This is a genomic window from Stieleria sp. JC731, assembly GCF_020966635.1.
In the GTDB taxonomy this organism is placed as follows: domain Bacteria; phylum Planctomycetota; class Planctomycetia; order Pirellulales; family Pirellulaceae; genus Stieleria.
The window spans coordinates 753,165-983,850 of sequence record NZ_JAJKFQ010000005.1; the positions used below are offsets into that span (position 1 = coordinate 753,165).

General features: G+C 53.5%; 171 protein-coding genes and 1 pseudogene (1 of these 172 running past the window's edge). 93 read left to right on the forward strand and 79 right to left on the reverse strand.

All coding sequences use genetic code 11. The features are described 5' to 3' along the window. Positions 1-529 precede the first annotated feature (529 nt). From ubiE to LOC67_RS13795, 3 genes are read left to right on the forward strand one after another with little or no spacing between them, the layout of a single operon-like run. On the forward strand, positions 530-1,348 hold the full coding sequence (ubiE, locus tag LOC67_RS13785; RefSeq protein ID WP_230263188.1) for a bifunctional demethylmenaquinone methyltransferase/2-methoxy-6-polyprenyl-1,4-benzoquinol methylase UbiE: 819 nt from the start codon (positions 530-532) through the stop codon (positions 1,346-1,348). Beyond that, positions 1,345-2,016: a UbiX family flavin prenyltransferase gene (locus LOC67_RS13790; protein ID WP_230263189.1), complete on the forward strand. Its 672-nt coding sequence runs from the start codon at positions 1,345-1,347 to the stop codon at positions 2,014-2,016. Before ubiE ends, LOC67_RS13790 begins: the two co-directional genes overlap by 4 nt. Next, positions 2,009-3,001 (forward strand): UbiA-like polyprenyltransferase, encoded by a 993-nt coding sequence (locus LOC67_RS13795; RefSeq protein WP_230263190.1) that lies wholly within the window; start codon positions 2,009-2,011, stop codon positions 2,999-3,001. Before LOC67_RS13790 ends, LOC67_RS13795 begins: the two co-directional genes overlap by 8 nt. Before the next feature lie 218 nt (positions 3,002-3,219). On the opposite strand, the gene LOC67_RS13800 is transcribed toward LOC67_RS13795, so the two are convergent. Further along, on the reverse strand, positions 3,220-3,663 hold the full coding sequence (locus tag LOC67_RS13800) for an NUDIX hydrolase (RefSeq protein ID WP_230263191.1): 444 nt from the start codon (positions 3,661-3,663) through the stop codon (positions 3,220-3,222). 175 nt (positions 3,664-3,838) lie between these two features. Here LOC67_RS13800 and LOC67_RS13805 point away from each other — a divergent pair, with 175 nt between their 5' ends. After that, entirely contained in the window at positions 3,839-5,071 is a 1,233-nt protein-coding gene (locus LOC67_RS13805) for a CCA tRNA nucleotidyltransferase (protein WP_230263192.1), read from the forward strand. A gap of 498 nt (positions 5,072-5,569) precedes the next feature. Here the strand turns inward: LOC67_RS13805 and LOC67_RS13810 are convergent, their stop codons facing one another. Then, a complete protein-coding gene (locus LOC67_RS13810) occupies positions 5,570-6,256 on the reverse strand; it encodes a BON domain-containing protein (RefSeq protein WP_230263193.1) in 687 nt (228 codons plus the stop codon). Between the two features lie 241 nt (positions 6,257-6,497). Between LOC67_RS13810 and LOC67_RS13815 the strand changes: the two genes are divergently transcribed. Then, positions 6,498-8,435: a DUF3352 domain-containing protein gene (locus LOC67_RS13815; protein ID WP_230263194.1), complete on the forward strand. Its 1,938-nt coding sequence runs from the start codon at positions 6,498-6,500 to the stop codon at positions 8,433-8,435. A gap of 152 nt (positions 8,436-8,587) precedes the next feature. Here the strand turns inward: LOC67_RS13815 and dnaB are convergent, their stop codons facing one another. Further along, positions 8,588-10,033: a replicative DNA helicase gene (gene dnaB / locus LOC67_RS13820; RefSeq protein WP_230263753.1), complete on the reverse strand. Its 1,446-nt coding sequence runs from the start codon at positions 10,031-10,033 to the stop codon at positions 8,588-8,590. Between the two features lie 182 nt (positions 10,034-10,215). Further along, positions 10,216-11,940, reverse strand: coding sequence for a DnaA ATPase domain-containing protein (locus LOC67_RS13825; RefSeq protein WP_230263195.1), 1,725 nt, complete (start codon positions 11,938-11,940; stop codon positions 10,216-10,218). A gap of 758 nt (positions 11,941-12,698) precedes the next feature. On the opposite strand from LOC67_RS13825, the gene lexA reads away from it, so the two are divergent. Beyond that, entirely contained in the window at positions 12,699-13,298 is a 600-nt protein-coding gene (gene lexA, locus LOC67_RS13830) for a transcriptional repressor LexA (protein ID WP_230263196.1), read from the forward strand. Between the two features lie 151 nt (positions 13,299-13,449). Here the strand turns inward: lexA and ndk are convergent, their stop codons facing one another. Then, positions 13,450-13,920, reverse strand: a complete 471-nt coding sequence (gene ndk, locus LOC67_RS13835) for a nucleoside-diphosphate kinase (protein WP_230263197.1) — start codon at positions 13,918-13,920, stop codon at positions 13,450-13,452. 443 nt (positions 13,921-14,363) lie between these two features. Between ndk and LOC67_RS13840 the strand changes: the two genes are divergently transcribed. Further along, the gene (locus LOC67_RS13840) at positions 14,364-15,005 is read left to right on the forward strand and encodes a hypothetical protein (protein ID WP_230263198.1); all 642 of its coding nucleotides are present in this window, start codon (positions 14,364-14,366) and stop codon (positions 15,003-15,005) included. On the opposite strand, the gene LOC67_RS13845 is transcribed toward LOC67_RS13840, so the two are convergent. Together LOC67_RS13845 and aroH are read right to left on the reverse strand one after the other, a co-directional pair. After that, on the reverse strand, positions 15,002-16,057 hold the full coding sequence (locus LOC67_RS13845; RefSeq protein ID WP_230263199.1) for a hypothetical protein: 1,056 nt from the start codon (positions 16,055-16,057) through the stop codon (positions 15,002-15,004). The two genes, LOC67_RS13840 and LOC67_RS13845, sit on opposite strands and share 4 nt — an antisense overlap. Positions 16,058-16,069: 12 nt before the next feature. Next, positions 16,070-16,507 carry a chorismate mutase gene (gene aroH, locus LOC67_RS13850; protein ID WP_230263200.1) on the reverse strand — a complete coding sequence of 146 codons (438 nt, stop codon included), beginning with the start codon at positions 16,505-16,507 and terminating at the stop codon, positions 16,070-16,072. A gap of 135 nt (positions 16,508-16,642) precedes the next feature. On the opposite strand from aroH, the gene LOC67_RS13855 reads away from it, so the two are divergent. Further along, positions 16,643-16,942 (forward strand): hypothetical protein, encoded by a 300-nt coding sequence (locus tag LOC67_RS13855; RefSeq protein WP_230263201.1) that lies wholly within the window; start codon positions 16,643-16,645, stop codon positions 16,940-16,942. 289 nt (positions 16,943-17,231) lie between these two features. Here the strand turns inward: LOC67_RS13855 and LOC67_RS13860 are convergent, their stop codons facing one another. Then, positions 17,232-17,471: a hypothetical protein gene (locus tag LOC67_RS13860; protein ID WP_230263202.1), complete on the reverse strand. Its 240-nt coding sequence runs from the start codon at positions 17,469-17,471 to the stop codon at positions 17,232-17,234. Positions 17,472-17,970: 499 nt separating this feature from the next. Further along, entirely contained in the window at positions 17,971-20,286 is a 2,316-nt protein-coding gene (locus LOC67_RS13865; RefSeq protein ID WP_230263203.1) for a hypothetical protein, read from the reverse strand. A gap of 609 nt (positions 20,287-20,895) precedes the next feature. Between LOC67_RS13865 and LOC67_RS13870 the strand changes: the two genes are divergently transcribed. Further along, positions 20,896-22,338 carry a BBP7 family outer membrane beta-barrel protein gene (locus LOC67_RS13870; RefSeq protein WP_230263204.1) on the forward strand — a complete coding sequence of 481 codons (1,443 nt, stop codon included), beginning with the start codon at positions 20,896-20,898 and terminating at the stop codon, positions 22,336-22,338. 99 nt (positions 22,339-22,437) lie between these two features. Here LOC67_RS13870 and LOC67_RS13875 read toward each other — a convergent pair whose 3' ends face one another. Continuing rightward, positions 22,438-23,814 carry a PQQ-binding-like beta-propeller repeat protein gene (locus LOC67_RS13875; RefSeq protein ID WP_230263205.1) on the reverse strand — a complete coding sequence of 459 codons (1,377 nt, stop codon included), beginning with the start codon at positions 23,812-23,814 and terminating at the stop codon, positions 22,438-22,440. Positions 23,815-24,270: 456 nt separating this feature from the next. On the opposite strand from LOC67_RS13875, the gene LOC67_RS13880 reads away from it, so the two are divergent. After that, on the forward strand, positions 24,271-24,612 hold the full coding sequence (locus LOC67_RS13880; RefSeq protein WP_230263206.1) for a hypothetical protein: 342 nt from the start codon (positions 24,271-24,273) through the stop codon (positions 24,610-24,612). Positions 24,613-25,185: 573 nt separating this feature from the next. Here the strand turns inward: LOC67_RS13880 and LOC67_RS13885 are convergent. Next, positions 25,186-27,216, reverse strand: a complete 2,031-nt coding sequence (locus tag LOC67_RS13885; protein ID WP_230263207.1) for a hypothetical protein — start codon at positions 27,214-27,216, stop codon at positions 25,186-25,188. A gap of 1,009 nt (positions 27,217-28,225) precedes the next feature. Between LOC67_RS13885 and LOC67_RS13890 the strand changes: the two genes are divergently transcribed. From LOC67_RS13890 to LOC67_RS13930, 9 genes are all read left to right on the forward strand, one after another. Next, the gene (locus LOC67_RS13890) at positions 28,226-29,995 is read left to right on the forward strand and encodes a S41 family peptidase (protein ID WP_230263208.1); all 1,770 of its coding nucleotides are present in this window, start codon (positions 28,226-28,228) and stop codon (positions 29,993-29,995) included. A 692-nt stretch (positions 29,996-30,687) separates the two neighbouring features. Next, entirely contained in the window at positions 30,688-33,498 is a 2,811-nt protein-coding gene (locus tag LOC67_RS13895; RefSeq protein ID WP_230263209.1) for a tetratricopeptide repeat protein, read from the forward strand. 47 nt (positions 33,499-33,545) lie between these two features. Beyond that, positions 33,546-34,328 (forward strand): DUF4159 domain-containing protein, encoded by a 783-nt coding sequence (locus LOC67_RS13900; protein WP_230263210.1) that lies wholly within the window; start codon positions 33,546-33,548, stop codon positions 34,326-34,328. Between the two features lie 154 nt (positions 34,329-34,482). Then, entirely contained in the window at positions 34,483-35,472 is a 990-nt protein-coding gene (locus LOC67_RS13905; RefSeq protein ID WP_230263211.1) for an AAA family ATPase, read from the forward strand. After that, on the forward strand, positions 35,469-36,440 hold the full coding sequence (locus tag LOC67_RS13910) for a DUF58 domain-containing protein (protein WP_230263212.1): 972 nt from the start codon (positions 35,469-35,471) through the stop codon (positions 36,438-36,440). Before LOC67_RS13905 ends, LOC67_RS13910 begins: the two co-directional genes overlap by 4 nt. Further along, positions 36,437-38,512 (forward strand): BatA domain-containing protein, encoded by a 2,076-nt coding sequence (locus LOC67_RS13915; protein ID WP_230263213.1) that lies wholly within the window; start codon positions 36,437-36,439, stop codon positions 38,510-38,512. The genes LOC67_RS13910 and LOC67_RS13915 overlap by 4 nt, the downstream gene beginning before the upstream one ends. Next, positions 38,505-42,503, forward strand: coding sequence for a hypothetical protein (locus LOC67_RS13920; protein WP_230263214.1), 3,999 nt, complete (start codon positions 38,505-38,507; stop codon positions 42,501-42,503). Before LOC67_RS13915 ends, LOC67_RS13920 begins: the two co-directional genes overlap by 8 nt. A gap of 5 nt (positions 42,504-42,508) precedes the next feature. Next, the gene (locus LOC67_RS13925) at positions 42,509-44,893 is read left to right on the forward strand and encodes a hypothetical protein (RefSeq protein ID WP_230263215.1); all 2,385 of its coding nucleotides are present in this window, start codon (positions 42,509-42,511) and stop codon (positions 44,891-44,893) included. Between the two features lie 32 nt (positions 44,894-44,925). After that, complete coding sequence (locus LOC67_RS13930) at positions 44,926-45,930, forward strand: hypothetical protein (protein WP_230263216.1); 1,005 nt, start codon at positions 44,926-44,928, stop codon at positions 45,928-45,930. Between the two features lie 260 nt (positions 45,931-46,190). Here the strand turns inward: LOC67_RS13930 and LOC67_RS13935 are convergent, their stop codons facing one another. The 6 genes from LOC67_RS13935 to LOC67_RS13960 all read right to left on the reverse strand — a co-directional run bounded on the left by LOC67_RS13935 (position 46,191) and on the right by LOC67_RS13960 (position 52,220). Continuing rightward, a complete protein-coding gene (locus LOC67_RS13935) occupies positions 46,191-47,231 on the reverse strand; it encodes a hypothetical protein (RefSeq protein ID WP_230263217.1) in 1,041 nt (346 codons plus the stop codon). After that, positions 47,221-48,486 carry a HEAT repeat domain-containing protein gene (locus tag LOC67_RS13940; RefSeq protein ID WP_230263218.1) on the reverse strand — a complete coding sequence of 422 codons (1,266 nt, stop codon included), beginning with the start codon at positions 48,484-48,486 and terminating at the stop codon, positions 47,221-47,223. The genes LOC67_RS13935 and LOC67_RS13940 overlap by 11 nt, the downstream gene beginning before the upstream one ends. 3 nt (positions 48,487-48,489) lie before the next feature. Continuing rightward, a complete protein-coding gene (locus LOC67_RS13945) occupies positions 48,490-49,092 on the reverse strand; it encodes an RNA polymerase sigma factor (RefSeq protein ID WP_230263219.1) in 603 nt (200 codons plus the stop codon). Between the two features lie 215 nt (positions 49,093-49,307). Further along, positions 49,308-50,081, reverse strand: coding sequence for an SDR family NAD(P)-dependent oxidoreductase (locus LOC67_RS13950; RefSeq protein ID WP_230263220.1), 774 nt, complete (start codon positions 50,079-50,081; stop codon positions 49,308-49,310). Continuing rightward, complete coding sequence (gene hflX / locus LOC67_RS13955; RefSeq protein ID WP_230263221.1) at positions 50,078-51,439, reverse strand: GTPase HflX; 1,362 nt, start codon at positions 51,437-51,439, stop codon at positions 50,078-50,080. The genes LOC67_RS13950 and hflX overlap by 4 nt, the downstream gene beginning before the upstream one ends. Positions 51,440-51,692: 253 nt before the next feature. Continuing rightward, positions 51,693-52,220 carry a MaoC family dehydratase gene (locus LOC67_RS13960; protein WP_230263222.1) on the reverse strand — a complete coding sequence of 176 codons (528 nt, stop codon included), beginning with the start codon at positions 52,218-52,220 and terminating at the stop codon, positions 51,693-51,695. 495 nt (positions 52,221-52,715) lie between these two features. Here LOC67_RS13960 and LOC67_RS13965 point away from each other — a divergent pair, with 495 nt between their 5' ends. Both LOC67_RS13965 and LOC67_RS13970 read left to right on the forward strand, forming a co-directional pair. Continuing rightward, positions 52,716-53,870, forward strand: a complete 1,155-nt coding sequence (locus LOC67_RS13965; RefSeq protein ID WP_230263754.1) for an FG-GAP repeat domain-containing protein — start codon at positions 52,716-52,718, stop codon at positions 53,868-53,870. Continuing rightward, complete coding sequence (locus LOC67_RS13970) at positions 53,867-54,223, forward strand: nucleotide pyrophosphohydrolase (protein WP_230263223.1); 357 nt, start codon at positions 53,867-53,869, stop codon at positions 54,221-54,223. The genes LOC67_RS13965 and LOC67_RS13970 overlap by 4 nt, the downstream gene beginning before the upstream one ends. A gap of 91 nt (positions 54,224-54,314) precedes the next feature. On the opposite strand, the gene LOC67_RS13975 is transcribed toward LOC67_RS13970, so the two are convergent. Together LOC67_RS13975 and LOC67_RS13980 are read right to left on the reverse strand one after the other, a co-directional pair. Beyond that, on the reverse strand, positions 54,315-55,082 hold the full coding sequence (locus LOC67_RS13975) for an N-acyl amino acid synthase FeeM domain-containing protein (protein ID WP_230263224.1): 768 nt from the start codon (positions 55,080-55,082) through the stop codon (positions 54,315-54,317). An 851-nt stretch (positions 55,083-55,933) separates the two neighbouring features. Beyond that, the gene (locus LOC67_RS13980) at positions 55,934-56,542 is read right to left on the reverse strand and encodes a hypothetical protein (protein ID WP_230263225.1); all 609 of its coding nucleotides are present in this window, start codon (positions 56,540-56,542) and stop codon (positions 55,934-55,936) included. Between the two features lie 347 nt (positions 56,543-56,889). On the opposite strand from LOC67_RS13980, the gene LOC67_RS13985 reads away from it, so the two are divergent. Beyond that, complete coding sequence (locus tag LOC67_RS13985) at positions 56,890-57,594, forward strand: N-acyl amino acid synthase FeeM domain-containing protein (RefSeq protein WP_230263226.1); 705 nt, start codon at positions 56,890-56,892, stop codon at positions 57,592-57,594. Between the two features lie 86 nt (positions 57,595-57,680). On the opposite strand, the gene LOC67_RS13990 is transcribed toward LOC67_RS13985, so the two are convergent. The 5 genes from LOC67_RS13990 to LOC67_RS14010 all read right to left on the reverse strand — a co-directional run bounded on the left by LOC67_RS13990 (position 57,681) and on the right by LOC67_RS14010 (position 63,632). Next, positions 57,681-58,916 carry a hypothetical protein gene (locus tag LOC67_RS13990; protein ID WP_230263227.1) on the reverse strand — a complete coding sequence of 412 codons (1,236 nt, stop codon included), beginning with the start codon at positions 58,914-58,916 and terminating at the stop codon, positions 57,681-57,683. A gap of 54 nt (positions 58,917-58,970) precedes the next feature. Then, the gene (locus LOC67_RS13995; protein ID WP_230263228.1) at positions 58,971-60,362 is read right to left on the reverse strand and encodes an amidohydrolase; all 1,392 of its coding nucleotides are present in this window, start codon (positions 60,360-60,362) and stop codon (positions 58,971-58,973) included. Positions 60,363-60,529: 167 nt separating this feature from the next. Next, positions 60,530-61,309, reverse strand: a complete 780-nt coding sequence (locus tag LOC67_RS14000) for a class I SAM-dependent methyltransferase (protein WP_230263229.1) — start codon at positions 61,307-61,309, stop codon at positions 60,530-60,532. A gap of 3 nt (positions 61,310-61,312) precedes the next feature. Continuing rightward, the gene (locus LOC67_RS14005) at positions 61,313-61,813 is read right to left on the reverse strand and encodes a hypothetical protein (RefSeq protein ID WP_230263230.1); all 501 of its coding nucleotides are present in this window, start codon (positions 61,811-61,813) and stop codon (positions 61,313-61,315) included. A 322-nt stretch (positions 61,814-62,135) separates the two neighbouring features. Next, entirely contained in the window at positions 62,136-63,632 is a 1,497-nt protein-coding gene (locus LOC67_RS14010) for a hypothetical protein (protein WP_230263231.1), read from the reverse strand. Between the two features lie 849 nt (positions 63,633-64,481). On the opposite strand from LOC67_RS14010, the gene LOC67_RS14015 reads away from it, so the two are divergent. The 7 genes from LOC67_RS14015 to LOC67_RS14045 are packed head-to-tail and all read left to right on the forward strand — an operon-like array spanning position 64,482 to position 71,671. Next, positions 64,482-64,973, forward strand: coding sequence for a type II secretion system protein GspG (locus tag LOC67_RS14015; protein ID WP_230263232.1), 492 nt, complete (start codon positions 64,482-64,484; stop codon positions 64,971-64,973). 20 nt (positions 64,974-64,993) lie between these two features. Next, on the forward strand, positions 64,994-65,695 hold the full coding sequence (locus LOC67_RS14020; RefSeq protein WP_261366897.1) for a prepilin-type N-terminal cleavage/methylation domain-containing protein: 702 nt from the start codon (positions 64,994-64,996) through the stop codon (positions 65,693-65,695). 15 nt (positions 65,696-65,710) lie between these two features. Then, entirely contained in the window at positions 65,711-66,208 is a 498-nt protein-coding gene (locus LOC67_RS14025; RefSeq protein WP_230263234.1) for a type II secretion system protein, read from the forward strand. Then, positions 66,205-67,176: a prepilin-type N-terminal cleavage/methylation domain-containing protein gene (locus LOC67_RS14030; RefSeq protein WP_230263235.1), complete on the forward strand. Its 972-nt coding sequence runs from the start codon at positions 66,205-66,207 to the stop codon at positions 67,174-67,176. Before LOC67_RS14025 ends, LOC67_RS14030 begins: the two co-directional genes overlap by 4 nt. After that, entirely contained in the window at positions 67,176-68,846 is a 1,671-nt protein-coding gene (locus LOC67_RS14035; protein WP_230263236.1) for a general secretion pathway protein GspK, read from the forward strand. The genes LOC67_RS14030 and LOC67_RS14035 overlap by 1 nt, the downstream gene beginning before the upstream one ends. 9 nt (positions 68,847-68,855) lie before the next feature. Continuing rightward, positions 68,856-70,493, forward strand: a complete 1,638-nt coding sequence (gene pilM / locus LOC67_RS14040; protein ID WP_230263237.1) for a type IV pilus biogenesis protein PilM — start codon at positions 68,856-68,858, stop codon at positions 70,491-70,493. Continuing rightward, positions 70,490-71,671, forward strand: a complete 1,182-nt coding sequence (locus tag LOC67_RS14045; RefSeq protein ID WP_230263238.1) for a cadherin repeat domain-containing protein — start codon at positions 70,490-70,492, stop codon at positions 71,669-71,671. Before pilM ends, LOC67_RS14045 begins: the two co-directional genes overlap by 4 nt. A 420-nt stretch (positions 71,672-72,091) precedes the next feature. Here the strand turns inward: LOC67_RS14045 and LOC67_RS14050 are convergent, their stop codons facing one another. The 3 genes from LOC67_RS14050 to LOC67_RS14060 all read right to left on the reverse strand — a co-directional run bounded on the left by LOC67_RS14050 (position 72,092) and on the right by LOC67_RS14060 (position 76,332). Next, a complete protein-coding gene (locus tag LOC67_RS14050; protein ID WP_230263239.1) occupies positions 72,092-73,456 on the reverse strand; it encodes a Gfo/Idh/MocA family protein in 1,365 nt (454 codons plus the stop codon). A 145-nt stretch (positions 73,457-73,601) separates the two neighbouring features. Further along, positions 73,602-74,648 carry a formylglycine-generating enzyme family protein gene (locus tag LOC67_RS14055; RefSeq protein ID WP_230263240.1) on the reverse strand — a complete coding sequence of 349 codons (1,047 nt, stop codon included), beginning with the start codon at positions 74,646-74,648 and terminating at the stop codon, positions 73,602-73,604. Between the two features lie 235 nt (positions 74,649-74,883). After that, complete coding sequence (locus LOC67_RS14060) at positions 74,884-76,332, reverse strand: PQQ-binding-like beta-propeller repeat protein (protein WP_230263241.1); 1,449 nt, start codon at positions 76,330-76,332, stop codon at positions 74,884-74,886. 208 nt (positions 76,333-76,540) lie between these two features. Here LOC67_RS14060 and LOC67_RS14065 point away from each other — a divergent pair, with 208 nt between their 5' ends. From LOC67_RS14065 to LOC67_RS14080, 4 genes are all read left to right on the forward strand, one after another. Next, positions 76,541-76,897: a YbaB/EbfC family nucleoid-associated protein gene (locus LOC67_RS14065; RefSeq protein WP_230263242.1), complete on the forward strand. Its 357-nt coding sequence runs from the start codon at positions 76,541-76,543 to the stop codon at positions 76,895-76,897. A gap of 30 nt (positions 76,898-76,927) precedes the next feature. Further along, complete coding sequence (gene recR, locus LOC67_RS14070) at positions 76,928-77,527, forward strand: recombination mediator RecR (protein ID WP_230263243.1); 600 nt, start codon at positions 76,928-76,930, stop codon at positions 77,525-77,527. Between the two features lie 786 nt (positions 77,528-78,313). Next, complete coding sequence (rpoN, locus tag LOC67_RS14075) at positions 78,314-79,807, forward strand: RNA polymerase factor sigma-54 (protein WP_261366951.1); 1,494 nt, start codon at positions 78,314-78,316, stop codon at positions 79,805-79,807. Positions 79,808-80,659: 852 nt separating this feature from the next. After that, positions 80,660-82,027 (forward strand): excinuclease ABC subunit UvrC, encoded by a 1,368-nt coding sequence (locus LOC67_RS14080; protein WP_230263244.1) that lies wholly within the window; start codon positions 80,660-80,662, stop codon positions 82,025-82,027. A gap of 687 nt (positions 82,028-82,714) precedes the next feature. Here LOC67_RS14080 and LOC67_RS14085 read toward each other — a convergent pair. Together LOC67_RS14085 and LOC67_RS14090 are read right to left on the reverse strand one after the other, a co-directional pair. Next, positions 82,715-83,140, reverse strand: a complete 426-nt coding sequence (locus tag LOC67_RS14085; RefSeq protein WP_230263245.1) for a two-component system response regulator — start codon at positions 83,138-83,140, stop codon at positions 82,715-82,717. 7 nt (positions 83,141-83,147) lie between these two features. Next, complete coding sequence (locus tag LOC67_RS14090; protein WP_230263246.1) at positions 83,148-84,632, reverse strand: sensor histidine kinase; 1,485 nt, start codon at positions 84,630-84,632, stop codon at positions 83,148-83,150. Positions 84,633-85,022: 390 nt separating this feature from the next. Between LOC67_RS14090 and LOC67_RS14095 the strand changes: the two genes are divergently transcribed. Next, on the forward strand, positions 85,023-85,208 hold the full coding sequence (locus LOC67_RS14095) for a hypothetical protein (protein WP_230263247.1): 186 nt from the start codon (positions 85,023-85,025) through the stop codon (positions 85,206-85,208). 26 nt (positions 85,209-85,234) lie between these two features. On the opposite strand, the gene LOC67_RS14100 is transcribed toward LOC67_RS14095, so the two are convergent. The 4 genes from LOC67_RS14100 to LOC67_RS14115 form a co-directional block, all read right to left on the reverse strand. After that, positions 85,235-87,169 (reverse strand): methyl-accepting chemotaxis protein, encoded by a 1,935-nt coding sequence (locus LOC67_RS14100; protein ID WP_230263248.1) that lies wholly within the window; start codon positions 87,167-87,169, stop codon positions 85,235-85,237. Positions 87,170-87,723: 554 nt separating this feature from the next. Continuing rightward, positions 87,724-90,225, reverse strand: coding sequence for an ATP-binding protein (locus LOC67_RS27605; protein ID WP_230263249.1), 2,502 nt, complete (start codon positions 90,223-90,225; stop codon positions 87,724-87,726). Continuing rightward, positions 90,203-91,390, reverse strand: a complete 1,188-nt coding sequence (locus LOC67_RS14110) for an ABC transporter substrate-binding protein (RefSeq protein WP_230263250.1) — start codon at positions 91,388-91,390, stop codon at positions 90,203-90,205. Before LOC67_RS14110 ends, LOC67_RS27605 begins: the two co-directional genes overlap by 23 nt. A gap of 546 nt (positions 91,391-91,936) precedes the next feature. Further along, the gene (locus LOC67_RS14115) at positions 91,937-92,161 is read right to left on the reverse strand and encodes an ATP-binding protein (RefSeq protein ID WP_230263251.1); all 225 of its coding nucleotides are present in this window, start codon (positions 92,159-92,161) and stop codon (positions 91,937-91,939) included. Positions 92,162-92,257: 96 nt separating this feature from the next. Here LOC67_RS14115 and LOC67_RS14120 point away from each other — a divergent pair, with 96 nt between their 5' ends. The 3 genes from LOC67_RS14120 to LOC67_RS14130 all read left to right on the forward strand — a co-directional run bounded on the left by LOC67_RS14120 (position 92,258) and on the right by LOC67_RS14130 (position 96,767). Further along, positions 92,258-92,833 (forward strand): response regulator transcription factor, encoded by a 576-nt coding sequence (locus tag LOC67_RS14120; RefSeq protein WP_230263252.1) that lies wholly within the window; start codon positions 92,258-92,260, stop codon positions 92,831-92,833. A 357-nt stretch (positions 92,834-93,190) separates the two neighbouring features. Continuing rightward, complete coding sequence (locus tag LOC67_RS14125; RefSeq protein WP_230263253.1) at positions 93,191-93,829, forward strand: hypothetical protein; 639 nt, start codon at positions 93,191-93,193, stop codon at positions 93,827-93,829. A 49-nt stretch (positions 93,830-93,878) separates the two neighbouring features. Further along, the gene (locus LOC67_RS14130) at positions 93,879-96,767 is read left to right on the forward strand and encodes a PAS domain S-box protein (RefSeq protein ID WP_230263254.1); all 2,889 of its coding nucleotides are present in this window, start codon (positions 93,879-93,881) and stop codon (positions 96,765-96,767) included. A 287-nt stretch (positions 96,768-97,054) separates the two neighbouring features. Here the strand turns inward: LOC67_RS14130 and LOC67_RS14135 are convergent, their stop codons facing one another. From LOC67_RS14135 to LOC67_RS14185, 11 genes are all read right to left on the reverse strand, one after another. Then, the gene (locus LOC67_RS14135; RefSeq protein WP_230263255.1) at positions 97,055-98,740 is read right to left on the reverse strand and encodes a pilus assembly protein TadG-related protein; all 1,686 of its coding nucleotides are present in this window, start codon (positions 98,738-98,740) and stop codon (positions 97,055-97,057) included. 337 nt (positions 98,741-99,077) lie between these two features. Continuing rightward, entirely contained in the window at positions 99,078-99,659 is a 582-nt protein-coding gene (locus tag LOC67_RS14140) for a TadE/TadG family type IV pilus assembly protein (protein WP_315861058.1), read from the reverse strand. Then, on the reverse strand, positions 99,596-100,015 hold the full coding sequence (locus LOC67_RS14145) for a TadE/TadG family type IV pilus assembly protein (protein WP_230263257.1): 420 nt from the start codon (positions 100,013-100,015) through the stop codon (positions 99,596-99,598). Before LOC67_RS14145 ends, LOC67_RS14140 begins: the two co-directional genes overlap by 64 nt. Positions 100,016-100,215: 200 nt before the next feature. Beyond that, entirely contained in the window at positions 100,216-101,160 is a 945-nt protein-coding gene (locus tag LOC67_RS14150; protein WP_230263258.1) for a type II secretion system F family protein, read from the reverse strand. A 4-nt stretch (positions 101,161-101,164) separates the two neighbouring features. Continuing rightward, entirely contained in the window at positions 101,165-102,109 is a 945-nt protein-coding gene (locus LOC67_RS14155) for a type II secretion system F family protein (RefSeq protein ID WP_230263259.1), read from the reverse strand. Positions 102,110-102,120: 11 nt separating this feature from the next. Then, positions 102,121-103,404, reverse strand: coding sequence for a CpaF family protein (locus LOC67_RS14160; protein WP_230263260.1), 1,284 nt, complete (start codon positions 103,402-103,404; stop codon positions 102,121-102,123). A 40-nt stretch (positions 103,405-103,444) separates the two neighbouring features. Then, positions 103,445-104,674 carry a CpaE family protein gene (locus LOC67_RS14165; RefSeq protein ID WP_230263261.1) on the reverse strand — a complete coding sequence of 410 codons (1,230 nt, stop codon included), beginning with the start codon at positions 104,672-104,674 and terminating at the stop codon, positions 103,445-103,447. A gap of 491 nt (positions 104,675-105,165) precedes the next feature. Then, positions 105,166-106,377 carry a response regulator gene (locus LOC67_RS14170; RefSeq protein WP_230263262.1) on the reverse strand — a complete coding sequence of 404 codons (1,212 nt, stop codon included), beginning with the start codon at positions 106,375-106,377 and terminating at the stop codon, positions 105,166-105,168. Further along, positions 106,374-108,176 carry an ATP-binding protein gene (locus tag LOC67_RS14175; protein ID WP_230263263.1) on the reverse strand — a complete coding sequence of 601 codons (1,803 nt, stop codon included), beginning with the start codon at positions 108,174-108,176 and terminating at the stop codon, positions 106,374-106,376. Before LOC67_RS14175 ends, LOC67_RS14170 begins: the two co-directional genes overlap by 4 nt. Further along, positions 108,166-110,562, reverse strand: a complete 2,397-nt coding sequence (locus LOC67_RS14180) for a PAS domain-containing sensor histidine kinase (protein ID WP_230263264.1) — start codon at positions 110,560-110,562, stop codon at positions 108,166-108,168. Before LOC67_RS14180 ends, LOC67_RS14175 begins: the two co-directional genes overlap by 11 nt. After that, entirely contained in the window at positions 110,562-111,167 is a 606-nt protein-coding gene (locus LOC67_RS14185) for a hypothetical protein (RefSeq protein ID WP_230263265.1), read from the reverse strand. Before LOC67_RS14185 ends, LOC67_RS14180 begins: the two co-directional genes overlap by 1 nt. 473 nt (positions 111,168-111,640) lie before the next feature. On the opposite strand from LOC67_RS14185, the gene LOC67_RS14190 reads away from it, so the two are divergent. From LOC67_RS14190 to LOC67_RS14225, 8 genes are all read left to right on the forward strand, one after another. Then, positions 111,641-112,228 carry a hypothetical protein gene (locus LOC67_RS14190; RefSeq protein WP_230263266.1) on the forward strand — a complete coding sequence of 196 codons (588 nt, stop codon included), beginning with the start codon at positions 111,641-111,643 and terminating at the stop codon, positions 112,226-112,228. A 360-nt stretch (positions 112,229-112,588) separates the two neighbouring features. Then, positions 112,589-114,445 (forward strand): 2-oxoacid:acceptor oxidoreductase subunit alpha, encoded by a 1,857-nt coding sequence (locus tag LOC67_RS14195; RefSeq protein WP_261366901.1) that lies wholly within the window; start codon positions 112,589-112,591, stop codon positions 114,443-114,445. A gap of 88 nt (positions 114,446-114,533) precedes the next feature. Beyond that, the gene (locus LOC67_RS14200) at positions 114,534-115,544 is read left to right on the forward strand and encodes a 2-oxoacid:ferredoxin oxidoreductase subunit beta (protein ID WP_230263267.1); all 1,011 of its coding nucleotides are present in this window, start codon (positions 114,534-114,536) and stop codon (positions 115,542-115,544) included. A 330-nt stretch (positions 115,545-115,874) separates the two neighbouring features. Then, the gene (gene cysK, locus LOC67_RS14205; protein WP_230263268.1) at positions 115,875-116,816 is read left to right on the forward strand and encodes a cysteine synthase A; all 942 of its coding nucleotides are present in this window, start codon (positions 115,875-115,877) and stop codon (positions 116,814-116,816) included. A gap of 287 nt (positions 116,817-117,103) precedes the next feature. Continuing rightward, complete coding sequence (locus LOC67_RS14210; protein ID WP_230263269.1) at positions 117,104-118,135, forward strand: DUF4261 domain-containing protein; 1,032 nt, start codon at positions 117,104-117,106, stop codon at positions 118,133-118,135. A gap of 375 nt (positions 118,136-118,510) precedes the next feature. Next, the gene (locus tag LOC67_RS14215) at positions 118,511-120,259 is read left to right on the forward strand and encodes an Hsp70 family protein (protein ID WP_230263270.1); all 1,749 of its coding nucleotides are present in this window, start codon (positions 118,511-118,513) and stop codon (positions 120,257-120,259) included. Further along, a complete protein-coding gene (locus LOC67_RS14220; protein ID WP_230263271.1) occupies positions 120,256-121,395 on the forward strand; it encodes a hypothetical protein in 1,140 nt (379 codons plus the stop codon). The genes LOC67_RS14215 and LOC67_RS14220 overlap by 4 nt, the downstream gene beginning before the upstream one ends. After that, positions 121,392-123,068, forward strand: coding sequence for a hypothetical protein (locus tag LOC67_RS14225; protein WP_230263272.1), 1,677 nt, complete (start codon positions 121,392-121,394; stop codon positions 123,066-123,068). Before LOC67_RS14220 ends, LOC67_RS14225 begins: the two co-directional genes overlap by 4 nt. On the opposite strand, the gene LOC67_RS27735 is transcribed toward LOC67_RS14225, so the two are convergent. Beyond that, on the reverse strand, positions 123,060-123,320 hold the full coding sequence (locus LOC67_RS27735; protein ID WP_410001146.1) for a sensor histidine kinase: 261 nt from the start codon (positions 123,318-123,320) through the stop codon (positions 123,060-123,062). The genes LOC67_RS14225 and LOC67_RS27735 overlap by 9 nt on opposite strands. Between LOC67_RS27735 and LOC67_RS27740 the strand changes: the two genes are divergently transcribed. Continuing rightward, complete coding sequence (locus LOC67_RS27740; protein WP_410001147.1) at positions 123,259-123,459, forward strand: hypothetical protein; 201 nt, start codon at positions 123,259-123,261, stop codon at positions 123,457-123,459. The genes LOC67_RS27735 and LOC67_RS27740 overlap by 62 nt on opposite strands. Here the strand turns inward: LOC67_RS27740 and LOC67_RS27745 are convergent. The 5 genes and pseudogenes from LOC67_RS27745 to typA form a co-directional block, all read right to left on the reverse strand. Next, positions 123,456-123,719 (reverse strand): annotated as a pseudogene (locus LOC67_RS27745) (histidine kinase); the annotation flags it as partial. The gene LOC67_RS27740 and the pseudogene LOC67_RS27745 sit on opposite strands and share 4 nt — an antisense overlap. 84 nt (positions 123,720-123,803) lie before the next feature. Then, a complete protein-coding gene (locus LOC67_RS14235; RefSeq protein ID WP_230263274.1) occupies positions 123,804-124,169 on the reverse strand; it encodes an STAS domain-containing protein in 366 nt (121 codons plus the stop codon). A gap of 397 nt (positions 124,170-124,566) precedes the next feature. Next, a complete protein-coding gene (locus LOC67_RS14240; protein WP_230263275.1) occupies positions 124,567-125,151 on the reverse strand; it encodes a hypothetical protein in 585 nt (194 codons plus the stop codon). After that, positions 125,151-125,687, reverse strand: coding sequence for a hypothetical protein (locus tag LOC67_RS14245; protein WP_230263276.1), 537 nt, complete (start codon positions 125,685-125,687; stop codon positions 125,151-125,153). Before LOC67_RS14245 ends, LOC67_RS14240 begins: the two co-directional genes overlap by 1 nt. Positions 125,688-126,096: 409 nt before the next feature. Then, positions 126,097-127,956 (reverse strand): translational GTPase TypA, encoded by a 1,860-nt coding sequence (gene typA / locus LOC67_RS14250; protein WP_230263277.1) that lies wholly within the window; start codon positions 127,954-127,956, stop codon positions 126,097-126,099. A gap of 380 nt (positions 127,957-128,336) precedes the next feature. On the opposite strand from typA, the gene LOC67_RS14255 reads away from it, so the two are divergent. The 8 genes from LOC67_RS14255 (at position 128,337) to LOC67_RS14290 (ending at position 137,546) form a co-directional block, all read left to right on the forward strand. Continuing rightward, entirely contained in the window at positions 128,337-129,716 is a 1,380-nt protein-coding gene (locus LOC67_RS14255; protein WP_230263278.1) for a Na(+)-translocating NADH-quinone reductase subunit A, read from the forward strand. Between the two features lie 101 nt (positions 129,717-129,817). Beyond that, the gene (locus LOC67_RS14260; protein WP_230263279.1) at positions 129,818-131,116 is read left to right on the forward strand and encodes an NADH:ubiquinone reductase (Na(+)-transporting) subunit B; all 1,299 of its coding nucleotides are present in this window, start codon (positions 129,818-129,820) and stop codon (positions 131,114-131,116) included. Then, positions 131,103-131,921 carry a Na(+)-translocating NADH-quinone reductase subunit C gene (locus tag LOC67_RS14265; protein ID WP_230263280.1) on the forward strand — a complete coding sequence of 273 codons (819 nt, stop codon included), beginning with the start codon at positions 131,103-131,105 and terminating at the stop codon, positions 131,919-131,921. Before LOC67_RS14260 ends, LOC67_RS14265 begins: the two co-directional genes overlap by 14 nt. A 3-nt stretch (positions 131,922-131,924) precedes the next feature. Beyond that, positions 131,925-132,551, forward strand: coding sequence for an NADH:ubiquinone reductase (Na(+)-transporting) subunit D (locus tag LOC67_RS14270; RefSeq protein WP_230263281.1), 627 nt, complete (start codon positions 131,925-131,927; stop codon positions 132,549-132,551). A 21-nt stretch (positions 132,552-132,572) separates the two neighbouring features. After that, positions 132,573-133,211, forward strand: a complete 639-nt coding sequence (gene nqrE / locus LOC67_RS14275; protein ID WP_230263757.1) for an NADH:ubiquinone reductase (Na(+)-transporting) subunit E — start codon at positions 132,573-132,575, stop codon at positions 133,209-133,211. Between the two features lie 56 nt (positions 133,212-133,267). Further along, positions 133,268-134,488 (forward strand): NADH:ubiquinone reductase (Na(+)-transporting) subunit F, encoded by a 1,221-nt coding sequence (gene nqrF, locus LOC67_RS14280; protein ID WP_230263282.1) that lies wholly within the window; start codon positions 133,268-133,270, stop codon positions 134,486-134,488. Between the two features lie 37 nt (positions 134,489-134,525). Then, positions 134,526-135,890: an FAD:protein FMN transferase gene (locus LOC67_RS14285; protein ID WP_230263283.1), complete on the forward strand. Its 1,365-nt coding sequence runs from the start codon at positions 134,526-134,528 to the stop codon at positions 135,888-135,890. Between the two features lie 366 nt (positions 135,891-136,256). After that, the gene (locus tag LOC67_RS14290) at positions 136,257-137,546 is read left to right on the forward strand and encodes a Gfo/Idh/MocA family protein (RefSeq protein WP_230263284.1); all 1,290 of its coding nucleotides are present in this window, start codon (positions 136,257-136,259) and stop codon (positions 137,544-137,546) included. 89 nt (positions 137,547-137,635) lie between these two features. Here the strand turns inward: LOC67_RS14290 and LOC67_RS14295 are convergent, their stop codons facing one another. The 8 genes from LOC67_RS14295 to LOC67_RS14330 form a co-directional block, all read right to left on the reverse strand. After that, positions 137,636-138,778 (reverse strand): hypothetical protein, encoded by a 1,143-nt coding sequence (locus tag LOC67_RS14295; RefSeq protein ID WP_230263285.1) that lies wholly within the window; start codon positions 138,776-138,778, stop codon positions 137,636-137,638. A gap of 26 nt (positions 138,779-138,804) precedes the next feature. Continuing rightward, a complete protein-coding gene (locus tag LOC67_RS14300; RefSeq protein ID WP_230263286.1) occupies positions 138,805-140,637 on the reverse strand; it encodes a hypothetical protein in 1,833 nt (610 codons plus the stop codon). Positions 140,638-140,652: 15 nt separating this feature from the next. Then, positions 140,653-143,040: a polyketide synthase gene (locus LOC67_RS14305; RefSeq protein ID WP_230263287.1), complete on the reverse strand. Its 2,388-nt coding sequence runs from the start codon at positions 143,038-143,040 to the stop codon at positions 140,653-140,655. Between the two features lie 114 nt (positions 143,041-143,154). Continuing rightward, positions 143,155-145,938 carry a VWA domain-containing protein gene (locus LOC67_RS14310; RefSeq protein WP_230263288.1) on the reverse strand — a complete coding sequence of 928 codons (2,784 nt, stop codon included), beginning with the start codon at positions 145,936-145,938 and terminating at the stop codon, positions 143,155-143,157. Further along, on the reverse strand, positions 145,935-148,364 hold the full coding sequence (locus tag LOC67_RS14315; protein ID WP_230263289.1) for a BatA domain-containing protein: 2,430 nt from the start codon (positions 148,362-148,364) through the stop codon (positions 145,935-145,937). The genes LOC67_RS14310 and LOC67_RS14315 overlap by 4 nt, the downstream gene beginning before the upstream one ends. Before the next feature lie 12 nt (positions 148,365-148,376). Beyond that, positions 148,377-149,258 carry a DUF58 domain-containing protein gene (locus LOC67_RS14320; RefSeq protein WP_230263758.1) on the reverse strand — a complete coding sequence of 294 codons (882 nt, stop codon included), beginning with the start codon at positions 149,256-149,258 and terminating at the stop codon, positions 148,377-148,379. Then, positions 149,248-150,336 (reverse strand): AAA family ATPase, encoded by a 1,089-nt coding sequence (locus LOC67_RS14325; RefSeq protein ID WP_230263290.1) that lies wholly within the window; start codon positions 150,334-150,336, stop codon positions 149,248-149,250. Before LOC67_RS14325 ends, LOC67_RS14320 begins: the two co-directional genes overlap by 11 nt. A 360-nt stretch (positions 150,337-150,696) precedes the next feature. After that, a complete protein-coding gene (locus LOC67_RS14330) occupies positions 150,697-152,184 on the reverse strand; it encodes a sulfatase (RefSeq protein WP_261366903.1) in 1,488 nt (495 codons plus the stop codon). Positions 152,185-152,612: 428 nt separating this feature from the next. Here LOC67_RS14330 and LOC67_RS14335 point away from each other — a divergent pair, with 428 nt between their 5' ends. Together LOC67_RS14335 and LOC67_RS14340 are read left to right on the forward strand one after the other, a co-directional pair. Next, on the forward strand, positions 152,613-154,352 hold the full coding sequence (locus LOC67_RS14335) for a sensor histidine kinase (protein WP_230263291.1): 1,740 nt from the start codon (positions 152,613-152,615) through the stop codon (positions 154,350-154,352). A 10-nt stretch (positions 154,353-154,362) separates the two neighbouring features. Further along, on the forward strand, positions 154,363-155,712 hold the full coding sequence (locus LOC67_RS14340) for a sigma-54-dependent transcriptional regulator (RefSeq protein ID WP_230263760.1): 1,350 nt from the start codon (positions 154,363-154,365) through the stop codon (positions 155,710-155,712). An 84-nt stretch (positions 155,713-155,796) separates the two neighbouring features. On the opposite strand, the gene LOC67_RS14345 is transcribed toward LOC67_RS14340, so the two are convergent. Beyond that, positions 155,797-156,996 (reverse strand): two-component system sensor histidine kinase NtrB, encoded by a 1,200-nt coding sequence (locus tag LOC67_RS14345; RefSeq protein ID WP_230263292.1) that lies wholly within the window; start codon positions 156,994-156,996, stop codon positions 155,797-155,799. Positions 156,997-157,513: 517 nt separating this feature from the next. Between LOC67_RS14345 and LOC67_RS14350 the strand changes: the two genes are divergently transcribed. After that, on the forward strand, positions 157,514-158,950 hold the full coding sequence (locus tag LOC67_RS14350) for a sigma-54-dependent transcriptional regulator (protein ID WP_230263293.1): 1,437 nt from the start codon (positions 157,514-157,516) through the stop codon (positions 158,948-158,950). 99 nt (positions 158,951-159,049) lie between these two features. Next, complete coding sequence (locus LOC67_RS14355; protein ID WP_230263294.1) at positions 159,050-159,511, forward strand: hypothetical protein; 462 nt, start codon at positions 159,050-159,052, stop codon at positions 159,509-159,511. Positions 159,512-159,754: 243 nt separating this feature from the next. Here the strand turns inward: LOC67_RS14355 and LOC67_RS14360 are convergent, their stop codons facing one another. Both LOC67_RS14360 and LOC67_RS14365 read right to left on the reverse strand, forming a co-directional pair. Further along, entirely contained in the window at positions 159,755-160,360 is a 606-nt protein-coding gene (locus LOC67_RS14360; RefSeq protein ID WP_230263295.1) for a hypothetical protein, read from the reverse strand. A 55-nt stretch (positions 160,361-160,415) separates the two neighbouring features. Then, entirely contained in the window at positions 160,416-161,015 is a 600-nt protein-coding gene (locus tag LOC67_RS14365) for a hypothetical protein (RefSeq protein ID WP_230263296.1), read from the reverse strand. A 574-nt stretch (positions 161,016-161,589) separates the two neighbouring features. Between LOC67_RS14365 and LOC67_RS14370 the strand changes: the two genes are divergently transcribed. The 4 genes from LOC67_RS14370 to LOC67_RS14385 all read left to right on the forward strand — a co-directional run bounded on the left by LOC67_RS14370 (position 161,590) and on the right by LOC67_RS14385 (position 169,522). After that, entirely contained in the window at positions 161,590-164,379 is a 2,790-nt protein-coding gene (locus LOC67_RS14370; RefSeq protein ID WP_230263297.1) for a DUF11 domain-containing protein, read from the forward strand. Positions 164,380-164,666: 287 nt separating this feature from the next. After that, entirely contained in the window at positions 164,667-166,190 is a 1,524-nt protein-coding gene (locus LOC67_RS14375; RefSeq protein ID WP_230263298.1) for a DUF1549 domain-containing protein, read from the forward strand. Between the two features lie 108 nt (positions 166,191-166,298). Further along, on the forward strand, positions 166,299-167,576 hold the full coding sequence (locus LOC67_RS14380; RefSeq protein WP_230263299.1) for a DUF1501 domain-containing protein: 1,278 nt from the start codon (positions 166,299-166,301) through the stop codon (positions 167,574-167,576). Then, positions 167,573-169,522 (forward strand): EF-hand domain-containing protein, encoded by a 1,950-nt coding sequence (locus LOC67_RS14385; protein ID WP_230263300.1) that lies wholly within the window; start codon positions 167,573-167,575, stop codon positions 169,520-169,522. Before LOC67_RS14380 ends, LOC67_RS14385 begins: the two co-directional genes overlap by 4 nt. Positions 169,523-169,634: 112 nt before the next feature. Here the strand turns inward: LOC67_RS14385 and LOC67_RS14390 are convergent, their stop codons facing one another. Next, a complete protein-coding gene (locus tag LOC67_RS14390; RefSeq protein ID WP_230263301.1) occupies positions 169,635-170,948 on the reverse strand; it encodes a DUF2254 domain-containing protein in 1,314 nt (437 codons plus the stop codon). A gap of 281 nt (positions 170,949-171,229) precedes the next feature. Between LOC67_RS14390 and LOC67_RS14395 the strand changes: the two genes are divergently transcribed. From LOC67_RS14395 to LOC67_RS14435, 9 genes are all read left to right on the forward strand, one after another. Continuing rightward, a complete protein-coding gene (locus LOC67_RS14395; protein WP_230263302.1) occupies positions 171,230-171,691 on the forward strand; it encodes a nucleoside deaminase in 462 nt (153 codons plus the stop codon). 543 nt (positions 171,692-172,234) lie between these two features. Continuing rightward, complete coding sequence (locus tag LOC67_RS14400; RefSeq protein ID WP_230263303.1) at positions 172,235-172,699, forward strand: PleD family two-component system response regulator; 465 nt, start codon at positions 172,235-172,237, stop codon at positions 172,697-172,699. Positions 172,700-172,858: 159 nt separating this feature from the next. Continuing rightward, positions 172,859-173,347 (forward strand): DNA starvation/stationary phase protection protein Dps, encoded by a 489-nt coding sequence (gene dps, locus LOC67_RS14405; protein ID WP_230263304.1) that lies wholly within the window; start codon positions 172,859-172,861, stop codon positions 173,345-173,347. A 526-nt stretch (positions 173,348-173,873) separates the two neighbouring features. After that, positions 173,874-174,305 (forward strand): CsbD family protein, encoded by a 432-nt coding sequence (locus LOC67_RS14410; protein WP_230263305.1) that lies wholly within the window; start codon positions 173,874-173,876, stop codon positions 174,303-174,305. 54 nt (positions 174,306-174,359) lie between these two features. Continuing rightward, positions 174,360-174,755, forward strand: a complete 396-nt coding sequence (locus tag LOC67_RS14415; RefSeq protein ID WP_230263306.1) for a hypothetical protein — start codon at positions 174,360-174,362, stop codon at positions 174,753-174,755. A gap of 243 nt (positions 174,756-174,998) precedes the next feature. Beyond that, complete coding sequence (locus LOC67_RS14420) at positions 174,999-175,502, forward strand: phage holin family protein (protein ID WP_230263307.1); 504 nt, start codon at positions 174,999-175,001, stop codon at positions 175,500-175,502. Positions 175,503-175,541: 39 nt separating this feature from the next. Then, positions 175,542-175,796 (forward strand): hypothetical protein, encoded by a 255-nt coding sequence (locus LOC67_RS14425; protein ID WP_230263308.1) that lies wholly within the window; start codon positions 175,542-175,544, stop codon positions 175,794-175,796. Between the two features lie 70 nt (positions 175,797-175,866). Continuing rightward, positions 175,867-176,205: a DUF4235 domain-containing protein gene (locus LOC67_RS14430; protein WP_230263309.1), complete on the forward strand. Its 339-nt coding sequence runs from the start codon at positions 175,867-175,869 to the stop codon at positions 176,203-176,205. Between the two features lie 109 nt (positions 176,206-176,314). Further along, positions 176,315-177,433 carry a hypothetical protein gene (locus LOC67_RS14435; protein WP_230263310.1) on the forward strand — a complete coding sequence of 373 codons (1,119 nt, stop codon included), beginning with the start codon at positions 176,315-176,317 and terminating at the stop codon, positions 177,431-177,433. An 11-nt stretch (positions 177,434-177,444) separates the two neighbouring features. Here the strand turns inward: LOC67_RS14435 and LOC67_RS14440 are convergent, their stop codons facing one another. Genes LOC67_RS14440 through LOC67_RS14455 form a run of 4 tightly spaced genes read right to left on the reverse strand, consistent with a single transcriptional unit; the run spans position 177,445 to position 180,596 of the window. After that, the gene (locus LOC67_RS14440; protein ID WP_230263311.1) at positions 177,445-178,380 is read right to left on the reverse strand and encodes a dihydroorotate dehydrogenase; all 936 of its coding nucleotides are present in this window, start codon (positions 178,378-178,380) and stop codon (positions 177,445-177,447) included. 7 nt (positions 178,381-178,387) lie between these two features. Next, positions 178,388-179,041, reverse strand: a complete 654-nt coding sequence (locus LOC67_RS14445) for a phosphopantothenoylcysteine decarboxylase (protein ID WP_230263312.1) — start codon at positions 179,039-179,041, stop codon at positions 178,388-178,390. 6 nt (positions 179,042-179,047) lie between these two features. After that, positions 179,048-179,416: a TerB family tellurite resistance protein gene (locus LOC67_RS14450; RefSeq protein WP_230263313.1), complete on the reverse strand. Its 369-nt coding sequence runs from the start codon at positions 179,414-179,416 to the stop codon at positions 179,048-179,050. Positions 179,417-179,462: 46 nt separating this feature from the next. After that, on the reverse strand, positions 179,463-180,596 hold the full coding sequence (locus tag LOC67_RS14455) for a tRNA dihydrouridine synthase (protein WP_230263314.1): 1,134 nt from the start codon (positions 180,594-180,596) through the stop codon (positions 179,463-179,465). Positions 180,597-180,925: 329 nt separating this feature from the next. Between LOC67_RS14455 and LOC67_RS14460 the strand changes: the two genes are divergently transcribed. Next, complete coding sequence (locus LOC67_RS14460; RefSeq protein ID WP_230263315.1) at positions 180,926-181,963, forward strand: aldose epimerase family protein; 1,038 nt, start codon at positions 180,926-180,928, stop codon at positions 181,961-181,963. Positions 181,964-182,055: 92 nt separating this feature from the next. Here the strand turns inward: LOC67_RS14460 and LOC67_RS14465 are convergent, their stop codons facing one another. Further along, positions 182,056-182,715, reverse strand: a complete 660-nt coding sequence (locus LOC67_RS14465) for a DUF1080 domain-containing protein (protein ID WP_230263316.1) — start codon at positions 182,713-182,715, stop codon at positions 182,056-182,058. A 224-nt stretch (positions 182,716-182,939) separates the two neighbouring features. Here LOC67_RS14465 and ilvD point away from each other — a divergent pair, with 224 nt between their 5' ends. The 5 genes from ilvD (at position 182,940) to LOC67_RS14490 (ending at position 189,786) form a co-directional block, all read left to right on the forward strand. Further along, positions 182,940-184,616, forward strand: a complete 1,677-nt coding sequence (ilvD, locus tag LOC67_RS14470; protein ID WP_230263317.1) for a dihydroxy-acid dehydratase — start codon at positions 182,940-182,942, stop codon at positions 184,614-184,616. Positions 184,617-184,745: 129 nt separating this feature from the next. Next, positions 184,746-185,744: a WD40 repeat domain-containing protein gene (locus LOC67_RS14475; protein WP_230263318.1), complete on the forward strand. Its 999-nt coding sequence runs from the start codon at positions 184,746-184,748 to the stop codon at positions 185,742-185,744. Then, a complete protein-coding gene (locus LOC67_RS14480) occupies positions 185,741-186,661 on the forward strand; it encodes a stage 0 sporulation family protein (RefSeq protein ID WP_230263319.1) in 921 nt (306 codons plus the stop codon). Before LOC67_RS14475 ends, LOC67_RS14480 begins: the two co-directional genes overlap by 4 nt. A gap of 123 nt (positions 186,662-186,784) precedes the next feature. Next, the gene (locus tag LOC67_RS14485; RefSeq protein ID WP_230263320.1) at positions 186,785-187,231 is read left to right on the forward strand and encodes a Minf_1886 family protein; all 447 of its coding nucleotides are present in this window, start codon (positions 186,785-186,787) and stop codon (positions 187,229-187,231) included. 1,004 nt (positions 187,232-188,235) lie between these two features. Further along, a complete protein-coding gene (locus tag LOC67_RS14490; RefSeq protein ID WP_230263321.1) occupies positions 188,236-189,786 on the forward strand; it encodes a trypsin-like peptidase domain-containing protein in 1,551 nt (516 codons plus the stop codon). Positions 189,787-189,835: 49 nt separating this feature from the next. On the opposite strand, the gene lysS is transcribed toward LOC67_RS14490, so the two are convergent. Then, positions 189,836-191,428, reverse strand: coding sequence for a lysine--tRNA ligase (lysS, locus tag LOC67_RS14495; protein ID WP_230263322.1), 1,593 nt, complete (start codon positions 191,426-191,428; stop codon positions 189,836-189,838). A 281-nt stretch (positions 191,429-191,709) separates the two neighbouring features. Here lysS and LOC67_RS14500 point away from each other — a divergent pair, with 281 nt between their 5' ends. Further along, on the forward strand, positions 191,710-192,033 hold the full coding sequence (locus LOC67_RS14500; RefSeq protein WP_230263323.1) for a hypothetical protein: 324 nt from the start codon (positions 191,710-191,712) through the stop codon (positions 192,031-192,033). 41 nt (positions 192,034-192,074) lie between these two features. After that, entirely contained in the window at positions 192,075-192,605 is a 531-nt protein-coding gene (locus LOC67_RS14505) for a hypothetical protein (protein WP_230263324.1), read from the forward strand. 79 nt (positions 192,606-192,684) lie between these two features. Here the strand turns inward: LOC67_RS14505 and LOC67_RS14510 are convergent, their stop codons facing one another. Then, positions 192,685-194,817: a sigma 54-interacting transcriptional regulator gene (locus tag LOC67_RS14510; RefSeq protein WP_230263325.1), complete on the reverse strand. Its 2,133-nt coding sequence runs from the start codon at positions 194,815-194,817 to the stop codon at positions 192,685-192,687. 692 nt (positions 194,818-195,509) lie between these two features. Here LOC67_RS14510 and LOC67_RS14515 point away from each other — a divergent pair. Then, positions 195,510-196,862, forward strand: a complete 1,353-nt coding sequence (locus tag LOC67_RS14515; protein ID WP_230263326.1) for a DUF1598 domain-containing protein — start codon at positions 195,510-195,512, stop codon at positions 196,860-196,862. A 133-nt stretch (positions 196,863-196,995) separates the two neighbouring features. Further along, entirely contained in the window at positions 196,996-197,490 is a 495-nt protein-coding gene (locus tag LOC67_RS14520; protein ID WP_230263327.1) for a GNAT family N-acetyltransferase, read from the forward strand. 311 nt (positions 197,491-197,801) lie between these two features. Here the strand turns inward: LOC67_RS14520 and LOC67_RS14525 are convergent, their stop codons facing one another. Together LOC67_RS14525 and LOC67_RS14530 are read right to left on the reverse strand one after the other, a co-directional pair. Beyond that, the gene (locus tag LOC67_RS14525) at positions 197,802-199,127 is read right to left on the reverse strand and encodes a DUF1552 domain-containing protein (protein WP_230263328.1); all 1,326 of its coding nucleotides are present in this window, start codon (positions 199,125-199,127) and stop codon (positions 197,802-197,804) included. Continuing rightward, positions 199,114-201,549 carry a DUF1588 domain-containing protein gene (locus LOC67_RS14530; protein WP_230263329.1) on the reverse strand — a complete coding sequence of 812 codons (2,436 nt, stop codon included), beginning with the start codon at positions 201,547-201,549 and terminating at the stop codon, positions 199,114-199,116. Before LOC67_RS14530 ends, LOC67_RS14525 begins: the two co-directional genes overlap by 14 nt. 690 nt (positions 201,550-202,239) lie before the next feature. Between LOC67_RS14530 and LOC67_RS14535 the strand changes: the two genes are divergently transcribed. Next, positions 202,240-203,184 carry a TIM barrel protein gene (locus LOC67_RS14535; RefSeq protein WP_230263330.1) on the forward strand — a complete coding sequence of 315 codons (945 nt, stop codon included), beginning with the start codon at positions 202,240-202,242 and terminating at the stop codon, positions 203,182-203,184. 217 nt (positions 203,185-203,401) lie between these two features. Beyond that, positions 203,402-204,661: a PQQ-binding-like beta-propeller repeat protein gene (locus LOC67_RS14540; protein ID WP_230263331.1), complete on the forward strand. Its 1,260-nt coding sequence runs from the start codon at positions 203,402-203,404 to the stop codon at positions 204,659-204,661. Between the two features lie 137 nt (positions 204,662-204,798). Here LOC67_RS14540 and LOC67_RS14545 read toward each other — a convergent pair whose 3' ends face one another. The 3 genes from LOC67_RS14545 to LOC67_RS14555 all read right to left on the reverse strand — a co-directional run bounded on the left by LOC67_RS14545 (position 204,799) and on the right by LOC67_RS14555 (position 209,716). Then, a complete protein-coding gene (locus LOC67_RS14545) occupies positions 204,799-207,291 on the reverse strand; it encodes a sulfatase-like hydrolase/transferase (RefSeq protein ID WP_230263332.1) in 2,493 nt (830 codons plus the stop codon). Positions 207,292-207,396: 105 nt separating this feature from the next. Further along, on the reverse strand, positions 207,397-209,292 hold the full coding sequence (locus LOC67_RS14550) for an acyltransferase family protein (RefSeq protein ID WP_230263333.1): 1,896 nt from the start codon (positions 209,290-209,292) through the stop codon (positions 207,397-207,399). Positions 209,293-209,524: 232 nt separating this feature from the next. After that, positions 209,525-209,716, reverse strand: a complete 192-nt coding sequence (locus LOC67_RS14555) for a hypothetical protein (protein WP_230263334.1) — start codon at positions 209,714-209,716, stop codon at positions 209,525-209,527. Between the two features lie 81 nt (positions 209,717-209,797). Between LOC67_RS14555 and LOC67_RS14560 the strand changes: the two genes are divergently transcribed. Continuing rightward, positions 209,798-211,090 (forward strand): hypothetical protein, encoded by a 1,293-nt coding sequence (locus tag LOC67_RS14560; RefSeq protein WP_230263335.1) that lies wholly within the window; start codon positions 209,798-209,800, stop codon positions 211,088-211,090. A 241-nt stretch (positions 211,091-211,331) separates the two neighbouring features. Here the strand turns inward: LOC67_RS14560 and LOC67_RS14565 are convergent, their stop codons facing one another. The 3 genes from LOC67_RS14565 to LOC67_RS14575 are packed head-to-tail and all read right to left on the reverse strand — an operon-like array spanning position 211,332 to position 215,759. Next, positions 211,332-212,609: an SMI1/KNR4 family protein gene (locus tag LOC67_RS14565; protein WP_230263336.1), complete on the reverse strand. Its 1,278-nt coding sequence runs from the start codon at positions 212,607-212,609 to the stop codon at positions 211,332-211,334. A 19-nt stretch (positions 212,610-212,628) separates the two neighbouring features. Then, positions 212,629-214,275: an outer membrane protein assembly factor gene (locus tag LOC67_RS14570; RefSeq protein WP_230263337.1), complete on the reverse strand. Its 1,647-nt coding sequence runs from the start codon at positions 214,273-214,275 to the stop codon at positions 212,629-212,631. An 11-nt stretch (positions 214,276-214,286) separates the two neighbouring features. Further along, positions 214,287-215,759 (reverse strand): outer membrane protein assembly factor, encoded by a 1,473-nt coding sequence (locus tag LOC67_RS14575; protein ID WP_230263338.1) that lies wholly within the window; start codon positions 215,757-215,759, stop codon positions 214,287-214,289. 395 nt (positions 215,760-216,154) lie between these two features. Here LOC67_RS14575 and LOC67_RS14580 point away from each other — a divergent pair, with 395 nt between their 5' ends. From LOC67_RS14580 to LOC67_RS14590, 3 genes are all read left to right on the forward strand, one after another. Further along, entirely contained in the window at positions 216,155-217,072 is a 918-nt protein-coding gene (locus tag LOC67_RS14580; RefSeq protein WP_230263339.1) for a diacylglycerol/lipid kinase family protein, read from the forward strand. 214 nt (positions 217,073-217,286) lie between these two features. Beyond that, positions 217,287-218,903: a ribulokinase gene (locus tag LOC67_RS14585; RefSeq protein WP_230263340.1), complete on the forward strand. Its 1,617-nt coding sequence runs from the start codon at positions 217,287-217,289 to the stop codon at positions 218,901-218,903. A 369-nt stretch (positions 218,904-219,272) separates the two neighbouring features. Continuing rightward, positions 219,273-220,877, forward strand: coding sequence for a fucose isomerase (locus LOC67_RS14590; protein WP_230263341.1), 1,605 nt, complete (start codon positions 219,273-219,275; stop codon positions 220,875-220,877). A gap of 168 nt (positions 220,878-221,045) precedes the next feature. Here the strand turns inward: LOC67_RS14590 and dgt are convergent, their stop codons facing one another. Continuing rightward, complete coding sequence (gene dgt, locus LOC67_RS14595; RefSeq protein WP_230263342.1) at positions 221,046-222,188, reverse strand: dGTP triphosphohydrolase; 1,143 nt, start codon at positions 222,186-222,188, stop codon at positions 221,046-221,048. Positions 222,189-222,463: 275 nt separating this feature from the next. Between dgt and LOC67_RS14600 the strand changes: the two genes are divergently transcribed. The 5 genes from LOC67_RS14600 to LOC67_RS14620 all read left to right on the forward strand — a co-directional run bounded on the left by LOC67_RS14600 (position 222,464) and on the right by LOC67_RS14620 (position 229,134). Then, entirely contained in the window at positions 222,464-224,611 is a 2,148-nt protein-coding gene (locus tag LOC67_RS14600) for a hypothetical protein (protein WP_230263343.1), read from the forward strand. Positions 224,612-224,940: 329 nt separating this feature from the next. Next, positions 224,941-225,450 carry a thioredoxin family protein gene (locus LOC67_RS14605; RefSeq protein WP_230263344.1) on the forward strand — a complete coding sequence of 170 codons (510 nt, stop codon included), beginning with the start codon at positions 224,941-224,943 and terminating at the stop codon, positions 225,448-225,450. A 173-nt stretch (positions 225,451-225,623) separates the two neighbouring features. Next, positions 225,624-226,820, forward strand: coding sequence for a glycosyl transferase (locus LOC67_RS14610; RefSeq protein ID WP_230263345.1), 1,197 nt, complete (start codon positions 225,624-225,626; stop codon positions 226,818-226,820). Between the two features lie 606 nt (positions 226,821-227,426). Further along, the gene (locus tag LOC67_RS14615; RefSeq protein WP_230263346.1) at positions 227,427-228,194 is read left to right on the forward strand and encodes a hypothetical protein; all 768 of its coding nucleotides are present in this window, start codon (positions 227,427-227,429) and stop codon (positions 228,192-228,194) included. A gap of 73 nt (positions 228,195-228,267) precedes the next feature. After that, positions 228,268-229,134, forward strand: coding sequence for a glycosyltransferase family 2 protein (locus tag LOC67_RS14620; RefSeq protein WP_230263347.1), 867 nt, complete (start codon positions 228,268-228,270; stop codon positions 229,132-229,134). Here the strand turns inward: LOC67_RS14620 and LOC67_RS14625 are convergent. After that, a complete protein-coding gene (locus LOC67_RS14625) occupies positions 229,121-229,918 on the reverse strand; it encodes an undecaprenyl-diphosphate phosphatase (protein ID WP_230263348.1) in 798 nt (265 codons plus the stop codon). The genes LOC67_RS14620 and LOC67_RS14625 overlap by 14 nt on opposite strands. A 107-nt stretch (positions 229,919-230,025) precedes the next feature. On the opposite strand from LOC67_RS14625, the gene LOC67_RS14630 reads away from it, so the two are divergent. After that, on the forward strand, positions 230,026-230,686 hold the 5' portion of the coding sequence (locus LOC67_RS14630) for a DUF368 domain-containing protein (protein ID WP_230263349.1). 419 nt of this gene lie beyond the right edge of the window; only the first 661 of its 1,080 coding nucleotides appear in the window; it begins with the start codon at positions 230,026-230,028; its stop codon lies beyond the right edge, outside the window.

The following is a 230,686-nucleotide window of genomic DNA, read 5'->3' on the forward strand; positions in this document are numbered from 1 at the left end:
GTGATTGCGGGAACAGCATTAAGGTATTCTTCCACCGATGCGACGATCTCCAAAACAGATTCTGCCGAAATCTTGCGATTACGGCCTGCAAAACCACCTTGGGACGTGATGAATCGTTTACGCGGGGGAAGGATTTCTGAATGAACGTTCAGTTTATCTGCCGAAGGGGTTTTGGTCCACTCTGACGTGTGGGGTTCTCTATGATTGGAATGCGTCCGCCGCGTCGTGCTTTTTGGTGTGCTTTTCGATTTTCGACTCTTCACTTAGGCTGAACACCCTGGGGCTGATCCGCCTAGGATTTGTTCCACAAATTCGTCGCCCCCCTCCTTTGGTTGAACCCACAAGTGATTCAATAGAGTCGATGGCGACGGTTGGTTTTAAACTTTGGAACCTGGTCGCCGAAAGATTCGCCTTCGGAGATGAAAACGGCTTAGGATCCTTCAGTCCACCGGCATGACGGCAAGTGGACGCAGTAGCCAATGATGCAGCAACCTACGATTTCGACTGAATCGATCAACAAGACAGCTATATGACCACCGAGATCGCTGAACCATCGTCTGCAAATCTGACTCCAGGTCATGGTGAATCCATGAGCCAAGAACCGCTCGACAAAAGCAATGAACGCGTTCGCGAGATGTTTCGTCAAATCGCACCAAAGTACGATTTGATGAACCACCTGCTTTCGATGAACATCGATAAGTATTGGCGTCATTGTGCGGTCAAGCGTTTAAACTTGGTACAGAACATTCCCGTCTTGGATACCTGCACCGGAACAGGTGACTTGGCGATGGCGATTGCCAATGCGGCACCATCGGGCGTCGAAGTCGTCGGCAGTGACTTTTGCGGAGCGATGTTAGAGATCGCTCGCAAGAAGCGTGTCGCTGGGACTGCGACGGGGCAGATCGACTACGTCGAAGCTGATTCACAGCAGCTACCATTTGCAAGTGATCTTTTCCAAGCGGTGACCGTCGCATTCGGTTTGCGAAACGTCGCCGATACCGACCGTGGGCTAAAAGAGTTGACCCGTGTCTGTCGTCCAGGCGGGAAAGTGATGGTGCTGGAATTTTCCCGTCCGACCCTGTTCGGTTTGCGCCAGATCTACAACGCCTACTTTAAATATGTGTTGCCGAAGGTAGGACAATTGTTCGCCCGCAATGACAAGTCTGCCTATAGCTATCTGCCAGACTCGGTTAGCCGATTTCCCGATGGCGAAGCACTTGCCGAACGCATGCGGGCGGCCGGATTAGAAGAAGTCAAGTTCACTCCGCTCACGTTTGGTGTTTGCACGATCTACGAAGGCACCAAGCCAGGAAACCTCGTCTCAAACGCGCCTTCGCTCGAAGCATGACCGCTTCAAAATATCCCGTTGTTGTTGCGATCACCGGTGCAAGCGGCGCCGTCTATGCTATCCGCTTGCTGCAGTCGTTGCTGCGTTCGCAGGTCGAAGTGCATTTGACGGTCAGTCCCAGTGGTGCTGCGGTTATCGAGCAGGAAACTGGTTTTAATTTCGACTTGAAAGCACCTGACTTGGTGGCGTTCGTTTCGCAGGTACCCATTTGGTCGACTGAGAAACGTCGAGCAGACATCGTCGCGGTTGACTGGGCCAGTTTGGTTCGGGAACGTCTGAACTATCATCACTACGAAAACTATTTTACGCCAATCGCGAGCGGTTCTTTTCGTACTTCGGCGATGGTTGTCTGTCCGTGTAGCGGAAGCACGCTTAGCAGCATTGCCCATGCGGCATCGAACAACCTCATTTCGCGAGCAGCCGAAGTTCACCTGAAAGAACAACGAAAGCTGATTTTGGTGCCTCGCGAAACACCTCTTAGTGTTTTGCAGTTGGAAAACATGCATCGGCTAGCGACCGCCGGGGTCACAATCTTGCCGGCGATGCCAGGTTGGTACCATGGCGTCGAATCACTTGATTGTCTCGTCGACTTTGTCGTGGCGAGATTGCTGGATCAACTACAAATCGACAATCAATTGATTGAGCGTTGGAAGGATACAGATGGTTGACTTGGCAGACCGAGATAAATTGCAGTCGCATGCCGATTTGCAAGGGCGGGAGCCGATTGGACAGTCGGCAAAACGTATCAATGTCAGCGATTGGCTGGGACTGATTCGTTTTTCTCACACGCTGTTTGCACTGCCATTCGCAACACTTGCGACGGTGATGGCTTTTGCGACGCCGTTGCCCGACGGTACACATCCCGGACTGCGTTGGACCGATCTGTTGGCCATCTTGGTTTGCATGGTGAGTGCGAGAAACGCAGCGATGGCCTTCAATCGGCTGGTCGATCGCAAAATCGATGCGGAGAATCCGCGAACGAAGGGGCGTCATATTCCGGCGGGAAAGCTGTCCGCGACCGCAGTTGCCTATTTCACGATTGCTAATGTTCTAGTCTTCATCGCTGCGGCGGCAGCATTCCTACCCAATTGGGTCCCACTGGTTGCTTCACTACCGGTGCTGGTTGTCGTGATGGGCTACAGCTTGGCAAAGCGTTTTACGAGTGCGGCGCACCTTTGGTTGGGTGTTGCGTTAAGCCTCTCACCCATCTGTGCTTGGGTCGCCATCCGAGGGCCTCAATCGGTGTTGGTGCTATCCGACTTGATCGCACCGGTCTTGTTGGCCGCAGCGGTAGCGGCTTGGGTAACCGGGTTTGACATTATCTATGCTTGCCAGGATGCCGAGTACGATCGAGGAGCCAAACTGCACAGTGTGCCTGCTCGTTTCGGTGTTGCTGGTGCCCTTCGAATCGCGGCGATGTCGCACTTCGTGATGCTTCTGTTTTTGATCGCGCTTCCGATTCTCGCCCCAAGCGTCGGGTTCGGATGGCTCTACTGGGTTGCCTTCGTTTTGATCGCCGCTTTGGTGGTCCGGCAGCACTCGCTTGTCAGCGCCGGAAATCTGGCACGGGTCGGTGAAGCGTTCTTTCAGACCAATGTTGCCATTAGCGTCTTGCTAATGGTTGCCGGATCGATCGACTGCTTGTGGATTTGAAGCCGCGTCAGCAATGATCGTGAACGCATTGGTCGTGAGCCCTGTGATTGCGAACGATCAAGTGCAGACATGTGATCGAACTAGAAGACTAGTGCTTCATTGCGTACGAAAATACGGGTTCGGTTCATCAGCCGATGGGTGTTAGCAGCCCCAGTCACTGCACGGAAACCGTGGCTAACGCCATACGGCTAATCTTAAAATCGAGTTGGAACGAAGCACTAGCACCAATGGCAATCCAATCCGATCTCGCCCTTTTCCCAAGCCAGCAGGAACGGTGGCAAGCTAGGCAGAAGGTCCGTGGCGAATCGCACTTCGTCGCGGCTCATCCAAAAAACGTCCGCGACTTCTGCCGGATTTGCGGTTGGGATAATCGCATCCTGGAGATCGGCGTGCCACCAAGCGAGGTTGGTTCCCCAACTGGTAACGCTGCGGTAGCAAAGCTGCATCGGAGTGACATCGATGGCAAGCTCTTCTTGCATCTCGCGAACCAAAGCCTGTTCTTCGGACTCCCCTTTTTCGATCCCTCCACCGGGTAGGCACAGCTTTCCCGGAGCGGTCACCGTCAGCGCACGCCGGATCACCAGCAGTTTGGCCTCGCGAAAAATCACGCCGACCACACCACGTTTGCGTCTGGTGCTGGGTTTGACGGGTGGACAGTCCATAAGTCAGCTTGTAGCGGAATTGATGCCGATCGACAATCGCGATCACTGGCTCGCACACCGAAAGTCCTCATAAGAAAGTACTACGTTGACAAGAATCGGACCTCTTTTTGATCCACAACGAATCCAATCGAAGGATGTACGAGATTCTTTGCAGGAAGCGTTGCGAATTTGCCGGGTGTTGCACGAATCTGGGCATGTCGCGTACTTCGCGGGAGGCTGCGTCCGTGATGCTTTGTTGAATCGCCCGCCCAAAGATTTCGATGTGGCAACCGATGCAGTCCCAGACCGGGTTCGAGATATCTTTGGCCGACGAAATACCTTGGCGTTTGGCGCTTCCTTCGGAGTCATCGGCGTTTTGCCGCCCAAGTCGATTCGAAAACAATGTGATTCCGTTCACCCTACCGAAGTCGCGACGTTCCGCAGCGATGGCGAGTATTCCGACGGTCGCCGCCCCGACGAAGTCCATTTTGGTGATGCGAACAACGATGCGCTTCGTAGAGATTTTACGATCAACGGGCTTTTCTATGATCCACAGAATGAAGAAGTGATCGACTACGTCGATGGTGAAAAGGATCTTGCGGCCGGTCGTCTTTGCACAATTGGCAAACCACAGGAACGCTTCGAAGAAGACAAGTTGCGGATGCTGCGTGCCGTTCGTTTCGCCACGTCACTAGGTTTCGAAATTGAATCGTCGACCTATTCGGAACTAGCCCGCCGTGCGGACGAAATTCAGATTGTCAGCGGCGAGCGAATCGGCGCCGAGATGCGCCGGATTGTCAGTTGTGATGAGGCTGCGTGTGGCATGCAGCTTCTGTTGGAAACCGGATTAAACCGTCAGGTCTTCCCAGATTTGTCGGACGAATGTTTGGATTCAGTGAATCGCAATCTGAATTCGCGGTCTGTCTACGACTTCGAGTCTTCATTGGCAGTGGTCTTGCTCGCAATCAGTTGGCAAGCTGGCAGCGGCGACTCGCCGAAGCGTTTCAAATCTACGCTAAAAGACTTGTCGAGTCGTTGGAAGTTGTCTGGTGAAGAGCTGCGACGGGTTGCGGCAGCCGGTGATTTGTACCAGATCGTAATTGATGCGGCACCGATGGCATGGTCGGAACTGCAGCCGGTTTTGATCAATCGGGATATTCAATTTGTGATTGAATGTGCACGCACGGTTTGCCACGCTGACGAGATAGCCACCGACGGAATCAAACGCTGTGAAGAAGCGTTGCAATGGCCTGTCGAGAGACTCAATCCGGAACCGCTGGTCACTGGAGATCTGTTGATCGCCGAAGGGTTTCGTCCGGGGCCGCAGTTCCGTTCATGGCTGGCCAAGATTCGGCAGTTGCAGCTCGACGGCGAATTGGATTCAAAAGAATCCGCGCTCACAATCGTCCGAGAACTGGCCGCAGAATGAAGTTGTTCCGTGTGGCGAATCGGAAAATCCCAAGAGCCGCAACGGCGTTAGCCGCGGTTGAGTGAGGCTTTGTGTCTGGACCAGGATGGGAATAACCGACGCTAGCGCGTATCGGCTCAGTAGGTGGCCCATGAGCCGCAACGGCGTTAGCCGCGGTTGAGAGAGATGTTTTGTCTGGAACCGGGATGGGAGTAACCGACGCTAGCGCGTATCGGCTCAATAGGTGGCCCTTGAGCCGCAACGGCGTTAGCCGCGGTTGAGAGAGATGTTATGTCTGGATCCAGGATGGGAAGAACCGACGCTAGCGTGTATCGGCTCAGTAGGTGGCCCTTGAGCCGCATCGGCGTTAGCCGCGGTTGAGTGAGGCTTTGTGTCTGGACCAGGATGGGAGTAACCGACGCTAGCGCGTATCGGCTCAGTAGGCAGACCCATGAGCCGCAACGGCGTTAGCCGCGGTTAAAACAACAAACCATCCATCCGGGACCATTGACTTCAGACTTATTCGGCGATCGTGATTTGGTTGTCGATCTGGCTCACCCCTGGTTCCAACCGCATCAACAGCTCGCTCATCCGGCGATCTTTCTCGCTGGAAACCACTCCGGTTAGGACGGCGGTTCGCCCGGCCATGGTGATGTTGACGTTTCGAACGCTGCTGTTCGCCGGAAGCCGGTCGAAGACTTTCGTTGCCGCCGATTGAACTTGCACGCTGCTAAGCGGCGGAGCGTTGATTGCCGATCGCAGACGGACACGAATGGTTGGTTGTGAATTGGCGGAATTCTGTGCGCCGAAGGCATTTCCTAAGGCTCCAAACAATCCGCCAAGGCCACCGAGACCTCCCATGCCACCGCCACGGGCACTTGTCGCGCTCGATCGCCCGGTGGTTCCGGACGACTCCGCGGCAGCCCCGAAACCCTGGACGTTCTCGGAACCGATGGACGATCCACGCTGGACTCCAGAAAAACCTTCGCTGCTGGATGCGGAGAGTGAAAAACTGCTGCCGGACCCCATTGTGGAACTGCCGGTCGACGTTCCGGTTGAGGATGAAGTGCTGTCGGTTCCGGTAGTCGTGCTTCCAGAGGAAAACTGAGCACTGGCCAAGCATGCGAGTGACAAATTGGCTACCAAAGCGATGAAGACGCAATGAAAGCGACGTTGGTTGAGGCTGTCAGATGGCAAATTCAGCATGGATGCGGTCACCGCTTGCGAAAATGAATTGGTTGAATTTGTTACCCTACTTTAACGTTTGGCGCCTCCAAACGTTTCGGTTTTTGCCTGCCAAGTTCAGTTCAAAGTGCCAAGATTCGGACCGCAAAACCGAATCAGTCGGCAAGTTCAGACCAGGACCGCAAATTCAGGCACTGTCACCTTTGGCAATTGGCCGCCAAATCGGGGCACCTAAACTTTTCCCTCCCTCTTGAGATTGATCATGAGCACGATTCGAGCGCGAGACGGATCTCTACGATTCGCTCCCTACATGAAACAGACTTTGGCCGCCGTGTTTCTGACGACGGTAGGCCTAGCGGTCGGCATGCCGTCGGCACCGGCGGCGGAGAACGATTCGTCCGACAGTCTGCCCGGGGCTCCTCGTTTGTTCCCAAGCGATTCCCTGGCGTACATTCGGTTGGACAACGCTGCTGATCTTCGCAAAGACATGAAAAAGTCTTCGCTGGGGATGATGATCAACGATCCCAAGATGCGTCCCTTTGCCGATGAATTCTATGCGACGCTCAAAGATTTGTTCCAACAGGTAAGCGATGAGATCGGTATCGGCCTGGACGAATTGCTGGACATTCCGCAAGGCCAAGTCGCCATCGCGATTCATCCGGCAAAGCCACTTGAAGGTGACGAAAAGCCGGAACTCACTTTCGACGACGATGCTGACGAAAGTGAGATTCAGCGACGCAAAAAACGACAAGAGCTTCGCGAGCAGTACTCGTTCGGGTTCACGTTTATCGTCGACGCCGGTGAGAATATCGATAGCTTGATGAAGATCGTTGATCGGTTTGAGCGTGAACTCACCAAGCAACGTGTTCGCCGTGTTGTAAAAATCGACGGTACCGAAGTCAAGCGGATGTTGCCCAATCGTGCCGGGCGTCTTCCCATCGAATTCTTTGAACGGGATGGGACATTCGTGATCGGAGTTGGTAATTCTGCCGCACAAGACGTTTTGAATCATTGGATCGGCAAAAGCGATGAGCCAACGTTAGCCGAGAATGCCACCTTCGGCACGATCATTTCACGGTGTGTCGGCGCAGAAGAAACGCGTCCGCAGTTGACTTTCTTTATTGATCCACATGCGATTGCTGATCGTATCATCAAACGATCGGATTCGATCACCGTCGCATTGCTGTGGCCCTCGATCGAAGACCTCGGTGTCGCGAGAATTGGTGGAATCGGCGGGAGTTCATTCCGTGGCGGCGATGTTTTCGAAAGCATCGCTCATTGGCATATCAAGATTGACCCGCCGCGTGACGGACTGTTGGGAGTGCTGCGTCCAGAGACCGGTGTCACAGCACCGCCGGACTGGGTTCCTGAAAAAGTCGTGACGTACACTTCGCTGAACTGGGATTTTGCGAAAGCCTATGAAAACTTTGGCAAAGTGCTGGACCGATTCCAGGGAGCCGACGCACTAAAGCGGTTTGTCGAAGATCCCGTCAGCACACGAATCGGGATCAGCGTTCAAGACGACGTTCTCGGAAACTTTACCGGTCGATTCGTCAGGCTGGTTTGGATGGAACCGCCTATGCGAATCAACAGTGGCGTGAATGTATTTGCGTTCGAACTGAAAGATGCTGCGAAGGCAAAATCGGACTTGGCCGAGGTTCGCGACCGAATGCAACGAGGCCTCAACGTCGAAACGATTGCTGGTCACGTTGTCTATCGGATGCGTGGTCCAGGACAGAACTTTCCCAAGAACCTTCGTCGGCCAGAGCCTAGCTTTTTAGTGCTGGATAAATGGTTGATCTACTGTGACAGCACCGATTTCATCGAAAAGGTTGCTCTCGCCCAAGCTGGGAAATTGCCCCGTCTGGTCGACCTGCCCGAATACTCGTTGGTGTCAGGTGAGCTCGGTGGCAAGCTGGATGGCGATGAGCCATTCATGCTGTCGTTCATCGATGGTGCCGAAGGCATGCGGATGATTTATGACTTGGCGAAAGACCAGAACTCTCGCAACTTCTTGCGAAGTGCCGGAGAGAACAACGTTGTCGCAAGAAAGTTCTCGGAGCTTATGGACCGCAACGAGTTGCCGCCATTCTCGGAACTAGAAAAGTACTTCGCACCGACCGGATCATTCGGCTACAACGAACCCGATGGAATCCACTTCGGTTTCTTTTCGCTTCGTCCCGATCCGGAGACGAACTGAACCGGACGCTAAGTCAACCACTCGTTCCCGGCTGGTTTGGGTGATCCGCATCAGCCGGGAAAGGTGTTCGCACTGGGCGGCCGCAAGACGGACTCAGAATTCGTCTTGCGGCAAAACGATGGGCAAATCCTTGGAGCCGATCAAAGCTCTGATTAGAAGCCGCCCGGGGTAGTGAATTCGGCATAGTCGCTGAATTCGTCGTGATGCTCGGGGGCTCGGTTTCCGAATCGTGTGAAGTCGGATTCCCAAGTTAGCTGTACATCGCCGACCGGGCCGTTACGCTGTTTAGCGATAATGATTTCAGCCTGACCGGCGTACTGAGCGCGTTCTTCGCCCCGGTGATAGTACTCTTCACGGTGGACGAACATCACAACGTCAGCATCCTGCTCGATAGCACCAGATTCACGAAGGTGGCTAAGTTTGGGTTTGTGGTCTTTGCTGTCTTCGGCTTGCCGGTTCAGCTGAGACAGGCAAAGCAACGGGACTTCTAATTCCCGAGCCATCCCTTTCAGACGACGTGCGATTTTTGCGACCTGTTCCTGCCGGGGGTCACGTGAGTTGTCCGGTTCGATCAGCTGAAGGTAGTCGATCACGATCAGACCGAGGCCGTTCTCTCGACGTTTGATACGTCTTGCCGCTGCCGCGATTTCACTGACCGTTCGACTGGGGGAATCATCGACGTAGAACGGGGCGGTGCTAATTTCGTTCGCTTTGTTGATCAATCGCGTCTGATCGTCGGCGCTGATCGTACCGTTACGTAATTTGTGGCCGTTGACACGCGCAAGGCTACAGAGCATCCGGTCGGCAAGTTCGATCCCGGACATTTCCAAACTGATGAACAGCGCCGGCTGACGCAATTCGATCGCACAGTGTTCGGCAATGTTCATCGCCAAGGCCGTTTTACCCATCGAAGGACGGGCCGCCAAAATGATCAGTTCGCCCATGTGAAGGCCACCGGTCATCGTGTCATAATCCAGCAACCCGGTTTCGACCGTACCCTCGGTCACTTCACCGCGCAGGCGAGCCTCCATACGGTCCATCGCCGCATGTAGAACGTCGTTCATCGAGTGCAATGAGTTTGCCGATCGACCGTCCATGATCGAAAACACTTTGGCTTCCGCCTGAGCACACAGCTCGCGAGCTTCGCTGGATTGGTCGTAGGCATCACGCAGGATGTCGGTACCGGCGTGGATCAGTTTTCGGTAGACCGCTTTTTCGGAAACGATCTCAGCGTAGTAAACTGCGTGTGCCGCGTTGGGAACTGCAGAAGACAGCCTCGCCAGGTAGGCCGCACCGCCGATGGTTTCGAATTCGTCAGCTTTCTTTAGCCGAGCAACCAACAGGGTGACGTCGATCTTTTCCCCGCCATCGTACATGTCGCGCAGTTGCGCGTAGATCGCGCGATTGGCGTCATCATAAAAGTCGTCCGCGCGGAGCGAAGCGAGATCATCGCAGACTTCCGGAAGAATCAGGATGCTTCCCAGCACTCCCATCTCGGCTTCGAGATCAAATGGCGGTTGTCGCTGAAGGATCTCTGCCGCCGACTGGGGGCGTTTCTTCTTTTTGTCCTTTGAACGGTCAAAGTCTCCGGTGCTCAACGCTCCGATCCCTGGTTTTTCTGGCTGAGATTGATGGTGAAGTTGGCCAGTCAGTTTCCATTGTTCGCCGCCGACGAGCAAGTTCAACTGAAAGCTTCTTGTTGGAACCGACAAATACGAACAGAGAATGACGACACGTCCAGGCAGGCTTTCCGGCTGACAAATCGTCTAGCCCGTTTTGCTTAGCCCGTTTTTAAAGTTGCCTCGACGCGGCGAATGGCTTCGTCGGTAGACAATGCGGTGTTTCCGCGGCCGATCGTTTTATTGGAATCCAACCACTGGCGAACTCGCTGTGATGCAAGGATCGCGGTGCTGTGGCTGCGTCCCCCATAGTGCCCGCCGATTTCCGAAAACGGACTGCCGGTCATTTCACGCGATAGGTACATCGCTAACATTCGAGGTCCGGTCAGGCTCTTCGCTTGCGAACTCGATTGCAACGAACGGCCTTCAAGCTGGAACACTTTTTCGACCGCTTGTTCGATCGTTTGCAAGGTAATCGGAACGCCCGATGATCGCAGCAAATGTGAGCCGTGTTGTCGAATCTGATCCATCGTTGGCATTTCGCCATACATCCGCTGTAGCAGCGAAATCAGGTTCGCGATGCCGATTAGCAATCGCCCATCACCATCGACACATTCAGCGATTTCGGCCAATGTTTCTTGAGGCCAAGACTTTGGCGAGCTGTTGTCGGCGTAACGACGGAGCAATTCCACTCGCGTGTCAAAGTCCAAGCTGTTGACTTGGCAGACAAGTCCTGATGCCAGTCGGCCGCTAAGCTCGCCGCCCAGGCCTTTGATTTCAGTCGGGGCTTTGGTGCCTGCGAAGACCAACGGTTTGCCAGCTTCGGCGAACATCTCGATCGTGTGCTGGAGCTCACGAATCGTCGCCTTCTTGTCGACAAAGAACTGAATGTCGTCGATCAACAACGCACTGGCATCGCGGAAACGCGATCGGAACGCAGGCAGACTGTTGCCGTGAAGTGCTTTGATGAAATCGTTCGTGAAGTCTTCCGCAGACATGATGATCACGTGTCGCAAGCGATGCACCGAACGAAGTTTTTTAGCGACCGCGCCAAGCAAGTGTGACTTTCCGGATCCGGGAGGCCCCCAGAGGACCAACGGTGAAGCGGTCCGCGGTGCTTCGATCGTCATTTCGCAGGCGGTCACGGCCAAGCGATTACAAGGTCCGGTAACGAAATTGTCCCAGCTATGGTCCATTGCCTGACGCATGTTTTGACGCGTCGAAGCGGACATTGTGGGCGAACCGCTGGTGGTCTCCGATCCGCTATTCGATTGCCTTGATGTCGCTGCCGGATTTTGTGGTCGGGCAGACGTTTGGGGGCGAGCAGGCACCGGAGCCGATGCCTGAGCAGCCGTTTTGCGGCTGTCGGTTCCGTCGGCGAGGATCGCAGCGAGTGATTGTGTTTGTGGGCGACGGCTATAGGAACGGTTTTTCGCCGATCCTGGTTTCTTTCGGCCTACGCTGTTCGGCTGAGCCGAGGCGGTTGATTGACTTGAACCTAAAGCGGGGTCCGCGGTCGCAGCTGTTTCTTCGCTGCTTTGATCGGCAAATGGCAGCCCGACTTGTTGAGCGGGGGCGCCGGCAACATCGATACGAACGTTGGTCAGTCCGCCGCATGCGGCAGATGCAGCCGCACGCATCGACGACATGAAGTTCTTGCTCAAACGGTCCGCAGCAAACTGCCCGCGAGCGGTTGCGATGATGCAGTCCGGTTTCGCTCCGTCAGCTTGCGGTGTCTCGACTTCGAACTCGATCCCAGAAAACCAAATCTGGTAACGCTCCGCGCCCACACGCTGCTTCAAAGCCTCCTTGAATGTGACGATGACATCCGAGTCATCGTTGCAGCCTTGCGTTGCGGACATACCGGGAGCGCAGTCCTCCATCATGGATAATTGCGAAACGAACTGATCCAAATTGCCAACCGTTGCTATCACGGCCACGTGGGGAATCCCGGCCGACAAATTTGGTGTGAATGTGATCCTGTTGATTAGCTCGGAAAAGCAGCCAAAGCGTTGGCAAGAAAAGCAGCCAACCTAGCTCCGCTGGGTGGCGTTTCAGCCTCCCGAACCCATCAAATTGACTCTCTTAACGCCCCGTGCTGGAATTGAAAGCAATTCCCGTCGACGCTCGTTGAGTGGGCGAGATTCTAAGTTTGCTAGCACGCAAGTCAAATCGAATTGTCGTCGGAGAGCTTTGGATTAAATCTGGCGGTTGATCTTCATTCGCATGAGGCAAGAATTCACGGTTAGAGACGCCCTCCGGATGATCGGGCTGGGACGGTTTTCGACCAATGTCAAAGAATTCAAGCGGGTGGAAAAAGTGTTGAGGGTTCAGCGCCACCGCCGTGACGGATGCGTGTTTCGAGCTGTAAGTTCAGTCACGTTATTGGTTTACGTTCGGTGTGGGGCGTTTTTCTACGCGACCCTTCATCGAATCTACATCGGCAAAAACCCGCCCGCCGAATTGTTTTTGCTGTCTGAAGGCGTCGGGCCAACCACCCGCTCGCCGATTAACACTTCGATATTGGACATATGTGATCCAAGTCATGTATTGCCAGGCAACGATGGAATTGCACTGGTGGATCGGGTATACTCCTGTTGGTTGTCGGCTCGGCGACATAACTCCTAAATCAACGAGTAAGCAAATGGCAACGAAGCAACTCACGGATCGGCAGCGCCGCGTGTATGAGTTGATACGTGAACTGATTATCAACCGAGGCTACGGGCCAACAGTTCGCGAAATCGGCGAAGCATTTGGCATCAAAAGCCCCAACGGTGTGATGTGTCACCTTCGCGCTCTGGAACGAAAAGGACTGATTCGACGCAGTCCCAATAAGTCTCGCGCGATCGAATTGACCGAGACAGCCGACCGCGGACACAGCTTGCCAATGGCGGGTCTGGTCGCAGCCGGAACGACAGCCTTGGCGTTCGAACAGACCGACCGCGTCGATTTCAGCGGGATGTTCTGCAAAAACGATCGTTTCATTCTGCAGGTATCGGGCGACTCGATGATTGACGCCCACATTCAGGACGGCGACTTTGTCGTCATTCAAAAACAAGATTCGGCAGAGCCAGGACAAATGGTCGTCGCGGAGCTTGCCACCGGAGATTCAACTCTGAAGTTTTGGTTTCCCGAGGAAGGTAGGATTCGGCTGCAGCCCGCCAACAGCGGGATGGCACCGTTGTACGTCTCCGATGCAAAAGTCATCGGCGTCGCCGTCGGAGTGGTCCGAAACGGGATTTAGTCGGTTTGGGCCGCAAAGAGTCTGGGCCGCTAAGAAATTCGCAATACGAAAATAGGCAACGCTTCCTGCAAAGCGTTGCCTATTGCTTTTCAATCTGCCCATCCGCAGACATAGCCATCAGCGGCGTCCGGCCATACAGGCGACGCGAGGTCTACTCGTCACCAGCACGCATGAACGGTGTCAGAACAGGCTCGTAGTCGCAAATTTCTGAACTTTCGAAGTAAAGTTCCAGTTCACGTTGGGCGGCTTCTGGTCCGTCGCTGGCGTGTACCAAGTTCATTTGGCGGCTGCTGCTGAAATCGCCACGGATCGTTCCGGCAGCGGCGTTTAGCCCGTTGGTCGCACCGAGCATGTCACGTACGACTTTGATGACATCAAGGCCTTCGATCGCCAAAGCCACAATTGGAGCCGAAGTGATGAAAGATTCCAGGCTTGGATAAAACGGCTTTTCGACGTGTTCGGCGTAGTGCTGCTTTGACAATTCTGGAGTGACTTGCAGCATTTTCATCGCGATGATGTTCAGCCCCTTGGCCTCAAATCGTGCGATCAATTGACCCATCAAGCGGCGTTGGACGGCGTCTGGCTTCAGTAGAACAAGCGTTCGTTGTAGTTGATCGCTCATAGTGTTTCTCCGGGTTTGATTTGATGTATTGGTTGGCCCGAGATTATTGGTTGAGTGCCCTGTTGCGCGAAGCGGGGCAGAATTGACATCGCAGCGTGATTCGGATGTTTTGGCGCCCGTGAATCGCGGCAATGGTGCCACGGAACCAGAACGCAGGATAAACTTTCATCCACGAGTCTGTGATCTTTCATTGACGAGTCAGTCCAACGGCGATCGCAAAGCTGCGAATGATCCGTGGACGGCCGTCGTCGGTGAGGGATCATCGACCGGTGCAGAGTGCGATTGGTAGCACTACGTGAGAAACAGTAGGAACGTGAAGGCAGGATACAGTTGCGATGAGCCAAGGCGATCAACAAGAAACGAAAACACCCGTGTCGAGTGGTTCATCTGGGAACGGGGCCAGAAAGCGAATTTTGCTTGTTCCCTACCCCAAATTCATTTTCATGTATCCGACTCTAATCGTTTCGATTATCGCGTCGTTGGTGCTGTGGCTCGGCGGCTATGATTCGGTCAATCCAGTCGAAGACAGAACGGCCGTGATGATGACCGGATTGTTCTTGGCCGTTCTGATGGCGAATATGTTCGTCATCGTCTTTGATTTTCCACGAGCGACTTCATTGACGTTGATGTTCGTGGTGACGTCGGTCGCTATGGGGCTATGGCTGTTATTTCTTTCCCGTCCGGGTTTGCTACCGGCACTTGAAGGCTGGGCAAAAAGCATCCGACCGGTCGCGAACACGACTTTCTTTTTGTGTATGACGTTCGGAATGGGATTGATGTACATCGCGGTGTTCGTCAGCACGCGATTCAACTACTGGGAACTTTCCAACAACGAACTGCTGCACCACCATGGCATGCTAAGTGACTTGAAACGCTATCCGGCGCCCAACTTGCGTGTCGACAAAGAGATCAACGACGTCTTTGAGTATGCGTTGCTTGGGGCAGGTCGTTTAATTTTGCATCCGGCGACTGAAAAGCGAGCGATTGTCTTGGATAACATTCTCTTTGTTGGCACCAAAGAAGAAGAGATGACCAAGATGCTCGGTTCGATCAAAGTCAAGATTGGCAACGATAGCAACGGTTAGATGGGATCTTGAAGACGACTCGCTTGGCGTCGCTGGGCGAGTGGCTGCAGCATTTCGGAAAGGCCTTTTAGCGAGACCGGCATTGCGGCGTTGCGATCTTTCCATTGTTTCCACCAAGCTTCGGTGGTTTCGGCAACAGCCTCGTCGCCAAGTCGCCATAGCGTGATGGCCTTGCCGATGGGAAGATCCTTTTGGGAATGGAGCCCCAAGTTGAATGCCGCTTGCAAGACAACCGGAACCGAACCCAAGTCCCATGGCAGTAGAGTGTGGCGACGGGTGCCGGAACCGAAGCCTTCGGGATGATCGATTTGCGGTCCGGGACCGAGAGACTGCTCCAAATGTCTACCGATGGCAACCTGCGTTGCGTAATACGCTAGGCGGGTGACTTCGGTGACGACAGGATCGGGATCGGTCAACATCGCTTCGATCCAAATACGACGGCTTCCCGAATCAAAGCCGCCATCGCCACCACGAAACGGTTGGACCAACAAACAGTCGATCGTTTCGGGCCACCAACCGTCTGGTGGCGTCGAATGCCAGATCAGTTTGGCGGTTTCGATTAGCATCCCCGGACCATAGGTTTGCCAGCGATCACGCAGCGGACCGGCTCGTAGCTTCAGCTGTTCCTGCAGTTTTGGGAACCGATTGGCGAGGGCGATCCTGCATTCGTCCAGTTGGCTGCAAAGTGCAGCCGCGGTCGCTTCGATTTGCAGCTCACTACATCCTGCGATCGCAAGTGCTTCTTCACAGGCGAGCTTTAACGAAGCGCCGGCAGCGACTTCGGCGAACAAGGCTGACCAAAAACCGGGGACATCGGCCATGGTCGATGCCAGCCTCGTATTAATCTGGCTTGTCGGAGCCGACAACTTGTCTTCCGTGGCTTTGTCGGTGCATCGGGCGCCGGTTCCAATCACGTAAGACGCGTGGATCACACTTAGTTCGGCAGCGGTTTGAAACCTCAGGTTGGACTTTTTCGCCAAAATAAAGCCTTGGGGCTCAGTAAGCGTTCGACAGTTGACCGATTTCCCCGGGCGAGCGGGGGCGCGGGACACTAAGTTAGCTTTTCAGCTTGCGGAACTCGATGAGATCTGTGACTGAATCCATTGTTCAAGTTCTTCGAAATCGACGGGCGGCAAGTCACAAAGGTCGGGGCGAAGTTTGACCGCGTCATGCAAATAGACGTGGCGTACATCGGCTTGCTTCTTTGGTGTATTCCAGTGTAGGAGCACACGGATGCAGCGTGGCAGTGAACGTTCGACAGAAATCTCGTATCCACACAAAAGTGGCACTTCATCCCAGCCCAATTGGCGGGCTGCCAAGGCGGGGAATTCTGCTTTAAGGTCTTTGGTAACGGTAAACAGGGCGCTGGCAACGTCCGCCGTGTCGATTTCGTTCTGGCGGATCATCAGCGCCAATAGCTGACGCGTTTTCAGCAAGATTTCATCGCGATCATCGACATCGACAGTCGTGGCCCCTCGAACGCCTCGGCATGCGGTCGTCATTTCGTCTTTCCTTTCACTCTCGATAAGAATGCAAATTGTTGGCGCTCGTGCTGTGCTTTAGCCGTACAAAGCGTTCCCTGTATTGCGTACTATAGCGCAAAGAGGCCCTTGCCGATAACCATGGAGACGCGATCAATGGATTCGTCCGCGTCATTCCTGAACCTGAAGATTATCTATTCCATGAACGCAAATCGCACGCCCCACCAAGAACGGATTATCAAGAATTACTACCGAAATCGCGATGCGATCGGGATTCAGAAAGCGCAAGAGGCTGTCACCGAGCTGTACCTCAGCGAAGGCAAGAAGCGGTTGACGGTTTGGAAGCGGTTGTGCAGCCACCTCGAAAAGGCGGGACTGTCAAACGAACAGATCGAACACTTGCGAGAAAAAGACGACCCCGCGCTAGTTGCCGAGGCCCTGGCAAAGCTGGCGTAGTTGCCGAACCCGGTCCAGCGTCGTTATGCCCATTTGTGAGTTCCGATGAGCCGAAACGCGTTAGCGTCGGTTGTGTGAGTGATTGGATTCAGACAGATCACTCAACCGTGGCTAGCGCCAGAACGGCTCAGGTATTGTCGCCCAACATTCACGCTGAATCGGCGATGCTGAAAGCTGCAGATAGGGGAACGGCAACGATTCAACGGAGTTCCCGAGCGATGTTCAAGTTCGCTCGGGAGCCCAGTGAGTTTCGCGCGTTCGGCTTTCAAATTAGAGTGGTGTCTGGCGATCAATCGCGAGACAGTTTCTCTTGAGCACGAGCTGCTTTCAGAGCAGCCGCTTCGCGCGACAATTTGAATTCGGGTCCAGCCGGGAAGTACTGCACATCATCTTGAAGGTAGTACGGGCTGGGGAGAGTTTGTCCATTCATCGATACTTGGCAACCGGTGGCACCTGCCAAGCAGGTACCCGTGACGATAGCGATTGCGGCGACTCGAGAGATGCGTCCAGAAGTCTTTTTTCGGCTCATGGCTTCCGTGCCTAAGTTGGATCTTTACATGTCGGGTCCGCGGTGCGGCTTCGAATCCCGTCAGAACCGGTATCGGATGAATAACCGGCAAAGCTTAACCCCCAGGGGCGATTTTCCGAAAAAGCCGTCATCGGCGGCTAAATGAAGCCCGGCGTCACAGGGACTGTGACGAGTACTTTCAGGCACAACAATAGTACCCGGCGCGCTCCGCCGTGCCGCCGCAGCACTGAAACTAACGACCGGAAAGATCCGACGCATGGCGTCACAGGGACTGTGACGGGTACTTTTAAGAAGAACAACAGTGCCCGGCGCGCTCCGCCTTGCCGCCTCAGCACTGAACTAGCGACCGGAAAGATCCGACGCATGACGTCACAGTGACCGTGACAGGTACCGTAAGGCGGCTGGTATCTGAAAATCGATTCATCTCATGTGTGAAACATCTGGTTTCACACCGGTTTTCACCGCCGCGTTTAGTTTTGTTGCTTGGTGCAAGTCGAGATCAACGGCCGACCGTTTTGAAGATTGTCTGTTGGTCGTCAGGCCACTGGACATAAAGATTCAGATCCAGCTCCGTCGACACCTCGATTTCTTGGGCCATGTTCCAAAGTGTCTGAAGCCGCTCAACGGTTGGCTCCAATGCATCAAGTTGTTGTTTCTTCGCCTTGATGTCTGCTTTGGTGATGCGCTGCTGAGACGACGTCTGGCTGCTAAGCGATGTTTCGAGCAAGTCGATCCGCGTTAGCAAGGCTGTTCGGCTGGTTGCCCGGGAACGAAGTTCATCGTAGAGGTGGTTTTTGGTGAAATATTGAAACTGATAGTTGGGGTCCAGTCGGCCAAACCACTGCACCATCAATTCCAGTTCGCGGTCACAGCTGACTGTGATTTGCAATCGAATCGCCACCAAGTCTGTTTCTGTTGGTGTAATTTCAACGATGCCAATTTGTTTCCCGTCGGACAGCAAATCGATCGGTTGAATCCAACGGAATTGAATCGCTTCAGATTCACTTTGGAAGCGAAGGTCCAAATGAGTCTTGTCCCTGATAATTGGGTGCTTCAGCATCCATCGCCGGGGCGCGGCTTCCGTGAACAACTCACCGATCCGCTGAGCATTCAGGGCCGGGCGTAGGTAGATCGGCTGCTTGGACGAATCGATCAAACGGCCGTGAAACAGCTTTTGTGAGTTGACGGACTGAGCCCCCTCCTGAGTCCAGCGAAATTGCGGACTGGAATTTCCTGACAGGATGGCAATGACTTGTTCCTTGGATTCGTCAACGATCTTCGTAGTCGATCCTTCGTTTCGCAGACTGATTCGATAGGGCTTAGGAAACTCAAGTTGGCTCAATGGCGTTTGCACATTCGTGATTTGGACAGCCTGCTCACTGTCACTTGGCAAGGGAAGTTCGACGAAACCTGCTTCGAACTCCTGCCAACTGACCTGATTCTTTGGCGAGGATGGATCCTCGTCCGCCGTGCCCTGCGAGACATTCAGCAATACATCCTCGGGCTTTTCGCCGCCGAGTTTTTCCGCGTCAGAAGCAAGCACTGTGCTTTTCTGTGCTTGCTTGACTGTCTGATTGGTGTTGCCAAGCAGGTCCAGTATCGATTCGGTCGACTTCGGTTTCTTGAGGCTGTTCTCGCTAGGGCGAAACGTCGATTCGGTTGGCAACCCTTCTGGGCGAGTCAACCGTTCAATTGCGGATTGGATATCACTGGTGGCCGAGCCGATGGCAACCTGATCGTTCGAGGAGAATGACTCAGCAGGTTCGATCGATTGGAGGTCTTCCGATGATTCCGTAGGAGAGGGCAAATCAACCGATAAGTGAGAGTCGTCGTCTTTAGCAGCGACGCGTTCTTGTGCTTTGGGCGGTGTCAACGTATCGGATTGTTTGACACGGGGTTGATTGGCAATCCTTTCTTTTCGCTGGTTGGCGATGGTGAACCCGACGTAGCACAACGCAATCACGGCTGCGAGCGATGCCACGCCAAGCACGAGGTTCCAGTTAAACTTGCGATCTCGTTCAATCGGTTTCAGTTTCAGTCCACGCGGGTGGATGACCGGTTCGGGCGTCCGTTGAACTCGCTCTTCACCAAAACGTTCGATCAAGGCCCGAGTGAATTGGTCGACCAGGACTTTTCTTCGGTCCTGTTCAGCGTCCGTCATTCCCGACGTTTCCGTCTCCTCGACGTGATGGCTATCGAGTCGCTGCCTGAGACCGTCGGTTCGGTTGGTCTGGCGGGCATTGGTGACAGGACCTATTGAATTCGAGACACTACCTGTGGAGCCAGCCGTCTCGATTTTCGACGCCGTTGGGGAGCGACCCTCGGCTAATTCTTTAGACGCATTGCTGTGGAGAGATCCTTGACTGTCCGGCGAGCTTAGTCGGCGTCGAAAATCCGCGACCACGGTGCTGACATCATTGCTGTGTAGCGAACCGGAATCGCGCTCACTGGATTCATTTACCGCGATGGAGCCGGATGCAGAGGGGCCGTAGACGAGTTCGCCTTGTGCGGTCAGGAACCATCGACCGGGATCTGCTGACGGCAAAGCATGGTGGTTGGCTTGGTAGTCCAAGCAGGCTTGTCGAAAAAGTTCCTGCAGATCATCGAGCAGCTTGGCGGGGGGCAACCCTAAACGGGATTTGAGCGACTGCAGTGACTCGGTATCGCCGGAGATGTTCGAAGCCAGATCCGCACTTGCGTAGCTGTCTGAAGGTGTCGCTGGCTTAGCATTCTTGTCCCGCTTCCCCTTTCGACGGGCGGACTGCGGCTTGGATTGACCAAGCGAGTCTGCGTTTTTCGTCGAGGGATGGTCCATGTGAAATCAACGGCGCCGGTCGATCAATTGTCGTTTTGCGGGATTGAGGTTCACAGACGCTTCATCTGCGCAATCCCAAGTTTGCCCAATGCTCCAATCTGCTCAGCTGTGCGCTATTGTCAGCACTCTGACGGCACGAATCAAACCCCGCAATGCTCTGCTCCCCCGATGGATGGCAAAAAAAGCGGGTGATTCGCAAAATTGTGGAAACTCGACCTTGATTTTTCGCGATCGCCAAAGATTTCCTGACTGCTTCTACCGGAATTTGCCAAACCCTCACGCCCGGTCGTGCCGATAACTCCGGCTGAAGGGATTGTCAGCATGATGCTGAACGTGTCGAACGCAGGGATGCGTTTCCGTCCGGCATCAGGGCCAATCGCTTCAAAAAATGTCCAGGGGGGGAAAACCGGGACTGTCAAAGCGCGGCATCGAATGCTTGATGCTGAGGCGGTCGGTGTATTCGCACACCATGTCATCCCTCCCACCAATCTATCGTGGCTCGGGAGAACTGACGCAGGAAAGCGTTAGCAGTGGCTCGGGCAAACGAGCCCAATCAATGAGGCGGCTGCGACCGCGGAGACGTTTGCGATGCACCGAATGATTCGAACCATGCTCTACAGACCATCTACAAAATTACTTTTGGCCCGCGTCGGAACCATGTCGCAAATCTGCGGTACTGCTTGTGCAGTCATGTTGGCGTTGGCAACCGTGATGACCGCAGGCGCACAAGGGATCTCCTTGGCCGGCTATGACCTGGAGGGAAGTGGCTATGTGCTTCCTGCAGGTGCGCCGCCAATGGGAATACCTGGTGGTCCTGGCGGGATCACCCCAGTTGGCTACTGCGACTCCGGTTGCGGTTCAGCCGGAATGATGCCTGCAATGGACCGCATGGTATGCGGTTCGTGCGGCGGTGGCGGCGGATGTAGCTGCAACAGTGCTCTTGGTGGCGGCGGCTTGCTCGGCAAGATGCGATCGGGCGGCGGACCGGCTTGTCTGTTCTGCCGTGGTGCAGGATGCACCGCATGTCGCGAGCTACCATTTGGCTATGCAGGATCGGTTGTGGCCGGTGCCGTTTCGATGTTGCGTCCTTACGGCGAAGCTCAGCTTTGCTCGCAGCGTTGGTACGATCTTAGTCTGGAAGGGATGTTCCTGAGCCGTGAGATCGGCGGCGGTGTTCCAAGTGTCATCACGACGCAAGGCATCAGCGGAACTCCTGTTCTGACTCTCGACAATGTTGGCGAGGATGACTTGGAAGGCGGCGTCCGTGCATCGGCTGCATTCCTGTGGGGCCCCGGTGGAAACATCGAAGGCGTCTACATGGGCGGCAACGAATGGAGCGGCACCGCATCGGCAGTTTCATCGGGTAACGACCTGTACTCGTTCATCAGCGACTTCGGTGTCACGCCAGCAAACGGCTACGATGACACCGACCGATCGACAACACAAAGCTTGGTCGCACGCAGTGCGTTTCACTCGGCTGAACTAAATTATCGTCGTCGTACGATGTTCCCTTACTGCCGCTTCCAAAGCTCTTGGTTGGTGGGTCTGCGATATGTCCGCTATGACGACTCGCTGCTCTACTCAACCTCGGTTGCAAACGATAACAGCCGCTTCTTCCAAAGTGAGTCGAGTACGAAGAATCATTTGTTCGGACCACAAGCCGGTTTTGACTTCTGGTGGAACGTCGTCCCCGGTGTTTCGCTAGGCGTCGGCTCCAAGGCTGCTTGGGTACAAAACGATGTCGATCGCAAAACGTTCGTCTCGGCAAACTCGCTGGGTATCAACGCGACTCCCGGCAGCACCAGCCTGTCGGACTTCGATCAAGACACCACGGTGATGGCTGACTTCGAACTGAAGATGATCTACCGACTGACATACTCCTTGACCGTACGATCGTCTTACTACGTGATGGCAATCGACGATATGGTCTACGGCGGTCTGGACAAGGACACGATCACCAACATCTTCGCGACCACGAATGTTGATCGTCCTTTTGTCTACGACGACTTGGTACTGCAAGGTTTCACCGTCGGTGCTGAATACACCTGGTGATCCGACTCTCCGCATCGCAACCAAACAAAAACCCCGGTCGAATCTCGGCCGGGGTTTTTTTGGGTTTTGCGGATGCTTGCGAAGTGGCTTCTATGACCGTCACTTTGCACTCAAGTTGACGGCAACGATTTCTTTGTCGTTGCGAATGTAGGCAGTTCGATTGGCGTAGGCGGGGTAACTCCAAACGACTGGACGTCCAAACGCTTCACCGGTCGGTTCGAGCACGTGCATGCGTCCTTTTTCGGCAAAGCCTTTGGACGTCAACTCGGCAACGATCAGGTCGCCATTCTCGCTCATCACAAAATAGCTGTCGCTGTCGCCGACTCGCGTTAAAAAAGCGGTGCCGTGTTTGATGAAGCGTTTTTCGCCGGGCTTGGTTGCTTCGAAGGTGGACCACAGACGATTGCCGTTGGAAGCGTCGACCGCAATCAGATCGCCTTGATTGCAATCGGTGCCGTAGATGACATCGCCTTTGAATGACGCTGGAGCATTGCTGCAGTGGACCGCGTTCTTTGATTCGCCACGCCAGACTTCTTTCGCCGTCGGTGTGTCGCTTGCCAGTTCGATCAAGACCGCTTCGGTGTGGATCGAGCTGACGAAGATATGGTTACCGTTAACCGCAGGAACGGCGACGGACATTTCGTAGGACGGGCTGACGGGAATGTCCCAGTACTTTTTTCCCGTTTCCGGTGCAAAGCTGGTGACGCCTTCGGGATGGAATGTGATCAACTGCGATGTCCCGCCGGCATCGACAATGATCGGAGCACAGTACCCGGCAGGGACATCCAAAGCTTTCCAGCTGACTTCGCCAGTGTTTTTGTCAAACGCAACGATGCCTTGGCCATCACCGCCCACCATTGTGTAGATCAAATCGCCATGGACCAGCGGATGCGCCGAGAATCCCCAAATCGGAACGTCAGCACCGAAATCGGTGGAGAGGTTTCGTTTCCAGACAACGCTTCCGTCGTTCGTGTTTAAACAGGTGAAGTCACCTTCGGCGCCAAGGAAATAGACGCGATTCCCATCAATGGTCGGTGTTGCGCGTGGGCCGGAGGGGTAGCTGATTTCGTAGGGACGGTCGTAGGCGTATTCCCAGATGACCTCGCCAGATTTTTCATCCAATGCCAACAGCCGCTCTCGACCTTGTAGCTTGGCGCGTTGGCCCGGATCGTTGAAAGCTTTGCCACTGGCGGTCAGATAGTCGGTCACGAACACTTTGCCGTCCGCAACAGCGGGGCCTGCGTAGCCGGCGCCCACCGGGTGTCGCCATTTGACGGGAAGGCCGGCTGCGGGGATCGAATCTACCACACCAGATTCGTGCAATACACCGTCGCGTTTCGATCCCATCCAGCCTTTCCAGTCTTCGGCTGACGCGGTCGTACCGATTGCTAGCAGGGCTGTGCCCAGTAGCAGTCGCTTTGAGGCTTTTATGACGTCGGACATTCGGATGGCGGCAGATCGGCGTCGGCGATTCATCTAGATTGCTCGGTAATAGGGTGGGGGGACGACTGCTTTCAGCATAGGAGATCCCAGCAAAGGAGATCCCAAGATAGGAAAACCCAAGATACGAAAACCCAGTGAAACAGGAAATCAGCCGCTGATGAGATGACTATACCTTCCGGGTTGGCCAATCTTTCAGCAGAGGTGTTTGGCGACCAATGTTGAAATGAAGACACGAAATAGATGTGTCGCGTGATTCAATAGACGGTGAGAACTGCGTCTCGCCGTAGCGGTTTTTCGCTAAGGTCAATTATAAGCGGGGTTTAGGATCGCCCATGTTCTGGACTGCGTCCCGCCACACCCCGAATTGATCTTTAAACCGCAGGTCAGCAAACCTAAACTTCTTCCGCCGCAGCCACGGAGGAATGCCGCCGGGGAAGATTTCTGCTGACGGTAATCTTCATCAAAGACACAAAAGCCAAGGAAGAGTTGATGTTACGTAGCCTAGTCATCCTGGGAGCATTGGCCTTCTGCGCCTTTGTTGCAGGTTGGTTCACGATCGATCGCAACGAGAAGGAAACCACGATTCGGTTCAACCGCGATGAGATCCGAGCGGATACCAATCGAGCGATCGAAAAAGGCAAGGAGCTATTGGAAGCTCACCAGAATTCGGCTGAGGAATCGTTTGAAGAACCTGCACCTGCCTATCCGAGCGAGTTGAATCCTCAGACTGGCCAGCTGGACTTTCAACCAAACGACTACCAAGCCACGCGGCCAATTCCACCATGGGAATTGCCGCAGTACGGAACCCCAAGCAACGCACAGCAGTACTAACCTGTTTTCTGAAGGTACGAGTCAGGGGACACCGTTTGATTCTAGGCCACCCAACCTGCCATTGGTTTTAGCAGGATTGTTTAGCTGCAAGGTGGCCAAGCGGATGGCCGAGCCTTGTTGCCTTTGCCAGCGGGATACATCCACGATCAACAGGCTGGATTGGGAAGGAATGTCTCACGCAAACATTCCCGCTGGCGGTTAGCAAACCGAGTGTGTGACAGGGGAGGGCGACTTGTCAGCAGACTCGGGGCATCGATAAAGCGATCAGTCAGCAGATCGATCGGTGGTTTCCGATGATGAGTCATCGAGCAGAGCCACTGGCTTTTTCTTTTTGAACAAAATCGTTTTGACGGTGCATGCGAGAAGAATGGCGATCATCGCAAGTTCCTATGAATAAGCGATAGCGATCCGATTGGAAGGAAAAAGATCCGCTCGTTCTCGCACGCGAGGGAGGGTAACCCGTTTGAGAACGAGCGGATCTGGCAGTTGGTCCGAATCAAAGTGCGCGCCGGCAGGATGGACAAGTCCGGCTCGATTCGTCGTGTTTACCGAAAGCGTCTTCGAAGCTTGCTTCTATCGCACTTGCGAGTCGTCTTGAGTTCCACGATTTCGGGCAACCTCAATCACGTCGCTCGTGCGATCGTTCAAGTCTTCGATCACGCTTTGGGCCACGTCGACCCACTGCAACAAAGTGGCACGGACCTGGGCGAGCTGCTCATCGTTGAAGGGCTCCGCTGCACCTTCATTCGCTGGCTGCTCGGCGGCCTCGGCTCGTGCCAACAGCTTCGCTCCGCTTCCCACGATCGGATCGACCGGTGCTGGATTCACCGGCAATGGATTTACCTGGACGGGGGCAGCTGGCCAAACCTGGGCGAGCTGAATGGCAAATTCCGAAGCAAGTCCATCACCGCTCACCACCAGCGATGCGACTTCACTTCCAATCCGTTGGGGGCGAAGGCTTTGGCTGACATGATGCTGCAATTGGGCAACTTCATCAGCCTTGTTAAACAGTTCGTCCAGCCAGCATTCTGGCGACCCGGCCCACGGACCGGATTCGATGGCTGGAACGGTGGCGTTTTCTGCGACGACCTCAATTTCAGTCGTCATCGTTTCCGATTTGACAATCTCTAGTGCGGAATCACTTTCCGGTTCTGGCAGCAGACGTCGTTGCCAAGATGGAACAGCCTGGTCCGCCTTGGGGCTCCATCCGGTTTCGTACTGCTGGTTGATTGCGCGGATGCAGAACGGTTGACTTGGCGAAGGCATGACTTCGGTCCAAAGCAACTTCGGTGGGGCCGACTCGACGATTGCTTCGGCAACGGTCTGAGATTTAGGCTGGGTTTCAGGCTGGGTTGCAACCTCAACCGTCGCAAGCTCGTTAGCTGTAGCGAACAAGTTGTTGACAGTGTTGGCAGCGTTCTCGAGTGCCGCAATCGCGTTTGCGAATTCTTCCGCCGAAGGTTGATAGACGGCGATTGTTTCCGTCTGGGTTTCCTCTGCAGCTACAGCAGGCGATGGTTCTGCAACGACTGGGGTTTCAGCATCCGCCACCAAATCGTCTTCCGTCATGTCGTATGATGCGAAGGTTTCTTCGATCGTAAAGACCATCGGGGCGCTGCCAACATGTTCTGCAGCAGTGTCGAATTTTACAACCACATCGATCGGTGTGGTTTCCACCATCACCAACTCACCTTCGTTCTCTTCTAGCAAGTCGACGTAAATCGGTTCCGAGGGTTGAGCTTCGATGACGTCGGATACTTCAACTGCGATCCCTGAAACGTCATCAATCGCTGCGAGATTTTCATCGGCAACCGAAGGAGCCTCGTTGTATTCGTCCAGCTCGATTTCGTCATTGAGTGCGAGGACATCGACATCGACTTCGTTGACTTTCACATCTTCTACCAAGATGCTTTCCTCAATCGCCGGCTCGGTGACTTCGGCCGCTGCGACGATCTCTACGCTTTCGACCTTGTCTTTCGATTCGGGCAGGCTTTCGATCAAGGCTTTAAAGTCTTGGTCTTTTAGCTCGCGAAACATCGAAGTCGTATGCGCGATCCAGTTTTGGAACGCGGCGATTTCATCCTGCGTGGATGATTCGGTTGGACCAACCATGGCAAATGGTTCCGTCCAGTGTGTGAACGGGACCGGTGCGCCGGCTGCCGCAGCGATCGTTGCGAGGGTTTGGTTGAAGTCGCTTGCGGTTCGCGAAGCGTTTTTAGCTCTGGCCGCGGTGTCGACAATCGCGTTTGCAGTCGAGACAACGGTGGTGGGCCGAGTCGCGGAGGTTTTCAGAGTTCCTTGCAGCCACTTTTCGTAGTTGCAGGTATCGATCGTCAGCTCATTACCGACGGTGATCGTCAAGAAGTGTGGAACGAGTGTTTGATCGTTTGATTGAAGCGACTCAGGAGTTTCAGCAGAAGTTACTTTTGCGGTAGCGGCAGAGGTTTTGGCGAGATCATCCACCCAGCCGCACAGTTCGCTGCTGTCGTGGGTGTTTTCGGCGTGAAGTCGGTTCGGATGGAAGACTCCTGTTGTCGACGCGGCGACTAAACAAAAGAGTGCGAAGCGACGAAGCTTTTTGCGGATACTATTCTTTATGGTCATCGTGACGTTACTCCTTCCAGGACTGAGCCGCAGCGATACTTCATCATGACTTCGTTGTCATTGATGATTTGCGTCGGAGGGATGGCAACAAGGATCGACTGGTGGTGATCGTCAGAGCACGGCGGGAGGCCGAGTTCCATCCCTCTGATCGAAAGCCAGGCGGCGAGTTGCAGACGCGAAAGATCGCGGTCGCGGAGTCCTTTCCTTTGTAAACGTGTGGTTGGCGAGTTGGCGGGGCGATTCGACAAGGAATCAGTTCCTTGTGAATCAGAATGAAGTCTCGCAATGGACGTGAAATAAAGACGGCTCACGTTTGGCGGCTTGGCAGGTCGCCTGATTGCGGGACAGAAGCAGGTATCGGAAACTTTGACGGCTGGGCTCTCCGGTGCGGTCAGGAAAAAAATGACATTGTGCGAAACGACATACGATTGCGCGGACAGTCCGTGTCGAATCAAATGAGCTTTTTAGGAGTGTGAATTAATAGTGGTGTTCACATGAATCGTTAAAGCTCGGTTTACCTACCTGAAAGATCGCTGCTGTGCTGACTACTGCTGCATCGCTTGTTGCCACAGCATCCGTATGTTTGATGATGTGTGGTCCTTGATCACGAATAGGACACTGCATATCGTTGCAAGTGCCATTCAATCGAGTGGCGATCGGAACGCCGCAGCATCGTTGCGGCTAAAGGAATCTTGAGGCCATGGCAGCAACGCTGTTGCTTTCTGCGTAGGGAACGCACGACGGGCCGCGGGGCGTCATCCATTGATGAGGGTGACTTGTTCTGCACAACGCGATCAACTGATTCAACCCTAACGGTGTGTATCAAGAGATAGCGATCACAGCATTTAATGTGATTTCCCGTCGGACGGTTTTTTGACCGGGCATCTTTTGTGACCTATATTCGCTTGACCGCTCGTTCTGGGTGTCTTGCGCGGTCACGATTTCGCTGGCAATCTTTGCCGTCGAACCATCCTTCCCTCCTTCAGACACCAGCACGAGCCCCTTCAGCATGCCACTATTCGCACGGGTCGGTTTGTCACGTTTGGCTTGTAATCCATTCGTCAATCAACGTCATTTCCATCGAGCTATCGGTGCTAGGTCAACACTTCGAGCGAAGTTGTTGATGACCGGTGTGGTTCTTTTCGGGGGCGGCGCGACGAGCGGATCACTGCATGCCCAAACGTCGACGATGCAGCCACTGCCTGCCGCGGTTGAATCGGCTAAGCAGATTGAAACGGATCCGCTGAATGTTGTGCTCGAAGACGGCGCGGCTTTGGAAATCGACCGTCGTTGGACCGAAGCGATTCGGCACTACGAAAAGGCCTTCCGTGATTTTCCTAACTCACGCCAGGTTTATCAGCGTCTGATTATCTGCCGTTTGCATGCCGATGTGAATCGACGATACCGTGATCGAAGCTTTGTTGATTCGGTTCACCAGATGACCGCCGCACAGGCTTTGGACCTCTATAGCGAAATCCTTTCTAACCTGGAAACTCACTACGTCGAGCACGTTGACTGGTCACGTGTGTTCTTGCATGGCACCGCCGCACTTGAGATCGCACTGACGGAAAATCGCTATGTGACCGACGTCTTGCCGGAGGCCGATCAGGAAAAGGTTCATCAGTTTCAGCAGACAATCCATCGCCGGATTTCTAACCGTCCGACCAATGGGCGACACGATTTGCGAGCCGCTGTCGCGACGGTCGCTGAACTTGCTCGCAACGAAATCGGACTTAGCCCGACTGCAGTTGTTCTGGAATACGTCAGTGGTGCGGTATCAACGCTTGACCCCTACACACGCCTTTTATCTGGCGATCAGTTGGACGATATGTTCTCCAACATCGAAGGTAACTTCGTCGGACTTGGTGTCGAGCTACGTCCCAGCACCGATTCACTCGAGATCCTTTCGGTGATTCCAAACGGCCCCGCCGAAGAAGCCGGATTGAAAGCCGGGGATCGGATCGTCCGGGTGGAACAAGCTGATACGCGAACCGGCAAACCGGAAATTGCTGCTGACCTACTACGTGGACCAGAAGACTCGTTTGTGTCAATCGCAGTCCAAACGTCCGAAGGTGCAGAACGCGAATACAATATTGCACGACGACGCGTCGAAGTTCCTTGTGTAGAAAATGTTCATATCTGCGACCCGTCAAACGGTGTGGGCTACCTTCGGCTGACAAACTTCCAAAAGACGACACCGCGCGATGTCGAGCAAGCGATCTGGCAATTGCAACAACAAGGCATGCGTTCGCTGATTATGGACCTACGCGGAAACCCAGGCGGGCTGCTTTCGGCGGCAGTCGACATCGCCGATCGGTTCCTCAGCCAAGGACGAATCGTGACCACGCGTGGTCGGAACTCGCGAGAGAATTTCGACTATGTCGCTCACCGCACCAAAACACTTAGCTTTCCACTTGCGGTCCTGATCGACAACGACAGTGCGAGTGCGAGCGAAATCTTTGCGGGAGCTATGTCGGATTCAGGGCGAGGCGTCATTGTGGGGCAACGCAGCTATGGAAAGGGCAGCGTCCAGGGAATCTTCCGTATGCAAGCGGCAAAGTTTGGACTGTGCCTCACCACGGCAAAGTTTTATTCCCCCAACGGAACCGCGATTAGCCAACGGGGCGTTTTCCCCGACGTCCCTGTCGAGAGCCAGTACATCGCCGCCCGCCCGAACGACGAAGGTGAAATCGTCACCGATCTCGATGACGAGGTCATGCAACAAGCGATCGGTCAGCTCTCTGGACAAAGTCAGCTGATCAGTCAACGAACTCGCTAGTTTGACTGTCCCTATCCGGCACCGACCGTTATTGAGTGCAAGTGTTTTAAAGGACTGGGTTTCAAAGGTCCGGCCTTAGGGCATGTGGCGGTCCGTAAGTCGTAGCTGAGGTGGTTTGTGGTTCCTCTGCTTCGGGGGTGCGTTTCGCGAAGCTTCGTCGCCGCATCGGAATTCACGCGAATTCTTACAGCCACCATTTCGCAGAAGCTCTCGCGCGAGCCTCTTGCCTTCTTGTGGGTTTCTCTCACCAAATCCGAAGCCTCTTTTTCGTTGCCCAGAGGCTCTCGACGATTCGCTACAATCGACGCAGACAATTTTTGCGAACCATTTGTGATGAAACGGTGTTAAAACGAACAGCGGCATCGCTGGATTGAGTTTGGCGGACTGCTTTGCGTTTTGGACTTTGTCCTAGTGCTTGAGCTTTAGCATCGATTGGGCTCGAGCATCGAATTGAACAGGTCCGTTACCGAAAGGCCCGGTCACAGTCCGCTGGACGAAAGAGGGCGTGACTTCGGTTGACCTTGGGCGGTTCATCACAACCGGCTGAAATGGATGTGAGGTTGTATTTGAAGATTTCAACGACAGACCCGGTTGGAGTGCAAACCAAACATCTCCGATTTGCATTCGCTGCAAAGCTTCGTCCGGCAATAGCTCGTCCGGCAATAGCTCGTCCGGCAACAGAATGCGTTCGGTTGCGCACAACACTTCTATTGGTGGCTTTCGCACTCGTTTGGCTTTTGGCAGATGCCGTCTCGCTAAACGCAGCCAACTTTTCCGAAGTCGAGACGCTTTATCGAAGTGGGAAAATCGACGAGGCCCACGAAATCGCTGCTGCCGAAGTCGAACGAGGAGTTTGGAACCGACGGTGGAGTGAATTGCTGATCGAGTGCCAGTTGGCAAAAGGTCAGTACGCCGAATCCTTTGAGACATACCAAGCGGCAATCAAAAGGTATCCGACCAGCTTACCACTACGGTCCTTGGGAATCCGTGTCGCTCGATACAATGGTTTGCCGGACCAGGTCGCGCTCGAAAAAGCCTTTATTCACCGTTACCTAGAAACCGGGCAACTCCGCTATGCGACCGCCGATACCTTGATCGCCGCAGGTCGTTTCTTCACGAACAATGGTATCGATGCAAGGATCATTCTGAAGTCGTTCTATGATCGTGTTCTTGAATCTGATCCGGATAACCTTGACGCCCATATCGCGACAGCTGAGCTGGCGATCGAAAAAGGGGACTTTAAAGTTGCCGCCGAAGCAGTGCAGAAGGCCAAGCAGCATGAGTTGCAGGATGCGAGATTGGACTATCTGCTGTCACTCGCGCTTGCACCAACGGATTCAAAGTCGTCGGGCTTGTTGTTGGCGTCATCGTTGCAACAGAATCCTAGCTACGCGCCGGCTCTGCTGCTGAAAGCCGAAAAGGAAATCGACCGAGAGCTCTATGATGCTGCCGAATCGACGATTCAGGCTGTGCTGAAGCTGAATCCCAAAGACGAGAAAGCGTTTGCTCTGCAGGCCGTGATCGCACATGTTCAAGGTGAATACGAAAAAGAAAAAAAGTTGCGGGCAAAGGCTCTTGAGCATTGGACAGACAATCCAAATGTAGACTATCTGATCGGGCGCAAGTTGTCTGACAAGTATCGCTTTCGTGAAGGTGCGGAGTACCAGCGGAAAGCATTGACGTTTGATGCGGACTTCATTCCTGCGACGTTTCAGCTTGCACAGGATTTGTTACGTCTGGGCGATGATGACATCGGTTGGCAATTGGCCAATGAGGTCAACAAACAGGATCCGTACAATGTCGTCGCCTACAACTTGATGACTTTGAAAGACCGTACGGACGGTTTTGAAACGATCGCCGCGAGTTCGGCGAATGAAGTCACACGGGATTTTTCCGAGCCTGGTGAAATTCTGCTGCGAATGGATCCTCATGAACGCAAGGTTTACGGTGATGCCGCGGCGGAAATACTTGCCGAAGCAAAGCAAGTTTTGTGTGAGAAATACGATCTGCAGCTCCGCCGTCCGGTCATCGTGGAGATCTTTCCCAAGCAGAGTGATTTCGCCATCCGAACTTTTGGGCTTCCAGGTGGTGAAGGATTCCTTGGGGTTTGTTTCGGCCATGTGATCACTGCCAATAGCCCCGCATCGGGTGGTGAACGACCATCGAATTGGAAGTCAGTTCTATGGCACGAGTTTTGTCACGTGGTCACGCTGACCAAAACCAACAACCGAATGCCACGTTGGCTTAGCGAAGGCATTTCGGTGTACGAGGAATTGCAGCGAGACCGCCGCTGGGGCCAATCGATGACGGCCCGGTATCGAGAAATGATCCTCGGCGACGACTTTACTCCGATCTCAAAGTTAAGCAGCGCATTCTTGGCGCCACCTTCGGGCGAACATTTGCAATTTGCCTACTTCGAATCTTGTTTGGCAGTCGAATTCATCGTCAGTCAATACGGAGCCGAATCGCTGAACAACATCCTGGATACGCTGGGCGAAGGCGTTCCGATCAACATTGCCTTGGCAAAACACACCGACCCGATCGAGCGTTTGGAATTGGCATTCGCCGAATATGCGCAAGGCAAAGCGAAACAGTTCGGCGGTGGGTTGCAATTCGATCGTCCAGAATTTGATGACGAAACGCCTCGCGAAGAAATTGAGCAATGGGCGGAGGATCATCCGCAGAACTACTGGGCGAGGATGAATTTGGTACGTCGTGAAATGACCGCCGAAGCCTATGAAAAGGCGGTAGAGCATTTGCAGTATCTCGTCGACCATGGTGCCGCCACTGGAGAACGCGGCGGCGTGCTTGAACTTCTTGCCCGCTGCTATCAGGAACTGGATCAAGCCGAAAACGAGCAGCTAACGATTGGCAAGTTGCTGGACCGATCAGCGGATGCGTTGCCCACGCTCATGCGACAAATGGGTTACTCTGCGTCGAAGGAAAACTGGGACGCCGTTTTGCAGCTTGGTGAGCAAGCGTTAGAGATCCAACCCTTTACCGCGGCGATTCATCGCGGCATCGTTCGAGCGAGCCAAGAAGTCGAACGCCCGGAAGAAGCGATCGGATCGTTGTTGGCACTGAAGGAGCTCGATCCGATTGATGTCTCAGGTCTGAATTACCAACTAGCAATTGCCTATCGTGGCAAAGGCGAAAAACAGCAGGCGATAGACCATGTTGTCGACGCCCTATTGGAATCACCACGATATCGAGACGCGCTGACTCTTCTGACAGAACTGTCTGCACCGGAGCCAGAGAGTTTGCCGTCGGAAGAGTCGACTTCGGATGAAAACAACGATACCGAAAGCGGCAATAGTGCTGAGGCAGACTCAAAGGAAATGAAATCGAATGAGAGTCCTGAATCAAATTCGGACTCAGCTTCAGAGTTAAACGCCGACGGTGATGATTCCGGTGATCCTGCTGACGAAGTTCCTAAGCTGCAGACGGAGTCTTCGACCGAGCAAACGACGACTGATCAAGGTGACGAGGAGGTGTCCGAGTGAGAAACCGCCGAAGAGCAATCTGGTTTTCTGTTTCGATCACAATCGCAGTGTTGCCTGCTCTTGTCTTCGCCCAACGTTGGCGTGGCGATTATGGGCGCCGACCATACGATCGAAATGGTGTCCCTGTTTGGGAGGTCGACAAGAATTTTCCAGGAGATTTATTCACCTTTGCTCGCGTGCGATATGACTCCTATTCCGGACGCGGTCGCGGGGGCGGTTGGGACACGGACTATCCCGACAGTGATCTAAATTTCTCTTTGCGGTTGCAGCAACTGACAACCATCAAAGTCAATCCAGAACACAAGGTCGTTGATCTGACGGATGAGGACCTGCGTGATTATCCGTTTCTATACATGATCGAACCGGGTGGTTTGTCGTTTAGTGAGGCAGAGGTCATCGCATTGCGAGAGTACTGCTTGAGTGGCGGCTTTCTTATGGTGGACGATTTTTGGGGCGACACACAGTACGAAAACTTAGCGTATGAGCTGAGCCGCGTATTCCCTGACCGACGCCCGGAAGAAGTGCCGCTGTCTCATCAGATTTTTCATATCGTCTACGACATGAAAGAGAAGCCTCAAGTCCCTTCGATCCATTCGGCACGCTACGGAGTGTCTTGGGAAAATGCTCGTGACGGGAGCGACACTACGACTCCGTACTACAAAGCCATCTACGACGACAAGGATCGCATCATGGTTTTCATTTGTCACAACACCGATCTGGGTGACGGTTGGGAACGTGAAGGCGAAAACCGTGATTACTTTGCTGAATACTCCGTCAAGAAGGCCTACCCGATGGGAATCAACATCGTGACGTACGCCATGACACACTAGCCCCGATTGTGGCAACAGAGGTTTACGCTGGCGTCAAACAATTTGGAATTGCTGGCGTCCAAAATCAAAGTCCAGCCGACCAACGGTCCCAACCAGACGAACGAAAACCAATACCGATCCAAATATCACGTCGAACTTTGCCGAGCCACTTCTGATGACCTTAACCGAACCAAATCTCGCATCACAAATCCAGGACGCTCGCGACAAAATCGTCGGGGAATTATCGAAGGCGATCGTGGGCCAGCAGGATGTGATTGAGCAACTGCTGATCAGTTTATTTGCAGGTGGGCATTGCCTGATTACCGGACCTCCGGGTTTGGCAAAAACGCTGTTGGTCCGTAGCGTAGCTCAAATTTTCCACTTGGACTTCAGCCGGATTCAATTCACACCAGACCTGATGCCGGTGGACATTGTCGGGACAGAGATTTTGGAGGAAACCGATCAAGGGCATCGCGCGTTGTCGTTTGTCAAAGGGCCTGTGTTTGCCAACGTCATCCTTGCCGACGAGATCAACCGAACGCCGCCCAAAACGCAAGCGGCAATGTTGGAAGCGATGCAAGAGCATCAGGTGACTGCCGCAGGAACTCGATACGAGCTACCAAAGCCGTTCTTTGTTTTGGCAACTCAGAACCCGATCGAGATGGAAGGCACCTATCCGCTGCCCGAGGCGCAGCTTGACCGATTCCTGTTCAACGTTCGCATCGATTATTTGCCGCCCGAAGATGAATTGTCGGTCGTGATGCGCACCACATCAACAAAGCCGGAACCGATCGAAGCACTTTTCAGCGGCGAAGACGTGCTGCGTTTTCAATCGATCGTCCGTGATGTTCCGATCGCGACTCCCATCGCTGAATACGCGGTTCGCTTGGTCCAAGCGACTCGGCCCAATCGAGAAGGAACCCCTGACTTTGTCAACGAGTGGGTGGGATGGGGCGCAGGCACACGTGCGAGCCAAACGTTGGTCCTTGGCGCGAAAGCACGCGCGCTGTTGTTCGGTCGCGCCCACGTACAAACCGAGGATATCATCGCGCTAGCACACCCAACACTGCGGCATCGCGTTTTGCCAACGTATAAAGCAGAGGCTGAAGGCGTCACCATCGAACAGATCATCGATAAACTTCTCGAAACGGTGGCCAAGCCATGACGCCGAAGTCTACCGAAACAGGAAATTCGCACGGCGTCGGCAAGCCTGCTGCCAGTGTTGATCCCAGCGCACTGATGCGAATTAAGAGTTTGAAGCTTCGTGCCAAGACGGTTGTCGAAGGATTCTTTTCAGGGCTTCACCGCAGTCCGACGCACGGCAGTTCGATCGAGTTCAGCGAGTATCGCGCCTATGTGCCCGGAGACGACCTGCGAACGCTGGATTGGAAACTGTACGCGCGAAGCGATCGATATTTCGTCAAAAAGTTCGAAGACGAGACCAATCGACGATGCTATCTCGTCATCGACCAAAGTCGCTCGATGAGTTTTGGTTCGCTTGACTACACCAAAATCGAATACGCGCGAACGATCGCGGCAACGCTTGCCTATTTTTTGACAACACAGCACGATGCCGTTGGGGTTCTAACATTCGATGTCGAGATTGGTGATTTCCTACCCGCAAAAATCGGCGCGAAACACTTCCATCAGATTCTCGTCGAGCTTTCAAGACCGGCAGAAGGTCGTGGAACCGATATCGAAGCTCCACTTCGTCAGGTCGCGTCGTTGGTCCCTCGGCGCGGGCTTGTGATTCTCGTCAGCGACCTGTTGGCTCACCCCGACACCCTGCAAACCCAGTTGGCTTCTCTTCGCGCTCGCGGACATGAAGTCGTCGTCCTGCGTGTGCTGGATCCTGCTGAAATGGATTTTCAGTTGCAATCTCCCGCGATGGTTCAGGACGTCGAAACCGGCAAGCAGATCTATGTCGACCCGTCAGCTGCAAAAGCGAGTTATCAGGAACGCTTTGAAAAGCACCGCGAACAGGTTCAATCGATCTGCAGCAATGCAGGCGTGGGCTACTACGAAATGCCGACTGATCAACCACTTGACCAAGGTTTGGCGAGCCTGATTGACGCGCGGAATCGTCTAGGCGGTGGAAGCAGTCGAGCGATGAGCGAGGGAAGACGCCGATGAGTTTTCTAACGCCGCTTTATTTTTTAGGGGCTCTTGCCGTCGTCGGGCCGATCTTATTTCACTTGATTCGTCGTCAACCCAAAGGCGAAGTCCAGTTCAGCTCATTAATGTTTTTAGAGGCTAGCCCTCCAAGACTGACGCGGCGAAGTCGTCTGGAAAATCTTCCTCTGCTGCTAATCCGCTGTCTTGCGATCGGAATGTTGGCGTTCGCGTTTGCAAGGCCGTTCCTGCCGTCGACCGAATCCGAGTCGATTGATGGCGTGCAAGAGGCGACGATCATCCTGGTCGATCAAAGCGCCAGCATGCGACGCGTCACCGTTGCTGATCAGATTCAGCAGATAATCGATGGGTTGGTTGACCAGTGCGACGACGACGCATTGATCGCATTGATCGCATTCGACCAAGACGTCAATCCGGTTCTTTCGCTTCAAGAGTCTGCCGGATTGCAATCCTCGATGCGGAAAAGTGCAGCCAAAGATGCGGCCAAACAGATCGAACCGACTTGGTTGAAAACGGATATCGGCAAAGCGCTGCGGTATTGTGCAGATTCAGCTGCACTGTTGGACTTGGATGATAACGAGGGCGAAGCGGAATCAGAGTCAGGCGGTCGTGCAGCGATTCGCACCAGGATCGTTCTCGTCAGTGATCTACAGAGCGGTGCGGCAATCGATTCGCTGCAAGGGTACGATTGGCCAGCGGATGTCTGGTTGGAAACGAATCCGGTGAGCGTTTCCACGTCCAACAACGCTTCGCTTCGTGTCATTCCACGATCTGTGGAATTAGGGATTGAGCAGGAATCCAGCTCCGATCCGGAAACGGTGCGCGTCGAAGTACGGCATGATGACGGAGTTGCGGGATCATCAACATTTCAGCTGCGATTCCATGGACAAGAATCTGATGCTGCAGTGGTTCAAGTCGGCCCCGGGCAAACGAGGTACTTCAACGTTCCGTTGCCACCATCGACCGGCAGCGACAGTGATCGAGCCTCCGCCATAGAACTGTTGGGTGATTCGGAGACGTTTGATAATTCGCACTATTTCATTCGCCCACAAAAAGCTGCTCAGCAAGTTTTGTTTGTCGCATCGGAGAAAGCACGTGGTGCTGATCAGCGGCAGTTGTTGTCGTTTTACCTAAGTCAGCTCCCGTTTTCGGATTCGACACGCGAGGTCACTTTCGAAGTGGTCTCACCAAACGATTTCGCGGGTGCACTGGATGTCGAGCGAGTGCCTTTGGTGATCGTTCCTGCGAAAGAAATTTCGACGCTTGATGGTTCATTGTTGGATCAGTTCGTTAGCGGTGGCGGGCATGTTCTTTTTGTCCTTGACGATGTTGTCGAACAAGAAGGGACACCGCTGCTTTCGAAGTTGCTCGACAGCCCGAAGTTGGAAATCGAAAAGACTGTCAACGAAGATTTCCGATTGATTTCTTCGGTTGATTTCGAATCACCGCTCATTCGTCCGCTTTCCGAACCGGGCGTCAATGATTTTTCGACGATAAAGGTGTGGAACCACTTTGGGCTTTCCGGCACCAGTGAATCGGTCAAAACAACACTGCGATTAGACGACGGTTCACCTTGGTTGCTGCATCGTCAAATCATCGATTCTGATCGCCTGGGAGGACAAGTCTGGGTGTTGACCTCCGGTTGGCAACCATCGCAAAGTCAATTCGGATTGTCGACAAAATTTGTCCCAATGATGCTTGGGATGCTCGGACCAAACCCGTTGACTGTCTCACAGTCGGTTGCTGTTGGAACCAAGCTAGGGCAAGGCGATGATGAAATGATCGCAGATAGTCCCGGCATCGTAACGACCAACGACGGTGTCAGCGTCGCGGTCAACTTAGATGCGTCAGAAAGTATGTTGGTCCCAATCGATGCCGATCGTTTTGGTGCTTTGGGGGTGACTGTCTCATCGCCAGAACTGCGGGAACAAGACCAACAGGCCGCGCGGGCCCTTCGCGATGTCGAATTGGAAGCTCGCCAAGGTTGGTGGCAGTGGCTGATATTGGCAACCATGGGGCTGGTTGCGATCGAGACAATCCTTTCGTCAAAGGGAGCGAAGAGCCATGAGTGAGGGATCAGTGGGCGACGGTCGAATTGAGTTCAACGGTCCAATGAAAATGGACGGTCGTGGCGGAATCGCAGAGCGGCAACTCGCTCGAATTCGACGGGAGATGCAACATGTCACCTCTCGTTTGTGGTCGCGGCACTTTTGGTCGTTCTTGGCGGTATTCTCGATCGTCTCGATCTGTATCTTGCTGATGGTTCGCGAAGTGGAGCGGGCAGGGCAACTGCCAGCTTCGGCGATTTACATAGCCATGGGGATGGGGATCGCATTGTCGGTCCTTGTCGCTTGGCGTTTTGCAAGCCGATTGACCAATGACGGAAGTCGAATTGCATCACGAATTGAGACGAAATTCCCGGGTTTGGGAGAGCGGTTAGTCACCGCCTCGGAAATTCAGAATTCCAATGTCGATCGACCACTTGTCCAGATGCTGATCGATCAAACGCACGATCATTTTCGCACGCACGACTGGCAAAGCGTTGTACCCACAGGATCACTTTGGGCGGCGCGTGCGCTCGGGTTAGCTGCGATTGCAGGGGTACTTTCGTTTTCCGTTTTTGGCGATCGCCATGATGTCAGCTTGGTGAAGCTTGCCGATGTGCAGCGGAGCGATTTTGATGCTCGCGAAGTCATCGTCTTTCCAGGCAACACCGAAATCGAGAAAGGGTCCAGCCTGGTCGTCACTGCGGAATTTGCCAATTCATTGCCAGGGCAGACCTTTCTTACCACGTACGGTCCTGATATGGATCAGGGTACAAGTCATTTGTCCCGGATGCAGATGAAGCAGACCATGAGTGACCCGATCGTGGCTGGCTTTCTTCCGTCTGTCGACCAAGCGATGCGTTACCGAATTGAAAGCGACGATTGGTCCAGCGAATTCTATTCGATCAACGTTTTCGAATTTCCTGAGCTGCGACGGAGCGATGCTTTATTGACGTTCCCTGAGTACACCGGGATGGCAGAACGCCAGGTTGAAGACACCTACAAGGTCACGGTGGTCGAAGGGACCAAGGTCGTTTGGCGGTTGGTGCTAAATAAGACTGTCCCCACGTGCAGTCTCGCGATTGTCGATAGCGAAGCGGTGATTGAGTGCACAAGTATTGATCCTGCCGCGGTTGACGATCTGACACTCGTCGGCGACTACGCGATTTATGAAGCAACCTTGGTTGCCAAGCAGTCCCAGGACTTTGTGTTGAACCTGATTGACGATGAAGGGCGGAAAAACAAGTTCCCTCCAAAGCTATCGATCAAAGTTCAGCCTAATAAGCCACCTAGTCTGGAACTTGACCAAGCTCGCGACATCACGGTATCGGCACTTCAAGAAATCGAACTGTCAGCGAAGGTGCGCGATGACTATGGGATCTCGAAAACCGGACTGACCTACCAACGTGAAGATAACGCGGAAGTCGTTGTCGAACTCGCCAGCGGCATCGGACGCAATGCGAAACAATCCATCGAGCACCTGCTAGATTTCGAAGCGATGGAGGCCGAAGTGGATGACTTGGTTTCGTTCTATTTCTGGGCTGAAGACGTCGATGCCGATGGCAATCTTCGGCGAACCGAAAGTGATTTGTTTTTCGCGGAAGTTCGACCTTTTGAAGAAATCTACCGTCAAGGCGATTCATCGCAGTCAGAACAAAGCAGTCAGCAGCAACAACAACAGCAACAGGGTGGCGCCGCTCAGCAGGCCGAAGAGCTAATAAAGTTGCAAAAGGAGATTATCGTCGCGGTATGGAACCAGATCCGACAGGCCCTCGGCGACAACGATGTTAAAGAGGAAGACATCAAGGTTATCGCGGAATCCCAAGCGTCGGCTCTGGAACAGGCAGGCGAATTGGGGCAGCAAGTCAGTGATGCAAAATCAGAAGCGATTGCTCGTCGAGTCGTCGAAGACATGCAGGCGACGATCGACAGCTTGACTTCGGAGGCGTCGTTCGAAGAGCGATTGCCGGCGGCGCGGCGAAATGCCCAGTCAGCCTTGTCCGGACTGATGAAATTGCGTGCTCGGGAATTCGAAATTACGCGTGGGCAGCAACAGCAGCAGAGCCAAAGTGGTCAACGGGCCGGTTCGGCACGGCAGAATCAGATCGACGAATTGGATCTTGATCAAGACGAAAGCCGCTACGAAACCCAGCAACAGGCACAAGCCGAAACTCAGCAGCAACAAGAAGCGGCCGAAGATCGTCAGGTGCTCAGTCGACTGCGTGAACTGTCGCGGCGAGCGGAAGACCTGATGGAGGAGCTTGCGAAGCTGCAATCGGCTCTTGAACAAGCCGAAGATGAAAAGGAAGAGGAAGAAATCCAGCGACAGTTGAAACGTTTGCGAGAGCAACAGCAAGAGTTGCTCCGGATGTCCGACGACTTGGAATCACGCATGCGGTCTGAGGAAAACAGCGAGCGGATGACTGAGCAGGCCGATCAGTTGCAGCAATCGCGTGAAAGCCTTCAACAGGCTACCGAGGCGACGGAGCAGAACGACCCCTCTGCCGCGCTCGCGTCGGGTCGCCGTGCGGAACAACAACTGGAAGAATTGACCGAAGAGTTTCGCCAACGCTCGGCCGGGGCATTTGATCAGCAACTGCGGCAGATGCGAAATGAAGCAAACGAACTGCAGGCAGAACAGGAACGAATTGGCCAGTCGATGCGACAACAAGTCGACGAAGCTTCTCCGGGATTGCGTGGAGACGAATCGACAGATGCCGCACCAGAGAGATTGGAAAAGCAAGCGGAGCGTTTGAATGAGCTTCTTGAACAGATGCAGGAAACGGTTGAGGAAGCAGGCGAATCAGAACCGCTTTTGGCTGAAAAACTCTATGACGGGTTTCGCGAATTGCAGCGTGCGCAAGCCGAACAACAGCTTGAAAATGCTGCGGAATTGGTGCGTCGCGGGTTCATGCCACAAGCACAGCAATATGAACGTGAGGCTGCCGAAAGTATCGAAAGTTTGCGCGATACCATTGATGAAGCTGCCGGAGCGGTCTTAGGTGATTCAACCGAAGGGTTGCGGCGAGCTGCCCAACAATTGGAACAACTTCGCGAAGGTGTTCAGGATGAATTGTTGCGTGAAGCCGGAATCGAAAATCCGGATGAGAATCAGGCAACTCGCTCGGGTGGGCAGCGTGAATCGGCGGAAGCCGGGGCACAGCAACAGCAAGGGGCAACACAAGAAAACACATCGGGTGAACAACAAGAAGGCCAGCAAGGGGCGTCTGATGCGGAAAGTTCTTCGCAGCAATCGCCACAATCGGGGCAACGACCCGGCGGTGGCGAACAACAAAGCGACGAACCGTCAGGTCGTGAGAATGGACAGCCGAGCGGACAGGCAAACCCCGATGGCGAACAGCAACAACAAGGACAGCAACAGCAAGGACAGGGGCAACAAGAAAACCAGCAAGGACAGCAGTCCCAGAGTCCAAGCGGTTCCGGAGGCGGTAGTGGTCAGGGTGAACCCGGCCAAACGCAACAGGGCGATCCGACTGATAATCCGACAGAACGAACACGTCCGGGACTTCGCCAATCTGATCAACCTGGGCAGCAAAGCACAGATCAACGCGGGCAGCAAAACGCTGGGCAACAACAAGGTGGTTCTACTCCGTTCGCTGCCGATTCACAAACACAGGCCGGTCCAATCGGGCCGTTGACTGGTGACTTTCGCGAATGGTCGGATCGAATGCGCGATGTCGAAGAGATGGTTGATGATCCAGAATTGCGAGCGCAGGCGACAACCATTCGTGATCGAGTGCGGCAGATGAGAGCCGAGATGAAGCGTCATGGCGAAGCCCCACAATGGAACTTGGTCGAAGACATGATTGCTCAGCCTCTCCGTGAATTGGAGAAGGAAGTCCGTGCAGAATTACTTCGGCGAACGGCTGGCAAAAACGAATTGGTTCCGATCGATCGTGATCCCGTTCCGGCCGAATTTGCCGATGCGGTTCGCCGCTACTATGAAAATCTGGGAAGTGCCCGTTTGGGACAAAGTCAAACGGAGTCACGCGAATGAGTTGGATGGTTAGCCCAAAAATGATTCTGTTGGGCGAATTTGTAATCGGTTCGCCGGATTGGACAATGCCCGCGATCGTTGGTGGAACTGTCCTGACATTCTTGGTGCTGTTGAACTACTCGCGTAGTCAACGCCGAGACCGGTTGGGTGGAGTTTCGATTCTGTTGAAGCTTGCCGCCATCGCTTTATTGGCTGTTTGTCTTGTCGAACCGATGCGCCGTGATCAAAGGCCTCGGCCACGCGCAAATATGCTTCCCGTTCTTGTTGACACCAGTCAAAGCATGGGGCTGACGATCGGGCGAGAAGATATGTCTTGGCGGGATCGCATCGATCGTGAGTTTGCCGGTGACGCAACGACGCTGGCTCGCCTGTCACAAACTTTCGACACGCGGATTTATGGCTTTGACAAGCGTTTGTCGAGTGCCGGAGAGGTTGCGGATTTGCGTCGTGACGGCAAGGCAACTTTGCTGTTGAGAAATCTGGAGGAATTAAATGCTCGTCTTCGGGGACGCCCAGTTGCCGGAGTCCTACTTCTGAGCGATGGGAATGATGTCGTCTCAGATCTTGACGCCGATGAATTGCCTAAGTTTGATTTTCCGATCTATCCCGTTGTCCCTGAGAAGGCCTCGGGGTTGAACGATTTACGGATTACTGGCACGGTTGTTCGACAGACCAATTTTGAGGTCTCGCCAGTGACTGTGTCGGTTCAATTCGCCATCGACGGTTCGCTAACCGGCGATGTCATCGTGCGGTTGACGGACACCCAAGACAACAATGTTGTCGAAGAGCAAACGATGGCACTGAAGGCGAATGAAGCCAATTACCAAGTGTCATTTCAGTTTCGACCGGACGATGTCGGGTTGCGATTTTATAAAGTCGATGTCTTTCGAGTGACCGATCAGTCGGCTTTCGATTCTGCTGAATCCTTGATCGAGACGCCTTCCTCGGAAACGACATTGGTAAACAACACCCGTTTGGTTGCTGTTGATCGAAAAACGGGACCGTACCGCGTGTTGTATCTCGCAGGACGACCCAACTGGGAATTCAAGTTCCTGCGTCGAGCCGTCGACGAGGATGCCGAAGTTGAACTGACGGGCCTTTTGAGAATGGCGAACAAAGAGCCTAAATTCAGTTTTCGTGATCAGGCTGTAAGCGGAACTAATCCTCTGTTCCAAGGACTAGGCGATGACGCCGAAGAAACCGCCGAACAATATGATGAGCCGGTGCTGGTCAGCATTGGCGTTAAAAATGCAGATGAACTGGCGGGTGGTTTTCCGAAAACCGAAGACCAACTGTTTTACTTCGACGCGTTGATCCTTGATGACATCGAGCCGTCATTCTTCTCACAAGATCAGCTCAAACTTATCCGTCGCTTTGTTAGTCTTCGCGGCGGCGGATTGATGCTATTGGGCGGCCAGGAAATGTGGGCTGGCCGCGAATTTGACGACTCTGTTTTGGGAGATCTTTCTCCCGTCTATGTGACGCGCCGCCAAATGGACGGACCGTCAAACCAGTCGATCCAATTGTCGCGGGAAGGCATGCTTGAACCTTGGATGCGGTTGCGCTCGACAGTGAATGAAGAAAGTAAACGCCTGCGAGAGATGCCCCAATTTTCTTCGATCAATGAGGTGGGAAGTCTGAAGCCAGGTGCTTTTGCACTGGCGACCGCTACCGGTGCTGACGGAACGCAGCGAACCGCTGTCGCAACGCAGCGGTTTGGACGTGGAAAGGTGGGGGCGTTAATGGTTGCTGACTATTGGCGGTGGGCAACAAATTCGCAGCCAGGCCAATCCGATGATGCGTATCAATCATGGCGCCAGATGGTTCGTTGGCTGGTTGGTGACGTGCCGCGTCGTACCGAACTGATCGTTCGAGAGGACCGTGAAAATGACTCGGTCGTCTTAGAAGTTTCGGCCGTGGATGATCGGTTCGATCCGCTAGAAAACGGCGATGTCCAGCTGACCGTACGACAGCCCAATGACGCCGTCATCCCATTGTCGGTTCACCCAGTTGCGGAACGTCCCGGCGTGTTTACTGCCTCTTTCTTTGACGATTCGGCGGGGGCCTATATCGCCAATGCCGAAGTCCGTTCGGCCGACGGAAAGGTCATCGGGACACCGACAGCAGGCTGGACGCAACAGATCGCGGGACGCGAATTTGATCACATTGGATTCAATCGAGCGTTGATGGAGACGTTGGCGAAAAGCAGCGGTGGCAAACTGATTGACGAATCGGAACTACCTCAATTCGCCGACAAGTTAGATTCCGAAAAGGTGCCTGTTACTGAAACCTGGGTCTATCCGATTTGGCACCGTGGTTGGGTAATGGCGTTGGCACTTGGGTTTCTTTGTGCCGAGTGGGGACTGCGTCGATACCGAGGACTCGCATAATGTTTGCCGGTGATTTCTATCGCAGATTGAAAATGTACGTTCAAAGCAACCTAGCCCTTGTCTTCATGGTCGTCGTTTGGTTGGCATTGCCACCGTCAAACATTTTGGCAGACGACCTCACCGTCGATATTTCCGACAAGGCTACTCCCGATGTCATCGTTGTCGTTGGTGCAGGTGGGACATCGGACTATGAAGCCATGTTTGAAAAATGGGCATCGACATGGAAAAGCAATTGCGAAACAGCAGCTTTGGAATTCAAACAGATCGGTCCGATTTCCAAGACGGACTCGGTGACCGTCAAGGACGAGTTGCAGTCGACGTTGAAAATGCTCGACGGAAGTGACCTGGTCGTTGAACCGATCTGGATCATTCTGATCGGTCATGGCACGTGGGATGGAAAAGCTGCGAAGCTCAATCTTGCCGGGCCCGATATGAGCGCTGAGGATTTGGACTCTTGGTTGGATTCAATTCGACGCCCGGTGATCCTCGCCAATTGCACTTCCAGTAGCGCACCGTTTATCAACCGAATTAGTTCACCGGGGCGTGTCGTGATAACTGCGACACGAAATGGCTCCGAACACAACTTTGCGATTTTTGGAAGGTATTTGGCAGAAGCGTTCGCAGCGATCGATGCGGATCTAAACCATGATGACGAAGTTAGCGCCAAAGAAGCTTTCATTCGTGCGTCGATCGAAACGAAAAGGTTTTATGACGAACAAGGTCGCCTTGCCAGCGAACATTCGCTAATCGATGACAACTCCGACAAGCAAGGATCGGATGTCGAACTAGTTCGGGGATTGAAAACGGCGGGACCCAAAGCAACTGTCGATGGTGCGATCGCCGACTCGTTTTCGATTCTGGTCAACCCAAATGTGACTCCTCTGGCGTCTGATCAGAAAGCTGAGCGGCAGCGGATCGAAGCCGAATTGGCTCGTTTAAAAACGGAGTTCGCTGATGAGTCGAAAGGAAAGCTAAGAGAGGCTGCTCTTCCGTTGCTAATTCAATTGGCGGAACTCTACGAAGTAAATTCTCCATAGTTGATGTGGATGCTTTCGGTGATTGCTTCGTTCCAACTCGGTTTTAGGATTAGCCGTATGGCGTTAGCCACGGTTTCAGTGCAATAACCGGGGCTAACGCCCGTCGGCTGATGATCCGAACCCGTAGTTTTCTATGGAACGAAGCACTAGTGATGCAAAATAAAACCTCCCGCGAACGGGAGGTTGGTCAGTCCAGGTTTCCGAGGCGGTCGCAAAGCCCCTTCTGATGCGTCGCTTAAGCAGGCGATGTTAGTCGCCGATCAATTGCTGCTCACAGGCTTCCAGTGGATCAGTACTGCTAAGTGTGGGAACGCCGCACCAGAATCGAGAATACTTTGTGAGTCGGTCACCGTCACTGATCCAGCGACGGTCCATTGGTTCGGATCAACTGCGACGGAGGTTTGTAATCTGGCGGTTTCGATTTCGATACGATCGGTTGTTTCCCCTGACCCGAAGGTTACCGAAGCAACTTCTTCGGGAGCAGACGCCAATTCGATTCCAAGGCTGATACGGCCAGACTTTCCGTCTTCAGTGATGTCTGGTTTCATTTTCCCAAGCAGTCCCAGCAAGACGGTCTCGATCTTTGGTTGGTAGGCCGAGTTGGAATGACGAGGCGTGTCGATACTTGCGCCGCCGACGACCGGCGTGATGGACATGACATAACTACGACGCAATCCTGAGCAAATTTCTACCGTTTGATGATTGTCACAACGAATGGTCAAACGGGCAGCCGTTTCGCTTGCGGCCAGTGTCGCTAGCTGTGTGGTGTCCGCTTTGACAACCGATTCGATTTGGTCCGGATCCAATTGGACAACACTGACATCAAGCTGAATCGTTGGTGTTGACGTTTTAACCTTTCGAATGGCTTCGAGAAGGTCTGCCAGTCTTTGGTGAACCTCTTCGGTATGTGACACAACCATGATCGATCCGACGATACTAAGGCTACCTCCGATCCCGGCCGTTTCTCTCCATTCCGTTTCTTGGTCGGAAAGGTGAGCAATAGCGAGGGCCTTGAGAGCGTCTCTTGTCATTAGGGTTGGCAGCATCGGTTGATGTCCACCGCCCATACCGATGAATTGAGGAAGGATGTTTTCCGGGATCCGGAATGCCCCGCCTCCGCCCAGTGGTGCCGCTTCGCCGCTGAATCCTCCCATTCCCCCGCCCATAGCGACTGGAGGATGAGACGGTTGACTCGACTCGTCTTTCGAGTCAAGCATCGGTGGGGCATCCAAAAGGTCTGAGATGTTGTAGACCTTCGTCACATAGGTTTGATCGTTTTGCGGTTGGGCACTAGCTGGCACTACTTGGAGCGAGAGAAGCAGTAGCAATAGCATTGCCAACCGGATGTGAGGTGGGCGTTTCTGAAGTATTCGTAGATTCATGGTTCTTTCCTTGGGCTTGTTCAATCCAGAAGAGAAGTCGCTTTTCGATCGCCGAGAAATTGACGCGAGCCGAGTACAGAGAAGGTGACAGGGTTGGTTGAAGATTAGCTTGAGCGATAAAGGCTTTTGCGCGAGGTGTATTACGTGACAGCAACGCGATGTAGGCGGGCTGCTGGTAGCGACCACTGACAATAAGTTCTGCCAATTGCTGATCGATTTGTGGGTTTGAAAGAGAGGCAAAAATGAAAGCCGAAGCGATGCGGACATCTCTGTTGTTCGATCGCATCGCGTGAATCAATGTCGGTAGCTGCTGCAGATTTAGCTCGCTTGCACCAGTCCTGACCGCGGCTCGCCACTGCGTGTTTTGAACCAGTTGCAAAAGCTGCGTGATTGCTTGTGGCTGACTTGATCGTGCGAGTGTTTTGCAAAGTTCGACACGTTCGGCATCCGTTTTCGCTAGTTCGACCAATTGCGAAATGGCTTCTACGGGTGTATCCGAGATCAGTCGCGACCAAGCGATCGGGCGAACCGTTGGGGCATTCAGCCAGTGCAATAGGACCGTTTGGCGGTTGTTGCCAGCCGCCGCGACAACCAAGTCAAAGCTTCTTTGGCGTGCGACCGGGTCAGTGATCTCAGTCACAAGTTGTAGTGTGGAACGCTGAATCGGCGCGGGACTGTTGGAAAGCTGAATCACGGCGGCTGTCCAAGTTGTCGAGCCTTGCGGACCTGCCTTGTGAATGAACTCTGCAAACTGATCGAGCTGAGGATCGGCAGCAGTCTTTGGTGCGGAATCCGTTTGTGTTGTTTCGGAACTGACGTTTTGCTGCACTGCTGCAACGGTTTGTTGATCTTGAATCGCCGGCTGGTCATTCACCGTCGATAGTTTTTCCTGTGGAGTGAACGCTGCAGAATTTTGCGGCTCCCGTACGCCGAGTTCCTTTGAATCCTCTGGTTGCAACCTGGCAACTCGGTCGCCATCGTTTGAAGGTATCAGTGTTAGGATGATCAAACCGATCGCGGCCGTCGCGAGTGCCACACGAAGACGACGTCGGTTCTTTTGTCGCCGCATCACAAATTGGTGCCAATGTTTTTGTGATTCTCCAAGCAACGGATCCGCAACCGATTTGGCCGGATCGGATTGTCGAAGCAGCGAATCAAGTTCGTCGTTTTGCATCGTCTATTCTCCCGCCTGATTGTCGAGGACTGATTGCAGGGAATTCCGTAGTCGCTGTCGCGCGGCATGCAAATTGGCGTGTACGTTCGGTGGATTGGTACCGATAATTTCGGCGACTTGATTAGCCGTCATGCCTTGCCAAACGATCAGTGAAAATACCTCGCGTTGTCGATGAGGAAGGTCCATGACTGCTTCGCGAACGAGTTGTTCGGTTTCGTTATCCGACGCCATCTCGGTCGGACCACGTTGTGGATCGGCTACCGAGGCGAGTAATTGGGAAAGATCATTTGGGTCGGTTTGAACAACTTGGTCACGTCGATGCCGGCTGTCTCGAATTGCATCGCGAACACAATGAATCAAAATTCGAATCAACCAAGTTTCGACATGAGATCGCCCCTGGAATCGCTGCCAAGATTTAGATGCCTTCAGCAATGCGTTTTGTAGTGCGTCGCTGGCGAGATCTTCTTCATTGGCCAACCGGCGAGCTATTGCGACCAAACGAGGCAAACACGCGTCAACAGCTTGAGCGAACTGCTGCTCGCTAAGCTTGTTTGACATCGCTGACTCCCGAGCGTGTTCACGCCCGAATAGTCGATGTCGATCCATCGTTTTCGAGATCGCAGAATCCATTGATTCCCCCGGCGGTAATTGGCGCTTACTATGTTAGACCAATCGCGCGGGGTGATTCTAAAACGAAAAACGGTTGTTTTTTAGAAAACGTGTCTAGAAATGGTTCGCTGGTGTTCAGCCGTGTGCAAAAAGGCAATTCGAGAATGCCTTTTCGTCTTGCTTGCTGGAATGCACGCACCGGGTGCCAACTCCTAGCGTTGCTTTAGCATCCAACTTAAAAGCGATGGGACAAGTCGATCGGCTAGGACCAGCAACTTGCCTCCGACACTGAGAATGACTTCCCGTCGGCGGCTCGCAATGGCCTTCAGCGTTGCGTTTGCAACTCGATCGGGTGACCAGCTTCCCAGACTTTTACTGCTGGCGCCCTCGGAATCGATCAAGACATTGAAGAACTCGCTGCGTGTCGTGCTGGGGCTAATCAGTGTCACCGCGATTCCATGCCTTTGTAATTCGGTACGCAAGGAATCCGTCCAGCCATGCATTGCGAACTTGCTTGCACAATACTCGCTCTTCTGGGGAACTGCACAATGTCCGAGAACGCTGCCGATGTTACAGATCACCCCATCGCCGCTGGCTTTTAACATCGGCAATAGCGTACGGGTAAGTTCTGCTGGGGCGAAGAAGTTGACTTCCATAACGTCGCGAAGGCGTTCCGGTGAAGCATCTTCAAACAGTCCGATCGCCCCGACTCCGGCATTGTTGACGAGCAAGTCGACGTGCCCGCGGTCTTCGCAGATCGCTTCGCGGATACGTTTTCGAGTTTCCTCGCTTGTGATATCGCCTGCGATTGGGATTAGATTCCCACCGGCAATTTCATCGAGACGATCTGCACGGCGGGCAACCGCGATCACCCGGCATCCGTGCTGCAAAAGTTGTTCGGCCAAGCAACGCCCGATACCACTACTGGCACCGGTCACGACGGCCAGCTTTCCCTCGGCTGACCAAGATCGTTTTAGCAGGTTCATGCGACGTCGGTCGCAGGCGATGTTGGCACGTCATCGTCTAAGTCGATCGCGGGGACAGATTCCACGGTAGGTTTGGATTCTGTAACCGGTCGATATGAAAGTGAATGCTTGCGAATCATTCCCATGGCGGATACCGGCAGGCGGACTCGCACCTTCACCACTTCGGGCTCGAACGTTTGCGAAGCGATTTCACCCTTCGATGCTAGAAACGAAAGAAGCTTTCCGTCGCTAGGAGCAACCTCGATGTCGAGGTCCATAAACTCACGACCCAGGGCATCGCCGACAGCTTCGATTAGTCCTTGAAATCCTTTACCGTCTCGGGCGCTGACTGGGATCGCATTCGGATAGCGATCCAGCACTCGATTTAGCATGGCAGGTGATTCGATTGCGTCGACTTTATTCAAGACAAGCAGCGTGTCCTTTTCTTCAATCTGTAACTCGCTTAGCACTTTGTAGACCGCGCTAATCTGACCGAAGACGTCTGGGTTGCTTGCGTCGGCAACGTGAAGCAGCAGGTCCGCTTGCCGGGTTTCCTCGAGCGTGGATTTAAAACTGGCAACCAGCGAGTGGGGAAGGTCACGAATGAATCCCACAGTATCGCTTAGCAAAACGGTACCCCACTGAGGCAAATGCCAGCGGCGTGTCCGTGTATCAAGCGTTGCGAAAAGTTTGTCCTCCGCCAACACCTCCGCTTCGGTCAAAGCGTTCATCAGGGTGCTTTTTCCGGCATTGGTGTATCCAACGAGCGAGACCGTCGGGGCATCGCGACGTGATGCGACTTGCCTTTGACGCCGGGATTCGACTTTACCGAGTTCTTGCTTTAAATCGTGGATTCGTTTTTGAGCCAAACGACGGTCGACTTCGAGCTGCTTTTCACCCGGACCACGCATCCCAACGCCCATCGATTGACGGGAAAGGTGAGTCCACAATCGCTTTAGCCGAGGCAGCGAGTATTCCAGTTGTGCCAGTTCGACAGCGAGTCGCGATTCATGCGTTCGTGCACCCGCAGCAAAGATATCGAGGATCAATTCGGTTCGATCGAGTACCTTCGCGTTGACCTCCCTTTCAAGGTTGCGTACCTGTCCAGGAGTCAATTCATTGTCGAAGATCACGACATCAGCTTTAGTCTTTTCGACCAGCTCGCGAAGCTCATCGACTTTACCGCGTCCCAAATAGGTACCGTGGTCAACCGTGGCTCGCTTTTGGATCAGTTCGGCGACAACCTGAGTTCCGGCGGTGGTCGCTAATCCGTGTAGTTCTTCGAGTGGATCGGAAGAGACACTGCTGTCTGGCAGGATGAGACGAGCCAAGACGCTGCGTTCGGGGGTGTCATCAATGACAGTGTGTTGTTCGCGCACTTAAAAAAAGGGCCTCAAGAAACATCGGGGAGTGGAAACGAGAGGTGACGCGTTCCACTTCAGTATAGCCTAACCACGGTGTGCTGACGAAATGTCAATGTCCGCAGGACATTTCCTGCGGATGCATACCGTGGACCGAATGGGATCTTGGGGGACTAAATCACTGGTTTTCTCTTGGAATCAATATGCCGATGTCGTTTTAATCAGAGGATTAATGGACAAGAGCGTTGGAGTCCAAGGCGGGTTCGCCGATTTATCGCGGTTTATTTGCGCGAGATTTTCGAGCCACCAAGGTGACAAATTGGCCCTGTTGAACCGTTCGTCCGGCTTCATTGACAAGACTACGTTGCCAGAACACCTTTACCGCTCGACGTCCGTGAGGCTCGATATTCACGATCTCGTTTTTCGCCTGAACCCGGTCACCGAAGAATACGGGGGCCAAGAATTTCCAGTCATCGATACTGACCAGCGCCAGCGTGGCAGCGTGGGGGTGGTTCGTGCCTAGTCCGGCGAGAACACTGAGGCCCAGCAGCCCATGGGCGATCGGTTTGCCAAATGGGGAGTCTGCTTTTTCATCGTGAATCGGGGTGTGGTCGCCCGTCAACGACGCGAATTGGCAGACATCGTTTCCAGAGATTTCTCGATACTCTGTTTCCCAAATATCGCCTTCGGATAGGTCTTCCGCGTACAACGGCGAGTCGATTTCGATTGGCGGCCGTTGCGGATCCGTAGAGCTGTCAATCGAGCTTCCACGTAGATCCTCAAGCTCAGACTCATTCATGGAGTTGCTGATCACGCTCAAGGTTACCTGAAGGGGGCCGAGGGGTGCTTTTCAGTTAAATACAGCGGGTGCCAAAATCGGCAGCCCATCGTTCGCCGCTATCACGACAAAGACAAGCCCGTGCCATAGAACTTGAACGATCAGATCACCGTCGCACATTCAGAAAAGACTGAACAGCTCTCGCACCCCGCTGGTAGCCGGAGTGCACATCATGTCGGCTGAACTTCGCCTGCGATAGCGTTCGCGGCGGAGTTTTTATCGAAAACTTTGGTTTTTCCCGCCAATTTCGGTCTGCGCGAAGAATGCCGATGGTTCGGTCTGAGAAGATTTGGAGGGGACGGTAAAATACCGATCTCCGGAACATCCGTTCCACGAACCTACCTCCCTAGTTCTATCCCACCTTATCCCGTCATGAAGTTGCAATTATCACCCTACCGGCAGCACCGTTCCTCAAACAGCTTTTTCGCTCGCACCTACCGAGTCATAGCGATTGCGATGGTTGTTCTTGGTGCGCAAAACTTAAGAGCTGAAGACCCGTTGCAGTTCGACATACGAATGCTTGCCCTCGATGCAAACGAAGGCATCGCGGCTGGCGATGTCGATGACGATGGCGTGACGGATTTGATTGCTGGAAGGGCTTGGTTCAAAGGCGGCGATTGGGCGGCGCGTCCGTTGCGCAATATTGATGACTGGAATGGATACGTGCAAAGCAATGGTGACTACCTGTTCGACGTCAATGCTGACGGGAAGCTCGACGTGGTTGCGGGCTCGTTCATCCCAAGCGAAGTCCACTGGTACGAAAACCCAGGCGAGGAAGCTCTTCGTCTTGGCAAGCAATGGCCCCAGCATCTGTTGCTCGACACAAAGCAATCGCAAAACGAAGGGCAACTGTTTCAAGACATTGATGGCGATGGACGCCCTGAATGGATCGTCAACAGTTGGAAGAAAAATTGCCCGGCCTTCATCTACCGCTTGGTCGAAAAAGATTCTTCGGGGGGCAAGGCAGACGGTTCCGCAGCTAAGTTTGAGCTGGTTGGGCATGCCCTTGGTCAGTCTGGCAACGGTCACGGTGTCGCTGTCGGTGACCTAAATAATGACGGAAAGCTGGATCTGATGGTTGGCCAAGGCTGGTACCAACAGCCGGCCAACGATCCTTGGTCGCAGCCTTGGCAATTTCATGCCGATTGGGATTTGCACAGTTCACTTCCGATGATCGTCGAAGACTTGGACCAAGATGGCGATAGCGACGTCATCATCGGCAACGGTCACAACTATGGGCTGTATTGGTGGGAACAAGTCAGTATTGATTCAGAAACCGGCAAGATCGAGTTCAAAGAACACATGATCGACGATCGCTATTCGCAGCCACATACCTTGGCGTGGGCGGATCTGGACAACGATGGGCAGAAAGAACTGATCACTGGGAAACGCTATTACGCTCACAACAGCAATGACCCCGGAGGCAATGAAGCGCCTTGCCTGTACTATTACCGCTGGAATCAGAAATCAAAATCGTTCACCCGCTTTACAATCGACGAAGGGCATGTCGGATGCGGCTTGCAAATCGTTGTCGAAGATCTAAACGGTGATTCCAAAGTCGATCTGGCTGTCGCTGGAAAAAGCGGAACATACCTACTACTTGCGAAATGAATTTCGAGACAAGCGGAAACGAACAGCTTACGATCAGCCAAGCACAACAGGACGTCCACGATTGGATTCAAAACATCGGTGTGCGCTACTTCGATGAGATGACCAACCTCGCTCAGTTAGTCGAAGAAGTCGGCGAGGTCGCAAGGATTCTTTCACGTACCTGTGGTGAGCAATCCTATAAGTCGTCGGATGTCCCTGGAGACCTAGCCGATGAATTGGCCGACGTGCTGTTCGTTACCATTTGCTTGGCAAACCAGTCAGGCATTGATCTGACAAAAGCATTGCGTGCAAATCTGGACAAAAAGACGAAACGCGATCGCGATCGACATCGAAACAATGAAAAGCTTCGATAGTCGATCACGTCTCTTATCACTCGGATTCCTGCTTGCAACAGAGGAAGATCGCTCTGTTGCAGGCATGCTTCTGCGGCACCTTCGAGTAGTTCTATCCAGCCGGTGCGTAGCTTGCCCGTAGCCGCTCATGGAATCGCGTCGGTGTGGCAATGTCAGCACGCATGTACTGTCCTGGTGCACCGCTGACTTCTTGGCATTCAAACGGTTCGCCAATCGGCACAGCATTGAAAATCCGTCGATAAAGCTTTGCGTGGCGTGGGTGCGCGATCGCATCCATGTGTGTCAGTCCAAACTGAATTGCGGTTTGATGCATCAAACCGGTTAAAGCTAGGAAGACCGAACGGTACGAAGACGTAGCTCCACCATTCGCGGATTCGTGTTCAATCGCAAGTCGACAGACTCGGCCAATTTTCATTTGATCAAGACAGCTTCCTTGATCCGTCGGGTTCAACGGGCTTTCGATTTGCGCGGTCGGTGTTAACAGAGTGACGGTGCCGCAGATGACTTCATGACAATCAGGTTCTGCCGAAGCGGCGATCGATTGGAAGCCTCTTTTTCGATCGTACCAGTATTGGGTGGTTCGAAAGGCCAAGAAGACATTCGCTGTCCATTGTTCATTTTCTTCAAAAACGATCGGCGAGGCCGCGATTTTGACCGGACTGGTTCTCAGTGGTGAGTCGCTTAGCAACCCGACGTCTTGATAACGTTGTTGCCGGAATTCTTCAGCACGTTGCAAGTCAGCCTGAGTTTTTGCTTTTCGGCAGCGTACCGATTGCTGGACTTTAACTTTGGTGGACAGGAACTGCCGAGCCTGATCGCGAAGACGTGATAGGCGGGGGCGACCGTCGATTAACTGCATGTCATTCCCTCGTGCATGGAACAATGAGAGGTGGGGCAGCCTTACTGCGAATCCAAACCGCTAGAACGCGGCGCAGCGAGGCTTGCTTCGACAGAACTGCGACACCCATGTCACTCTTTGACTTGGGTTCCGGCGTTGTTTCACCGGCGTGAACGAATCCGAATCGCTAGGAGAGAAGGGAGATAAGAATGGGAGCGGAGGCACTCATAGCCTGCTCGGTCCCGCCGTGGATTTTAACGATTATCTGCTTTGGGATGCTTGGTCAAGTCGAGTAATCTGCTGGAATCTTAGCGGTTAGGCCGACTGGGATGTGTGCCGCTAGCCCTGGGGATGATGGACGAGTGTGCGGAAGCATTCGAGGATCCCCTGGATCGGGTTTTCGAAATTCGCCAAAGCAGTTTGCGTAAACCATGTCAATGCAGTGGCTTACAGCTGGGCCCGTTTTATCCAGTGGTGTTTTCAAGGCTTGCGGAAGGACACGCTTGGCGGTGGCCGAAAATCTAGATCGTGACTTCATGACCAGATATTTTTATTCAGAAAAGTTTGAAAAGCCGGTTCGTTACCCCCTGCCGATGGGCGGGGCACGCGATGCGAACACATGGAAGCCAATCCGAATTTTGTTGGCTAACGAAGTTCAACCGCAAACGAACCAGTTCTCTGGCAGGGCTTGGAAGCTGTCACTTGTCGAACATTGACGAGCGTTTAAAGCTTGGCTGTGCCAGAGATGCACGTTAGACCGGGACCATAAAGAACAAGTTCCACAAATCGAGAAATTCTCGAGTTGGGATTTTCTTCGGCTGCAATCTGAAATTGCTGAGCCGTCATCTGAATTGGCTAGAACAGTGATTCAACTAAGATTGCGAATCTGCGGGCAAGCTTGGTCCGGTTCGATAGAGAAGAAACGGGATCGTGCGTCGGAGTTTTTTCAGACTTGGTTTCCAGGGGCCGAAGGTTCCCATTCCCAGCAGCATGTCGTCTGATAAGACGCGCAGCTCCCCGCGAAGCCAGCAGATCGCACCACGGTTTCGTTTGCGATAGTCAAGGACGAAAGCGGTCCCGCTAACGACATTCGAACCCGCAATATACGTGTCCATCGGCAGCTGGATCTTCCGCTTCGCAGGCGTTCCGAAAACGTTGTAGCCTTCGCCAGCGGTTTCAGTGATCGGACGGAATCCTTTGCCAAGCCACGGACCTTTGCTGGAAAACATCTTCCGAACGATCGATGTCGAGAAGCGGTCACCCTGTGAAAGCAACACCGCGCCATATTCCGCATCGACATTTGAAATATTTGGTGGCACTAATTCGTGGTACACCATCTTCAGCTCAAATCGTTCGAGAGCTTTCAAGTGATCCACCGTTTGACAGTCTTCAGCGTTGAGAAGGCGTCGCCATTCGGCTTCGCAACCGTTGGTTTCGGAAGAGGTTGGAATCGTATTCAGATCAACGATTGATGCATTCATGCGACAATTGGGGCTCAGTCGGAGATGAAGGCTCAAAGCCCAGTGTCTGGCCCTCTCAATGGGACCAGCGAAGGGCGACAAGGTTAGTTTGCGTGTGATCTGGATCTTCAGGACGATGCCGTCTAAACGGAATCGGACCCTGCTTTTGCGGGATCGTTGAACTAGCAAACCTCCTTTTGGGATGGCAAGGGGAATCCACAGGACTGCTCATTCGTCAACCGGTGGGGACGCGTTAACTCATTGGGAAAATATGACTTACGTTGATTCATGAGGGTAGTTGTGATAAACGTCTCGCGGCCGCTAGACCGATAGTAGGGGCAAAGGATTTTGTCTAAAGAAGACCAAGCATGATGCAAACCACCGTTCTAACAGGGCGTTTTCGCACGCCGAACTCCGAGAAACCTTCGGTGTTCTGTGTTCGCGCGACGACCTCGAATCAAATGGTAAGCGGTCGCCGGCTGTGGACCTCGCAGTTTCAAAAAGCTGGATTAATCGATGATTCGAGGGTTAGTTCTCGCGAAGCAGAGTCGCTATCGATCATCGGAAAGACACTGCCAGAGCAATGGACTTCCGTTTCAATCAATGCTTACCAGGCAGGCAGCCGCGTTCCCAAAGGGGTTGAGGATCGCTCAACAGGCAAGGCCACTTCGCAGTCTAGATTTGATGGCGTTTGTGGAACCGTGACGCTCCTCGTTCCCAAACGAACAGACTTGACGGTCGGAAAAATTACGCGTTTGGCAATCGATAGCTCGCAACAGGCTCAATCAGGAAGCCCGATCGCCTATCGCTGCGTCTTTTTAGAGCTGACCAGTTTCTTGTACCAGACGGCCGTTGAATACGGCCTGACGGATTTAGAAGCCATCGTTCACCCGCGACACGCAAAGCTGTACCGGCGGGTATTCAACGCGAAACCGATCGGCAAGCCGTTCGATTGTGAAGCCGTCGCCGGTGCACCCGCGCAGTTGATGCGGGCAGACATCAGAGATCCAAAACTGTTCCATCCGAGATTGCGCGAATGCTATGTCGAGCGTTCGAGCCAACGTGCGGCGTAGGACAATCGGGGTCGGGAAGTTCCGACAATCTGCTTTCGAAAGCATCGATTTCGACGCACTGGTTTTTGTAGACTCGACAGACCTCGTTACTGTTTCGGTTCGATGACCGATGTTTTCACAGGGCTGCCGTCAGGACGAGTTAATCGAAACTGGAATTGATAGTCCTGTGCCCATGGTTCCGTTTGTGCATTCTGCAGCACTTTGATCATCACCGTGTTTTCACCCTTTGACAAAGTGCACGGTGCAACATATTGGTCGATACGTGATCCCGAGTGGTAGACTTCGTTACTAGTGACGAGCTTGCCATTGACCCAGACCTTGTTCGCCGTAATGCAACCGAGTCGGATCTGAGCTTCGAAGTCTGCTGACTCGCTGTCGGTGGAGAAGCGGCAATAAACGTAGGCCGTTGCATCCTTTGCGTTTTTTAAGGGAGCGTTGAGGTCAACCATTCCCAGCTTGTCATCACTATCGATTCGCAGCCATGTGACTGGTTGGCCGTCTTTGCCTTTCTCCGTCTGCGGTTCGCCAGGACCCGTTGTTGCGATTGGTGATCCAGATTCTAAGTAGCGTTGTTCCGGCGTGTACTCGGTGTCAAAATTCTTGCTGTCTGTATTGTCGAATGGACCGATGGCCCACCACTGCGTCATCATGCCAAGCGTGTCCGCGAGATCGACTTTAACACCAAGATCGGAAAGCATCGCTGTTGCTTTCTCCAGTTGATTGGCGCTCCTGGCGTTTTGCACAACTTGTTGAAGCGTCTCTTTTGCTTCGCCCGGAGACTCGTCTTTTTGCTTTTCGGCAGCGTCGATGAGGGATTGGATCTTGAGGTAACGAACCGGAAGGGACGGATCGGTCGCGGCATTCGCTAGCAGCTTCGCTTTGGCATCATTGTCATTGCCGACAAGCAATTGAAATGCGACGTAACGGGCATCGGCATCACCGCTGCGATCATTGAAAAATTTCAGTAGCTCAGATTCAGGGAATTCACCGTTGTCGGCGACGTCAGCAGCCAACGCGCGAAGCCAGTTCCGGCCTCGCTGGCTGGCGTCGTTGAAGCCTGATAGCACATCGGTAATTTCAGTGCTGGGGAGCGACTGTAGTTGCCGAACCGCTTTGGATGCCGCCTGATCAGCCTCATCGGTTCCGTCGGTCGAGGCAATCACTGCGAGGAGTTCACGATTGTTAGCGTTCGCGTTGTTCTCGGTCGCGAAGACGGAACAAACGATGCTGATGGAAAAGATGATATTGGCTCGAACGCTCATTGGATTCTGCGAATAAAGAGTATCGGGACAGCGAGCCCCTGTGGTGCGTTTGGATGACATTCTACCCATTCGCAAACCAGTGACGGTGCGATGCTTTGGCGAACTTTAATCAGACTACTGTGGAGGCATTAATTCGATCAGTGCGATGATCGTCGATTCGACTCCACGTTTCACCGATGGTTCGGGCGTGATTTTGAATAGCGGAGAATGATGGCTGGGCACCATCTCGCCACCATTGGCTTCCGTTTCAAACGCTTCGGCGGGCGTTCCGCCGATTCCCCAGTAAACCGATGGGATATCTGGCGAGGTCGTGAAGAAAGGAAAGTCCTCTGCACCCATGCCTTTTTGATTTTCCGAGATAACGTGCTCAGCGCCGATCTTTTCGACCCAGGCGTTTCTTAACCGCTGTGCAAGCTCTGCATTGTTGAAGGTTGGCGGCACACTCTCTTTTGATACTTGAACTTCAGGAAGCTTGTCTTCGGGAAGCCCCGCAACGCGTCCCATGTTGGTTGCGATGCGCCGGATACCGTCAAGCAAAGTTTGACGCGTTTCGGCGTTGGTGCTTCTGACGGTCAGTTGTAGCTTTGCCTGATCGGAGATGATGTTGTGTTTTGTGCCTGAATGAAACGAGCCAACCGTGACAACGCCTGCTTCACGTGGTGCGATCTCTCGCGAGACCAAGGTTTGAAGTGCCAATACAATTTGGCTTGCGAGAACGATTGGATCCTTTCCACGGTGTGGGCTGGCACCGTGCGCTCCGACTCCATGGACGGTAATGTCAACGGTATCTGACCCTGCGTAGGGACTGCCATCGACGACGTTGATCACGCCAGCTTCGTTCCTTGCCGAAACATGGAATGCCAATGCGAAATCAGGAACTCCGAATCGCTCCCAGAGTCGATCTTGTTTCATCGCCCGGGCGCCTGCGATGCGTTCTTCCGCAGGTTGAACGATCAGCATTAGCGTTCCTGACCATTGATCGCGATGGGACGCCATGTACCTTGCCGTACCAACCATGCTGGTGATATGCACATCGTGACCACAAGCGTGCATCACAGAAACGACGTTCCCCGTGATGGGGTCTTCTTGGGTCGCTTTGGATGCGTATTGCAGACCGGACTTTTCTTCAACCGGCAGCCCATCCATGTCGGCCCGCATCATGACTTTGGGGCCGGGACCATTGGCGAGCATGGCGACAACGCCGGTGCCTCCGACGCCTTCGGCTACGTCAAATCCAACCGCACGAAGCTCACGGGCCATTCTCGCCGCCGTCTTGTACTCAACCAGTGACAATTCAGGGGTCTGGTGGAAATGCACAAACAAGTCAGCCAAGTATTCGTCGTAGTCGCTGGCGACCGCTTCACGCACAGCGGACTGGCCTTGTGAGTATCCGCTGGTGCAATAAGACAAGCTACAGGCGATCGCCGCTGAAAAAGCGATTCGGTGAGCCCAAGATTTCGAACGGGGCCGCTTGGTTGATCTGGCGAGCGTTGTCGAACTGACCATGTCGTATTCCACTAGAGCTGAATTGTTCGTGAGAACAAATCATAACGCCCCGAGCGGCGATTGTCCCCGACCGACAAATTAGCCGAAGAGGCGAGGGCGTGTCTCGCAGAACAATCACCACTTTGCGAAGTCGACGAAACGGCAGCAGTTCAGAGCATCGATTGACGTTAGACGTTTTTCTTCCGAAGAACGAAAAGGCCTTCCAGCAGTTCCTTGTCGAACGGCAGCGGGTCATCGATGTCATAAGCGAAATCGAATGATTCGACCAATTCCCAGCGATCGGCGACTTTCTTAAAAAGCCGTTTCAATTGGGTCGGTGTGTAGAGCCGAAGCGGAAATTCGCTTTCGATCTTAATTTTTTCACCGCTACTTCGTTTCGCGACCAAGTTGACCCGCAAGGTTTCCAGCCGTTTTTTCTCGTCGGTATGCGGAACGCGGATGGTTGTCTTCAGTTCGGTTCCCGCGTGACGAATCGTAAAGCGTTCGACAACCGCTTCGTACTCTTCTTCAGGAGTGAGGTGCATCCCCAGTATGTACAGGCCACCGGGAGCGATCGCGTCTCCCATCGTCTGCAAATGCGTCACCGCATCTTTTTCCGTTAGCAGGTGCCTAAATGTGTTGTAGGTGCAGAATGCGGCGTCAAACGATTTTGGGGCGTCGATCGATGTCATGTCGCCAAGAATGCACGTCGCTTTTAAGCCCCTACGTTTCAGTTTCCGCTCGGTGTACTTGAGCATCGCTTCGCTGAGATCGATCCCCGTGACATCGTAGCCGCGGGCCGCCATCGCAACGACTAAACGACCGCTGCCGCTGCCCGGTTCGATCAAACGCTTGATGGGGCGATCTGCAAAACGTTGAAATGCTTCCTCAAAGAATTCGACTTCGACCGGCGTTTCATCGCGAAACAGCATGTCAAAGTATTGGGGATAGTCGTACCACTTTGCCATGGATCACTTCGCTTCGTTGTTGTCGGATTGGCCAGGTTCAACTGGCTTCTGAGGTGCGTCTTCAAGTTGAACGATTTTGCCAAACATGTGACCGCCGTGTTCACCGTGTTGCCAAGTTCCGGCATAGCGACCTGACGTCTCGCCCGGTTGGATTAGCACTCGCGCATCGAAGGTTCCCATCCCGGGGATCCAAAGCGAGTCCAACGTGATCACCGGCGTGTTGCCTGACCACAGCACTTTCAGGTCCAGTGGAACTTCTTGATCGACGCTGCCGTACTTGATGTGTGCTTTGAAACGGTACAGATCAGGCGTCGAAAGCTTTTCGCACGCGCTGATGGTGTAGGTTTCTGTTTTGGGGCCCGAGTCTTTGCCGTCGACTGTGAACTTGCCAATAAACTGAGTGCCACTGAGGTACTTGGCGAGTTTTGTTTCGCGAGACTGTGTTTCGGATTCGGGGGCGTTCTCTTGCGCGTTGGCTTTTTGCGTGTTAGCAACGTTTGGCATTATTGCTACGAACAGCAGCAACGCAGCACAACTAGGGAAGCAGAGACGTCGAGACATGTTCTAGTTCCTCGCAATTTGGATTTGGCATCAGACGTTCGGCACTGCATCTTTATAGCGCTTGGGCGATCATCATGCGATACCGCGAGTGTTGAATTGGCGATGAAGTTACCTTGCCAGATGCACTCGGTTCTCCTTAGACAAAAAAAGGACCGCGTCTGCTCGAGACGCGATCCTTTCGAAAAGTCAGCGGAGTTGACAGTTGGCAAATCGTAATGGGCCTAAGTCCAAAGCCGACTGTCGGGTAAGATCACAGGAACCAATATCACTGCGGACGCAGGATGTCGCCCAGAGCATTACCGCGTTGGACTCGTTCTTGTTGATCGGTGAAGATCGATGGCAAGTCGGTTGGACGACGACGAGTGACACCTGTTGCACTTCGCGGTTGGTTGTCCTCGGCACGAGCAGCTGAGCCCAAGGGAGTTGTCAGGGTGTCATCGATCGACTTTAGGAACGCTTCTAGTTTCCAAGCCGGAATGACCGTGACACCAGCTTGGTTGGCACGTTCTTTAGCACGTCCGATATCTGCAATGATGGCGGCACTTCGTGCGTCGTCGGCATCACCGAGCTTTGGTGATTCACCGACAACCAAAAAGCGAACACTTGGATCGATTCGTCCGCTTTGCTGGCCGTTGTCAGCGATTTCCGCACCGGCGGCACGGACCATGCCTTCAAGCTGTGCGTTATCTGGCTTGCTGTCTCCGTCCAAGTCGATAGGACCGGCAAGTGCGATCTTTACGGTACGTCCTGGAGCCCAGAATGGCGAGTAAACCGCGTCACCTTCGATAATCGGGCTGCTGATTTCGGGAAGGCCGATCACGCGTGCTTCTGCCAGGTGTGGTCCAAGAACTCGAGTGACTTGGATCGATGCTTTGACTTTGGCGTCCTGCAGACGTGAGGTGTCATCGCGCGAGATTACGCCGAAGGTCACTCCGCGTCGCAATGCGTCAGCCGATCCTAGATTGATCGACACGATGTTGCCGTCTCGAAGGACATAACGAACTTCGCCTTGGACTCGTTCGAAGCTACCGGCGCCACGAAGTTCATTGATTTGAAGTTTCTGAGCGTCGATGGTTGTTTCTAGGTTTGCAATTTGATCACCCAGCTTCTTTTGCGCCGCAGCTGATTTTTGCTGCAAGGTCTGGTAGTTGATTTCGCTTTTGCGTTTGCTGTCCTTGGCCTGCTCCATCTGGGTGACCATATCGTTTCGAGCGGCGGCGAATTGTGTTCGCTCGTCGTCGAGTTGCTTGGCCAAGTTCTCTCGCTCTTGTTCAGCCTTTTGCTGAGCCGAGCGGGCCGCGTTTACGTCCGTTTCTGCTTGGATCCGGATTTTGCTCGCTTCATCACGTGCGGTGCTGTACTGCGCGTTGCGGTCCCGAATGATGTCGGTGAAGTAGTCGGTAAGCTTGCCGTAGTGTCGATCCTGGATCCCGACATCTTGGCCATACACCTGCATGTCGGTGAAGAACTGCTGGGCAACGGTGTCAAAGTTCGCGTCGCCGCTGTTCATCTCTTTGAACGCGTCGAATTCGCTTTGCGTCATCTGGTCGCCGCCGACCATCTTCATCAGTTGATCGTTTCGAGTCTGTGCGTCACGCAATTCGTTTTGCGCGTTCGTCAAACTGTCTTTGACCTTCAACTGGGCGCCGGCCTGGCCGCTTCCCCAGCTCCAAAGAATAAAATTCAAAGCGAGCGAGAGAACTAAGAAGATCAGGCAAGTGATGAGACTGCCGCGAATCACTGAATCGTCGCGTGCCGCCATAGCAAATTTCCGGGCGAAAAGTGGAGGGGACGGGAGGAACCGATGGACTGGACGAGCAGAATCCTTTCGCCGAACGCCTTGTGTCTGTAGCGGCGCCGCGAAGGGAGTCCATCCACAGAATATTCAGAAGTCCGCACCATTCTAGCACTTCTGTTACAGAATAACCGCGTAAGCTGGACAATCTGGAGCGGATTTGGGGGTCGTAGCTCAGAAAGTGGGTGTGCGATCGGCAAAACTGCTCGGCAAGGCAGGCCGTATTCCCCCCGCTTCCTATTTCGAGGTCAAGTCGGTTTACCAGAGGCAATGGACTGTTCCATGGCGTCGTTGCCCCTCCTGCGAGTAGTGGGGGCTAATGTGGTTGGAGCGGACGTCTCACGATGGGATCGCATCACTTTCGCCATCGGCCCGTCGCTGACACTCGTTTGTGCAACTGCTCCGCGAATAATCACCTGCTCGGCGAATTAATCGCCCATCCTTTTGACGAGCTGAGCCTTACAGGGAACCAAACTCGGGCGGGATTTGAATCAGGTTGATGCTCGTCGATCAATTCCAACTATTATCTCGCGCTATCGCATGTTTCAAAATCCGTCTGGTCTGATGCAGCAATCACGTTGAGAACTGCTCGTACCGACGGAACTTTCACCACCGATCGCGGTTAAGATATGTGGTGTGCTTCGGCAATCGTCCCCTCTGGTGGTTGGCGATTGGCGTTCAAATCAGCCGCAGAACGGCTCGCACTTGTCGTTTGTGAGTTCATACGCTGGCCAATTTGCACACTGCGGGGGGCAAGGAACTCTCCCGGACCACATCGCCAAACCTCAGTCCATTTCGATTTAAATCAGTCCACTCATGCAATCACATCACATTTTGCAGTCGTCAACACAACCTGTTCGTAGTGCTTCCAAACGGATCGTTTCCAATCGAATTCGCGGCCGTCAGCAACGTCGTGCGGCCTCACGCGGCGGCTTTACCTTGCTGGAACTGTTGCTGGTGCTTGCAATTCTGATCGTTCTCGGCGGTATCGTTGCCGTGAACGTTGTCGGAACACGTGACAGTGCAAACGTCGATGCGACAACGACACAGTTGAAAATGCTGAAAAGCAACATCGACATGTATCAAATCCGTATGGGTGGGATGCCACAGTCGCTGGAGGAACTCAAAGATGGGCCTCAGGATTCAGCTAAAAAAGCAAAGTGGGTTGCCCCGATCATCACCGAGATTCCAACTGACGCTTGGGGAAATGCGTTCGAATACAAAGCCAGCGGAAACAGCTATGAGATCCGCAGTGCTGGCATCGACGGTCAGATGAATTCCGACGACGACATCGTGGTCACTCCGTAGTACGTGACGTAAACATGCGAATGGTCGGCATCAAACGAGCAACCGCCGGACGGATCCCGTTCGGCGTTTTCCTTTGCAGGGCAACATCCCGATCACCAAAGAGTGTTCGAGGTGGTTTCACGCTGCTGGAGCTGCTGCTCGTCCTAGCGATTATGTCGGTGCTCGCTTCAGTGGCGCTACCGCAGATCGCTTGGCTATTGGGCGACCGGCGTGTTGTTCGCGGTGCCAAAATTGTCCGCGAAGAGCTGATGCTGGCTCGCATCGACGCCATGCGTGAAGGCCGCATCATGATGTTGGACGGAATGTTGGAAGGCGGATCGATCCGAGTTCGGCCCTACGTTTCGCTGGCGGATTCGGTTAACGCGGTTGATCAGACCGGTTCACAATCTGCAATGCTTAACGGGGCCGATCAGGGGCAATTTGTGACTCTGATTCAGGACCCTTCCGATACCCGCGAGGTAACCTTGCCCGAAGAGGTGACGGTGCAATCGGTCAACGTCGTCGCGACCGCGCGTGCGCTCCAAGTTCAGCAGTCAAACGTTCAGCAGGCAAACCTGAGCGACCAAGCTGGTGGGTATAGCCAACCGGTATTGTTTTATCCCGATGGCACAACAAGTACTGCCGCGATCACGTTAGCCCATCCTGTTCACGGTCAAATTACGGTCAAACTTCGCGGGATCACTGGGGACGTCACCATCAGTGATATTGGACCGCTGCAATAAACCGCCTCAATCAAATTGATCAATCCCCACAAAACACGATCGGTCCAATCGAAACGCTCCGCATTTTCATTGCTGGAAATGTTGTTGGCGTTGGCGATTCTCGGAACCAGCTTGGCCGTCTTGGTTCAAATCGCAGACACCGGTGTCAGTGCTGCACGCGAAGCCCGGGCGCTTGCGACAGCTCGGATGATTTGCCAGAACAAGCTTAGCGAAGAATTGCTGAATATCAGTTCGGGACAGACGCCGACTCCGATCATGGAATCGATGGTCGACTCGTATGACACCGAATCGACCGAAACATACTTCTACACCGTTGAAGTTATGCCGGGGCAGCTGGACGGAATCTTGGCACTTCGTGTCACGGTCGAAGCTCGTGGCGGAGATGGGACTCAGCGGTTGGCGATATACGCTTTGGATCGCTGGATTGTCGATCCCGCGTTGGGGCTTGAAGAGGCCGAGGCGGAAGAGCAAGCGGCACGTGACGAGATCGCCAATGGTGGAGTCTCGGCATGATGTTTCGTCACTCGAAAAAGGCTATTCGTTCACGAGACGCGTTCACACTGTTGGAGCTGTTGTTGACGTTGGCGTTGGCGGTCGTGTTGATGACGTTGGTCAACGCAGCCTTTAACTTCTATGTGAAGAACATGGACAGCAGTGACGCCGAAATGCGTCGAACGATGCTCGCCAGCGCCGTGATGCAAATGATCGAAGACGACTTGCGCGCGACCGTTCACCCGATCGCGATCGATACTTCGGCGCTTGAAGAACTGCTGAAATCAACCGCATCGTCGGCGACCGGCGGCAGCGGAGGTGGTGGCCAGACCGGCGGGGATGCCGAGGCGGCAGGCACCGCGGATCCCAGTGTTGCGACCGAAGACGAAGCGATCGAAGAAGACAGCACTTTGATCGGCAATGCGGTGGTCTTGCAGACGCCTGGGCTGGTCGGGAATCAATTCCAGATTCAAATCGATACCAGCCACCTACCGCGACTCGAAGAATACGCGGTCATGATGGCGGCTGAACCCGGCGAATTGTTGGATTTACCGAGTGATTTGAAGACGGTCACGTACTACGTTCAGAGTGCTGATGCGATCGGCGTCGATGACGAGCTGTCGAAGCTTGACGGTTCGACCGGTCAAAGTTCTGGCGGTCTGGTGCGACGAATTCTTGATCGCAATATCACCCTGTTTGCGTTGACTCAAGGTAACCTTTCGGCACTCAATCAAACCGGCGAGCTGCTGGCTCCGGAAGTTGCCTCGGTTGAATTTTCCTATTGGGATGGAACCCTTTGGCAGATCGAATGGAACAGCGATGACATGGGTGAGCTGCCGCTGGCGATCAAAATCGAATTGTCGATGATTGATCCATTGGTGGATATGAATGACCAAACACCACGGATGTTCAGCCACATCGTTCGCTTGCCGCTGGGCAAGTACATTGTCGAGGAAGAAGAAGACGAATTGGCGGAGGCCGGTATCTGATGTTGAATCGTCGATCGTCAAGTCAAGCGAAACGCGGCTTCTTTCTTGTGCTGGTGATGCTGGTGATCATCGTCGCGACGTTTGGTGTCTATTCATTTACCGGAATGATGGTCGCCTACGATGATGCGGCCTACTTGACCGGCGATATCGTATGTGCACGTATCGCTGCGGATTCGGGGTCGGAAGCGGTTCGGTTGATTCTGGCGCAAACTCCCCTGGATCGTGATGCGATGGGTGGCGTTTACAACAACCCCAACCTTTTCCAGGCTGTCGGAGTTTCGAATCAGGATGGCGGCAACGTTTGCAACTTTTCGGTCGTCGCTCCCAGCCTGAATGAACTTGGGCAATTGGCCGGAATGCGATTCGGTTTGCAAGACGAGTCTTCGAAGTTGAACTTGAATACGCTGACAATCTTGGACGAGAATTCCGAAGGATTGATGGCGGCCCTCAGTTTGGCATCGTCAAGCAGTGAAGTGGATGAAGCGACTGCACCGACTAGCTTGGCATCGTCGCTGCTATTGGCCCTGCCAGGTATGACCGAAGAGCTGGCCGATTCGATTTTGGATTGGCTTGATGAAGACGATGAACCACGTCCCTATGGCGTCGAAGTTGATTATTACAGCACGCTCACGACTCCCTATGAACCGACAAACGGTCCGGTCAGCAGCGTCGAGGAACTTTTGTTAGTCGCCGGAATGACACCGACCCTATTGTTCGGTGCAGATACCAATCGAAATGGCGTGCTCGACCCAGATGAACAACAGCGATTCAACGTGACCGTGGACACACCCGGCGCACTGGGATTGGCTGCCTATTTCACAGTGCATGGCAACGAAGCCAACAAAGCACGTGATGGCAGTTTTTGTGTGAATATCAATTCCGACGACTTGGAAGTCCTCTACGAAGATTTATCCGCGTCACTTGAAAACGACGACTACGCCAGTTTCATTTGTGCCTATCGCATGGCTGGGCAGGCGTCTTCGCTTGCCGGAGTCGTTTCTAGCAATAGCAACCAGGCCAACAACCAGAACAACCAAGAAGTCGAAGATGGTGGGGTTTGGTCAGCCGACTACCTCGCACAGATCGATCTTTCGGCCGGTGGCAGTGTCGAATTCACCCAGGTACTGGATCTCATCGATGCGACGGTGACCATTTCCAACGGTGGGCAGCAAGTTTCCTATCGCAGCCCCTTTGATCTTTTGACTGCTGCCAGCTATTTGCCGATCATCATGGATCGATTGTCGACAAGCGATACGCCGACGATGCCTGGACGAATCAACCTAAATGAGTGTCCCGCAGAGCTGCTCTATGGCATTCCGGTTTTAGAAGAAGAGCAGGTCGGCCAAATTTTGGAGAGCCGAGCGACGGAATCTACCGACGAAAACCGAAACTTTGAGACCTGGCCGATGGTTGAAGGGATAGTGACTTTGGACCAAATGCGGCAGTTGCTGCCGCTGGTCAATGCGGGGGGCGATGTTTACCGGGCACAGATTATCGGGTACTTCGAATCATCCGGATTATCCTCCCGCCAGGAGGTCATCATCGACGCCACCACGGTGAATCCCAAGGTGCTGTTTTCGCGTGATCTGAGCCATTTGGGCAGAGCGTTCGATCTTTCCGTCCTGGGAATTCGAAATACGGCGGCGGTACTTGGGGACGATACGAATTAGACTAGCGGTATGGTTAAAAAAATTGCTCTCGACTACGACACCCGCGAATTGCGGATTGTCGTCGCCAATGTCAACGGTAGCCGTGTCTCGGTTACCGATGCTCAGCTGATCCCGATCGCCGAAGGTGAATCGGTTTCCGAGAAGCTGCGCCGGTACATCACCGATGCTGGGCACCAACGATCCGAAACGCTTGTCGCGATCGGTCGCGGAAAAGCTGAGCTGCGTGAGCTTTCGCTACCTCCGGTTCCGGATGAAGAGCTGCCGGACATGGTGCGTTTTCAGGCGATTCGTAGTTTCGCATCGGCAAGTGATCGCGCGATCGTAGACTTTCTCGTCACGTCTCGATCGGGTGAGGCGATTACGCTGATCGCCGCAGCGGTTCCTCCGACGGAACTGGATCGTGAAAGAGAGCTTTGCGGAACATCCGAGTTGCAGTTGGAACGTGTTGCGCTCCGCCCGCTTGCAGCCGCTTCGCTGTTTCTTGCCAACACAAAATCGTCTGCTGTGTGCGTGATGATTGACCTTCTTGCCGATGACGCCGAAATCGTTGTCGCGCGAGATGGAAAAGTCATCTTCGTGCGGACCGTTCGGCTGCCTGAAAACGAAGAGCATCGCCCAGGCGCGATTGTCAGTGAATTGCGACGCACGATGATGGCATGCGGAGAAACCGCGACTCCTGCGAAGATCGTCGTCTGGGGAAACGCCGCCGTTCATTCAACCGAAGTCGCTGCGATTAAAGAGAAGATCGGGTGCGAAGACGTCGAAGCGGTCAATCCCTTCGATCTTGTCGACGCCCAAGTTGACCGCCAAAAATTGCCAGAGCATTCCGGGCGATTCGCACCGTTGGTCGGGCTGTTGATGAGCAGTTCCGCTCAGGCCGACGGGTTGATCGACTTCATGAATCCTCGCAAACGCCCTGAGGAAAAGCCCGATCATTTTCGTCGCATTGCGATGATTGCCGTTCCCGCTGCGGTCGTGCTTGTTCTGGGCTTTGTTGTTTATCGCCAGTTCAGCCAATGGGATCACAAAATCGCGGTATTGCAGGACGAAGTCAATCAACTGCTGCCATCTGCCGAGGTTGCAGACGAAAGTATCGCCCGCACCGAGAAAATCGACCAGTTTCTCGATCGCGATGTCAATTGGCTTGATGAACTCAAACGCTTTGCCGAGTTGGCTCCCGGAAGCGACAAGCTGATCGTTCGGTCGGTGACGGCGAACTCGCTAACCAAGGGCGGCGGATACCTACGTATTACCGGTGGTGTGACCGAATCGAGCGTGATTGATCAGATGCAAAACGCTCTGCGTGATGACACCCACGGTGTCGTGGTCAAAGACACGAACGCCGAACAGGCCGATGACCGGTATCGTTGGTCATTCACGGAGACGATTTCGGTCGACGGACCAGATCTGCGAAATCTGCGATACACCCGCATGCAGGAGCAGCTAGCCGGGGCTGATTCGGAACCACCAGTCTCTGACGCAAGTCAACCTGAAACAGCATCCGATCCAAATGTGAGCAGCCAGCCAGCGCCCGAAAGCACTGAAGCTGTCGAAGAAAGCACTGAAGCAAGCCCCGCTGAAACCCCCACCGAAAACTCAGCCGAAACTCCTGCGACTGATGAACAAGCCGAGGAGGTGTCCACATGAACCAACGCGAACGAATTTTAGCAATCCTTGTCGGTGGCCTTGTCGTCCTGGGAATTGGACAATGGGGTTTCTCAAAGTACAAGTCGTCGCTTCAACAACGCAAAACGCGATACGATTCGCTACAGAACCGACAACTACAGCTTGTCGAAAAGCGGACTCTCGGTGCGTTGGCAGATCGGCAGATGGGTGAATATCTCGTACGGTCTTTGCCCAGCGATGTCGAAAAGGCTCGCAATGCCTACCAAAGCTGGTTGTTGGATATCGCCAAGGAAAACGATATTCAATCACCTTCGGTAAACGAAAACGGAATCGCTCCGTTTGGCGATTTGTACCAACAGTTGAAGTTCAAAGTTTCTGGACGGGCAGAGATGCCTCAGATCGTCAGCTTGCTTTACGACATTCAGGCAAAAGACTATCTGCACCGCATTCAGCAATTTGACGTTACACCATCCAAACGCGATAGCGGCTTTATTTTCAATCTGACGCTTGATGCGATCGCATTGAATTCGGCTCCCGCAGACGCCAAAGATCCCAAGACTCAGTCGTGGCGGGTTGATGGCGAACAGTTGGCCTACGAAGACGCGATCTTAAATCGCAATCTCTTTGAACCGCCAAACCGAGCACCGGTATTTAAAGGCAATAAAACGTTCGAAGCAGTTCGTGGGCGTGAGACCGCGATCTCATTGGATGTTGATGACCCCGAAAAGCATGGCCTGACATTCGGCCTCGTCGGTGAACACGACAACGTCACGATCGATTCCCGAAGCGGCACCATTCGTGTCCGCTCGGATGAACTGCAAGAGTTCAAAGTCGATGTAGAAATCACTGACCAAGGATTCCCGAAAAAGACCACCAAAGAGACGTTATTGGTGAAGGTTGTGGATCCACCGCCTCCGCCAGTTGTCGAGCCTCCCAAGGTAGAACTCGCCTACGATGACGCCAAGCAAACCTATTTGACTGGCTTGGTGCAAGGAGCCGAAAACTGGACCGCTTGGATGAATGTCCGAACTCGCGGAAAGACGTTGAAGCTTCGTGTAGGTGACGAATTCGAAATCGGCAGCGTTCGCGGAAAGATCAAATCGATCGATGCCGACAAAGTCGAAATCGAAATTGACGACAAAGTCATCTCGCTGAAAAGCGGCAGCACTCTGAAGTCTGCTGTCGAAAAAGTACAGTAGAGTGCAGGTCTAGCAGCCTGCAAATTTTCTTTTGTCGCGTTCGCTGCGTGAAGCTAGCGTTCATCCCCGCTTGTTTTGCGAAGTCGTTAGCGACCTCGTTAGAGATCGACGCTGACACGCTCACGATCTTTACACTCGTAGTCGCGATTGGCACGGCGAGCTGCAGGTTTAGATCGCAACAGCGTTCCCGCCGAAAATGACCAGTTGATTGATAAGCTTGTTGGGCTGCTCGCGTTCAAAAGCGGTGAAGCGAAATGGCAGATCACTCAGCTGCTGGTGTTCTGCCAGATTGCGGTGTCCTTCTGGCTTCCGCTTGGTCGGATGCATCGGCAAAGAAAAAAGGGCGATGCTTCGCGAGGAAGCATCGCCCAAATCAGTTTTGGCAAGTTTGACTAACCGAATTGTCGGCTAAGCTCTGGCCTACAGGTATTCGCGGTTCTTGACCAAACCTGGCATCGGGATGCTGTACTTGCCATCTTCGTTCGCTTGCAATGGAGCTGGTCCGTCGATGGTCAGGTCGGCAACGTTTGGTGCGAATTCGTGATCGTGTTTCATGAATTCTTCCAAGGTGATTTCTTGGCCGGTGTGAGCCGCCATACGTCCCATGCTGGTAACGGCACTGGCCATCACGCCGCGTTCGACTTCGTTGTATTCCTGATCTTCGCGGATCGCAGCGATCAAGTCGTCCCATTCAACTTGGTATGGGTTCGGCTCGGGTTGTGGGTATGCCCAAGTTTCGAACTTGTCGTCCATGATCTGGGTGCTGAACATTTTCGACTTCGCTGGGGTGTGTGAAGCGGTCGAGATGATCGCCGATCCCTTGGTGCCGTGAGCGAAGCTAGCGAATTCTCGCTTGCATCCAGGAACGGTACGTCCGTCGACGAACAGTTTGGCACCATCGGCGAAGGTGTATTCGATCGAGTAGGTGTCAAAGTTCTGGTCGATGCATCCGTCGCGGTAGTGACGTCCGCCGCATGCGATCGCACTGACGGGCCATGCGTTTTTCATCCAGCACGACTCGTCGATGTTGTGGATCAAGAAGTCGCTAACCGCACCACCGCTAAGCCATAGGAAGCCGTGGAAGTTCTTGATTTGGAACTCAAGTTCGCTGAGGTCGCCCGTGTTGGGCTCAACCGCTGCGGTCGCCGTTGGGCCGGTCATGCGGTAGGCACGCATCATGGTGATGTCGCCGATTTCACCGTTCTGGATACGGTCGAAAAGCTCTTGGCGAGCCTTGCAGTGGCGGCACATCAGTCCGACACCAACCTTCAAGTTCTTTGCCAAAGCGGCTTTGTTGATTTCCAAAAAGCGAGCCGACGTCGGTGCGTCGATCGTGACAGGCTTTTCCATGAACACGTTCAAGCCACGCTCGATCGCGTATTGGTAATGTACCCAGCGGAAGGCAGCGGGAGTTGCCAGGATGACGATGTCGCCTGGCTCCAACGCGTCCATGACTTTCTTGTATCCGTCGAAGCCGACGTATTGGCGTTCTTCGGGGATATCGACTTTGTCCTTGAGCTTGCTGTCGGTGGTCAGCGAAGCGAGGGTGCTTTTCAGCTTGTTTTCAAAAACGTCCGCCAAAGCGACCATTTTGATTGGGCCGTTATCGACCGAAAGCGATTGCTTAGCGGCACCGGTTCCACGTCCACCACATCCGACCAGACCGACGCGAATGGTGTTGTCTTCGGCTGCATGCACATTGCGGGCGGCAGCGGCTGCGAACGTCAACGCAGCGCCGGTGGCCGTAGATTTCTTAATAAACTCTCGACGATTGTTGTCAGTCATCTTGTCAAAACTCGCGGGACGTGGGGTAGAAAACTTTAACGGTTGTGTGTGATAGTCCATCGACTCGCGCCGATGCTCAATTAAGTCCAATTGGCCGAATCTGGCGTTGCTTCGGCAACCGATTCGGCCGGGCGGTCGCACAATCCTATTCTTCAGGATCTTTCTGTTCGGGTTCGGTCTTATCCCATTTGGTGGATCGGGCTTCACTCGAAGGCACGTTCAATGGGCGGACCACTCGGAACCCAACCGACAACGCATCGGTGTGATACCAGATGCTTTTCGGTTCCTGCGGGTCTTGTTGCTTCCAGTCTTCGTCAGACGCCTTGCGAGCAGCGCTACGCAAGACTTCTGGGTCATCGTCCCAACCGCCACCACGGACAACCCGTGGGTACAGTGTTTTGGGAACAGCCAGTGGGTTCAGGGCTTCTTTCAGCTTGTCGTAGGGGGTGTATTGGTCTAGCACCCATTCGCTGACATTGCCGTGCATGTCATAAAGACCCCACGGGTTAGGCTTCTTTTGACCGACGCGCTGCGAGTTGTCTTCGCTGTTGTCGTAGAACCAGGCATAGTCACCGAGTTGATCGACATCGTCACCGAAGGAGTAGGGGGTTTCGGTTCCTGCTCGGCAGGCGTATTCCCATTCAGCTTCGGTAGGCAAGCGGTAGTAGCGACCCGTTTTGGCCGATAGCCATTCGCAGTAAGTTCGCGCGGCGTGCTGCGTCATGCAGATCGCGGGATAGTCTTCCCGCCCCATGCCGAAGCTCATGTCGGTATAGGGTTCGGTCGGCTTTGAAACACCATCAACGGCGCTGTCGCGAGGAGTTTTCTTCTTCGACAGCATCTTGCGCATCCGCTGGTCGACGGACTCGTTCCAGATGTCGTACTGTTCCCATGTGACTTCGAATTTACCCATCCAGAACGGTTCGATTTTCACGGTCCGTTGTGGGCCTTCGTCGTCGTTGCGGTCGTCCTCGGCTTCAGGGCTTCCCATGGTGAATTCGCCACCCGGGATGGGCACCATTTGAATCGTCTGATCGGTGTGCTCGATGATTTCGGCATAGGGTTTCATCTCCGCTTCGGTCTTGGCAACCGCGGCGGGCACTTCGACTGGTGGGATTTCAGCAGGGGTGTCTGCTTGAGCTGCCACGTTTGTGGCGGCACAAAGTCCAACTAGCAAGATCGGGCGTATCACTACAGTTTCTGATTTCTCGAGAGTAACGTTAAGCGACGGAGAACCGTGCCCCATCGCAGAGACTATGACTTGTATGTTAGTCCGTCCGGCAGAATGCGGGAGGGTAGGAATAGGGTCTGTCGGAATTCATAAGCGTTAGGGAGGGGAACGGGGCTTAAGATGTGCAAACGCCCCGGATTTCGCAGTAATATCGGTGCGGTAGCGGTCCCCTACCCCGCCTGTGTTTTGGCAAGGATCATAACGCTGTGGCGTTCTTTCTAATGCAGTACAAGGCCCGATCGCTACGAACGATCAGGCTGTTATCAACAATCGCAGGCGTCGCGTTGAATTGTTCGTCTGCGGTGCCAAGTCGATTGATCGCAATTTCTTGGTATCGGTCGCTTGCTTTTAATACCAAGATCCCTTGGTCACGCGTCGTCAGGAACAAGTGATTTCCATCACTGACGATCGATGCATAGACGCGACTGCGGGTTGGCAGTCGCTCGCGAAACATTTCTTCGCCATCACTCGCTCGTAAGCACAACGCGATCGACTTGTCATGGGACCAAAAGACGAATCCGTTGATCACGACAGGGGACGTCACATTCGCACCGCGAGACTGTTCCCAAACCAAGTGTGATTGACTGACATCGCCGCGCCCGCCTGGCCGTATCACAAAGGTCTTGTTGGATCGACCGCCGCTGCAATACAGCAGCCCCTCATGTTGAATCACGCAAGGAACCACGTAGTCTTCGATCGCATCGCAGGTCCAGAGTTGCTTTCCTGTTTGGGGGGCAAGTCCCAAGATCGCATTCTTTTGATTGATCACCAATTCAGATTGTCCGGCTTCCGTCGTGACAATCGTCGGAGTCGTCCAAGCCCTTTCGATCTCATCGACTTTCCAGCGGACGTCGCCGGTTTGTTTGTCCAACGCGAAGAGCGTCCCCGATTCGATCGAGGCATTCTGGATTACCAAGTCGTCATAGAGGATTGGACTGGCGGCAGCGCCAAATCCTGCAGTGTTGGTTCCTAGGCTGCGACGCCAGCGAAGTTCACCTTCGGGAGAAACCGCTATTAAGCCAGAAGGGCCAAAGAAGGCGTAGACTCCCGTATCATCGACGCATGGCGTGGGCGACGCATAGCCGTGCTCTCCCAAACGCTTGCTGAATTCTTGTTCCTCTTCGGAAGGTTCGACCACACAGTCCCAGATCTGTGACCCGGTTTTCAAGTCGTAGCACAAGACATGCAGGCGAAGCGACGAACGCTCACCGGGCGATTCCATGTCGAAACCATAGCCGGAATAGGCTGTCAGAAAAATTCGTCCATCCCAAGAAACGGGGCTGCTGCTGCCGCGGCCAGGAAGTTCCGTACGCCATTGAAGGTTGTCGTTGTCGTTCCACTTCGTCGGCAAATCGGCCGACACAATCCCGCGACCGTTCGGGCCACGAAACCGATTCCACTGAGTTTGCTTTGCGTGGGCTGGATTTGGCTGTGCCTGATCGGAATCCAGAGAATCCGCTGAACGCAGTGTCTGCGTCGCTTGCGCTGACAGCATCTGCGGCGATAATGAGACCAGTCCGACTAACGACAGTATGGTGGCAAGCTGCAGGAATCGTTGTCGTGAAGCGAACGTGATCCGAACGCGGCTTTTGGATCGATGGAGTTTTTGCTGGGGCATCGTGATGTCCTGAGGAAACGGCATCATCTGTGCCGCGAGGAGAAGCAATCACAAAGGTCGGATTTTACCAGACGAGGGCGGGGGGTGCCGTCGTTTCAGCAACTTTACCCGTGGGCTACAATTCCTGCGAACGCCATGCGGCAATCACGCCGTGGACGCTCAAACCACTATCCAATACAAAACCGCTCGGCTTTGCAGAGCGATCGATATCACACCAGCGACATAGGGAACGAAGATGTTCAAAGGACTTGGAAATCTCGGCAACATCGCTTCGATGATGGCTGCGTTCAAGGATTTGCCTGAAAAGATGCAGCAGCTGAACCAACAGATGCAATCCGAGCACGTCACCGGGACATCCGAATGTGGTTTCGTGATGGTGACCGTCAACTGTGTTGGCGAAGTTCAGTCGGTCAGCATTGTTGAAGAGAACCTATCGACTGGCGAAACAGAAAAAGCCACCCTCGATGCGGCCAATAAAGCCGGCACCGAGGCAAAGCAACGCTACGCCGATGCGATCCGGCAGATGGTAGCCGATATGAATTTGGACATGCCTGGAGTCGAAGGCTTGTTGACTTCGTTCACCGGTCGATAAGTTCATCCTCAAAGTTCTGAACGTAAAAGCGTGGAAAAACACGAAGGTGCTGTATCGCAGCTGGTCGACCTGTTGGGCAGACTCCCCGGGGTCGGACGGAAAAGCGCGGAACGTCTAGCGTTTCACTTGCTGCGAGTTCCCGAGGATGAGGCTCTGGCACTGGCCGACGCGATTCGAAAGATTCGTAGCGACGTCCGCTACTGCTCAACCTGTTTCAATCTTTGTGAACAGGAGCTTTGTGCGATCTGCCGCGATGATGCCCGCGACCAGACCCGATTGTGTGTTGTCGAACAGCCGCGGGACTTGATGAGCTTGGAGCAGTCGAAAGCATACAACGGCCTGTACCATGTCTTGCTGGGACGTATTGCTCCTCTCGATGGTATCGGGCCCGACCAATTGACGATCGACGCGTTGGTCGATCGGGTCCGAGGCGGTAACTTTTCGGAAGTCATCATGGCGACCAACCCGACTGTCGAAGGTGATGGGACTTCGCTGTACATCAGCAACCTACTGAGCGAGTACCCCGTGCAGATGACCCGGCTCGCTCGCGGGATCACGGCCGGCAGTATTCTTGAATACGCCAACCGCGAAATCATCGCCGACGCAATGTCGGGGCGGCAAAAACTGTAGACCGGATTGGATCATCGGTTTTGATGGTCCAGTCGTACTCGTCTTTGCCGGCGGGTTTCGCCCTATCGATTAAGTCACCGGTTTTATCGAGTAGGAGTACGAGTACCGGGCTTCGCCTTGAGTACGAGTTGGACTTTCGGTGGGCTGGATCTTCTGTCGGTTCGTACTCGTACTCAGCGCAGCGGTACTCCTACTCGTTCTCGTCTTTGCCGGCGGGTTTCGCCCTATCGATTGAGCCACCGGTTTTATCGAGTAGGAGTACGAGTCTCGGGCTTCTCCCTGAGTACGAGTCGGATTTTCCGTGGACTGGATCTTCTGTCCGGCCGTAGTCATGCTCTTTCTCATCGCCTCACTTCGCCACCCAAAATCGACTTGGACAGATTGGCATCCTGCGTTCATCGCTTCTCGGTAGAAATTGCAAAGTGGGTTGCAAAAGAGGCTGACCACTGAGGGCAACTGGGCAGCTCCAACGGCGAGGGGTTTCCCCCCGCAGCGAACTTAGGACGGTTTGCCTGTCATACAATTCGTATGTGTTTTGTTGTTTGAAGAATTAAATCCGGCTGCACTTGCTTAGAAACATCCAAGTTTGGCACAAGATATGCTCGCCAACTCGCGAAACAACGGATATCATGGAAGTAACCCGGTGGATGCCGGTTTGCCCCGTGCATTGGCGATAGCCCCATGCATTGGCGTTGGCGCAGTGCATTTGCTATAGCGCAGTGCATTGACGATAGCACATCAGGCGAGGGCGCATCCCTCCAAGCAAAGACATAATTCATGAGCGGAATGCGAATGTCGATGGGCCTCCAGGCCCGACTGGTTCAAACCCAAAAGCTGGCTCCACGGATGATCCAGTCGATGGAGATTCTTCAGTTGCCCATGCTGGCGCTGCAAGAACGCATCGAGCAGGAGATGAATGAAAATCCGTTGCTTGAGCAGCAAGAAATAGACCCAATGGGGGTCGATGATCTCGACGACATCAACCCTCGGGACAATCGTAGCGAGGACGAAAAGGAACTGGTGGTCCGCGATAGCGGCGACAATTCCGAAGACTTCGAGCGTCTTCAGAACATGGTCTCGGATCTGCCAAGCACCTTTGACGATTCGTTTCGCCGGTCCAGCAACCGCATGCAGGAGGATGCTGACCGCCGCCACGATCTGATGGCCAACGCACAGTCTCGCCCGGAATCACTGAACGATTTTCTGTTGCATCAACTTGCCGAGCTAGACATCCACGACGAAGTCGAGCGTGTTGCCGAGCGAATTATCAGTACCTTGGACGCGCGGGACGGTGGTTATCTTCGAACCCCATTGGCCGATTTGCTGCCTAGCGACCATTCGGCCGAAGACTTCGCCCTTGCCGAAGAAGCCCTCCGCGTTGTGCAATCCCTTGAACCGACCGGGATTGCGGCGCGAAGCCTGAGCGAATGCCTGTTGGTTCAACTTCGACCAGAGTTCGAGCACTTCGAGGAAATGCAGAAGCTGATCAGCGAGCACCTCGAAGATTTGGCCGCGAACCGCCTGCCACAAATCCAAAAGGCGACCGGCTACTCAATCGAGCTGATCCAGACGATTCGCGAAGAGCTGCAGATGCTCAACCCCAAGCCAGGGGCCGCGTTCATGGAAACTTATGTTCCAAACGTGACTCCGGACATCATTCTGGAACAGGACGACAACGGGGATTACAAGATTCGGCTGGACGATGATCGTGTCCCGTCACTGCGAATTAGCGAGTACTACCGCAGGCGGCTACAAGACCCGACATGCAGCAACGAAGAACGCGAATACATCAAACGCAAGATCAATGGGGCTCAGTGGCTGATCGAATCGATCGAGCAGCGGAGAAGCACGCTGACCAAAGTCGCTGAAGCAATCGTCGAGCACCAGAAAAAATTCTTCGACGAAGGTCCCGAAGCGATCGAGCCTTTGAAGATGCAGCAAATCGCCGAAAAGGTTGGCGTTCACGTTACCACCGTTAGCCGTGCGGTTAACGATAAGTGGATGCAGACACCTCGTGGGATCATTCCATTGCATCGGCTGTTTGTCGGTGGCACCCAAACCGATGACGGCGAAGACGTCGCTTGGGATACGATCCGCTTGAAGCTCCAAGAGCTGATTGATAACGAGGACAAGAGCGATCCATTGAGCGATGAAAGCCTTGTCAAACGGTTGGCCGAAGAAGGCATGACCGTCGCCCGGCGAACCGTCACCAAATACCGCAAGCGGATGGGGATTCCCAGTAGCCGCCAGCGGAAAGATTGGTCCTTGGCAAAGAAGTAAGGGCGTGACGTATTAAACGTCGCGACACCACCATTGAGCCGGAGCGCGTTAGCGTCGGTTAATTGGAGAGTCGAGGACGCTTAACCGCGGCTAACACTGTGCGGCTCATTTGGGACTGGACGTTGCCACCACTGAGCCGATACGCGTTAGCGTCGGTTGGTTTCGGAGTCGAGGACGCTCAACCGCGGCTAACGCCGTGCGGCTCATTTGGACTGGATGGTGCCACCTTTGAGCCAATACGCGCTAGCGTCGGTTAGTTGGCGAGTCGAAGGCACTCAACCGCGGCTAACGCCGTGCGGCTCATTTGGACTGGACGTTGCCACCACTGAGCCGATACGCATTAGCGTCGGTTGTTTGGGGAGTCGACGACACATAACCGCGGCTAACGCCGTGCGGCTCATTTGGACTGGATGGTGCCACCTTTGAGCCGATACGCGCTAGCGTCGGTTATTTGGGGAGTCGAAGGCACTCAACCGCGGCTAACACCGTGCGGCTCATTAGGACTGGACGTTACCACCACTGAGCCGATACGCGCTAGCGTCGGTTGTTTTCGGGTCGAGGACGCTTAACCGCGTCTAACGCCGTGCGGCTCATTTGGGCTGGATGTTGCCACCTTTGAGCCGATACGCGCTGGCGTCGGTTGGTTTCGGAGTCGACGACGCTTAGCCGCGGCTAACGCCGTGCGGCTCATTGGGCTGCACGCTAGCGACGGTTTATCTGGTGGGGGCTGCTAGCCGAGGGACATTAACTTGCTTGTGGACCTCGTGCTTCACTCCGGGTACGCTTCTGGGTCACGCTTGCGACCGCACAGTCTCTTTCACGAGACTTCGTCCCTTTTGCCAACACTTTGTTATGGATGACCAGGTAGATCAGCCTACTGAGCAGCCAATTGCGGAATCCGCCGAAACCACGCTCGGTTTTGAGCACGCCGCGACGAAGGTGAAAACGTTTCCGCAGTCGCCGGGTGTGTATTTGATGAAAGACATCGCGGGGCGGGTGATCTATGTCGGCAAGGCAAAGAATCTTCGCAGTCGAGCTGGTAGCTATTTCTTGAAGGCGGCCGCGGAGGACGCGCGAACTGCGAATTGGATTGGCGATATCGCGGATATCGACTACATGGATTGCGATAGCGAAGTCGACGCGCTCCTGATGGAATCCAGGCTGATCAAAGACATCCAGCCCAAGAACAATAAAGAACTTAAAGACGACAAAACGTTTCCGTATCTGATGATCACGACGCGAGAGGAGTTTCCTCGAATCGAAGTGACACGTGAGCCGAAAGCGAAAGGGGTCAAGCTCTACGGACCGTTCGCAAGTGCGGGTGCTTTGCGCGGCGCAATCCAGGTGCTACAGCGGATTTTCAAGTTCCGTACTTGCACATTGGACATATCCGAATCGGATGAGCAGTGGAAATGGTTTCGTCCCTGTTTGTTGGCCAGCATCAACCAGTGCACCGCCCCGTGCAACTTGCGGATTAGCAAGGAAGACTATCGCCGGGACATCAAGCGTCTGCAAACCTTTCTTGAAGGTGGCAAAAAGCGTTTGCTCAAAGAGATGCGAGACGAAATGCTTACCGCCAGTCAAGCACTCGACTTCGAACGAGCGGCAGTACTTCGCGACGAGTTGCAGATGTTGGAGCGACTGGAAGAACGCGGCGAGCTCGACACCCATGCTCAGCCGGAAGTGTTCTACATCGATCCCAAAAAAGGTCTCGCCGGTTTGCGAAAGGTGCTGGGATTGAGTGAAACGCCTCGAGTGATCGAAGGCATGGACATCGCGCACCTCGGGGGCGGACAGACCGTCGCGAGTTTGGTGCAGTTCATTGACGGGCTTCCCTTCAAGCCAGGATATCGAAGGTTCAAAATCAAAGACGTTGACGGCATTGACGACTTTCGCAGTATGTACGAGGTGGTTTCGCGAAGGTTTCGCCGGCTTTCTGATGAGAACGATGCATTCCCTGACATCCTGTTGATTGACGGTGGCAAAGGCCAATTGAATTCGGCCATGGCTGCTTTCCGAGATCAAGAGATCACGCCACCGACAGTGATTTCGCTCGCCAAGCGTGAAGAAGAAATCTTTAGGCCCGGGATCAGTGAGCCGTTGCGATTGAGCAAGAACTCATTTGCACTTCGATTGCTGCAATACGTTCGTGATGAGTCACACCGTTTCGCACAGCACTATCACCATATCTTGCGAACGAAGTCGACGTTTGATCGATAGTGCGATTCGAGCACAGCTATGTTGCTCGCCGATTGTCTCGTTTCGCCAAAGCGAACAAGAAAAAGAAAAAAACTTTTGAACGATTTGGTGCCTTTTCTGAACTAGAACGGAATCAATTTGTGCTGATTCGGTCAATCTGTTCACCATGAACTAGTGAAAACGGCCAAAACGTTGATAGCAAATGATATGGCGTGCGATAGTGTCCACAATTTGATGTTGGTGGAATCTGCACATGTGCATAAACTTTGATTATTCAATAAATCAGCGGGGCAAACGTGCTAGTGAATCCTGCAAGATTCGATTAGCAGTTGGCTGAGGAGTTGAATAATTTGGGGCATTGGGCGCAAGAGGCGTCCAAGGATGAGTCGCAAGACGCGATCGAATGAGATGGAATTTTTTTCGACTCGGATGTCGGCTCTTATTGCACCCCAGTGGACTTCATTGCAAGGTCCACTGGGGTTTTTTTATTACTTGGCGAAACTTTTTCCAGCGATGGAAAAAGTCTTTTGAGGGGAACGCCGTAGATCACAATGGCGTACCTCGGTGCAGAGTCATAGAAAGCACGCTTTGGTCGCAATTGCTGTTAAGGCGAACCGTTAAGCAAACTGTGGGTCGCCCAGTTCCAGCGACCGTGCCGCAGGATAGGTGTAGACGCGAGCGGGATCAGCGGGGCGTCTTCTGGGCCGCTCAAGCGGTATTCAGGCAATAGGATTCGACCAATCGCTTGGCGTCATCTTTGGACAGCGGTTTCACCACGTATTCTTTTACGAAGTCGAATTTAGCAGCCCGATCTTTGTCGTCAGCAAAATTGGATGACGTGTACATACTGACGACCAATTCGCTGCTACTGTCTTTACCAAAGTGCTGTTGGATGGCTTCGAGGACCTCGAATCCGTCGACTCGAGGCATGTTGATATCCAGCAGGACGAGCGTGGGTGGTGGAGGGCTACCGATCTCTTTAGATCTTGCATGACGGTCGACGAGCTTTTCTAAGAAGCGATCACCGGCTGGGTATTCAACGACATCGACGTCGTAGTCAAGCATTCCGATCACCCGTTTCGCCAAGTAGCGATCAGGCTCACTATCGTCGACGACCACGATGGATATTCCCATGGATTGTTTATTTCACCCGATTTGTTGAATGTGGATCAGACGCAGGAGACGCATTGGACTGTGGAAGAATGACTGTAAAAATGGTCATCCCTTCGGCACTACAAACTTCAATCGAACCTTGAAGCTGGATCACATTCTTTTTGGCGATCGCAAGCCCCAAACCACTACCGGGAATGTCGCTATCGGCGACGCGTTCAAAGGGTTCAAAAACACGCTCCCGGTGCTGTTCTGCAATTCCAATGCCATTGTCGGCTACGGTGAGGTGAAACCCACTCGGTTCGCTGGCTGTAATCACCTGAACGATCTTTTCAGAGTGCAATTTTTTCTGAAACTTGATCGCATTGGAAAGCAGGTTCTGAAGGATAACATCAAAACGTGCTGGAACAGTTGTAATTGGATGTTTATGTGCAAGGAATGTTTGCAATTCCACATCCTCGGCGTTTAGTCCCGCCCAAATGATTTGGAGGTGTTCCTCGACATCGATTTCGTCGAAGTCCGCAGGGGTCATGTCGGACTTTGCTAACCGTAAGGTGTCTTCAATCCGCGTCGTTAGTGTTGTCGCAAGCTCTGTGCATTTGATCAGGTTTGAACGGACTTCCTCGATCGCTTCCTCTTCTAAGTCGACGATACAAAAATTCAGCAATCCTTGGATGGATGTCAGCGGTGCTTTTAAGTCATGCGACGCGCTGTATGCAAAGTGTGCGAGTTCTTGGTTCAAACGAGCTAGCTGTTCGTTCTGTTCTTCGATTCCGGCTTCGCGGGCTTTTCGATCGGTGATATCGTTCACGGTCGCCATCGTTGAGCGGCCACCGGTTTCATGAATGGGGGTCAAAGTAATCTCAATCGGAAATTCACTTCCATCACACCGCAATCCATAGAGCTCACGCCCAAATCCCATCCCGCGTGTACTGTGTTGCGCAAGATAGCTGGTGCGATAAACCGGGTGCTTGCGCCGGTAGCGGCTGGGAACGAGCAGCTCGATCGACTTGCCCAGTAGCTCTTCCGCTTCATATCCGAACATGGTTCCGGCGCGGACATTTGCCAGTTCGATGATCCCTTGTTCGTTGACCTGGATCATTGCGCTGGATGCGGCATTGAGCGCCCGTCGGATGAACGCTTCGCTCTTTTTGCGTTCGCGTATGTCCAGTACCGATGCCAATACCATCTGTTGATCGTCGATGACTAGATGGTCCAACCCGATTTCAACGGGAAGCAAAGTGCCGTCTTTTCGAACCCCATAAAGGTCACGGCCCGACCCCATTTTTCGGCTGGTTGGGATTTCGAAATAAGCGTTCCGAAGGTCTTTGTGGTAGCGACGAACTTCGGTGGGCACCAATACTTCGACCTTTTGACCACGCAATTCATCGCGATCGTATCCGAACAGTTCGTCAAGCCTGACGTTTGTCTTTTGGATGACACCATCATCGGAAATTAGCAGAATAGGAACCGGGCAAAGTTCCGCGTCGATCACAAATTGATCGCGTTTACCCATTTGACAAGGTGTCCCCAAAAGCTGTTGGAGCGATTTCTGAACGGCCCAAACCAAGGGGGCATCGATGTATCAATCCCTGAATCCCCCCGGCCTGTCGGCAGGCACTGATGTGCCACTGTGCGAATGATCAGTCGCATTATCCCAAGTTTCGTCGATATGCGTCATGCCGTGGCCGGCATGACGTTCCAACTGTTGACTAGTTCCTGGTTGTAGCTAAAAGCCTAGTGTATTGGAAAACAAGGGGATAGATGGTTTCTCACTTTCCGGTATGGCGCGAATCCTCGATCGCACTTACGCCACTGCGCGCTCGGAACAGCGCATCTGCATGAAAGGCTTTGAACAGGTATCCGGGTGAGATTCAAACTTCTTGCCGGAATATAGAAGGCAAGAATGCCTTCAACGCATGATTTAGGGAATGATGGAGGTGCAAGTCTCAGAGGTGTGTGTGGCAGCATGCAACCTGTCATCGCGAACTTGGTGAAGGTAGCAGCCTGTCGGCTTCCGGTCGTCGCCTTTCACTCCGTGATCGCAGCGTTCTTTTACGCTGGTTATGCGGAGCAGAAGGCGATTTTGTAAGAAGCCAAACCACAGTTTACCGACTGTTAATCCATGTCCCAGTCGAATTCGTCAACCAGCTTTTTCTCTTCGTTTGTTGCTCCATTGCTTTTCGGGGCAGGTGTGTGGCGGGAAACAGAGTTGACCACGGCCGACTTCGTTATGCTCGCGACATGGTTGCCTAGCTCAAACTTTCGCACCAGTTCATAGAGGTGATTGGCATGCTGGAGCACCGAGGAAGATGTGCCGGCAAGTTCTTCTGTTTGGTTTGCATTGGCCTGCGTGACTTCGTCCATCTTAGAGACGGAGCCGTTGACCTGCTTGATTGCGGTCAGCTGTTCAACTGATGCCGTTGCGATCTCCGCGACGAAGTCCGTCACTTGCTTGACGGAGCTGACGATTTCCTCAAGCGTTTCGCCCGATTTATAGACCAGCTTTGTTCCGCGTTCGACTTTGCTTGTCGAATCTTGAATCAGCAACTTAATCTCTTTCGCCGATGATGCGCTTCGTTGTGCCAGGTTACGGACCTCGGACGCGACGACTGCGAAGCCACGACCTTGCTCTCCAGCTCGGGCAGCTTCGACGGCGGCATTGAGCGCCAGCAAGTTCGTTTGGAATGCAATTTCATCGATGGTGGTGATGATATCGGAGATCTGTTTTGATGACTCGTTGATTTCCTGCATTGCTTGCACCGCATCGCCAACAACCTTTCCTCCTTCGGAGGCGATGTTCCGAGACGAATCAGCGAGTGAACGAGCCGTCAAAGCACTTTCGCTGTTCTGCTGTACCGTCAGCGTAATCTCTTCCAAGCTTGACGCGGTTTCTTCCAATCGGCAGGCTTGATCCTGGGCACCGCGAGAGATTTCGGACGTCGCATTGGTCATTTCGGTTGAAGCTTCCGCGACTAACGAAGAGACTTCGCGAACGTTGCCGATGGCATCACGCACGGATTCAACCGCTCGCGTTAGAGCTTTGGCGACCTTGCCAATGGCATCATCTCCAACGTCTGGAAGATCGATATCGAATCGCCCTTCGGCAATTTGATTAACGACTTTCAAGACGGATTCAACCTTTTCGTTGGTCTCCTGTGCCTCACGTTCTTGCCGTTCTGCATTCTGCTTGACCTCGCGCTCCAATCGCAGCTTTTCCGTCACCAACTCCCAGGTGACCATCGAACCGAGTCGTTCTTGGTCTTCACCGAAGACTGCTTTTACATTTAGCTCAAGCGTTTCAGGACCGAGCGGAATACGCGTTCTCAAAGGGAGGTTGCCCGCATCCGAAACCAGATTGCGTTGCTTCGCGGGCGTGCTATGAAAAATGTCAAACGATTGCCCAACAATGTCCTTCGCTTTTATAGGTAGGTACTCTTCGAACTGTTCGAGAGTTGACAATGCTTCGGGATTCATATAACGGATGATTTTATCCGTATCGGCGAACACCATCGGTGCCGAAGCTTCAAGCATCGCACTCATGCGACCAAGTTCTGCATCACGCTTTTTCAGGATCTCAGTAACGTCTGATCCAATCTTGATAATTCGATACGGTTTTCCGTGATCGTCCAATAATGCCTGGTAAGTCGCGTTGATCCATATTTCTCTGCCTCCTTTCGCAAATCGCTTGAATTCGCCGGAGAAGCCTTCCCCACTTGCGAGTCTTGCCCAGAAGTCTCGATATTCCTGTGAGTCGGCATACTCGCTACCAGCGAAGATCCGGTGGTGACGGCCTTTGATCTCGGGCAGCGTATATCCCGTCGTACGAAGGAAGTTGTCGTTGGCATCCTGAATCGTACCGTCTAGGTCAAACTCAATGACTGCTTTATTCGCATGGATGCTGTCGTAGACGACTCTGTATCGCCGGAGTTCGGCTTCGTATTTTCTCAGTTGTGAAAATGCTGACTGAAGCTCATCGTAAAGATGGTTCTCTGCTTCGTTTTTACCGACCGGAAGTTTCTCTGGATAATCGCCTACGACTGCACGGCTCACCAATGTCGAAAGCTCTTCCAGTCTCGAGAGCGTCTCGTTATATGCTCGAGATTTGCTGCCCGGCACGAAATCGATAAGCCGCTGCCCCAGTCCGTTCATATTTACCGTTCCTCTGAGGGTCGAAATGTGATGCACCTGTGTAGTGCACGAAGAAAGAGTTTCGAAAAATCGCAATGAATTGCGCAATTGGTATCGATGCATTGTTTCGCAATCGAAACACTTGGGATTTGGCAGTTCAACTAGCAATGGTGGTGGGTTGCGAAAGTTGCTCTGCTATCAGGAGTCATTGCTTTAATGAATGTTGCGGACAAGTGTTTGCCCCAGCGATTTCCGGGAATGCAAAAGGCAAATAGGTGCGTGATTGTCCCGGACGCCCCCCACGCAATTTGATTTAGTTCAATTTGGTGCTTGTGGGAAATGATTGAGGAAGGGAAGTCGGGAAACCTTAAATTTCACGACAGCAAACCGCCAACGTTGGTAACACCTTGTTTTGTTTGCCAAAGCGAAGAACACGCATTTTCAGTGGAAGCGATGGACTGAAACGCTTGCCGCTTCTACACCATTTCTTTCTCGATTTCCTCCGACTGGACTGCTACATCTCCTCTTGCGACTGAGTCTGCTGTGGGAAGCGTAAGGGTGAACTTTGCTCCCTGTCCAACGCCATCACTTTCAACTTTGAGCGAACCTCCCATCTTCGCCGCCGCGTTCGCGCAGGAGTGCAAGCCGAACCCATGGCCTTCATCTTTGGTGGTAAATCCGTGTCGGAAAATCTTTGTTAGGTTCTCTTTGGAGATGCCCATGCCATAGTCTTTCACCGAGATATGGACGATATCGTTTTCTTGCTTGACATCGATTTCAATGTTCTTTGGGGCTTTCTCGTCTTCGCTGCAGGCTTGCTGGGCATTTTTGATTAGGTTGACAAGGATCTGTAAAACATCGTGTTTAGATGCGTGGACGGCGGGTGCAACTTTGAATAACTTTATGACTTCGACACCGTGCCGGTTTAAGCTTGCGCTGTGAAGCGTGATTGCGTTTTCGATTAGATCTTCTGGCGAAAGTGACTCAGATCCGCTTCCAAGCCGAGCGAACGATTGTTGTGATGTCACAATCGCTTTGATGTGCTCAATACTTTCGAACAGGTGATAGATTTCTTCCAGCTGTTCGTCCTGATCGTGGGTCAGTTGGTCTGAGACCTTGTTAACAAAGCTGACGACCGCCTCACTTTTCGATTCGTCGCTTAGGAACGTCGGTAAATCGTTTTTGTGTTCGTTTAGAAGCGAGGCGATCTGTGTAAGCGACTTAAGTTCGGAATTTCCAATGCTCTCTCGCAGGAGATTCGCAGACACATTGACGCTGTTGAGCACATTGCCGACATTGTGAAGCACGCCGGTTGCTACCTCTGCCATTCCCGCATATCGTTCAGCGGTGCGTAGTTCTTCGTTCAGGGACTCCGCCTCTTTCTGGGCTTCGACCTTTGCCGAGACATCACGTTCGATCCAGATGATCCGAACTCCACCGCAATCGTGCAGGATGGGGCGCATTTCCAATTCGATCCAGTACTGCTCGTCGAATCGGCCGGTCGCCTTCAAGACCATGTCGATTCCACATTGATCTTCTAAAGCCTTGCGAATGGTTTTGAAGTCTTCGTCATCGATATCCGATTTTTCCCAGCGTTCACACCAGTTGTGTCCGACGATGTCCTTGGAACGGTATCTCGTCATTCGTTCAAAACCTTCGTTGATCCATTGAACTGTCCCGTCCGGATCGGTGATTGCGACGGCATTGTCGGTGTACTTGGCGACCAACGAAAGCAACGAAAGGTGCTGTGCGGAAGAGCGTAGCTCTTCCGATACGGTTTCCAGTCGGGTTGCCTGATCCTGCAATGCGTTGAATTGATTCAGGATTGTTTGTGAAATTTTTCTCGCGATTCCAGAGAAGATTAGTCCGAAACCTGCTCCGACGAACAAGATGATCAGCATTGCATTGCGAATCGCCCTTGATGCAACATCGCTCGATCCGCGTGAAAACTTCGCGATATCGGCGACGAGTTTATTTCGGGCCAAAGCAAAATCGTCTATCGTTGAATTCTTTCGGTCTTCTAGTTTTCGTCGCTGATCGAGTAGTCTCAGCCAGTTGTCACATGCATTGAATAGTCCGTCTGAGCCTGGGTCGATCGTTTGATAGGTGACGTTCTTTTTGAAATTGCGTCCCAGCAGTTCATGCTCGATGCGTTTGAGCAGTCCAAGATGGATTTCAGCCTTTTCGGGATGCTCGTTCGATACGACTTCGCGTTCTAATCGGGCTAGGCAGCCTGCCAGATAATTGTCTTTCATGTCGATCAATAGTTCTCGCTCAGTGATCGCATAGAGTCGATCGCAGAGGGATTCAAGTTCGACGACTTCGTCTGTTTCGGTTCCCAGTTGATACACCGGCTTGACATTGCGCAGGTATTCGGTCGCCGAAATCTGTTTTTCGTCTCCTGATAGCCGTCGAAATTCGCGAAGCAAAATTGCTTGTCGCAATGCCTCTTCTCCTACATCAACATTGAGGCTGGTGCGAAGTGTGACGATCGCCGCGCGTGTCGCGGTCAGGCAGCGATCGCGGTCGCTTTGGGCATCCCGCAAACGCTCGGCAAATTCGGCACAATCGTGATTGAACTGACTCAATCGGCCTATCGCGGTTTGCATCCCTTGAACGGTCTGTTGCATCTCGGTCATGTAATCGCCGAGGACCCCAGGGTTCAGGGGCGGTTCGGTCCAATCCAAGTTGGGTGCCGCCCCGCTCGGTTGCTCGTTCTGCAGCAGTGGGTTCGTGTAGTGGACCGATTGCGTAATCAAATTGTTCGCCGCGACGATAGAGTCGTTCACGGCTTCTGCAAGGTCGTCTCGCAATGCGCGGTCTTGCTGTATCTGGCTCATCGACCAGAACAGAACGCCGAACACGACGGTTGCGGCTACCAACCCGAAGAGTGCTAAGTTGCGAACCGCACTGTCTGGTACTTTCGCGTTTTCAGATTCCGGTTTTGGTTCGGAATCAGTCTGTTGTTGAGTAGGCACTTAGCTCCTCCCAATTGAACGGCTGGACTTTGCCCGAGCGAACGACCGTTGGCCAGACGTGGTCACTTGCTTGATGGCGCTGTGGAGATAGCGACAGTTGGCTGTTGAGTCCTAGATCGAAGTTGCCAAGACGCTCCAGCGATTCGATGATGGATTCCCGGTCGAATCTTTCGTCACAGGATTGGAGTGCAAGGATGAGCATTCGTGTCGAAACGTAACCTTCAAAAGCACCGAAGGTTAAAGGGGCACCATTGGATATCTGCGCGTACGCGACGCGAAATTCTTTCGCGATCGGAAGGTTGCTCTCTGGCGGAGGCATAACTTGGGTGATGATCACGCCCTCACCTGCGGTCCCCAACTGCTGCGCGAACGCGTAGGAACCGACGGATGAGATATTGAGGAAGATTGCATTGAAACTCACTGATCTGGCAAGCTTGATAAATTTTGCCGATGGTGCGTAAGCGCCAGCCATGATGACTGCCTTTGGCGGGGTCGGCAGCAGCATTAGTTCCGCCAGAGCGCTTTCGACAGACAGCGTGTTACGCGTGTAGCGTACGTGCGGTACCTTATGTTCCTCGTCGTAGCCATGGGAACGTAACGCTTCGATGCCGCCAATAAAGCCTGCGTCACCGTATCCATCGCGCTGGGTGAAGAATGCAATTTCATTTGGCTTGCATCCTGCATAGTGGATCAGGGCGTCGACCATGGCCTGCGTCTCTTGCGCATAGCTAGCTCTGTAGTTGATCACATAACGATCTGGTGGTGATTTCCGCAGCACGCCCGCGCCGGTGTATGCCGCGATGAACGGCACCTTGTTTTCAGTCGCAATCGGGATGGCGGCGATTGCGGTCGGCGTTCCCACGTTGCCGATAACCCCTAAGACGCCGACTTTTTCAATTAGCGTTGTCATGTTCGGGACGGTTCGGGTCGGTTCGTATCCGTCATCAAGCACGACCAGGCGTAGTTTCCGTCCGTTGATACCACCGGCGGTGTTGCACTCGTCAAAGGCTGCCTCGATTCCAAGACGCATGTCTTGGCCGAGGGCACCCGACGGACCACTGAGCGCTGTCGAGGTTCCGAAGTAAAGCGGCGGTGATAGATCGTCTTGTGCATGAATCGAACTGAGCATCGCGAGCAAAATGACAACGGTCGCGACAGGGTTCATAAGTGATTTCACCATCACCTACCTTACGAGAGATGGGGCTTTCCTATTTGTTACGGTTAGCGGGAATCAGTCACATCCATGCCCGGATCCTACAATCGGTGCCAGAGGTCAAGCGTTGGCCGACAACCCACCATGAAGGCAAACGGGGCGACAGCCAGCAGTGTTTTTTAAAGACGATTGCGAGAAGACGAGTGGAGGTGTTCCAGCTACCACTTCCCTATTTCAAAATGAATCAGCGGGCATTCACTTTTGCTGTGCTTGACGGGAAACGTTACTTCTGTCGGGGAGCAATCACGATTGAGGGTTGCTGCAATTTGCGGCCGCTAGCCAGCACCGTCATTCGCTGGCGGGTTGAATAATTGTGAAGACGGCTGTCGAGTAGATGCGCAGTATTTCAGTCAACGGTATGGTGACGTTCTGCTTGGCAATAGCTAAAAGCAGATCCTAGCAGCTCGGGTTTTCATCCATGGTCCGGTTACAGCCCAGTCCGTTTCACCAACTAGCGTCTGGCTGCGCATGTCGTCGAGGCGCACGTGCACGACCAATTCATTGCCTATAGGCCAATGGCAAAGCAAGAGTGAGGCCGGAGCCGTGGCCATCGTCTTTCGTTGTGAATCCGCGATGAAACTCTTTCGTTAGATTGTGTTCCTCGATGCCGATACCCGAATCCTTGACGGACATCCAAAGCTGATCGTCAGTGAAGTCGATATCTCGCTTCAGTATGGGATTTGACGTCCGAGTTCCGACGTCTGCAGCCAAGTCGGTTCGCATTGACCTAAATTGAATTTGACTACAGGGCTTTTCCTCGGTTGGGAAAGGCAGTGTGCTCAATGCCAAGAAGGTACTCAAACTAGAAAACACATTAATATGAGCAACTCGGCGTCTACTGAAGCGCGACGAATTCTTGTCGTTGATGACAACCCCGCGATCCACGAGGATTTCAAGAAGATTCTTCATCAGCCGGAGGCGACGGATCTTAGCGACTTAAAAGCGCAGTTGTTCGGGGAGAGCGAGACGACCGAAGAGCAGTTGAGTTTCGAGATCGAGGATGCTTACCAAGGGCAAGAGGCACTCGAGAAACTCAATGCGGCAATCGCGGAAGGGAATCCATTCACCGTTGCGTTTGTTGATATGCGTATGCCTCCAGGATGGGATGGTATGGAGACAATCCAGCATCTGTGGGAGGCGGATCCGAGTCTTCAGGTGGTTATTTGCTCGGCATATTCGGATCGGCAGTGGACGGACGTGCTTAGGGATTTCGGGGTCCGCGACAATTTGCTGATCCTGAAGAAACCTTTTGACAACGTCGAGGTGCTGCAGCTTGCACAAGCGCTGAGCGAAAAGCATCGCCTGACGAAAATGTTCGAGAGTAAGATTGAGGACCTTGGTCAGTTGGTCGATCAACTGAGCGCGAAGTCGGAAGCAAACGCCGCTGAAGGGTAAGTTCTTGGCGAGATCGCGAAAATGTTCGGAGGGCTGTGGTCGCGGCGATTTCTCGGAGATCGCGACTCTTGCTTAAGGTGCTGTACGTTAACGGCTGAAATTCGTCGGGGATGAATCTCTCAGGGAGATGTAGGACTCGTTTGGCGAAACACTGTTCGGCTTCGCCTTTGTGGGGAATCTATCGTTCGGGGGAGCCCTGCTGTGTCTCTTGCTGTCAACTGAACTTATCCGGACAACCAATACATCAGTGGGGAAAGGGACACAGGCGGACCGAGTCATTCGGGTGTGCGTCTATGGCTGAACTATGTTTTCAAACTCGACATTTGAATCTACATAGACACAGACCAACGGCCCCCGATGAATTCTGCTGATTGCCTCAAGGAATCACGATTCCGCTATTTGGCATTGTTTTGGGCGGGCATCGTCGTCGTGGGATGGATCTGTATTGCTCGATATCAGTTTCAAACTGCTGCCGCGGGGCCGATTAAGACAGAACTTCAGTGGCCAAGTGATACCGAGATACCGTTGGCATCAGGTCAACTGACGATGCTTTTTTTCGTTCACCCGAAATGCCCATGCACGAAAGCGAGTATTCATGAGTTGAAACGAGTCTTTGATGACCTGGGTGAGAACGCAGATCTTCCATCAGTCGTCGTTATCGCCTCGGTCCCGAAGGAGTCCGGTGACAATTGGGGGCAGACCGACATTTTGCGTCAAGCGTCGCAGCTTCCTAACAGTCGGCTGATACTTGACCAAGGTGGAAAGGAGACGGCTCGATTCGACGCGAAAGTTAGCGGAACCGTGATGCTGTATCGTCCCCAAGGAGAAAGAATCTTCGTTGGCGGCGTGACGGTTTCACGAGGACACGAAGGCCCGAGTGTAGGAGGTGACCAGCTAGTCTCTTTAATAGAACGCCCGGCAAGAACGTTGGAGCAAAGCCCACCTGTATTTGGTTGCGGATTATGTGTCGATTCCACGGCGACGGCAGACCGTTAGGGAACGATCTATGACCAATCAAAACTCTCCTTTAACTTTCATCGATCCCATGCGATTTTTGTCTAGTAGCGGCGATAGCGATCACCGTGAACTGTCAGCCGTTGAATCGACTTTGCGAAACCATTTTCATTCCATCCACGTCCGTACGGACCGGATGTTTGCAGTTTTAATGCTGCTTCAATGGTTGGGCGCGTTCGCAATTGCCGCGTTCACTTCGCGGCTGACTTGGGACGGTGCAAACAGTTCGCCACACCCGCACTTGTTGATGGCTGTATTCGGTGGTGGGGCACTTGCACTATTTCCAATTTTCTTGGCCGTGTACCATCCCGGAACGAAGCTGACCCGCATGGTGATTACCTGCAGCCAAGCTTTGTTTTCTACGCTGCTGATACACCTAAGTGGTGGAAGGATCGAAACGCACTTCCATGTGTTCGGATCGTTGGCCTTTTTGGCTGCTTATCGAGATCCCACCGCGTTGCTAACGGCAACGTCGATCGTCGCTTTGGACCATTGGGCGCGCGGTGTGTGGTGGCCTGAATCCGTCTTCGGGATTGCGACAGCGTCTCAATGGCGATGGTTGGAGCATGCCGGTTGGGTATTGTTCGAATTGTTGTTCTTGTTGACTATCGTTCGGCAGAGTGTCAGCGAAATGAGTCAATCAGCACTTCGAAAGGTGCAGCTAGACCAGGCATTGGAACTAGCCGAAGAAAGCGAGCAACGATTTCGTGGCGGGTTTGAGCAGTCCGCTTTGGGGATGGCGTTCAAGTCACTGGACGGCGGGTATTTGCGAATCAATGACAAATACTGCCAGATCACGGGATACGCACGAGATGAGCTGTTCACAAAGCGTTTCCAAGAAATCACGCATCCCGATGATATCGCCATTCATGCCGAAGTTTTAAAGAAGCTCTCATCCGGTGAATCATCGAGTTGTGAATTTGACAAACGCTATATCCATAAAGCCGGACATGATGTCTGGGTGCGTTTGACGCTATCCCTGATTCGGGATGATCAGGGAACGCCGTTGCACTTAATTGCGGCGGCGCAAGACATTACGGCAGAACGGGCCGCTCAGGAGCAAATTGCCAAGCTTTCATTGGTAGCCAGCAAAACAAGGCATTCGGTCATCATTGCCGGACCTGATGGCGCAATTCAGTGGGTCAATGAAGGGTTTACAAACCTGACTGAGTACACGGCCGAGGAGGCTATCGGGGCATTTCCAGGTGAGTTGTTGCAGGGGCCTGAGACCGAGTCTGAAACCAAATCATTGATACGTGACAAACTCCGACGGATGGAAAGTGTCAGTGTTGAGATCCTTAACTACACAAAACGAAAAAGGCCCTATTGGATAAACCTGGAAATCGATCCGGTTTTCGATAAGGCTGGTGAGTTGACATACTTTATCGCGACACAGACAGACATCACCGAGCGGAAACGGCGCTCTGAACAGCTTGAGAGGGCGATCGAGGCCGCGGAATCTGCCAATCACGCAAAAAGCCGCTTTCTTGCCAACATGAGTCACGAAATAAGGACTCCGCTAAACGGAATTCTTGGATTCACAGAAGTGTTGTTGCGTGACTGGCAGCACGCGAGTCCTGCGGAAGTGGACGAGCATCTAGGAACGGTTCGGCGTAGTGGCCAGCACCTGCTGACTTTGATCAATGACGTATTGGATATCTCCAAAATCGAAGCGGAGAAGATGTGCGTCGAGTTGATCCCATGTTCGCCACATCAAATCATCTCGGATACGATTTCAATTCTTCGAGTCACGGCGACCGAAAAAGGCATCGGGCTGGACTACCGATGGGAGGGGGCGATTCCGAACGCCATTAATTCTGACCCTTATCGGTTCAAGCAAATGTTGTTGAACGTGATTGGAAATGCGATCAAGTTTACAGATCAAGGGGCAGTTGTCGTGGTGGCGTACATTGACACCGCCGCCAACGACCAATTGGTTGTGGAGATTCGAGATACCGGTACTGGCATCCCCGAAGATAAGCTGGAGACGATTTTTGAGCCGTTCGTTCAAGCGGATGATACCGTGACCCGCAAATATGGAGGCACCGGGTTGGGACTGTCCATCAGCAAGAAGATCGCGCACGCCTTGGGCGGTAATCTTTCGGTTGCAAGTGTCGTCGGGCGAGGGAGTACCTTCACCGCACGAATCGCGACCGGGGGCGAATGTAACTTAGGAGCCGTCGATCGAAACCTGGCAACGTCTGATGTTCAAGAGCACACAGCAACGTTCGATGATCTTAACGGTTTGAGCGTATTGGTCGTCGATGATGGTGACACGAATCGAAAACTAATTCGTCTGTTGCTAGAACGAGCAGGGGCAAAGGTTTGGTTGGCGGAGAACGGCCAGGTGGCAGTCGACATGGTATCGCACGCTGCTTTTGACGTGATCTTGATGGACATGCAAATGCCTGTCCTGGACGGTTACGCGGCCACCTCGAAAATTCGGAAATCTGGGTTTACCATTCCGATCGTGGCATTGACCGCGAACGCAATGTCAGGAGACCGTGATAAGTGTCTCAAAATCGGATGCAGCGGCTACCTTTCAAAGCCAATCGATTGCAATTCCTTGTATTCGGAATTGTCAAAGTATCGGAACGTTGATGCAGGGAAACCGAAACGTCCTTCATTGATTAAGTCAGAATTGCCGACTAATGACCCAGTGTTTAGGGATATTGTTGAGCAGTTTCTACAGACGTTCGAAAGCAAAATGGGATTGTTAGAGAAAGCTTGGGACCAAAGTGACTTTGACGAACTGGGGCGGATCGCACATTGGCTGCGAGGTGCAGCGGGAACGGTCGGCTACCATTGCTTTACCGACCCTGCGGCGGAATTGGAACAAGTCGCGGTGGCACGAAGCTCGAACGGGTCCCGTGAAAAGTTAGACGTTATCCAAGATCTTCGAAGTCGCCTGACGGTTTAGCGGCTTCACAGCGCAACTGGGAGCTCCGTAGCCGCCGGGCGACCGGTATCAAGTCGTCGGAGTTGTCAAGCGAATGAAGTTCGTGGTCGGAGTTCGACGTTTGTCAGCTTGTCGCTTTCCAGTGTTGCCCTTCGCTCCGTGAAGGTAGCGTTCTTTTCTCGTCGGGCTTGGAAAGACCTTCTAACTAGACACGTGTTTGACGCTGGTGTGCAGCAACCTCATGTCGCTGCAGGGGGGACAATCTCGGCGGAACAGCGAAATGAACCAAATGAACCGGCGTCCCGATATTACTCTAGCAACATCACGCTGGTGGCCGCAGGGAATGGTTCGGAGGGCGCGAGTTCCGAGTTGGTGACGGTCACGACGCGCATCGTTCCGGCGGCCGCTTTCATGTCATAGGTTCCACCACCAGCAACCCAAGTGACATGGCCGCTTTTGTTGTAGATGCTTCCTGAAAACGATCCGGTGCCAATCAAATTTTGCGATTCAATGATCATCGGCCGGATGTCGGTTGGGTCTTGGTACAGCACCAAGTCTTTGTATGGCGAAACGCCATTGTTTAGTCCGCGAAATGTGCATGTGTGGATGAGTGGAGCGATCAGAACACTGGGCTGAAGGTTGGACGGCAGCGGAATATACGACTGCGGTTTGGCGATATAGAACATAACGCCGTCGGCCTCGACCGATCCAAGAATACAGAGCGACATCTGCGTGATAGGGCTGACGTCGGTGATGACGTAGATTCCAGCGTTCAGCTTTACTGAGCCACCGAGTGAGACGATTGTCAGTGAATCGTAGACACCGGGTTCCAAGGTGACATCGCAGAGTAGGTCCTCGAGCAGCCCTGTTACTGGTGAGAGCAACGTTTGCAGTAGCGGAGAGATCTGCGAAAGCAATGCGGACACAACGTTGTTCGCACCGCTACCAGTAAGCGCCGCGACGACGCGGTTTCCTTTGCTTGTGGCAGGGTTATAGGCGGGAGGTACTAGCGATCCGAATGGGTCGGGGACTTGCCGTTGGTTGCACCTCAGTGGGTTGCGACCACCGCTGTCGTACGGACAGTAGTTCGATGTCGAGTCGACTCCTCCGGCGACATAAATGTGTTTTGCAGCCAGTCGTGTTGTTGACACCAGTGGCATGCAAGAAATCCCGTAGGGAGGAAGTCCGCTTTTTCCTGCCGGGCGACCATATCTGTCAACTCGCCCACCTTTGTTGTTCACATGTACCGCGCCATTGACTCTTAGTTGTCCCAAGCCCTCGATTTCTAGTCCGCCCGTCAGTGTGAGCAGTGGAGGGCAAATCGCAGACACGGGATCGAGCAGTTCCGTATCAAGCAAGTCGGAAACGGTATCTCCCAGCGTGTTTTTTAAGAGCCCCAACAGTCCAGACAGGACGGATGGGATGTTGAGTGGTCCGATTTGAAGAATCGACGTGTCGAGTTGGTCGACAGCTTCTTCGACGAGCGCAACGCGATCAATATTGCTGATCAGGTTTTGAACGTTAGAAAATGAAATGTCGGCCGGATCAGGGTCAAGTATCGCGAGGGCGGCTCCGTTGGGATTCGAGACAATCCCAGAAACTGACGTTGCCTTCATTTCCCTCTGCAATGCACCGTCGATGTAGCCGCTGAATATCGAATCGTATTGACGTTCGGCAATGACTTCGACATATCCATTCTCTCCGGCGTACCTGCCCGACGACGGTGGGATGTTGACGGTGATATTCGCATCGTTCATCCCTTGTCCGTTGCTGACCATTTCGCGGGCGATATCTGTAGCGTCCGTCGCATCGTTCCCGCTATGCAGGCTGGCGGCGGCGGCTGTTGAGGCGGTGTCGGCGGCATGCTGCAGATTTAGGTGTTCGCTCATTCCCACACCACCGTCGAACACGAGAGCGGCGATGGAGACGAACATCGGGAGCGTGATCATCGCCAACACGGCGATTTTCCCTGATCTATTGTGCCTGGGTTTCATTTCGCATGCTCCGCTTATATGTGGATCTAGATGTTGAACATAAAACGCTGTAGCCGTGATGGAAGCCAAGTGGCGCTAAGACAGCTGCGCTCATCGCTGGTCTACAGTCGACGAACAGGTGGTTTAGAAACGGACGGCTGCGCGGACTGTGGATTGTTTGCGAGTGTTTCGGACGCAATGGGGTGTCGTACCGGTTGGCCTTCACCGAATCGCATCTTCTCTGAGTGACAATTTTTTGAAGCTGATCTAGCGTGATGCTGGTCTACTGCCGCAGGGGCCTGGCCTTTTCGGATCCGCGGTATCTATCAAGTAGGTTGGCAGCTTTACTCTAAATCGCTTAGTTAACAATCGGCATAGCGCACTCGGAGCGGAGATCCCATTGAGTCCATTCGAGCCAACCGCTTAGAAATGAGTCGTGTGTGAATTCTAAAGTGACAGAGACTGAATCACCTGGATTGTTTTCACCTGACGCCCAATTGATCGTCACGGAAACGTCTTCGGTATTCATGGTCGGTAGAGTGGCCAGGATCGATTGCACTTCCGGGGCACCACTGCCGGCGTTGGTCGAGATGGCGACTGGGCCCCATTGGTCTTGGACGGAGTCTGCATCGGCTCCGTGCATTGTTGCTTCACGACAAAGAATTCGTGCCGAATAGTCCAGTGAGTTTTGCTGAACCGATACCAGACCGAAGTCAAGCAATGCGAAAATGATTAGCATTGCAACTGGCAACGTGATGGCGGTTTCAACAGCGCTAAGGCCCAATCGAGCAATGTGTCTTGTTCGGGGTGAAATGCAATCCTGTTGGCGGCTGAAGCTGAGTCGGGAGAGATCGATTTCAGATGATGCCATGCGTTCTACCGAAATTGTTTGAATTCCACATGATGCCGAATGTTGACTTCCGACGGGATTCCGGGCCATGCCACGATTGGTGTGAACAGGTACCCGACATCAATGCGAACGTAATGAAATCCTGAGCTGACTTCGTTGACCGTTAGGTTCGATTCGATAGGACCAGTTTCGATGGGAGGTAACGATGCAAATTCATCAGCAATCGCTGCTTGCACTTGTTGTTCCCAGGAGCCACGGCTGAACTCAGTGAATTGATGGCTTGCGCCATATGTGGCACCGCTTCTGGCGGCATTGCAGACAATGCTGCGAATCCCTAACGCCCGTCCGAAATCGACGCATGCAAATGCGAATAGGAGCAAGATCGGAGCTAAGATTGCGAATTCGACCGCAGCTACAGCAGTTCGACGAGGATGGCGTGCAATCATGAGAGGCCAAATCATGGTGTAATGACGTGTTGATTCTGAATTGCGGCTTTTACAACGTCGCCTGAACTGCGTAACCTTAGCGCGAATGGATGATCCTTTTATCCAGTGGAAGGCGACAGTAGAAAATCGACAGGCTGGCACTCGTCCGTCAGGGATGACACACGACCTGCAGTCCGTTGTTGTTGTATCGAAACAGTCAATCAGTTGTTGCCGGAAAATGCTTCGTAAATTTTGATCGCGGCTGGTCCCACCAAGACGATAAACGTCGCGGGGAAAATACAGACCATCATCGGCAACATGATTTTGACCGACGCACGTTGGGCGTTTTCTTCTGCGGCTTGTTCGCGTTGGTAGCGTAAAGTATCGGAATGGCTGCGTAGTGCATCGGCGATGTTTGAGCCATTGCGATGCCCTTCGGTAATCAGGGTGCTCAAGATTTGGATGGGTTCGTAACCCGTGCGTTCCGCCAGTCGTTTCATCGCCATGTCGAGAGATGACCCCAGCTCAATATCTCGCTGGACGTTTGACATCTCTAATGCAAGTTCACGGTGTGCGGCGCGAAGTTCTCCTGCGACACGGCGAAGGCTGTCTTGTAAACTTAGGCCTGCATCGAGGCAGACGACGACCAAATCAAGGAAATCAGGTAGAGATGCCTTGAGGGTTTGGCGATATCGAACTGTCGTTCGGTTAAGCCAAAAGATTGGCGCTAGCCAGCCGGCGGCAATTCCCGTCAGCGCAATGTAGAGCACTTCAAGGCCTGATCCCCACCCGAATTGCCAGAGGATCGTCGCCACGATCGCGGGGACGATCATCAATATTCCACGGGTGGCTAGAAGAACATGGACGGCGTTTTTCCCTCGAACCCCCGCTGTCGCAAGTCTGCGACGCAGCGATGACACTTGAGACAGGTTTGAAAATGAAGCGAAACGAGATAGCTTGACTAGCAGTTCGCCAAGCTTCTTCGTGTCGACCCATTGGCTCCTTTTAGTGCTCGTCTGTGACTGACCGGCGTAAAGCGATTCCATGCGTTTGTGAACCGTCGCGCCGTAAGCTGTGAACTGACTCAGTAGCACGTAGGCGACCAACGCGGTAAAGCCAAAGACCCCAAGCACGGTAGCGACTTGGAGTGAAAGCAATGTCTCCATGTTTTTAAAACCGAAAGTTGATGATACGGTAGATCCAGAAGAATCCCAGGCATTGAAGCCCAGCGGTCATGAACAACAGCTCTTTTTTGGTCAGTAGGGTTTCGACATAATCCGGAGCGATGAACTGGAGAGCGACAAACGCGGCGACGGGAAGCATCAATAGCACGACCGCCTGCATACGGCCTTCACTGGTTAGCGTGCGCACGCGTTGTTTAAGGCGGCCACGCTTTTCCATCGTCGAAGCAAGGTTTTGCAGAAGGTCTGGTAAATCTCCACCCGACTTTGACTGAACAAGCAATGCGACGACAAAGATTTGCATGTCCATGACGCCGCTGCGTTCTCCTAGCTTTCGAAAGGCAAGCTCTTTGGTTAAGCCGCGATCTTGTTGTTCACAGCAGAGTGCGAACTCCTTGCAGATCGGTTTGGGGAAACGGTCGGCAATGTTTCTCATCGCTGAGTTGACTGTTTTTCCCGATCTTACCGCGCGGCTGATCGACTGGAACACGCCGGGCAACTGCTCAACGAGTTTACGATTGCGTGAACGCTGCATCATGATGAGCAACGCCATCGGTGCAAATACAGACGCCAATCCGAGCGGGATGGCAACCCAGCTGATCACGAAATATAGACCCGCTCCGACGGCCAGCCCTAGGAAGATGCTGCCCCATAAAAAGGTTTTGATGCTGCATCCAATTTCGCTGTTGTCGATCAATCGATCTATCGCTTGAAGGATCCTCTTCTTAGTCGTGCGCTGCTCATCCGACTGAAGCGAAGACTGTTTGAAGATGGAAAGTATATTGGCTTGTTCAGTCGATCCGTCGAGTTCCCGAAGACGTCGTTCGGTGAGCATTTCCGCCCGCAACCGGTGGCGGGAGAAATACGTTCCAATCAACATCACGCCGCCAGCGACGGCGCAAAAGGAGAAAGCTGAAACGATAATTGGCAACATGCTGATGTCTCCTAGACAACCTGGACATCACGTGGGCGAATACCCGATTCTTGCAGCCGGGTCATGCAGTTCGGTACGACGCCAGTTGCTTCGAACACGCCTGTGGCATGACCGTTCTTGTCAATGCCTGTGCGACGAAATTCGAAGATGTCGTGCATGCTGATCAGTTCGCCGTGAACGCCTGTGACTTCTGAGATCTGCACAATCTTTCGGTGACCACCTGTCATGCGTTCCACTTGGACCACAATGTTGATTGCGGAGGCGATCTGTCGGTGAATGAACCACATCGGAAGCTCTGGGGCCGCCATCCCGACAAGCATTTCAAGGCGGCTGAGCGCTTCACGTGTATTGTTGGCGTGGATGGTCGACATGCTTCCGTCGTGTCCGGTGTTCATCGCTTGCAGCATGTCGAATGCCTCTGCGCCACGGCATTCCCCGACGATGATTCGGTCGGGACGCATCCGTAAAGCGTTTTTCAATAAGTCACCTGAGGTGATCGCGCCTTTCCCGTCGATGTTGGCAGTTCGGGTTTCCATTCGGGCAACGTGCGGTTGTTGAAGACGCAGTTCTGCCGCATCCTCGATCGTTGCGATTCGTTCCGTCTTTTCGATAAAGCCAGAAAGTAGATTCAAAAGAGTTGTTTTACCGCCGCCAGTGCCTCCGGAGACCAAGATGTTCAGCTTGGCTTTTACGCATGCTGATAAGAACGACAGCATGTCCGAGGTTGCCGTTTGGCGGACGATCAAGTCCTTGATATCCAGAACGTTGGTGGCAAAACGGCGGATGGAAACCAAGGCACCATCCAGAGCCAAGGGGTGGATGACGGCGTTCAGTCGGCTGCCGTCGGGTAACCGGGCATCGACCATCGGAGACGACTCGTCGATGCGTCTGCCGACGCGGCCGGAGATTCGTTGAACGATATCAATCAAGTGATCGTTGTCTCGGAATCGAACAGAGGTTCGTTCGAGTACCCCTTTGCGTTCGACATAGATATTGGTCGGCCCATTGATCAAAATGTCAGACACCGAAGGGTCGTTCATCAGAGGCTCGAGAGGCCCCAGGCCCAAGGTCTCATTTAAAAGCTCTTCGATAAGGCGAAGACGGTCGACGCTTGATAGCAGGTCAGAGTGCTTATCACAAAGCCGTTCGACACCAATCCTTAATTCTTGGCGCATGACGGACTCGTCGACTGAACGTGACGCTTCAAGGTCCAGTTCTGCAATGAGCCGTTCGTGGATTTCAGCCTTTAGGTTCTGAAACCAGATTTCATGCGACGGGTTGTTAGCGGCTGTCACTTGATTATCCAAAGGAAGTACCCCCTAGTTTAAACGGTTGCTATTTTGCGGACTGGCTCGACGCCCCGGGGAACGGTCGAATCACACTGCCGAGTCGATTAAGCAGCGAAGGTTGTTTGGCCGGCGACGCGTTCTTGTCTGTTTTATTGCCGGTGCCTTTGATCCCGGTAACACACTGGGCGACCTTCAGGAAACCTTGCGCCGACTTGCAACCGGGGTTATTTAAGACAATTGGCTCGCCCAGATTGATCGATGCGGTGAAGTTTGATGGTTCAATCAGCACCGGCAGCAGTTCTTGAATTTGGAGAACTTTCTTGACACTCGCTTGTGGGAGTTCACTTTCACTTTCGCTGACAAAGAAGACGACTCTTATCGCGTCTGGGTTGACGCCATTGCTGGCCAGGTACTTGAGTATTTCTTTGGTGCGGACGACTGATGACATATCCAGCCGACATGTGACAAAGATGAACTCGCTAGCAACCAAAGCACGCATCTGTTCGCTGTACATCGGGGAGTCGATATGCACAAGCGTGTAGGGGCGTGACAGCGTTGTGTATTCGATGATCCGACTGCAGAGATTGAGGTCAAGGTCTCTTCGGTCGGAAAACATCGGAGGGCCCGCGATCAGCGCGATCCCACAACTATGGTTCGCCACCACTTGATCGATCATCGAATCATCTAGGCCCATCCTTTGCGTCAGCAAGTCACGCAGATTGTGTGTTGGGCTCATGTTCAACATCGTGCCGAGGTCTCCACCCTGGATGTGGAGGTCGATCAATGCGCATTTTCCGGCAGCTTTCGCAAACGCTGCGGCAAGGTTGACCGACAGCAGGCAGGAGTCATAGTTGCTGTTTGTCGGTAGGACCGAAATGATCTTTCCGACTTTTCCAGTGCCGACCGTCGACGCATGAAGTCTGGAAAGAAGCTTGATAAAGTCCGTGCGAAAGCTTTCCGTGAGCGTTAACACGTCTGAAGCTCCGGCTCGGAATAGATTCAACGCCACGTCAGACTCGATTGCCTGCACCAAGACGACGACTTTCGCCGAGCCTTGTTCATGAAATCGGCTGATCGTATCTAGAACTTCCTTGTCAATCGATCGCAGTGCCAGGAAGCAAACGCAGCCCGGGACCAGCATGTTTTCCATCTCTTTGGAAATCCAGGCTAGTTCGACTTCCCGTCCCTCGTGGTGCGCCACCCCAGCTTCGACAAGCTCGTTTCGTAATCTCGCGGTGACATCTTCATTCTCGTTGATGATCCAGAATTCGTTCATTGTGTCGCGTCTTTGTATCTGCAATAGAGCGTGAAACCGTTCACTCGGGCAGCGATGGGTCGTGGGGATCCATAGCGCATCGTGTCATCGGTAAAATTGCGTGGAGGTCGGAGCCGAATCGAGTGATCGCCTTATGGCGTCATCAGGATCGACGAGAATGGAAGTTTTTTGTATTGATGTGTCATTGGGATTTGCAAAACCGGATTTCGTTGGGTCGCCTTGTCGGATCGCTACGTGATTCTGATCAAATTGCTTCAGTAAATCGTAGGTCTACGTCGCGAAGTATGTGAACTTCAGGTTGGGTAACATTTAGATTGAGGGGCAAACTTCGTTCGTCACAACGATCTCGCTTTTAGTCGTGTTGCCAGCGTCTGTGCTGATTTGAAATGGTTTGTGACTTTGTTGTCCGATGATGATTTGCAACAAAATTGGTGCGTGGAATTGTCAATGTTTCCAACAAAGGAGATGGGGAATCGGAAAGGTCCTTTTACCTAAGCGTGGAAAGCCGGAGTGGAGTTTTGAGTCTCATGTACTGCGTGCTTCGCTTCTTCTGTAGGCCGGGATTTCCACCGGCCGATCAACTGGTCGAGTTTCGTTGGCAGTTGCGAGGTTTCGGGATTCGCTTGCGAGTTTGTTTTCTGCTCGGTGATGAAACGTGCGGCAAAAACAATCTGGCTGACTTGGCCGGCTTCTTGGCAGCATTCGGCATCGTGATGATTGGCGACGGTTTCGCTCAGCTCCTTAGGAAGCCCCCAGAGCTCAAGCAGATAGGCTCCCAACTGCGGGTGCGACGCGCCAAACTCCAGTTGTTCAGCTTCGCAGGAAGGCGTGCCGTCGGATGCCGCTTGGTCGAGTATCGATTGGTAGCGTTTAGGGAATGAATGGCTAAGAATGATCTTGCCAATGTCTTGTAGGAGAGCGGCTGAAAAGACGGTGTCGATCAATTTCTGATCGTCCGATTCCGATTCCGCAATTTGACGAGCGGTCTTGGCGACGCTGATCCCGTGTTCAAAGATTTCTGCGGTTGCCGCAGTGTCAAACGCCGGTGTCTGTGATGGTGCGGGAATTGGTGTCACCATCGTTTGCAACATATCAACACCGATCAGCGAAAGGCTCTGCTCCATGCTGACGATTGGTGTCTTGGGACCGAAGATTGACGAATTCGCTAACTGCAGGACCTTTCCGGTAAGGATTGGGTCGTGAGAAATTGCGTTGGCAAGCGATTTGGTAGACGATGGTTCGGCGGCTAGCTCTTTTTCGATCGCTTCACGGATACTTGGTGGTGTCCAGAAATCGTGATAGTTTCCTGCAGCCTCAAGAACTTCTGGGGAGGTGATCGCTGACTGGTAGGATTCGATGCCGCGGATGGTACTGATCAATATATTTGGGTCGCAAGGTTTCGCGAGGTACTGGTGTACCGGCTTAACCGCGCGGAGAATCGATTCCCGGTCAGCCTGTCCGGAAAGGATGATGCGCATTGTTGCCGGGGAGCGTCGTTCCACGATGTCAAGCAGTTCGGCACCGTCCATCACGGGCATGCTCATGTCGGAGACGATGACGTTAAACGCAGACACGTCGAGCAATTCGAGTGCTTCGGTTCCCGACGTGGCAGTCCGGATATCCCAGTCGTCTTGTTCCGCTCGGATCATGCGAGTTATGCCTCGCAACACTTGGGGCTCATCGTCGACGAGTAAGATCCTCATTGGTAGATTCCGGTTTGCGCGGTAGCGGTGTTGAGTTCGGTTGCTTTCTCTTTTTCGAAAGGGATTTGTAAAGTGAACTTAGATCCCTGACCTTCGCGTACCTCCAGCGATAGTGTGCCACCGTGTTTGCTAACCACCGCCGAATGGGCGATCGCTAAACCTTGACCTGTGCCTTTACCGATTTCTTTGGTTGTGAAGAATGGTTCAAAGACTTTGTCTCGAATTTCGACTGGGACACCACCACCGTTGTCAGCGATCGATATGATGGCGAAGTCTTCGTTGAAACTGGTTTTGATGTAGATCTGTCCTCGCTCAATTCCCTGCGTTGCGATACGGTCCCGGATCGCGTGAACTGCGTTGACAATGATGTTTAAGATTGCTTGATTGAGTTCGCTAGGGAAACCCATCAGCGGCGGCATGTCGGAGCATGCGTCAATTCGAACATCGGCGATATGCTTCCATTCGCTTTTTGCCACCGTGATCGCGGAATGAAGGATGCGGTTCAGGTCAATCCTCGATTTTTCCTGAGTTCCGGGATGAGACAGTTCTTTCATCGCGGAAACAATTTTGGCGACCGTGTCGACGCCTTGAATGGAATCCGATAGAGCCTCAGATAGCTGTGAAAGCCAGGATCCCATTTTGTCAGCTGGGATGTCACAAGAGAGCGTTTTTCTGCGCAAAACAATCTCTTCATCACTGATTGTTTCATCCAGCAGATCTGGTAGGTATTTCAGTAGCGAATCGAATCGATCAATGGTCCTGGAGACATAGCGAATGTTGTCGCCGATGTACTGCATCGGGGTGTTGATCTCGTGTGCCACCCCGGCGGCCAGTTGACCAACGGATTCAAGTTTTTGTGCCTGCTCAAGTTGTGATTGAAGCTTCTTTTGTAGAGTGATGTCATTGGCGATGATAAGGCGAGTCTGAGATTGTGGTGCACCAACGATCGGGAAGACGTTTACCTCAAGGGTTGTGGTTGTGCCTTGACGGTCGGTGAACATAAGTTCGGAGCGGCAAGGTCCATCTGAGGAGCGTTCGTTAGTTAGGTTGGCTGCAAGTTGCTTGTCGTGCCAATCAATCGGAAGGTCAATATAGGGGTGTCCAATCGCTTGGCTTTTGTTGATCGAAAAGAGTTGTTCCGCGATAGGGTTCCAGCGAGACACCTTGCCATGTTCATCGATGCAGATCAGGACGGAGGTGATCGACTGAATCAGTGTCTCCGCGTTTTCATGGGCTTCTTGCAATTCGATCGCTTGCGATGAAACTTCTTGTTCGAGCGAATTCATTTTGGATCGCGAGACCTCTAGAAGGCGTCGCTTCTCGCACAATGAAGTTGCCAGTTGAACAACCTCGATTTCGTCGAACGGCTTTTTCAGTACGAGCAGTCGATCGTTGTATCCCAGCTTTTCGACGATACGTTGCCAGCTATGGTCGGAGTAGGCGGTGCAGATGACGACTTGTAGATTTGGGTCGGCCGCCCACAGTCGCTGAATGGTTTCGACGCCATCCCATCCCGGAGGCATCCGCATATCGACGAATGCGACGCCAAAAGGCTTGCCCTCTTGCATCGACCGTTCCAGAATCTCCAGACCGTCTTTGCCTTGTGTCGCGTGTGCGAGATCAAATGCGACTGAAGGCTGCGGTTTGTCTTTGCGACCAAACAGTTCAGCATCGAGGTCGTCGAGCGGGGAGCTTTGATTGTTGCGAAGAAGGATCTTGTCGAAGTCACCATGAATCGCTTGATTGTCATCGATCACTAGGATCCGTAGGAAACGGTTGGAAGCACTATCAATCGACATGTTCATTTTCGAAATTTCCTATTATGCAAATATCTTCTTGGTATAGTGATTCTCTGACTGATTTCTCGTTCAGTGGAAGCTGAAGTTCAAAAGTTGCTCCATGGCCGACACCTTCGCTGAAACCGGTTAGCAAGCCACCAATTTCTTTAGCTGAATTTGCACTGCTGTGTAATCCAAAACCAAAACCTGTTTTCTTCGTTGTGAAGCCATGTTGAAAAATTTGGTTCAAACGATCAGGCGGGATCCCAATTCCATTGTCACTGACGCGAAGTGCTAGCCACTCTCCAGTGCAGCTTGCCGCGACGGTGACTTTGGGCGACAGGTGTCCTGACTCGACAAGTGCGTCAATCGCGTTTTTGATCAAGTTGATCAGGATTTGGAGAATGCGATGCTTGTCCGACATGAACGTCGGGACGTTGTCGTCGACACACTGTTCGATAGTGATATGGTTTTTCTGAATCGATGCTTTGTTTGCGGAGATGGCGTCACGGAATACATCATGAACATCAAGTTTTTGAACTAGCCCGCTGCACTTTGCCATCGACTGTTGGACGGAGATAATTGTTTTGATGTGGTCGACGTTGGATACGAGGTCTCCAAACTCTTCGACCATCAATTCTCGCTCACGTTTAAACGCATCAGTGACGCGTCTGATGTATTCGGGGATAACCCGACCGCTATGTTCCTGCTTGATATTTTGGAAGAAATCGGATTCATATTCAGAGATCAAGCCGGAGATTCGCTCAAGCTTATCCAGTGAGCCTTCTTCGATTTGCTTCCGCAGAATGGAGGCCGACACATTGACGCTGTTCAAGATGTTGCCGACGTTGTGTAGGACCCCCGTTGCGATCTCTGCCATGCCAGCCTGGCGGGAGACATCAAGTAGGTCTTGATGCAGTTTTTGATTCTCTTGTTCGGCGAGTATTCGTTCGGTGATGTCGAAGATCGTTCCGTCGATCAATGGGTTGTCGCCGCAGTTGTCTACACATTTTCCGCGTTCCCAGACCCAACGAATGTTTTTGTTTTTGTCGACGATTCGATATTCGATCGAGAATTCACCTCGCTCGGTGATCAATGAATTGACGTGTTTGCGGACCCGCTCTTCATCCTCTGGGTGTATGAGGTCCAGGTGAGAGCGTTTGCTTTTGGTGGTGCTCGGGGCGTTGGGGTTAGAGACGACGAATTCGTCCGCCGGGTATCCGGTGATCTTTTCGATCCACCGGCTCATAAAAATGCTTTTGCCTTCGCTCGACAGGTGCCGTCGGTAGAATGCCCCCGGAACATTGTCGAGGATTGACCGAAGTTGTTGTTCCGCTTCAGCGAGGGACAGTTCGACATTCTTGCGTTCGCTGATGTCTCGATCGATAACGATGAAGCGATTAACTTGGCCTCCACGATTTTTGATGGGGCGAACCTCAGTCGCTAGCCAATAGAGTTCACCGTTCTTTCTTCGGTTGCGGAGTTCCAGGTTGCAGCCTTCACCGTTGGTAAAAGCGTCTCGCACGACCGCTGCCATTCGAGGACTGGTGTCACTGCAATAAAGGTATTCCAGCAAATGTTTTCCGGTGATCTCTCCAAGGGTGTATCCCGAGATGCGAGTGAACCCCTCATTGATCCATTCGATTTTTCCATTGCCGTCTGTAATCGCGACGGCATTGTCGGTGTGTTTGGCGACCATCGCCAATTTTTCAGCTTCGCGAGTCTTTTTAAGTAGCAGCGAGTTAGTCTGAACCAATTCCTGGGTGCGCTCGCTGACTTTTTGGTCGACGCTTTGCTTCGCGTTTTCGATCTCGGTTTGTCGATCACACAGTTCTTTGAACTCGCTACGAAGTCTGCGGCAGCTGGGGATCAGGAACGCGACTTCAAATACGACCCAGCCGACGTGTTCCAGCCAACGTACCGGGCTTTCGGTGACGATTCCAAAAACCGATAGCGGATAGAACACACCGCGAACGAAATGGTCAATGGCGATTGCCAGTGTCGCGGTGACGAGTACCTTCCAGTCACGGTAGGCGGATAAAATTGCCAGCGATGCGAGGATGTGGAAGTGCGTCTCAATACGACCACCGGAAAGGTGGATCAGCATCGAAGACCAAAGCATCTGGGCGATAGCGGCGACATGACGCGAGTGTGCAGATTTTGGAAAGGTCTTTAGCCATAGGATCGTAAATGTTGACAGCGCTCCGCCGGCAACGATGGCCGCCCATACATGGATATGGATTTCGCTGGTGCTTCCGATCCAAGTTTTAGGAGTCCAAAAAAGGGCGAATATGGTTCCCAGAAGCCACTGGCCAAGCATCAGCCGTCCCATGAATCGATGGACCCATCGGCATTCTTTGTCGTACCTTGTCTTGGACAGGTCGGTTTCTGTCGATCTGGAATTCATCAATCGGCCTGTGCGTTGTCAGCGATCGAGCATCCAAACACGGGCCATTCAGTGAAAGGTTCGTCTTGGTCGTTGATGCAGTGTGTGAATTGGGTCAATGAAGGTCCCGTACCTTCGTGGCCTCGAAGTGGAGTCAAGCCTCCGCTAAAGATCACGCCCCGCGCTTTTGAATAGACGATACAGTGCCCCGATGTTTTCACCCCCAGGCTTCCGGCAATCTTGCCATTGGTGTCAATGATCACTTTGGTGCTTGTGATTCGATTAAGCGTTTCGGTCGAACGTTTCTTCAACCAGTTCGATGGGGCGTTGTCTGGTTGGTAAGCGAAGGCGAGTATGTCCGGATGTGGGTCGAGTAATGGGCTGATGCGTTGGAGATTGCGAGCTGCGGCAACTGTACACGGACAGCCCGGTTGGTAGAAAAACAAGATGCACTTGCGGTTCCCTGGGCTGCAATGGCGGGCGACAACTTCATTGATTGCTTCACGACTGATTTCGTACGTCGTTGTGGCCGGTCGGCTCGCATAGTCTGTCAGCTTCACCACGCCGACGATGTATGACAGCAGCAGCCCTGGCAAAGCAACTAAACGAATGAAGCGATCGAGCATGGTTCCCCGGCATTGCGACTTGGAAAATGGCTCGTGAGAGTGCGAGTGAATGGAAGCGATCGGTTCGGCAAGCTTGTTCGCTGGTTTGACCGGTGATCCGGAAGCAGTCCGGTGACTACTAAGTGAAGGGTTGGCTTATTGGTCTGCCGATTAATTCCCTCTGTTTGCAACGCTAGCACGGATGGGCGACTGAAATGCTTGAAGTGCTGGTGGGAGTTCCCTAGGGGGGAAAAGGTCATGCCTGCTCGGTTGACGATTGGGCATTTGTAGGTTCTGGATCGCACTCTGGTTTTGGAGGTGGTTTAAGAGCTGCAGAGATTGATTCACTAAGGCTCTTTGGTTCTCGGAACCGTTGCGTTAAACATCTGCGGCGTTTGCTTTCGTCGGTTATCCCCATTGGATTTAGGTATCAGCGACTTTAAGTTTGGCGTCAGAGATGACTGATTTCATTCGAGATAAGGAAATGCACTGTGATGATTTATCGATTTGAATTGCGTCGATTGCTTTGGGGCTGTGCCTTGGCGCTTTGCTGCTTGGGCAATTTGCAAGCTGATCCATGGCATGCCGACGATGACACCTTCGATCCGAGCATTCAGTCAGTTGTCATCGGGAATCGCAGCTGGATTGGTGACCCGTCGCCCTTCGTTCACCAGCCTTCGGGGCGGACCGGATACACGTACGTCAACGCGGCGAACTATGAAGGCATGGACCCTTCCGTGCAGATTTCGCTGATGGTCCCGATTGAGATCGGTGAGACGAAGCCGGTCGGCGGAGGCATGTTGATGGTCAATCGAAAGCAGTACGAATCGCTATCGAAGGCATTCAAATCTGCAATCGCGGCAAAAGCGACGGACAAGGTTGAACCTCAACCGTTGGTGACCGGCATCAAGGATGCAAAGTGGATTTTGTTGGCCGATGTGAAAGACGCCAAGCGATCAGTGGTACTGGAGAACAAGGTCGGCGAAGAAACCCATCGCTACCATTTTTCGGTCAACGCAACGAAAAAGCTGCTGGGGGCGATGGAGCATGCCAAGGCTCAGCTGAAAGGCAAAAGCGAGTGACTTAAAGCCTGCTAGGTCTGCGGCTTGCCAACCCCGTAGCCTGCTAGCAAGACGTCGCAGTCCGGGGGGCGGGGGCCCGGGTGCGTGCATGGGGTGACCCGATTTGCATGTCGAAATCGGGCAGATTGTCGCGTTTCTTGCCCAAAATGCCTGAATCGCCACGCGCGGTCATTACGTTTTGGCGGCCGATTTATAGAATTCGGAAAAGTTTCCGATTTGGAATACTCGATACAACCCTTACAGTCCGTCCGGATTCCTATCCGAGCGGCAGTGGCAGCCAATTCCCCGCTGGCACGCAATACAGAAACCACCCCGGTCGAGCCAGAAGCCGATCGACAGAATTCGAGCTTTGATTCGTTAATGACTACTAAAGACGTCAAATCGGTCACTGGAATCACCGTGCGATTGGCCGGTGATTCGGGTGACGGTATGCAATTGTTGGGGACACAACTTACCAACACCAGTGCATTGGCCGGAAACGACGTTGCGACGTTCCCCGACTTTCCCGCCGAAATTCGAGCCCCCCGTGGGACTCGCGCTGGTGTCAGCGGTTTTCAGGTCCAGTTCGCAAAGGAAGAGATCTTTACTCCCGGCGATACCCTGGATGCGTTGGTGGTGATGAATCCTGCGGCGCTGGTGACCAATATTGGTGACCTTCGCAAAGGCGGCATCCTAATTGCCAACGACGACGGATTCACCGACAAAGATTTCAAGTTGGCCAAGGTTGATGCCAATCCCTTGGAAGCGACCGTCATCAACGATAGTTATCGCCTGTTCCGCGTGAACATGACCGAGTTGACTCGGAAGGCGGTTTCCGAACACGGTTTAAGTCCCAAAGTTGCCGACCGTTGTAAGAACTTTTTCGCAATGGGATTGGTGTACTGGCTGTTCGGCCGTTCGCTCGATCCGACTTTGCGATTTATCGAAGCCAAATTCGGCAAAAAGCCCGAAGTCGCGTCGGCAAACGAGGCGGCTCTTCGTGCCGGTTGGGCGTACGGAGAAACGACCGAAGCGTTCGGCGAAAGCTACCAAGTCGAAGCGGCGGAGCTGGAACCCGGAACGTACCGCAACATCATGGGCAACCAAGCTTTGGCGCTCGGATTGGTCGCGGCAAGCAAGCTGAGCAACAAGGAACTGTTCTACGGAACGTATCCGATCACGCCGGCTAGCGATATTTTGCACGAGCTGACCAAGCACAAGAACTTTGGCGTGCGTACCTTCCAAGCGGAAGACGAAATCGCTGCGGTTTGCGCAACGATCGGAGCTGCGTTCGGCGGTACGATGGCGGTTACCGCAAGTAGCGGTCCCGGCATCGCGTTGAAAGCCGAAGCGATGGGTTTGGGCATGATGTTGGAACTGCCGATGGTCGTCGTCAACGTCCAACGCGGCGGCCCTAGCACAGGCTTGCCAACGAAGACAGAACAGAGCGACCTGTTGCAATCGATGTTCGGACGCAATGGCGAGTCGCCACTTCCGATCATCGCGCCGCGATCCCCGGCTGACTGTTTCGATATGGCGATCGAGGCATGGCGAATCGCGGTTGAATGCATGGTTCCGGTGATGCTGTTGTCGGACGGTTACATCGCCAACGGTAGCGAGCCATGGAAACTGCCTGAAATGGCGGAGCTTCCCGAAATCGTTGTATCGCACCCTGAAGGTGCCGATTCCGACGAGCCATTTTTGCCTTACCTACGTGATGAAAATCTTTCGCGTCCTTGGGCAATCCCGGGGACCGAAGGACTGATGCACCGCGTCGGCGGCTTGGAAAAACAGCATGAAACCGGCAACGTCAGTTATGACCCAGCCAACCACCAGTTCATGGTTCAAACCCGTGCCAACAAAGTAGCGAAAATCGCCGAACGCATTCCTGAACAGGACGTCGTCGGCGAAACCAGCGGCGACCTATTGGTGGTTTCCTGGGGCGGTACGTACGGTGCTTGCTTGACTGCCGTTCGCCGATGCCAAGAGGCCGGACACCGCGTCAGTCATGCACATATCCGATACCTCAATCCGCTGCCACGTAACATCGGTGACTTGTTGAAATCATTCGACAAAGTCCTGGTGCCTGAACTGAACATGGGGCAACTTCGCATGCTGCTCCGAAGCGAATTCCTGGTCGACTGTATCGGTTTCAACAAAGTTCAAGGGAAGCCATTTTCCGTCAGTGAACTGATCGAAGCGATCGAAAGCCACCTGCCATCGGCGGTGCCAGCGTAGTCGCCTCAGGCAAATCAATCTTCGCCGCTGAAACATCGCGGCGTCATTTCAAATCAACCAAGCCTTTCAAGATAAGCCTGTCATTGCTATGGCACTTCCCGTTCTAAAAGCCGCCGATTTTGCATCCGATCAAGACGTCCGATGGTGTCCTGGTTGTGGTGACTATTCCATTTTGGCGCAAATGAAAAAGGTCTTGCCCGAGTTGGGTGTGCCTCGTGAGAAAACCGTCTTCATCAGCGGCATCGGTTGTAGCAGCCGGTTTCCGTACTACATGAACACGTACGGTATGCACAGCATCCACGGTCGGGCCCCAACATTCGCAACCGGCCTGAAAGCCACGCGTCCGGACCTGATGGTCTGGGTCATCACCGGCGACGGTGATGCGCTGTCGATCGGCGGAAACCACTTCATTCACGTGTTGCGTCGAAACGTCGACTTGAACATCGTCCTGTTCAACAACCGGATTTATGGATTGACCAAAGGTCAGTACAGCCCGACGACTAATGAAGGTCAGGTGACCAAGAGTACTCCGATGGGGTCGATCGATCACCCGTTGAGTCCTCTGTCTGTCGCGTTGGCTGCCGAGGCAACCTTTGTGGCCCGTTCCTTGGATGCTCACGTTAAGCATTTGGGAATGGTGCTCAAGCGAGCGGCCGAACACAAAGGCACATCCTTGGTTGAGGTTTACCAAAACTGCAACGTGTTCAACGACGGTGCGATGGCCTATGCACAGGAAAAGAAGCAGCGTGCCGATAACGTTGTGGAGCTTGAACACGGCAAGCCACTCGTGTTTGGTAAAGACAACGAGAAGGGCATTCGCTTGATGGGCAACCACTTGCAAATCGTCGAGCGTAGCGAAGTTCCAGACGATGACTTGTTGATCCACGACGAGAAGGACCCCAATCCGTCAATCCAAATGATGTTGGCGCGGATGCGGTATCCCACGATGCCGGAACCGATCGGTGTTCTGCGTGACGTCGAAGGCGTCGCGACCTATAACGATCAGATCAATGATCAAGTTAAATTGGCCCGAGAAACCCGCGGTGAAGGCGACTTGCAAAAGTTGATTTCAGCCGGTGACACCTGGGTCGTTAAATAGTTTTCATACCATGCGTCGGTTGCTTGGGTTCGCTTCTGCGGATCTGGGTTTCCTGCATGGTTGTCTTGGCTTGATGCCGATCGATGGATCGACTGGCGAAACGCCAAGGCAAACCGCCCTGCTGTCAAACGATGACTGCGATCATCGGGGTTGCGGTTTGGCGGCTTGGTAATGCAACTTTTGAATCATGCGGCCGCCTACCTGATAAGGTCTGGTGGCCAGCAGCACAGCCTTGCGACATCGTCTGACGACTTTGCAATAATAGTCACAACAACTTGCGATTGAGTCCGATGACGCCGCACACGACCGGATTCCCCAGGGAGGAATGAAATGCCACGTGGAAAGCTTTACTCCGATGCAACGAAGGCCTTTGGCGACACACCGATGATTCAGATCAATCGGCTGGTTCCCGAAGGCGGAGCGACGGTCTTCGCAAAGTGTGAATTCTTTCAGCCGCTCAACAGCGTCAAGGATCGGATCGGCGTTGCGATGATCGAGGCAGGTGAGAAAGACGGCACGATTAATGCCGGAACTCATATCATCGAGCCTACCAGTGGAAACACCGGGATCGCATTGGCATTTGTTTGTGCGGCGAAGGGCTACAAGCTGACGTTGACCATGCCGGAGTCCATGTCGGTTGAACGGCGTGCGTTGCTGCGAGCGATGGGTGCAAACCTAGTGCTGACCCCAGCCGGCGAAGGTATGAAAGGCGCCATCAACAAGGCCGCGGAATTGGTAGATGAAAACGAGAACGCTTTCATGCCACAGCAATTCGAAAACCCGGCCAACCCGGCAATTCACGAAGCAACTACCGGTCCGGAAATCTGGGAAGACAGCGGCCAACAGATCGATGCCATTGTTGCAGGTGTCGGAACCGGTGGAACGATTTCCGGTGTTGCTCGCTATTTGAAGTCCAAGAATCCCGATTTCAAGGCGTTCGCTGTCGAACCGGTTCATTCACCCGTGATCAGTGGTGGTGCACCAGGGAAACACCGAATCCAGGGTATCGGCGCGGGCTTTATCCCCAAGAACTTGGATACGAGCCTAATCGACGATGTGGTCCAAGTTGATGACGAGGACGCCTTCGCATGGGGCCGACGCCTAGCCAAAGAAGAAGGGATCGTCGCTGGTATTAGCAGTGGTGCCAACATGTGGGCTGCCGCACAGGTTGCCGCACGTCCTGAAATGAAAGGCAAGCGAATCGTTACCGTGATGTGCAGCCTCGGCGAACGTTATCTAAGCACCCCACTGTTTGGCGATCTTGGCATGTAGCCAAGGTCAAGCGGCGGCAAATTTTCGGTGCTCGGCTTGCCGCACGGGAAAAGAACGCAACTATTTGAACAGAGTTGCGTTCTTGTGCTTTCTGCAATCGCGGCAGCCTGGGGTGGGCGGTGGCATCTCGTTTAGCGTTTGCGCAGGCCTCGAACGCTTCGTTTCAGCCGCTCCGCAGTGTCATCAGGCCTCGTCGATGAGTGCTTGATGCGTTACAACAGCGGTTTGACGCGCGGTAGAACGCCGCGCCGGATTTCTTCCGTAATGAGGACGGGTCGGCAACGACGATGGCGAAAGGTTTATTCACCCAGGGAATGTGCGTGCTGTTGAGGCAGCCGGTCTCTCTGGAAAAACTGCAGGAATCGCTATCGTCATTCGATTTGGTCGGTGTCCAAGAATCCGTGGTCGACAACGCGTCGCCAGAGACTTTGGTGATGGAGTTTCGTCCGGAAGTCGGTGGCCATCTTCTGGTGACTCCTTCGACCGAAAAATGGCCCGACGATATGGGCGATCCGGAGTCGACGCCCGATGTTTTCGTCGCATGGTCACTTGGGCAATTCGGACCGCTCGCATTTCCCGGTTGCTTGGAACGCGCTGCCGAACAATCGTGGACTTGGGAGGAAGGCGAAAAAGCGGTCGCGGAACATACCTGTCATGTCCGACTGTTGATCAGCTATGTGTTGGGGTCAGAGTCAGAAGACCAGGAAGACGACGATTCCGAAGATGACGTTGTCTTGATTCCAGACGACTATGATGCGATGGCCGAACTGAAGTTCTTGATGCGAGCCGTGTCTGAACTGCTGGAACTGCCCGAAGCGATCTGCTACTTCAATCCCGGTGGCGAAGTGCTGCGAGACCAAAGCGGTTTGCGGCAGGGACTGAACTTTGCCTGGAACTACGACCTACCTCCATTGGACATGTGGTCCAATGTTCGTCTGTTTCGAACTGAGGAATCTTGGGTCCTGATGGATACGGTCGGTATGGGGCAGCTCGATTTGCCGGATATGGAAGCGGTCTACGATACCGACAAGTATGATCCGGAGGATGTCGAGCGTTTCTTGCGCAACGCGTCGCTGTATCTGATGAACAGTACCGAGGAATTTGAAGACGGCGACACGGCCGATGGTCCCGGTGACATTTCTTGGATCGCGCTAGAATGCGACGACAGTTTGTCTGATCCGCCGCGAGAAACGATTCGCTGGGTTCCCGATGATGGTTCTGAGCCGCCAGAATCTCTTCTACGGCGTGCCGAAGTTGACATCGACGATGCGTACGATGAAGAACCCGACGATCTCGATGACGAAGCATTCGAGGCTTAGTCGGGAAGGATCGCTTCAGTTTTGATCGCGATTTCTGTTCCGGTTTTGAAATTGCGATATGATACGTGACCCGACTAGTGATCCATCAATGCCAGCGATGTCCGCTATCCAGCGGAGCAACATCAATAGCAGCGAAGTTTCCTTGGGGCCAATGATTTGGTTGTGTCCAAGTCTTTCGTCTATCGCACGCAGTGGCCCGAAATGTGACACCGGTCGCGGGTGATAGTCGCGCTGTGGGTCATGTTGAGCCAACAAATTGGAATGATTCGGCTGACAGTAGTTTGTCCGAGAATTTGCTTGGTTCATCTAATCGTTGGTGCGTGATTATCCTGCCTGAATCTATCCGCTCCGTTGCCACTCGCCTCCTTCATTTGAATGACTTCGACAGAGAATCCTGCCCCTTGTGTAGGGATCGATTTAGGGACGACCAATTCGCTCGTTAGCGTTTTTCGTGAAGGCAAGCCTGAACTGATTCCCAACAGCCACGGGACTTTTCTGACGCCATCAGTCGTGGGTGTTTTGCCAAGCGGTGAGATTGTGGTTGGTCAGGCGGCAAAGGAGTTGCGAGTGACAGATCCGCGATCCTGTGTGTCTTGTTTCAAGCGGTTCATGGCACAGAATCGTCGCTTTTCGATTGGCGGAAAAACATTCACTCCGCCCGAACTTAGTTCGATGGTGTTGCGGTCGCTTAAGGAGGATGCGGAGAAGTTCTTGGGCGTCGAAATCACTGACGCGGTGATCACCGTACCTGCCTATTTCAACGATCATGCCCGGCAGGCAACACGACTGGCCGGTGAGATGGCTGGGCTGAACGTTCGGCGAATGATCAACGAGCCGACAGCTGCGGCATTGGTCTATGGTTTCCACGATCGCACGGATGAGAAAACGATCACCATCATCGATCTCGGTGGCGGTACTTTTGACGTCACGGTGATGGAGGTTTTCGAGAGCACTTTGGAAATCCGATCGACTGCCGGCGAGAGTATGCTTGGTGGAGAAGATTTCACGGACCGAATCGTTGCCGAGGTTCTCGCATCAGAGCAGGTTCAGTTGGAGCTTGCCGAGCTAAACAGCCCACTGCGTGTTGCTCGACTACGCGGCGAATGTGAAGCGGCGAAGCGTTCATTATCGACAGGCAACTCGGCCAGCATTCGTGTGCCCAATCAAGATGGCGAACTCGGCGACAACCCAAAACAATTCGCACTCGACGACGAGCAGTTTAAAAAGCTCTGCAAGCCGCTATTTCAACGTGTCTCCGCTCCTGTCGCGCGAGCTCTTCGGGATGCAGAGCTTGGTCCGGAGGAAATTGATGAAGTGATTTTGGTTGGTGGCGCTACACGAATGCCTGCCTTTCAGGAGTTCACCGAAGACTTCTTTCAAAAGCCCGTCACGTTGCGTTTTAATCCAGACGAAGTGGTCGCTTTGGGCGCGTCTGTTCAAGCGGCTTTGATCGAACGTGACGTTGCAGTTGATGACATGATGATGACGGACGTTTGTCCGTTCACACTGGGGATCGAGGTCAGTAAGGAGCTCGGTGGACAGCATCAGCAAGGCTACTTTTCACCACTGCTGCACCGCAACAGTACGATTCCGATATCACGTGAAGAAACGTTTTATACCGTCTCGCCAAATCAGCCTTCGGTTATCGTTCGCGTATTCCAAGGTGATGCTCGTAAGACATCGGACAACACGTTGATCGGCGAACTTGAAGTCAGTCCCTTGCCTCAGGGCCCTGCAGGCAGCCCACTGCTGATTCGTTTTACCTATGACATCAGTGGTGTGTTGGAGGTCGAAGCCTACACGCCTGGTGGTCAAAAATTTCGAACGATTCTAACGAACCATATCGAAAATCTATCGTCCAAGTCGATCGAAGAGGCACGGCAGCGGATCGCGACGCTGAAGTTTTACCCGCGTGAAAACCTAGCCAACTTGCAATTGGCACGATTTGCCGAACGTATGCTTGGTGAGCTTCCGTCTTGGCAACGCGAGCAGTTAGATCAGGCGATTGATGTGTATGAGGCTGCGATGAACCGCGCCAACCGTGAGGAGTTTCTGATGGCAAAGCAGCTGCTATTGGACTGCTTGTCGTCGCTCGGAATCGAGCCTGAGGGTGACCAGGTATGAGGTTGCCGGAAGACTCAGGCCGTGTGTCGGATGAGACCGCCAAGGCATATCTTCGCGAGATGTTGCAGCTCAATCCGGTCTGGCAATCTGGATTGATTGTCCGCCGAAGAAATGAGTTGCTTGATTTAGCTTCATCGGATAACGGTCAGATCCAGGGTGGCGGTGTTGGCGGAGCGAAGCTCGACGAGCGCACGGGGTCTAGTCAAGCGAAGTCATATCAATCGGACTCCACCGTTGATCATTGGCAAAATCAGCAAAAGCGAGACCAGGCTGCCCAGTACCTCGGTCGCGTCCATCAGCAGTTCTACGCGCTTTCCGATAGTCAGCTTGAGTTCTACTTGCACTTTATCAGCAATGGGCAGTTTCCAGAATTTGCAGAACGAGTGCAGCGATTAAGTGAGGTCGCGAAGCAGCGTAAAGCGATCGAAGAGATTTCGAAGGATTGTCCCGACGAGCCATTCGTTACCGCATTAAGAAGCTCGTTGGTCGCGCCCGCACCCATCGCTGGGCATTTTTGGGAAGCCTATATCGATAGTCTTGTTTCGTCACGAAAGCTTCGTCACCGAGTCAAGCGGATTCACAAGATCGTTCGAGATTATCCGGCGGTCTACGAACTTGAACGAAGTTGGTTTGACGAAATCCTGGATCGAAAAAATCAGGCGGCTTGGTTGCGAAAGGGTTCGGTGACCGGGCGAGCTGGTAGCTTTTTGCGTCGCAAGCAGAACCTATTGACCGTGCTCTCCATCATCGCCGTATTCGTCATTTCGGGAATCATGTCGGAAGACAATGATTCAAAGAGAACGAACCAATCCAGGCAACAGCAGTCTCAGCCATTTCGATTGGGGAACCGCTCGGGCGGACAGCAGATTCCATCGTTTACTCCTCAGTCGCCTTCCGGGCAGGAGATCGTGGTACCGAAGTTTACGCTGCCACCGCTACGCGTTGAACCAAGATCAAGTGTGAAGTCGATCGCCGATTTCTATTTGGAAAACGCACCGCCAGAGGGCACGGAGAATCTCGATTGGTGGCGGCCTCTTTCGGATTCGCCAGTCAAAAGACTTAGTGAGAAGCTGGAATCCGCTGGCGATGAAATCGATACCGAAGCTGAGGCTCCGGAAGCGATCGAGGGCCGATGATGTTCAAGATCGAATACTTGCCATCGGAGCCCGAGCAGTTTTTCGACTTGCCATCGGGCTACGACCGCCGTGAATTGAAGCGTCGCTATGGGCGAGCGATTCGCCAGTTTGCACCGGACTCACATCCAGCTGAATTTCAGTTGGTGCGTGAAGCCTACGAGCGGCTTGAACGCATGCTGCGATACCAGAAAGGCCAGCAGAACACTGCCGAAGCAAACCAAGCATGGAAAGATAAAACGCAGTCGAAAGTTTCAAAGGCGACCGAGGAAAATCCTGCCACGGGAATCAGCGGTGCCCGTGAGTATCCCGTCGAACCTCAAAGGGGTCGGCCGCAATTGACGGTTCAGCAATTGGCGCTGATTGATCCCGCAAACGCTCTTGAAAAGCTGAATCGCCAGGCGGTTTTATCGCCGCAAGAATACTACCTGCAAGCAGTGCTTGGCGATGCGATCGCAGGAATGAAGTCCACTTCTTACCTGGAAAGACTGCTTGATGGACTGGAAGCCCATCCTTCCGATCAAGGTTTGATTTCGCTGGTAACGGAGTGCATTTCACGCGACGTCCCAGACGTCGACGTCGTTGACACTATTGAGTCCGTAGCGAAGCGAATTCGGTCGCCACTGTTCTATCAATTGACCGAACCGCTTTGGCTTCGCCTGGTCGAATCGGTTGATTTCACACAGTGGCACGTTCTACTGGATCAGTGTGATAGTGGTGTTCGACAAACTGATACTCATGCTCGATTGAATTTCTACCTGCGGATTCTGCATGCCGCAATTTGGTTTGCTCCGCAGCATTGGACCGAGCAGAAGATTGGCGAGATGGAACGGCAGTCGTCTGTACTGGACGAGTTCGGCCAATTTGAACTGGAGTATCTCAGTGCGCTATGCGTTCTGCTGAATCAAACATCGATCGAAACTGAAAGTGATCCTTTAAAACATCGCTTGCTTGTCGCGATGAAGACACACTGCTTGTCCAGAAGCGGTGAAGCCTATACCGATCTCGTCCAGCAGCTCGCAGAGCTTTCTCGCGATGGTGCGGCAATACGAAAAGCATTCCCGGTTCGACAGCAAGACAATAACGACGCTTGGGTGATGGCGACTCAGCTATTGGTCGCGCAGGTTCGCCAAGTAACTTATCGACGCGACGGTCTAAGTGGTAAGGAGTTCGGCAACCAGATTGCTCGGATGCTGTCGGATTTGCAGCCGACGGCCAGTGTTGTGCTGCGTGGTCAAGAAGTCGCGAAGTTCTACTATTTCACTGTGCCGCTGGTGCTCTGGCTGTTCGGTGGGGCGATATTCATCTTCCCACCGTTGTTGTTGCCTATGATCTGGATCCCTGACTCAGCATCTGCGTTCTATGCACTCGGTACCTTGGCCGGCACCATCACTGGGTTGTGCGTATTGTTCTTTCGATGGTTCTATCCGCGGATGTTAAAACCTCGTCAAGAACGAAAGGCTCTCGATTGGTTGCTCGCGGCTTATCGAAAGAATTGGCGAAAGCGTTTGTTCCGTTTTGCACAGACAAGTAATCAGCCAATCGGAACGTTGCTCCAACACATCGCTCACGTCTCGCATCAGACGCATCATTTAGTATTGGGTGAAACCGTTCAGTACTTCGGTTCCCAAGATGCGGGTTTGGTAATCTATGTGTCGCTGCGATCGTTAATGTAGCGATAGATTTACGAGTGTCGGTCCGCCCGGTTTCGATTCGACCGACAGCGTTTTCCCGACCAGTGCCGCCCGGCCTTTCATCGCCCGAATACCGAAGTGACCTGAGGGAACTTCGTTGGGGTTAAAACCGGTTCCGTTGTCTTCGATCGACAAAGAATTCGAATCACAGCGAATCGAAACCGCGGTTGCTTTGCCATGGCGTGTCGCATTGCGAACCGACTCAACCAAGACTCGGTACGCAGTCGTCGCCAGATCTCGGTGTAGCTTAGGATGTCCAAGCGGGGTCGAAGGGTCGATAACCCATTCGGCTTCGCATTCGTCGCCACAGATTTTTGTTACCGCATCTTGGGCCGCCATCAGCCAAGGCAAGCTTTCCAGTTCAGGCGGATAGATCTCGGTTAAAAGATTGCGACCGAGCGACAATGCTTCTTGCAGCCATTGGCGGACCAAGTCGATCTTCTCGGCAGCACTGCTGTCCAGTTTAATGCCTTCTTCATCTGACGTCCATTTCAATGACTGCAGCGTTGCTGATGCGCCAAAGATTAGCGGCAGCAGCAAGTCATGAATGTCATGTCCGATTTGAGACCGTTCTAGATCGATCAACTCTGACGAAGTCATTGATGGTTCGTCAGGCGAATGGTTCGATGCCATTGCGGTCAGGTCTCTGCGATCAAGTCTCTGTGACTGGGTCTCAGCTGATGAAAATAATTCTCTGTCGTCCAGGAGAATTCAATCTCAGCTAAACCAGCCTTTCTTTTCGAAGCTAGCGATGGCTTTCTCTTCGGAAGCTTGGATATCAAACAACTTGTTCAAGTTCGTGATCTTGAACACTTCCAAGACGTTTGGAGAAACTTCGCAAAACTTCAGTGTCACGCTCTGCGCTTTGCAAGTCTTGTTCAACATGACGAGCTTTGTGATCATCGCTGACGACATGAATGAAACGCCGCGGAAGTTTAGCAGTAGCTTTTTGTTGATCGCCTGAGGAACAGACTCTTGCAGTTCTCGGCCAACAAGTTCGATCCGTTGACTATCCAAAATCTTGCTGTCCATAAATCCGACAACCAAGACTTCCCCGTTGTTTTGCTGAGTGGTGGCCGACATTGACAATGCTGCTAGGAGTAGATGGAGGGGCCAGCGGAAATTGGCTGTGGCGTTGACGCCACGAGCAGTTCCAACGCCAACAGATTACCAGCCCGAAGGTTCCAGGGCAATTCGGCGACCCTACCAAGGTCGATGCTCTGCCCGAAAACGATCTCAGCATAACGATCGCATAAGGTGGGCGGTTGTGAAAAACGGTGTCGGGCCGATGCGTATCCCATTTTTGCAGACCACGAGCCGTTAGGTCGTGGCGTGGATATCACCAGGAATGCCAACGCTGGGTTTTACTTCCGGCTCAATCCCGGTCGCATTGGGGAACACGGGTAAACTCTATGGTCGATTAGGCAGACGGGCTTGCAGTGCAAACCCGGTGTCTATTTCACGGCTTTATTCCGCGGTTCTATTCAGCAGACGATTTTCGATAAAGCGACGAGGCATCAACCATCACGGAATCAATGTCCGCGTTAAAGGTGGCTGTTCCAGCAACGACCACGACGTCACCCTTCATGAGCCCGAGGGCTTGGCGGGCATCCCCGGAAAGCACGTTCCCATCAGCATCACGGAACTGAATGATCGCTTTGGGGGCGTTTGCAAGCGTCCGTTTGCAGAAGGGGCAGTTGTCAGCGTGATCTGGATCTCCGCCGGTATGGTCTTCATCTGGCAACTGTGAAATCATGAACGCCACTTGGTTGGGCTGAAACGGATCGCTATCGCCAGCGTCAATCTTGCCAGCGATAATCACTTCCGTTGATTCCAACGCGGCGTCTTTGATTTCCGTTGGTGTTTGAACGTCACCATCGGGAGCCGACGACAAGACCAATTCAGGCATGCTCGCTTCGGATCGGGACTGCCCCGATTCGGCTTTTGGCGACGACTCGTTACACCCGACAAGGCTAAACGTCACCAAGGTCAAGCACGCAGCGCCCAGCTTTACCAATGCCCGGGGTGCCGAATAAGCAACCGAATGATGGTCAATGACGTTCATTATTCGAGACCTTTCAATTCGTCGATCGAAGCTTGGATGGAGCTTTTCAGGCGATCATATTCGCCCGCCGTGTCGGCTTCTTCGGGGGCATCGTGCAGGGTCGCATCGACAGCGGTAAAGTCATTGATCAAAGACTTGATCGCTTTGTCAGCCGTCGTTTTCTTGTCGGAGTCTTCCATTTTGGCAACCATTTCTTCGGCCGCGATCAAGACTTCACCGACGTGATGCAAAGGATCGTGGGCTCCGGCGGCATCTGCATTTTTCAGGTGCTCAGCGATGTCCGCATTCAGTTCGGTAATCTCGGCCAACGCTTCATCGATTGATTTGAAGTCGTGGCTGTGGTCGTCGTCATGATCGTGACCGCTGTGATCGTGATCGCCATGGTCATGCCCGTCGTGATCGTGATCGTCGTGGCTGTGTTCGCCTTCGCCGCTTTCGCTAACGGTGGTCGTCGAGGGTTGGCTGCAGCCGGGTAGCAGCGCGAAGGTCATGGTGGCAAGTAAGCCGAATCCGAATGCAAAGTGGCGTTTGTTCATCGATGAACCTGAGAATTTTGGGGTGGGGAATCCGTGATGGCCTGAGATCTAGCAGGCCGAACAGCCTGTTGTTTTCCTGTTGTCGCCCTCCACTGCGTGCAGGTAGCGTTTTTTCCCCGCTGGGATTTTGTCGTCCAAGGCGACTTTGCGAGGGATCAATCCTGGAAATCAACAGGTCGCTAAAGTATCGGCAATCAGCGCGGAAGTCTGGTGACCAGTCAAAACCGCCGCACCAATCGAGACCATGGTTTGTATGACCATGGCTTCATTGTACGGCAAGCGAACGCCAACGGTTCGCTTGCCAGTGCGTGTCAGTTTACCTGTCGCCTTTGTCGGATCTCAGAATTGCTGTCGGCTGTCGGAATTGCCTATCCGAATTGACTGGCTCTAGCAGAGGCCAGCGATGGCGCTACTTTGCGGCGCGGCTTTCGCGTCGTCGGTCTGATTCTTTCAGCAAAATCTTGCGAAGACGGATGTTTTCCGGTGTGACCTCAACCCACTCGTCTTCCTCGATATATTCCAGGGCCATTTCGAGCGACATGTCACGTGGTGGTTTCAGCACAACGTTTTCGTCGCTACCGGACGCACGCATGTTGGTCAGTTTCTTTTCCTTGCACGGATTGATCGTGATGTCGTTGTCACGAGAGTTTTCGCCAACGATCATGCCTTCGTAAACGTCGACACCGGCTCCGACAAAGAACTCGCCGCGATCTTGGAGTCCGAAAAGTGCGAACGGCATCGTTTTGCCGCTGACCATCGAAATCATGGCGCCGTTGGAGCGATGGGGAACATCCGCCTCCAGTGGGCGGTAGCTTTCGAAGCGGTGGTGGATTACTGCGGTTCCGCGTGTCGCGTTTAGCAATCGCGTACGCAAGCCGATTAGGCCTCGCGATGGGATTGTGAATCGAAGCAGGCTGTATTCGCCGCGTTGCTTCATTTCTTCCAACGCACCTCGGCGCAGTCCGACCAGTTCCATCACCGGGCCCATGGCATCGGTGGGAACTTCGACGCGAAGCGATTCGAAGGGTTCGTGCAGTTTGCCGTCGATTTCGCGATTGATCACGCGGGGTTTTCCGATGCTCAGCTCGTAGCCTTCGCGACGCATCGTTTCGATCAGAACGGCCAGGTGCAAAACGCCTCGTCCTTTGACAGCATAGGCTTCGGTGCCAGGAATCATTTCGACTCGCAGGGCGACGTTGCGTTCGAGTTCTTTCTCGAGGCGGCCTTTGATTTGCCGCGTGGTGACGTATTTGCCCTCGCGTCCGGCAAGCGGCGACGAGTTGACGGCGAAGACCATTTCCAGGGTCGGTTCGTCGACAGCCAGTCGTTTGTAGGGGTTGTTGGCGTCAACCATGCTGACGGTATCGCCGATTTCAACGTTTTCCAAGCCTTCCAATGCGACGATGTCACCGGCTTGTGCTGATTCGGTTTTGGTTCGGCCAAGTTTGTCGAACGTATAAAGCCCGGCAATCTTCTGTTTGACGACTTTGTCTTTTTGGTGCAGTTCGATGGTCTGGCCTGCGGTGATTCCGCCCGCACCGATCCGTCCGACCGCGATCCGTCCGACATATTCGCTCCAGTCGAGCGTTGTTACCATCATGCGTAGCGGTGAATCGGCGTCGATCTCGGGACCGGGCAAGTGGTCAACGAGCAGGTCCAGCAGCGGACGCATGTCATTGCTGGGGGTGTCGGGGTCGTTCGTCGCGAATCCGCTTTTTGCGCTGGCAAAGACGTAGGCAACCGAATCGAGCTGGTCTTCACCACCCAGTTCAGCGAGCAGTTCGAGAGCTTCGTCAAGAGCTTCCGCGGTACGCGCGTCCGGACGGTCAATCTTGTTGACGACAATGATGGGTTTGACGCCCGCAGCGAGTGCTTTTTCCAAAACGTAGCGAGTCTGGGGCATCGGGCCTTCAGCGGCATCGACCAAGACCAGACAGCCGTCGGCCATTTGAACGACACGTTCAACTTCGCCACCGAAATCCGCGTGACCGGGAGTATCGATCAAATTGATTTTCACATCGCGGTAGCTGATCGCAATGTTTTTCGAAAGGATCGTGATCCCCCGTTCGCGTTCCAGGTCATTGGAATCCAGGATTCGCTCTTCTTTCAGCTCCGCATCTCTAAACTGACCGCTCTGCTTCAGCAGGCAATCGACGAGGGTCGTCTTGCCGTGGTCAACGTGGGCGATGATGACGACATTCCGAATATCGAGGCGTCGTTCGGATCCGCCGTTCTGTTCGGAAACTGCAAGTGGTTCGGACTGAGACAAGGTAACTGAAACGTGTTAGTGAAGACTGGGGGCCGATGACGAAGAGTGCATTGGCTTAGCAATTACCGCGTATCAGATCAATTACACACCTAGGGATAAACGACGAGATGTTGCAAAACTTGCTCTTGTGCAAGATCGCATCGCTAACCCGGATGCACAGGGGACATGCGGTCCCTAAGCCAACAGTTTTAAGTCACAGAGAAACTACATCTGGCACGTGCCCTTTGCGTGCGCACTAAAGAGTTGTAATATTCCGCACAGCAACCTTGTGAAGCGTCCTGCAAGCCCGTGATTTGTTATCGCGGGCTTTGACAAGGATCGACTTTGTGAAAATTATCACAAAGTTCGGCGTATCTACGTGACGCGGCACCCATCGCCGGATGCACAACCCACCGCTCTTCCCTAGCCATATGATCACGATCAAAGAGGGACTGGATCTTCCGATTCTCGGCAATCCCGCCCAGCACATTGAAGTTGCCAAGCCTGTTAAGCAGGTCGCATTACTTGGCGACGATTACATCGGAATGAAGCCAACGATGTTGGTCGCTCCCGGTGACAAGGTAAAACTCGGTCAACCTCTGTTTACAGATAAGAAAACAGAGGGCGTGACCTTCACGTCGCCCGCGGCCGGTACGGTTGCGGACGTTGTTCGTGGTAAAAAACGAAAGTTCGAAGCAATCGTCATTGACGTTGACCCGTCGGCTGGCGAATCCGATTGCGTCAAGTTTGACGTCGGTGATTTGGATTCGATGACCAAGGAGTCATTGACCAGTTTGCTGACCGAAAGTGGTCTATGGACTTCGATGCGGACTCGTCCATTCGGCAAAGTCCCAGTCCCAGGGACGACTCCGAGTTCGATCTTCGTTCAAGCGATTGATACCAATCCATTGGCGGCCTGCCCCGCGACTGCGATGGCGGATCGAAAAGATCAGTTTATCGTTGGCCTTCGTGCGTTGACCAAGTTGACCGAAGGCACCGTACATGTGTGCAAAGCACCTGGCTCGGAGATACCCGGTGACGGTGTTGCGGGAGTCCAGGCGACCGAATTCGCCGGTCCACACCCGGCCGGTTTGGTCGGAACACATATCCACGAACTCGATCCGGTTGGCCCAACCAAGACCGTTTGGTACTTGGGTTACCAAGACGTGATCGCGATCGGTGCATTGATTAGTACCAGCAAGTTGGATGTCCGACGAGTGATCTCTTTGGCCGGTCCGGTGGTCGGTAAGCCACGCCTGCTGGAAACCCGCATCGGGGCATCGGTCACCGAACTGATCGACGGTGAATACGACAGCAGTATCAAAATTCGCCCGATTTCAGGATCGGTCCTGCAAGGTCACGTTGCCGATGGGCTGCACGCATTCTTGGGACGTTTCCACACTCAAGTTTCTGTCTTAGAAGAAGGTGATGAACGTGAATTCCTAGGCTGGCAAATGCCTGGGTTTGACAAGTTCAGCACTACCAAGGTCTTTGCTTCGGCGATGCTGCCTGGCAAAAAGTTTGCCTTCACCACCTCGACCGGTGGCAGTGAGCGTGCCATGGTTCCACTGGGGACCTACGAAAAGGTGATGCCGCTGGACATCTTGCCAACGCAGCTTTTGCGGGCATTGATCTGTCGCGATACCGATCAGGCACAACAACTCGGTGCCTTGGAACTTGAAGAAGAAGATTTGGCTTTGTGCACGTTCGTTTGTCCCGGGAAGTACGAGTACGGATCTCTGCTTCGCGAAAACCTGACAACGATCGAACGCGAAGGTTAACCCATATAGCGATTGGCGCTAGCCGCCATCGATTCGAGCAATTTGATTTCGGCAATTCTGAATCGATTCAATCATCCGAAATTTTTGGACACTGATAACCAATGAAAGCACTTCGCGATGCTCTGGACAAAGTCCATCCGCTCTTTGCTAAGGGCGGACCGCTGCAGATCGCGTATCCAATGTACGAGGCGCTTGACACGTTCTTGTACACACCGGGCGAAGTCGCGCATGGCAAAACGCACGTGCGGGACAATATCGATCTGAAGCGAATGATGATTACCGTGGTCATGGCACTCGTGCCAGCGACCTTATTCGGAATGTGGAATGTTGGTTACCAAGCCAACTTGGCAGTACAGCATGCCGCCGAAGCTGGAGAGCTTTACCAGGGCGGGATGTACTTTGATTTCCACCACTGGTTGGGATTTGCCAACGATCCCGGCAATATCACCGATTGCTTCTTCCTGGGGGCGATTCACTTTCTGCCGATGTACATCGTTTGTATGTTCGTCGGGGGACATGTCGAGTTGGTCTTTAGTGTTCTGCGCGGACACGAGATCAACGAAGGCTTCTTGGTGACCGGTTTGTTGTTTCCGCTGACCTTGCCAGCTTCGATTCCGTTGTGGCAAGTCGCCGTGGGGATCGCCTTTGGCGTCATCGTTGCCAAAGAGGTCTTTGGCGGTACAGGCAGGAACTTCCTGAACGTGGCGTTGACCAGTCGGGCATTCCTGTACTTTGCATACGCAGGTCAAATCAGCGGTGACAAAGTTTGGACCGCCGTTGATGGGTTCAGCGGTGCGACCGCCCTTGGTCAAATGGCTGCTGCGACACCAGATCCGAGTGGCGAAACTAACGCAGCGATTGAGTCATTGCAAAGCGTCAGCTACGCAATCGGCCAAGCCGATCCTGTGACCTGGACCGACCCGATCACCTTGAGCAGCGCTTTCTTGGGAACCATTCAAGGTTGCGTCGGCGAAACGAGCACGTTGATGTGCATCATCGGTGCCGCAATCCTGATCGGAACCGGAATCGGTTCGTGGAAAATCATGGCGGGTGTTTTGGCCGGCGTCGCAGGAACCGCGTTGTTCTTGAACGGTGTCAGCGGACACACCAACCCCATGATGGATGTGCCGTTCTACTGGCACTACGTCGTCGGCGGTTTAGCGTTTGGTTTGGTCTTCATGGCGACTGACCCGGTCAGTGCTTCGATGACTGAAACTGGTAAATGGATATATGGCGGTTTGATCGGGTTCATGACGGTGCTGATTCGTTGCATCAACCCGGCGTTCCCCGAAGGCATCATGTTGGCGATTTTGTTCGGCAATGTCTTCGCACCGCTGATCGACTACTTCGTTGTCTCGATGAACGTTCGTCGGAGGATGGCCCGTTATGCCGCAACGTGATTCATTGGTAGGTACCCTGCTGACCGCGACAGTACTTTGCGTGGTCTGCTCCGCCGTCGTTAGCGTCGCCGCGGTAGGCCTACGGAATAAGCAGGAAGAAAATAAGGTTTTGGACCGTCAGAAGAACATTCTTGACGCGACCGGGTTGGCTCGTGGCGAGTACGGCTTGCCGGCTGCCCAGCTTTCCAAAGAACAGATTGATGAATTGACCGGTTGGATCAGTGAAAAGCTGGTCGACTTGGAAACCGGTGAATACGTCACCGACATGGATCCCGCTAAGTACGATCCCCGTGAAGCGGCTGAAAAGAAAGACAGCAGCGTCGAGATCAAGGACGTCAAGTACGATCCCGGTGTCGACCGCCGCGAGAAAATCGCCAAGGTTTACTTGGTTAAAAAGCCCGGTTCGGAGGGAGAGTTCCAGCAGATCGTTTTGCCTGTCTACGGCAAGGGATTGTGGTCCACGTTGTACGGCTTTTTGGCAATGAAGAGCGACCTGCAAACCATTCAAGGTTTGACGTTCTACCAGCATGCCGAAACACCAGGTCTTGGTGGCGAGGTCGACAACCCAGCGTGGAAAGCACAATGGGAAGGCCAACAGCTGTATGACGAAAACGGTGAACCTGCGGCCCTGGTCGCCAAAGGCCCAGCCCCTTCGGGAAGCGTCTACGCGGTCGATGGTTTGTCGGGTGCGACTATCACCAGCCGTGGTGTCACGACCCTGCTTCGCTACTGGGGCAGCGATGATGGATACGGCAAATTCATCAAGAACTTGACTGAAAAACAATCCGCAAAGTCGGGATCCTAAGACATGGCAGAATCAAAAGCGAAAAAGGTCGTCTTCGATCCGCTGATCGATAACAATCCGATCGCCCTGCAGATCCTAGGAATCTGTAGTGCTCTTGCGGTAACGACCAAACTGGAAACTTCGATCGTGATGGCGATCGCCGTACTATTGGTTACGGCTTGCAGTAACTTCTGCGTCAGTGCCATCCGCTCATTCATCCCCAGCAGCATCCGGATCATTGTGCAAATGACCGTGATCGCTTCCCTGGTAATCGTCGTTGACCAGATCTTGAAAGCCTACCTGTTTGATATCAGCAAGCAGCTTAGCGTTTTCGTCGGTCTGATCATCACGAACTGTATCGTCATGGGACGCGCCGAAGGCTTCGCGATGAAGAACAAGCCCGGCGTTAGCTTTCTTGACGGTGTCGGGAACGGCCTGGGTTACGGCCTGGTCCTGTTGTTCGTCGCGGTTTTCCGCGAGGTATTGGGCAGCGGAACCCTGCTCGGCTACACAATCTTGGAACTGGATCGAAACGGCGGTTGGTACAACCCCAACAACCTGATGCTGTTGCCACCTAGCGCTTTCTTCCTGATCGGATTTCTGATCTGGATCATCCGCGCCTATAAACCCGAACAAATCGAAGAGGCGTAAGGGAAACGAACCATGGAAAACGTGATCGAAACTCACCTCAGCATTTTGCTGAAAGCCATCTTCGTTGAGAACTTGGCACTCGCCTTCTTCCTCGGGATGTGCACGTTTTTGGCGATCAGCAAGAACGTCAAGACGGCAATCGGGCTCGGTATCGCGGTGATCGCGATCGAAGCGATTACTGTCCCCGCCAACCAATTGATTTACTCGCTGTTGCTGAAGAAAGGGGCGCTCACTTGGATGAATCAATTTGTCTCGACGGAAACGATCGACTTTTCGACGGTCGACCTAAGCTTCCTCGGGTTCATTAGCTTCATCGGTGTGATCGCCGCGATGGTTCAGATCCTGGAAATGTTCTTGGATAAGTTTGTTCCGTCGCTTTACAACACGCTCGGTATCTTCTTGCCACTGATCACCGTGAACTGCGCGATTTTGGGTGCTTCACTGTTCATGCAGGAACGCAACTACAGCTTCGCCGAGTCTTGTACTTATGGGCTGGGCTGTGGAGTGGGTTGGGCGCTGGCCATCGCCGCATTGGCGGGAATCCGCGAAAAAATGAAATACAGCGATGTACCACCCCCGCTCCGCGGTTTGGGCATCACATTTATTACGGTTGGTCTAATGGCCCTCGCATTCATGTCGTTCAGCGGCATCCAGCTGTAGTGCATCGCCAGCCCATTATTGAATCCCTTTAAAATCAATCAGTCAAAGAGACGAAAATGGCCACCATCTTTCTTGGCGTCCTCATGTTCACCGCGGTGGTGGTGGCACTTGTGGTCGTCATTTTGTTAGCCAAAAAACAACTTGTGGCTTCCGGCCCGGTCAAGATCCTGATCAATGATCAAAAAGAGATCGAGATCCCCGCCGGCGGTAAGCTTCTCGGTGCACTCGCCGATGCTGGCATCTTCGTGTCCAGCGCTTGCGGTGGTGGTGGTACCTGTGCCCAATGCCGGGTGAAGGTGACCGAGGGCGGTGGCGAGATTTTGGCAACCGAAAAGGACCATATCAACAAGAAAGAAGCCGCCGAAGGCGATCGTCTTTCTTGCCAGGTCGCAGTCAAACAAGACATGGTTGTCGAAGTTCCCGAGGAAGCGTTCGAAACCAAGAAGTGGGAATGCACCGTCAAAAGCAACGACAACGTTGCGACCTTTATTAAAGAGTTCGTGCTTCAACTTCCCGAAGGCGAAGACGTGAACTTCAAGGCTGGTGGTTACATTCAGATCGAATGTCCTCCACACGTTGCCAACTACAAAGACTTCGCAATCCAAGAAGAGTATCACGAAGACTGGGATAAGTACGACATTTGGCGTTTCGTTTCAAAGGTCGACGAGCCTGTCATTCGCGCGTATTCGATGGCCAACTATCCGGGCGAAAAAGGCATCATCATGCTGAACGTCCGTGTTGCGACTCCACCCCCGCGTAACCCTGAATTGCCACCAGGTAAGATGTCCAGTTACATCTTTAATCTAAAGCCAGGCGACAAAGCGACCATCAGCGGTCCGTACGGTGAATTCTTCATCAAAGACACTGACGCCGAAATGGTTTACATCGGTGGTGGTGCGGGTATGGCTCCTTTGCGTAGCCATATCTTCGAGCTTTTCAAGCGTCGCAAGACGAACCGAAAGGTGAGCTACTGGTATGGCGGTCGGAGCATGCGAGAACTGTTCTACGTCGACCACTTCCGTGAGATCGAAGAGGAATTCCCGAACTTCAAGTTCAACATCGCTCTGTCGGATCCATTGCCAGAAGACAACTGGGACGGCTACCAAGGTTTCATTCACCAAGTGTTGCTGGAGAATTACCTCAGCAAACACCCAGCTCCCGAAGACATCGAGTACTACATCTGTGGACCGCCGATGATGAACGCGGCAGTCTTCAAGATGCTTGACGATTTGGGTGTCGAGCCCGAAAACATCATGTACGATGACTTCGGCGGTTAGGAAACCGAACGTTTCTCCATCTTTAGATCACTGTCATATGACGATCAATCGCACGCGGCGGAGCCTTGCACTCGCCGCGTTTTTTTACGCCTGCGTGTTCTCGCTGCAATCGACTGTGGTGTCGAATGTTCGTGCCCAAGACGTGTCAGGAACTGAGATCCGTCAGTTCAACGGGGCGACGATGGGGACCAGTTATATGGTCAAAGTCATCGGGATTTCCGATGTGTCGGATGATTCAATCAAGCTGGCGATCGATGCCGAACTCCGCCAGGTCAATGACGAAATGTCAACCTACATCAAGGCATCGGAAATCTCTCGGTTCAATGATACTGAAAGCACTGATTGGTTTCCGGTAAGTCGACCGTTCGCGGAAGTGGTTGGATTCGCGCAGAAGGTATCAAAGGCCACCGACGGTGCGTTCGATGTGACGGTTGGACCCTTGGTTGATGCGTGGAGTTTCGGACCGAGCGAGAGAACGCAAACGGTTCCAAGTGCCGAACAAATCCAGACGATTCGCAAGCAGGTTGGCTACGAGAAACTTGAGTCACGTCTTGATCCGCCTGCATTACGCAAATCGGTTCCTGGGCTTCGAATCGATCTTTCCTCGATCGCCAAAGGACACGGTGTTGATCGTGTGATTGAGCGAGTTAAAACGCTTGGTGCTGAATCCGCATTTGTTGAAATCGGAGGCGAGGTGCGAACAATCGGGGAGAAACCAGACGGCCCATGGCGAGTCGGAATTCAACTTCCAGATGCGAAGCAAGAAACCGTCATGGTTGCTCATCCGATGGAGCCGACCGAGAAAGCGGGAAATTCGATGGCAACGTCCGGTGACTATCGAAACTTTTTCATGGTCGATGGCAAACGTTATTCACATACGATCGATCCCCGGACGGCAAAGCCGATCGAACATAACTTGGCGTCGATCACGGTTGTCGCACCATCGTGTATGGCCGCAGATGCTTGGGCAACGGCGCTGAGCGTTGTTGGCACTGATGCGGCATTGAAGTTGGCTGATGAAAACGAACTGAATGTGTTGCTCGCACAACGCAATGAAAATGATTTTGCATTGTTCGCGACGGGGAATTTGACCGCCTATGTCGAAACGAACGACGAGCAATCAAACGGTGTGTCCGATGCACCGGAGACGGCCGAAACAGACGAGAAGAGTATGTTTACCGAAGTTGTTGCGATCACAATCCTTTCCTTTGGCGTGTTCTCGATCTTGTTGTTCGCGATGGCGGTCGGCGTGATCTTTGGACGCAAGCAAATTAGCGGTTCGTGTGGTGGGCTCAATAGCCAAACCAATCCTGATGGCAGCACCAGTTGCTCGCTATGTAGTAATCCTTCGGACGCTTGCCGTGAGCTTCGTGAAAAGATGGCCGAGAAGGAAAACGTCTAGGGCCTTCTCCCGAGTCGTACTCGTACTCCGGCTTTAGCCAGTACTCGTTTCTCGTACTCGAAATGTCGGGGAAGTGACGTGGCGAAGCGACGAGTACCACTTCGTTGAGTACGAGTAGGAGGTACGAGTACGATGTTGATTGCAATGGTTATCTTCCATTTCGTACTCGTACTCAGGCTTCAGCCGGTACTCGTTTCATCGTACTCGAATTGTCGGCGCGATCGGCGGTGAAATGCTGCGGCGAGTACCACTACGTTGAGACCATGGCGCACAACGGTGCGGTGGGGACGGCTATGATGGAGCCGACGGAATGAAATGTTTCGTCAGCCCTTCCATCCCTGTCCTTCCCCACCTGGATTTCAACCGATGCCCAATAGACGCCAATTTGCCACTGGTGCGATCACTGCTGCCGCAACGATGACGGCGAATCAAGTTTCTGCGGCAGCGAGTGAAAGAATTCGAATCGGAGTGATCGGTGTGGCCAATCGCGGCGGCCAACTGATCGACGCATTTCTTCCACATTCGGACTGCGAAATCGTTGCGGTCTGCGATGTTGATTCGATTGCCTTGGACAAGGCGGTGGCAAAGTTGGATGGCAAACCCAAAGCCTACCAGGATTTTCGCCACGTTATTGATCGGCAAGATATCGATGCGATCGTGGTTGCGACGCCTGATCACTGGCACGCGATACAGACAATCTCCGCTTGCGATGCGGGAAAGGATGTCTACTGTGAAAAGCCTTTGTCGGTCGCGGTTAACGAAGGTCGGGCTATGGTCAAAGCGGCTCGTCGAAACAATCGCATTGTTCAAGTCGGAACTCATCGTCGAAGCAGCAAGCTGTACCGAGAATTGGCACCTCAAATCCAGGCAGGAATGATCGGAAAGGTTTGTGTCAGTCGTGCGTTTCGAACCAGCAACATGTATCCAGACGGGATTGGTAAGTTTGCAGCAAGTCAACCGCCGAACACGCTGAACTGGGATCTCTGGTTGGGGCCAAGACCTGAGCGACCGTACCAGGAAAACATCGCTCCCTATAAATTCCGTTGGTGGAAGAACTACTCATCTCAAATGGGAAACTGGGGCGTTCACTATTTGGACGCGATTCGTTGGTGCACAGGAGACGAAGCACCGAAAAGCGTTTGTGCGATGGGAGGCAACTTTGCTGTCGATGATGACAGGACAATCCCTGACACGATGCAGGTTACATTTGAATTCGAATCGGGACGTCTTGCGATTTTCGGGCAGTACGAATCCAGCGGAAATCGGGCCCTTCAGCAAGGTGAGATTGAACTGCGAGGGACTGACGGGACTTGCTATGTCAGTGAACGCGAGTACGAAATCATCCCTGAGTCGGGAGGGCAATTTGCCAAACGCGGGCCAAGGATGAAGCCACAAAAGAAAGCCGTCCCTGGCGGTAATGCGCTACTTACCGAAGACCATGCGAGAAACTTCTTGGATTGCATCAAGAGCCGGGAACTACCCAATGCGGATGTGGAAATTGGTCATCGAAGCACGACGATGAGTTTGATTGCGAACATCTCTCTTGCGGTCGGACGCCGGCTGGAATGGGATGCTGCCCAAGAACGTTTTGTCAATGACGATGAAGCAAACGACTTGTTGCAATACGAATACCGAGCTCCGTGGAAGCTGGGCTAATAGCCAATGAAAAAGTCACCCTTCCGTGTCCGGGAGGGTGACTCATCTTGTTTTCAAACAGCTGCTGAAGCGAACAATAACTGATTGCCTCAGTCCTGGATGGCTCGCTTACGGAAGTACGCTTCGATCGCGTCGCGATAGTGAGTTGGGAGATCGCGGCTGATTTTTTGCAATGCTTCTTTGCGTTCTGCCGGCGGAAGATTTCCCCAGCCCGGATCGGCATCGAGGTCCTTCTTTTTGACGTTCCCATCACCAGAACCGCCAGCGATTTGGCTGTCCTGCATCGGAGACTCTTGCCCGTTTTGCGGCTGTCCACCTTGGCCGCCGGATTGTTGCTGTTGTTGCTGCTGCTGTTGTTGTTGCTGCTGTTGCTCTTCCAGTTTGTCGATCAGCTTGGTCAGCTTGTCGATAATCTTCTGCTCTTGCCCCTCGACTTTTTCATCGCTTCGTCCAAGGTCCAGTCGCCTGGAAACGTCAGTCATCAGACGAGCAATCTCATCAAGCGAGTCTTCTTTCAGTGGTTTGATGTCGGCAAGCATCAGTTTACCGAGTCGTGAAAACCGTACTGGGCAATCATCTTCGTTTTCGAGCAATACTCGAAGATCGACTAGTGCTTCCTTCTTCATCAACAAAGCGTGATAACAGGCGGCGCGGTAAAACAGCGAACTTGCCGGATCGATCGATTCGGTTGGGTCGACTTCTGCGATAACGGGTAGGGCTTCGTCGTAGAGACGCCCGCGAACCAGTGATCGTCCAAGCCAAGTACGGACGGTCATGCGGATTGTTTTAGGCAGCGATTCGATGGCCGCATACTGGGGCGCCGACGGATCGATGCTGGCTGCTGCCGCGATCGGGTCGACACGATTGATCTCGATCAGCTTTTCAACCGAATCATTGAGGCTGGCGATTGCGGAGACAAACGCATCCATTGGGTCGATCTGTTCGCGGTCCATGCTTTGAACGAACATCGACGAGGTTTGATCAACGATCGAGGGTACCACGCCGTACTCGTCGAGCGATTGGCGAAGCATCATCGCCATCTGGTCGTGATTCTTCGCGGACCACGATTTATCGCCGTCCAGGCTGTCGGAGAGGGCTTCGTCGCCGACCGCACGGGTGAGAAAGACGCTGGTGACCAATAGCAACCAAAGGGCGAAAGCAGTGACATTCGAACGACGAATCGAGCGAGAGTCGTGTGCGAGCGACATCGTTGTCGCGTGTTTCTGGTTCACAATAAGTCCGCCTTGGTTGGAGTCGACTATTGGTTGCGCCTCATCAGCAAGTCGCGTGTAATTTTGTATAACCGGCTTTGTCTGTCGGACAAGTTTTGCAGCAGGGGATGCAAGTCCTGTGCCGAAGTATCGTCCGATTCTAAGAGTCCAGCATAGCGTTGTGTGGTGGACTGGATCCGTTTTTCCATAGTGCGGATCAGTTTCAGCTCGGAAATCGCCCCAACCAGGGGCTGTTCTCCGGGTTGTCCGGCCTGTTGTTCGCCGGATTGCCCTTCCTGTTGTTTTTGTTTCTCAAGGTCGCGTTGAGCCTGCTGCATTGCCGCAATCATTTCTTCGATTGCGGCCAGGACATCTTGTTGGATGCCTTGTGTCACGGCATCGATTTGCGACTTGCCCAAACGTTGTGCAATCCGCTCGCTATCATTGCGGATTTGCTCGACAACTTCGGGAAAAGCGACACTGGAGCCTTCTTCACGCAGCAGAAGCATGGCTCGATCCGCTTCGACGGTGATTTGCTTTTGCTCGAAGGAAATATCGCCAGCACGAAGGTCTGTTTGCCGATTCCGCTGTGATTTGGGAGTTTCGGCCAATTGGGCGGTGTCTTCGAGAACTTTCGCCTGCATGGCAGCCATCTTTTTGAGACGGTTTTCCAGTCTGGCAAGTTCCCTTTGCATCTCTTCTTCGCGAAGTTGACGCAAAATTTGCTCCAATTGGTCGATCGCTTGACGCAAATTTTCCTCGGCAGCGATCTGGTTTTCGACGGCTTCGTCGCGTTTGGCCTTTTCGAGCTGTTCCTCGGCCTGACGCATCTTTTCAATAGCGTCTTGCAGTTTTTGCTCGGCAGCTTGCTCCGGTGATTTGGGCTGTTGCTGGGCGTTTTGCTGACCCTGTTGACCTTGTTGACCCTGCTGACCTTGTTGACCCTGCTGACCTTGTTGGCCCTGCTGACCTTGTTGGCCCTGCTGACCTTGTTGGCCCTGCTGACCTTGTTGGCCCTGCTGACCTTGTTGGCCCTGCTGACCTTGTTGGCCCTGTTCGCTTTGTTCTTGGGGCCCCAGGGACTGATCGGACTGATCGGACTGATCGGACTGATCGGACTGATCGGACTGATCGGACTGATCGGACTGATCGGACTGATCGGACTGATCGGACGGATCGGACGGATCGGACGGATCGGACGGATCGGACGGATCGGACGGATCGGACGGATCGGACGGATCGGACGGATCGGACGGATCGGACGGATCGGACGGATCGGACGGATCGGACGGATCGGATTTGCTATCCTCGAGCGGGTCGTCTTCGGAAATCTGTTCCTTTAAGTCTTCGCTGCGATCGGCGATCGATTCCTGTTCTTTGCTCAACTGGTCCATGTCCGCGCCGTTTTCGGTACGTGCGCGGGTGCTTCGCTGTGATCGCTCGATTCGTTTGAGATCTTTGATCATCTTCGCGATGTGTTCTTTCTCATCGCGGATTCGATTCGCCCGGTCTTCACTGGTCAGCAGCTTCAGGATTTCAGACAGCCCTTTAGCGGCGGTATCTTGGTTGCTGATCGCATCGGAATACTTTTCGTTTTGCAGCGATTCACCTGCGGAACGCAGTTGCTGCAGCACAAACTTTTCACGCGATTCCTTTGCCGCACGCCGCAGCAATGCTGCGCGTTCGGGATTCTCGGCAGCTTCGACGTCAGCGAGACGGAGCAGCAATTCTTCGAGTCGTTGATAGCGATCGGCGACGCCATTTTGACGTGAGGCTAGGTCCGATTCTTGAGCCCGCAGCGGTGCTGATGCGAACGAAACACCGAACAGGACGGCGCCCTGGAGTAGCGTTCTGTGTAGTAGTCGGATTGATTTGGGCATAGGACTTCTGCGTCGTTAGTCAAACAGACTCTTGATCGCGTTCTTGCGTTCTTTCTTCGTTTCTTCCTGCAAGGCCTCTTGGTCTTGGATTAAACCACGAACCAAGTCCAAAAGTTCATTATAGCTCTCTAAATCCAGCATCTTTTCCAAGACGGCCGTCAATTCGAGCAGAACTTCATCGGCCACCGCGATCGATTTTTCCGTGTTGTCCGTCGCGGATTGCGGATCTTCCACAGTTAACTCGATCGCGTTGATCGTTGCGATTAAATCTTTCATCGAACCGTCGACAACGGCTCGCAAGGGATCTCGGACCCCGCTCCCAAGCCGCTCTTGGCGGTCCTTGGAGTCGATTCGATTGTTGACCATCTCTTGCAGAAGGTCATCAAGCGACTCGGCAATACCAACTATTTCTTGTGCGGTTTTGCTAGCCTGGAGGCTACTTTGCTGAACCCGAAGCCGCAGGATTTGGATCGCTCGGTTTCGGCTTTGTTCGCTATTCGTGGAGTTTGAATCAGAGTCTTCGGTGGGTTCGTCTTCATTGTCTGAGCTTTCGGCCACTTCGAAGCCATCGGCTTTGAACTTCGCAAGTTGATCGCGCAGACCTTGTGTTTCAGTGACGGTTTGTTCGAGCCGGGTTCGTAGTCCGAGTTCTCTCCGCTCGAGCAATGTAAGCAATTCTTCGGGAGTGACGACTTGAAGGCGGAAAATTTCGCTTGTTGTCAGGTGCTCGCCTTCTAGATTGAAACCATCTTTGGCTTCTGCGTAAACACTGATTGATCCGCCTGGCTGAAGGGCTGGGATCGTTTGCGAATTTGTCAGCTCTCGCAAATCGACTTCGATGTTAGCTTTGCCATCACGATCGGGATTCATCGCGACGGTCAAAGGTTGCCGTTCCGGCTGGATTGCACCTTCATTATCCGTACCTTCGCTATCCGGCTGCGTTCCGGGGTCGCTGCTTGCCACCAGCGTATTGATCGAGAAAATTCCGTAGTCATCTTTGACGATGCATTCGATCGGTAGCAACGCGATTGGCGTCACTGCCGTTTGAATCCCTTGAAGGCTGAGATCGATACTCGGTGGTTCGTCGACAATCGCACCGACGAAGTATCGAAATGGTGCTTGAGCACTGATGCCCTCGCTATCGACCGGAACGACACGGACCGCGGTTGGGTCACGGAAGTCATTTAGTTTCAATTTGAAGGACAATCCGTCTGCGGCAACTTCGATTGAGTCTGCGGAGTGTTCTTGCCCTTGAAACTCCAGTGACGCGTTTGCTTCACCGATGGGAACACTGGTCGTTCCTTCGAATACGACATCACTACCTTCACTGATTCGCAACCCGGCTTGATAATCCGTTTCGAAATCAAAGTCGCCTTCGCCGCCCGTTGACGACGATTGCCGCAGGTAGTCTGGATAGCGGACACGGACTTTCATTTCCGTAATCGCCGGAGGTGTGACCGCTTCGACACGGAAGTCGCTTAGCCGGTCGTCTAAACCCAGGATCGAAAATGTGAACGATTCACCAAGGTTGCTTAGCGGTGGCCCATCAAGGACAAACGATTGGAACCCGTCGCGTTCACGGCCGACACGGCGAAAGTTTGATTGTCCACGGGTTCCGCTATCGGTCTGATAGTACAACGTGCAAACACTGGGGACTTCGAAGTCAGCTGTGTTTGCACGAATTCGAAGTGTTGGATTGCTGCCGACTGGCAGACGCACCGTACCGTTGTCGAATTCGATTCGGTCAAGGTCTTCACTGGCCGATGCGGCAGCGGAAATGACGGGTAGATCGATCCCGACCATTTCTAGATTTGCACGCCGTGGCCATTTTGCGTCCGAGAACAACGTTAACCGACCGGCGGCTCGTGCGAACGCCGATGGGCTATAGACGGCAAAGGCCAACATCAGCAGCAGTAACGGAACGACGACCAGTGATTTGTGGATCAGAGGTTCGGATCGAAAGACTCGCCCCGGATCGACGCGATCGATTTCCGCTGCTGCTTCTTCACGAACCAATCCCAGCAGATCGTTTGAGTGTGCATCGCATGATCGCCCCGGTTGAGAAAGCTGAACTGCGGTGATGAGTCGTCCGCGGAGCGACTTGTGATGACGTTCAACGAGCAAGGCCAAACTGTCGTCCGGCAAGGGACGCATCAATCGAGACAGCAGCATTCGGGTCATCACCAAAAGCACTGTCAACCCGACACCGGCGAGTAAGATACTTCGCGCGGACCGAGGCATTTCGTCGCCGCCAAGTGTTACCGGCAAGTAGTCGATCAGTAGGCCTACCCAAAAGGCAATCAGGACAATCGCCGTCATCGCCAACAACGAATCCCAAACCACATAGCGACGGATCCGCCGGCGTAGTGAGTCGAGTAGCGATTGAACTTTGGGGTCGAGCATTGGAAGTTGCAGTTTGGTTTTGAATTTCCGGATGGGGTTCGTCTAACTTGCAGCGTGATCGCGACACTGCCGCGGCGAATAATCTAATTCAGTGATGTTGTTGATTCATTTCGATTATGCCAAGCGATGCAATCGGCGAACGATCCATTCCATCGTAAGGACACTTGCGATCAGCCATAGCAGGACGGCATTGCGTCGCATTGCAAATGCGGCATCCGGGGTTCCAGGAAGGACCGTCAATTGTGGCTGTGGTCGGATCGTTTCACTCAACGCTTGGATAACATTTTGACGGTCACCAAGCTCATCTAGCTTCCAATACTGGCCACCTGTCGCCGAAGCGATCTCGGCTAGCGATTGATCGTTGCGTTGGGGACGTTCTAATTCGACGGTCGGTAACCGGACGGAAACGTTTTGCCGAAGGACGACCTCTTCTAAAACATCGCCGAGTGTCAGCTGTATTTCGTGGTCACCGGGTTGCCGGACGACGAAGCGACCGTCGTACGTTCCCGGACGCGTTTCACCTTCGACCGGAGTCAGGCGGATTTCTTGTGGGGCGCCTTGAGGAACCAACAACGTGGCTTCGACTTCGGGAATCGTCAGCGGTTCGAATTGCTCGTCAGTTAAGACTGCTCGGACAGAAATCGTATCGCCGACCATCGCGCGTGGAGTGTCGACCAATAGCAAGCCTCGGTTACTGTCACGCAGCAACCGTCCTTCGCTGACCCAGCGGATCAGCTTGGTGTAGTAGCTATCGAAATACGAAACGCTCTCGCGCCGCATCCGCCACATTTCACCACTACTTTGGAAATAGACCCGTCCGGCACCATAAAACTGGCTCGCCAGATAAACCGGAAGCGAGTCAGAAATCTTTGTTGAGGGGTCCGAAAAATAGGCGTAAACCTTCGCCACCGGTTTCGCCGCGCGGACGCCAACGTAGTCATAGACGCCACCAAACGAATCCCATGCTTCAAAGCTTTCGGCCGGTTGATCGGTGACCCAAAGGAATTCGGCACGCCGAGCTTCGGCCGTAAATTCAAGCGGCCAGGCCGATTCGCCACCATCGCGTCCGCTGCCCGAGATCAGACCTCGAGTGGAGAACGTGACCGGATAGAAGCCCGCGATTTGAGAGACCCGTGGATCGGTTCGAAGCCGCAGCCAACGCGGATGGAAAACGGGGCCGCCGACAATGATCATACCGCCGGCTTGGGACGAAACCCAACGGTCAAGTAGATCTAGTTGTTCCGCAGAGATCCTGGTCCAGTCCGGATCGAACATCGCGATCGCGTCGTATTCAAACAATTCTGCTGCGGTCGATGGGAACTCGGACAATAGCGAGTCCGCATCTTGGCTCATCCCCGGTTGTCCCGATTGCAACCAAGCGTCCAAGCGAATCGATTTCTCGCGGTACAGCAAGTTTCGGACAAACCGATACTCGCGTGTCGGGCCACCCGCGACGACGAGAACACGTAGCTTTCGAGCGACAACTTCATAGCGAGCGTCACGGACGTTGTCTTGATCATTCTGATCGTTCGCCGGCGCGAGGACTCGGATCGCGAGCTTGCGGCGGCCAACCGATTTGGGTTCCAGTTCAAACTTGACGCCCATCAATCCGCCGTCGCCTTGTAGTGTGACAGTCTGTGTGTCGACGACTTCGGTCGGCAGTTTGGATTCGCCTTTTCCATCGGATGAGTCGAGTGCGTCCAGCAGTTGAACATCGATTTTTAGCTGCTTTCCACCGGTCGCTTGTAGAACGGCCGAGACCGCAAACTTATCGTCTGGATACACGCGTTTGGGGGCATCCAAATCGACAACCCGAATGTTTGTTGGCGGTTCGCTGCTTCCCAGCCCGACCGGATAGACAGCAATCTCGCTGCGTTTTGCCAACGAGGTCGCGGATGCCAAATTGGTGCCGCCGTTGTTTTGCCCATCGGTCAGAACGACGATACCGGCAAGCGTGGTCGGGTCGTGACTGGCAAGAATGCTGGCGATCGAATCGCTAATTCGGCTTTGTGATGCAGACGCGGCGATCGCTTCGCTCCAATCGGTCACCTTGATCGAATCTGGCAACGCGTCTGATTCTTCGTCACTGTCATCCTGTTCGGTCGCGGGCTTTGAAGGGTCTTCCATACCGATCATTGACGCGAACGATTGTCCGGTTCTGACGGAGTAGGCTGAACCCGACATGATGATACCGGCACATAACGCGACCGCGGTGACAACCAGCAGCCAACCCATTGTGGAGGAGCCACCGGAGCCGCTGCCATTGGATGCAACTTTGCTAAATGCACCGATCAGTAGCGAAGCCATGGAAGTCAACAACGCGGTCCCGACAAGCAACATTCCTAGGATCGCGATCGGCGAAACGTTTGCAGCTGGTGGCGACGGAGAATCGGAGTCTGGGTCTGAATCGGCGTTCAGCGTCGCCGGTTGTTCAATGCCTTGAGCTTCTAGCAGAACTGGTTCTGGAGTTTCGCCAAAACCATAAACACTGACTCGGTGTTCTTTGCCAAGTTGCTCGCTCAGTTTGCCTTCGTCAAGAATTTTGGTGACCCGAGCAATTCGACTTTCGCTACCCGGTTCGTCGGATTCGGCCAGCGACATACTTTGGCTGGTATCAACGAGTACAACGACTTCACTTGGGCGGATGATTTCTCGTTGGGTTCTTCGCTGAAGGTCAAAAAAGAAGAACACCAATGCGACGATCGTCACCAATCGCAACAGGATCAATGTCGCACGAACGGGAAGCGTTAGTTCAACGGTGTCACGGCGGTAGAACCGAATGCAAAGTCCACCAAGGACCGCGAGCGAAGCGACCAGCAAAGCCCACAACCACCAGCCATTGATCGTGGCAGCTCGGGCGAATTCGAAAACGATTTGGTCGGAGGCGGTTTCATTCACGAGGCACGTCCTCCTGTTCCCGTGGCTCCCAATCCGAAGCTACTGACTGAACTGCCCAGCTTGCCGGATGCCAGGGCACCACTGGTCTTGGCCGAACCATCGCCGCCTTTGGCATGATAGCTGGCAAGGTAAGCGAGAAACTGTTCACAGATCAGCAAGATTGCCAGCAGTCCTAACATGGCCAATCCGAACGATGAATTGCCAGCGTATTGATTTTGATTTCGCCAGTCATCACTTGAGATGAACTGGATCTCAATGGGCAGCAGAGCTTGGCGAATCTCGGCAGCGTCGGCACGCTGCAAATCTCCTTCGCCACCTGCGATCGTGGTGGCCAAAGGGATCACCGAGCTAACGCCTTCGGTTGACATCACGCCCCATTCGAAAAGCCCTGGGCGGAGAAATTCATCAATTCCGAGAGTCCCGGAAATAAGCATTTCGGTGGGCTTGATTGACAAGCTCGCGACTTCTCCGGCATCACTGGATGATTCAGCCTTGAGCTCAATAACGGTGCGTGGCGGCGACTGTGAGGGAAGTGCCAGTTTGACTTCCGGGAAATACTCTCGCGTTGAAAACGTTCGTGTCATTGCATCGGTGACGACACGCGATGTCGTTGCGGCTGCACCACTCCAGAGCTTTGCGTTGGTCAGCAACATGAATGGGACGAATGTCGGATCACCGGGCCAGTTGGTCCACTTGGCGTCCGGTTCGGTCATGACGGTGACGACCGTTCCTGCACCGACGTAGTGCTCGGTCACGATCGGTTGATTGTCACGCCGTTTTAAAACAGTGCGAAACCTTGGTGCGGTCACTTCGTCATCCGCCGACACGTCATCCAATATCGACCAGCTTTTCTGGATGCCGATCAGTGAAAGTGACGAATCGCCTGCACCGCGAAGCGGATCCAGCAAGGTGTCTTCGTCTCCAAAGAGCATGTCGCCGGTCTTTTGATCACCCCCGACATCGAGGTCGCTGATCCGATCAAGTTGACGTGGTAGCAACTGCCGCCCTTGGGAAAGCAATGTCTGGTTGTATTGTTTCGGTTGAACGTTTTCACCAAGGAACCAAGCCAAACCGCCACCAGCACGAACGTACTCGTCCAGTGCTACACCGGCGGCTTCGGTTAGGTCTGGCAAATCGATCAGGTAGATGGCGCGATAAGGCATCAGCATTTCTTTGCTCGCGCTACGCAAAAACGCTGGTGGTTTGATATCCGGAACGGCTCCGATACGAACTTGGCTGCCCGGATCTAAAACTGCTGCGACGGTGTAGGCACCCGATTCGGTCGGGTCACCATCGATAATTAAGACTCGTTCAGCATCAGACAGAGGCAGTGTGCAAACACGTTTATTGTCAGTCGGAAGAGCGTCGATTGGCAATTCGACTTCGATCGCATGTGTTCCCGTTTCATTGATGAATACTTGAAACGACTTGGTAATCTCGCCACCGGCGGGGATCGAATCGATCACAAGTCCAGGCAGAGACTCACTGATGCCGCTGACTTGACGAGACGGATCGACCGTGGTGACTTCATTGCCATAGCGGATCATACGGCAGGCTAGGGTGACGTTTTTGACGGCCGAGTCCGAGAAGTTCTTAATTGTCGCGCGGACAACCACAGGGACTCCCGCAACCCAAACGTCTTGGACCGGAACCAACCGTGTCACACCGAGGTTGCGTTCTGGGGCGAACGCGCAATCGATCATCCGGATTTGGGTATCTGTGTCAAAGGCTTGGAGCGATTCGGCCAAACGGTCTGTCGCCGCCCAATCTCGCGATCGAAAGTCACTGGCGATGTAGACGAACTGTTCATCGCTATCCATGCCGCCAGCCAATTGTGCGGCGAGGTCGATTGCGGGCACCAAATCGGTGCGGACCGCGCTCGCGTTTGTCGCGACAACACGAGTGATTAATGCGCTGTCATTTTGAATCGTCTGAGCGGAAACATCTGCTGCAGTATCGCCGGACTCGTTGCCAGCTTGCACGGCCAGGGCGGCACGACTTGCACGCATCACCGTAAGCTGATGATTGCCATCACTGGTAGCGAGTCGCTGCGTCAACTGGGCGAGAGCTTCGAGGGCACGATCGTACGTCGTGCGTTCGCCTGATCCGCTGATATCGCCCATCGAATAACTGTCATCAAGAATGACAATATGGTGAGTGGTGCGACCACCCAGGACGCCGAGCAACTGCCGACCGCCAGTCCAACCACAAAGCATGGCGACTAGGACGGCAGCGATGGCGATTCGCGCCAGAAGCAACAGCAGTTGGCGTAGCCGTAGCCATTTCTTTTGCTTGCGATAGCTTGCCAGCAGAAAGTCCATTGCCGCCCAACGCTGACGCCGGTGGCGCAGCATGTTGATTAGGTGAACCAGCGGCGGCACGGCAATAAAGGCGAAGCCGGCGAGCAATGCGGGATAGAGAAACATTGTCCGGCCTCCTTACCGACGCAGTTTGGGAAGTGAGAGTCGGTGCGAAAGAAACTTTGCCAAGAGTGCATCCAGCGGATCACTGGTGCGAACTTGGGTGTAATCGATCGACAGTTTTCCACAAGCTCGTCGAGTCTTCGTCAAGAACTCTTCGAGTGCCGCGATATAGCCATCGCGAAGAGCTTTGGGATTGCAGTTGAGTAGATCGTCGCTTTCCAATCCTTCGAAGCGTGTCGCCCCGTTAAAAGGGAACTCGATTTCATCATCATGAAGCACATGGAACAACGCCACGTCATGACCTCGAGAACGCAGCACGCGTAGGCCTTCGACCAACGAATCGACACCGAGCAGATCGGAAATGATCACGATCAAACCGCGACGTGGGATGGCTTGCCCGACCTGTCTAGCGACACGCGAAAGGTCAGTTCGTCCGTCGGCGCCGACTTGATCGAGCAGCGATAGAATTCGGGTCAGTTGTTGCTGGTTGCTCTTTGCCGGAACGCTTTCCTGCATCACGGTATCAAACGTGATCAGTCCGCAAGCGTCTTTTTGTCGAAGAGCCAAGTAGGCCAGCGAAGCGGCGATCGAAGCGGAATAGTCAAACTTGTTTGTTTGCCCGTCTCCGTAGGACATGCTGGCACTGCGATCGACCAACAACGTCAAACGAAGGTTCGTTTCTTCTTCGTATTGCTTGATGTGTAGACGGTCTTGCCGAGCGTACACTTTCCAGTCGATGTGCCTGAGTTCATCGCCGGGGTGGTACTGGCGGTGCTGCAGGAACTCGATCGATTGCCCAAAGTACGGACTGCGGTGCATCCCGGAAAGAAAGCCTTCGACCACACGACGCGCGGTCAGTTCCATCCGGCGAATACGCTGCGTGACTTCAGGACGCAAAAATTCTTTGGAATCGGGCATCACGTGATAGCTCGTCTTCGGTCGTTGGGGTCGCCGCTACGATGCGGTCGATGACATCGTCGCTGGTTACACCGTCGCTTTCGGCGGCGAAGTTAACGACCATCCGGTGACGAAGGACCGGTTTGGCAAGTTGCTGGATGTCCTCGACAGAAACGTGGAATCGCCCCTGCAGTAACGCGCGAGCCTTACCACCGAGAATTAAAAACTGAACCGCCCGCGGACCCGCACCCCAGCCAACCAGGTCGTTGACAAAATCGGGGACCCCGTCGTCGCCGACGCGGGTTTGGCGGACCAGCGAGAGTGCAAATCGGACGACGTGGTCGCTGACCGGAACGCGACGGACAAGGTTTTGCAATCGAACGATTTCGTCCGCATTAAGCACCGCGTTGACGGTCCCGGTGTCGGTTCCGGTGGTACGCCGCGCGACTTCGAATTCTTCGTCGAAGCTGGGGTACTTCACATACACCTTGAACATAAACCGGTCTTGCTGGGCTTCCGGCAGCGGATAGGTTCCTTCTTGCTCGATCGGGTTCTGCGTCGCCAACACAAAGAAAGGTGTCGGCAATGGGTGGCGAGTCCTACCGACGGTGACCTGCCTTTCCTGCATCGCTTCTAATAGTGAAGCCTGTGTTTTTGGAGGCGTCCGGTTGATTTCGTCGGCCAGGACGATGTTGGCAAACAACGGGCCTTCCATGAAACGGAACGCGCGATGCCCTGAGTTCCGATCTTCTTCGATGATTTCAGTCCCGGTCACATCGGCCGGCATCAAGTCGGGGGTAAACTGAACCCGCGAGAATGACAGGTCCATGGTTTGCGCCAACGTGCTGATCATCAGCGTTTTGGCCAAGCCGGGAACGCCTTCGAGCAAGATGTGGCCTCGGCTGAATAGCCCGATCATGATCTCATCGATCACTTCCTGCTGTCCGACGATCACTTTCGAAAGCTGCTCGCCGATCTGTTTCTTGGCTTCGTTCAATCTGGACGCGTCCGCCGCAGAAAGTTCGCTTTGCCCTGTTCCTTCATTTTCTGCCGAGTTACCGGCTGTTTCGACCGACATCTGGTGTGTATTCCTTGTGGAGGTTCAGGTCGCCTACATCGCCACTGGCTGCAGTATCTTTGTCTGCAGTGTCTCTGTGGACAGCACTGCAGTAGTGCCTTTTTGAAATCAATTGCAATATTATGCAATGTCAATCGTCCACGCTGGCGTCATCCATCCGGCTCATCAAAAACCGCGCGATCTCGCTAGGATACCAGCTTTTACAACATAACAGCACATCAACCACGCAAATATAGCGGCTTGTGCGCCGATGCACCCTGAAAAGGGGTTTAGTGGCCGCTAGCACTGACACCGTGTTTTGGGACTGCGTTTTTAGCACCGGTAGGCTACTGGGAACTCGCCTCACATCAGTGCGCAGAGCTATCGATTGCTCAATGCATGTTGCAGTTGCCGATCTAGCCGTTGGATCGCGTCTTTGATTTCGGCGTCTGGACTGTCGATTAGATTCCGCGTTTCATCGGGATCGTTTCGCAGGTCATAGAATTCGTCGCGGCCGACGTTTTTCCGATCACGAATCAGCTTGTAGTCTGGCGTTCGATAGGCAACCAAATCGGCTTCGGCGTAGTTGATCATGTTGTATTCGGCCAACATGTTTTGTTTCCAATCTGCAGGGACGTTGCCTTTAAGAAGTGTCACAAAGCTGCGGCCGTGGTGCAGCGAGTCACTTGGGGGATCGACCTTGGCCATCTCAAGAATCGTTGGCCAGAGATCCAAGCTGGTGACTGTCTGATCAATCACCGTATTCTCTTTGACAACGCCAGGCCAGCGGACGATTGCCGGTGTGCGAAGGGAGTGGTCATAGAGATTCGGTCGATACTTTTGGGAAATCACCTTGGTGCCTTGGTGCACGTTCTGCGGCGGTTTGTTGGTTGCCCAGATGCCGTTGCCTTTGTGCCAGATTCCGTTGTGTCCCATGTTGTATCCATGATCGGAACTGAAGATCACGATGGTGTTGTCCGCAAATTTGCGTTCGTCCAGTCGGTCAAGGATCCTGCCAAGATTGCGATCCACTCCGGTGGTGCTGGCCAAGTATTCCCGCATCTGCCGTTTTACTTTCGCAATGTTTAGATCCGGGTAGTCCGGGTTCGGAATCGCCGGATCCAGTTGTGCGTATGGCAACCAGTCCTCTTTGGCAACTGGCAGCCAGGCCCCGTGTGGTGCTCGCGTGTGAACACATAAAAGAAATGGCGAGTCAGACGACTGGCGATCGAGGAATTCCAACGCTCGATTGGTCAGCAGATCTGTGGTCAGGCCTTCGAATTGATTAACCTTGCCGTTTTCTTCCAGCATTGGGTTGCTTGGGGTGGTGCCGCCGCTGGTCAGCCCCATGAAGTAGTCAAACCCGTGGTGCCGGGGGTGAAACTGTTCGTGCCCCGGCGCGGTCCAGTCGCCCAAGTGCCATTTCCCAACCAGTCCTGTCCGATAGCCATTTTGTTGCAAGACCTCGGCAAAAGTCAGGCTTTCGTCTGGCGGGAGAGCCACTTCATGATCGGGATCGAACAGCCGGTGATCTGGACTGGGAATAAAGTCGTCGATACCAAATTCACTCGCATAACGACCCGTCATCCAAGCAGCCCGGGCGGGGCTGCAAACCGGTGTGACACAAAAAAAGTTCCTCAAGACGGCACCTTCTTGCGCCAAGCGATCCATGTGCGGAGTCGACGCGGCAGGGACATCATCAAATTGTCCGCTTGTCACTGCATTGCCGACAGCCCAAGCGGCTTGATCGTCGGTATAGACGATCAACACATTCGGAGGTGCCGCCGCGACATGGGCAATTTGAATGACCGCTAGCCATGCGAAACCGACCACGAGCCACAGACGGTGATGCAAATATGAAGCTATCAAAACGTGTTCCGACTAGCTGAAAGGGAGTGAAGCATTCGGAGCTTGAAACGATTGTGAGGCGAGTTTTTATAAACCATTTTGACGCGCCGTTTCGAAAGTTCGGCAGCATTGCGCCAATCACGGAAGGTAGCGGCAGCGTCACGTTTTCGCGAATGTGCCAAAGGTTGCGTAGTGGATGGGGGGAATCTTTTCGGGAGCATGATGCTAGCGAATCAGGGATAACGATTGCTCTTGGGACAACGTGATCATTTCGAAGCAAAATCTCGCTGTGGTAGGCGACTTTCTGACCTTGCTGCGTTGTCCCGGTCGTCACTATTGTCGCACATGGATGGTCGTGTTTCACGCGAGCATGCTGCCGGGACGTCGACGCGGAATATTCCCAAATCAGGGGCGCAGGGATGATGCGAGGTTGGAAAATTCGAACCAAGATGGTTTTAAGCCTGTGCCTGCTTGCGGCTGCCATCGGTGCATTGGTCTATAGCAGCTGGTCTCAAATGTCTGGCGATCGCGCTTTAGCCATGGAAATCGGCCAGCTCGCTGATGAGATCAACCATGCGCACGAACTGAAACGCTGGGGAGAAGGATTGGAGCGATCCTATCTGAAGCTTGATTCGCTGGACAAAGAGCAGCAAAAATCGAAAACCGATCCGATCGTTTTCGAATTCCCGGACGCGCGTGGGAAAGCGATCGAGGACGTGAATTTCTATTTTGAGCGATTGGAATTCACACTCAACAACTACCAGGCTTGGATCGCGACGCAATCCAAGTCCGACGTCGAAAGGTCCTTGTTGATTGATCGGACCCAGCAAGACGTGAACCTGAAAAGCATCAAATCGCTGCTCGACCGGACACGCGAAGACTGGGACAAATGGATGAACGTCGAGCACGGGTCGATCTTCATGACGTTCTATTCAGCCGACCTCTCTGAAAGGATTCCTGACCTGTCCGCTCAGATCAACGGGCCTTTTGAATCGATCAAGGTCGCGATGAAGGGTTTTCGCAACAAGGTCGACTCAGAGCATCAAAGCAAACGCAGCACCTTTTGGGCTCTGACTTGCATTTCGTTCTTCTTCATGCTGTGCCTCGCATGGGTTTTTTGGACGTCGATCGTCGTTCCGTTTCGCACTTTGATCAAAGGTTCGGAGCTGATCGCTGCAGGCCATCACAAGCACAAAATTCTTTTGGGAACGAATGACGAAATCGGGTTGATGGCCGAGACCATCAATCAGATTACTGACGGATTCAATGAGGCTGTTGAGAACACGACGCTGGCTTGGAAGCGAGCCCAACAGGAAGTACGCGAACGTACTCGGGAAGTCATCCAAAACGAACAGCTGGCGAGTGTCGGTTTTCTTGCCGCCGGTGTGGCACATGAGATCAATAACCCTCTCGGCGCGATCGCATGGAGTGCAGAGGCACTTGAAGAATCGATTGATGATCTTCCCGAAGATGAACTCGCCCAAATCGATCAAGACTTTGTCGCGGAATTAAAAACAAACCTGGGGCTGATTCAGTCCGAAGCCTTCCGGTGCAAAGGCATCACGAAACGCCTGCTGAGCTTTTCGAAGCTAAGCGATTCGATGCGAGCCCCCGAGGACCTGGGCGAATTGGTTCGACGGGTCGTCGGCTTGGTTGCCAAAGTTGGCGAATACCGGTGCAAAACCATCAAGACGCACCTTGGCGACGAAGTGCTCGCCTACTGCAACGCTCAGGAAATCCAACAAGTCGTTCTCAATTTGGTTAGCAACGCGTTGGAATCGGTTGATACCGAAGGCAAGGTTGACGTCTTTGTTCGGCAGGAATTTGATCCGCTGAGCGGTCGGACCAATGCGGTCGTCTCGGTCGAGGATGACGGCTGTGGAATGACACAGGAAGTGATGGACCATTTGTTCGAGCCGTTCTTTACTCGGCGTCGCGATAACTCGGGAACAGGGCTCGGCTTAAGTATTAGTGCGCGGATCGTTTCGCTGCATCATGGTTCGCTGACCCCCCACAGCGAAGGCGAGGGTTGTGGTTCAAAAATGGTCTTACGATTGCCAGCCGAAGCTCCTAAAGAAGTAGCTGCGCCGACACTTCGCATGCCGGCGATTTCTTCACCGATCGATGCTGCCCCACAGATCGATGTAGACTCCGAACAGAACATAGAAGATGTCGAAAAAGTCGCCTGAATGTGAATCGATGCACGTCTTGTACGCCGATGACGAGACGACATTGCAAACGCTGATGAAGAACCAGTTGGAAAAACTGGGGCACAGTGTCGTGGTCTGTCCCGATGGCGAAACCGCTGTCGCGGCAATGGAACGCGAGCCGTTTGATTGTTTGATCGTCGACTTAGACATGCCAGGCATGAAAGGTGCCGAAGTCATCGAGCGGGCCCGTGTGATTCGCCCTGACATCGAAGCCGTCGTTATCACCGGCAAACCCGATTTGCAATCCGCACTCAAAGCGATCGACAACCATGTGTTCGCTTTTGTGACAAAGCCCTGTAGCTTCAAGCAAATCAAATCGCTGTTAAGCCAAGTCTATCACCGACTGTCTCGGTCACGACGATTGGCGGCACTTGAACATCGTGTCCGTCAAACCGATGGTGATGGCCAGCTTGTCGGTGACGGCGAAGCGATGGCCCGTGTTCGCAAAGTCATCGAAAAGGTCGCGCCAACCGAAAGCACCGTGATGATCCGCGGTGAAACCGGTTGCGGGAAAGAATTGGTCGCAAGAGCGGTTCATGCGGCAAGTCTTCGCGCTGCCGAGCCGATGGTATCGATCAACTGTGGTGCGTTGCCCGAAAACCTGATCGAAAGTGAACTGTTCGGACACGTCAAAGGTGCATTTACAGGTGCCGACAACGCTCGCGTCGGTTTGTTCGAAGTCGCCGATGGCGGAACCATCTTCTTGGACGAAATCGGCGAGCTGCCGCTCATGATGCAAGCCAAGTTGCTGCGTGTCTTAGAAACGGGCGACATTCGTCGTCTGGGAAGCAATCAATCCAAACGTGTCGACGTCCGAGTCATCTGTGCGACTCACCGTGATCTTGAAAAGATGGTGCAGGAAGATCAGTTCCGCGAGGATTTGATGTTTCGTATCAACACGTTTGAAGTCCACGTGCCGGCCCTGCGTGAACGTCCCGAGGACATCATGCCTTTAGCGGCACACTTGTTGCGTCGGCATCGTAGCGATTGTGACGGGAACGAACTGTTCACCGAAGAGGCAAAGACGGAGCTGTTGGCGCACAAGTGGCCCGGCAACGTCCGTGAGTTGGCAAATGTTGTTGAGCACGCTGCTATCCTTTGCGACCGACTGCCAATTGATGCCGAGCATTTGCCACGGCACTTCAGCCGTCGACAATTGCGAAGCGAGATTCGGGAATCGGGACCGATGACGATTCGCGAGATGGAGTTGATCGCGATCGATCGAGCCATCGAACGACATAGCGGAGATAAAAAAGCGGCTGCCGAAGAATTGGGAATCAGCGTGAAAACTCTTTACAACAAGCTGAATTCGGCGGAAGAGAAAGAGCGTGCCGCGTAAGCTGACCGGCATACCTTGGCAATATCGACAGGGCCCGTTTCAACCGAAAGGCGACTTTGCTTCTGCAGCCGCCTAGCGAGTTTTTTAGGCATCCACACTTGCGATTGGGCTCGCGGTCAGCATCTGAAGCGTGACGGCAGTGCCAACGCCCTGCTGGCTATCGATCGAGATCAAACCGTGGTTTTTGTCCATGATCATTTTGCAGATCGATAGACCAAGCCCCATACCACGAGCCTTGGTTGTGTAAAAAGGCTCCATGATCTGTTCGAGCTGCTCTGAATCGATGCCTCCCCCGGTGTCCCGAACGACAGCCGAAGTGACTCCGTCGGATTCCTTCACGGTGATGCTGATGTCGCCGCCATCAGGCATTGCATCGCAAGCGTTTCGAAGCACGTTGCGAAAAACGATTTGCAATTGCTTGGGGTCTGCCATCACCATGGGCGTATCCGTATCGAAGTCACATGTTAGACGGACATTTTCGGGAAACGGTTCCTGGGAACACAGCTCTTCGAATACCTGCTTTAGGTGAATCGGTTTGACCGTCGCCTTGTGCATGCCCGAGGTCTCCGAAAGCGCGGTTACGATTCCGTCGATCATTCCGACTTGACGTTCGATCCGTTGCAAATGGTCACGCTTCTTTTCCTCGCTGATGTCCTGAGCGTTTAAAAGAAAATAGGCGGAACTTTTGAGCACGTTTAGCGGATTGCGAATCTCGTGCGCGATGCCACCAGAGACGCGTCCCATTGCGGCAAACTTTTCTTTGCGGACCAGTTCACCTTGTGCTTGGCTTAGTTCGTTGGAACGAAGTTGAACTCGGTTTTCAAGTTCGTTGTTCAAAGCGGCCAGTTCTTCGTTCGCGCTTGCCAGATTTCTTTCTGCAGTCTTGATGTCTGTGATGTCGCGAACGATTCCGGTGAAGAAACGCTTTCCGCCAACTTGATAGACGCTGACGGCCAAGTGAAGCGGAAATGTGGATCCGTCGCGCCGTCGACCTTCGACCTCCCTGCCGATGCCGATGATCTTACGCTCTCCGGTTTGGTTGTAGTGGTCGATGTATCCGTCGTGCTGTGATTTGTCCGGCTCGGGCATCAGCATCGAGATGTTTTGGCCAATCAGTGACTGCTGGTCATAGCCAAACATCGCTTCTGTTGCAGGATTGATCGATTGAATCAGTCCCTTCTGATCAATGGTGATGATCGCATCGACAGCATTGTTCAAGATCGCTTCGAGTTGCGCCAGGCGTTCGGCATCGGAGGCGTTATCAGGGATGTGGTCGGGCATCATGGAACTGTCGAGTTGGTGGTGCGACGAGGGAACGGCTGCCGATTGGCGTCGATCGCTAGTTCGTTTTAGCGGCAGTTTGGTGATCAATTGTGATCCAGATTGTCACAGGTTGTGGACATTGTCACAGGGGGCTTGAGGGCACATCGGTGATTCTGTCGCAGGGATGGACAAATCGTTGAATGAAATGCGGTAAACTGCCTACATTGATGACGTGTTCGCTGAATAAGCGCCAATGAAATAACGTCAAGTCAGATTCATGATCGCCACGCCCTGGTCGTTGGACAGGCACCCCTCCGCACGTCGCCTTGGCCGGAGAGGCTTGGCTGCGAATCGATTTCCGAACACGTCCACCTGACGAAGATGTGCGTGACACCGTGGCTCGCGTGGGCGATAGTGCACGTTTCTGGTCGTGGGATTTGCGATTTCATTGGGAAAAACGCCATCTGCGTATTCGGCACTCGCCTTGCGTACATTGCTTGGTGTTCCTTCAAGATTACACAGTTCCTTCACACCGACGATGAACGACTCGCCCATTAAACTGCTGCTTGTCGAAGACGAAGACGACATTCGAGAATCCTGTGCTCGCTGGATGCAACGCAAAGGACACTTGGTCAGCACCGCATCCAGTGGCGCAGAGGCCCTGAGCCTGTGCGAGCAAAAGAGCTTTGATGTTGCCGTTTTCGATATGAATATGCCCGGCATGAGCGGCATTGAATTGCTGCAACGTGTCAACCAGCAAAAGATCGAGATGGAGGTCATCATTTTGACCGGCCAAGGCACCATCGAATCAGCCGTCGCGGCAATGAAAATGGGTGCTTGTGACTTCCTGACAAAGCCTTGTTCGCTTGGCGATCTAGAGCACCACTGCGTCCTTGCCCGCGATCGAGGTAATTTGCGTCGCGAAAACCAGCAACTTAAGGCGATCATTTCACGCAGCAAACCTGCGGTCGATTTGGTCGGCGATTCGCCTTCGATGCAGCACGTATTGAAGATGATCTACAAAGTTGCTCCCACCGATAAGCCTGTGCTGATACTTGGCGAAAGCGGTACAGGCAAAGAAGTTGTGGCGCGTGCGATCCAGCAGAATAGCCCGCTGGCCGACAAGCCTTTTGTAACGATCAATTGCGCCGCCTTGCCTGAGCAACTGGTCGAAAGCGAATTGTTCGGCCACCAAAAGGGTTCGTTTACCGGCGCGACGGCTGACAAGCCGGGGTTGTTCGAGATAGCCGATGGCGGAACATTGTTCATTGATGAACTCGGCGAATTGCCGCTGTCTTTACAGCCCAAGCTGTTGCGAGTGTTGGAAGACGGTTCGATGCGTCGGATTGGCTCGCACAAAGAACGGACGGTGAAAGTCCGAATCATCGCGGCGACCAACCGCAATCTGGCAGACGAAGTCGAGTCAGGAAGGTTCCGGGAAGATCTCTACTACCGGATCAATGTACTGTCTTTGGACTTGCCTCCGCTTCGTGATCGTCCTGGTGATATCGACCGACTGATTGATCATCACCTACCCATCCCTTGGCATATCGATGACGCAGCTCGCGATGCACTTAATCGTTATCACTGGCCAGGCAATATCCGACAGCTGATCAACGTGATTCAGCGGGCAACCATTCTGGCTGATGGCAACGACATCACCCCGGACGATTTGCCTTCGGAAGTGGTGCGTGTCCTGGATGGCGAAATCAATCATGATCCTCGTCTGAACGGAAAGGCTTCCCACAACGGAGCCGATTCGTCAGCGACAAGTGTCGAGCTGCCCGATTCGCTGAAGCTGGACGACGTTGCCAAGCATCATGTGCTACGCGTTCTCGATTTGCAAAACGGAAACAAAGCCAAGGCGGCGCGAGTCCTTGGCATTCACCGGCGAAAGCTCTATCGATTGTTGGAGCGGTTCGCGAACAACGAAGCCAAGGACAACCAAACGGCGACGTCAACCGTTGATGCATGAACCTTACAGCGTCGGAGTTGCTAGGTTCACTGATGATGACGCGTGACGGACCCTGAAACACGGTGTCGATGATCGATAGTTACGCTGAAGGAGAAAGCGATGAAACGTTTCCTGTTGATGTCATTTGTAAGTTTGGTCGCATTCCAAGCTGTCTCGATTCGGACGCACGCGGACAAGCCCCAGGGTAAGTCCGACGCGCTCGAAGCTCAGTCGGATCAGCCCGTCAGCGTTTGGATGGAAAAGAAACTGCAGTACTCGCAAGCGATCCTACGAGGCCTGGCGACAAGCGATTTCGATTCGATCCGTGAAAACGCTCGTTCGATGGGCCTGCTGAGCCGAGTCGAAGGTTTTGTCCGCGGCAAGAACGCCGATTATCGAACTCATGTCCGAACGTTTTCGCAAATCAGCAAGGATATCGAAACGCAAGCTGAGCTGGAGAACATTGAAGGGGTTGCCTACGCGTTTAATCGCTTGGCGATCAGCTGTGTCGAATGTCACAAGACACTTCGGCAATCATCAGCGGACGAACCAGTCTCGTCGACTGATGAATCGACCGATTGATCAACATTGGCTGATCCATGTTTCGCTCATTAAGCGAGATCGTTTTAGCTCGATTTTAGTATTAGCCGTATGGCTTTAGCCACGGTTTCAGTGCAATAACCGGGGCTAACGCCCGTCGGCTAATGATCCGACCCCGTATTCTAGTATTAGCCGTATGGCATTAGCCACGGTTTCAGTGCAATAACCGGGACTAACGCCCCTCGGCTGATGACCCGAACCTGTATATTCCTAGGGAACGAAGCACTAGCCTTCCGCATCGACGCGAACAATCGCGTCACTTCGTTTGGGCAGCGTCTCTGCGATCGCATCTAAGATCTTCTGTTCGGCATTGGATGTTTTACCAACGCCCAGCACGCCACCTGAGGCTTTCGCGACAACTTTGGCATTCGAAATCATCTGAGCGGCCAAGCTGTCGGCGATTTCAGCAGGAAGTGATTCATGCAATCGCTCTGCATATTCCTTCCAAGTTTCCCACATCTGCCGTGGCGGACGCGTTTCAAGCCATTGTTTGAGCAGCATGAATGCCAATGGGTTTTCAGATACACCGCGTACAAGAGCGGCACTGATCACCATCTGTCGTTCGCCACTGGTGACGGTGCCGTCGGCCCAAGCGACAAAGACGAGCGGGGTCAACGTGAATGCCGCGATGGTGCTGGCGTTGATGTTCAGGTCCAGCATGTGGTTAAGAACATCGGTGTCTTCGATTGCCGCGACATCGGCAAGCTCCTCAAGCAGTTGTCGACGACGAGTTTTCTCCCGCATCGTCTGCAACAATGATTCGTCTACTCGGCGAAAATAGAGGTCTTCAAGTGCATGTCCACGTTGATGAATCGTATCGGTCTCGTTCACTGTTCCGGCTCCAGTGTTAAAATCAGCTCCAGCGGTAATTCGACGGGCGTAGCCCCTAGTGGGTTTCTGCCCGGTCGCCCGGCATCTGATGACGCAGGACGGCGATGAGTCTTTCGATCGTTTGTCGTTCTTGTTTGGAGACCTTTCCGAGTCCGATGTAGCCGCCGGACGCTTTGGCGACCGCAGTCATCTGTTGCTCCAGGATGTCGATCAAGGAAGCACGTGACGCTGGTGACATTTGTTTCGTGACTTCTTTCATGTAGCGGCACCATGCGTCGTAGCACTCTGCCGGTGGGCGATGTTGAAGCCAGTGGTCCAGCAACACGAAAGCGACGCTCCAATCGTCGATTCCGAATTGGCGTGCGATGTCCAGAACGGCCGCATGCTCTTTTGAGTCAACGCCTCTTTCTGCCCATGCCACCAAGACGAGTGGCAATAGCCGCATCACGATCAGCGATTCGGGAGTAATCCCGAGATTGGACAGTTCGCTTAGAAGAACTTCGTCCTTTAGTCCTGCATGGTGCTTGAGCAACTCATGCGATTGATCGGACGTGGCCTCAATCTTCAGTCGCTTGAAGAGTTGTTCTTCAAGTTCGACAAAGAATTTGTCTTGCGCTGCGGTCTGCAAGAAATGGTTGGGTTTGGAGAGGGACATCGTCAGTGCTTGGAAGAACTCGAATCGGTCGAGCCGAAGATCTTGCAAGTGAAATACCGATAGCCCTTGAGCACCCCATTTTGAATCTCTGACGCACCCGTTTCGGTGCCGCCGAGTCAGACCGCGAAAGAGCAGTCATCGCTGCGAATGTCGTGAAATCCCGAGCCAACACGATGCCCTTGGTCAGCGAGTCTTCTTGGCGAGAAATTTGTTAGCAAACGCGAAAACTTTTCTATTAGCGAAGGTGGGAGCCGAAAGTGAGTCGGCGGTTGTGCTGATCAGCACATGTCGGTGTGCGACTGCGTCGATCTAGGCTTTACTGCTAGGACCGGCACAACCCACACACTTTCGTTGCTTTTCCACATCATCCGATGTTGCATTTTCGCATCATGTCCCCATCTAGCGTGCTAGGTTTCTTCGGACGAGGTCTACAGCACCCGATGACCTGCGTCTGGACTCAAACGTACGCAGTGGACATTCCGTGGTTGCAAAACGCAGCACATCAACGAAGCATTTCGATCGTGACGCGAGGGATTCGCGCCGCCGATCGGTGGTGCTTGCGCCGATGTTCTGCATGCTCTCGATCGCGATTGCGTTTGCGTGTTTTGGCGGGTGCTCCCGTCTGCGGCTTCCCGCGGTCGATCCCACCGGACGCAGGATCTTTAACCCGTTACCGACGACGACGGAATTGGCTCTGCCAGGGGCTGGTGGCGAGTGCAAATTGGGCAACTGCTTGAAAAAGCTGGGTGATCCCTTGAACCTGCAGCCATTCAAGCTGCCCGAACCCGCATTCACGCAGCCAACCAATCCGCCAGCGTGCATCACCCCGCCCGCGATCGCCCCAAGCACGACAGTGCCGCAAGGGACAATTGGGGTACCGCCGACGGGCAACTGCAACACGCAGCCATGCGTCAACGGTCCTGCGTGCCCCGGCGATTGCTTGAACGGTCCTCCCGCGATTTTGATCGGGAACGAGACCGGCTTGCGCAATGGTTGCTGTCTTCCCAATCGCGGCAAACGCGGTTGTATCCTTTTGACACCGCAAAAAATCGTCGCACCGGTCGGTGGCGAGGTCATCTTGCTATCGGGGATCTGTGGCGAAGGCGGATATCTGCAAATGGGTGAGCCATTGGAGTGGATGTTGACGCCTGATAGCGTCGGTACGTTCATCCAAGTCGGTGACGATGACCCTGGTTTAGTGCACAAGCTTGCGCGAATCAAAAAGGCCGAAAAGCACGATCCATCGTATGCGTTTGGCGTGACGAGCACCAAGCGGGTGAAGATCACGCGGGGCAACATGAACCCCAACGATGACATTCAACTTGAGAAAGGCCAAACCTGGATCAGTATCAGCAGCCCTAGCGAAGGTACGAGCCATGTCACCGTTTTGGCTCCAGATAGCGAGTGCTGGGATCAGCGAAAGGCAACGGCAACGATCTACTGGGTCGACGCGTCGGTTCAGTTTCCGAAGAACGAAATACTGCCAGCTGGGCAACCGGTAACGCTGACCACTAGGGTCACGCGTAGCGAAGGTGCGTTGCCGGCGAGAGGCTGGAAAGTCATTTACCGTTCTCTACACCCTGAACTCGGGTTATTTCAAAGTCCGGCCGGTGGGTCACCGAAGGCCGAGGTCATTGTCGATCAGGATGGCAACGCGCCGGTACAACTGATCCCAGTGCCAGGGACATCCGGTACAGCAACGATCGAAATGACCGTTGTCCGGCCCGGGGGCGATATCGACAACATGCCTCCGCTGGAATTGTTCAAAGGTCATACGTTTGTAACTTGGAGCGCCCCACAGCTGTTGTTAGAGACTGTCGGACCTGAGGTCGCGTCCTTCGGCACACCCTTCAAAGTTGTCGCACGCGTTTCCAATCCGGGTGATCAAACGGCTCAAAATGTTCGAGTGATTTTGACGCTTCCACAAGGCGTGCGGGCTCAAGATACCGAATCGGATTTCGTACAGAACTTACCCAACGCGTTGGTTTGGAATATTGGAGATCTGCCTGCGAAACAGCAGATCGATTTATCGGCGGATGTTGTCACCGAATCATCGATGGTGCTGCCATTTGAGGCCAGAGCCGATGGCGGTTTGGTTTCGACAAGCACCGTCAACGTTGATGTCTACCGTCCGTCCTTGGTTTTGACCGTCACGCCGCGAGAGGCCAGTCATATCGCTGGTCAGCCTGTCGAGTTTGAAATCGATGTGACGAACACTGGAACAAGACCACTGGAGAATGTCCAGCTATTCGCCCAAGGTGACAGCGAAATGCTGCACCAAGAAAGCAATTCGAAACTGGTCAAGCTGCAGAAGAATGATGGTCCGCTACAGCCTGGACAAACTTGGAGCGACGCTCTGGTTGCTTTCGTTCCACTAAGTGCCGGACGTCGATGCATCGATGTGGAAGTCACAGCCGACGGCGGACAACGTGCGGCCGAACAGTCCTGCGTGACCGTTATCAATCAGCCCGTCGCGACGCCTTCATTGGCAGTAACGCTTGACGGTCGATCACGGATGTCCGTCGGTGGGCAGGAGCTATTTCGAACGGTTGTTGTCAACGATGGGCAGGTTCCTTTGGACAACGTGCAGGTCACATTGGCCTACGACCCTCAGTTGCAACCGGTCAGTGCGACCGAGCAATACTTAGGCAATCGGCAGGCGATGGGGCAGTTCATGTTGCAGTGGGTGATTCCGCGATTGGAGCCGCAGACGAGTGAAACGCTGGAAGCGGTGTTTAGTGCGATCGCGACTAATCAGCGAAGTAGCCTTGTCCTGGCCGCGGTCAGCCAGCAGGGGGCTCGCGCGAGCAAGCGTCTGGACTTCGAAATTTTGCCTTCGGCGGTGCAGCAGCCGCAAACACCACCGAGCCGCCCGAATTTACCTCCGGGGCGTCCTGGACCGACGATTCCCGACGCCAGCAATGCGCCTGCACCGGCCCAGCCAGCTCCACAACCGCAGCCCACACAGCCTGCGGCCGAACCGAAGGCGTTGGGATTGGTTTTGACAGGTCCGACAACACGCGTCATCGTGAACCAGCCGATTCGCTACGAACTGCGTGTGACCAACCCGTCAGACCTCCCCGATTCGAATATCTTGGTGAAGTTCAACTTGCCCAACGCAGTAAAAGTACGCCGCGTTGTTCAGCGAATTGATCCCAATAACGGCGTCGCCAGCATGAATGAAAACGGCGGCTCGGTTTACATCGAAATCCGGACCCTTCGGGGCAGAGAGACTTTGGTTTACGACATTGTCTTGGAATCCAATCAGCCTCAGACTTTTCAGATCTCTGCCGAAGCGCTTAGCGAAAACAAAGAATTTGGGGCCCGATCGACGGTCCGGACCGAAGTGGTTCCACAGCCCTAAAACTGACAGCCTGTTCATTATGATTGTCGCCCTTCACTCCGTGGGGGCAGCGAGTTCTATCGCTGGTGTTCTCTTTCGCTGGCACTTTTTAGACAACGCCGTACGACGAAGTGAACGGAATTGACGATTGGTTTTTCGTCAATGCTAGACACAAAGTGCTATAATCAATCCCCGCCTCCGTTGCTAAGACCCGCCTCCGTTTTTCAGACACGGTGAGGCTAAATACGGTGAGGATTGAGTTGTTGCTGAAGCGTTTCGCATCTACCGTCGCCACTTTGATCGGAGTTTTGCAATTTGCATCATGTCCGGTCAATCTTTGCGCCCAAGCAACCGTCGCGTTGCCGCGAACGGACTTTGATGATCCGACGGCAACCGTTGATCGATTCATCGATGCAAAGCTGACGGCGGATGAACGTGCCCTCGCCAAACGAAGTGACGACGCGGAATTTTGTCGGCGAGTTTGGTTGGACTTGGCTGGTGTTGCGCCACCAATTTGGGAATTGCGAGAGTTCCTTGCTGACCGAGATGTTGAAAAACGCACACGACTGATCGATCGTTTGATCGCGTCACCTAGATTTGCCAGTCACATGGCAACTCGGTTTACACATTCCATTTTGCCATCTGATTCAGAAGCGATCCGTGGCAACGACTCCGACGAACTTCGTGAATGGCTCCGTCGGGCATTCGTCGAAAACAAGCCCTACGATCACATGGTCGGCGCGTTCTTGACTGCGGGCGGCGCTACAGATTCCGGCCCCGCAATCTTCTACACCTCGCGCGATGCCGATCCTGTGAAAGTTGCTGCGGCAACATCAAGACTGTTCCTTGGGATCCGAATCGACTGCGCCCAGTGCCATGACCATCCTTTTGCCGATTGGACACAAGATGATTTCTGGTCCTTCGCAGCGTTCTTCTCGCAGTTGCAAGTCGACAGCCAAAACGGTTCGAGCGCGACCGCAATTGAAGATCGAATCGGCAAAGAGCTGACATATCCGGAAAGCGATCGCATTGCGGAACCGAGATACTTGGGCGTGGATGAAATTCCCGAGCCAGATCCCGGCAATCTTCGGCGTCGCCAGTTGACGATTTGGCTGGCTTCACGCAGCAACCCCTACTTTGCAAGAGCAGCTGTTAATCGTGTGTGGGCGCATTTGTTTGGACGAGGAATCATCAATCCGATCGATGAACTTGATTCAATGAGTTTGGCAACCCATCCAGAGTTGCTTGAATACCTCAGCGAGTACTTCACCCAGACTCGTTTCGATCTGACCAAACTCTACCGCGTGATCGCTAAGACAAACGCCTATCAACGCACCAGCCAAACCGAAAGTAGCCGACCGGCAATCGACTCATACGCATTAATGCTTCCCAAAACTCTTTCGGCGGAACAGTACTTTGACACGATCGCACAAAATGTGATTCGTCAACGGTTTGACGGAAGCATCGAGTCCGAACGGGGAGAGCAACTGCGTCGATTGTTTGTCCAGCGAATGCGCAATAGTGGTGCGACGCCACTGGAGTATCCGCATGGTGTCGTCCAGGCGTTGGGCATGATGAACGGGCCCGAAATGATGTCCGCGACAGCGAACGAAAACGGTTTGTTGGCATCCATCGAAGCTCCGTTTTATGACGATTCGCAGCGTATCGAAGCTCTGTTCCTGGCTTGTGTTTCAAGGAAGCCAACGAGTGAAGAAGCACAGCGTTTTACAGATTACTTGAACGATGCCTCGATCGAAGCGACTCGCCAAGAACGGCTTGGAGATTTGGTCTGGGTGTTGGCCAACAGTGCCGAGTGTTTTTCCTGTCCGTGAGCTTTTTAAAACCAATCGCCGATGTGTATCGCGATGAAGTTTGTTTGATTTCGACTAAGTGCGTCAACGATAGCTGAGGCCATGCTGATGAACCTGAATCGACGAACGATGTTGACACGAGTTGGACCCGCAGCCGCATTTGCGGTATCCAATTGGCGTGAAACGTTGGTTGCTGAAGCGGCAAACGCATCGGCAGCTTCGGGCAAGCACTGCGTCATCCTGTGGATGGCGGGTGGTCCCAGCCAAACGGACACTTTCGATATGAAACCGGGAACCAAGGTCGGTGGCCCATTCAAGGAAATCCAAACGAACGTTTCAGGAGTACGCTTCAGTGAGCACTTCCCTGAACTTGCCAAACAAGCCGACCGGCTGGCGATCGTTCGCAGTGTGACAACAAAGGAGGGTGACCACCAGCGCGGCACCATGTTGATGCATACGGGCAATATGGTTGGTGGAGCGGTGCAGTACCCTTCAATCGGATCGGCGCTTTCGAAATCCTTGCAAAACACTTCGAATCCACTGCCCGCATATGTGGCGGTGGCGACGCCTTCGATTGCACCACAATCGCAAGGACCAGGATTCTTGGGGCCTCGATATGCGCCCGCGAAAGTTTCGGCCAACGCGAACGATACCGAATCGGAGTATGCGTCACTTCGCGTGGACTATATGAACCCAGGGATGCAGATCGAATCGAATCGATATCACAAACGCAGCGAGCTGTGGACGCAGCAGCAAACACGTTTCCTAAAGCGTCGAAATTTGCCAAACGTCCTAGCGCAAGACACTGCGTATCAATCCGCAATGAATATGATTGCCAGCGATGCGAAAGAGGCGTTTGAACTGTCGCAAGAGCCGGAGCACATTCGTGACGCCTATGGAAAAGGCACGTTCGGACAGGGGTGTTTATTGGCCCGACGGTTGATCGAACGCGATGTCCCGGTTGTCGAAGTCGCGCTGGGCGATGGGCTCGGATGGGATACCCATACAGACAACTTTGATCGTGTGAAGGAACTCAGCGGGCAATTGGATCGTGGCTGGGCAACGCTAATGTCGGAGCTTCAGGATCGCGGTTTGCTGGAGAATACGACGATCCTTTGGGCCGGCGAGTTTGGTCGGACACCGACGATCAATCGTAATGGCGGTCGAGACCATTTTCCCCAAGCGTTTTCATGCGTGCTGGCAGGTGGAGGTATCAGTGGCGGCCAAGTCTATGGCGAGACCGCATCGGATGGTTCGGAGGTGACGGATCGGCCCGTCGAAGCAAAGGATCTGACCGCGACGTTATGCGCTGCCGTTGGAATCAAGCCGTCAACGGAGAACATGACCGAAGGAGGTCGCCCGATAAAAATTTCCGAAGGTTCAAAGATAGATGAGGTGCTTCTTTGAATCAGAAGCGGCGAAAAGCCAGAAAACCAGTTGAACGCAAGATTGATCGCGTCGGTGAATACACAAACCGCTTACGATCACGACAAGCGTACCGTTGTCTAGTCGTTCATGTGGTCGCCTGCGTACCGCTGTTGATTGCCGCTTGCGATCGATCGACCGAAGTTTCCTCTACAGCTGAAAAGTTATCTCAAACCGAGAAGCCATTGGAAAATGGCTTCAAAGTCCAAGACAATCCATCTCCAGATCCTCACCTACCCGGCGCGGATTTGGACAACGTTTCTTCGGGCGATGATGTTGAAATTGATCTTGAGGCTGATGTGGCGGCAGAACTCGATTTGGTTTCGACGCCGGAAGCGGACATGACGGGAGTGTCGCTTCCAATCAACGTTCCGGTTCAGCCCATGCCGAAAGAGTCTCCGCTGACGCAGTCAACGGACCGACTTTGGATTCCGACGGGTGATGGCATATTGTTGTTGGGGCTCAATCTGTTGATCGATGGGGTCCCTATTCAGACTGCGTTTGATCAGCGAATGGAGCGTCTAGAAGAGCAAATCAAGGGATCCGATTCAGAGTACCTGCGCTGGGAAGACTTCATCGAGTACGCTCGCGGGAACACTGCCGTGTTTGGATCTTCGATCACAAACCTGAACGGTCAAGCGAGGATGATCGAGCGGCAATACGATCGCAACGGAAACAATATTGTCGATCGAGGTGAACTCGAAAGGATCGCGTTTCGTGACGCGATGTTGAACAAGCCTTTTCAATTGTTTGGGACCGATGCGTACAATTGGATAAGTCGACATGCGAGTCCGCTGTACCAAGTTATTGATTCCGATTCGGATGGCTTAATCTCCGAAACGGATCTTGTGCATGCTGATCAGAGAATCCTTGCAAAGTTCGACTCGGATTTGGATCGCTGTGTCTCTTTGGATGAAGTTGCACGCTTTGTTCCTGTAGATGATCAGCCGTGGCGTCGAAGCAGGTCGTCGCGTCGCGGCGAAGTCGCGATGAACCTGGATGGAATCGATCGATGGCAAGACTTCGCATATACCTTGGGAGGAATCCCCGAGCGAAAGTTCTGGTATCTGGGAGACTCGGTGTCAGAGTATTTTGATTCTGATCGCGACTCATGGATCTCTCCCGAAGAAGCAAGTCGGATCGGCACGCTGGAACCGAAAGTCATCTTAACGATTGACTTTGGAGTGGAAGCTGCGGAGCCGGTATCGGTTTGGGTGTCGCCCGGCATTGAATCCGTCGTTCAAATAAATCCGATCAGTCGGGAGTGTTGGTTGATCGAATCAGCAAGCGGTAGCCTCTGTATCCGACTGCACGATGAAATGAATCGAGATGAGCGACTCACACCTGAGCAGTTTGAACAGTTAGATCAGAACGGCGATGCGTTCATTTCGGCCGATGAGATCCCAGACCAGGCGACAGCACGTATCTCGATTCCGGATCTTGATCTCGATAAAGACAGGCGACTTAGTTTTGAAGAGCTAGCACGAGCAAGCAAGAAAGACGAGTCGATTTGGCGATTCCAAGTCCGCGCCCGAGCCGCAAGTTTTCAGGACTTGGTTTTTGCCTGTCTGGATCAAGATTGCGATCATTATCTGTCGTCTCGCGAAATTGCCGATGTGCCTGACACGATGCGCTCGTTGGGGATGCCCGTTGGTCCCGACCGCCTTCCGGAATCGGTGGTGTTGCAACTGGTACGAGGTGAGCCTGCCAATGATGACGAACAATTTATGTTGAAACGTCTGCACAATAGGCTCAGTGACTCGCGCCCACGATGGGCTGTCGCAGCGGATACGAATGGCGATCGAGAGATCGCAAGCTCCGAATTTGTCGGACCGATCGAATTGTTTCGTCAGTTGGATCAAGATGGGGACCAATATCTATCAGTCCATGAAGTCCTTTCCGCAGAAAACCAGTACGAAGGCGATTGATCGAATCGCAACTGAAAGTGTCGCTACTTGTCGTTGGAATCCAAATTAGGCAGCTCATTAGAAATTTATCGTTGGATCGGAAAAACGTGAGACGGGTGCCCATTTACAAACGCTAATGCGATTGTGCTTGTTCCCAGGCAGTCAGCTGTGATTGGATTTGTTCCAATTGCTCAATTAATTCTGGCTGTTTCACTACCGTTTTGATGGTCGAAATCGTTTCCGCTAGATGTTGTTTGACATTCGGGTCAGACTCTGCGTAGGGCCGCAATACGGTGATGGTTTCACCAATAATCATTTCCCAAGTCAGATCCGCAGTCACGACACGCAAACGTTCTTCTTTGTCGACGCGATAGACGGATGGCAGACTACGGCGATCAATCAGTACCAAGGCATTGGCCAATTGGTCGATACACTGAATGGCTGTGAATGGATCGTTGACACCCGGGCTAAGTGCCCGGACGGCGATTTCAACGTACTGGTGAAGGATGAAAAACAAATCTTGTGTAGGCGTCCGCATGGTGCCGATCGCCAAACAGGCGAGAAAGCCATCTGTACATTCCTGAATTTCATCTTGTGAAGAAAATCCCGATCCATGACGATCGTCAGAAAGATGGGGCGGATCTGAGGGAATGATTTGGGCGATCGGCTGTCCCAATAGGATTCGACCACCAGGGCGAACGAGCAACTTGACAATTAGATCGCGTTCGGACGCGTAGTCGATCAATCCTGTTTGATCGATTCCTTGTAAATAGCCTGCCCGATCGCTCGCGATTTCAAAGGCCGATTCCCAGTCAATAGCTGAGCGTGGACGCTCTTCTTTGGGATCGCCCATCTTTTCAGGAAACAGTTCATCAACCTTGGCTTCTAGCATCTTGGAGATGTTACCCAAGACATTCGAAATATGAATGCTTTCTGGGATATGGTGGATGAAGTAGATCAGGACCCCGACACTCGCAAGCGTCAGGATAAAAGCGATCAACGTCGATAGGTGAGGGACAAACAATGTCGTTTCGATTTCTGCACCATCCGGTTGTCCCGAGCGAACGGTGCGTAAAATCATCAAGCAGAATAGGAACGTGGCGACGAACGTTCCCAATGTGATCTGGTTGCCACGGTCACGCATGATGTTGTCCAACAGACGTGGACCGTAGTGAGATGTTGCGTGCGAGACCGCAACCATCGTTAGCGAGAAAGTGACACCGGCAACCGTGATCATCGAACCGGCGACAGTCGCGAGCAGGGCACGTGCACCTTCGGGTTGATTGAGCGCTGCCGCAGGAAACATATCAATCCAATCTGACCCGAAGGATCGGTCGATCGCGATGCTCAACCGACTGGCGATTAGCGATGCGATCGCCATCATGGTTGGCACGAACCAGTAGCTGCCGCTGATCCGGTAGATGATTTGTTGAAGTTTGGCTCTCACTCGATTCCTTCGTTGATCATTGCCGGATGCTGGTGTGGTCAGAACCCCACCTGTGGTTCTTCGCAGTTCCGGTTGCAGCCTTGTGTATCGTTACATCAAGGGCGTTGGTCTATTAACAATGCGTCATCGTATTGCATACACCATGCCACACCGATTGCGCATGTTGAGCCGAATACGATTTGCTATAGAAATGACAAAAAACAGGCGGCAGATGGCAACAGTCGTTTTACGCTAAACCGCCTGTATTACTGTCCGCCACTGAGATGGGTCGGGAAGGTTCTATGAAGATTGAACGTGTTGAAGATCGGATGCTGCTGGCGATCAAAGCTGCTGAAATCGGTATCGCGCTAGGCCAAAGTCCGTTCGGAGCTGCCATATTTTCCGAGGATGGTAAGCCGTTGGCGATCGTTCACAATCAAGTGAAGTCCCTCGTCGATCCATCCGGTCATGCGGAGGTGATCGCAATTCGGACAGCCTGTGCAAAACTTGGCCAGGGGGATCTGAGCGGCTATCAGTTGGTCAGCACGTGTGAGCCCTGTCCGATGTGTGCGTCGACGATTGTTTTTGCAGGAATTCGCAATGTTGTCTTCGGTGCGGACGTTTCTGATGCAAAGCAGGCCGGATTCGGTTTACTACAAATCCCCTCGAAAATCATCTTCGACCAACTGGACCCACCGATGGATATTGTCGGAGGGGTGTCCGCCGAGCTGTGTCGACAGTTGTTTTCGAAAAATAACAGATAGATATGGGGTCCCGGATTGCCGAATTGTCCTTGGTTCTTGCTGGGGACTCGTCGTTGCCGTGGTTGACTGTTAATTTGTCGCCAATGGACCTGGTTTGTTTCGTAGCTTCGGAACTTACGCAGTGTACGCTCCGTATGAACGGCATGGATCGGTTTTGTTCGAGGAAGGTTAAGTTTACTCGCCCGTTGGTCAAACGCTACGAACAGTGTTTCTTTGAAAAGCTTGCTTTAAACGTTGCGAAAGATCGGTGCTTCCGAGAGCTGCGCGTGTTTAAACGGGGTGCTCTTGGCTAGCCCATTGTTTCCTGCAGCTCGAAATGGATCTGGCACATGCCGTTGAGACCTAGATAGTGACATTATTGAAGTTTTAATGGCCTAAAAGTTGCTACGTTGGTTCCTTGTAAGGAGTCGTTGTCGAGCCAGTATTCACCTTCGTTCTTGCGTCGGGTGATTTTCGACCAAGCCGATTCTATTGCCGCGGTTGCGGTGCAGCAGGCGTTACTTCGTCATGCTCAGAGTTCACTTTTCAGATAAATGGTTACGCGTGCGTCAGTTCGTAGGAAGTTGCTTGATTGTCGATGATGTGCGTAGCACACGGCTCGCGATCAGCACATGGCTTACCGCATTGGGGTTTGAATGCCTTGAGGCAGGCAATGGTGTTGAGGCACTTGAGCTAGCCAAGGGGCATCGTCCAGACATCGTCATCACGGACATTGACATGGCCGGCGGTGACGGCGTGCAGCTGATTCGGTCACTGCGTGATGACGCTGATCGCGAGGCGACTGATCTTCCTATTTTGGTGATCAGCAGTCTGGAGGACGGCAAGATTGAGGAGCTAGTGCAAGGTGTTGGGGCGAGTGCGTTTGCTTCAAAGCCTCTTGATCGTGACCAGTTCCTGATGGCTTTCTTTGCGACACTTCGAGGCTCGGAGAGCTGGGGCTCCTTTGCAAATGCGTTTCAGGTCGCGACGATTTCTCCAAAACTACGTCGCTTCGTCGCGGAACCTTAGTCCGTGTTTTTTGCTGGCTCGCTGGCCCGGTCGTATGCCCCCTCACTAGCCACTCCTTGAAAAATATCTCGTCATTGGCATCGCAGTTGCATTCCTTTCGGTTGTCACACGCTTCGAACAGCGAAGCACAGTAATTCAATTCCGAACAGGAGACGCAACATGTCGACGACTACAACTACACCATTTAAGCGACAGATTCTCGAAGGCGAACGTCTTGAAACGACGACGAGCTTGCTTCAGCAAAATCTGGTTGATTTGGTTGACCTGGCATTGCTGCTCAAGCAAGCCCACTGGAATGTGATTGGGAAGAACTTTCGTTCGATCCACCTGCAGCTCGACGAAATTATCGAGACAGTTCGTGCAGCCAGTGACGAAGTTGCCGAGCGGATCGCTGCACTAGGCGTTCCGGCTGACGGGCGTTCAGAGACCGTTGCGAAGAATAGTGATCTAAAGGATTACCCAGCGGGCTTCCACGATGTTCAGTCCACCACGACTCATGTGGCCGACGCGATTAAAACTGCGATTGATGGTTTGCGTAAATCGATCGACCAAGTCGGTGATCTTGACCCTGTCAGCGAAGACCTATTGATCAGCATCTCTGCCCCACTGGAAAAGCACTTGTGGATGGTGCAGGCACAAGAGGCGTAAGCTGAACCTGCTTTCGTCATCGTCCATTCGGCTGAAAAGTAGTTGGCGGGATGGCACTCGGCTGAATGAGCCAATTGACCAGGCACCTCTGTTGTGGAGGTGCCTTTTTTAATGCGCGATTTGGTGTGAATGTCTGTTTGCATCCAGTTCGAAGATGGCTCGCGGTGGACCATTGCCATGTTCAATGATTCACTTGGTCAACTGACGTGACGGATTAGATCTCCGAACGGATTGCAAGTCGCACGCTCTGTTGGTGGATGAACTCGCACCAGCGTGACCACCGATCAATCACTGCGTCATGCGTCACCGCTTTGCGTGTTTCTATTGCGTTCATCGCGACCGCAAACTTGTTCTACGAGCCGGGTTCCGATCGCGTCCTTCGCGGTATTTCTGAGCGACTTAAGCGTGAATTGGAATTTTGGAACTGCATTCTGAGAAATGGCATGCGACGTGCAACCATAGCTCTGTCGAAATGCAAGGCCGTTAAACGGCGTTATCAACGAAACTCATTTGAAGGAGTGTTGAAATGGTTAATCGAGAACAACTTCACGGACAGTGGAACGAAGTTAAGGGACGCTTGCGAGAGCATTGGGGGCAGTTGACAGAGAATGATCTGCAGATGGCTCGCGGTTCAGCAGAGCAGCTCGTCGGAGTCGTGCAAAAGAAGACCGGCGCGACTCGCAATGAAGTCGAGAACTTTCTCAATGGGATCCTTGATCCGTCATTCACAGAGAAGGTTTCGCAAGCAGCGGCTGAGTACGGCGAAGCTGCTCAGCACATGGCTCATGAAACGGCTGAGTACATGAAGCATCGTTATCAAGATGCAGCCAGCATGTCGGAAGACTATGCGGAACGATTCGTGGACACCGTCAAAAGTCGTCCGCGTGAATCGATCGCAATCGCGTTCGGTTTGGGGATCGCAGCAGGAGCGTTTTTCTTCCTGGGTAAACGTCGATAGGCGTTGGCGCATACCGGCAGGCCCTCGATCAAACGTTCGGACCAAGTAAGACACATGGCTACAACACTCGCAACAGAAAAGCAGGCCGAAGCAATTAAGCATCGGATGCAAGAGATCCGCACCAACCTTCCGTATGAGGTCGACCAAGCTCGCGATCAAGTCAAAGAGCTTAGCGATTGGAAGTATCACTTTCGCCGTCACCCGGCGGCGATGATGGGTGTGGCTGCTGCGTTCGGTTTTATGCTCATTCCGTCACGTCCGTCGCCACGGAAGCAAGTCGTCATTGAACGCCATCCGCTTCCTCGGGATCAGCATAGCGAACCGGCGAAGAAGGGTTTGATTGGTGGGTTAGTTGGGGCGGTTGCGACCATCGCAATCCGGCAGGCGGTTTCGATGGCAGCGACCCATGTGTCGTCTGTTTTATCTAATAACTCCAGGTCCGGACGCTAATGACGGCCGCAACCGACGCCTCACGAACTTCAGTAGAGACACACTTAGTAGAAGAAAAGCCATGATTGCTCCACTCGAACAGCAAACAAAGATTCCGGATCGAGTCTACGACGGATCCGAGCACCTTGAAGGAGCTCGCGACAACAGACTGAACAAAGTTGTTGTTAGCCATCCTAAAGCGGCCATGGTTGCCGCCTTGACTACTGGCATGGTGATCGGCTGGATCGTCAAGAGGACCATCCGATGAGTGATGAAAAGCAGACCTCACCGATGCGGGCAGTCATTCGAGACGTAATCGATTTGATGGAATTGCAATGGCAATTGCTTTCCGTTGATTCGCAGGCCGCTCGGCGAAAGCTGACCGTCGCGATGGTTGCGGGTACAGCCGCTGTCACACTCGCCGGTTCAGCATTAACCGTGCTGCTCGTCGGACTTGGGTTTTTGCTTCGCGACCTCACGGCACTAACCGCCGGTGCTTCGATCGTTGTCGTGTCCGTGCTCGCTTTCATCACTGTGGGAGCTCTGCTGTGGTACGCGGCTAAAGCGATGGTGAAAGCTTCGGAGGCGATGAACGAAAGCAAGTCTGAATTCGTTGAGAGCCTCAAATGGCTGAAGGCGACATTGGTTTCACCAAGTCACTCAGCTCGAAACCAAATTCGGGCGGAAGATTTCGATCGTCCCGGCGAACGGGTGTATCCAAATCGCCACAGAGAACCGTTGCGACGCGAGTATACGTCGCTTCGATAAACAACAGTATTAACCACTTTAGATTGAAGGAGTTTAGCAATGTCTACCAGCAGTCAAACAACTACCAAAACCGCAAGTGCCTCGTCCAACGGCCAAAGCAAGGTTCAAGACGTTACCCACCGTGTTGCTGAGCAAGCGGTCGAATACGGTCAGGGTGCTGCAGAACATTACGTCAAGGAGCCCGCGCGAGACTTGTTTAGCTTGGCCAAGTCGTACGCGAAAGATCACCCAGACGTCGCGGCATGCTGGGCATTTGGTTTGGGCATCATCGTCGGTTGGAAGATCAAGCCATAGAGCCCTGATTTGCAGAAACCGTCACGCTTAAATAACACATCAACCACTCAATCTACCTACGGGCACGATCGTGATTGAAGAACTGAAAGAACGTGCTCTGGATGCCAAGGCCGAAATTAACGGTCGGCTGACAGGGCACGACGAACCGAATGGGCGAAACGTCGGCGTTTCGCCCACTGAGAATCTATTGGCCTATGGTGCGGCGATCGCAGCAACCTTTATCGCTCGGAATGCATTGCAAGCCAGTTGGCGTACGGCACTCGATCGTGAGCCACCAAAGAATCCCGCGTCACCCGAGGTCGATTGGAAGGACGCGCTCCTATGGGGCGCAGTGTCCGGAGCCATTGTCGGTATGACACGTATTGCCACAAGACGCTCCGCATCCGCGTTTTATGACCGTCTCAAGTAAGACGCACCAAGCTTGGTGTTCGTCGATTGCAATCAACTTTGTCTAGACGTGTAAGGGGTTTATTGCATCGCCGGTCGCTAGCGAATCTCACTCCTACTCCCAAAATCTTATGACTGATCCACTCCGTACGCCGCTCGCGTTGCTGTTTATCGTTCTCTGTGCATTGGCCGCTTCGCGTGCCAACTCGGCAGAACCACCGAGCCCGCCTCCTGAGCCTTCCCTGCTGTCGGCAGGTACGGCGGTCAATAGTAAATCGGAGATCCCCAGCGAGGTGAAAAGCTCGCTCGATATTCGCGACATCAGTGAATGGGCTTGGGCTGGCGTCCTATGGAGTGACGCAAACTTGGTCAAAGGCGTCGCCAAGCGAGCGGCATCTGAATCTGATGACGAGCAGGAAACGCAAAAGCTGATGCAAGTTTCTAAAGAAGCACAACAGATCGTCGAGCAGATGGAGCAAATGGGATGGCAACGACTCGCGTCAAAGCCTGTCCAGTCTGGTACGGATGCAAGCGTCAGAAGCTCAAAGCAGGTAGCACGTCCTCAAAAGACGACGAAGCAGCAAAGTCCCAAGGATCTAGATATCGACCAGTATCGAGTTACCAACGTCGATGAGCCTGTCGCGGAACGTAAGAGCTTGGCAGAGAAGATTGAAGACCAAGTTGAAAAGTCCATCGCCGCCGCTGGTGACCGTGGCGTGTCGAAGGTCTACGGGGCTCATATTAGCAATCGCGAGACACAGACTCGAAGCGGTACGTTGCCCTACGCGACGGACTCCATCTACGATGTCGATGACTACGACCAGGACGGCGACTATTTTGTCGAGAATGCCGGTGGGAAATACGCCGAATTCGACGATGAAGACGTGGTCGATGACGTGGATGAGGTCCGAACAATCAATCCCGATGTCGAAGTGGCTGTCGACAATCCTGAGCCTAAGTTGAGTGGTCAACCGAGTACGGAAGATTCAAGTGTGCGGTCTAGCGATATCGCCCAGTACGATATTGCTCAGTACACCGATGTTTCCGAACGCCGTGCCGAAGATGCACGATGGGTTCAGTTACATGTCAGTTCAAACCAAATGCTGTTCGACAAGCTTACTGAAGGCGGCATCGACAAGGCTGAGTTGCAACTGGCGATAAACCAACTTCGCGTTCACTTGTCCTTAGCTCAAAAGGCTGGCGTGGAAGGTGTGAACGTCGAAGCGTTGCCGAGCGTTGCGTCGAACTAAGGCAAGTTCGATTACACGCCCAACGTTTTGATGACTTCCTTGACCGTCGAAGCGTTGATCTGCCCAAGGGCCTCGGGTAGCTGATCGATCAATCGAGTCGAAACGGTAGGGTCGTAGTAGTTGGCCGTTCCGATTTGCACTGCCGAGGCGCCAGTGACTAGAAACTGCATCACATCATCGATATTGGCGATTCCGCCGATGCCGATGATGGGAACGTCCACGGCAGATGCGACCTGATGGACACACCGAAGGGCGATCGGTTTGATGGCTGGTCCGCTCAGTCCTCCCATTCCGTTCCCCAGAATGGGTTTTCTTCTTTTCCAATCGACGGCCATTGCAAGCACCGTGTTGATGAGGCAGACGGCATCGGCTCCGCCATCTGCCGCACCTTTGGCAACATCAGCAATCTTTGTAACGTTCGGTGTGAGCTTTGCCAAAACGGGGACGGCACATGCGTCCCGCGCTGCCTGAACAACTTTGCGACATGATTCGGGATTGATTCCGAAGTCGATTCCACCGCTGACGTTTGGGCATGAGAGATTTAGCTCGACGGCTGCGATATTCCGTTCACCAACGCGTGTGGCAAGTGAAACGAAGTCTTCTTCGGTCCGCCCGGCAATGCTGACGATGATCGGTGCGCCGATCGATTCAAGGTACGGAAGATGGTGTTCAAGAAACGCGTCGATTCCATCGTTGTCTAGCCCGATCGCGTTCATCAGTCCGCCGGACGTTTCCACCGTTCGCCAGGGTGCGTTACCGACCCGCGGTTCGGCCGTGATTGTCTTTGGTAGGATCCCACCAAGCCGAGACGTGTCAACGATCTTTTCCATCTCTCGGGCGTATCCGAACGTTCCAGATGCTACCAGGATAGGGTTCGGCAGGACGAGGCGTCCGAGCGTTGTGCTTAGATCGACAGTGTTTGCAGTTGATGCGTTTGCAGTGGACATGGTCGATTCAGTTCGGGTTCGGTGTGATGGCGTTTCGGATCAGCCGAGCGTCAATTTCTTTCACCAGCGCGGACGCCACTGATGATTTATCGGAGCGAACTTTCAGCAGGACGGTACCGTCACGTCCGATAAGCTCCACTTCGTTTTCGTCCGAGTCGATCGCAGATGGGCCGTTGCTAACGATCAGGTCGCAGTGTTTCTTTTCCAGTTTGACTGTCGCACGAAATCGTCGATCTTCAGTTTCGAGAGCGAAGCCCACGACCCACTGTTTCGCCGTTTTGTTCTGCCCCAGCGTTGCCACGATGTCAGGCGTTTCAACCAACTGTAACGTCAACGGTTCGCCTGTCTTTGCGATCTTTTGATCGTTCACAAATCGCGGCATGTAATCGCAAGGGGCGGCAGCGCCGATCGCGCCATCGCAGGACTGAAAGTGGTGGGTTGCCGCTTCCAGCATTTCATCGGTCGTAACGACAGGAACGATGGTTGCGCCATCGGGATAGTCGATTGTGACTGGACCGGAAATGATGGTGACATCGTGTCCAAGGTCCAACGCCGCGCGTGCGAGAGCAGCACCCATCCGGCCGCTTGATGCGTTCGAGATGTATCGGACCGGGTCAAGATATTGGCGAGTCGGTCCGGACGTAATCAGAATCTTAGCCACGAAACACTAGTCCAGAGATTTCAGTGTCCGATCGAGCAACTCATTAAGTCGTTCGGCGGAAACATTCATTTTGGCGGCAGCTAGGGCGAAGAGTCTTTTTTCGTTTTCGTCCAGCACACCGTCGGCGGCCATCACTTTGATTAAATCCACCAGCAGCTCTTCGCAATGGGCTGGATCCGAAGGCAATTCAAGTGCAGCGTCGTCGCCTAAGCCGAATCGAATGGCATTGGTCAGGTCCGCTTCGCCCAGTTCCAGCTCATGGCACCGTTGTGCAACGTAGTCGACTTCGCGTTCGCCCAATGAGCCATCGGCAAAAGCCATGACAACCAGGTTACGCAGCTGACGAACTCGATCGCTAAATTGTTTTTCGCTCATGGAGCAGAGTTTACCACCTCAGGGAAACGATTGACTATCCCGGATGTTATTCTTCTTGGCTGCCGTGACATTCGCGGGGCACGATGCGTCCGGGGCCGTCTTCACGGTAAAACTTATCGAGCACGTTCTCGAAATCTTGACGCGAACGTATTTTCGCAAAATCGAGGCGGACGACTTCATATTCAGGGTGTGACTGGCTGTACTTGATGCCGAACTTCCGCATCAGCATCGGAGCTCGTGTTTCTCCATAGCTCTCTTCGCAGAGGTCAAAGTGCTGCCGCATGACAGCGGTTTGTTCGTGCAGGGTTGGGGGGGCGGGCATCGGCAAACCGTTCGCCAGTGCGATCGCTTGTGAAAAGATCCATGGGTTTCCGATCGCACCGCGAGCGACGGTCACGCCATCGATTTTGGTTTCACGCATCATCCGCAGGCAATCGTCCGCTGTGAATAGATCGCCGCTTCCTAGGATCCGCATTCGGTCACCCACATGTGCCTTCACTTCGCCCAGGAATGACCAGCGGCTCGGGCCCACATAACGCTGCACAACCGTTCGCCCGTGGACGGTAGCCGCGGCAAGCCCGTTTTCCAACGCACCGTCGAGGATTTTGAAAAATGCGTCACGTGACTCTTGAGTATCGTCGATTCCGCGACGCATTTTGACGGTCACGGGGATATGGTCGGGAACCATATCGCGCGTTCGCTGTAGGATTTCGATTGCCGTATCGGGCTGAGACAGGTGAAAGCCACCGCGACAGCGTCCGAGGACTTTTTTGACGGGGCAGCCAAAGTTGACGTCGATCACATCGAATCCGGCTTCAACAAGCTTTAACGCACCGAGTGAAAACTGTTCCGGTTCGGCGCCCATCAGCTGGCCTCCGACAGGATGTTCTTCCGGGTGGATATCCAGAAAATGTTTGGTGCGTTGGCGTTTGTTAAGCGCGAGCAAGAACTGATCCAGCATGACTTCGCAAACGCTATAGCTGGCGCCCAATCGTCTTGCGACGGTGCGCATCGGCAGATCGCTGTACCCGCTAAGTGCCGCTTGAACGACAGGAAAGCCGATTTCCACGTTGCCAATCTTCAGCGGCGAAAACTCGTTTTGCCAAGTTTGCAAATCGCATAGATCCGCAATGGCTTGGTTGTGTTGCACGGTCGTTGTGGGCACTACACTATCTTTCATTAAATCGTTTCCAACAGGTGGTGATCGGGCGGTTCTGTCGCCGATGCGTCCCATTCCTGTTTTTTCGAGCACACGTTCAATCTTCGCCCAATCACGATTCGTTCAGTCGACTCGGATCCAGACGATTTCACCACATCCAGCTTGCCCCAGTTCAGTCGATCACCGGACCCATGATGATGAAGCATTCTGCGAAGGAGCCTTTGTCCGTACTTGTCGGTGCCATAGCGATTGGTGTAACACTGGCACTCAATTCAGTCCTTTCGTATTTGCCCGCGCAATCCGTACGTGCCCAGACTTCACTAGCCCCGCCACCAAAGAACGATCGTTCGATGATGATAGAAACCGCTCCCTTCGGGACAGTCGATGGCCAACCGATCACTCGATACACCTTGGTCAATTCCAAAGGCCACCGCGTCAGCGTGATGAACTTTGGCGCGACTTTGTTGGAAGTCGAGGTTCCAGATCGTGACGGAAACATTGCCAACGTCAATTTGTGTTTCGACTCATTGCAGCCCTACGTCGACGGACATCCCTATTTCGGAAGTTCCGTTGGCCGATTTTGCAATCGAATTGGGAACGCCAAATTCACGATCGACGGCGTAGAGTATCCACTGGTGGTCAACCACGGAAAACACCAACTGCACGGTGGGAAGAAGAATTTTTCCTACCTGGTTTGGTCTGGTGAGCCAATTCAGGAGTCCAACCACGTTGGCGTCCGCTTTGAACTGACCAGCCCTGATGGGGATAACGGATTCCCGGGCACGGTTAAAGCGGTCGCGGAATACACGTTCAACGATGCTGACGAATTGACGATTACTTATTCGGCCACCACCGATAAGGCGACACATGTCAATTTGACCAATCACAGCTACTGGAATTTGGGTGGTGCCGGGACCGGTACGGCTAAAGATCACGTCGCGACGATCGAGGCCGACCAGTACCTAGATGTTGACGGCGATCTGATCCCCACCGGAAAGCTGAACGATGTGGCCGGAACCCCGTTGGATTTTCGTTCGGCCACCACGCTTGGAGAGCGACTGGAAGAACTTCCTGCCACCAAAGGATATGACCACTGCTACGTCGTTCGTGGCCAAGTCGGTTCGATGCGTCCTGCGGCGAAGGTTGTCGATTCTGATTCGGGAAGGACGCTCGAAATCGAAACCACTCAGCCCGGTATGCAGCTCTACACTGCAAACCACCTTGGGGGTGGTGCTGGAACTGCAGGGAACGGACCCCACGACGCCTTTTGCTTGGAGACGCAGCACTTCCCCGATGCACCAAACAAGCCGGACTTCAAAAGCACTTTGCTAAGTCCCGGTGAAACGATGAAGGAAGTCACGATTCATCGCTTTGGCGTGCAAAAGTAGGCTGTCTGGTTCACCGGCGGTTGTTCAGTCACGCCGCATGGCGATTCGCAATTCGGCGAGATGGCTTTTGCAAGCGACCGGAGCCGGCAGGTTTAGAGTTCGCGTAATCGAACGTTTCGGTATTGGGCTTCCAGCTGTGGTCCGCTGTGAACTTGCAGTGCGATCACGCCGTCACGTTCGATCTCTGGATCCTGTTCGGTGTAATCAACGGTTTGGACGCCGTTGAGAAAGATCTGGATTCGATCGCCTTTGGCTAACACTCGCAGTTCATTCCACTCTCCTCGCTTGACTGCCTTTTGAGCCTTTTCCTGGTCTTCGGCCAGGAATTTCCGGCGTCGTGATTCGTCGTACAAAGCTCCCCAGCAGGTACCGTCTTTGAAAAAGCCGATGTCCGCCTGATAGCCGATCACTTCGGTATCGTTAGGAATCCGTTTGGTACGAAACTGCACTCCGGCGTTGTCGCCTTTGCCGACCAACCTTGCCTCGACGATCAGTTCGAAATCGCCATAGGTCTTCTCGGTGCAAAGAAAATAGTTGTGCGGAATCGATTCGGTGTCACTGCCTGCGACGATCACGCCTTCGCGAACTTTGAACCATTTCGGGTCGCCCTCCCAGCCATCAAGCGTTTTGCCGTCGAACAAAGATTTTAAACTGGGCGTTGATTCGGCGGTCTTATCTGAGGCGACCGATTGCGCCGAAAGCATCCGTTGATCGGCGAATATCCCCAAAAGCACGGCAAGTCCAAGGATCATCACTTGGGTTGTTGCGTGAGGCCGCGACGAGACAGTGCAAATCCAACGGGGGGACCAGCGGAGGGAATGGAGCAGCGGTTTTCTTTGACGCATGGCAGGGTCCGGGCCAAATGGGGACGGATTGTGAAATGGAGACTGTTCATGATAATACGTCCCTCCACCGGTCGCTTCACCTCTGGCCGCGACAACGAATTCATCCCTTCCAACCAACCAACCATCCGTCCATGACTCAGCTGAACAAATATTCGAGCAAGATCACCCAGCCGAAAAGCCAAGGTGCGTCACAGGCCATGTTGTACGCAACCGGCCTGACTCGCGAAGACATGGATAAACCTCAGGTTGGGATCGCAAGCGTTTGGTACGAAGGCAACAGTTGCAACATGCACCTGTTGGACTTGGGCGCCGAAGTTAAGAAGGGCGTCGAAGAGGCTGGCATGGTCGGAATGCGATTCAATACCATCGGTGTCAGCGACGGTATTTCGATGGGTACCGACGGGATGAGCTATTCGCTGCAAAGCCGTGACCTGATCGCCGACTCGATCGAAACCATCATGGGAGCGCAGTGGTACGACGGTCTGGTTGCCCTACCGGGTTGCGACAAGAACATGCCGGGATGTTTGATGGCGATGGGACGTTTGAACCGTCCATCGATCATGGTCTATGGCGGTACGATCCGTCCCGGTTTCCGCAACGGAGAAAAGTTGGACATCGTTAGCGCTTTCCAGTGCTATGGGCAGTTCATCGCCGGTCAGATCAGTGATGAAGAGCGACAAGAAATCGTCGAAAAGAGTTGCCCAGGTGCGGGGGCGTGCGGTGGCATGTATACCGCCAACACAATGGCGACTGCGATCGAAGCCTTGGGGATGTCGCTGCCATATTCGGCCAGCACCCCAGCCGAAGATCCTATGAAGAAAGAAGAGTGCGTCTTGGCGGGCGAAGCGATTCTTGAACTGTTGAAAAAAGATATCAAGCCTCGGGACATCATGACCCGTACCGCGTTCGAAAACGCGATGGTAACCGTCATGGCTCTCGGCGGAAGCACGAACGCTGTGTTGCACTTGATCGCAATGGCTCGCAGCGTTGATGTGCCTTTGACGATTGATGATTTCCAATCGGTCAGTGATCGCATACCGTACTTGGCTGACCTGAAGCCAAGCGGCAAGTTCGTACAGGAAGATTTGCATTCGATCGGTGGTACGCCAGCGGTCATGAAGTACCTGCTCGAAGAAGGCTTGATGGACGGTTCATGTTTGACAGTGACCGGTAAGACACTGGCCGAAAACGTTGCCGACGTACCCGGATTGAAAGAAGGGCAGTCGATCGTTCGTCCGGTTAGCAAGCCGATCAAATCCAGTGGCCACATTCGCATCTTGAAAGGAAGCTTGGCTCCAGAAGGTGCGGTCGCAAAGATCACCGGCAAGGAAGGCCTAACGTTCAGCGGCCCTGCCCGTTGTTTCGATAGCGAAGAAGCGATGCTTGCCGCCCTTGAAGAAAAGAAAATTCAAAAAGGCGATGTGGTTGTGATTCGGTTCGAAGGTCCTAAAGGCGGACCAGGGATGCCCGAAATGCTAACCCCGACCAGCGCGATCATGGGAGCCGGTTTAGGATCGGATGTCGCGATGATCACTGACGGTCGATTCAGCGGCGGAAGCCACGGGTTCATCGTCGGGCACGTGACACCGGAAGCTCAAATCGGTGGACCGATCGGTTTGTTGCAAGACGGTGATATTGTCACCATCGATGCCGAAAGCAATTCGTTGGATGTCGATGTTCCAGCCGAAGAATTGGAAACACGTCGCAGTGCTTGGACAGCGCCCGCGTTGAAAGCAACTCGTGGTACGCTTTACAAGTACATCAAGAACGTCAAAACCGCTAGCGAAGGCTGTGTGACCGACGAATAAGTCGTCCTGAGCAGTCTTGATAATCTCTCACGCGACGAGTTGATAAGTCTGTTACAATCGATTGCGGCCCAGCGTCGGGAAAAGCCCCGACGTTCGTTTTCTATTCAATCTCTTTTGTGAAAGTGACCAATGAAGATTTTTATTCATGCATGGTTACCACTATGGCTCGTCGTTGCTGGTGCGGTCTACGCTAATGCAGACGATCGATCCGGCGCAGCCCAAGGGATTGATGTTGATTCGATATGGGTCACCTCGATCGATCATCTTGACGGCGATCGATTCGTCGCTGGTACGGCATCTGGTTTGTTGTTGCAACCGGCGAACGTTGTCTCGTTTGATTCCGATCACCCGGATCAGCTGACAAACCTTTATGAACACCCAGCCGCGGTCTGGACCGTGGCGACATCTTCGGACGGAAAGACGATTGCCAGTGTCGACTATAAAGGCAACCTTGTTGTTTATGATGTCGATTCCGCAACGCCGACAACTCACCCGAACGCGTTCGAACGATGGTGTCAGAAAATCATCGTTTCGGCGGACGGCAAGTCTGTGATCGCTGGGAACGAAGCCGGCAAGGTATTTGTGTGGGATCTGTCAGAGTCGAAAGTGTCCAAGTCACTCGAACTTGGAAAAGCTTCGATCACTTGTATCGCTCTGGCACCGAACGGACAGGGGGTGGCCGCAAGTGATGGCGAAGGAAAGGTGCATTTGATTTCTTGGCCCGCCTTCGAAGTCATCGGAGCAATTTCAGTCAGCAATGAGACCGCTTGGTGCATCGCGTATGAAAATGAGTCCACCTTGTTGGTCGGTTCGGGCGATCGAAACTTGTACCGCGTCGAAGCAACCCCGGACTCGAAGCCTGTATCGCTTGCGGTCGGGACTGACTGGATCACTCGATTGGCCGTTTCACCAAGCGGATCGATTGCTGCTTCTGAAGTGAGTGGAAAAATTCATCTGGTTTCCGGCGGCGAAGCCACGACGCTTGAAGCATACAGCGGCGTTTGGTCGCTTGATTTTAGCAATCCAGGCCGGCTATTTGTAGGAACACGCAAGGACGGAATCAACGTTGCCAAGCAGACATGGTCTCTTTCAGCCCCGGCAACCGAGTCTGGTGAAGCAACTCAATGAGTTCTGACCGGTCTACAACGACACCATCACCCAAGCCTGAAGACCTGGAATACGTCGTTCGCTACGGAACGATGCGTCTGCTAGGGGTGATGAACGCGCGCGAATCGTTTCGATATAACGATGAGGTGGTGCTACAATCAGATCGCGGCACCGAGGTCGGTACGGTGCTTTGCGAGGCGACTCCGGTTGCGCTAGAGTCAATGCACGAACCTACGGCAGGAAAGATCTTACGTCGGTTGACCGACGACGATCTCGCGCAATGGGGCCATATCAAGTCCCAGGTTCGTGACGATTTAGCGATCTGTCAGAGGTGTATCGATTTTTTGCGGTTGAGGATGGACCTCGTCGACGTCGAACGCCTGTTGGGGGGCGAGAAAGTTGTCGTTTACTACTTGGCCGAAGGGCGGGTCGATTTCCGACAGTTGGTGCGAAATCTCGCGAGCGAGTTTCAGACACGGATCGAAATGCGGCAAATTGGGGTCCGAGATGAAGCAAAAATCATGGCAGACTACGGAGATTGCGGACAACCGATATGCTGTTCGCGGTTTCTGAGTAAGATGCCACCGGTGTCGATGAAAATGGCAAAATTGCAAAGGTCGACACTCGATCCGACAAAAATTTCGGGTCGATGCGGCCGATTGAAATGTTGTTTGCGTTACGAATTCGATACCTATGAACAGATGGCGGCCGAGCTTCCGCCGGTCGGTGCGCAGATTTTGACGAAAGATGGACGGGCTACGGTCTTGGCTCAAGACATTCTTTCGCAACAATTGGTGGTGCGAACCGAAGACAAACGGCGGATCATGCTGGGAGCCGATCAGGTGGTCAGCATCACCAAGATGCCGCCTCCACAAAGAAGTGGTGGTCACGCTCGTTCTGGTCACGGCCAGAAACCGCGTAGCGATGACAACCAGTGAGTTAGAATAAGCGTTGAAGTTTTCGGCTACTGTGGGAAGCGATCAAAACTGATCGAGGCCACGTCGCCAATTTTTCCTATCCATTGACCGACACGCTGCAAAATCGAATAGAGTCATTGCACGATGAGTCATGAATTATCCAACTCGCCACTACAGGCAATGCGGAAACTTCTCAAAGAAGATGCACGCTATAAATACGAAGCGTATCAGTTCGTTCGCGAGGGACTGCAGTTCACGCAGGAGAATCTCCCTGAACTGACCGAAGCTTCTGTCAGCGGTGAACCGGTATCAAGTTCCGTAGCGAAGCACATCACCGGACAGCAGCTTTGTGAAGGTTGTCGTCAATATGCGATCGACCAATACGGCTATCTCGCGCGGATGGTGCTGGCGACTTGGGGAATCCGTTCGACCAGTGACTTTGGTGAAATTGTTTACAACATGATCCGCATCGAGCAGATGCGTAAAAGCGATTCAGATCGTCGAGAAGACTTCGACGATGTCTATTCTTTTGACGGTGCCTTCGAACCAGAGTTTACGTTGCCAAAGCCAGTCGACGAATTCGACTGCTGAAGCGATCTTCTTAAAAGCTCTTTCTCGTATTCGTACTCCTACTCGAATCCGGCGCAAACATTCAAGTAGTGGCGGAGCGGTCATTGGATCGCTGAACCGCCAATCGCCCTTCGGATAATCTGAGTTGCTCGTCGAACGAGTACGAGTACCGCGTTGCTGAGTACGAGTACGGTCGATGCTGGAATGTGGCTTGATGTGGCAGCTTCGAAGCCGGCTTCCTTCCGATCCCCAAGTCGTACTCCTACTCAGGGCGCAGCCCGGTACTCGTACTCCTACTCGAATCCGGCGCAGACATCCCAGCAATCGCGGAGCGGTCATTGGATCGCTGAACCGCCAATCGCCCTTCGGATAATCTGATTTGCTTGTCGAACGAGTACGAGTACGAGTACCGCGTTGCGGAGTACGAGTACGATCTGCGATGGATCGTGGCTTGATGTGCAGCTTCAAAGCCGGCTTCCTTCCGAACCCCATATCGTACTCCTACTCAGGGCGGAGCCCGGTACTCGTACTCCTACTCGAATCCGGCGCAAACATCCCAGCAATCGCGGAGCAGTCATTGGCTTGCTGACCCGCCAATCGTCCTTCGGAAAATCTGAGTTGCTTGTCGAACGAGTACGAGTACGAGTACCGCGTTGCGGAGTACGAGTACGATCTGCGATGGATCGTGGCTTGATGTGGCTGCTTCAAAGCCGATCCCCAAGTCGTACTCCTACTCAGGGTGCAGCCCGGTACTCGTACTCTTACTCGAATCCGGCGCAAACATTCAAACAATGGTGGAGCGGTCACTGGATCGCTGACCCGCCAATCGCCTTTCAGATAATCTGAGTTGCTTTTGCGGGGATTTGATCACGAACGAAGAATTGTGGAAATGTTCCGCGAGGACTCTGAAGTCGTTAAAATCTAAACCATCCCGATCCAAGCTTGCTCGTTCAGGGCTGAGTCGCTTCTCGGCGTCGAACGGCGATGGTTCAAATTCAGAGACCGCAGGTTTAGCAACACTTCGCATGAGATCATTTTGTTCTGCTATTCGTACCAGCTCACAAGACACAACGTATGGAGTCGGTCCGGCGATAATTGTGTTTTTGCTGATCGGTGGATTCTGCTTGAATAGTGTTGGGGCCGAAGAAGACATTCGACAAACTGCGACCGTCAAGGTGCTTGCCAAAGCCAAGCCTTGCGTAGCGGTGGTCTATGCGTTTGACTCAAAAGGCAAGCCAACCGGAACCGGTAGCGGATCGGTGATCGATCCTCGCGGCTACGTTTTGACCGCGAAGCATGTCGTGAAAGACCATCATGTTGTTGTCTTACAAGGGCGACCGCCTTTGGTCGCGGCCTTGGTCGGTTCGATGCCGGAACACGATATCGCGCTTTTAAAGCTCGGTCCCCCGGCTTTCAGTCGTCCCGGTTCACCCGACTATCCGCGTGCAGCTCTTCCGCTGGACTATTTGACGATCGCTGCGGGCAAAGATCTGATGCTCGGTGAAACGATTTTGAATGTCGGATCACCGGGTGGACGTGGAATCGTCGCGACTGAAGGCATTGTTTCGTCGGAAGCCTTTACGGGCGTGAATCCGCTATCGACGGCACTTGAGTCATCGCAATCGTTTGACGAGATGATTCAGTTCGATGCGGCGAACAATCGAGGCAATAGTGGAGGACCGCTCATCAATCTCAATGGCGAACAAGTCGGTGTCGTCGTTAGCGGTATCCCCAGTGAAGAAGGAATCCATTTCGCCGTCCCGGCGGAAACGATTCGGCTTTGTGTTCAAGAGATTCTCTGTGGCGAATTGCGATCCGGATTCGTATCTGGAATTACAGTTAATCAACAGTTGTCCAATGTGATCGTGACAAATGTTGATGCGAAATCACCAGCATCGGAAGCGGGACTTGAGGTCGGGGACAAGATCGTCAAAGTCAGCGGACGGCCGATTCGTGATCCAATCGACTGGTCGATTTCACTAGCCCATTGGCGTGCAGGACAGACCCAACACCTTGTGATCCATCGTGGCAAAGAAATATTGCAGTTGCCATTGGAACTGCGAAAGCGTCTCGGTGAACCGGCAAGTGAATTGGTTCCCAACGACGAAGACATTCAGAACGGATTGCAATGTCGTTACGCTGCCTACGATCCAAATCAGCAAACGCCGTTGGATGACGACACTGTACCAGAGGGCCAGCCCATTATCGTTTCGGCTATATCGGCAAAGCCGCAAGACGTTGAAATGGAGGACCACTACGAAATGGTACTGAGTGGATACTTGAATGTTCCTGAGGACGGACGCTACCGTTTGGGCATTCGTTCGGACGACGGTTCAAAACTCTTTTTGCATGGCAAGCTAGTCGCTGACAACAACGGCAATCATGCCGCAATATTGCGAACCGGCTGGGTCTCCTTGCAGGCTGGCTTGCATCCGATCGAAATCGAGTATTACGAGGACGAAGGGAACCAGGTTTTGGAGCTTTTGATCGGGCATGGCGACGAAGAGCTTGAACCGGTTGTCGCCGACCAGTTGTTTTACCAGTCTACCGAAATGACAAAACAGCCAGCCCAATAGATTGGACTGACTGTTTTTGAAGATCATCAATCGGCAAGTCGGTTGCGGACTATTCCGTAGGACGGAGTACAGGGAACAGGATCACGTCTCGAATCGATTTCTGCCCTGTCAGAATCATGACCAAACGATCGATTCCGATACCCAAACCGCCTGCTGGTGGCATCGCATGACGCAGAGCACGAATGAAGTCATGGTCCATTTTGGCCATCGATTCTTCTTCGTCCAAACCTTCTAGCTGCGTCTCGAATAGTTTTTGCTGCAGATCGGGATCGTTCAACTCGGTATAGGCGTTTGCCAATTCCATCCCCTTGATGAACAACTCGAACCGCTCGGCGATTTCTGGATTGTCACGCTTACGTTTCGTCAACGGACAGATGCTCGCCGGGTAATCGATCACGAAGATCGGGCCATCGAGAGTGTCCTCGACCTTCTCTTCGAAGATTTCGTTGCGGACGACGTCAGGGTGCTTACCGGAGGTTTCAAGTCCCAGCGACTGAGCATACTTCGTCACCGCATCGACGTCGGCTGGGTCGACATTGGTTGCCGCTTGGAATAGCTCGGCATAGGTTGCGCGTTTGAAGGGTGGGGTGAAGTCAACTTCTTCTCCGTTGAACTCGCGTTTGTAGCCTCCTCCAATCGCATCGATCGCGTTGCAAATGATGCGTTCGGTCAGATCCATCATCGTTTCATAATCGCCATACGCTTGATACGCTTCCAGCATGGTGAATTCTGGATTGTGGCGAGGGCTTAAGCCTTCGTTGCGGTAAACGCGTCCCAGTTCGTAGACACGTTCCATACCGCCGACCATCAAGCGTTTGAGATGCAATTCCAATGCAATCCGCATCGTCAGGGGCATGTCGAGCGCATTGTGATGCGTCTCAAACGGGCGTGCTGCGGCTCCACCGGCAACGACATGAAGGGTTGGGCCTTCGACCTCGCAATACTGATCAGCATCAAGTGTGTTGCGGACCGATTTGATGATCTTCGTACGGCTGACGAAGGTTTCCATCGTGCCGTCGTTGAACGCCAAGTCCGCGTAGCGCATTCGTTGTTTTAGATCAACGTTGGTTAGGCCGGCGTGCTTGTCTGGTGGCGGATCAAGCATTTTCGTGTGGAAGAATAGCTTTTCGGCAAACACTGTCAGTTCGCCAGTGTTCGTTCGACCCAAGCGGCCTTCAGCTCCGACAAGGTCACCTAGGTCAAACAGTTTCGCCAAGGCGAAATCTTCGTCGCCAACTTGTTGCTTGCCGATAAAGATTTGGATCGTTCCGGTCCAATCTTTGACGTTCAGGAAGATCAATTTGCCCTTCGTCCGAAGCAGCATAACGCGACCGGAAATTCGCACGGTCGGCCCGATTTCTTCACCCGGTCCGTTGTCGCTTTTCCATTGGCGGTAATCGAGATCGGGATCTTCAAAATCGGGCAGTTCGATCAAATCGCCATCGGCATTCTTGAATTTGATTTCACCGGCACGTTCTCGGCACTCGCCCAGCATGTCGCGATTATCAAATCGGCCACCGAAGGGATCGATTCCCATCGCTTCGATTTGTGCCATCTTTTCGCGTCGTGCAACGCGTGGATCAGTCGAGTCCTCACCGTCGCCAGAGTTTCCGCCGGGGCTATTGTTCGGGTTTTGATTCATTGTGTCGTAAACGTGGGTGTTGCAATCTGCTTGTGCAGCGGTGGATTGTCGATGTGTCGGTCGTTTTTGACAAGCGGAGCCAAAATCGGTGGGGAGGTTGGGTGTCGGACCACCTTGGGATGGCTCTTGACGCAAACGCCGCACTTTCCGTATCCACGCCAAAGTTCGAAGTCGAATCACTGGTGACGTGTCAGTATCGAATTGACGCAAACCAGCAAAAATTGAGTCGCCTTGTCACCAGTTGATAGGGTCCCACCCGCCAGATTCCTGCCAGGTTAACCATGCAACGTTTTATCGCCGCCCTCATTCTCGCTCTGACTGCCGGTCTGATGTCCGCAAACTCGGCGACGGCCGATGAAGTGGTTCATTACCAATGCAAAGAATGGAAAGCGAAGCACATCCATGACACAAAGAAAGTCGAAACGATCGCTGCAACTCTGAAGAAACTTGGTTGTGAAGTCAAAAAAGAAGAACACAGCGGTCACTACGACGTCAAATATCGTTGCGAAAAGCAACGTGATCTGCCTGTGAAGTCTCACGAAGAAGCGGTCAAATGGGAAAAGTGGCTCAAAGAATTTGGGTTCAAGGCATACCACACCCACTGAAATCACTGCGTTCTGATTGTCATGCCTAATGGGAGACGATCTTGAGCGAGAAAGAGAATCTCAATCCCTATGCTGCAGCATCGGATGTTGCAGCAGGGAACTTAGCATCGTCGAAGGGCTCAACATCGTCGGTGGGATGGTATGTCCGTCTTTTTTTACCCTTCGTGTTGTTCCCGGCTTCATTCCTGTTCGCCGCCGTTCTGCTCACTCAGATCGCGCAGGAACAGCTTCGACCGACTGACTACATCAGAATACTAATCGTCGATTCACCGACAGCGTTTCTAGGTGTTTCATTCACCTACCTGCTGCTGCGAAATTTGGTGTTCTTTCGCGTTCTTCATCGATGGCCGCTCTTATCAGTCATCGGCGGATTCGCTGCGTTCTACCTGATGACGCCGATTTATTTTGCGGTAATCATTCCCCTGCTCCTGCATGTCGAAAGCGAGTCTCTGCAGTTGGTGGCGATGCTTCTTGCGGGATCGGTCTCCGCCCTTTTGATCGAGCTGGGACTTCGGTTCGCAATGGCGTGGCTATTTAGATTGAGGCGTCACCAAGTGCCCGAATCCGAATAACGATGGGCGACGTTCAGCTCTCGCATTCACCGGATCTGCAGCCCCCAAGTTGACTTCGCTTGGTTTCAACAAATCCCGTTTAAGCTTCCTTCGCGAATTTCTTTAGCTTGCGATCGAGTGTGCTGCGTTCGATTCCTAGAATGCTGGCGGCACGGCTTTTGTTGCCGTCGGTATGCCGCAAGATTCGTTCGATATGAGCCTTTTCTAAATCGGCGAGCGAGATTTCGACCGGGGAATCAGACATCGCGATCTCGGGTGAAGCACCGCCAACTGTCGCTGGAGTCAAAAGCAAGTGCTGTGCGTCGATGGAATCAGTTGCATTAAGCACCACAGCACGCTCGATTACGTTACGCAGTTCGCGGATATTGCCCGGCCAACGATAGTCCAACAGCATCGTTTGAGCCGCTGGGGTAATCGAGTTAATCCTTCGGCCCATCTTTTCATTGAAGCCCGCCAGGAAGTGTTCCGCCAACAGCACGATATCGTTCCCGCGTTCGCGAAGCGGCGGTACAAGGATTTCCACGACGTGTAGGCGGTAAAACAAGTCTTGGCGAAATTTGCCTTCTGCGACCATCGATTGAAGATCGCGATTCGTTGCAGCGACAACACGCACGTCGACTTTGATCTGTTGTTGACCACCGACCCGTTCAAAGGGATGACCCTCTAAGACCCGCAAGAATTTGGCTTGGATATCCAAGTCCATTTCACCGATCTCGTCGAGCATTAACGTCCCGCCATCGGCGGCTTCGAATTTCCCTGCCTTTCGATCGGTCGCACCGGTAAAGGCTCCTTTTTCATGGCCGAATAGTTCGCTTTCGAGCAATGACGGTGAAAGGGCGGCGCAGTTCATACAAACAAGCGGACCGCTTGATCGGCCGCTTGCGTGATGGATAGCGGAAGCGACCAGCTCTTTACCAACTCCGGATTCGCCTCGTACCAACACAGTTGCGCCCGTTGGAGCTACCAGCGAGACTTTGTTGATGATTTCCCGGACCGCGTCGCTTTTTCCAACGATCTGAACTTTGTCGCCAAGTTGTTCGCGGAGAGCCTGGATTTGCCGCTGTGACTTTTTGAGTGATCGATCCAGCTTGCCACGAAGGCTGAGGTTGCGCAGCGATTCGGCAAGGATTTCCGCGACCGCAAGGACGAAGCCCAAGTCCTCGCCGTTGAAGACCGCATCGCTATCGGTGGTCAGCAGGTGCAGCATTCCCAATAGCTTTTTGTCCCGGTCGATAACCGGAGCAAGAATCATGCTTACGGCATCGATTTCTCCTTGGCTGTTTTCACTCGCCAAAGTCCGATCACCAGCGACATTTCGTGCCAGGATCGCTTGGCCTTCCTGACCGATGACGGCATTGATCGCTGCGTCCGGCGGGCGTCGATACGTGACAGTGCCTCGCGCGTCTTCGTGTTGCCGAGTGGCCACGAGTGTGAAGTGCTTTGCGGCAACTGGTTCATTGGCGGTTTTGGATTTAGCATCGACAATGTATGCGCCACAATTTCTAAGCCGAATCGATTCGGATAGTCGGTCGAGGACCAAGTCGATGGCTTGCGCGACAGAATCGAGTCTGGCGAGATCAAAGGCGAGCTGAAGTAGAGTCGCCCGCACGCGATCGTCGCCCAGTGACGACGTTGTCGTGACCTGTTCGCTATCAGTGCGTCCCGCGGCATCGGGTAGCAAGTCGGACTTGAAGTATCCGCTTTGCGACCGACGCTCCGTGATCGACGCGGAATCCATGGCCATCGTCAATTGATCTTCGGTCGCGCTGGGGATCGGCGACTTTACCGGGCCATCGGCAGATTGAATTTGTTTGACAAACTGGATTGAGAACCCGGCGATTTCGATTCGATCTCCATCGGACAGCAATCGCGGTGCCTGCAGACGTTGTCCGGATACGTTGGTGCCGTTGCGGCTGCCAAGATCTTCGACCGCCCAGCCTTCGGTGGTGGACCAGACTCGAGCGTGCTGACGGCTGGCTTTTTCGCTGCGAATCGAGATCTGATTGGCACTCGCCCGCCCCATGATTACTTCTGCTGGGGCCGACAGCCGAAACACATCGCTCCATCGACCAGCGGAATGCATGACCAGGTAGGCACCATCAATCCCGGTGACAGGCTGCTTGGGAAGAGGCAGGTCAGATCTACTGGGATGCCCGTTTTGCTTTGGTTGGGAGGCGTTGCTGGTCCCCCCAGGGCTGTTAGAGATGGTCAAGCTACTGTCACTCAATCTTTCTATCCCGTTCTGGCTTTTTATCCCGTACTGACTTCAAGTCCGAAGCTGGTTCGCTGTCTGTTTCGGCCATCGAATCGGGGACGATCAACGGCAATCGCTTGGCGAAAAGTTAATGGGCATCCGTTAACGCTGATCCGTCACGATCCTACCGATGAAGGGGGTTTTCACCGCACCGGGCCAATTGCCAACTTGCCACACATCGTGGCCACACGTCATCGTCCGTGCATTCGTTCACATCAACCCGATCGACCGAACGTGCAGTATATCGCCTCATTGATCGTCCCGCCGCAAGCTGGCTGCCCTGGCGGGGAATGCACAAGTGACGGCGTGCATTCTGCTGGCGGCTGCCAGCCTGAGAATCCGGATCAATTTGAGCGAGAGTTTCTCGGTTGTGGACTGTTTAGCCCTCCTGGGGAAGGGTTTTTCTGGATAATGAATGCTGCCTAGCGAGAACTCTTGCCGAACCGCGTTGGAGCGACCGGACCGAAAGGAACCTCAGTGAATCAAACTGACGATCCTCAGGATGGTCGAGCTTGCCACCAATTTCCGTGGTAATTATTCTCTAAGGCAACTAACTTCCGCCTCCACTCGTGACTTTTCTGCCGCCCCAAGACCGGTTTGCAGTCTGGATTAGCGGCCTCAACCGATTTCCTTCTCGGAGTATTTATTCGATGAAACTTAGCCAAGCTCGACTGATGATTGCAGTCGCAATGACCTGCCTGGTCATGGTCGCTTCGCTGACAACGGCAGGATTCCAGGGTGGAGGCGGTAACCGGGTCGGTGGTGTTTCGATCGATCCAGCCGGTGTGGTTCGTACGGCGACCGTCGAAGAGAACCAAGAACTGGTCAATTTGCTGCGAAACGAGGTCAACGCGCCGCAAGGTGACCTCAATGAAGCCGCTGACCGTCGCATGGTCTCGCTGGCTGGCTTGCAAAAAGCGATTCAAGAGGTTCGTAAGTCAGGCGGCAGATTGCCAGCCGAAATCCGCTACATGGCCGGTTTGACCGGAATCGACTACGTCTTTGTCGACAAAGAGAACAACGACATCGTCGTCGCAGGGCCTTCAGAGCCTTGGACGATTTCTGAGACCGGAAGCATTGTCGGAACCAAAACCGGAGCCGCAATTCTTCACTTGGAAGACTTGGTCGTCGCACTGCGAAATGTCGAAAACGCTCGCCCAACCAGCATCAGCTGCTCGATCGAATCGACTCCCGAAGGCCGTCAACGGTTCATGGCTCTGCAGCGCCGCATCAAGTTGCGTCCCGGCCAAAGCCCCAAAGTTTACGAAGCCGCAATGAAAGAGGCTTTGGGTCCACAGGTCATCAAGTTGACCGGCATCCCTTCGACCAGCCGTTATGCGTGCACCATGGTCGCGGCGGATTACCAGATGAAGCGATTGGCCATGGCGTTGGTCGACTCGCCCGTGCGTGAATTGCCAAGCTACCTGCAAATGGCCCGCAACGGTTCACACGCCAGCAATCGTAACCCTCGTTGGTGGATGGCGTGCAACTACGACAGCCTGACTCGAAACCAAGAAGGCACCGTATGGAAATTGACCGGTCAGGGCATCAAGACCATGACCGAGCAAGACGTCGTCGCGGCTGACGGATCGACAACTTCCGAAGCGAGCGACAAGTTGGCTCAACAATGGGCCGATTCGATGACGGAGCACTTCACGCAATTGGCGTCAGAAATGCCAATCTTCGGCGATCTGCAGAACCTGATGGACCTGACTGTCGTTTCGACTTTGATCATTCAAGAGCAACTGGAACAGAACGCCGGTTTGGACCTCACCGTGCTGCGTGATCAAGACGCTTTGGCTCCACAAGCTTTCGATGCTCCAGAAAAGATCGCTCCAGAATGCAGCTTTGTGAAAGGCCGCAGCGGATGGATCGTGACCGCTTCGGGTGGTGTTTCGGTTGACGCTTTCCAAGTTGTTCATGACCAAAAAGTTGATGACAAGCTTGCCAGCGAATTGGTTTCGGCAAAGTCGGACGCTTGGTGGTGGAACGACGCTCGATAGTGTGACTTGCCGGATTGACGATCAATCGCAAGAATCTTTCCGGAGCCGATGGGATGGCTAACCAGCTGTTTTCCCAAACCTAGAGAAACATTCAGCCCTGGTTTCGGCCAGGGCTTTTTTATTGGGCAATCCGATGACCGATTTCAAGATCCGCCATGCCACGATCGATGACGCTGCGGCGATAGCGGATATCTACAACCAGTCGATCCTGAACACGACAGCGACATTCGATACCGAGCCCAAGACGCTCGAGGAGCGAAAGGCGTGGCTGGGTAATCATGATGAGCGACATCCGGTCTTCGTCGCCGAAATCGATGGCCGAGTCGTTGCCTGGGCTGCCTTAACCCGGTGGTCCGATCGCAAAGCGTACGATCGCACAGCGGAAACGTCGTTCTACGTCGACAAAGATTTCCATGGTCGTGGAATGGGACGAGCCTTGATGACGCGTCTTATCGAGGCAGGACGAGCTGGGGACTTTCACGTCTTGCTTGCGTTGGTCGTCTCTGAAAGCGCCGCGTCCCAACACGTCTGTAAAAAATTAGGGTTCGAGCACTGCGGAACGATGCGCGAAGTCGGTTTCAAGTTCGGCCGTCCACTCGATGTCTTGATCTTGCAACAGATTCTGTAGGCCAAGGCGATATCGAAACCGCTGGTGCAGTAGAAAGAATGTAGCGCCGCCGATTGAGGTCCCTAGTGCTTCGTTGCAACTCGATTTTAGGATTAGCCCTAAGGCGTTAAACACGGTTTGAGTCCAATAACCGGAGCTAACGCTCGTCGGCTGATGCCCCGAACCCGCTCGATTTTAGGATTAGCCGTATGGCGTTAGCCACGGTTTCAGTGCAATAACCGGGGCTAACGCCCGTCGGCTGATGATCCGAACCCGTATTTTCATATGGAACGAAGCACTATGACGGGCGACATTCGAAAATCGACATCCTGTTAGATAAGTCCCGTGAGAGCACCGTCGGCACAGAAGTCTGGATTGCCAAACGTTTTCTCGGGCATTCCCATTCCTTCCAAGATGCTCAGCAGCAGGCGGTTGTGTGGGACGTGGCCGAAGTCGTAGGCCTCGCCGAATCGGAAATCGAGTCCACCGCCAACCATCACGAACGGGATGTTATCGCGTGTGTGCGAGTTGCCTTTGCCTAGCTCGTTTGTCCAAACGATCGTCGTATTGTCCAGCAAGCTACCATGTCCCGACGGGTCAGGCGTTTCTTTCATCCGTCTGGCCATGTGAGCAACCTGCTCGGCATACCACGTGTTGATCTGGATCAGCTTTTCGTAAGCGTCTTCGTTGCTGTCCGGTTCGTGCGACAGGCCGTGGTGACCTTCATCGATTCCAAGCCACTTCATCCGTGGTTGTCCCACGCTATTGGTGATCTGGAAGCTGGCAACACGCGCGAAGTCGGCAACGAAGCTGTTGACCAGCATTTCGGTTTGCATCTTCGTGATTTCGGGCATGTTGTTATTTTGCTCTTCGATATTCGCCGGTAGTTGCGGAACGGCATGTGATGCCGAGTCGTTCTTGGTTGCCGCAGCGAATTCGGTTTGCAGGTCTTTTTCGACGTCTCGAACCAGACCAAGGTGTAGATCCAGCAGGTGCCGGTCTTCGGCGCTTAGCGAATGGCCGACCTTCTTGAAATCACCGGCGAGGTCATCGAGCACGCTTGCCAATATTTGGCGGTTCTTTGTTTGTCCGTAAAGTTTGTCAAACATCTGGTAGGGATCGCTGATCGGTGCGACAGGCCGGTTGGGGCCTGCGTAAGACATGCGAGTCCAGGTGTCGGCGCGATCTGGGACCATGACGCCAAATTCCAGCGAACCGAACCGAGTCCGGGTCGCTTCGTCGGCTTGCAACCGGTTTTTTACATGCTGGTCGACGGAGATACCCATGGACCAACCGGCCGGTGTGTCGCTGCCGCCTTGGATGTCTCCGGGGAAAAGCTCGATACCGGTCAGCAGACATCCGATGCCACGCATGTGTCCATCGCCGTCGCCGTTGATCCGGTTGCAGATGCCTTTCATCGTCAGCATCTGATCTTTGAATTCGCTAAGCGGTGCGAGGATGCGTTTAAAGTCGAAGTCCTTGCCCGGATTGTCTGGCCAAAAGTGTTTTGGAATCACACCGTTGGGGCTGAAGACAAACACCAGTCGTTTACGTCGGGGTGACGTCGACGAAGCGTAGCCCAAGCTGGGAAGGCCAAGCAGAAAATTAGCCGCCGCCGCGCTGATTCCCAGTTTGGAAATAAATTCACGTCGCTTCATGTGTCAGCTCCTCATTGAGTTCATCCATCGCGACTAGCACCGCGATTTCAACGATCAATTCACGCATGTTGAATTGTGATTCACGAAATTGATTGGTCAGTTTGTCATGTGTGCCGGGGCCAAACGCCGCGATCGGTTGCTTGACAAAGTATTCGAATACCCGCTCGACAAAGGCCCTGTGTGCATCGTCGTTCTCGGCTAAAAATCTAGCCAAATCGCCCGCCGATTCGAAGGGAACGGTCTGATCGGTCCGCGTAACGTAGCTGCCAGCGGCATTGATCGGTTTCCCCTTTTCCATTGCTCGAAAGCGGCCGACGGCGTCGTAGTTTTCTAGTGAAAACCCGAGTGCGTTAATCTTTTGATGACATACCTGGCAGGATTGTTCTCCGGTTTGCAATTCGACCCGTTGCCGAGTGGTTAGGTCAGGGTGCAGATCGGGATCCAGCGGCGTGAACGCCTCGTTTGGCGGGCGCAAGGTTCGTCCTAAAACTCGGCGGATCAAAAACACGCCGCGATGGATTGGGGATGTGGTGTCAAAGTAGCTCAGATGACTCGTGATCATCGGATGGGTCAGAACGCCAAAGGTACGTTCCGGATCCGGTCGGCTTCGAACCATTTCGTCGCCATTGGTTTCGCCTTCGGGCTGGAACGTTTCACCGTAGAAACTAGCCAGTTTCTCGTTGGTGTAGTTCCAATCGCGTAGAAACAGTTGGCGATAGTCGCTCGCATCGGACCAGAAAACATCGGAGAGTTGCTGTTCAAGCGAGCGGCGAAGTTGCATCGCCATGGCTTGGTCGAATCCCGCGAATTGAGACTCATCTTTGTTGATCTCCGCCGTCGGATCGACGTCCAGCCAGTCAAAGAACATCGCGATGACTTTGCCACGAAGCCTTGGATCGCGAACCATTCGGCTGGCGGTCTGACGGATGCGTCCTTCCACGCCCTCAGCATCGAGCTTCAGTTCGCCCTTCTTCGCTTGATCCAGTAACCAGCGGTCGGCGGGGATGGAATCGTAAAGCGTCATTGCCAAACGCGAGGCAACTTTCATGTCACGCGATCGGTTTCCATTTGCGCTCGGATACAGAAACCTTGGCGACTTGATGATCAACAAACACGATCGCAAAATCGCCATGTGGTCGTCTTCTGCGGCCGCGAGCTGATCGTCGACGTACAGCTTTTTGGACTCTTCATCGAGTTCACCTTGGAACGCGACCGAGGCCAGTTCGGTCAGGAATCCACGTAGTCGGCCCCGGTTTTCGTCAGAATCGTCTCGGTGTTGGCGACGGTAGTGTGGCCAGAGCCGCTTGGCTGCAACGTTCCCGAATTCGAAGGCAGCTTTAGTGACGGCGTCCTCCCACCCACGGTCGACGCGGGTTCCACGTTCGTACCCATAGCTGCGATCGTCTGGCGGCAGTTTGGTTTGCAGTGCGAAGCTACTGGGGAATACACCGGGATATAGATTTTCAGCCGGAATGACGTGCTCGACGCCTCCCGGGGGAATCCAGCGGAGTGAAAGCTCTGCGGGCGGTTGTTCCGTTTTACGTTTGCGCTGGGTGAAATCAATGGAAATTGGGTACTGACGGCCGCCTAGCAAGTTAAGCGTTTCGCGAAACTCTGTCTTGCCTTCGGATTGGACGTGGTTGTCGATTAGAACTTCGTCTTGGTGGCCAAGGTGAAGCTTCATCGAACAGGTCGAATGAACGACGATTTCGTACCGCCCGGTGTGCTCGACGTTAAGTGAGCCGCTCCAGTGGATGTAAAACTCTTCCGCAGCGACGCCCTCCACGGGTGCTTCGTGGCCGAAGCTGAAGTCCACGGTTTTATCAGTCCGTTCGACTTTCAGCTTCTTGCTGTCCCAGCGATTGCTGTCGAAATACGATCCGCTAAGCCCTTGTTTTTTCTCGAACCATGGTGACGAGTAAAAATGCGTGTACAGATCGGCGAGACTTTGCTGTAGCTGGCGGCCCGTTAGTCGAGAAAACGCGACTTGAGCGGGACGGTTGCGCAGTTGGGCCGCCTCGGAATAAAACGACTGATGCACATACTCGGCAACCGCTTTTGCATCGTCGCCAACGCACAGGTCCGGATCTTCCTCTGGCATCGTTTCCGCGATGATTTCTGCCAGTTGGCCGATCGAAGCGTCACCGATAAGCGGATCGGTATACCCCTCTGTTTGACCTTTGCCATTTTCTCCGTGGCATGACAGACACTGTTCTGCGTACAGGCGTTCGCCGCGCTGTAGCACCGTTTCGTCAGCTTTGGCAGCTTCATCAACGGATTTATTGTCAGCCGTGACTGCTTCGGAATTTTCCTGGGCCGGTGCGGCTGGAACGTTTCCAAATAGACAGACGCAGCAAGCTAGGAAAATCGCCGCCAAGTGTGTCAGCGATTTCATCGGGTTGGTGAAGTTTTCGTTTTTCATGGGGTGGGATCCATCTCGCCAGATAGCTGGGTGCCGTAAAGCGAAATCGATTTTGGGGTGACATCTTTTTACCCCGGTAGCAACGAACAAAAGGATTGTTCGGTCTGCTAATACTGCTTCGTTCCAACTCGATTTTAGGATTAGCCGTATGGCGTCAGCCACGGTTTCAGTGCAATAACCGGGGCTAATGCCCGTCGGCTGATGACCTGAACCCGTTTTTTCAAATGGAACGAAGCACTAGATGAACGGATAAAAAGATGGCGGGCAGTTGCGGGGGAGGTGGGATGGTCAGTCGCGACTGCTTTGGGTGGGACACACACTATTGTACCCACCTGTCAGCCCAAGTTGAACAGCTGTTCGCCTCAAGTGGGGGCAATGCCGCGGACAACGCCCAAAATTCCCGCACGAAACGCCCCTTTTCTTAAATGTGTTTTTTCTGCGATACTGTGCGACTTCCACGGACAACACATTTACCACCTTTCCCCCCAGGATTCGCTACAACCGCTCTTTGACCCAACCGCTACGACAAACTGGCCGCGGCCAGGATCGGCTTGGATAGTCGAGACGCGTCATGCGTCCGCTACGCCGGATTCTGGAATCATCTCGCGTCAGACGTTTGGCATTGCGGCTGTAAATTGGAGTCAACGCGGAAGAGCGGAGCCGCAAGCGAATCAGAAAGCAGGAACTGGAATGCTAAAGAATTTCTCGCCAAAAGCACTCGGCATCAATGGTCGCCAGAGTGAGCTTATCGAACTGGCCCTGACGTACGGTTTTTCGTCGATGGACGTCGACATGTACGAAATGCTGCGACGCGCCCAGCGTTCGACCGCCGAAGACGCGACCAAGTTCGTTCGTGCGGCTCTTGGCGAAGGCACCGGCCGACTGGAGCAAATCGGTGGCTTCCAGCTGGAAGTTGACCTGGACGCCGAAGACGGCGCGTTCACCAGCCAACTCGGAACACTGCACCCATTGTCCGAATTGGCAGAAAGCTTGGGCGTGACCCGCGCTTACATCAATTTGCCATCCTCGACCGACCGCATGCCGTACCACGAGTACTTTGAATTGCAACGTGGCCGAATCAGCCAAATCGCTGAAGTTCTGGCATCACGCAACATCAAGTTGGGTGTCGGTTTCGACGCAACCAAGGAATTGGCCAATCCAAAGCAATTCGATTTCATCCGCAACGTCGAAGGCCTAATCGCGTTCATCAACGCCGTTGGCAGCGATTCCGTCGGATTCATCGTCGACACCTGGGATTGGGTCATCGGTGGCGGTGCGATGGACCAACTGAGCGAATTGGCAGGTGACAAAATCGTTGCAGTTCGCCTCGGTTCGGTTGCAGACGACGCAGACGTCAGCAAAGCGACTCGCAAGGACTGCGTCCTTCCTGAACTCGAAGGCTCGCTGAACCACACCAACGTTGTCAAGCAATTGGCTGCTGCGGGTTTCGAAGGCCCAATCTCGCCATCGGCATCGCCTTCACGATACAAAGGGCAAACCCGCGAGAACACCGTCACACAAGCCCAACAAGCGATCGACGGAATCTGCTCCGCAGCCGGATTGGAAGTCAAGCCATTGCCAATGGAATTGATCGACGAAGACGCAATGAACGAAGCTGCTGCTCCGATGTCATAATCGATGTCGCGTCAATAATCGAAAAACTGCAAAGCCTCGCAATCATTGCGAGGCTTTCTTTTTGGGCAACACTGATCACCTGCGCTATCCGACGCATCACATTTCAATGCGATTTCAGTCTGCGAGGGACATCGCCAAAAAGGATCCCGTGCGGGTATCCTATGAGAACCTACCATTGGTTTGATCCCACCTGTCCCGCCTCGACATAAAGAACAAGATGAAACGAATCAAAGCTGCTGCAGCCGTTGTTGCTCTTGCCAGTTGCATTTCCAGCACTCAAGCGACCAGTCTACGAGCGGCCGATTGGCCGCAATACCGTGGCCCCAATGGCGATGGGAAGATTGCGGAATCCATCACACAAAAGTCTGACGCCAAGTTGAATGTCCAATGGGTGACCGAGACTCCTCTCGGTTTCAGCTCGTTCGCAGTCGCTGACGGGTTGGCTTTCACAATCATCGCCGAGGGCAACAGCGAGGTCCTGCTCGCGTTGAACGCAGACAACGGCAATAAAGCATGGTCATATCCGATGGGGTCAAACGACTACGGACACGACGGTGGCAATGCCGGTGCAAGAGACAACCGAGGCGGTGACGGACCAAGGTCGACACCGACGGCCAGTGCCGGAAGCGTCTTTGTTTACGATTCCAATTTGGTTCTGCACTGTGTCGATGCCAAAACCGGCCAACCCGAATGGAAGCACAACGTGGCGACCGAGTTTGGCGGTGAAAACATCAAGTGGATGAATGCGACAAGTCCGCTTGTTGATGAGAAGCTGGTCTACGTCAGCGGTGGCGGATCGGGGCAGGCGTTCTTGGCATTTGAAAAGTCAACTGGTGAGCTGGCTTGGAAAAGTGGCAGTGAAACGATCACGCACGCAACACCGGTACTGACTTCTATCGATGGAACAAAACAGATGATCAATTTTGTTCAATCGGGATTGGTTTCTGTTGATGCCGCAACCGGACAGGAATTGTGGCGAACGAAATTCCCGTTTTCCGTTTCGACGGCTGCCTCACCTATTGTCGACGGCAACCTCGTTTATTGTTCCGCTGGCTATTCGGTCGGTGCCGGTCTATTCGAGATCGTCGACAACAAGAAAGTTAACGAGATTTGGTTTAAGCCAAACGAATTGATGAATCACTGGAGTACGCCTGTGGTTTACAACGGGCACCTGTACGGCATCTTTGAGTTCAAGAAATATGGTCGTGCACCGCTCAATTGCGTGAACCTAAAGACAGGCGAAATCGTGTGGTCAGAAAGTGGGTTTGGCCCTGGGAACTGCATCCTTGTTGGTGACAAGTTGGTGGTCCTTTCGGACGCCGGTGAAGTCGCAATCGTCAACGCGACGACCGATGGTTACCAAGAGTTGGCTCGCCTGGATGCACTCAAAGGCAAATGTTGGTCGACACCTGCCTATAGCAACGGAAAGATCTACGTTCGCAGCACCGAAGAAGGCGCTTGCTTGACGATTGAATAGTCGTGTGAGGACAAATCAACTGATTGAGTAGCAAATTTGGGACTCAATCAGTTGCAGAAAGATTTACAGCGAGCAGCTTTCAAAACAATCAGATCGTGATTTTGTCGGTAGGTGATCTATCGATGGAATCACGATTTTTATTTGTCCGATTCCAATTGTCCTTTGGCCCCATCGATCAAGAATTGGGTGAGTTCATCATCGCGAAAGAAGCCGGGATACAGGTTATGACCTTGTCCTTCGATTCGCTTGAGCGTGATGTAATCCGCATTTCCTGACTTCGCATAGGCCTCTAATAGTGCTTCGCTATTCTGTTCGATCGGAACAACAGAGTCCTGTGTCCCGTGAACTAAGAAGACCGGGATCTTCGCTTTAGCCAGCTTTTGGGCCTGCTTGATCGGATTGTATTTCGTTTGTTGCTCGGACAGTTCAGCTGCCGTGACCCCATAGGCCGAGGCGGCTCGTTCGACGCCCGGATAGGTTGTGTAGTCGAACACAGGGTAAATGCCACCGATTGCCGAAACGCGGTCAGGGTGTTCGATGGCGAATCTGCAAACGTGCAGCCCGCCTCGCGATCGGCCAAGTAACGCCGGTTTAGGACTGTAACCGCGGCGGACCATGTCCTCATAAAATTCATCGAACGGTCTTTCACTTTGTGGGCTGCCGTGAGCCTCACCGACATCGATTCCTGCGATCGAGACCCCGGCATCGAGTAGCCGCTGGAACATCCACGATTCATTCGTATCGGGATATCGGCTGAGAGTTGGGGCGTAGAAGACCCAAGGCTTGTTCGAGGAGCTTTCGTCGTGCTGCGATGGAGTGATAAGAAACGCATGTCGATCAGCGATTCGCAGAACTTGCCCGCCGAGGATTTGCTGTGTCCGACGGGGATGTGCTGCTGCCTGAGCTTCGAGCATTTTATCGCTCGTGTGTTTCGCGTCCTTGCTTTTATTGAGTTGCTGCGCAGTCAAGTCTCGTGTTGCAAGCTGCTGCATTTCGGCGGTCATCGTTTCCCATGTAGACCGTAGTTCATCAAGCTTGTCCGAGTGAACGATGGCGAGGTCCGTCTGTTCAATACGGTCATTTGACAAGTCATACAATTCCCAAGGCTCGTCTTTGGGCGAAACGGCTTTCCAATTGCCGACGCGAATCGCACGGTGAGCATCGTGGTACCACCACAGCGTTCGCGATTCCTCGGATTGCTCTGTACCCGTCCCAAGTTGACTGGCAAAGCTTTCTCCGGGGAATGGTGGGATGTTTAGGTTTGTGGCTTGGTTTTCATGCAAAGGTTCGTCTGAAATTGCGTGCGTGGCAATCTCCAATAGAGTTGGCACAACATCGATTACGTGTTGAACACTCGTTCGAACCTGGCCACCGTGTTGGGCGAGCCGCGCTGGCCAAGAGACAACGAATGGCGTCGATATCCCGCCTTCGTGCGTCCACGTTTTATGTCTGCGAAATGGAGTGTTGCATGCTGTGGACCAACCTGGCCCCAAGCATAGGTAGCTGTGTCCCGATCCTGGTGAAGCGTTGGGATCATGTCCGTCACCACGAACCATGATCTCGGCACTGGCGCCGTTGTCGGAAAGGAACAAGACGATTGTGTTTTCCCACTGGTCCATAGCGCGAACCTGTTGCAGCACACGTCCGATTTCGATGTCCATGCGATGGATCATCGCCGCATGGATCGACATTTTTGTCGCTTGGAACTCCTTTTGTGCCGCTGTCAGCTTTTCCCACGCGATAGGTTTGTTGACTTCACCATCACCTAGGATTTCGAACGCATCAGGGAAGTGGTAGGGAGGACCGAGTTGTCGTTCGACGGCTGATGGGCGACCAGCGGCACTTGTGTCAATCAGTCCAAGAGACTTCAGCCTCTCGAACCGTTGATTGCGAATCACGTCCCAGCCGACTTTGTAGGTTTCCGAATAGACCGCGATGTCTTCTGGCAGTGCGTGAAGCGGAAAGTGTGGTGCTGTAAACGCCAAGTATTGGAAAAAGGGTTGATCGGGGTTTTCTTGATCGTGTTCCCGAAGGTTGGCGATCGCATCGTCCGCCATCGCATTGGTAAGGTAGAAATCATCACGAAACTGCAGCGGTTCCCCGTTTCGCCCGGATTTCCCAGGCAGTGGGCTGAAGTATCGGCCCACTTGATTCAGCGATGATTTATCAAAGCCGTTGTCTAGTGGCGCACCGTCGATATGCCATTTACCGGTGTGATAGGACTTGTATCCGTATGGCGCAAGCATCGTTGGCAACAGTTGTGCCCAGTCAGGACGAGTGCCTTTGCCACCGCTGGTAACCCCAGGCAGGTAGTCTCGCCGAATCTGCTGCGCATAAAACCCGGTCATCAATGATCCACGCGTCGGCCAGCAGCGGCCGGTGTTGTAGAACTGAGTGAATCGAACGCCTTGTTGCGCCAGAGAGTCAATATTCGGCGTCTGGATTTCGCTGCCGTAGCAGCCGAGGTCTGAATAGCCCAGGTCGTCCGCCAGGATTAGCAATATGTTGGGCCTTGATTGCGAGTCCGCACTGGCTCGCGTGGAAGGCATCACAAAGGCGGTGATCGCCGATGTCGCGATTGTGATAAATAGAAGGCTGTGAAGCGGCAGCGTCCGGGGCGACGGGTTCATGCGAAAACTCTAATCGGTGGCGGGACAGGGCTTGGGGATCAGCCCTGCGGCGAAGCGGGCTGAACGTCAGCCACCGAAATAGTTTCTACGTTCCTGACAGGCTCGTCAAATTTTGTCGTCAGTATCTTCGAACGCGTGCCGGAACATGCCAGTCAATCGCAGTGCGCCCGAGACGGTCAGGTGGTCGTTGTCCCAGTACATGCATTTATCACCAAAGACGATTCGGCAACGATCGGAGTCATCAACAAGGTGTGGCGCGGGGTCCAGTACCGTGACTTCGTCTGCGGCCATGCGTTGCAACACGTGATCCGCTTTTTGTTGATAGACGCGATGATCCTGAAGAAGGACGCCAAGCTTTTCGATGCCATCGTCCTCTTTGAGAGCCACGTTGATCGCTTGACGCGGATTGCACAGTTGATCGGGGACGTCACGAAGCAGGATGACGTGAATTCCCAAATCGCGAAGCTCATCGATCGTTTCCCGTAGGCTGGATTCAAACTTCGGATGGCTCGCGTCTCGAATCCAGTATCCGGCAAGGATCGCAACTTCGATTTCACTGTCTTTGCAATACTCGATCGTTCGCTCGGCAAAATCTGCGAATTGAGGCGAGGAGTTTGATCCATCAAATTCGACCAAAGGCAATGTGCCTCCAGTAGTGCTTTGAACTCCACATAGCCCCAGTTCGTTGCAAACTTGATCGATCGCCGGCATGACTGCCATCGCATGTGAATCGCCCCACACCAAGACACTCGGAGCAACGGACTGATCTCCGAACTTGGGTAACCTTTGTTGTTCGATATCGTCAACGGACAAGTGGTGGCGAAACGCTTTTTCGTCCATGGACTTGATCAGCTGTGTGTATTGATCGCCATAGCGAAGTTGTGGGAAGCCTTGGGAGAGATAGATCGTTCCACCGGCAAGCAAACATACCGACACTGAAATTGCCGTAGCTGCAAATAGTCTAGGCAATCGAACCAGCAGTTGCTTTTTACGAAAGGGCGTTTCGATGTACCGCCACGATAGATAGCCCGCGGAAAAGCTAGCGACTATAGCGACGATTCCCATCGTCGGCGTTAACGTTTCATTGTTGGTGTATCGAACGAATGCGAGGATGGGCCAGTGCCAAAGGTAAAGCGAGTAGCTGATCAGGCCGACAAACACGACTGGCTTTGTGGCTAGAAGCTTTGCCGGACGAGATAGCTTTGCAGAATTGATGTAAATCAGCGCCGCGGTACACAGGCACGGCAGCATCGCAGACAAACCGGGAAATGGAGTTGTCGCATCGTAATGCCATCCCGTCAAAACGATCATCGACAATGCGGCTCCGCTGACTGCCGAAACGGCAATGTCAGGCACACGATTTGGTTTCGGTAGGAAGCAGATTAACGCTCCAGCGAGCATTTCCCACGCGCGGGTCGGCAACAGGAAAAATGCACCCGAAGGAAACTTGTGAACGCCATACTCGCTCAAGACAAGCGAGCCTAAAAAGAGAGTCGAAAGGACTGCAACGGATACCTGTCGTTTGAAGCGAGCGAGCCAAATCAGCAGCAGTGGGTATCCCAGATAGAACTGTTCTTCGACGGCCAAAGACCACGTGTGCAGCAGTGGCTTCAAGTCAGATGGCCCATCGAAGTAGCCGGTGTTTCGCCAGAAGAACACATTGGAAAGCATCAACTGCTGTGCGATCGTCGACTTTCCCAAATCAGTGTAGTCAAGCGGAACCATCACGAAAAAGCCTGCGATCAAGACGAGCACAACCATTGCGGTCGCTGCAGGCAAGATCCGCCGGATTCGTCGAACCCAGAATCGGCCGAGGCTAAAATCTCCGTTGTTCTGTTCTTTTAGAATCAATCCCGTGATCAAAAATCCGGAGATGACGAAGAACACGTCGACGCCAATGAAGCCGCCTTTGAAACCAAGTCCGGCATGAAACAGCAGGACCAAGACGACAGCAACCGCACGCAGACCATCGACGTCGGGGCGGTACTTGAATTCGATCATACGTGGATGCCCCGTGCAGATTGCACCGCGTGATTTCGTGCTCGGCTCCGCTAACTACATGGAACCGGCAGAAGTCTGAAATTTAGCGGTAAGTATTCGAGGGCGACCTTGGCCGAACAAGTGACACAAGGACACTGGTGTTGGGTAAGTTGTGTTATCTCGCCTAATGCGGATGGTTTGTGCAAATCGATGGCGTTGAAATTGATTCAAACTGATCGAGTCGCAATGCTGGTCAGTTGGGACTTGCCGCAGTATTTAGAACTGATGCCAAAAGATGTTTGGCTGTCACCAGCAAGCGATAGAACCAAAGTGCAGCTGTCTTGCCGCCAATGAATTTGTCATCGGTTTGTGTTTCCCTAAGTGCGAAAGCTTCCTGTCGAAGATGCTTTGTCTCGATTGATAAAAAGTGATCGATTTGACGCAACAGATGTGTTCATTGAACGATGATCAAAAGTAAACGCGGTGTTAAGCATTGACTGTGGAAAGACTTGGTAGTGTGTAAACGATGACAGATTTTCGGAATCCAGGCCCGATCGGAAGCGGTGGTACGTTGACCTATGATTCCGGCACACAACAGTGTCGGTTTACACCTGTTCCGGGGGTGCTGGGGGCTGCACACACGGATGTTCAGGCGATGCCGCTGGAAGATCGATTTGCGAACGTGTTAAAACGCACGGTTCCCAAGTTGCCGGCGGAGATCCAAGAAGAGTTCGCGGCCATGCTGTCGCCGTCAAGTCTGGCGATCATGATTGCCGTCTTGGTTATCTGGGGAGGGTCGCACTACTTCGGGATCGGATTCGTTGCCGATGCTTTGTTGCTTGTGCTAGGACTTGGGTTCTTGGGCTGGCAGGTCTGGTCCGTCGGAGGAGACTTTGTTGCGTTCGTTGATTTAACCTGCAAAGCTCGCTCGGACAGCGAACTTGACAAAGCTTCGACGCACCTTGCCAACTTTATCGCCGTGGTCGGGGTTGCCGCGTTCATGGCGATGATCGCGAAAGGTGCAAAGAACCTAGGCCCTAAGATTCGCAACATGCGTGGGCTCGTCAAAGCTGCCAGTGCAACCGATGCCGGAATGCCCCCGGCACACTTCAGCGTGTTCAGGCGAGTGGCTTCCAATCCGGCTCGGCCTCGTATCATCTTGGTTCGTCAGACCAACCCGAAATCGGTCCGATGGATCGAGAAAAATTTCCCTGCCAAGCCTAGGGAAATCAAAATGAACACCAGCAAGGATACCGGCATTGTCACTTGCAAGGGACCGAGCGAAGTTACCAAAGCACTGCAAACGGTTCGTTCGGGTTCTAACAAGAAGTATTTTGTTGTTGATGATACTGGGAAGGTCGCCCGCAATCTTGATGGCGACACCATCGATTTGGCAAACGCTGATTGGCCGGTTCGACCCAATCAAGTGATCGACCCTGTTTCAGGGAAGCCTCTCGTCGGCGATTATGACTTGATGGGAGTGATCGATCCCAATGCGAAAGGGCGAAACCTTGCGTTGTTGGTCGACAATGACGCGAATGCACGTTTGGGACGCGACCCTGGTGCATTTGTCGATGACCTGAACAACACCGATATCAAAAAAGTCGCCGCCGAGATCAATCAATCGTTGGATCAAGAACGTGTGCTTCACGGTGCGCATGAAGCTTTCGACAGTGTTGAAAATCTGAAGATTGGCGAAGTTGTCGTCGCCTTCTTTCCTGACGGCAATGTCGTTTCGTTCAACCGCGAAGGGCTGAGTTATTTCTATCAGTCCATTGGGAGGTCAACGTTGGATCTGAAAAAGTTCATCGTTCCCTAGCGACCTTTGGAATTTAGGCTATCAGCCGCACCGCGCTAGCGGCGGTTCTTGCATGGACAACCGTGGCTAACGCCCATCGGCTGATCGGAAAATCAAGCAGCAGCCCCATGAGCCGCACCGCGCTAGCGGCGGTTCTTGTATGGACAACCGTGGCTAACGCCCATCGCCTGATCGTAAAATCAAGCAGCAGCCCTATGAGCCGCACCGCGTTAGCGGCGGTTCTTGCATGGATAACCGTGGCCTACAAGCCGTAGCGATCTTTGAAGCACTGTCGATGAGTTTGTGCAATTGCCGACAAAGCCATCCGCCCTGCTTCGGCCGCGGTTGTTTCAATTTTTGTCAGCAGATCACCGTAGGCTGTCATGGGTTCGGCGCCCAAGTCCCAGCCCGCTTTGACCCAATAGTCGTGCGCATCAGACCCATTGGCTGACGCCGCAAGATCCGAGAAATACTCGCGAACCAACTTGCGACGTTCATCCGGTTTCGGGCAAGCCAAGCATTGCAAATAGGCTTGCTCGCTAGTGTCGTTCGATTGATATTCGAGCTGCATCAAACGAGTTGCCGAGAACTTTTGTCCCTCTTTAACAAACGTATGCGTGCGAACGCGAACGGTTTGATCGGTGAAGATAGAACAGCGAAGGCTTCGTCGATAACAATCGATCGCACGCTTTTGCAGGCCTAAGCGTTCAAAGCTGTAGCCCCAAAGGTCCCATGCCCAAGCCAAGTCATCGCGTTGGTTTGTGACCTGTTCGCAATTTGCCGCGACCGCATCCCAGTCTTGTGCGGCGCACAAATCGCTCGGCTCCATCGGGATTGATTCGATCACCGCGCCGGGTAGCAATCCACAATCGAACAAGTATCGCTGACGCTGATCTGGTGGGATCATTCGCCAATGTGGATCATCAAGTTCGTGCAGCAGCGGATTCTCTAGAGCTGCAATACACAACTGGCAGCGAACGGCAGCTTCGGCGATGCCAAGTTCCAATACGGTGTTGGCGATCTCGTGACCTTTTCGGTCGCCTAGGGTGACACCATGTTTGTTTTTAAGCCACTGCCGCGTCCATCGATCAATGGGGTGCACGTCATCGGCTAGCAAGGTGTGTTCGATCGCGGCAGCGAAAGCATGATCCCGCTGTCCGCCCGGAAGGTTCTGCCGAATGGAATCGAACAGCAATGCTTCGGCAAGGGTCTTGCCCCAAGGGATCCAGTCACCGCCGCCGTGATACCAATGGACATATTCACGAATGGAATTGTCTGGACCCATTCGCATGCAAAGGTAATCGCCCAAGCCATTGGAAATGATGGGCAGCAGATCACAGGGCATCAATGCCGGCCAGATTGCCTGCGGTGCAGGTTCAAGCAAGTCTTGTGGGGCGACAGCTTGCAGGAAACGCTGACCACAACCGTCGTCAGCGTGTTTCCAGATTCCGCTGTCAAACCACTCACAAAGGTCTTCGGCGAGCACACACTGGTACCGCTGCTGGATCTGCTGGGACCACGGAACGGTCATGTACTTCAAGAGCTAAGGTTCGAACAGGCTATTTGATAAGGCTCATGTAAAAGCTGAACATCCTCTCGTCGTCGAATTCCCCTTTGTTGACGGGAAACGCAAAGTCGAACGCGAGCGGTGCAGGGCCCAGGGCTGGAATCGCGACGCGAAAACCGACACCAGGTGCCACACGGAATGTATCAGAATCCAGCTTTACACTGTCTTCTACGGTACCAAAATCGCAGAATACGACGCCCCGAAACGCGTCATCTGCAGTTATGGGGAACATATACTCCACTGAGTTTAGCCATTGGAATTGGCCCCCAACTTGGATCCCATTAGCACCGCCTTCGACGGGGCCGGCACCGCGGAAGTCGAATCCGCGGAGTGTGGCGTAACCGCCAGCGAAGAAGTGTTCAAAGATCGGCGTTTCGTCGCCGCTGTAGCCGAACTGAGTGCTGTAGGAAACGGTTTGCTTTCCGCTGCCGTCCGCTCGCTGAGCCAGCAGCCAGTACGTGCGATATTCCAGTTCGAAACGGGCGTAGTCAAAGTCGCCGAACGCTTCTTCGAATTTGAATTGAAAGTAGTGCCCTTCGCTGGGCTGGATTGGGTTGTCACGCGTATTGTGAGTCAGCGTGATATTCCCGGTGTAAAGCTCGTTGTCGCCAACCAAAGCGTCAAGCTCTGGTGACACGCCGGGCAAGCGAATGCGGCTGATGTCAACATTTTGTCCGCCAACACCGACTGCCAGCGACAGGTCAGGCGTGATCCGGTAACCCAGCGAAAAACGCGCACCAAGGCGCTCTTCGTCCCAGTCGTCAAAACGTCGGTCGTAAAGGAATCCACTTGCCGAGAAGCTGATCGGGAGATACCCGAACAAGTTGGGGTCGGCAAATTGCATACTGTAGCGGTCAAAGACGCTACCCGGAGCGGCTTCCAATCGGAACGTTTGGCCGGCACCTCGGAACGCCGTTCCGCTGAAAAGATCGCTGAACGATCGTGGCCAACGCATGATGTCGAAGTTGCGTTCGTCAACCGTGATCTGTCCCGTCACACCGGCATCACTGTTGACGGCACCGCCAAGCATGATTCGGCCGGTCCGTGCCGGGAATCCGTTGATGATTAGATCGGCAACGCGAACGTTTGGCGTGTAGACCGGATCGGTACCGATCGGCGGATACGCCGTTCCGCTGCCTGGAACCGAATTGCCAGGAAGCAGCACGCGTTGGCGAGGGCCAAATGACTGTGGTGGGAAGCTCGTTGACGGCACCGTGGTTTGCGGTACCGGTGGCGGCACGTAGGTTTGTGCTGGCGGGTAGTTGGTCGTCGGTGGTGACGTGTAGGTCGGACTGTTGGTGTAGGACGGTGGAGTGCTGTAGCCGGGTTGAACCTGATACTGCGAAGGCGTCGTCGTCTGCGTGTAGCCACTGCCGTAGGGATCGAACTGCTGTGCTGACGCTTGCTGATAAGCAGAATCGGTTGCAGTCAGCCCCAATGCCGCGATCGCAGCCGAAACGATTGACTTCCATCGCTTCTTGGTTCGCTTGGGTGAGTCGCCTCCGAGCAACGACTTGTCGAGGGCACAAGCGTTGGCTGGTTCGGAGTTGGCTTGACGATCATTTCGAAGCATCGTTGGCCGTTTCTGCAAAAGGTTATTCTGGGAGTGGACTTGGCGTTTGCCGGTTGCGTGGGGCATGTGAGGATTCATTAGTACGCATCCTCCTTCGGCTCGACGATGATGTCCGGTGGGTCTGCAATCTGTGGATTGGTTTCAAGCAGTTGTCCACGGGCCATCCGGCGACGGGCAACTTCCAACAGTCGGCGGTCGATAAAGTCGCCTTCGTGCAAGTCGAGAAGATTCAACATGACGGTTTCACGCATCAGGTGTGGTTCACCTTCGATGTTGACGCGGATCTCGCCAATTTTCCAACGGTCGCCTTCTTCGATTTTGTAAACCAAGTCGACCATGTTCTCTTCTTCACGCATGATCGTTTGCGGTTGGACATCGGCGTAGATGAATCCGAGTTCGCCATAACCGTAGACCAATTCGCCGACATCGCGTTTCAGGACGGTGCCATCGAACATGTCGCCAGGTTTCAGTTCCAGTCGCTGACTCAGTGAATCCTCGGTGACAAACTGGTTTCCGACAATCTGAATGTTCTTGATTTGGAATCGCTGACCTTCGTTGATCACGTACTTCACATGCATGAACTTGCCGTCTTTGTCGTAGCTGATTTGGCGTCCGACGGTGGCGGTTAGGTATCCAAGGTTGTGATAGTGCGACGCGAGCAGATCTTTGTCTTGGTCGATCTGGGCGAGGTTGGCTCGGTTGAACGTCCACAAGCCAAGTCGCATGAATGGGCCGCGGCTTTTGATGATTTTCTTCAGTCGTGCTTCGCTCAGGATCGTGTTTCCGATCACTTCGATTGACTTGATCCGCTCCAGGGGACCTTCGTTAATTCGAAAGACGACCCGTCCGGGGACATCACCGAATCCGATTGAGGTTGTGATCGCGACTTGGTTGAAACCTTTTTCGCGATAAAAGTCCATCATTCGGCGGCGGGCGGATTCGATCGAAAATTCGCTCAGCGGATCGCCAACGGCAATGCCCGCACGGCCTGCCAGTTCGCGTTCGCCCATGCCACGTGCACCGTGGTAGATGACTTCGGTGACGAGCGGGCGTTCATGGACGATGAATGTCACCGCGACGCCTTGTGGGCCTTCCTTTTCGCGGAAGGTGACGTGATCGAAGACCTTCATCTCGTTCAGTCGACGGACGTCTCCCAGCAGCGTTTCACGGCTGTAGAAACGTCCCTTTTTAGTTTGTAGCTTTTGCGAAATCGCATGTTCGCCGACCGATTTGTTGCCTTGGATGACGACATCGGTAACAACGGTCTCGCCGGTTTCTTGACCGAGCGGCAGCGCGTCAAGGCTGTGGATGTGATCGCGAAATTTTGGCCTTTCTGCGGGCCCGGGGGCTCCACCGCTGCCGCCAGCTCCGGCGCCTCCCATTCCGCCAGCTCCGCCGAACTGACCGGACACGGGTCCGGCGCCGACACAGGCGATGACGAATACCATCAGGATGCACTTGGCTTTGTGGCCGAGATTCTGGGGTAGTTCCATAAGGCGAAAACAGGCTTTTCCGGCAAGCGATTGGGTTCGTCGTCCATGACGGACCATACAAGTTCTTGGATTTGACCAAGGTTGGTGCGGCGAGCGCATTGGCAGCTTTTGCACCAAAGGCGGTGGTATCACTCCGGCAAGCGCCGCCACAAGGCAGATTTGGGCTCTGATTGGCTACCGGTTGACCGATTTGACAAGAATTTTTCCGTCGCTGGCATGAAACCTGTGTTTCCCGGAAATGGTTGGGGGCTGAGTTACCCTGGGCAGTAAACCGGACTTGCTAAGCTGTGCCAGATAAGTACGGCTTGAATATCGGGGTGTGAATCGATCGGTGAGTTTGGCTGGCGGTTGCTCCGTCGGTTGCAAATGCTTTCCCGTACACAGTCACTACTGCAATCGCTATGTCTGATTCCACACTCGTCGTACCGGCACCGAAACAATCGAACGACAACATGGATTTGCTTTCGCGACAGATCATCGTTTTCACCAGTCCCAAAGCCGGTAGCGGAGCCAACCGTGAACAAGTCCCACGTCTGGAGGAGATGCTCTCACAGCGAGGCTTGAAATGTTCGGTCATGCACTCGCCAGCGGAACTGGAGCGACTCATTAAGTACGCCGCAGAGGTGGGGGATCAGCAGCCCGTTGTCGTCTGTGCTGGAGGCGACGGAACACTTGGCTTGGTCGCGTCGAAGACCCTGCCTGAGACGCCTCTTTTGACGATGCCGATGGGGACCGAAAACTTGGTCGGACGGATGGTCGGTCAATCCGCTGAAGCCGAGTCTATTTTAAAAACATTGGCCACCGGATACTTGCACCGCATCGATGCAGCCACCGCAAACGGGCAGCTGTTTTTGATTATGGCGACAGCAGGTTTTGATGCCGAAGTCGTGCGCCGGTTACACCTGCGTCGAAAAGGCCACATCCGTCGGCTCAGCTATCTGCTGCCGATTCTGAACACGCTAACTCGGTATCAATTTCCCGCGATTCGTGTTTGCGAGCTTGATGATGATGGATCGGCGGTCCAGGTAACGACCTGCCGCTGGGCGATGGCGTTCAATTTGCCTCGCTACGCAGCTGGGTTGCAGATCGCACCTTCCGCAATTGGAAATGATGGGAAGCTGGACATCACCGCGATGTGCGGATCGGGGATCTACAAAGGAATTCGCTATCTATACGGGGCGATGACGGGACGCTTGGATCGCCAACGTGACGTTTGCCGATTTCAAACCCCACGACTTCGCATCGAATCGGATCAACGCGTCGCGTTTGAACTCGACGGTGACTATGCCGGGCACTTGCCTGTGACGATTGAAAGTTTGCCGATGAGAGTGACATTGGTGGTTCCTGAAGATTTCACGCCGGTTCGCTGAATCGATCGCCCGGCAATGTTCCTGATCAGGGAGTGTTGTTCATCAGGCGTTGCTTCTTCGCCGCATTCGCAGTGCTTTCCGCTTGGGACGGGGGAACCCTCCACACGCCGATCGCTGACATTGATAGAATCTCGGGTCTTCCCACCGAACCTCCGTCAGCAGCCTCCCGGCGGATTCATCCTCTTCAGCATTCCTGTCCCCGCCTTCTATGAGCATGCAAACTGATTTGCCAATCGCACTCGGATTGGACTTCGGCACCGAATCCGTCCGTGCGGTCTTGATCGATAGCGAAGGCAACGAACTTGGTGTCGCCTCAAGCTCCTATGCTCACGGTCAGATTGTTGACCGATTGCCAACAAGTCAGGCTCAGTTGCCGCCAAGGTTCGCATTGCAAGCACCGCTCGATTGGATCGAATCGGCAGCCGAGGCGACTCGCTTGGCCGTCCAGCAGAACGGTGTCTCAAGGGATCGCATCGTCGGCATCGGTGTCGACTTTACAAGTTGCACGATGCTTCCAACACTTGCCGATGGCACGCCGCTTTGTGAAACGGAGTCCTTTCAGCACACGCCATTGGCTTGGCCCAAACTGTGGAAGCATCACGGCGCGATCGATCAGACCGATCGGATGAACAGAATCGCGCGCGATCGCAACGAATCGTTCTTGTCTCGATATGGCGGAATCATTGGGCTGGAGTGGTTCTTTCCGAAGGTGCTCGAAACAATCGAATTGGCGCCCGAGGTTGCTGATGCTGCCGAGGTTTGGCTGGAAGCAGGAGATTGGTTCGTTTGGCAATTGGTCGGATGCGATGCCCCATCGTTGCCTCGCTCCACATGCCAAGCGGGATACAAAGCGTTGTGGTCGTCGGAAGATGGATACGCAAACGCCGACTACTTGGCAGCGGTGGATCCCAAGCTTGCTGAGGTTGCTGCAAAGAAAATGCCGGGGCGATTGCTTTCGCCAGGCGAAAAGGCCGGTGTCCTATGCGAGGAGATGGCAGATCGTTTAGGACTGCCTGCCGGGATCGCCGTGTCGGCAGCCACCATTGATGCTCACAGCGGAGTTCCTGGCGTCGGCGAAGCGGAATCAGGAACGCTGGTCATGGTGATGGGGACCAGCAGTTGCCACATGCTAAATGCAACAAAGTTTCAGGCGGTCCCTGGTGTCGCTGGAATCGTCGACGGAGGAATCTTGCCTGGGCTTTTCGGTTACGAGACCGGTCAGGCAGCCGTGGGCGATGCGTTTGCTTGGCTATTGAAATTGCTAAATCTCGACTCGTTCGATCAGCTCGCGAAAGACGCTTTGGAACTGCCTGCCGGATCAGAAGGCGTATTGTGTCTCGATTGGATGAACGGCTGCCGAACGCCATTGATGGATGGATCGGTAAAAGGTGCGTTTACTGGACTTTCGCTCGACACAACGCCAGCCCATTTGTATCGATCTCTACTGGAGGCATCTGCCTTCGGTGTCCGCTGGATCGTTGACGTATTGCGTGAAGGCGGCATCGCGGTCGACCGCTTTGTGGCGACTGGTGGCCTTCCGCATCACAATCCCGCAGTGGTGCAAATTTATGCCGATGTATTGGCAACCGAAATCGAGGTCCACCCATCGCAGCAAGGTCCGGCGATTGGGGCCGCGGTCCTGGGAATGTTTGCGGCCGGCCCGTCGCGAAGCGGTTTTGAAACGATTGGTCAAGCGGCACAGTCCATGGCAAGCGTCGATGATGTGGATCGGAAAATCGTTTACCCGAATCTTGGTGACCGCGAAACATACAATCGAGTCTACCAGCAGTACCGCTGTCTAGCCGACCAAACACGACGTGGCGAAAGCTAACTTGCAAACGAAATTGGCTTTCGGAGCCATGATCTTTAAGCCATGTGAGCTTTGTCAGTTCATTCCCAATTCGCGTTGGCGTTTCATGCGCGAATGCGTTTTTAAAACACTTAGTGCTTCGTTCGATATGAAAATACGGGTTCGGGTCATTAGCCGACAGGCGTTAGCCCCGGTTAACGCTCTGAAACCGTGGCTAACGCCATACGGCTAATCCTAAATATGGGTTCGGGTGATCAGCCGACGGGCGTTAGCCCCGGTTACTGCACTGAAACCCTGGCTAACGCCATACGGCTAATCCTAAAATCGAGTTTGAACGAAGCACTAGCCTTTGGCGACCTTTCCATTCCCTCTGTTCCCTTCGAATCATCGATGTCCAATCATGTCATCCTGGTTGCTTCTGGCGACCTTCGTGAATCAGCGAATCAAGTTTGCTGGGCAGCTCAGTCTGAAATGGAAGCCGCTTTGACGGCGGCAATCGAAAAGCTTGGTTGGGCTGTCAAACGCGGTCATGCTTATGACGAAGCATGCGGCCATGGCTTTATCTCATCACAGCGACAAGGCATCGAGGTGTTCCGGCGGCTCGATCCCGATGCTCCGATCATCGTGGCCGAAGCGGTGTGGCAGTATTCACATCATGTGCTGGCAGGTCTAACGACGCATCGAGGTCCGATCTTGACCGTGGCGAATTGGTCGGGGACTTGGCCCGGTTTGGTCGGTTTGCTGAACCTGAATGGTTCTTTGACCAAAGCAGGCGTTCGGTACAGTTCTCTGTGGAGCGAAACGTTTGACGATGAGTGGTTCATGGGCAAGCTTGGTCAATGGTTGACCAGCGGCCAAGTTGATCATGACGTCTCCCATGTGCGGCCATTCGATCCATCGGTTGCCAGTGAAAACGCTCGCCACGTCGGACAGGATATCGCCCAAACGCTTCGAACCGACAAAGCCATCCTGGGTGTATTCGATGAAGGATGCATGGGGATGTTCAATGCGATTATCCCCGACCACCTGTTGAACCCTACGGGGGTTTTTAAAGAACGACTTAGCCAGTCGGCTTTGTATTTCGAGACTAAGCAGGTGAGCGATTCGGAAGCTCAAACGGTCCGCGATTGGCTTGATCAAGCCGGAATGCGATTTCACACCGGTGCGAATCACGAAACCGACCTGACCGATGCGCAGATTCTAGATCAGTGCCGCATGTTTATCGCTGCCGTCCGATTGGCGGATGATTTCGGTTGCGATGCGATTGGGATCCAGTACCAGCAGGGGCTTAAAGATCTACTGCCTGCGAGCGATCTGGTTGAAGGCATGTTGAACAATGCCGATCGACCACCGGTCATGTCACGCTGCGGCAAGCGGGAACTCTATCCCGGTATTCCGTTGACTCACTTTAACGAAGTGGATGAATGCGCGGGACTGGACGGACTGTTGACTCAGCGGATTCATGCTGCTTTGGGGCAGCCTACCGAAAACACGCTTCATGACTTGCGATGGTCCGATGCGGATCAGTCCGGTAGCACCGAAGAGGAAGTCTGGGTTTTGGAGATCAGTGGCGCCGCCCCACCGGCGCACTTCGTTGACGGCTGGAAAGGGGCGGAAGGCTTTCGGCAGCCACCGATGTATTTTCCAAGCGGCGGTAGCACGGTCCGAGGGATCAGCAAACCCGGTGTCGTCGTTTGGTCGCGCGTCTATGTGGAAGACGACAAATTGAAGATGGACCTGGGACTTGCCGATGCGATCTCGCTACCACAGGAAGAAACTGAACGCCGCTGGCAGGCGACGACGTCACAATGGCCGGTCATGCATGCGGTGTTACGCGGCGTGACAAGAAACCAAATGATGGCTCGTCACAAAGCCAACCATATTCAAGTGGCTTATGCGTCCAGCGAAGCCGAGGCGATCGACGCGATGCACGCCAAAGCGACGGCGGCATTCGAATTGGGAATGATCGTCAGCTTGTGCGGCGAAGTGGAATAGACGCTGACAACCGGCCAGGGCTGCTTCGATTGCAGGTGGTTCTCTACATTGTCGCCCTTCATTCCGTGAAGGTAGCGTTCATTTTCGCTGGTTTTGCGGCAATCGATAGTGACTTTGTAAGCGATCAAACCTGAAAATCAACAGGTTGCTGATCTGTTCGCCAGCGGTCTACCAATCCGCAAGTGGGCCAGTACTGCCGTCGGTGGCGTAGCGGTATTGTGAATCGCAGAATGCATCGGTCATACCTGCAAGGTACTCGCCCACGATCGATTCGATCGGATGGTGATCACATCGTCGTCGAAATCGTAGTGGCAAGCGACTTGGGTTCGATGCCAAGACTTCGAACATGTCTTGCAAGCGGTGGTAGGCGGCGCGTCGAACTGGGATCAGTCTCGGGTGGCGATAGACGGCTTCGAACAGAAAGGCTTCCAGCTCTGCCCGTTCGCGGCGAAGTTGATCGCTATGCTCCAAGCGGACACCGGCATCACGAATGTCACTTGATGATTGACCGGAAAATGGTATCAGGCATTCGGTAGCCTCTTCCAGGAAATCGGTGACTTGCAAGTCAATCAATTCGTGAACGAGCAGTTGGCGTTCTTGACGAATGGGACCAGGACCGTGCTTGGCGGCGATGGAATTCATCGCACGGCGAACGATCGCTAGTTCCGACAGCTCACGCATTGTCAGCAAGCCTAATTGCAAGGCGTCGTCAACATCGTGCGCGTCGTAAGCCATCGAGTCCGAAGCGTCGACAAGCTGAACCTCAAGGAGCGGCGATCGCCCCACAGCCGCCTCGGCTTTGTGTGCGCGGACGTCTTGGCCGTCGAGGATTTCTCGTGACAGATTCAATCCCGGAAACGACTCGTAGCGTTTCTCCAACTGCTCGACGATAACGAGCGCAAACGCATTGTGCGAAAACCCACCGACACGTTGCATACAATCGCTAAGAGCGTCCTCGCCGCAATGACCATACGGTGGGTGTCCGATGTCATGGACGAGCGCTAAAGCCTCGGTCAAGTCTTCGTTCAGGCGAAGCACCCGAGCCATCGTTCGCGCGATTGAGGCGACTTCGAAGGTGTGGGTCAGTCTCGTGCGGTGGTAGATCCCCATCTCGCCGGTAAAGACTTGCATCTTGCCTGACAGTCGTCGAAAGGCACTGCTATGCAAGATGCGGTCGCGGTCGCGCGCGAATGGGCCGCGGTAAGTATGCTCGGGTTCTTGGAAAGGGCGTCCTTTGGTATCACGACCGTGCATTGCGTATGAGGCTAACAGCAAGTGCTCGCGATCGTCGTACCGCCGAGTGTCCAGCATGGGGGATGTGATCAACTTTAACGACTTTATGGGCTGTGCCCGCGATAATCGTGGGGCGGTGGGCAAATACTTTGGCTTGGATTCCTACAACTTAGGTCACATTTCTATGATGCATCCTAGCGTTCAGCCAAGCTTTGGCCCACACCAATGTGGCCAGTTCGACGAGCTTCCGTGTTAAGATATAAAGACACGGCAGGCGAACGTAGGTTGTAATTTATGATGGGGCGGTTCCGCTTGTCGCTCTCAATACCGTCGTCCCAAACCCGAGCGGTGACTTGTCTTTTCAACCCTACTCCGTCACCTGCGTGACCTGCGGAAGCCGATTGAGCGTCCGGCGTGAATCGTTGGTCGATCGCATCGTTGCCTGCCCTAAATGCCAATCGATGGTGCAGTTGTCGCGCGCAAACGCGACCTCCACCCCACCGGTGCAACTGGGAAATCGCCCGGTCGATTCGGATGCTCTCACTCAGGATTCGATTGGAAATGCGAATGCGGGTGGAATGCCGCCGGCACCGCACGATCCGACGGGCAGCCAGGCAAGTGAAGGCGGTCTCGCTGCGCCGCCAGTCGTTCAAGAATCGCATGAGGAAAGTGGTTTATCAGACGCCAATCAAGGTGATGATAGCATTGGCGCTGCTGGTGATTTAGCCTCACCGGCAGCGCCGCCGCTCGATTGGCAAAGTGAAAAGTCTGCCAAGAGCCGCAAGCTGGCGATCATGGTCATGTCTGCGGTCGCAGGATTGTTGTCGCTGATCATCTTGGTGATGGTGCTGATGCGCGGTAATCCTGGAGGCAGCAACACGGGAAGTGCGCCGGATGGTGATCCGCAAGTTGCCCAAAACGATGCGCAAGCGAACTCCAGTAATCCTGCCGTTGCTGATCCGCCAGCTATGGATTCACCAGTTCCCGATTCGACGACGAACGAAAATGGCGATGCGGCAACCGAAGACTCTGCTTCGGACGCCAATGTCGATCCGCAAACCGAAACAGCCAATTCGACTTCGAACGTTCCAAGCGAAAGCGATCCAACGCAAGACAACTCAGCGACGGACACGGAAGATACCAAGACCGCTGATCCGCCAGCGATGCAGCCTCCTGCAGATTTACTGCCTCAGAACTTATTGCTGCCTGACAATCTGTTGTTGCCATCCAATCCGTTGGAAGGCTTGACTCCGGCCGATCCCAATAATCCACCGGCAAACAACAACGATGGCGGCCCCGAGGCACCGACGTTGACCGAGCTTCCCGATGCGTTGAAGCCGTTTTTGGTCGGCATGGATATCGATCGAACACACCTACCTGTGGATGCACCGGCACCAAAGTCACTTGATGAAATCCAGTTGGATCGTGCTGCGGCGGATGACATCAAGTTGGAGGTCGCCGTTGAAACGCCGAGGTCGGTCAACCTGACAGCAGCATTGGGACTGACGATCGCATTTCAACCGACCAATCCGGACGGCTATCCTTTTGGCGATTTTGCATTGTTTCTGTCGCAAATGACAAGCGTCCCGATGGAGCTTGAATGGGTGTCGTTTGATCTGGTTGGAACTCCACTGACCACTCGCATTCCCTTGCCAACTGGCAAATGGGTCAGCATTGAAGAGGCGTTGACGTCTGCTTGTGAAGCGGCAGGTGCTTCGTTTGAAAAGCACGACAGCAGCATTCAGATCAAGCCGCTCGATGCACGTTTTTCAGAAGTCGTCACCGACGCGATCGATTTTAGTGACGTGAAAGACGCCAAGTCGGCAGTGCTTACCGCAAGGCAGTTGTTGCAGCAATCCGAAGGCGACCCGTCGGCGATCGAGATTCCCGTTAACCCAGGGCCACAGCAGTTGGCGGTGATGGTGTGCGAAGCGATCCGTAGGGCTCGCGGGGAAGCGGGCAAGTTGAATGATCAAAACGTTAAACGCTGGATCGGGGCTTACAAAGATCAACTCGATGGTTGGCCCGTTTTAACCGGCGGCAACTCCGGCGACCCGTTGGTCGAACCATTGCCGTTGGCATCCTTGGTTCGACGATTCGCAAAACGAAACGGGGCGACTGCGTTTGTGAATTGGCAAGAGGCCGCAAAACGCGACCTAAATCCTGACACCATGATGATGCCTAAAGCAGGTAAAGATATTTCAGCGGCAGATGCGTTGAGCGAAGTTTTCAGCCCGGAAGGCATTCAAGTTCGCGTCCCTGATGCTCAGCATTGGTGGATCGGAACCGAAGCCTACTTTGATCGACTGCCGGTCGTGATCTGGTTTGATGACCAAGCGAACGCGAATCGATATTTAGGCGTCGTGCGCGGCGCGATCGATGGGGCCGGAATCGATCAGCAATTCATTGGAGCTGCCGCTGTTGATCCCGTCAGCGGCAAATGTATCGCCGTGATCCCACGGTTCTTGCTGCGTCAATTGCCACGTCTTTTAGAAAGTTGATTCGTGTCCTAGTGAGGGGCGTGAGCGATTACGGCACGAGGTCAAAATTTCACGTGCCGTGTCGCGGATTCAAGCCGGAAATCCGCAGCTATGTTTGGCGTTGAGGGTGGATCCGTCTGCGGAGTAGGTCGGGTTGGGGCAGCTATGCAGTTTAGGGTAGGCCGTCAGCTGAACCGGTAAAAAATGGTCCTCAATGGCGGATCATCGGTTTGCTCCACCATTTCTTGAAAGCAACGCTTGCGCTGAATCCACGCCTTCTATTCGCTCCAACTTCGCTTCTTGTTGCGAGCGCGAATCCTCCGAAACAACATCATCTTCGGGCACCGAAAATGAAACACTTGCTACTACTTTTGAGCGTCGTTGGAACTTTGGTGTTTGTGGGATTGGCGATCGATTTCGACGAATCCGGAAGCGATTCGGCCGACGGCGTTGCTGCATCTGGTCCGGATGCGATGGTCGCATCGCACCAATCATCGGGTTTCGACATGATGGGAAATGGGACCGGTGGGAAACTGGTGCTGATGAAGTTTGGTGCCCCATGGTGTCCGCCATGTCGCATGGTCGACAAGGAACTGTTGGAGCTGAAGAAGGCGAAACTTCCCGTCGAAGTCCGCAAAATCAATGTGGACAATCATCAGGCACTTGCGGACCAATACCAAATTTCCAGCATCCCACGTTTGATTCTGACTGAGGATGGTGAAGTGATAGGTGATTTGACGGGGTACAAATCGGCGGATGAGTTGGAAGCTTGGATTCGCGACAACGCGTCAGAAAAGGCGCTCGCGGCTTCAGCAGATCCGCGTCCCGCGACCGTCTACGCAAACCCCTTTATCAAGTAGCGGCGAGTGCTTTACAGCATCCTAACGACGTAATAACGGTACCTGTCTAGCTCCATTTACCCCCTGGGGTTGATCGAAAGCGGCAATCGGCGGACACTTTTTCTGCCGATAGATTCGTTTTGCCGCGGTGGCAGACGCTGGCTTAGCTCCCTTTTACGGACTGGCGGTGCATCATGCCTGACTTCTACCAACATGAGTTGATCACGACGATCCACGATCTGCGAACCGGCGGGTTGGATCAGATGGAAGAGATGTTGCACAACGCAACGCAGCACTCGAAAGTCGGCTTGGTGCTACCGGTGACCGCATCAGACATGCGCGCCGAACCGTTTGGCAAAATTGTCAGTGAACTAACCGGCGCGGACTATGTGGGAACGATTGTTGTGGCTCTAGGAGTCGCACCGAACGAGGCTGATTACCAAGAGACAGTCCAAAAGGTCGCACCGCTTGGCGATCGATGCCGTGTCCTCTGGACCGATGGCCCCAAGGTACAGGGCCTTTATGACGAATTGATCGACGCTGGAATTCCAGTATCCACACCAGGGAAAGGGCGAAGCGTCTGGACCGCGTTTGGTTACCTGCTAGCCGATCCCACGATCGATGTGTTCGCGCTACACGATTGTGACATTGTTGACTATGACCGAACGTTGCTGTCACGGTTGTGTTTGCCAATGGTTCACCCGGCGTTTGATTTCGAGTTCTGCAAAGCGTATTACGCTCGGGTCACCGACCGAATGCATGGCCGTGTCGTGCGATTGTTGGTCGCACCGCTGTTGCGGGCACTGATGAATATCTTTCCCGACAACCGGTTCGTGCACTTCTTAGCTAACTTTCGCTATCCGTTATCCGGTGAATTTTCGCTGACGCGAAACTTGGCTAGAACTAATCGAATTCCCAGCGATTGGGGCCTTGAGGTAGGTACGCTGGCAGAAGTCTTTCGCAACACGGCATTGAAACGAGTTTGTCAGGCCGACCTGTGCCGACTGTATGAGCATAAGCACCAGGATGCTTCGTTGCACAACAAGCAAGCGGGCCTGATGAAGATGGCGACCGATATTTTGACGACGATCTATCGGACCTTGGCAAGCCAGGGGGTCATCTTGAGCGATGGAGCGTTCATCACACTACGGAGTCTGTTCCTGCGAACCGCCCAGGATTGTATTCGTCAATATGCTGCTGATGCTCGTATCAATGGCTTGGACTACGATCGGCACAACGAAGAAACAATGATCGACGCCTTTGCGAGCTGCATTACCACCGCAGCGGATATCTTTCGCGCCGATCCGAATGGCGCCGAGGCGATTCCGAACTGGACTCGTGTAAGAGCGGCGTTCCCAGATTTTGTCGATCGATTGCGTGACGCGACATAGACCAACGGCGTTGGTCGCGAATACCGACTCGCTGTTGCGGCTTGAATGTAGCGTACCTTTCAGCTCCTGCGAGTCTGGACGATTAGTGATCTCCAGACGTGGGGGGAGGCCGTTATTTCCCGGATAACCCGCACAGCGGTTTTGGAATACGACGACGCGTCGATCCGAAAAGCTGGACAGCTACATTCGGACATGAACAATGATGTTCTAGAGCGGATTTCGAGGCCTAAGTCAGGTTGCTTAGGCCGATTCAGACTTCGGTCACTATCAGTTTGGTGATTTTTGATCGTCGCGTTTTACCCCGTAGAAGAAGCGTTCGTTCCGATGGTTTTTCGTCGAAGGCGACTTTGTGAAAGACCAAGCCTGGGAGTCAATCGCTCGCTAAGCTTGCTGTTGGCGATCAAGCGGTGATTTGACAATACCTGAGGTCATCGACGCTTGTTAGAATAGGACGGATGCATCCCGGTGCGGAACTGTCAGCTGCGGAACCGTCAGTGCCGAGTCCCTGTCGTGCGTGCTACCCGAACTCCGTTTGCATCCGGTCAACATTCCACGGGCGTTTGAATTCGCGATCGCCCTCCATCAAACATACTCTTCTCTGATTCCATGCCGATTCCGATTCGTTGCCAGTGCGGTCAGTCGCTTGCGGTGAAAGAACAGTTCGCTGGTCGAACGGTCAATTGCCCAAAGTGCAAAAGCCCGATTCAGGTACCTGCCGCACCCGCACCTGCGGCTCAAAGTGTCGGAACAGTGTCGGCTGGCAATCCGCTGAGCGACTTGTTTGATGAGGAAGGCTTCAGCAGCAACATTGCTGCCGTTTGTCCGAACTGCAGCAGTGAAATGGCTGCGGAAGCTGTTCTCTGTACAAAGTGTGGATTCAATAAGGCTACTGGCCAATTGGTCCGAGGGCACCGTACCGAAGGCTTGGACGTTTCGCCCGGTGCGATGGCGCTCGAACGCGCCGCCGAGGATATGCGGCGTGCCGACAAGATGCAGCGTGAAATGACTGAGAAAGCCGGGATGCCGTGGTGGATGCTCGGCTTGATCCTGTTCATTTTGTGCAGTGCGACAACCCTTGCTGTGATGGCATTGATGTCTGCCAACCAGATCGATGGCAATGGCGCATTCAATGCGATGCGGGCGTTTTTGCAGTTGTCTGGAACCGCGTGTGCTTTGGTTTCCTTTGGCGCCTTCGGTAAGCTTGTCATGGAGGGATTTCGAGAGAATCGAAACACCGGACTGCTTTGTTTGACCGTGGTCTATTTGTTCGTCTTTGTGTTCCAGAAGCCAAAAGGTCGAATCGGTGCGTTTCTGGTTATGTTGATCTTGGGCGGTATCGCTGGCGGATTGCTCGCGCAAAGCCAACGCGTTTAAGTCGTTCGCGTTATACATCGAGCATTTTCCGCCGAGAGCTGTGCAGCGATCCGAAGACCCAACTAGCGAACCCGTGGCGACAGATACAGAAGTCAGACCAGCGACGTCTCGGCCGGAACTTTCAATTGTGATTCCGGCTTACAACGAACAGGAAAACATCGGACCCTGTTTGGATGACCTGATGCACTTGCTCGTCGAGACGCATGGGATTGATACCGAGGTCATCGTTGTTAACGACAACAGCCAAGACGGAACCGAAAAGGTTGTCTTAGAACGCAGGCAACGTTGGCCATCAATCCGATTGATTCGTCGACAGCCTCCTGGTGGATTTGGCCGAGCGATTCGTACCGGATTGCAGTATGCCCGCGGCGAAGTCATCGTTGTCTACATGGGAGATCGTTCTGATCACCCGATCGATGTCAAGCGATATCTGGACACCATTCGAGAAGGCTACGACTGTGTTTTCGGTTCCAGGTTTGTCAAAGGCGCACAGGTCAAACGCTATCCCCGCGTCAAATTGATCGTCAACCGAATCGTTAACAAAATGGTTCAGTGGATGTTTTGGACGCCGATGAATGATTTGACCAACGCCTTCAAAGCCTACCGTGCCGAAGTGGTCGACCGTTGTGGTCCCTATCGAGCATGTCACTTCAACATCACGTTGGAAATGTCGCTTAGTGCATTGATAAGCGGCTACCGAATCAAGGAGATCCCGATCAACTGGGAAGGTCGCACCTGGGGATCGACCAATCTTCGCATGCGTGAAATGGGACGACGATATCTTTGCACGCTGTTAATGCTTTTTTTCCAACGGGTTTTGATGTCCGACGATGTTGTGGCCGAAGGCAACCGTGACCTGAAGAACACGGTGGAAGTATTCGGTAGCGATGAAATCGTTGACCAGTCAGAGCAGGCTGAGTCTGTGGCTAAACCAAGTTAAAGTAGCCCAGCCCGAGAACCACTAGGCCAGCAGGGATGCACCAAGCCGCAAACCAGTGCAGGCGTTCTTGGCGGCTCCATCCAATAAGCCACTTAAGCGCGAAGATTCCGACAACAAACGAGATCGCCGCACCCGCAACCAGTTCAAATGCGCCGTGCGATGGGGTGCTCTCTTCCAAAACGTCTTTGATTGCCAAAACTGTTGCTCCGGAGATGGCCGGGATCGCAAGCAGAAAGGAAAACGTTACCGCGTCATCAGTTTTTAAGCCAAGGAAGCGTCCCCCCAGAATCGTCGATCCGCTTCGACTGATGCCTGGCAAGATCGCGAATGCTTGAAAGCAGCCTATAGCGAATGCCGCAGCGTATGACATTTCTTTGTACTTGCCGTCACGAACCGGAAGTTTGCCGAGTACCAGCAGCATGGCTCCAGTGACGAGCAGCATCGCACCGGCGAGCATCGGGTTTTTCAGAATCATTGGGAACTGCGACTTGATTGTCAGTCCGATGATGACCGCCGGAATGGTGCCAACAATCAGCAGCGGGATAACACGTCGGTCACTACTGAGCAGATCAAGGATCCTTCGCCAGAAAACGACGAGGATTGATCCGAGTGTTCCCGCGTGCAAAATGATCTCCATTGTTGGCGATTCGCTCTGCATTGCACCGGTCACTTGGTGAAAGATCGCCCCGAGAATGACCAAGTGTCCTGAAGAACTGATCGGTAGGAATTCGGCAATCCCCTGGACAATCGCGAGAACGATCGTTTGGATTATGTTTTCAATCACGCGTTGAAACTTGTTGATTTGAGATGTTTAGGGATGGGCCGATGGCCGATCCGGATCAAACTTGCTGCCCAAGTATTTCCTGCCCCACCAAGAATGGGAACCACCCGATGTCAGGCTCCGACAACTCAACCATGCCGACCGATCACAATGATCCGGATGTCGGGGCTGTGCAGGTGCCGGCGACGGATGAGGTGAATGTGGCAACAAACGTGTCAGGAGCCTCGCCTAAAGGGGGTGTTGCGGGTGACGTTATCAACGTGATTCGCGGGTTTTGTATGGGGGCAGCGGATACGGTGCCCGGCGTAAGCGGCGGCACCGTGGCTTTGATTTTGGGGCACTATCAACGATTGATTACCGCCATCAGTCGCATCGATAAGAACGCCGTTTCGCTTTTGCTTGCCGGAAAACTTCACGAAGCCTTCGTCTATGTTGACGGACGATTTCTTGGTGCACTCGGTCTGGGGATCTTGAGCGGCATTGTGACCTTGGCGGGTTTGATGCACTGGTTGCTAGACAACCACATGCCAGAAACCTTCGCTGTCTTCTTCGGGCTGATCCTGGCTAGTGTGTTGATCGTGCGGCGTTCGATTTCAAAATGGACAGCCGCTACCTACGTCGCACTGGTTTTGGGCGCATTGGTTGCGGTCGCAATTGGCCGGCTGTCTCCAACTGGTGGTGCAGATTCCTTGGTCTATCTGTTCTTGTCAGCTTCAATCGCGATCTGTGCGATGATCTTGCCGGGTATCAGCGGTGCGTTTGTATTGCTGT

What these genes read in the sequence shown, in the direction of transcription:
- LOC67_RS13980 (WP_230263225.1), bottom strand. Translation starts at nt 56,542, where the DNA reads ATGAATGCATCAATCGTTGATCTGAATACGATTCCAACCTCTTCCGAA.
- LOC67_RS14115 (WP_230263251.1), bottom strand. Translation starts at nt 92,161, where the DNA reads ATGCGAACCGACTTGGCTGCAGACGTCGGAACTCGGACGTCAAATCCC.
- LOC67_RS14350 (WP_230263293.1), top strand. Translation starts at nt 157,514, where the DNA reads ATGAACGACTCGCCCATTAAACTGCTGCTTGTCGAAGACGAAGACGAC.
- LOC67_RS14420 (WP_230263307.1), top strand. Translation starts at nt 174,999, where the DNA reads ATGAGTGATGAAAAGCAGACCTCACCGATGCGGGCAGTCATTCGAGAC.
- LOC67_RS14410 (WP_230263305.1), top strand. Translation starts at nt 173,874, where the DNA reads ATGGTTAATCGAGAACAACTTCACGGACAGTGGAACGAAGTTAAGGGA.
- LOC67_RS14140 (WP_315861058.1), bottom strand. Translation starts at nt 99,659, where the DNA reads ATGGCCCGGAATCCCGTCGGAAGTCAACATTCGGCATCATGTGGAATT.
- LOC67_RS14500 (WP_230263323.1), top strand. Translation starts at nt 191,710, where the DNA reads ATGCAACGTTTTATCGCCGCCCTCATTCTCGCTCTGACTGCCGGTCTG.
- LOC67_RS14515 (WP_230263326.1), top strand. Translation starts at nt 195,510, where the DNA reads ATGAAACTTAGCCAAGCTCGACTGATGATTGCAGTCGCAATGACCTGC.
- rpoN (WP_261366951.1), top strand. Translation starts at nt 78,314, where the DNA reads ATGCGAATGTCGATGGGCCTCCAGGCCCGACTGGTTCAAACCCAAAAG.
- LOC67_RS14480 (WP_230263319.1), top strand. Translation starts at nt 185,741, where the DNA reads ATGAGTTCTGACCGGTCTACAACGACACCATCACCCAAGCCTGAAGAC.
- LOC67_RS14525 (WP_230263328.1), bottom strand. Translation starts at nt 199,127, where the DNA reads ATGAAGCGACGTGAATTTATTTCCAAACTGGGAATCAGCGCGGCGGCG.
- LOC67_RS13920 (WP_230263214.1), top strand. Translation starts at nt 38,505, where the DNA reads ATGAGTGAGGGATCAGTGGGCGACGGTCGAATTGAGTTCAACGGTCCA.
- LOC67_RS14220 (WP_230263271.1), top strand. Translation starts at nt 120,256, where the DNA reads ATGAGGTTGCCGGAAGACTCAGGCCGTGTGTCGGATGAGACCGCCAAG.
- LOC67_RS13885 (WP_230263207.1), bottom strand. Translation starts at nt 27,216, where the DNA reads ATGACCATAAAGAATAGTATCCGCAAAAAGCTTCGTCGCTTCGCACTC.
- LOC67_RS13990 (WP_230263227.1), bottom strand. Translation starts at nt 58,916, where the DNA reads ATGTCATCCAAACGCACCACAGGGGCTCGCTGTCCCGATACTCTTTAT.
- LOC67_RS13790 (WP_230263189.1), top strand. Translation starts at nt 1,345, where the DNA reads ATGACCGCTTCAAAATATCCCGTTGTTGTTGCGATCACCGGTGCAAGC.
- LOC67_RS14020 (WP_261366897.1), top strand. Translation starts at nt 64,994, where the DNA reads ATGGTCGGCATCAAACGAGCAACCGCCGGACGGATCCCGTTCGGCGTT.
- LOC67_RS13890 (WP_230263208.1), top strand. Translation starts at nt 28,226, where the DNA reads ATGCCACTATTCGCACGGGTCGGTTTGTCACGTTTGGCTTGTAATCCA.
- ilvD (WP_230263317.1), top strand. Translation starts at nt 182,940, where the DNA reads ATGACTCAGCTGAACAAATATTCGAGCAAGATCACCCAGCCGAAAAGC.
- LOC67_RS14240 (WP_230263275.1), bottom strand. Translation starts at nt 125,151, where the DNA reads ATGAACGTCATTGACCATCATTCGGTTGCTTATTCGGCACCCCGGGCA.
- LOC67_RS14370 (WP_230263297.1), top strand. Translation starts at nt 161,590, where the DNA reads ATGCTCTCGATCGCGATTGCGTTTGCGTGTTTTGGCGGGTGCTCCCGT.
- LOC67_RS13950 (WP_230263220.1), bottom strand. Translation starts at nt 50,081, where the DNA reads ATGAACCTGCTAAAACGATCTTGGTCAGCCGAGGGAAAGCTGGCCGTC.
- LOC67_RS13855 (WP_230263201.1), top strand. Translation starts at nt 16,643, where the DNA reads ATGGATTCGTCCGCGTCATTCCTGAACCTGAAGATTATCTATTCCATG.
- LOC67_RS14340 (WP_230263760.1), top strand. Translation starts at nt 154,363, where the DNA reads ATGCACGTCTTGTACGCCGATGACGAGACGACATTGCAAACGCTGATG.
- LOC67_RS14175 (WP_230263263.1), bottom strand. Translation starts at nt 108,176, where the DNA reads ATGTCGATTGATAGTGCTTCCAACCGTTTCCTACGGATCCTAGTGATC.
- LOC67_RS14365 (WP_230263296.1), bottom strand. Translation starts at nt 161,015, where the DNA reads ATGTCCCTCTCCAAACCCAACCATTTCTTGCAGACCGCAGCGCAAGAC.
- dgt (WP_230263342.1), bottom strand. Translation starts at nt 222,188, where the DNA reads ATGCTGGACACTCGGCGGTACGACGATCGCGAGCACTTGCTGTTAGCC.
- LOC67_RS14060 (WP_230263241.1), bottom strand. Translation starts at nt 76,332, where the DNA reads ATGATGCCGTTTCCTCAGGACATCACGATGCCCCAGCAAAAACTCCAT.
- lexA (WP_230263196.1), top strand. Translation starts at nt 12,699, where the DNA reads ATGGCAACGAAGCAACTCACGGATCGGCAGCGCCGCGTGTATGAGTTG.
- LOC67_RS14520 (WP_230263327.1), top strand. Translation starts at nt 196,996, where the DNA reads ATGACCGATTTCAAGATCCGCCATGCCACGATCGATGACGCTGCGGCG.
- LOC67_RS14325 (WP_230263290.1), bottom strand. Translation starts at nt 150,336, where the DNA reads ATGTCGGTCGAAACAGCCGGTAACTCGGCAGAAAATGAAGGAACAGGG.
- LOC67_RS13930 (WP_230263216.1), top strand. Translation starts at nt 44,926, where the DNA reads ATGTACGTTCAAAGCAACCTAGCCCTTGTCTTCATGGTCGTCGTTTGG.
- LOC67_RS13815 (WP_230263194.1), top strand. Translation starts at nt 6,498, where the DNA reads ATGAGCACGATTCGAGCGCGAGACGGATCTCTACGATTCGCTCCCTAC.
- LOC67_RS14450 (WP_230263313.1), bottom strand. Translation starts at nt 179,416, where the DNA reads ATGAGCGAAAAACAATTTAGCGATCGAGTTCGTCAGCTGCGTAACCTG.
- LOC67_RS14085 (WP_230263245.1), bottom strand. Translation starts at nt 83,140, where the DNA reads ATGGGAATATCCATCGTGGTCGTCGACGATAGTGAGCCTGATCGCTAC.
- LOC67_RS13960 (WP_230263222.1), bottom strand. Translation starts at nt 52,220, where the DNA reads ATGAATGAGTCTGAGCTTGAGGATCTACGTGGAAGCTCGATTGACAGC.
- LOC67_RS13945 (WP_230263219.1), bottom strand. Translation starts at nt 49,092, where the DNA reads ATGGATCGACATCGACTATTCGGGCGTGAACACGCTCGGGAGTCAGCG.
- LOC67_RS14535 (WP_230263330.1), top strand. Translation starts at nt 202,240, where the DNA reads ATGCTAAAGAATTTCTCGCCAAAAGCACTCGGCATCAATGGTCGCCAG.
- LOC67_RS14530 (WP_230263329.1), bottom strand. Translation starts at nt 201,549, where the DNA reads ATGAAAAACGAAAACTTCACCAACCCGATGAAATCGCTGACACACTTG.
- LOC67_RS14290 (WP_230263284.1), top strand. Translation starts at nt 136,257, where the DNA reads ATGCCCAATAGACGCCAATTTGCCACTGGTGCGATCACTGCTGCCGCA.
- LOC67_RS14355 (WP_230263294.1), top strand. Translation starts at nt 159,050, where the DNA reads ATGAAACGTTTCCTGTTGATGTCATTTGTAAGTTTGGTCGCATTCCAA.
- LOC67_RS13795 (WP_230263190.1), top strand. Translation starts at nt 2,009, where the DNA reads ATGGTTGACTTGGCAGACCGAGATAAATTGCAGTCGCATGCCGATTTG.
- LOC67_RS13860 (WP_230263202.1), bottom strand. Translation starts at nt 17,471, where the DNA reads ATGAGCCGAAAAAAGACTTCTGGACGCATCTCTCGAGTCGCCGCAATC.
- LOC67_RS14030 (WP_230263235.1), top strand. Translation starts at nt 66,205, where the DNA reads ATGATGTTTCGTCACTCGAAAAAGGCTATTCGTTCACGAGACGCGTTC.
- LOC67_RS14245 (WP_230263276.1), bottom strand. Translation starts at nt 125,687, where the DNA reads ATGAACAAACGCCACTTTGCATTCGGATTCGGCTTACTTGCCACCATG.
- LOC67_RS13975 (WP_230263224.1), bottom strand. Translation starts at nt 55,082, where the DNA reads ATGCAGTTAATCGACGGTCGCCCCCGCCTATCACGTCTTCGCGATCAG.
- LOC67_RS14540 (WP_230263331.1), top strand. Translation starts at nt 203,402, where the DNA reads ATGAAACGAATCAAAGCTGCTGCAGCCGTTGTTGCTCTTGCCAGTTGC.
- LOC67_RS14150 (WP_230263258.1), bottom strand. Translation starts at nt 101,160, where the DNA reads ATGGAGACATTGCTTTCACTCCAAGTCGCTACCGTGCTTGGGGTCTTT.
- LOC67_RS14615 (WP_230263346.1), top strand. Translation starts at nt 227,427, where the DNA reads ATGCCGATTCCGATTCGTTGCCAGTGCGGTCAGTCGCTTGCGGTGAAA.
- LOC67_RS14435 (WP_230263310.1), top strand. Translation starts at nt 176,315, where the DNA reads ATGACTGATCCACTCCGTACGCCGCTCGCGTTGCTGTTTATCGTTCTC.
- LOC67_RS14545 (WP_230263332.1), bottom strand. Translation starts at nt 207,291, where the DNA reads ATGAACCCGTCGCCCCGGACGCTGCCGCTTCACAGCCTTCTATTTATC.
- LOC67_RS14215 (WP_230263270.1), top strand. Translation starts at nt 118,511, where the DNA reads ATGACTTCGACAGAGAATCCTGCCCCTTGTGTAGGGATCGATTTAGGG.
- LOC67_RS14380 (WP_230263299.1), top strand. Translation starts at nt 166,299, where the DNA reads ATGTTGACACGAGTTGGACCCGCAGCCGCATTTGCGGTATCCAATTGG.
- LOC67_RS13870 (WP_230263204.1), top strand. Translation starts at nt 20,896, where the DNA reads ATGCTCTACAGACCATCTACAAAATTACTTTTGGCCCGCGTCGGAACC.
- LOC67_RS14080 (WP_230263244.1), top strand. Translation starts at nt 80,660, where the DNA reads ATGGATGACCAGGTAGATCAGCCTACTGAGCAGCCAATTGCGGAATCC.
- LOC67_RS13985 (WP_230263226.1), top strand. Translation starts at nt 56,890, where the DNA reads ATGATGCAAACCACCGTTCTAACAGGGCGTTTTCGCACGCCGAACTCC.
- LOC67_RS14135 (WP_230263255.1), bottom strand. Translation starts at nt 98,740, where the DNA reads ATGAAACCCAGGCACAATAGATCAGGGAAAATCGCCGTGTTGGCGATG.
- cysK (WP_230263268.1), top strand. Translation starts at nt 115,875, where the DNA reads ATGCCACGTGGAAAGCTTTACTCCGATGCAACGAAGGCCTTTGGCGAC.
- LOC67_RS14125 (WP_230263253.1), top strand. Translation starts at nt 93,191, where the DNA reads ATGAATTCTGCTGATTGCCTCAAGGAATCACGATTCCGCTATTTGGCA.
- LOC67_RS13910 (WP_230263212.1), top strand. Translation starts at nt 35,469, where the DNA reads ATGACGCCGAAGTCTACCGAAACAGGAAATTCGCACGGCGTCGGCAAG.
- LOC67_RS14490 (WP_230263321.1), top strand. Translation starts at nt 188,236, where the DNA reads ATGAGATCATTTTGTTCTGCTATTCGTACCAGCTCACAAGACACAACG.
- LOC67_RS14610 (WP_230263345.1), top strand. Translation starts at nt 225,624, where the DNA reads ATGCCTGACTTCTACCAACATGAGTTGATCACGACGATCCACGATCTG.
- LOC67_RS14335 (WP_230263291.1), top strand. Translation starts at nt 152,613, where the DNA reads ATGGTTTTAAGCCTGTGCCTGCTTGCGGCTGCCATCGGTGCATTGGTC.
- LOC67_RS14305 (WP_230263287.1), bottom strand. Translation starts at nt 143,040, where the DNA reads ATGCTCGACCCCAAAGTTCAATCGCTACTCGACTCACTACGCCGGCGG.
- lysS (WP_230263322.1), bottom strand. Translation starts at nt 191,428, where the DNA reads ATGAATCAAAACCCGAACAATAGCCCCGGCGGAAACTCTGGCGACGGT.
- ubiE (WP_230263188.1), top strand. Translation starts at nt 530, where the DNA reads ATGACCACCGAGATCGCTGAACCATCGTCTGCAAATCTGACTCCAGGT.
- LOC67_RS14185 (WP_230263265.1), bottom strand. Translation starts at nt 111,167, where the DNA reads ATGCTCGATCGCTTCATTCGTTTAGTTGCTTTGCCAGGGCTGCTGCTG.
- LOC67_RS13970 (WP_230263223.1), top strand. Translation starts at nt 53,867, where the DNA reads ATGAATTTCGAGACAAGCGGAAACGAACAGCTTACGATCAGCCAAGCA.
- LOC67_RS14580 (WP_230263339.1), top strand. Translation starts at nt 216,155, where the DNA reads ATGGATTTGCTTTCGCGACAGATCATCGTTTTCACCAGTCCCAAAGCC.
- LOC67_RS14585 (WP_230263340.1), top strand. Translation starts at nt 217,287, where the DNA reads ATGCAAACTGATTTGCCAATCGCACTCGGATTGGACTTCGGCACCGAA.
- LOC67_RS14395 (WP_230263302.1), top strand. Translation starts at nt 171,230, where the DNA reads ATGAAGATTGAACGTGTTGAAGATCGGATGCTGCTGGCGATCAAAGCT.
- LOC67_RS14090 (WP_230263246.1), bottom strand. Translation starts at nt 84,632, where the DNA reads ATGGGTAAACGCGATCAATTTGTGATCGACGCGGAACTTTGCCCGGTT.
- LOC67_RS14225 (WP_230263272.1), top strand. Translation starts at nt 121,392, where the DNA reads ATGATGTTCAAGATCGAATACTTGCCATCGGAGCCCGAGCAGTTTTTC.
- LOC67_RS14170 (WP_230263262.1), bottom strand. Translation starts at nt 106,377, where the DNA reads ATGAGGATCTTACTCGTCGACGATGAGCCCCAAGTGTTGCGAGGCATA.
- LOC67_RS14415 (WP_230263306.1), top strand. Translation starts at nt 174,360, where the DNA reads ATGGCTACAACACTCGCAACAGAAAAGCAGGCCGAAGCAATTAAGCAT.
- LOC67_RS14210 (WP_230263269.1), top strand. Translation starts at nt 117,104, where the DNA reads ATGGCGAAAGGTTTATTCACCCAGGGAATGTGCGTGCTGTTGAGGCAG.
- LOC67_RS14475 (WP_230263318.1), top strand. Translation starts at nt 184,746, where the DNA reads ATGAAGATTTTTATTCATGCATGGTTACCACTATGGCTCGTCGTTGCT.
- LOC67_RS13940 (WP_230263218.1), bottom strand. Translation starts at nt 48,486, where the DNA reads ATGCAAAACGACGAACTTGATTCGCTGCTTCGACAATCCGATCCGGCC.
- LOC67_RS13880 (WP_230263206.1), top strand. Translation starts at nt 24,271, where the DNA reads ATGTTACGTAGCCTAGTCATCCTGGGAGCATTGGCCTTCTGCGCCTTT.
- LOC67_RS14235 (WP_230263274.1), bottom strand. Translation starts at nt 124,169, where the DNA reads ATGTCGGCCACCACTCAGCAAAACAACGGGGAAGTCTTGGTTGTCGGA.
- LOC67_RS14440 (WP_230263311.1), bottom strand. Translation starts at nt 178,380, where the DNA reads ATGTCCACTGCAAACGCATCAACTGCAAACACTGTCGATCTAAGCACA.
- LOC67_RS14315 (WP_230263289.1), bottom strand. Translation starts at nt 148,364, where the DNA reads ATGTTTCTCTATCCCGCATTGCTCGCCGGCTTCGCCTTTATTGCCGTG.
- LOC67_RS14425 (WP_230263308.1), top strand. Translation starts at nt 175,542, where the DNA reads ATGTCTACCAGCAGTCAAACAACTACCAAAACCGCAAGTGCCTCGTCC.
- LOC67_RS14010 (WP_230263231.1), bottom strand. Translation starts at nt 63,632, where the DNA reads ATGGCGGCACGCGACGATTCAGTGATTCGCGGCAGTCTCATCACTTGC.
- LOC67_RS13965 (WP_230263754.1), top strand. Translation starts at nt 52,716, where the DNA reads ATGGTTGTTCTTGGTGCGCAAAACTTAAGAGCTGAAGACCCGTTGCAG.
- LOC67_RS14460 (WP_230263315.1), top strand. Translation starts at nt 180,926, where the DNA reads ATGATGATAGAAACCGCTCCCTTCGGGACAGTCGATGGCCAACCGATC.
- LOC67_RS13840 (WP_230263198.1), top strand. Translation starts at nt 14,364, where the DNA reads ATGTATCCGACTCTAATCGTTTCGATTATCGCGTCGTTGGTGCTGTGG.
- LOC67_RS13925 (WP_230263215.1), top strand. Translation starts at nt 42,509, where the DNA reads ATGGTTAGCCCAAAAATGATTCTGTTGGGCGAATTTGTAATCGGTTCG.
- LOC67_RS14300 (WP_230263286.1), bottom strand. Translation starts at nt 140,637, where the DNA reads ATGCCCAAATCAATCCGACTACTACACAGAACGCTACTCCAGGGCGCC.
- LOC67_RS14000 (WP_230263229.1), bottom strand. Translation starts at nt 61,309, where the DNA reads ATGGCAAAGTGGTACGACTATCCCCAATACTTTGACATGCTGTTTCGC.
- LOC67_RS14015 (WP_230263232.1), top strand. Translation starts at nt 64,482, where the DNA reads ATGCAATCACATCACATTTTGCAGTCGTCAACACAACCTGTTCGTAGT.
- LOC67_RS14265 (WP_230263280.1), top strand. Translation starts at nt 131,103, where the DNA reads ATGCCGCAACGTGATTCATTGGTAGGTACCCTGCTGACCGCGACAGTA.
- LOC67_RS14455 (WP_230263314.1), bottom strand. Translation starts at nt 180,596, where the DNA reads ATGAAAGATAGTGTAGTGCCCACAACGACCGTGCAACACAACCAAGCC.
- LOC67_RS14590 (WP_230263341.1), top strand. Translation starts at nt 219,273, where the DNA reads ATGTCCAATCATGTCATCCTGGTTGCTTCTGGCGACCTTCGTGAATCA.
- LOC67_RS13825 (WP_230263195.1), bottom strand. Translation starts at nt 11,940, where the DNA reads ATGATGGAGGACTGCGCTCCCGGTATGTCCGCAACGCAAGGCTGCAAC.
- LOC67_RS14050 (WP_230263239.1), bottom strand. Translation starts at nt 73,456, where the DNA reads ATGACTGACAACAATCGTCGAGAGTTTATTAAGAAATCTACGGCCACC.
- nqrF (WP_230263282.1), top strand. Translation starts at nt 133,268, where the DNA reads ATGGCCACCATCTTTCTTGGCGTCCTCATGTTCACCGCGGTGGTGGTG.
- LOC67_RS14465 (WP_230263316.1), bottom strand. Translation starts at nt 182,715, where the DNA reads ATGATCCTTGGACTTGCCGTGCTTTTGGGGATATTCGCCGATCAACGG.
- LOC67_RS13810 (WP_230263193.1), bottom strand. Translation starts at nt 6,256, where the DNA reads ATGCTGAATTTGCCATCTGACAGCCTCAACCAACGTCGCTTTCATTGC.
- LOC67_RS14190 (WP_230263266.1), top strand. Translation starts at nt 111,641, where the DNA reads ATGATTTATCGATTTGAATTGCGTCGATTGCTTTGGGGCTGTGCCTTG.
- LOC67_RS14200 (WP_230263267.1), top strand. Translation starts at nt 114,534, where the DNA reads ATGGCACTTCCCGTTCTAAAAGCCGCCGATTTTGCATCCGATCAAGAC.
- ndk (WP_230263197.1), bottom strand. Translation starts at nt 13,920, where the DNA reads ATGAGCGATCAACTACAACGAACGCTTGTTCTACTGAAGCCAGACGCC.
- LOC67_RS14130 (WP_230263254.1), top strand. Translation starts at nt 93,879, where the DNA reads ATGCGATTTTTGTCTAGTAGCGGCGATAGCGATCACCGTGAACTGTCA.
- LOC67_RS14165 (WP_230263261.1), bottom strand. Translation starts at nt 104,674, where the DNA reads ATGAACGAATTCTGGATCATCAACGAGAATGAAGATGTCACCGCGAGA.
- LOC67_RS14345 (WP_230263292.1), bottom strand. Translation starts at nt 156,996, where the DNA reads ATGATGCCCGACCACATCCCTGATAACGCCTCCGATGCCGAACGCCTG.
- LOC67_RS14270 (WP_230263281.1), top strand. Translation starts at nt 131,925, where the DNA reads ATGGCAGAATCAAAAGCGAAAAAGGTCGTCTTCGATCCGCTGATCGAT.
- LOC67_RS14255 (WP_230263278.1), top strand. Translation starts at nt 128,337, where the DNA reads ATGCACAACCCACCGCTCTTCCCTAGCCATATGATCACGATCAAAGAG.
- LOC67_RS14035 (WP_230263236.1), top strand. Translation starts at nt 67,176, where the DNA reads ATGTTGAATCGTCGATCGTCAAGTCAAGCGAAACGCGGCTTCTTTCTT.
- aroH (WP_230263200.1), bottom strand. Translation starts at nt 16,507, where the DNA reads ATGACGACCGCATGCCGAGGCGTTCGAGGGGCCACGACTGTCGATGTC.
- LOC67_RS14485 (WP_230263320.1), top strand. Translation starts at nt 186,785, where the DNA reads ATGAGTCATGAATTATCCAACTCGCCACTACAGGCAATGCGGAAACTT.
- LOC67_RS14155 (WP_230263259.1), bottom strand. Translation starts at nt 102,109, where the DNA reads ATGTTGCCAATTATCGTTTCAGCTTTCTCCTTTTGCGCCGTCGCTGGC.
- LOC67_RS14095 (WP_230263247.1), top strand. Translation starts at nt 85,023, where the DNA reads ATGCCTTCAACGCATGATTTAGGGAATGATGGAGGTGCAAGTCTCAGA.
- LOC67_RS14180 (WP_230263264.1), bottom strand. Translation starts at nt 110,562, where the DNA reads ATGAATTCCAGATCGACAGAAACCGACCTGTCCAAGACAAGGTACGAC.
- LOC67_RS13915 (WP_230263213.1), top strand. Translation starts at nt 36,437, where the DNA reads ATGAGTTTTCTAACGCCGCTTTATTTTTTAGGGGCTCTTGCCGTCGTC.
- LOC67_RS13865 (WP_230263203.1), bottom strand. Translation starts at nt 20,286, where the DNA reads ATGGACCATCCCTCGACGAAAAACGCAGACTCGCTTGGTCAATCCAAG.
- LOC67_RS14285 (WP_230263283.1), top strand. Translation starts at nt 134,526, where the DNA reads ATGACGATCAATCGCACGCGGCGGAGCCTTGCACTCGCCGCGTTTTTT.
- LOC67_RS14005 (WP_230263230.1), bottom strand. Translation starts at nt 61,813, where the DNA reads ATGCCAAACGTTGCTAACACGCAAAAAGCCAACGCGCAAGAGAACGCC.
- LOC67_RS13875 (WP_230263205.1), bottom strand. Translation starts at nt 23,814, where the DNA reads ATGAATCGCCGACGCCGATCTGCCGCCATCCGAATGTCCGACGTCATA.
- LOC67_RS14195 (WP_261366901.1), top strand. Translation starts at nt 112,589, where the DNA reads ATGACTACTAAAGACGTCAAATCGGTCACTGGAATCACCGTGCGATTG.
- LOC67_RS14570 (WP_230263337.1), bottom strand. Translation starts at nt 214,275, where the DNA reads ATGCCCCACGCAACCGGCAAACGCCAAGTCCACTCCCAGAATAACCTT.
- LOC67_RS14605 (WP_230263344.1), top strand. Translation starts at nt 224,941, where the DNA reads ATGAAACACTTGCTACTACTTTTGAGCGTCGTTGGAACTTTGGTGTTT.
- LOC67_RS13800 (WP_230263191.1), bottom strand. Translation starts at nt 3,663, where the DNA reads ATGGACTGTCCACCCGTCAAACCCAGCACCAGACGCAAACGTGGTGTG.
- LOC67_RS14575 (WP_230263338.1), bottom strand. Translation starts at nt 215,759, where the DNA reads ATGGTCCGTCATGGACGACGAACCCAATCGCTTGCCGGAAAAGCCTGT.
- dps (WP_230263304.1), top strand. Translation starts at nt 172,859, where the DNA reads ATGTCGACGACTACAACTACACCATTTAAGCGACAGATTCTCGAAGGC.
- LOC67_RS14550 (WP_230263333.1), bottom strand. Translation starts at nt 209,292, where the DNA reads ATGATCGAATTCAAGTACCGCCCCGACGTCGATGGTCTGCGTGCGGTT.
- LOC67_RS14560 (WP_230263335.1), top strand. Translation starts at nt 209,798, where the DNA reads ATGACAGATTTTCGGAATCCAGGCCCGATCGGAAGCGGTGGTACGTTG.
- LOC67_RS14145 (WP_230263257.1), bottom strand. Translation starts at nt 100,015, where the DNA reads ATGATTGCACGCCATCCTCGTCGAACTGCTGTAGCTGCGGTCGAATTC.
- LOC67_RS14065 (WP_230263242.1), top strand. Translation starts at nt 76,541, where the DNA reads ATGTTCAAAGGACTTGGAAATCTCGGCAACATCGCTTCGATGATGGCT.
- LOC67_RS14120 (WP_230263252.1), top strand. Translation starts at nt 92,258, where the DNA reads ATGAGCAACTCGGCGTCTACTGAAGCGCGACGAATTCTTGTCGTTGAT.
- LOC67_RS13905 (WP_230263211.1), top strand. Translation starts at nt 34,483, where the DNA reads ATGACCTTAACCGAACCAAATCTCGCATCACAAATCCAGGACGCTCGC.
- pilM (WP_230263237.1), top strand. Translation starts at nt 68,856, where the DNA reads ATGGTTAAAAAAATTGCTCTCGACTACGACACCCGCGAATTGCGGATT.
- LOC67_RS14045 (WP_230263238.1), top strand. Translation starts at nt 70,490, where the DNA reads ATGAACCAACGCGAACGAATTTTAGCAATCCTTGTCGGTGGCCTTGTC.
- LOC67_RS14260 (WP_230263279.1), top strand. Translation starts at nt 129,818, where the DNA reads ATGAAAGCACTTCGCGATGCTCTGGACAAAGTCCATCCGCTCTTTGCT.
- LOC67_RS13995 (WP_230263228.1), bottom strand. Translation starts at nt 60,362, where the DNA reads ATGGTCAGTTCGACAACGCTCGCCAGATCAACCAAGCGGCCCCGTTCG.
- LOC67_RS14110 (WP_230263250.1), bottom strand. Translation starts at nt 91,390, where the DNA reads ATGAACCCTGTCGCGACCGTTGTCATTTTGCTCGCGATGCTCAGTTCG.